The 224,888-nt window shown below is 70.1% G+C and carries 224 protein-coding genes, 1 tRNA gene, 1 pseudogene and 6 riboswitches (1 of these 232 running past the window's edge); of the genes and pseudogenes, 142 read left to right on the top strand and 84 right to left on the bottom strand.

Annotated elements, in window-relative coordinates:
• From Q9R27_RS10055 to Q9R27_RS10040, 4 genes are all read left to right on the top strand, one after another.
• On the top strand, positions 1-1,105 hold the 3' portion of the coding sequence (locus Q9R27_RS10055; RefSeq protein WP_311252242.1) for a serpin family protein. Its footprint begins 233 nt before the window's first position; only the last 1,105 of its 1,338 coding nucleotides appear in the window; its start codon lies off the left edge, out of view; its stop codon occupies positions 1,103-1,105.
• Positions 1,106-1,210: 105 nt separating this feature from the next.
• Positions 1,211-4,738 (top strand): transcription-repair coupling factor, encoded by a 3,528-nt coding sequence (mfd, locus tag Q9R27_RS10050; RefSeq protein WP_311252241.1) that lies wholly within the window; start codon positions 1,211-1,213, stop codon positions 4,736-4,738.
• A gap of 60 nt (positions 4,739-4,798) precedes the next feature.
• Positions 4,799-5,449, top strand: a complete 651-nt coding sequence (locus tag Q9R27_RS10045) for a hypothetical protein (RefSeq protein ID WP_311252240.1) — start codon at positions 4,799-4,801, stop codon at positions 5,447-5,449.
• Positions 5,450-5,452: 3 nt separating this feature from the next.
• Complete coding sequence (locus tag Q9R27_RS10040; protein ID WP_311252239.1) at positions 5,453-6,076, top strand: MazG family protein; 624 nt, start codon at positions 5,453-5,455, stop codon at positions 6,074-6,076.
• Positions 6,077-6,193: 117 nt separating this feature from the next.
• Here the strand turns inward: Q9R27_RS10040 and Q9R27_RS10035 are convergent, their stop codons facing one another.
• A complete protein-coding gene (locus Q9R27_RS10035) occupies positions 6,194-6,679 on the bottom strand; it encodes a hypothetical protein (RefSeq protein ID WP_311252238.1) in 486 nt (161 codons plus the stop codon).
• Positions 6,680-6,989: 310 nt separating this feature from the next.
• On the opposite strand from Q9R27_RS10035, the gene eno reads away from it, so the two are divergent.
• From eno to Q9R27_RS09985, 10 genes are all read left to right on the top strand, one after another.
• Positions 6,990-8,270, top strand: a complete 1,281-nt coding sequence (eno, locus tag Q9R27_RS10030; protein WP_311252237.1) for a phosphopyruvate hydratase — start codon at positions 6,990-6,992, stop codon at positions 8,268-8,270.
• A gap of 192 nt (positions 8,271-8,462) precedes the next feature.
• Positions 8,463-8,864 carry a septum formation initiator family protein gene (locus Q9R27_RS10025; protein ID WP_311252236.1) on the top strand — a complete coding sequence of 134 codons (402 nt, stop codon included), beginning with the start codon at positions 8,463-8,465 and terminating at the stop codon, positions 8,862-8,864.
• Positions 8,861-9,406 carry a DUF501 domain-containing protein gene (locus Q9R27_RS10020; protein ID WP_397219667.1) on the top strand — a complete coding sequence of 182 codons (546 nt, stop codon included), beginning with the start codon at positions 8,861-8,863 and terminating at the stop codon, positions 9,404-9,406. Before Q9R27_RS10025 ends, Q9R27_RS10020 begins: the two co-directional genes overlap by 4 nt.
• A 2-nt stretch (positions 9,407-9,408) precedes the next feature.
• Positions 9,409-10,329, top strand: a complete 921-nt coding sequence (locus Q9R27_RS10015; protein ID WP_311252235.1) for a Ppx/GppA phosphatase family protein — start codon at positions 9,409-9,411, stop codon at positions 10,327-10,329.
• Positions 10,330-10,393: 64 nt separating this feature from the next.
• Positions 10,394-10,735, top strand: a complete 342-nt coding sequence (locus tag Q9R27_RS10010; RefSeq protein WP_311252234.1) for a hypothetical protein — start codon at positions 10,394-10,396, stop codon at positions 10,733-10,735.
• Entirely contained in the window at positions 10,736-11,593 is an 858-nt protein-coding gene (locus Q9R27_RS10005) for a uracil-DNA glycosylase (RefSeq protein ID WP_311252233.1), read from the top strand.
• Positions 11,590-12,108, top strand: a complete 519-nt coding sequence (locus Q9R27_RS10000; RefSeq protein WP_311252232.1) for an ACT domain-containing protein — start codon at positions 11,590-11,592, stop codon at positions 12,106-12,108. The genes Q9R27_RS10005 and Q9R27_RS10000 overlap by 4 nt, the downstream gene beginning before the upstream one ends.
• A complete protein-coding gene (locus Q9R27_RS09995) occupies positions 12,105-12,680 on the top strand; it encodes a peptide deformylase (protein WP_311252231.1) in 576 nt (191 codons plus the stop codon). Before Q9R27_RS10000 ends, Q9R27_RS09995 begins: the two co-directional genes overlap by 4 nt.
• Before the next feature lie 5 nt (positions 12,681-12,685).
• Positions 12,686-12,762: transfer RNA gene (locus tag Q9R27_RS09990), tRNA-Leu, on the top strand.
• 197 nt (positions 12,763-12,959) lie between these two features.
• Complete coding sequence (locus Q9R27_RS09985; protein WP_311252230.1) at positions 12,960-13,784, top strand: Bax inhibitor-1/YccA family protein; 825 nt, start codon at positions 12,960-12,962, stop codon at positions 13,782-13,784.
• A gap of 131 nt (positions 13,785-13,915) precedes the next feature.
• On the opposite strand, the gene Q9R27_RS09980 is transcribed toward Q9R27_RS09985, so the two are convergent.
• From Q9R27_RS09980 to Q9R27_RS09960, 5 genes are all read right to left on the bottom strand, one after another.
• The gene (locus Q9R27_RS09980) at positions 13,916-14,578 is read right to left on the bottom strand and encodes a response regulator transcription factor (protein ID WP_311252229.1); all 663 of its coding nucleotides are present in this window, start codon (positions 14,576-14,578) and stop codon (positions 13,916-13,918) included.
• The gene (locus Q9R27_RS09975) at positions 14,548-15,792 is read right to left on the bottom strand and encodes a histidine kinase (protein WP_311252228.1); all 1,245 of its coding nucleotides are present in this window, start codon (positions 15,790-15,792) and stop codon (positions 14,548-14,550) included. The genes Q9R27_RS09980 and Q9R27_RS09975 overlap by 31 nt, the downstream gene beginning before the upstream one ends.
• A gap of 14 nt (positions 15,793-15,806) precedes the next feature.
• A complete protein-coding gene (locus Q9R27_RS09970; RefSeq protein WP_311252227.1) occupies positions 15,807-17,153 on the bottom strand; it encodes an FtsX-like permease family protein in 1,347 nt (448 codons plus the stop codon).
• The gene (locus Q9R27_RS09965; RefSeq protein WP_311252226.1) at positions 17,150-17,899 is read right to left on the bottom strand and encodes an ABC transporter ATP-binding protein; all 750 of its coding nucleotides are present in this window, start codon (positions 17,897-17,899) and stop codon (positions 17,150-17,152) included. The genes Q9R27_RS09970 and Q9R27_RS09965 overlap by 4 nt, the downstream gene beginning before the upstream one ends.
• 69 nt (positions 17,900-17,968) lie before the next feature.
• Complete coding sequence (locus Q9R27_RS09960) at positions 17,969-19,003, bottom strand: SGNH/GDSL hydrolase family protein (protein ID WP_311252225.1); 1,035 nt, start codon at positions 19,001-19,003, stop codon at positions 17,969-17,971.
• A 43-nt stretch (positions 19,004-19,046) separates the two neighbouring features.
• On the opposite strand from Q9R27_RS09960, the gene Q9R27_RS09955 reads away from it, so the two are divergent.
• Both Q9R27_RS09955 and Q9R27_RS09950 read left to right on the top strand, forming a co-directional pair.
• Complete coding sequence (locus tag Q9R27_RS09955; RefSeq protein WP_311252224.1) at positions 19,047-20,441, top strand: cystathionine beta-synthase; 1,395 nt, start codon at positions 19,047-19,049, stop codon at positions 20,439-20,441.
• Positions 20,434-21,213 (top strand): TSUP family transporter, encoded by a 780-nt coding sequence (locus Q9R27_RS09950; protein WP_311252223.1) that lies wholly within the window; start codon positions 20,434-20,436, stop codon positions 21,211-21,213. Before Q9R27_RS09955 ends, Q9R27_RS09950 begins: the two co-directional genes overlap by 8 nt.
• Positions 21,214-21,222: 9 nt before the next feature.
• On the opposite strand, the gene Q9R27_RS09945 is transcribed toward Q9R27_RS09950, so the two are convergent.
• Positions 21,223-21,477: a metal-sensitive transcriptional regulator gene (locus tag Q9R27_RS09945; protein WP_311252222.1), complete on the bottom strand. Its 255-nt coding sequence runs from the start codon at positions 21,475-21,477 to the stop codon at positions 21,223-21,225.
• A gap of 275 nt (positions 21,478-21,752) precedes the next feature.
• Between Q9R27_RS09945 and Q9R27_RS09940 the strand changes: the two genes are divergently transcribed.
• The 4 genes from Q9R27_RS09940 (at position 21,753) to Q9R27_RS09925 (ending at position 26,505) form a co-directional block, all read left to right on the top strand.
• Positions 21,753-23,411, top strand: coding sequence for an FAD-dependent oxidoreductase (locus Q9R27_RS09940; protein WP_311252221.1), 1,659 nt, complete (start codon positions 21,753-21,755; stop codon positions 23,409-23,411).
• The gene (locus Q9R27_RS09935; protein WP_311252220.1) at positions 23,408-25,591 is read left to right on the top strand and encodes an MMPL family transporter; all 2,184 of its coding nucleotides are present in this window, start codon (positions 23,408-23,410) and stop codon (positions 25,589-25,591) included. The genes Q9R27_RS09940 and Q9R27_RS09935 overlap by 4 nt, the downstream gene beginning before the upstream one ends.
• Positions 25,592-25,658: 67 nt before the next feature.
• Positions 25,659-25,862, top strand: coding sequence for a DUF2892 domain-containing protein (locus Q9R27_RS09930; RefSeq protein ID WP_311252219.1), 204 nt, complete (start codon positions 25,659-25,661; stop codon positions 25,860-25,862).
• Between the two features lie 19 nt (positions 25,863-25,881).
• A complete protein-coding gene (locus Q9R27_RS09925) occupies positions 25,882-26,505 on the top strand; it encodes a YigZ family protein (protein ID WP_311252218.1) in 624 nt (207 codons plus the stop codon).
• Positions 26,506-26,551: 46 nt separating this feature from the next.
• Here the strand turns inward: Q9R27_RS09925 and Q9R27_RS09920 are convergent, their stop codons facing one another.
• The gene (locus tag Q9R27_RS09920) at positions 26,552-26,947 is read right to left on the bottom strand and encodes a YchJ family metal-binding protein (protein ID WP_311252217.1); all 396 of its coding nucleotides are present in this window, start codon (positions 26,945-26,947) and stop codon (positions 26,552-26,554) included.
• A gap of 66 nt (positions 26,948-27,013) precedes the next feature.
• Between Q9R27_RS09920 and Q9R27_RS09915 the strand changes: the two genes are divergently transcribed.
• The 5 genes from Q9R27_RS09915 to Q9R27_RS09895 all read left to right on the top strand — a co-directional run bounded on the left by Q9R27_RS09915 (position 27,014) and on the right by Q9R27_RS09895 (position 32,339).
• Positions 27,014-27,541 (top strand): DinB family protein, encoded by a 528-nt coding sequence (locus Q9R27_RS09915; RefSeq protein ID WP_311252216.1) that lies wholly within the window; start codon positions 27,014-27,016, stop codon positions 27,539-27,541.
• Between the two features lie 49 nt (positions 27,542-27,590).
• Positions 27,591-28,982 carry a magnesium chelatase gene (locus Q9R27_RS09910; RefSeq protein ID WP_311252215.1) on the top strand — a complete coding sequence of 464 codons (1,392 nt, stop codon included), beginning with the start codon at positions 27,591-27,593 and terminating at the stop codon, positions 28,980-28,982.
• Positions 28,979-31,021, top strand: a complete 2,043-nt coding sequence (locus Q9R27_RS09905) for a VWA domain-containing protein (protein ID WP_311252214.1) — start codon at positions 28,979-28,981, stop codon at positions 31,019-31,021. The genes Q9R27_RS09910 and Q9R27_RS09905 overlap by 4 nt, the downstream gene beginning before the upstream one ends.
• Positions 31,022-31,034: 13 nt before the next feature.
• A complete protein-coding gene (locus Q9R27_RS09900) occupies positions 31,035-31,784 on the top strand; it encodes a ZIP family zinc transporter (protein ID WP_311252213.1) in 750 nt (249 codons plus the stop codon).
• A gap of 81 nt (positions 31,785-31,865) precedes the next feature.
• Positions 31,866-32,339: a hemerythrin domain-containing protein gene (locus Q9R27_RS09895; protein WP_311252212.1), complete on the top strand. Its 474-nt coding sequence runs from the start codon at positions 31,866-31,868 to the stop codon at positions 32,337-32,339.
• Between the two features lie 28 nt (positions 32,340-32,367).
• Here Q9R27_RS09895 and Q9R27_RS09890 read toward each other — a convergent pair whose 3' ends face one another.
• From Q9R27_RS09890 to Q9R27_RS09880, 3 genes are all read right to left on the bottom strand, one after another.
• Positions 32,368-32,766, bottom strand: a complete 399-nt coding sequence (locus Q9R27_RS09890; RefSeq protein ID WP_311252211.1) for a nuclear transport factor 2 family protein — start codon at positions 32,764-32,766, stop codon at positions 32,368-32,370.
• An 82-nt stretch (positions 32,767-32,848) separates the two neighbouring features.
• The gene (gene msrA / locus Q9R27_RS09885; protein WP_311252210.1) at positions 32,849-33,493 is read right to left on the bottom strand and encodes a peptide-methionine (S)-S-oxide reductase MsrA; all 645 of its coding nucleotides are present in this window, start codon (positions 33,491-33,493) and stop codon (positions 32,849-32,851) included.
• Between the two features lie 59 nt (positions 33,494-33,552).
• On the bottom strand, positions 33,553-34,485 hold the full coding sequence (locus Q9R27_RS09880) for a DUF5995 family protein (RefSeq protein WP_311252209.1): 933 nt from the start codon (positions 34,483-34,485) through the stop codon (positions 33,553-33,555).
• Between the two features lie 183 nt (positions 34,486-34,668).
• Between Q9R27_RS09880 and Q9R27_RS09875 the strand changes: the two genes are divergently transcribed.
• Genes Q9R27_RS09875 through ilvA form a run of 4 tightly spaced genes read left to right on the top strand, consistent with a single transcriptional unit; the run spans position 34,669 to position 39,925 of the window.
• The gene (locus Q9R27_RS09875) at positions 34,669-35,850 is read left to right on the top strand and encodes a cystathionine gamma-synthase (RefSeq protein ID WP_311252208.1); all 1,182 of its coding nucleotides are present in this window, start codon (positions 34,669-34,671) and stop codon (positions 35,848-35,850) included.
• A gap of 14 nt (positions 35,851-35,864) precedes the next feature.
• Entirely contained in the window at positions 35,865-37,226 is a 1,362-nt protein-coding gene (locus Q9R27_RS09870) for a glutamate mutase L (protein WP_311252207.1), read from the top strand.
• 10 nt (positions 37,227-37,236) lie between these two features.
• The gene (locus tag Q9R27_RS09865; RefSeq protein ID WP_311252206.1) at positions 37,237-38,709 is read left to right on the top strand and encodes an AI-2E family transporter; all 1,473 of its coding nucleotides are present in this window, start codon (positions 37,237-37,239) and stop codon (positions 38,707-38,709) included.
• Complete coding sequence (gene ilvA / locus Q9R27_RS09860; protein WP_311252205.1) at positions 38,702-39,925, top strand: threonine ammonia-lyase; 1,224 nt, start codon at positions 38,702-38,704, stop codon at positions 39,923-39,925. Before Q9R27_RS09865 ends, ilvA begins: the two co-directional genes overlap by 8 nt.
• 141 nt (positions 39,926-40,066) lie before the next feature.
• Here the strand turns inward: ilvA and greA are convergent, their stop codons facing one another.
• Together greA and Q9R27_RS09850 are read right to left on the bottom strand one after the other, a co-directional pair.
• On the bottom strand, positions 40,067-40,561 hold the full coding sequence (gene greA / locus Q9R27_RS09855) for a transcription elongation factor GreA (RefSeq protein ID WP_311252204.1): 495 nt from the start codon (positions 40,559-40,561) through the stop codon (positions 40,067-40,069).
• A 181-nt stretch (positions 40,562-40,742) separates the two neighbouring features.
• The gene (locus Q9R27_RS09850; protein WP_311252203.1) at positions 40,743-41,132 is read right to left on the bottom strand and encodes a DUF4307 domain-containing protein; all 390 of its coding nucleotides are present in this window, start codon (positions 41,130-41,132) and stop codon (positions 40,743-40,745) included.
• 46 nt (positions 41,133-41,178) lie between these two features.
• On the opposite strand from Q9R27_RS09850, the gene mca reads away from it, so the two are divergent.
• From mca to Q9R27_RS09835, 3 genes are read left to right on the top strand one after another with little or no spacing between them, the layout of a single operon-like run.
• Positions 41,179-42,096 carry a mycothiol conjugate amidase Mca gene (mca, locus tag Q9R27_RS09845; RefSeq protein WP_311252202.1) on the top strand — a complete coding sequence of 306 codons (918 nt, stop codon included), beginning with the start codon at positions 41,179-41,181 and terminating at the stop codon, positions 42,094-42,096.
• Positions 42,097-42,154: 58 nt separating this feature from the next.
• On the top strand, positions 42,155-42,472 hold the full coding sequence (locus Q9R27_RS09840) for a hypothetical protein (RefSeq protein ID WP_311252201.1): 318 nt from the start codon (positions 42,155-42,157) through the stop codon (positions 42,470-42,472).
• 50 nt (positions 42,473-42,522) lie between these two features.
• On the top strand, positions 42,523-44,820 hold the full coding sequence (locus Q9R27_RS09835) for an FdhF/YdeP family oxidoreductase (protein WP_311252200.1): 2,298 nt from the start codon (positions 42,523-42,525) through the stop codon (positions 44,818-44,820).
• On the opposite strand, the gene fdhD is transcribed toward Q9R27_RS09835, so the two are convergent.
• From fdhD to Q9R27_RS09820, 3 genes are all read right to left on the bottom strand, one after another.
• Positions 44,792-45,646 carry a formate dehydrogenase accessory sulfurtransferase FdhD gene (fdhD, locus tag Q9R27_RS09830; protein WP_311252199.1) on the bottom strand — a complete coding sequence of 285 codons (855 nt, stop codon included), beginning with the start codon at positions 45,644-45,646 and terminating at the stop codon, positions 44,792-44,794. The two genes, Q9R27_RS09835 and fdhD, sit on opposite strands and share 29 nt — an antisense overlap.
• A 63-nt stretch (positions 45,647-45,709) precedes the next feature.
• Positions 45,710-47,647, bottom strand: a complete 1,938-nt coding sequence (locus tag Q9R27_RS09825; protein WP_311252198.1) for a YhgE/Pip domain-containing protein — start codon at positions 47,645-47,647, stop codon at positions 45,710-45,712.
• Positions 47,644-48,309: a hypothetical protein gene (locus tag Q9R27_RS09820; RefSeq protein ID WP_311252197.1), complete on the bottom strand. Its 666-nt coding sequence runs from the start codon at positions 48,307-48,309 to the stop codon at positions 47,644-47,646. The genes Q9R27_RS09825 and Q9R27_RS09820 overlap by 4 nt, the downstream gene beginning before the upstream one ends.
• 66 nt (positions 48,310-48,375) lie before the next feature.
• Here Q9R27_RS09820 and Q9R27_RS09815 point away from each other — a divergent pair, with 66 nt between their 5' ends.
• From Q9R27_RS09815 to Q9R27_RS09775, 9 genes are all read left to right on the top strand, one after another.
• Positions 48,376-49,023 (top strand): NAD(P)H-binding protein, encoded by a 648-nt coding sequence (locus Q9R27_RS09815; RefSeq protein ID WP_311252196.1) that lies wholly within the window; start codon positions 48,376-48,378, stop codon positions 49,021-49,023.
• A gap of 118 nt (positions 49,024-49,141) precedes the next feature.
• A complete protein-coding gene (locus Q9R27_RS09810) occupies positions 49,142-50,665 on the top strand; it encodes an ABC transporter substrate-binding protein (RefSeq protein WP_311252195.1) in 1,524 nt (507 codons plus the stop codon).
• Between the two features lie 3 nt (positions 50,666-50,668).
• Positions 50,669-52,657, top strand: a complete 1,989-nt coding sequence (locus tag Q9R27_RS09805) for an ABC transporter permease (RefSeq protein WP_311252194.1) — start codon at positions 50,669-50,671, stop codon at positions 52,655-52,657.
• Positions 52,644-53,453, top strand: a complete 810-nt coding sequence (locus Q9R27_RS09800; RefSeq protein WP_311252193.1) for an ABC transporter ATP-binding protein — start codon at positions 52,644-52,646, stop codon at positions 53,451-53,453. Before Q9R27_RS09805 ends, Q9R27_RS09800 begins: the two co-directional genes overlap by 14 nt.
• The gene (locus Q9R27_RS09795) at positions 53,450-54,157 is read left to right on the top strand and encodes an ABC transporter ATP-binding protein (RefSeq protein ID WP_311252192.1); all 708 of its coding nucleotides are present in this window, start codon (positions 53,450-53,452) and stop codon (positions 54,155-54,157) included. The genes Q9R27_RS09800 and Q9R27_RS09795 overlap by 4 nt, the downstream gene beginning before the upstream one ends.
• Positions 54,154-55,779 (top strand): choice-of-anchor P family protein, encoded by a 1,626-nt coding sequence (locus Q9R27_RS09790; protein WP_311252191.1) that lies wholly within the window; start codon positions 54,154-54,156, stop codon positions 55,777-55,779. Before Q9R27_RS09795 ends, Q9R27_RS09790 begins: the two co-directional genes overlap by 4 nt.
• Before the next feature lies 1 nt (position 55,780).
• Positions 55,781-56,302, top strand: a complete 522-nt coding sequence (locus tag Q9R27_RS09785) for a hypothetical protein (RefSeq protein ID WP_311252190.1) — start codon at positions 55,781-55,783, stop codon at positions 56,300-56,302.
• A gap of 113 nt (positions 56,303-56,415) precedes the next feature.
• On the top strand, positions 56,416-58,647 hold the full coding sequence (locus Q9R27_RS09780) for a 2OG-Fe(II) oxygenase (RefSeq protein WP_311252189.1): 2,232 nt from the start codon (positions 56,416-56,418) through the stop codon (positions 58,645-58,647).
• Between the two features lie 516 nt (positions 58,648-59,163).
• Positions 59,164-61,113, top strand: coding sequence for a thioredoxin domain-containing protein (locus Q9R27_RS09775; RefSeq protein ID WP_311252188.1), 1,950 nt, complete (start codon positions 59,164-59,166; stop codon positions 61,111-61,113).
• Between the two features lie 10 nt (positions 61,114-61,123).
• On the opposite strand, the gene Q9R27_RS09770 is transcribed toward Q9R27_RS09775, so the two are convergent.
• Positions 61,124-61,843 (bottom strand): hemolysin III family protein, encoded by a 720-nt coding sequence (locus Q9R27_RS09770; RefSeq protein ID WP_311252187.1) that lies wholly within the window; start codon positions 61,841-61,843, stop codon positions 61,124-61,126.
• A 116-nt stretch (positions 61,844-61,959) separates the two neighbouring features.
• Here Q9R27_RS09770 and Q9R27_RS09765 point away from each other — a divergent pair, with 116 nt between their 5' ends.
• From Q9R27_RS09765 to Q9R27_RS09750, 4 genes are all read left to right on the top strand, one after another.
• A complete protein-coding gene (locus tag Q9R27_RS09765; RefSeq protein WP_311252186.1) occupies positions 61,960-62,736 on the top strand; it encodes an isoprenyl transferase in 777 nt (258 codons plus the stop codon).
• Positions 62,737-63,034: 298 nt separating this feature from the next.
• Positions 63,035-64,360, top strand: coding sequence for a PhoH family protein (locus Q9R27_RS09760; protein ID WP_397219666.1), 1,326 nt, complete (start codon positions 63,035-63,037; stop codon positions 64,358-64,360).
• A 200-nt stretch (positions 64,361-64,560) separates the two neighbouring features.
• Positions 64,561-65,244 (top strand): lytic transglycosylase domain-containing protein, encoded by a 684-nt coding sequence (locus tag Q9R27_RS09755; RefSeq protein WP_311252184.1) that lies wholly within the window; start codon positions 64,561-64,563, stop codon positions 65,242-65,244.
• Between the two features lie 18 nt (positions 65,245-65,262).
• Positions 65,263-65,694: a hypothetical protein gene (locus Q9R27_RS09750; protein ID WP_311252183.1), complete on the top strand. Its 432-nt coding sequence runs from the start codon at positions 65,263-65,265 to the stop codon at positions 65,692-65,694.
• Between the two features lie 15 nt (positions 65,695-65,709).
• Here the strand turns inward: Q9R27_RS09750 and Q9R27_RS09745 are convergent, their stop codons facing one another.
• From Q9R27_RS09745 to Q9R27_RS09705, 9 genes are all read right to left on the bottom strand, one after another.
• A complete protein-coding gene (locus Q9R27_RS09745; protein WP_311252182.1) occupies positions 65,710-67,248 on the bottom strand; it encodes an acyl-CoA synthetase in 1,539 nt (512 codons plus the stop codon).
• On the bottom strand, positions 67,181-67,963 hold the full coding sequence (locus Q9R27_RS09740) for a hypothetical protein (protein ID WP_311252181.1): 783 nt from the start codon (positions 67,961-67,963) through the stop codon (positions 67,181-67,183). The genes Q9R27_RS09745 and Q9R27_RS09740 overlap by 68 nt, the downstream gene beginning before the upstream one ends.
• Before the next feature lie 4 nt (positions 67,964-67,967).
• Positions 67,968-68,264 carry a hypothetical protein gene (locus tag Q9R27_RS09735; protein ID WP_311252180.1) on the bottom strand — a complete coding sequence of 99 codons (297 nt, stop codon included), beginning with the start codon at positions 68,262-68,264 and terminating at the stop codon, positions 67,968-67,970.
• Positions 68,261-69,541, bottom strand: a complete 1,281-nt coding sequence (locus Q9R27_RS09730) for a hypothetical protein (RefSeq protein WP_311252179.1) — start codon at positions 69,539-69,541, stop codon at positions 68,261-68,263. The genes Q9R27_RS09735 and Q9R27_RS09730 overlap by 4 nt, the downstream gene beginning before the upstream one ends.
• Before the next feature lie 14 nt (positions 69,542-69,555).
• Positions 69,556-70,776: an SPFH domain-containing protein gene (locus tag Q9R27_RS09725; protein ID WP_311252178.1), complete on the bottom strand. Its 1,221-nt coding sequence runs from the start codon at positions 70,774-70,776 to the stop codon at positions 69,556-69,558.
• 123 nt (positions 70,777-70,899) lie between these two features.
• Positions 70,900-72,297, bottom strand: coding sequence for a class II fumarate hydratase (locus tag Q9R27_RS09720; protein WP_311252177.1), 1,398 nt, complete (start codon positions 72,295-72,297; stop codon positions 70,900-70,902).
• A gap of 22 nt (positions 72,298-72,319) precedes the next feature.
• Positions 72,320-72,997 (bottom strand): hypothetical protein, encoded by a 678-nt coding sequence (locus Q9R27_RS09715; protein ID WP_311252176.1) that lies wholly within the window; start codon positions 72,995-72,997, stop codon positions 72,320-72,322.
• An 8-nt stretch (positions 72,998-73,005) separates the two neighbouring features.
• Entirely contained in the window at positions 73,006-73,752 is a 747-nt protein-coding gene (locus Q9R27_RS09710) for a hypothetical protein (RefSeq protein WP_311252175.1), read from the bottom strand.
• Positions 73,749-74,777: an MBL fold metallo-hydrolase gene (locus Q9R27_RS09705; RefSeq protein WP_311252174.1), complete on the bottom strand. Its 1,029-nt coding sequence runs from the start codon at positions 74,775-74,777 to the stop codon at positions 73,749-73,751. The genes Q9R27_RS09710 and Q9R27_RS09705 overlap by 4 nt, the downstream gene beginning before the upstream one ends.
• A 155-nt stretch (positions 74,778-74,932) precedes the next feature.
• Between Q9R27_RS09705 and Q9R27_RS09700 the strand changes: the two genes are divergently transcribed.
• A complete protein-coding gene (locus Q9R27_RS09700) occupies positions 74,933-75,481 on the top strand; it encodes an NAD(P)H-dependent oxidoreductase (protein WP_311252173.1) in 549 nt (182 codons plus the stop codon).
• Positions 75,482-75,587: 106 nt separating this feature from the next.
• Here Q9R27_RS09700 and Q9R27_RS09695 read toward each other — a convergent pair whose 3' ends face one another.
• Both Q9R27_RS09695 and Q9R27_RS09690 read right to left on the bottom strand, forming a co-directional pair.
• A complete protein-coding gene (locus Q9R27_RS09695; RefSeq protein ID WP_311252172.1) occupies positions 75,588-77,306 on the bottom strand; it encodes a fumarate hydratase in 1,719 nt (572 codons plus the stop codon).
• Positions 77,307-77,366: 60 nt separating this feature from the next.
• Complete coding sequence (locus Q9R27_RS09690) at positions 77,367-77,765, bottom strand: hypothetical protein (RefSeq protein WP_311252171.1); 399 nt, start codon at positions 77,763-77,765, stop codon at positions 77,367-77,369.
• 126 nt (positions 77,766-77,891) lie between these two features.
• On the opposite strand from Q9R27_RS09690, the gene Q9R27_RS09685 reads away from it, so the two are divergent.
• The 3 genes from Q9R27_RS09685 to Q9R27_RS09675 are packed head-to-tail and all read left to right on the top strand — an operon-like array spanning position 77,892 to position 79,649.
• Complete coding sequence (locus Q9R27_RS09685; protein WP_311252170.1) at positions 77,892-78,455, top strand: hypothetical protein; 564 nt, start codon at positions 77,892-77,894, stop codon at positions 78,453-78,455.
• Between the two features lie 4 nt (positions 78,456-78,459).
• Positions 78,460-78,786, top strand: coding sequence for a hypothetical protein (locus Q9R27_RS09680; RefSeq protein ID WP_311252169.1), 327 nt, complete (start codon positions 78,460-78,462; stop codon positions 78,784-78,786).
• The gene (locus Q9R27_RS09675) at positions 78,783-79,649 is read left to right on the top strand and encodes a hypothetical protein (RefSeq protein ID WP_311252168.1); all 867 of its coding nucleotides are present in this window, start codon (positions 78,783-78,785) and stop codon (positions 79,647-79,649) included. Before Q9R27_RS09680 ends, Q9R27_RS09675 begins: the two co-directional genes overlap by 4 nt.
• 21 nt (positions 79,650-79,670) lie before the next feature.
• On the opposite strand, the gene Q9R27_RS09670 is transcribed toward Q9R27_RS09675, so the two are convergent.
• Positions 79,671-80,363, bottom strand: a complete 693-nt coding sequence (locus Q9R27_RS09670; RefSeq protein WP_311252167.1) for a YbaB/EbfC family nucleoid-associated protein — start codon at positions 80,361-80,363, stop codon at positions 79,671-79,673.
• 70 nt (positions 80,364-80,433) lie between these two features.
• On the opposite strand from Q9R27_RS09670, the gene Q9R27_RS09665 reads away from it, so the two are divergent.
• The 3 genes from Q9R27_RS09665 to Q9R27_RS09655 are packed head-to-tail and all read left to right on the top strand — an operon-like array spanning position 80,434 to position 82,178.
• Complete coding sequence (locus Q9R27_RS09665) at positions 80,434-81,516, top strand: NAD(P)-binding domain-containing protein (protein ID WP_311252166.1); 1,083 nt, start codon at positions 80,434-80,436, stop codon at positions 81,514-81,516.
• Positions 81,517-81,534: 18 nt separating this feature from the next.
• Positions 81,535-81,939 (top strand): DUF1707 domain-containing protein, encoded by a 405-nt coding sequence (locus Q9R27_RS09660; RefSeq protein ID WP_311252165.1) that lies wholly within the window; start codon positions 81,535-81,537, stop codon positions 81,937-81,939.
• Positions 81,936-82,178 carry a hypothetical protein gene (locus tag Q9R27_RS09655; protein ID WP_311252164.1) on the top strand — a complete coding sequence of 81 codons (243 nt, stop codon included), beginning with the start codon at positions 81,936-81,938 and terminating at the stop codon, positions 82,176-82,178. Before Q9R27_RS09660 ends, Q9R27_RS09655 begins: the two co-directional genes overlap by 4 nt.
• Positions 82,179-82,195: 17 nt before the next feature.
• Here Q9R27_RS09655 and Q9R27_RS09650 read toward each other — a convergent pair whose 3' ends face one another.
• A complete protein-coding gene (locus tag Q9R27_RS09650; RefSeq protein ID WP_311252163.1) occupies positions 82,196-82,861 on the bottom strand; it encodes a hypothetical protein in 666 nt (221 codons plus the stop codon).
• A gap of 105 nt (positions 82,862-82,966) precedes the next feature.
• Positions 82,967-83,076, top strand: a riboswitch (TPP riboswitch).
• Between the two features lie 61 nt (positions 83,077-83,137).
• Here Q9R27_RS09650 and thiE point away from each other — a divergent pair.
• The 8 genes from thiE to Q9R27_RS09610 are packed head-to-tail and all read left to right on the top strand — an operon-like array spanning position 83,138 to position 89,381.
• Positions 83,138-83,668 (top strand): thiamine phosphate synthase, encoded by a 531-nt coding sequence (gene thiE / locus Q9R27_RS09645; protein WP_311252162.1) that lies wholly within the window; start codon positions 83,138-83,140, stop codon positions 83,666-83,668.
• Entirely contained in the window at positions 83,668-84,711 is a 1,044-nt protein-coding gene (locus tag Q9R27_RS09640; protein WP_311252161.1) for an FAD-dependent oxidoreductase, read from the top strand. The genes thiE and Q9R27_RS09640 overlap by 1 nt, the downstream gene beginning before the upstream one ends.
• On the top strand, positions 84,696-84,881 hold the full coding sequence (gene thiS / locus Q9R27_RS09635) for a sulfur carrier protein ThiS (protein WP_311252160.1): 186 nt from the start codon (positions 84,696-84,698) through the stop codon (positions 84,879-84,881). The genes Q9R27_RS09640 and thiS overlap by 16 nt, the downstream gene beginning before the upstream one ends.
• On the top strand, positions 84,878-85,639 hold the full coding sequence (locus tag Q9R27_RS09630; RefSeq protein WP_311252159.1) for a thiazole synthase: 762 nt from the start codon (positions 84,878-84,880) through the stop codon (positions 85,637-85,639). The genes thiS and Q9R27_RS09630 overlap by 4 nt, the downstream gene beginning before the upstream one ends.
• Positions 85,636-86,283, top strand: coding sequence for a thiamine phosphate synthase (locus Q9R27_RS09625; protein WP_311252158.1), 648 nt, complete (start codon positions 85,636-85,638; stop codon positions 86,281-86,283). The genes Q9R27_RS09630 and Q9R27_RS09625 overlap by 4 nt, the downstream gene beginning before the upstream one ends.
• Positions 86,280-87,083, top strand: coding sequence for a bifunctional hydroxymethylpyrimidine kinase/phosphomethylpyrimidine kinase (thiD, locus tag Q9R27_RS09620; protein ID WP_311252157.1), 804 nt, complete (start codon positions 86,280-86,282; stop codon positions 87,081-87,083). The genes Q9R27_RS09625 and thiD overlap by 4 nt, the downstream gene beginning before the upstream one ends.
• Positions 87,080-88,783, top strand: a complete 1,704-nt coding sequence (thiC, locus tag Q9R27_RS09615) for a phosphomethylpyrimidine synthase ThiC (RefSeq protein ID WP_311252156.1) — start codon at positions 87,080-87,082, stop codon at positions 88,781-88,783. The genes thiD and thiC overlap by 4 nt, the downstream gene beginning before the upstream one ends.
• 10 nt (positions 88,784-88,793) lie before the next feature.
• Positions 88,794-89,381 carry a DNA-3-methyladenine glycosylase I gene (locus Q9R27_RS09610; protein ID WP_311252155.1) on the top strand — a complete coding sequence of 196 codons (588 nt, stop codon included), beginning with the start codon at positions 88,794-88,796 and terminating at the stop codon, positions 89,379-89,381.
• A 28-nt stretch (positions 89,382-89,409) separates the two neighbouring features.
• Here the strand turns inward: Q9R27_RS09610 and Q9R27_RS09605 are convergent, their stop codons facing one another.
• Positions 89,410-89,826: a type II toxin-antitoxin system VapC family toxin gene (locus tag Q9R27_RS09605; protein ID WP_311252154.1), complete on the bottom strand. Its 417-nt coding sequence runs from the start codon at positions 89,824-89,826 to the stop codon at positions 89,410-89,412.
• Complete coding sequence (locus Q9R27_RS09600) at positions 89,823-90,065, bottom strand: type II toxin-antitoxin system Phd/YefM family antitoxin (RefSeq protein WP_311252153.1); 243 nt, start codon at positions 90,063-90,065, stop codon at positions 89,823-89,825. The genes Q9R27_RS09605 and Q9R27_RS09600 overlap by 4 nt, the downstream gene beginning before the upstream one ends.
• 146 nt (positions 90,066-90,211) lie before the next feature.
• Between Q9R27_RS09600 and Q9R27_RS09595 the strand changes: the two genes are divergently transcribed.
• On the top strand, positions 90,212-91,702 hold the full coding sequence (locus Q9R27_RS09595) for a cobyric acid synthase (RefSeq protein WP_311252152.1): 1,491 nt from the start codon (positions 90,212-90,214) through the stop codon (positions 91,700-91,702).
• A complete protein-coding gene (locus Q9R27_RS09590; RefSeq protein WP_311252151.1) occupies positions 91,699-92,466 on the top strand; it encodes a cobalt-precorrin-6A reductase in 768 nt (255 codons plus the stop codon). Before Q9R27_RS09595 ends, Q9R27_RS09590 begins: the two co-directional genes overlap by 4 nt.
• On the opposite strand, the gene Q9R27_RS09585 is transcribed toward Q9R27_RS09590, so the two are convergent.
• From Q9R27_RS09585 to Q9R27_RS09555, 7 genes are all read right to left on the bottom strand, one after another.
• Positions 92,441-93,397, bottom strand: coding sequence for a cobalamin biosynthesis protein (locus Q9R27_RS09585; protein WP_311252150.1), 957 nt, complete (start codon positions 93,395-93,397; stop codon positions 92,441-92,443). The two genes, Q9R27_RS09590 and Q9R27_RS09585, sit on opposite strands and share 26 nt — an antisense overlap.
• A gap of 2 nt (positions 93,398-93,399) precedes the next feature.
• A complete protein-coding gene (locus Q9R27_RS09580) occupies positions 93,400-94,008 on the bottom strand; it encodes a CbtA family protein (RefSeq protein ID WP_311252149.1) in 609 nt (202 codons plus the stop codon).
• Between the two features lie 152 nt (positions 94,009-94,160).
• The gene (locus tag Q9R27_RS09575; RefSeq protein ID WP_311252148.1) at positions 94,161-94,373 is read right to left on the bottom strand and encodes a CbtB-domain containing protein; all 213 of its coding nucleotides are present in this window, start codon (positions 94,371-94,373) and stop codon (positions 94,161-94,163) included.
• A 33-nt stretch (positions 94,374-94,406) separates the two neighbouring features.
• A riboswitch (cobalamin riboswitch) is annotated at positions 94,407-94,544 on the bottom strand.
• Between the two features lie 16 nt (positions 94,545-94,560).
• Positions 94,561-97,020 (bottom strand): cobyrinate a,c-diamide synthase, encoded by a 2,460-nt coding sequence (locus Q9R27_RS09570; protein ID WP_397219665.1) that lies wholly within the window; start codon positions 97,018-97,020, stop codon positions 94,561-94,563.
• Positions 97,014-97,628, bottom strand: coding sequence for a cob(I)yrinic acid a,c-diamide adenosyltransferase (gene cobO, locus Q9R27_RS09565; protein WP_311252146.1), 615 nt, complete (start codon positions 97,626-97,628; stop codon positions 97,014-97,016). Before cobO ends, Q9R27_RS09570 begins: the two co-directional genes overlap by 7 nt.
• Positions 97,628-99,754, bottom strand: a complete 2,127-nt coding sequence (locus tag Q9R27_RS09560; RefSeq protein ID WP_311252145.1) for a magnesium chelatase subunit D family protein — start codon at positions 99,752-99,754, stop codon at positions 97,628-97,630. Before Q9R27_RS09560 ends, cobO begins: the two co-directional genes overlap by 1 nt.
• A gap of 28 nt (positions 99,755-99,782) precedes the next feature.
• Positions 99,783-99,942: riboswitch (cobalamin riboswitch) on the bottom strand.
• 41 nt (positions 99,943-99,983) lie between these two features.
• Positions 99,984-100,532: an AAA family ATPase gene (locus tag Q9R27_RS09555; protein ID WP_311252144.1), complete on the bottom strand. Its 549-nt coding sequence runs from the start codon at positions 100,530-100,532 to the stop codon at positions 99,984-99,986.
• A 54-nt stretch (positions 100,533-100,586) separates the two neighbouring features.
• Here Q9R27_RS09555 and Q9R27_RS09550 point away from each other — a divergent pair, with 54 nt between their 5' ends.
• From Q9R27_RS09550 to cobM, 4 genes are read left to right on the top strand one after another with little or no spacing between them, the layout of a single operon-like run.
• Positions 100,587-100,901, top strand: a complete 315-nt coding sequence (locus tag Q9R27_RS09550; RefSeq protein WP_311252143.1) for an ATP-binding cassette domain-containing protein — start codon at positions 100,587-100,589, stop codon at positions 100,899-100,901.
• Positions 100,901-101,299, top strand: a complete 399-nt coding sequence (locus tag Q9R27_RS09545) for an ATP-binding cassette domain-containing protein (protein ID WP_311252142.1) — start codon at positions 100,901-100,903, stop codon at positions 101,297-101,299. The genes Q9R27_RS09550 and Q9R27_RS09545 overlap by 1 nt, the downstream gene beginning before the upstream one ends.
• Before the next feature lie 19 nt (positions 101,300-101,318).
• Complete coding sequence (gene cbiE / locus Q9R27_RS09540; RefSeq protein WP_311252141.1) at positions 101,319-102,560, top strand: precorrin-6y C5,15-methyltransferase (decarboxylating) subunit CbiE; 1,242 nt, start codon at positions 101,319-101,321, stop codon at positions 102,558-102,560.
• Positions 102,557-103,309: a precorrin-4 C(11)-methyltransferase gene (gene cobM / locus Q9R27_RS09535; RefSeq protein ID WP_311252140.1), complete on the top strand. Its 753-nt coding sequence runs from the start codon at positions 102,557-102,559 to the stop codon at positions 103,307-103,309. The genes cbiE and cobM overlap by 4 nt, the downstream gene beginning before the upstream one ends.
• 116 nt (positions 103,310-103,425) lie before the next feature.
• Here the strand turns inward: cobM and Q9R27_RS09530 are convergent, their stop codons facing one another.
• The 4 genes from Q9R27_RS09530 to Q9R27_RS09515 form a co-directional block, all read right to left on the bottom strand.
• Positions 103,426-104,937, bottom strand: a complete 1,512-nt coding sequence (locus Q9R27_RS09530; protein WP_311252139.1) for a precorrin-2 C(20)-methyltransferase — start codon at positions 104,935-104,937, stop codon at positions 103,426-103,428.
• A gap of 85 nt (positions 104,938-105,022) precedes the next feature.
• Positions 105,023-105,685, bottom strand: coding sequence for a precorrin-8X methylmutase (locus tag Q9R27_RS09525; protein ID WP_311252138.1), 663 nt, complete (start codon positions 105,683-105,685; stop codon positions 105,023-105,025).
• Positions 105,686-105,715: 30 nt separating this feature from the next.
• Positions 105,716-105,843, bottom strand: a riboswitch (cobalamin riboswitch).
• On the bottom strand, positions 105,825-106,469 hold the full coding sequence (locus Q9R27_RS09520) for a Uma2 family endonuclease (protein ID WP_311252137.1): 645 nt from the start codon (positions 106,467-106,469) through the stop codon (positions 105,825-105,827). It overlaps the preceding riboswitch by 19 nt.
• Positions 106,470-106,560: 91 nt before the next feature.
• Complete coding sequence (locus Q9R27_RS09515) at positions 106,561-107,454, bottom strand: nitrite reductase (RefSeq protein WP_311252136.1); 894 nt, start codon at positions 107,452-107,454, stop codon at positions 106,561-106,563.
• A 70-nt stretch (positions 107,455-107,524) separates the two neighbouring features.
• A riboswitch (cobalamin riboswitch) is annotated at positions 107,525-107,705 on the top strand.
• A 57-nt stretch (positions 107,706-107,762) separates the two neighbouring features.
• Here Q9R27_RS09515 and Q9R27_RS09510 point away from each other — a divergent pair.
• From Q9R27_RS09510 to cobF, 10 genes are all read left to right on the top strand, one after another.
• Positions 107,763-108,806, top strand: a complete 1,044-nt coding sequence (locus Q9R27_RS09510; protein ID WP_311252135.1) for an ABC transporter substrate-binding protein — start codon at positions 107,763-107,765, stop codon at positions 108,804-108,806.
• A complete protein-coding gene (locus Q9R27_RS09505) occupies positions 108,803-109,600 on the top strand; it encodes a hypothetical protein (RefSeq protein WP_311252134.1) in 798 nt (265 codons plus the stop codon). Before Q9R27_RS09510 ends, Q9R27_RS09505 begins: the two co-directional genes overlap by 4 nt.
• A 112-nt stretch (positions 109,601-109,712) precedes the next feature.
• On the top strand, positions 109,713-110,729 hold the full coding sequence (locus Q9R27_RS09500; RefSeq protein ID WP_311252266.1) for an iron ABC transporter permease: 1,017 nt from the start codon (positions 109,713-109,715) through the stop codon (positions 110,727-110,729).
• 53 nt (positions 110,730-110,782) lie between these two features.
• On the top strand, positions 110,783-111,526 hold the full coding sequence (locus Q9R27_RS09495; RefSeq protein ID WP_311252133.1) for an ABC transporter ATP-binding protein: 744 nt from the start codon (positions 110,783-110,785) through the stop codon (positions 111,524-111,526).
• 9 nt (positions 111,527-111,535) lie between these two features.
• Positions 111,536-111,748, top strand: a riboswitch (cobalamin riboswitch).
• Between the two features lie 18 nt (positions 111,749-111,766).
• Positions 111,767-112,801, top strand: a complete 1,035-nt coding sequence (locus Q9R27_RS09490) for an ABC transporter substrate-binding protein (protein WP_311252132.1) — start codon at positions 111,767-111,769, stop codon at positions 112,799-112,801.
• Between the two features lie 47 nt (positions 112,802-112,848).
• Positions 112,849-113,889, top strand: coding sequence for an iron chelate uptake ABC transporter family permease subunit (locus tag Q9R27_RS09485; RefSeq protein ID WP_311252265.1), 1,041 nt, complete (start codon positions 112,849-112,851; stop codon positions 113,887-113,889).
• Positions 113,890-113,896: 7 nt separating this feature from the next.
• The gene (locus Q9R27_RS09480) at positions 113,897-114,685 is read left to right on the top strand and encodes an ABC transporter ATP-binding protein (RefSeq protein ID WP_311252131.1); all 789 of its coding nucleotides are present in this window, start codon (positions 113,897-113,899) and stop codon (positions 114,683-114,685) included.
• The gene (locus tag Q9R27_RS09475; protein ID WP_311252130.1) at positions 114,678-115,487 is read left to right on the top strand and encodes a (2Fe-2S) ferredoxin domain-containing protein; all 810 of its coding nucleotides are present in this window, start codon (positions 114,678-114,680) and stop codon (positions 115,485-115,487) included. Before Q9R27_RS09480 ends, Q9R27_RS09475 begins: the two co-directional genes overlap by 8 nt.
• A complete protein-coding gene (cobN, locus tag Q9R27_RS09470; protein WP_311252129.1) occupies positions 115,484-119,125 on the top strand; it encodes a cobaltochelatase subunit CobN in 3,642 nt (1,213 codons plus the stop codon). Before Q9R27_RS09475 ends, cobN begins: the two co-directional genes overlap by 4 nt.
• Positions 119,122-119,880, top strand: coding sequence for a precorrin-6A synthase (deacetylating) (cobF, locus tag Q9R27_RS09465; protein WP_311252128.1), 759 nt, complete (start codon positions 119,122-119,124; stop codon positions 119,878-119,880). Before cobN ends, cobF begins: the two co-directional genes overlap by 4 nt.
• On the opposite strand, the gene Q9R27_RS09460 is transcribed toward cobF, so the two are convergent.
• Positions 119,849-120,766 carry an alpha/beta hydrolase gene (locus Q9R27_RS09460; protein WP_311252127.1) on the bottom strand — a complete coding sequence of 306 codons (918 nt, stop codon included), beginning with the start codon at positions 120,764-120,766 and terminating at the stop codon, positions 119,849-119,851. The genes cobF and Q9R27_RS09460 overlap by 32 nt on opposite strands.
• A gap of 80 nt (positions 120,767-120,846) precedes the next feature.
• Here Q9R27_RS09460 and Q9R27_RS09455 point away from each other — a divergent pair, with 80 nt between their 5' ends.
• Positions 120,847-121,683, top strand: a complete 837-nt coding sequence (locus Q9R27_RS09455) for an alpha/beta fold hydrolase (RefSeq protein ID WP_311252126.1) — start codon at positions 120,847-120,849, stop codon at positions 121,681-121,683.
• Positions 121,684-121,854: 171 nt separating this feature from the next.
• Here the strand turns inward: Q9R27_RS09455 and glpX are convergent, their stop codons facing one another.
• Genes glpX through modA form a run of 4 tightly spaced genes read right to left on the bottom strand, consistent with a single transcriptional unit; the run spans position 121,855 to position 125,404 of the window.
• Positions 121,855-122,874: a class II fructose-bisphosphatase gene (gene glpX / locus Q9R27_RS09450; protein ID WP_311252125.1), complete on the bottom strand. Its 1,020-nt coding sequence runs from the start codon at positions 122,872-122,874 to the stop codon at positions 121,855-121,857.
• Between the two features lie 18 nt (positions 122,875-122,892).
• Entirely contained in the window at positions 122,893-123,870 is a 978-nt protein-coding gene (locus Q9R27_RS09445) for an ABC transporter ATP-binding protein (protein WP_311252124.1), read from the bottom strand.
• Positions 123,867-124,658 carry an ABC transporter permease gene (locus Q9R27_RS09440; RefSeq protein ID WP_311252123.1) on the bottom strand — a complete coding sequence of 264 codons (792 nt, stop codon included), beginning with the start codon at positions 124,656-124,658 and terminating at the stop codon, positions 123,867-123,869. Before Q9R27_RS09440 ends, Q9R27_RS09445 begins: the two co-directional genes overlap by 4 nt.
• A 5-nt stretch (positions 124,659-124,663) precedes the next feature.
• Positions 124,664-125,404, bottom strand: coding sequence for a molybdate ABC transporter substrate-binding protein (gene modA / locus Q9R27_RS09435; protein ID WP_311252122.1), 741 nt, complete (start codon positions 125,402-125,404; stop codon positions 124,664-124,666).
• A gap of 235 nt (positions 125,405-125,639) precedes the next feature.
• Between modA and Q9R27_RS09430 the strand changes: the two genes are divergently transcribed.
• Positions 125,640-126,212 (top strand): DUF4245 family protein, encoded by a 573-nt coding sequence (locus Q9R27_RS09430; RefSeq protein ID WP_311252121.1) that lies wholly within the window; start codon positions 125,640-125,642, stop codon positions 126,210-126,212.
• On the opposite strand, the gene Q9R27_RS09425 is transcribed toward Q9R27_RS09430, so the two are convergent.
• Both Q9R27_RS09425 and xseA read right to left on the bottom strand, forming a co-directional pair.
• A complete protein-coding gene (locus Q9R27_RS09425; protein WP_311252120.1) occupies positions 126,213-126,410 on the bottom strand; it encodes an exodeoxyribonuclease VII small subunit in 198 nt (65 codons plus the stop codon).
• Positions 126,403-127,668 carry an exodeoxyribonuclease VII large subunit gene (xseA, locus tag Q9R27_RS09420; RefSeq protein ID WP_311252119.1) on the bottom strand — a complete coding sequence of 422 codons (1,266 nt, stop codon included), beginning with the start codon at positions 127,666-127,668 and terminating at the stop codon, positions 126,403-126,405. Before xseA ends, Q9R27_RS09425 begins: the two co-directional genes overlap by 8 nt.
• A gap of 103 nt (positions 127,669-127,771) precedes the next feature.
• Here xseA and Q9R27_RS09415 point away from each other — a divergent pair, with 103 nt between their 5' ends.
• From Q9R27_RS09415 to Q9R27_RS09395, 5 genes are all read left to right on the top strand, one after another.
• Positions 127,772-128,779 (top strand): 4-hydroxy-3-methylbut-2-enyl diphosphate reductase, encoded by a 1,008-nt coding sequence (locus Q9R27_RS09415; protein ID WP_311252118.1) that lies wholly within the window; start codon positions 127,772-127,774, stop codon positions 128,777-128,779.
• A gap of 54 nt (positions 128,780-128,833) precedes the next feature.
• On the top strand, positions 128,834-129,454 hold the full coding sequence (locus tag Q9R27_RS09410) for an L-threonylcarbamoyladenylate synthase (protein WP_311252117.1): 621 nt from the start codon (positions 128,834-128,836) through the stop codon (positions 129,452-129,454).
• Entirely contained in the window at positions 129,451-130,683 is a 1,233-nt protein-coding gene (locus Q9R27_RS09405) for a hypothetical protein (protein ID WP_311252116.1), read from the top strand. Before Q9R27_RS09410 ends, Q9R27_RS09405 begins: the two co-directional genes overlap by 4 nt.
• Before the next feature lie 81 nt (positions 130,684-130,764).
• Positions 130,765-131,181: a YbaB/EbfC family nucleoid-associated protein gene (locus Q9R27_RS09400; protein WP_311252115.1), complete on the top strand. Its 417-nt coding sequence runs from the start codon at positions 130,765-130,767 to the stop codon at positions 131,179-131,181.
• The gene (locus Q9R27_RS09395) at positions 131,178-132,443 is read left to right on the top strand and encodes a hypothetical protein (RefSeq protein ID WP_311252114.1); all 1,266 of its coding nucleotides are present in this window, start codon (positions 131,178-131,180) and stop codon (positions 132,441-132,443) included. The genes Q9R27_RS09400 and Q9R27_RS09395 overlap by 4 nt, the downstream gene beginning before the upstream one ends.
• Before the next feature lie 13 nt (positions 132,444-132,456).
• Here Q9R27_RS09395 and Q9R27_RS09390 read toward each other — a convergent pair whose 3' ends face one another.
• Positions 132,457-132,879: a DUF6542 domain-containing protein gene (locus Q9R27_RS09390; RefSeq protein WP_311252113.1), complete on the bottom strand. Its 423-nt coding sequence runs from the start codon at positions 132,877-132,879 to the stop codon at positions 132,457-132,459.
• Positions 132,880-132,908: 29 nt separating this feature from the next.
• Positions 132,909-136,883 carry a type VII secretion protein EccCa gene (gene eccCa / locus Q9R27_RS09385; RefSeq protein WP_311252112.1) on the bottom strand — a complete coding sequence of 1,325 codons (3,975 nt, stop codon included), beginning with the start codon at positions 136,881-136,883 and terminating at the stop codon, positions 132,909-132,911.
• A gap of 134 nt (positions 136,884-137,017) precedes the next feature.
• Here eccCa and eccD point away from each other — a divergent pair, with 134 nt between their 5' ends.
• Positions 137,018-138,409 (top strand): type VII secretion integral membrane protein EccD, encoded by a 1,392-nt coding sequence (gene eccD, locus Q9R27_RS09380; protein WP_311252111.1) that lies wholly within the window; start codon positions 137,018-137,020, stop codon positions 138,407-138,409.
• Here the strand turns inward: eccD and Q9R27_RS09375 are convergent.
• Entirely contained in the window at positions 138,406-139,056 is a 651-nt protein-coding gene (locus Q9R27_RS09375) for a hypothetical protein (protein WP_311252110.1), read from the bottom strand. The two genes, eccD and Q9R27_RS09375, sit on opposite strands and share 4 nt — an antisense overlap.
• A complete protein-coding gene (locus tag Q9R27_RS09370; protein ID WP_311252109.1) occupies positions 139,053-140,126 on the bottom strand; it encodes a hypothetical protein in 1,074 nt (357 codons plus the stop codon). The genes Q9R27_RS09375 and Q9R27_RS09370 overlap by 4 nt, the downstream gene beginning before the upstream one ends.
• 83 nt (positions 140,127-140,209) lie before the next feature.
• Here Q9R27_RS09370 and eccB point away from each other — a divergent pair, with 83 nt between their 5' ends.
• From eccB to Q9R27_RS09330, 8 genes are all read left to right on the top strand, one after another.
• Positions 140,210-141,589, top strand: a complete 1,380-nt coding sequence (gene eccB, locus Q9R27_RS09365; RefSeq protein WP_311252108.1) for a type VII secretion protein EccB — start codon at positions 140,210-140,212, stop codon at positions 141,587-141,589.
• A gap of 139 nt (positions 141,590-141,728) precedes the next feature.
• Entirely contained in the window at positions 141,729-142,043 is a 315-nt protein-coding gene (locus Q9R27_RS09360; protein ID WP_311252107.1) for a WXG100 family type VII secretion target, read from the top strand.
• Positions 142,044-142,053: 10 nt separating this feature from the next.
• A complete protein-coding gene (locus Q9R27_RS09355) occupies positions 142,054-142,341 on the top strand; it encodes a WXG100 family type VII secretion target (protein ID WP_311252106.1) in 288 nt (95 codons plus the stop codon).
• A gap of 104 nt (positions 142,342-142,445) precedes the next feature.
• On the top strand, positions 142,446-142,826 hold the full coding sequence (locus tag Q9R27_RS09350; RefSeq protein WP_311252105.1) for a hypothetical protein: 381 nt from the start codon (positions 142,446-142,448) through the stop codon (positions 142,824-142,826).
• Positions 142,826-143,989 carry a hypothetical protein gene (locus tag Q9R27_RS09345; protein ID WP_311252104.1) on the top strand — a complete coding sequence of 388 codons (1,164 nt, stop codon included), beginning with the start codon at positions 142,826-142,828 and terminating at the stop codon, positions 143,987-143,989. Before Q9R27_RS09350 ends, Q9R27_RS09345 begins: the two co-directional genes overlap by 1 nt.
• A 9-nt stretch (positions 143,990-143,998) precedes the next feature.
• A complete protein-coding gene (locus tag Q9R27_RS09340; RefSeq protein WP_311252103.1) occupies positions 143,999-145,273 on the top strand; it encodes a S8 family serine peptidase in 1,275 nt (424 codons plus the stop codon).
• 48 nt (positions 145,274-145,321) lie between these two features.
• The gene (locus Q9R27_RS09335; RefSeq protein WP_311252102.1) at positions 145,322-146,083 is read left to right on the top strand and encodes a 2OG-Fe(II) oxygenase; all 762 of its coding nucleotides are present in this window, start codon (positions 145,322-145,324) and stop codon (positions 146,081-146,083) included.
• The gene (locus tag Q9R27_RS09330; RefSeq protein WP_311252101.1) at positions 146,070-146,828 is read left to right on the top strand and encodes an SDR family oxidoreductase; all 759 of its coding nucleotides are present in this window, start codon (positions 146,070-146,072) and stop codon (positions 146,826-146,828) included. Before Q9R27_RS09335 ends, Q9R27_RS09330 begins: the two co-directional genes overlap by 14 nt.
• Before the next feature lie 18 nt (positions 146,829-146,846).
• Here Q9R27_RS09330 and Q9R27_RS09325 read toward each other — a convergent pair whose 3' ends face one another.
• The 6 genes from Q9R27_RS09325 to Q9R27_RS09300 all read right to left on the bottom strand — a co-directional run bounded on the left by Q9R27_RS09325 (position 146,847) and on the right by Q9R27_RS09300 (position 153,698).
• The gene (locus Q9R27_RS09325) at positions 146,847-147,839 is read right to left on the bottom strand and encodes a S8 family serine peptidase (protein WP_311252100.1); all 993 of its coding nucleotides are present in this window, start codon (positions 147,837-147,839) and stop codon (positions 146,847-146,849) included.
• Positions 147,840-148,069: 230 nt separating this feature from the next.
• Positions 148,070-149,194 carry a DNA recombination protein RmuC gene (locus Q9R27_RS09320; protein WP_311252099.1) on the bottom strand — a complete coding sequence of 375 codons (1,125 nt, stop codon included), beginning with the start codon at positions 149,192-149,194 and terminating at the stop codon, positions 148,070-148,072.
• Between the two features lie 52 nt (positions 149,195-149,246).
• Entirely contained in the window at positions 149,247-150,797 is a 1,551-nt protein-coding gene (locus Q9R27_RS09315; protein ID WP_311252098.1) for a hypothetical protein, read from the bottom strand.
• 77 nt (positions 150,798-150,874) lie between these two features.
• Complete coding sequence (locus Q9R27_RS09310; protein WP_311252097.1) at positions 150,875-151,666, bottom strand: exodeoxyribonuclease III; 792 nt, start codon at positions 151,664-151,666, stop codon at positions 150,875-150,877.
• Positions 151,667-151,680: 14 nt separating this feature from the next.
• Positions 151,681-153,192, bottom strand: coding sequence for a PH domain-containing protein (locus Q9R27_RS09305; RefSeq protein WP_311252096.1), 1,512 nt, complete (start codon positions 153,190-153,192; stop codon positions 151,681-151,683).
• Positions 153,189-153,698: a PH domain-containing protein gene (locus Q9R27_RS09300; RefSeq protein WP_311252095.1), complete on the bottom strand. Its 510-nt coding sequence runs from the start codon at positions 153,696-153,698 to the stop codon at positions 153,189-153,191. Before Q9R27_RS09300 ends, Q9R27_RS09305 begins: the two co-directional genes overlap by 4 nt.
• Positions 153,699-153,757: 59 nt before the next feature.
• Here Q9R27_RS09300 and ychF point away from each other — a divergent pair, with 59 nt between their 5' ends.
• A complete protein-coding gene (ychF, locus tag Q9R27_RS09295; RefSeq protein ID WP_311252094.1) occupies positions 153,758-154,831 on the top strand; it encodes a redox-regulated ATPase YchF in 1,074 nt (357 codons plus the stop codon).
• 9 nt (positions 154,832-154,840) lie between these two features.
• Here the strand turns inward: ychF and Q9R27_RS09290 are convergent, their stop codons facing one another.
• Positions 154,841-155,440, bottom strand: coding sequence for a DNA alkylation repair protein (locus Q9R27_RS09290; RefSeq protein ID WP_311252093.1), 600 nt, complete (start codon positions 155,438-155,440; stop codon positions 154,841-154,843).
• A gap of 292 nt (positions 155,441-155,732) precedes the next feature.
• On the opposite strand from Q9R27_RS09290, the gene Q9R27_RS09285 reads away from it, so the two are divergent.
• Positions 155,733-156,491 (top strand): class I SAM-dependent methyltransferase, encoded by a 759-nt coding sequence (locus Q9R27_RS09285; RefSeq protein WP_311252092.1) that lies wholly within the window; start codon positions 155,733-155,735, stop codon positions 156,489-156,491.
• A 177-nt stretch (positions 156,492-156,668) separates the two neighbouring features.
• Here Q9R27_RS09285 and Q9R27_RS09280 read toward each other — a convergent pair whose 3' ends face one another.
• On the bottom strand, positions 156,669-156,878 hold the full coding sequence (locus Q9R27_RS09280; protein ID WP_311252091.1) for a hypothetical protein: 210 nt from the start codon (positions 156,876-156,878) through the stop codon (positions 156,669-156,671).
• Positions 156,879-156,947: 69 nt separating this feature from the next.
• Entirely contained in the window at positions 156,948-157,181 is a 234-nt protein-coding gene (locus tag Q9R27_RS09275; protein WP_311252090.1) for a hypothetical protein, read from the bottom strand.
• A gap of 138 nt (positions 157,182-157,319) precedes the next feature.
• Here Q9R27_RS09275 and Q9R27_RS09270 point away from each other — a divergent pair, with 138 nt between their 5' ends.
• From Q9R27_RS09270 to Q9R27_RS09260, 3 genes are read left to right on the top strand one after another with little or no spacing between them, the layout of a single operon-like run.
• Entirely contained in the window at positions 157,320-158,213 is an 894-nt protein-coding gene (locus Q9R27_RS09270) for a tryptophan 2,3-dioxygenase family protein (protein WP_311252089.1), read from the top strand.
• A complete protein-coding gene (locus Q9R27_RS09265; protein WP_311252088.1) occupies positions 158,206-159,078 on the top strand; it encodes a hypothetical protein in 873 nt (290 codons plus the stop codon). Before Q9R27_RS09270 ends, Q9R27_RS09265 begins: the two co-directional genes overlap by 8 nt.
• The gene (locus tag Q9R27_RS09260; protein ID WP_311252087.1) at positions 159,075-160,301 is read left to right on the top strand and encodes an aminotransferase class V-fold PLP-dependent enzyme; all 1,227 of its coding nucleotides are present in this window, start codon (positions 159,075-159,077) and stop codon (positions 160,299-160,301) included. Before Q9R27_RS09265 ends, Q9R27_RS09260 begins: the two co-directional genes overlap by 4 nt.
• Here the strand turns inward: Q9R27_RS09260 and Q9R27_RS09255 are convergent.
• Positions 160,285-160,899: a histone deacetylase gene (locus Q9R27_RS09255; protein WP_311252086.1), complete on the bottom strand. Its 615-nt coding sequence runs from the start codon at positions 160,897-160,899 to the stop codon at positions 160,285-160,287. The genes Q9R27_RS09260 and Q9R27_RS09255 overlap by 17 nt on opposite strands.
• 99 nt (positions 160,900-160,998) lie before the next feature.
• Between Q9R27_RS09255 and Q9R27_RS09250 the strand changes: the two genes are divergently transcribed.
• On the top strand, positions 160,999-162,204 hold the full coding sequence (locus tag Q9R27_RS09250; RefSeq protein ID WP_311252085.1) for a GDSL-type esterase/lipase family protein: 1,206 nt from the start codon (positions 160,999-161,001) through the stop codon (positions 162,202-162,204).
• Positions 162,205-162,252: 48 nt separating this feature from the next.
• Positions 162,253-163,065 carry a thioesterase family protein gene (locus tag Q9R27_RS09245; protein ID WP_311252084.1) on the top strand — a complete coding sequence of 271 codons (813 nt, stop codon included), beginning with the start codon at positions 162,253-162,255 and terminating at the stop codon, positions 163,063-163,065.
• Between the two features lie 17 nt (positions 163,066-163,082).
• Here Q9R27_RS09245 and Q9R27_RS09240 read toward each other — a convergent pair whose 3' ends face one another.
• Positions 163,083-164,216, bottom strand: coding sequence for a hypothetical protein (locus tag Q9R27_RS09240; RefSeq protein ID WP_311252083.1), 1,134 nt, complete (start codon positions 164,214-164,216; stop codon positions 163,083-163,085).
• 53 nt (positions 164,217-164,269) lie between these two features.
• Here Q9R27_RS09240 and Q9R27_RS09235 point away from each other — a divergent pair, with 53 nt between their 5' ends.
• From Q9R27_RS09235 to Q9R27_RS09215, 5 genes are read left to right on the top strand one after another with little or no spacing between them, the layout of a single operon-like run.
• On the top strand, positions 164,270-164,572 hold the full coding sequence (locus Q9R27_RS09235) for a hypothetical protein (RefSeq protein ID WP_311252082.1): 303 nt from the start codon (positions 164,270-164,272) through the stop codon (positions 164,570-164,572).
• Positions 164,573-164,581: 9 nt separating this feature from the next.
• Positions 164,582-165,517: an N-acetyl-1-D-myo-inositol-2-amino-2-deoxy-alpha-D-glucopyranoside deacetylase gene (gene mshB, locus Q9R27_RS09230; protein ID WP_311252081.1), complete on the top strand. Its 936-nt coding sequence runs from the start codon at positions 164,582-164,584 to the stop codon at positions 165,515-165,517.
• Positions 165,517-165,900, top strand: coding sequence for a hypothetical protein (locus Q9R27_RS09225; protein ID WP_311252080.1), 384 nt, complete (start codon positions 165,517-165,519; stop codon positions 165,898-165,900). The genes mshB and Q9R27_RS09225 overlap by 1 nt, the downstream gene beginning before the upstream one ends.
• A gap of 10 nt (positions 165,901-165,910) precedes the next feature.
• Positions 165,911-167,665, top strand: a complete 1,755-nt coding sequence (locus tag Q9R27_RS09220; protein WP_311252079.1) for a VanW family protein — start codon at positions 165,911-165,913, stop codon at positions 167,663-167,665.
• A gap of 52 nt (positions 167,666-167,717) precedes the next feature.
• A complete protein-coding gene (locus Q9R27_RS09215) occupies positions 167,718-168,257 on the top strand; it encodes a hypothetical protein (RefSeq protein WP_311252078.1) in 540 nt (179 codons plus the stop codon).
• A gap of 7 nt (positions 168,258-168,264) precedes the next feature.
• Here the strand turns inward: Q9R27_RS09215 and Q9R27_RS09210 are convergent, their stop codons facing one another.
• Positions 168,265-169,233, bottom strand: coding sequence for a GNAT family N-acetyltransferase (locus Q9R27_RS09210; protein ID WP_311252077.1), 969 nt, complete (start codon positions 169,231-169,233; stop codon positions 168,265-168,267).
• 58 nt (positions 169,234-169,291) lie between these two features.
• Here Q9R27_RS09210 and fdxA point away from each other — a divergent pair, with 58 nt between their 5' ends.
• Both fdxA and dapC read left to right on the top strand, forming a co-directional pair.
• The gene (gene fdxA, locus Q9R27_RS09205) at positions 169,292-169,618 is read left to right on the top strand and encodes a ferredoxin (RefSeq protein ID WP_311252076.1); all 327 of its coding nucleotides are present in this window, start codon (positions 169,292-169,294) and stop codon (positions 169,616-169,618) included.
• Between the two features lie 5 nt (positions 169,619-169,623).
• Complete coding sequence (gene dapC / locus Q9R27_RS09200; protein WP_311252075.1) at positions 169,624-170,742, top strand: succinyldiaminopimelate transaminase; 1,119 nt, start codon at positions 169,624-169,626, stop codon at positions 170,740-170,742.
• A 42-nt stretch (positions 170,743-170,784) separates the two neighbouring features.
• Here dapC and Q9R27_RS09195 read toward each other — a convergent pair whose 3' ends face one another.
• From Q9R27_RS09195 to Q9R27_RS09185, 3 genes are read right to left on the bottom strand one after another with little or no spacing between them, the layout of a single operon-like run.
• Positions 170,785-171,756 (bottom strand): hypothetical protein, encoded by a 972-nt coding sequence (locus Q9R27_RS09195; protein WP_311252074.1) that lies wholly within the window; start codon positions 171,754-171,756, stop codon positions 170,785-170,787.
• Positions 171,757-171,764: 8 nt separating this feature from the next.
• The gene (dapD, locus tag Q9R27_RS09190; RefSeq protein ID WP_311252073.1) at positions 171,765-172,733 is read right to left on the bottom strand and encodes a 2,3,4,5-tetrahydropyridine-2,6-dicarboxylate N-succinyltransferase; all 969 of its coding nucleotides are present in this window, start codon (positions 172,731-172,733) and stop codon (positions 171,765-171,767) included.
• A 51-nt stretch (positions 172,734-172,784) separates the two neighbouring features.
• The gene (locus tag Q9R27_RS09185) at positions 172,785-174,050 is read right to left on the bottom strand and encodes a hypothetical protein (RefSeq protein WP_311252072.1); all 1,266 of its coding nucleotides are present in this window, start codon (positions 174,048-174,050) and stop codon (positions 172,785-172,787) included.
• Positions 174,051-174,158: 108 nt separating this feature from the next.
• Between Q9R27_RS09185 and Q9R27_RS09180 the strand changes: the two genes are divergently transcribed.
• Positions 174,159-176,270: an FAD-dependent oxidoreductase gene (locus Q9R27_RS09180; RefSeq protein WP_311252071.1), complete on the top strand. Its 2,112-nt coding sequence runs from the start codon at positions 174,159-174,161 to the stop codon at positions 176,268-176,270.
• 280 nt (positions 176,271-176,550) lie between these two features.
• A complete protein-coding gene (gene ileS, locus Q9R27_RS09175; protein WP_311252070.1) occupies positions 176,551-179,877 on the top strand; it encodes an isoleucine--tRNA ligase in 3,327 nt (1,108 codons plus the stop codon).
• Here the strand turns inward: ileS and Q9R27_RS09170 are convergent.
• Positions 179,840-180,568, bottom strand: a complete 729-nt coding sequence (locus Q9R27_RS09170; RefSeq protein ID WP_311252069.1) for a YoaK family protein — start codon at positions 180,566-180,568, stop codon at positions 179,840-179,842. The genes ileS and Q9R27_RS09170 overlap by 38 nt on opposite strands.
• Entirely contained in the window at positions 180,556-181,215 is a 660-nt protein-coding gene (locus tag Q9R27_RS09165) for a hypothetical protein (RefSeq protein WP_311252068.1), read from the bottom strand. Before Q9R27_RS09165 ends, Q9R27_RS09170 begins: the two co-directional genes overlap by 13 nt.
• Before the next feature lie 122 nt (positions 181,216-181,337).
• Here Q9R27_RS09165 and Q9R27_RS09160 point away from each other — a divergent pair, with 122 nt between their 5' ends.
• The 5 genes from Q9R27_RS09160 to Q9R27_RS09140 are packed head-to-tail and all read left to right on the top strand — an operon-like array spanning position 181,338 to position 184,667.
• Entirely contained in the window at positions 181,338-182,027 is a 690-nt protein-coding gene (locus tag Q9R27_RS09160) for a TetR/AcrR family transcriptional regulator (protein ID WP_311252067.1), read from the top strand.
• Positions 182,028-182,061: 34 nt separating this feature from the next.
• On the top strand, positions 182,062-183,129 hold the full coding sequence (gene dapE, locus Q9R27_RS09155; protein WP_311252066.1) for a succinyl-diaminopimelate desuccinylase: 1,068 nt from the start codon (positions 182,062-182,064) through the stop codon (positions 183,127-183,129).
• Complete coding sequence (locus tag Q9R27_RS09150) at positions 183,126-183,899, top strand: TIGR00730 family Rossman fold protein (protein ID WP_311252065.1); 774 nt, start codon at positions 183,126-183,128, stop codon at positions 183,897-183,899. The genes dapE and Q9R27_RS09150 overlap by 4 nt, the downstream gene beginning before the upstream one ends.
• 6 nt (positions 183,900-183,905) lie before the next feature.
• Positions 183,906-184,229 carry a DivIVA domain-containing protein gene (locus tag Q9R27_RS09145; protein ID WP_311252064.1) on the top strand — a complete coding sequence of 108 codons (324 nt, stop codon included), beginning with the start codon at positions 183,906-183,908 and terminating at the stop codon, positions 184,227-184,229.
• 15 nt (positions 184,230-184,244) lie between these two features.
• Positions 184,245-184,667, top strand: a complete 423-nt coding sequence (locus Q9R27_RS09140) for a hypothetical protein (RefSeq protein ID WP_311252063.1) — start codon at positions 184,245-184,247, stop codon at positions 184,665-184,667.
• A gap of 27 nt (positions 184,668-184,694) precedes the next feature.
• Here the strand turns inward: Q9R27_RS09140 and Q9R27_RS09135 are convergent, their stop codons facing one another.
• The gene (locus Q9R27_RS09135; protein ID WP_311252062.1) at positions 184,695-185,489 is read right to left on the bottom strand and encodes an enoyl-CoA hydratase-related protein; all 795 of its coding nucleotides are present in this window, start codon (positions 185,487-185,489) and stop codon (positions 184,695-184,697) included.
• A gap of 22 nt (positions 185,490-185,511) precedes the next feature.
• The gene (locus tag Q9R27_RS09130; protein WP_311252061.1) at positions 185,512-186,282 is read right to left on the bottom strand and encodes a PaaX family transcriptional regulator C-terminal domain-containing protein; all 771 of its coding nucleotides are present in this window, start codon (positions 186,280-186,282) and stop codon (positions 185,512-185,514) included.
• Between the two features lie 117 nt (positions 186,283-186,399).
• Here Q9R27_RS09130 and Q9R27_RS09125 point away from each other — a divergent pair, with 117 nt between their 5' ends.
• Both Q9R27_RS09125 and Q9R27_RS09120 read left to right on the top strand, forming a co-directional pair.
• Positions 186,400-186,567, top strand: a complete 168-nt coding sequence (locus tag Q9R27_RS09125; protein WP_311252060.1) for a DUF3117 domain-containing protein — start codon at positions 186,400-186,402, stop codon at positions 186,565-186,567.
• 4 nt (positions 186,568-186,571) lie between these two features.
• Positions 186,572-188,128 carry a leucyl aminopeptidase family protein gene (locus tag Q9R27_RS09120; RefSeq protein WP_311252059.1) on the top strand — a complete coding sequence of 519 codons (1,557 nt, stop codon included), beginning with the start codon at positions 186,572-186,574 and terminating at the stop codon, positions 188,126-188,128.
• 22 nt (positions 188,129-188,150) lie between these two features.
• Here the strand turns inward: Q9R27_RS09120 and Q9R27_RS09115 are convergent, their stop codons facing one another.
• Positions 188,151-188,753 (bottom strand): O-methyltransferase, encoded by a 603-nt coding sequence (locus Q9R27_RS09115; protein WP_311252058.1) that lies wholly within the window; start codon positions 188,751-188,753, stop codon positions 188,151-188,153.
• Between the two features lie 322 nt (positions 188,754-189,075).
• Between Q9R27_RS09115 and sigE the strand changes: the two genes are divergently transcribed.
• Genes sigE through Q9R27_RS09100 form a run of 3 tightly spaced genes read left to right on the top strand, consistent with a single transcriptional unit; the run spans position 189,076 to position 191,614 of the window.
• Positions 189,076-189,678 carry an RNA polymerase sigma factor SigE gene (gene sigE, locus Q9R27_RS09110; protein WP_311252057.1) on the top strand — a complete coding sequence of 201 codons (603 nt, stop codon included), beginning with the start codon at positions 189,076-189,078 and terminating at the stop codon, positions 189,676-189,678.
• Positions 189,675-190,199: a zf-HC2 domain-containing protein gene (locus Q9R27_RS09105; RefSeq protein ID WP_311252056.1), complete on the top strand. Its 525-nt coding sequence runs from the start codon at positions 189,675-189,677 to the stop codon at positions 190,197-190,199. The genes sigE and Q9R27_RS09105 overlap by 4 nt, the downstream gene beginning before the upstream one ends.
• A complete protein-coding gene (locus tag Q9R27_RS09100) occupies positions 190,196-191,614 on the top strand; it encodes a trypsin-like peptidase domain-containing protein (protein WP_311252055.1) in 1,419 nt (472 codons plus the stop codon). Before Q9R27_RS09105 ends, Q9R27_RS09100 begins: the two co-directional genes overlap by 4 nt.
• 3 nt (positions 191,615-191,617) lie before the next feature.
• Here Q9R27_RS09100 and Q9R27_RS09095 read toward each other — a convergent pair whose 3' ends face one another.
• Complete coding sequence (locus Q9R27_RS09095) at positions 191,618-192,052, bottom strand: metallopeptidase family protein (protein WP_311252054.1); 435 nt, start codon at positions 192,050-192,052, stop codon at positions 191,618-191,620.
• A 77-nt stretch (positions 192,053-192,129) separates the two neighbouring features.
• Here Q9R27_RS09095 and Q9R27_RS09090 point away from each other — a divergent pair, with 77 nt between their 5' ends.
• The 14 genes from Q9R27_RS09090 (at position 192,130) to secA (ending at position 208,540) form a co-directional block, all read left to right on the top strand.
• Complete coding sequence (locus tag Q9R27_RS09090) at positions 192,130-192,495, top strand: DUF3499 domain-containing protein (RefSeq protein WP_311252053.1); 366 nt, start codon at positions 192,130-192,132, stop codon at positions 192,493-192,495.
• A 127-nt stretch (positions 192,496-192,622) separates the two neighbouring features.
• Positions 192,623-193,996: a phosphomannomutase/phosphoglucomutase gene (locus tag Q9R27_RS09085; protein ID WP_311252052.1), complete on the top strand. Its 1,374-nt coding sequence runs from the start codon at positions 192,623-192,625 to the stop codon at positions 193,994-193,996.
• A complete protein-coding gene (locus tag Q9R27_RS09080; protein ID WP_311252051.1) occupies positions 193,993-194,184 on the top strand; it encodes a Trm112 family protein in 192 nt (63 codons plus the stop codon). The genes Q9R27_RS09085 and Q9R27_RS09080 overlap by 4 nt, the downstream gene beginning before the upstream one ends.
• Positions 194,184-195,212 (top strand): SIS domain-containing protein, encoded by a 1,029-nt coding sequence (locus tag Q9R27_RS09075; RefSeq protein WP_311252050.1) that lies wholly within the window; start codon positions 194,184-194,186, stop codon positions 195,210-195,212. Before Q9R27_RS09080 ends, Q9R27_RS09075 begins: the two co-directional genes overlap by 1 nt.
• The gene (locus Q9R27_RS09070) at positions 195,209-196,186 is read left to right on the top strand and encodes a DUF808 domain-containing protein (RefSeq protein WP_311252049.1); all 978 of its coding nucleotides are present in this window, start codon (positions 195,209-195,211) and stop codon (positions 196,184-196,186) included. Before Q9R27_RS09075 ends, Q9R27_RS09070 begins: the two co-directional genes overlap by 4 nt.
• 80 nt (positions 196,187-196,266) lie before the next feature.
• A complete protein-coding gene (ahcY, locus tag Q9R27_RS09065; protein WP_311252048.1) occupies positions 196,267-197,718 on the top strand; it encodes an adenosylhomocysteinase in 1,452 nt (483 codons plus the stop codon).
• Positions 197,719-197,755: 37 nt separating this feature from the next.
• Entirely contained in the window at positions 197,756-198,460 is a 705-nt protein-coding gene (mtrA, locus tag Q9R27_RS09060; RefSeq protein ID WP_311252047.1) for an MtrAB system response regulator MtrA, read from the top strand.
• Between the two features lie 5 nt (positions 198,461-198,465).
• Complete coding sequence (mtrB, locus tag Q9R27_RS09055) at positions 198,466-200,079, top strand: MtrAB system histidine kinase MtrB (protein WP_311252046.1); 1,614 nt, start codon at positions 198,466-198,468, stop codon at positions 200,077-200,079.
• Positions 200,076-201,824, top strand: a complete 1,749-nt coding sequence (locus Q9R27_RS09050) for an LpqB family beta-propeller domain-containing protein (protein WP_311252045.1) — start codon at positions 200,076-200,078, stop codon at positions 201,822-201,824. The genes mtrB and Q9R27_RS09050 overlap by 4 nt, the downstream gene beginning before the upstream one ends.
• A gap of 65 nt (positions 201,825-201,889) precedes the next feature.
• Positions 201,890-202,624 (top strand): ComF family protein, encoded by a 735-nt coding sequence (locus Q9R27_RS09045; RefSeq protein ID WP_311252044.1) that lies wholly within the window; start codon positions 201,890-201,892, stop codon positions 202,622-202,624.
• Between the two features lie 380 nt (positions 202,625-203,004).
• Positions 203,005-203,625: a ribosome hibernation-promoting factor, HPF/YfiA family gene (hpf, locus tag Q9R27_RS09040; protein ID WP_311252043.1), complete on the top strand. Its 621-nt coding sequence runs from the start codon at positions 203,005-203,007 to the stop codon at positions 203,623-203,625.
• Positions 203,626-203,704: 79 nt separating this feature from the next.
• Positions 203,705-204,385 (top strand): response regulator transcription factor, encoded by a 681-nt coding sequence (locus Q9R27_RS09035; protein ID WP_311252042.1) that lies wholly within the window; start codon positions 203,705-203,707, stop codon positions 204,383-204,385.
• A 1-nt stretch (position 204,386) separates the two neighbouring features.
• The gene (locus tag Q9R27_RS09030) at positions 204,387-205,625 is read left to right on the top strand and encodes a DNA glycosylase AlkZ-like family protein (RefSeq protein ID WP_311252041.1); all 1,239 of its coding nucleotides are present in this window, start codon (positions 204,387-204,389) and stop codon (positions 205,623-205,625) included.
• A gap of 86 nt (positions 205,626-205,711) precedes the next feature.
• Positions 205,712-208,540, top strand: a complete 2,829-nt coding sequence (secA, locus tag Q9R27_RS09025; protein WP_311252040.1) for a preprotein translocase subunit SecA — start codon at positions 205,712-205,714, stop codon at positions 208,538-208,540.
• A 9-nt stretch (positions 208,541-208,549) separates the two neighbouring features.
• Here secA and Q9R27_RS09020 read toward each other — a convergent pair whose 3' ends face one another.
• Positions 208,550-209,092: an Rv3235 family protein gene (locus Q9R27_RS09020; protein WP_311252039.1), complete on the bottom strand. Its 543-nt coding sequence runs from the start codon at positions 209,090-209,092 to the stop codon at positions 208,550-208,552.
• Positions 209,089-209,784, bottom strand: coding sequence for a LysM peptidoglycan-binding domain-containing protein (locus Q9R27_RS09015; protein WP_311252038.1), 696 nt, complete (start codon positions 209,782-209,784; stop codon positions 209,089-209,091). The genes Q9R27_RS09020 and Q9R27_RS09015 overlap by 4 nt, the downstream gene beginning before the upstream one ends.
• 142 nt (positions 209,785-209,926) lie before the next feature.
• Here Q9R27_RS09015 and Q9R27_RS09010 point away from each other — a divergent pair, with 142 nt between their 5' ends.
• Positions 209,927-210,460: a hypothetical protein gene (locus Q9R27_RS09010; RefSeq protein WP_311252037.1), complete on the top strand. Its 534-nt coding sequence runs from the start codon at positions 209,927-209,929 to the stop codon at positions 210,458-210,460.
• A 21-nt stretch (positions 210,461-210,481) separates the two neighbouring features.
• On the opposite strand, the gene Q9R27_RS09005 is transcribed toward Q9R27_RS09010, so the two are convergent.
• Genes Q9R27_RS09005 through Q9R27_RS08990 form a run of 4 tightly spaced genes read right to left on the bottom strand, consistent with a single transcriptional unit; the run spans position 210,482 to position 213,796 of the window.
• On the bottom strand, positions 210,482-210,808 hold the full coding sequence (locus tag Q9R27_RS09005) for a sec-independent translocase (protein WP_311252036.1): 327 nt from the start codon (positions 210,806-210,808) through the stop codon (positions 210,482-210,484).
• A 3-nt stretch (positions 210,809-210,811) separates the two neighbouring features.
• Entirely contained in the window at positions 210,812-211,975 is a 1,164-nt protein-coding gene (locus Q9R27_RS09000) for a P-loop NTPase (RefSeq protein ID WP_311252035.1), read from the bottom strand.
• Between the two features lie 11 nt (positions 211,976-211,986).
• On the bottom strand, positions 211,987-212,541 hold the full coding sequence (locus tag Q9R27_RS08995) for a DUF1003 domain-containing protein (protein ID WP_311252034.1): 555 nt from the start codon (positions 212,539-212,541) through the stop codon (positions 211,987-211,989).
• Entirely contained in the window at positions 212,534-213,796 is a 1,263-nt protein-coding gene (locus tag Q9R27_RS08990; RefSeq protein WP_311252033.1) for a magnesium transporter MgtE N-terminal domain-containing protein, read from the bottom strand. Before Q9R27_RS08990 ends, Q9R27_RS08995 begins: the two co-directional genes overlap by 8 nt.
• Positions 213,797-213,872: 76 nt before the next feature.
• On the opposite strand from Q9R27_RS08990, the gene Q9R27_RS08985 reads away from it, so the two are divergent.
• Entirely contained in the window at positions 213,873-215,072 is a 1,200-nt protein-coding gene (locus tag Q9R27_RS08985) for an acyl-CoA dehydrogenase family protein (RefSeq protein WP_311252032.1), read from the top strand.
• Between the two features lie 92 nt (positions 215,073-215,164).
• Here the strand turns inward: Q9R27_RS08985 and Q9R27_RS08980 are convergent, their stop codons facing one another.
• Positions 215,165-215,794: a hypothetical protein gene (locus Q9R27_RS08980; RefSeq protein ID WP_311252031.1), complete on the bottom strand. Its 630-nt coding sequence runs from the start codon at positions 215,792-215,794 to the stop codon at positions 215,165-215,167.
• Here Q9R27_RS08980 and Q9R27_RS08975 point away from each other — a divergent pair.
• A complete protein-coding gene (locus tag Q9R27_RS08975; protein WP_311252030.1) occupies positions 215,772-216,128 on the top strand; it encodes a DUF5302 domain-containing protein in 357 nt (118 codons plus the stop codon). The two genes, Q9R27_RS08980 and Q9R27_RS08975, sit on opposite strands and share 23 nt — an antisense overlap.
• A 283-nt stretch (positions 216,129-216,411) precedes the next feature.
• On the opposite strand, the pseudogene Q9R27_RS18755 reads toward Q9R27_RS08975, so the two are convergent.
• Positions 216,412-217,272, bottom strand: a pseudogene (locus Q9R27_RS18755) (MFS transporter); the annotation flags it as partial.
• Positions 217,273-217,368: 96 nt separating this feature from the next.
• Here Q9R27_RS18755 and Q9R27_RS08955 point away from each other — a divergent pair.
• Genes Q9R27_RS08955 through Q9R27_RS08940 form a run of 4 tightly spaced genes read left to right on the top strand, consistent with a single transcriptional unit; the run spans position 217,369 to position 220,351 of the window.
• Positions 217,369-217,995: a DUF6758 family protein gene (locus Q9R27_RS08955; protein ID WP_311252026.1), complete on the top strand. Its 627-nt coding sequence runs from the start codon at positions 217,369-217,371 to the stop codon at positions 217,993-217,995.
• A gap of 21 nt (positions 217,996-218,016) precedes the next feature.
• On the top strand, positions 218,017-218,898 hold the full coding sequence (locus Q9R27_RS08950) for a PHP domain-containing protein (RefSeq protein ID WP_311252025.1): 882 nt from the start codon (positions 218,017-218,019) through the stop codon (positions 218,896-218,898).
• A 36-nt stretch (positions 218,899-218,934) separates the two neighbouring features.
• On the top strand, positions 218,935-219,708 hold the full coding sequence (locus Q9R27_RS08945) for a ParA family protein (protein ID WP_311252024.1): 774 nt from the start codon (positions 218,935-218,937) through the stop codon (positions 219,706-219,708).
• A gap of 10 nt (positions 219,709-219,718) precedes the next feature.
• Positions 219,719-220,351 carry a L,D-transpeptidase gene (locus Q9R27_RS08940; RefSeq protein ID WP_311252023.1) on the top strand — a complete coding sequence of 211 codons (633 nt, stop codon included), beginning with the start codon at positions 219,719-219,721 and terminating at the stop codon, positions 220,349-220,351.
• Between the two features lie 104 nt (positions 220,352-220,455).
• Here the strand turns inward: Q9R27_RS08940 and Q9R27_RS08935 are convergent, their stop codons facing one another.
• Complete coding sequence (locus Q9R27_RS08935; RefSeq protein ID WP_397219664.1) at positions 220,456-221,844, bottom strand: DEAD/DEAH box helicase; 1,389 nt, start codon at positions 221,842-221,844, stop codon at positions 220,456-220,458.
• Between the two features lie 175 nt (positions 221,845-222,019).
• On the opposite strand from Q9R27_RS08935, the gene Q9R27_RS08930 reads away from it, so the two are divergent.
• From Q9R27_RS08930 to Q9R27_RS08920, 3 genes are all read left to right on the top strand, one after another.
• On the top strand, positions 222,020-222,721 hold the full coding sequence (locus tag Q9R27_RS08930; protein ID WP_311252022.1) for a ferritin-like fold-containing protein: 702 nt from the start codon (positions 222,020-222,022) through the stop codon (positions 222,719-222,721).
• 98 nt (positions 222,722-222,819) lie between these two features.
• Entirely contained in the window at positions 222,820-223,314 is a 495-nt protein-coding gene (locus Q9R27_RS08925; RefSeq protein ID WP_311252021.1) for a MarR family transcriptional regulator, read from the top strand.
• Positions 223,311-224,879 (top strand): MDR family MFS transporter, encoded by a 1,569-nt coding sequence (locus Q9R27_RS08920; protein WP_311252020.1) that lies wholly within the window; start codon positions 223,311-223,313, stop codon positions 224,877-224,879. Before Q9R27_RS08925 ends, Q9R27_RS08920 begins: the two co-directional genes overlap by 4 nt.
• The last annotated feature ends 9 nt before the right edge of the window (positions 224,880-224,888 follow it).

Below are 224,888 nucleotides of genomic sequence, written 5' to 3'. Positions count from 1 at the left end.
GGTCGTCGCCGACGCACCCAACGTCGCGTTCTCGCCGTACTCGGCGGCGATGGCGCTGGGGATGACCCTGGCCGGGACCGCAGGGCAGACCCGCGACGAGATCGCCGGTGTGCTTGGCACCGACGACCCGGATCGCTTCCACGGTGGGCTGAACGCGCTGACCCACCACCTGGAGTCCCTGGCCGGGAGCGTGAAGCGTGGCGACGGCAGCGAGGCAGAGGTGGAACTGGCGCCGGCCAATGCACTCTTCGGGGAGCGGGCCATGGAGTGGGCCGACGCCTTCCTCGACCTGCTCGCCGAGGAGTACGGCGCCGGGATGAACGCCGTCGACTTCACCAGCAACCCGCAGCAGGCGATCGAGGCGATCAACGCCTGGACGGCCGAGCGGACCAGGGACCGGATCCCCGAGATCGTCGGCCCCGACGCGATCAACGACCTCACCCGGATGGTGCTGGTCAATGCGCTCTATCTCAAGGCGCCCTGGGAGCACCCGTTCTCCGCGTCCGCCACCGAGACCGGCGACTTCCACCTGGCCGACGGATCGACGGTCCAGGTGCCGATGATGCGCGACGAGCTGCGCGGCGCAGGGTTCGCCAGCGGCGACGGCTGGCAGGTGGTGCAGGTCCGCTACGCCGGCAACGGGCTGGCGATGACCCTGGCCGTCCCGGATCGGGGTCGAGAGGAGGAGCTGGACGAGGCGATCGGTCGTGGCCAGTTCGCCGACGTGCTGGGCAGCCTGGAGCCGCAGCTGGTCGAGTTGACCATGCCCCGCTGGACGTTCCGCAGCACCTCGCCGCTGACCACGGTGCTCCAGGCACTGGGCATGGAGACCGCCTTCACCTCCGCGGCCGACCTGTCACCGATGACCGGGGGTGAGAACGACCTGCAGATCACCGACGTGCTGCAGGAGGCGTTCATCGCCGTCGACGAGGAGGGCACCGAGGCGGCTGCCGCCACAGCCGTCGTGGCCGGTGCCACCGCTGCGCCGCCCCAGCCGGAAGTGGTCGTCGCGGACCGGCCGTTCCGCTTCGTGATCCACGACCTGGAGCACAACACGCCGCTCTTCCTCGGACGGGTCGGCGACCCGTCGGCCAGCGCCGACTGACCCCAGGGATCGCTGCGGGACCCCGCTGGCGCCGCGCGTAGACTCGACTGGTCCACCCCCGCCTCATTCCTGATCGGGGGCTGTCGTGTTGTCGGAAGGTTCCCCGTGCGCTTGCAAGGCCTGGCAGATGTCGTCCTCGCCAACCCCACCCTCTCCAGTGCCCTCGACGACGCCGGCACGCTCCATGCCCTCGACCTGACCGGCCCGGCAGGCCTGCGCCCCTTCGTGGTCGCCGGCCTGGTCGGCAAGGGCCGCACCGTCCTGGTGGTCACCGCCACCCAGCGCGAGGCCGAGGACCTGTCCGCCTCCCTGGACCAGCTTGTCGACCCCGCCACGATCGGCTTCTTCCCGAGTTGGGAGACGCTGCCCCACGAGCGGCTCAGTCCGCGCAGTGACACCGTCGGGCGGCGGCTGGCGGTGCTGCGCCAGATCGTCCATCCCGAGGAGGGCGAGCTGAAGGTCGTCGTGGCGCCCGTGCGCAGCGTGCTGCAGCCACAGGTGAAGGGACTGGGCGACCTGGCCCCGGTCTCCCTGCGCCCCGGCGACACCGTGGAGATCGACGAGATCGCCCGGGGCCTCTCGGATGCGGCGTACACCCGGGTCGACCTGGTCGAGAAGCGCGGGGAGTACGCCGTCCGCGGCGGCATCGTGGACGTCTTCCCGCCCACCGAGGAGCACCCGCTGCGCGTGGAGTTCTGGGGCGACGACGTGGAGGAGATCCGCTCCTTCTCCGTCGCCGACCAGCGCACCCTGGACAAGGTCGAGCGGCTCTGGGCGCCACCGTGCCGCGAACTGCTGCTCACCGACGAGGTACGCCGTCGCGCGGCAGCCCTGGGCGAGGCGCACCCGCAACTGCGCGAGATGACCAGCCAGATCGCCGAGGGCATCGCGGTGGAGGGGATGGAGTCGTTGACCCCGGCCCTGGTCGACGAGATGGAACTCCTGGTCGACCTGATGCCGCGTGACACCACCGTCCTGGTCATCGACCCGGAGCGGGTCCGCGCCCGTGCGCACGACCTGGTTGCCACCAGCGAGGAGTTCCTCGGCGCCTCGTGGGCGGCCGCGGCCTCCGGCGGTGAGGCGCCGATCGACCTCGGCGCCGCGTCGTACCGGAGCCTGGGTGAAGTGCGCCAGCACGGCATCGGCATTGGCCTGGCCTGGTGGTCGATCAGCCCGTTCGGGCTCGACCAGGAGACCGCAGCCCTCGCCCCCGAGACCGACGAGGACGCGCCGGAGACCCGGGTGGTCGAGGTCAACCCAGCCGAGGCCTACCGCGGGGACGTGGCCCGGGCGGTGCAGGACGTCCAGGCGTGGCTGGGGGCCGGCAAGCAGGTCTTCGTGGTCCGCGAGGGGATCGGACCGGCCCGGCGTACGGTCGAGGTGCTCGGCGAGAACGACGTCGCCGCGCGGCTGGTCTCCCCGACCGGCGACGAGCCGAAGCAGGGCCTGGTCGACGTGCTCCACGCCCAGCTGATCCAGGGCCTGGTCGGGGAGGGGTTCGCCGTCCTGACCGGGGAGGACATCTCGGGCCAGAAGTCGTCGACGCGCGACATGCGCAAGATGCCGGCCCGGCGCAAGAAGCAGATCGACCCGCTGGAGTTGAAGTCCGGCGACTACGTGGTCCACGAGCAGCACGGCGTGGGCCGCTATGTGGAGATGAAGCAGCGCGAGGTGCAGGGGGCGACGCGCGAATACCTGGTCCTCGAGTACGGCGCCTCCAAGCGCGGTGCGCCGCCGGACCGGCTCTACGTCCCCGCGGATGCGCTCGACCAGGTCACCCGGTACGTCGGCGGCGAGGCGCCGAGCCTGGACCGCCTCGGCGGCGCGGACTGGGCGAAGCGGAAGGGCAAGGCGCGCAAGGCGGTGCGCCAGATCGCGGCCGAGCTGATCAAGTTGTACGCCGCCCGCCAGGCCACCCAGGGCCACGCGTTCGGGCCGGACACGCCCTGGCAGCGCGAACTCGAAGATGCCTTCCCCTTCACCGAGACGGCCGACCAGCTCAGCACGGTCGACGAGGTCAAGTCCGACATGATGAAGCACGTCCCGATGGACCGCCTGGTCTGTGGTGACGTCGGCTACGGCAAGACCGAGATCGCGGTCCGAGCGGCGTTCAAGGCGGTCCAGGACGGCAAGCAGGTCGCCGTACTGGTGCCCACCACGCTGCTGGTGACCCAGCACCTGTCCACCTTCGAGGAGCGGATGAGCGGCTTCCCGGTCACCCTCAAGCCGCTCTCCCGGTTCCAGACCGACAAGGAGGCGGCCGAGGTTCTCGAGGGCCTGGCCGACGGCAGCATCGACATCGTGATTGGCACCCACCGGCTCTTCAACGCCGACGTCCGCTTCAAGGACCTGGGCCTGATCATCGTCGACGAGGAGCAGCGCTTCGGGGTCGAGCACAAGGAGCGGATGAAGCAGTTGCGCACCTCCGTGGACGTGCTCTCCATGTCGGCCACCCCGATCCCACGGACCCTGGAGATGGCGATCACCGGGATCCGGGAGATGTCCACCATCGCCACTCCGCCCGAGGAGCGGCACCCGGTGCTGACCTATGTCGGCGGCTACGAGGACCGCCAGGTGATCGCCGCGATCCGGCGCGAACTGCTCCGCGAGGGACAGGTCTTCTACATCCACAACCGGGTCGCCTCGATCGAGAAGGCGGCACGGAAGCTGACCGAACTGGTGCCCGAGGCCAGGGTCGCGGTCGCGCACGGGCAGATGAACGAGCGCCAACTGGAGCAGGTGATGCTGGACTTCTGGGAGAAGAAGTTCGACGTGCTGGTCTGCACCACCCTGGTCGAGTCCGGCCTGGACGTCTCCAACGCGAACACGATGATCATCGAGCGCTCGGACACCCTTGGACTCTCCCAGCTGCACCAGTTGCGTGGCCGGGTCGGCCGCTCCCGCGAGCGGGCCTATGCCTACTTCCTCTATCCGACCGAGAAGCCGCTGACCGAGACCGCCCACGAGCGGCTGGCCACCCTGGCCCAGCACTCCGACCTGGGCGGCGGCATGGCGATCGCGATGAAGGACCTGGAGATCCGCGGCGCCGGCAACCTGCTCGGCGGGGAACAGTCCGGGCACATTGCCGATGTCGGCTTCGACCTCTACGTCCGCCTGGTCGGCGAGGCGGTGACCGAGTTCCGCGGGGATGCGGAACCGGAACTGGACGAGGTCCGCATCGAGTTGCCGGTCGAGGCGCACCTGCCGCACGACTACATCGGATCCGAGCGGCTGCGCCTGGAGATGTACAAGCGCCTCTCCGAGGTGCGCAGCGACGACGACGTGGCCCAGATCCGCGAGGAGATGCTGGACCGCTACGGCAATCCGCCCCGTCCGGTGGCGGCGCTGCTCGAGGTGGCCAGCCTGCGTGTGCGGTTGCGCCGGGCCGGGATCACCGAGGTGACCCTGGCCGGCAAGAACGTCCGCTTCGCCCCGGTGACGCTGCCCGACTCGGCCCAGGTGCGGCTGCCGATGATCTATCCCAAGAGCCTCTACAAGGCGGCCACGAAGACGGTCCTGGTGCCGCGACCGAACGTGCCCGGCGGCCACTTGCGCGACGAGGAACTGCTCACCTGGGCACGCAACGTCGTCGACGCGGTGCTGGACAAGGCGCCGGTCGCGGCCCGGGAGTGAGCCGGATCACCCTGCCTGCTTGAATGGGGTGGACGTCCCCGGAGCACCAGGAGAACGAACGTGTCGATCCACCGTCGCGCCATGACGGCCACCGCGCTGGCGGCCGCGGCCCTGCTCACCTTCGCCGGATGTGCCAGCCAGGACGAGGGCCAGGTGCGCCCCGGCGTGGCCGCCACCGTGGGGGAGACCGAGTTCTCCATTGCCGAGGTGGACGAGCGGGCGCCCGACCTGTGCGACTACGCGGTCGCCACGGGCGAGGTCCAGGAGGCCATCCCGATGGGGTCGCTGCGGATCAGTTACCTGCAACTGCTTATCGACGAAGAACTGGCCCGCGCGTACGTCGCCGAGCAGGGCCGCCAGTCCGACCCGACGCTGCGCCAGATGCTGGCTGCGAACGAGGAGAACGCGCGCCAGAGCCTCGAGCAGGTGCCGCCCGCTGCCCGGGAGGTCTACCTGGAACTGGTCGAGCGGACCGGCTACATCGGCACCGTCCAGCAACTCGGGGGAGCCGAGTACGCGGAGTGGGCCGAGGAGCAGGAGGTCGTCGTCGACCCCCGGTTCATGGCGGTCCAGATCCCCGGCAGCATCCAGGCAGCCGACCTCTCGGTGGCGGTCAGCACCCCGGCGCTGCTGCGCAACGACAACCAGGACCCGGAGAAGTTCCACGCCTATCTGGACTCCCTGCCGGACAGCCAGAAGTGCTCGGCCTGAGCGATGGGCTCATCCCTGCCTGAGGCCACCGGTGAGCCGCTGGTCGGTTTCATCGCGCTGATGGCCCGGATGCGCGCCGAGTGCGCGTGGAAGGCGGCGCAGACCCACACCTCGCTGGCCCGCTTCCTGCTCGAGGAGACGCACGAGACGCTGGAGGCGATCGACTCCGGGGATCCGGAGCACCTGCGCGAGGAGCTTGGTGACCTGTTGTTGCAGGTCTACTTCCACGCCGAGATCGCCCGCGAATCCGGCGACTTCACCATCGACGACGTCGTCGCCGACCTGGCCGCCAAGATGATCCGTCGCAACCCGCACGTCTTCGGTGACCGTGCTGCCGGCCAGGGTGCCGCGCCGTCTGATCCTGAGCTGATCAACGAGATCTGGCAGGCGGCCAAGGCAGCCGAGAAACGGCGTACGTCGGTCCTGGACGGGATCCCGCCGACCCTTCCGGCGCTGCTGCTGGCCGACAAGGTGCTCGACCGCCTCGAGCGGGAGAACGGCGCGGCCCCGATCCCGGATGAGAGCGACGAGATCGGCGATCAACTCCTGGCCGTGGTGGCCCGGGCCCGGACGGCCGGGGTGGACCCGGAGCAGGCGCTGCGTGGCGCCGTACGTCGCCTCCTCTGACCCACGAACGCTCACTCGTTGATGCCCGAAAGCTCAATGGTTGACGTCGGTGGGTCGCTGACGGTCCCGGGGCCGAGCCCACCCGTCGTACGCCGCGACGCACCGTCCCGGGCGCAGCTATGCCGGGTCGGCCGGGTGCCTGACCGCGACGCTCACCACCCGGGGCGGCCAACCGGGACCGACCGTCCCGGCTGGGCGCCAACAGACGAAGGCGGACCCGCTCGTCAGCGGCAACTGGGGGAAGAGGAACCCGGACCCGCGATACGTCACGGCCAGGCCGCCGGCCCGGGCTCCGTCCAACTCATAGTCCACCGGCGCCAGACCGGTGCGAAGCAGCGGGTCGGCCTCGGCGCTGATCTGCTCCAGCATTGCTGAGGTATGCCGGTGGTGGTCCGGAAAGCCAGCCCTCCTGCGCAGAGCTGGCTCAGCAACGTAGGCGACCTGCAGCAGGCTGACTCGCCGCAGCCATTCCCGTTGCGGTGGGTCGTCCTCCGGTTCGAAGCCGACCTCGAACGTGAACCAATGGCAGGTGATCCCGACGTCCGCAGCGGCCTCCGTCAAGGCGAAGGGCGCGGTCGCGGGCTCTGTGGTGGAGCGGTTCATGAATGACCAAGGCCTCCCTCTGCCCTGCTGCACCGGCAGGCTCCTGACTCCTCGCGCATTTCGGCTGTCGCGAGGAGTCGACCATGCGCCTCGGCTGCGGTCAAGGATCCCTCGGCAGACTGCGGAGTATGACGCTCACAGGCTCCCAAGCAGCGCAACGAGTGAGCTTTCGGACATCAATGATTGAGCGTTCGCGACACAACCAGTGAGCGTTCGTGTGTCCACCACGCCCGGGTCCTGCCGCCCGGAGCGCCCTGGCACGGCTAGGCTGGTGGCGCTCGATTCCACGACCCTTCAGGAGCATTCCCAAGTGGCTTCCATCGCTGCCGTCGGCGCCCGCGAAATCCTCGACTCCCGGGGCAACCCGACCGTCGAGGTCGAGATCCAGCTCGATGACGGGGTCTTCTCCCGTGCCGCCGTCCCCAGCGGCGCCTCCACTGGCGCCTTCGAGGCCGTCGAGCTCCGCGACGGCGACGAGCGCTACCTCGGCAAGGGAGTGGAGAAGGCAGTCGGTGCCGTCGTCGACACGATCGCGCCCGCGATCGAGGGCCTGGAAGCCGACGACCAGCGCCTGGTCGACCAGGTGATGCTCGACCTGGACGGCACCCCCAACAAGGCCAACCTCGGCGCCAACGCCATCCTCGGCGTCTCCCTGGCCGTGGCGCGCGCCGCTGCCGACTCGGCCCAGTTGCCGCTCTACCGCTACGTCGGTGGCCCCAACGCCCACCTGCTGCCGGTCCCGATGATGAACATCCTCAACGGCGGCTCCCACGCGGACTCCAACGTCGACATCCAGGAGTTCATGATCGCCCCGATCGGCGCGCCCACCTTCCGCGAGGCGCTGCGCCAGGGCACCGAGGTCTACCACGCACTCAAGTCGGTGCTGAAGAAGAAGGGCCTGGCCACCGGCCTGGGTGACGAGGGCGGCTTCGCGCCGAACCTCGACTCCAACCGGGCCGCGCTCGACCTGATCGCCGAGGCGATCGGGGTCGCGGGCTACGAGCTCGGCAAGGACATCGCGCTGGCGCTCGACGTGGCCGCCTCGGAGTTCCACGCCGACGGCGCCTACACCTTCGAGGGCGCGCAGAAGTCCGCGGCCGAGATGACGGCCTACTACGCCGACCTGGTCGCGAACTACCCGATCGTCTCGATCGAGGACCCCCTCAACGAGGAGGACTGGGACGGCTGGAAGACGATCACCGACGAGCTCGGCACCAAGACCCAGCTGGTCGGCGACGACCTCTTCGTGACCAACGTCGAGCGGCTCCAGCGCGGCATCGACGGTGGCCAGGGCAACGCGATGCTGGTCAAGGTCAACCAGATCGGCTCGCTGACCGAGACGCTCGACGCCGTCGACCTGGCCCACCGGGCCGGGTTCCGGAACATGATGAGCCACCGTTCGGGCGAGACCGAGGACACCACCATCGCCGACCTCGCCGTCGCCACGAACTGCGGCCAGATCAAGACCGGTGCGCCGGCCCGATCCGAGCGCGTCGCGAAGTACAACCAGCTCCTGCGCATCGAGGACGAGCTCGCCGAGGCCGCCCGCTATGCAGGCGCGTCCGCCTTCCCGCGCTACCGGCAGGGCTGAGCGAGACTGATGTCGGAGCGTCGACCGAGCCGGGGCACCGGCCCCCGCGGCACCCGGGGGCCATCCCCCCGTGGTGGCGGGCGGCCGCGCTCGGGCACGGCCGGCGCGCCATCCCGACGCCCACAGGCAGCAGCCCCTCGGCCGGGCAGGCCCAAGCCCCGCCTCACCGGGCGGGCCGCGATCCTGATCCTGGTGGTCGTGGTGCTGGCCGTTTCCTATGCCTCCAGCATGCGCGCCTACCTGCAGCAGCAGGACCACGCCTCGGACCTGCGCGCCCAGATCGCCCGGACCGAGGTGGAGATCGACGCCCTGGAGCGGGAGAAGAAGCGCTGGTCCGACGAGGCCTTCATCGAGGCCCAGGCCCGGCTGCGGCTCGGCTACGTGATGCCGGGGGAGACGACGTACGTCGTGCTCGACGAGAACGGCAAGGCACTGGAGTCCACCAACGAACTGCCGGACGCCGACACCACCCCGATCGACGTCCCCGATGCCTGGTGGGACACCATGTGGGGCTCGCTCGAACTAGCCGGCAACCCCGAACTGGCCGAGAAGGATGCTCCGGCGGAGATGATCGAGGGAGACGACTCCGAGTGAGCACAGAGCAGAGCGCCGCCGGGACCGGGCAGCCCGGCGGGATCGCCCCGGACGACGTCGCCGCGATCCGCGACCAGCTGGGCCGCGAGCCCCGCTCCATCCACGCGATCGGCCACCGCTGCCCGTGCGGCAACCCCGACGTGGTCACCACCGAACCGCGCCTGGAGAACGGCACGCCATTCCCGACCACCTTCTACCTCACCTGCCCCCGCGCGGCGTCGCGGATCGGGCGCCTCGAGGGCGAGGGCATGATGAAGCAGATGCAGGACCGGCTCGCGACCGAGCCCGGCCTCGCCGAGCAGTACGCCGCCGCCCACCGTGCCTATCTCGAGGCCCGAGAGGCGATCGGCCACGTGGAGGAGATTGACGGCATCTCCGCCGGCGGCATGCCGACGCGGGTCAAGTGCCTGCACGTGCTCGCCGGCCAGGCGCTGGCCCAGGGGCGTGGCGTGAACCCGTTCGGTGACGAGGTCCTCGACCTGCTCGGCGACTGGTGGGCATCCGGGCCCTGCGTCTCCCCGGACTCCGAGACCACTGACTAGGCATGGGTACGCCGACCGTCGCCGCGATCGACTGCGGCACCAACACCATCAAGCTCCTCATCGGTGCCCTGCCCGAGGTGGCGGTGCGCGAGTCCACGATGGTCCGCCTCGGCCAGGGGGTGGACCGCACCGGCGTCCTGGCCGAGGAAGCGCTGGAGCGCACCTTCGCCGCGATCGACGAGTACGCCGCGTTGATCCGCGAGCACGGGGCGGAGCGGGTCCGGTTCTGCGCCACGTCGGCGAGCCGGGATGCCAGCAACAGCGAGGTCTTCGTGACCGGCGTCCGCGCCCGGCTCGGCATCGAGCCCGAGGTGATCGCGGGCCACGAGGAGGCCCGGCTGGCCTTCTCCGGCGCGGTCCGCAACCTCAGCGTGGCGCCCAAGGCCCCGGTCCTGGTGGTCGACATCGGCGGCGGCTCCACCGAACTGATCCTCGGCCCCGCCGACCAGGCCACGGGTGCCGGACCAGAACAGGAACACTCCCTGGACATCGGCTCGGTCCGGATGCACGAACGACACCTGCACTCCGACCCGCCCACCACCGCCGAGATCGCCGCCGCAGCGGCCGACATCGACTCGGCCCTGGACGCCTGCACCGTACCGATCGCCGAGGCCGCCACCGTCGTCGGCGTGGCCGGCACCGTGCTCACCGTCGCAGCAGGTGTGCTGGACCTGCCGACGTACGACCGGGACCGGATCGACCAGTCGGTGCTGGAGGTCGAGGCGATCGGTGCGATGGCACAGCGCCTGCTGGCGATGACCCACGCCGAGCGGCTCGCCTTGCCCTACATGCATCCGGGCCGGGCCGACGTGATCGGCGCCGGTGCGCTGATCCTGGAGCGGGTGCTGCGGCGTACGTCGGTGAGTACGATCGTGGCCTCGGAGGCGGACATCCTGGACGGCATCGCTTGGTCCCTGGTGTGAACTGGCCTCGGCGAGCGGCTACCGTCGGGAGGACGCAACCACCCACCTCGGAGGGACCCCACCCATGATCCGCAAGCTCCTCAAGATCCTGCCCTGGTTCGCACTCGGCTACGTGCTCGGCGCCAAGGCCGGCCAGCAGCGCTACGAGCAGATCGCCTCGGCGGCGCAGAAGGTCGCCAACAGCGCACCGGTCCAGGCCGGCGTGGCCAAGGCCGCCGAGCAGGCGCCCGTCGTCGCCGACGTGGTCAAGGAGAAGGTCGCCACCGCGGCACACGTCGCCTCGGAGAAGCTCCCCTTCGGTGACGAGTCGGGACAGCCGGCCGGCGCCCACGTCGCCGCTCCGACCGAGGCGTCCCCTGCCGGGGAGACGCTGGCCGGGCCGGGCCAGAACGGCACCGGTTCCTGATTGCTGCACCACCCGATCACCGGCCAGGCCTTCGACTCGCCGGTCCCGCCCGGGACCGGCTGGCCCGAGGACCCGGCCACGGCCGAGACCCCGGTGGCCCGCAGTGCCGCCGGGGTACGCCGCCTCGCCGCCCGCGCCGAACTGGCCGATCTCGACGCCCGGATCTCGGTGTGCAGCGCGTGCCCACGGCTGGTCCGGTGGCGCGAGGAGGTGGCCGTCACCAAGCGGGCCTCCTTCGCCGACGAGCCCTACTGGGGCCGACCGATCCCCGGCTGGGGCAGTGCGCATCCGGCCCTGCTGATCGTCGGGCTCGCGCCCGCCGCCAACGGCGCCAACCGCACCGGTCGCGTCTTCACCGGTGACCAGTCCGGCGACTGGCTCTTCGCCTCCCTGCACCGCGTCGGCCTGGCCGGCCAGGCGGCCTCCGATCATGCCGGCGACGGGCAGCGACTGATCGGTGCCCGGATGGTGGCCACGGTCCGTTGCGCCCCTCCGGAGAACAAGCCGACCGTCCTCGAGCGCGACACCTGCGCCCCGTGGATCGAGCGCGAGGTCCGCCTGCTCGCCGACGACGTACGCGCCGTGTTGGCACTGGGCTCCTACGGCTGGGAGGCGACCCTGCGCAGTTTCCGCGCTGCCGGGTACGCCGTGCCCAGACCGAAGCCGCGGTTCGGCCACGGCGCCGAGACGATCCTGGGTCGCCCGGACGGGGGAGAGGTCACCCTGGTCGGCTGCTTCCACCCCAGCCAGCACAACACGTTCACCGGGCGCCTGACCGAGGAGATGACCGACGCGGTGCTGGCCCGGGCCCGGGACCTTGCCGCGCTGGCGGGCGGTGCTGGCATCATGGCGGGGTGACCCTCCACGCCATCACCGTCCTCGGCCACGACCGCCCCGGCATCATCGCCGAGACCACCCACATCCTCGCCTCGCTGGGCCTCAACATCGAGGACTCCACGATGACGCTGCTGCGCGGCCACTTCGCGATGACCCTGATCAGCGCCGGCGACGCCCCGCTGTCCACCATCGAGTCCGCGCTCGCCACGATGTCCGCCTCCGGTGACCTGACGGTCGCCGTCCACGAGGTCCCGGTCGAGGAGACCACTCCCACCGACGGTACGTCGTGGGTGCTCAGCGTGCACGGCGGCGACCGGCCCGGGATCGTCTCCTCGGTGGTGGAGCAGGTGGCTGCCGTCGGCGGCAACGTCACTGACCTGACCACCCGCCTGGCCGGGGGCCTCTATGTCCTGGCAGCCGAGGTCGACCTGCCGCGCTCGGTCGACGTCGAGACGCTGCGTACGTCGCTGCAGGCCACGGCCACCGAACTCGGCGTCGGGGTCTCGCTGAACGAGGTCGAGGCCGACGAACTGTGAGCAACCACGCCCCAGAAGGGGTCAATGAACGCGTTGCTGCCTGGACGGAAGCAGAACTCGGCGTCGAGGGCCGGGTGCTCGAGGTGGTCACCGCCCCGGCTCCGGTGCTCGCCGCGGACGGCGGCAAGGTCGACCCGACCTCGCCGGAAATCGTGCAACTGGCCGCCGACCTGGTCGCCACGATGCGGGTCTCGCCCGGCTGCGTCGGCCTGGCCGCACCGCAGGTGGGTGAGTCGGTGAAGGTCTTCTGCGTCGACGTCTCCGAGCACCCCAAGACCCGCGACCACCACGGCACCTACGTGCTGTGCAATGCCGAGGTGGTGGAGTCCTCGCGCAACGAGAAGGCCCGCGAGGGGTGCATGAGCGTGCCCGACTTCACCGGTGACGTGAAGCGGGCCACCCGGCTCGTCGTACGGGGGCAACTGCCCGGCACCGGCGAGGAGGTGTGGCTGCGCGCCAACGCCTTCGAGGCGCGTGCGCTGCAGCACGAGATCGACCACTGCGACGGCTTCGTCTTCCTGGACCGGGTCGCCGGGGCGCATGCCGTCTACGCCCGCAAGACATACCTTTGACACCCGCCCCCGTGTCCCAACTGGCAGAGGAAGAGGTCTTAAAAACCTTTCAGTGTGGGTTCGAACCCCACCGGGGGCACCATTTCCCACGAACGCTCACTCGTTGATGCGCGAGAGCTCAATCGTTGTCGGCTGGCCCGCTCAGGTCCGGTTCGGCCGACGTGCGGGAACATGGGGGCCACACCGCACGTTGTTGATTGGTGAAGGCCACTACACTTGACCCAGAAAGCGGCGGCTGTCACGAGCGGTCGCCCCTACCGGCCTCCAAGGAGAGACCACATGCAGAGCAACAACCCGATCTTCAACCGCTCGCCCCAGTTCAACGGGCAGGGCGGACAGCAGACGTACGCCGACCCGTCGCAGTGGGACATCAGCCAGCCCGGTCAGGCGATGGGTTATGCGCCGACCACGGAGCGGATGACGATCGACTCGGTCGTGCAGCGGACGGCGATGTCCATCGGCGTCGTGATCGCCGTCGCGATGGCGACCTGGATCCTCACCCCCGACGTGAGCACCGCGACCACCCAGGCTGACCTCTCCCCGCTGATGGCCGCGGTGACGATCGGTGCCCTGGGTGCCTTCGCGCTGTCGATGGTGAACTCGTTCAAGCGGGTCGTCAGCCCGGCACTGGTGCTTGCCTTCGCTGCCCTCGAGGGAGTTGCGCTGGGCGGTCTGAGCAAGCTCTTCAACTCGTTCTACGAGGGCAACATCGTGATGGGCGCCGTGATCGGCACCTTCGCCGCCTTCGCCGGCACCCTGGCCGCCTACAAGTTCTTCAACATCAAGGTCAGCGGCAAGTTCCGGATGTTCGTCACCGCCGCCGTCTTCGGCATGATCGGCCTCGCCGTCATGGAACTCGTGCTCGGTCTCTTCAGTGCGCAGATCGGCCTCTTCGGGGTCAGCGGCCTCGGCATGGTGACCGCCTTCGGTGGCCTGATCCTCGGTGTATTCATGCTGATCCTCGACTTCGACTTCGTCGAGCGCGGCGTGGCCGCCGGCCTTGAGGAGCGCGAGTCGTGGCGCGCCGCGTTCGCGATGACCGTCTCCCTGGTCTGGATCTACACCAACCTGCTCCGCATCCTGGCCTTCTTCAGCCAGGACTGACGCCAGCACGCATCACGAGCGCCCATCACCGCGAGGTGGTGGGCGTTCGTTGCGTTCTGCAGGAGTCCCGCGGACGTCTTGCGTCGCTCGGACGACCGGGTTGCAGGACGGTGGCCGGAGCGTGGAGATGCTCACGTGTTGCCGTCGAGCCAGGCCAGCACCGCCAGCACGCGGCGGTTGTCATCCGATGCCTGTGGCAGGTCCAGCTTGGTGAAGATGCTGTTGATGTGCTTGCCGACCGCCTTCTCGGTGACGAACATCCGGGCCGCGATGGCCGCATTGGACCGACCCTCGGCCATCAGGGTCAGTGCCTCCACCTCGCGCGGGGTCAGCCGGGCGAGCCGTTCGTCGCGTCCACCACCGACCAGGGTCGCCACCACCTCCGGGTCGAGCACGGTCCCACCGTCGGCCACCTGGCGCACCGAGGCGATGAAGTTGTCCACGTCGGCGACCCGGTCCTTGAGCAGATAGCCCACCGCACCCTGACCGCTGGCCAGGAGCTCGCGAGCATAGAGCGGCTCGACGTACTGGCTCAGCACCAGCACCGGCAGACCCGGCCGGGCTGTGCGCGCCGCGATCGCGGCGCGGAGCCCCTCGTTGGTGAAGGTCGGGGGCATCCGTACGTCGAGCACGGCCACGTCGACGTCTGGACTGCCCAGGAGACCGGCAAGCTCTGCCGCGTCGGCGACAGCGGCCACCACGGTGAATCCGCATGCCTCGAGGATTCGGGTGAGGCCGACCCGCAGCAGGGCCTGGTCCTCGGCTACGACGGCCCGGAGGGGCTGGTCGGACACGGAACCTCCATGGTCACCTCGGTCGGCCCTCCGGGAGGGCTGCTCAGCTCCATTGTGCCGTCGAAGGCGCCCAGCCGCTTCGCGACACCCGTCAGGCCGAGTCCGTTCGGGTTGGCGCCGCCGACGCCGTCGTCCCCGACCACGATGCGCGCCCGGGTCCCGTCGTGGGAGCCACTGATCCAGGCTCGGCGGGCCTCCGAGTGCTTCATCGTGTTGGCCAGGCACTCGGCGACCGCGAAATAGAGCGCCGACTCGACCGGCGCCGGCAGCGGATCGATTTCCACCGACACCGTCACCGGGAGCGGAAGCGCCACCGCCAGCGCTTCGACCGCACCGACCAGGCCGCGGTCGGCGAGCACGGGGGGATGAATCCCACGGACCACGGTGCGCAGGTCCTCCAGCGCCGAGACGGTCGCCTCCCGGGCCTCGCGGAGCAGCTCCGCGGCGGCTTCGGGATCGGTGGCCATCAGCTTCTCGGCCAGCCCGACGTTCATCCCGACCGTCGCGATCCGGGCCTGCGCGCCGTCGTGCAGGTCGCGCTCGATCCGGCGCACCTCCGCTGCGGAGTGGTCCAGCGCCTCGGTGCGCGACTCGGCGACCTCGGCCACGCGCTGCTCGAGCTGCTCGATCCGTGAGACACCCAGGATCGCTCGATCCGCGGTCGCTCGGGCCCGAGCCAGCGGGAGGGTGACGAACCACCAGGCCAGCAGCATCGGGCCGGAGAGGAAGAGCAGCACCATCCAGAACGAGCCCGGGCTGATCAGGAACCCGATCACGTGGACCACTGGCCCGGCGATCAGCATGGCCGGGAGGGCCGACATCACGAGCCCGCCGGTCGAGGCGAACCAGAGGTGGGCGAAGTCCCGCCAGCGCGCCGGGTCGCGCAGCCACACCAGGCTCCGGGAGAACGGGTTGAGGCCAGTGGTGTCGGCACATTCGGCCGGGATCTCGGCGGCGAGCAGCCGGCTGGCCACCGCCCGGTGCAGCCGGGCACTGACGTGGCTGGCCGGGACCACTGCCTGGGCCAGCCCGAAGCCGACCACGACCAGCAGCAGCGGCCAGACCAGGAGACTCAGGATGCCGAGCAGCAGGGTGACCGGCATGGCCAGCGCCAGGCCCAGGCCCAACCCGGTCACCCGGAGCCGTTCCATGATGCCGGGCCGGTCCACCCGGGTGATGGTGGCCGGCCCGAGCGGGCGGATCTCGTTGATCATGATGGGTGAGTCTGTCACTGGTTCACGGTCGCGAGCACGGGCGCCGCGGTGGCGCGCCGTACGGCCAGGGCCGCTGCGGCCAGGGTGAGCACCACGGCGAGGGCGACCAGCACCGGCGGCAGCCACAGGGTGCCGTCCGGCACGAAGCCCTCGTCCCGGGCCAGGGCGAACGGGACCACGGTCGCCGACGCGGCCACCAGGCCGAGCAGTACGCCGACCGCAGCGATGATGCCGGCCTCGACCAGGACCGAGGATCGGACCTGCTCACCGGTGGCGCCGAGCAACCTGACCCGGGCCAGCTCATTGCGTCGGTGCGCGATCACCGCGGCGAACGCATTGATCACCATGATCGCCGCGAAGAGCGAGATCATCCCGACCACCACGTTGTTGAGCAGGTTGATCAGGTCCGCCTCGGCGTTGGCCGGGCCGGACGTGCGACCGTCGATGGCGACCAAGGTCAGCGTGCCGACGCTGGCGGCGGTGAAGACGATCACCGGAGCCAGGACACCGCCCAGCACGTGGGCACGCCGCGAGGTGTTGAAAGCGGCCAGGTGGCCCGCGACCCCGAATCGGCCGACCAGAGGACGGAGCGTGACCGCGGTCCAGCGCAGCAGTGTCGGAGCGAGCACGGCCAGGCCGACACCGACCAGGATCGAGCTGGAGCCGGCGGTCTGCATGGCTGCATAGGGGTCGTCGGAGTCAGCCGTGATGAAGACGGTGATCATCGCCATCACCACGCCATAGCCGACCAGCACGACCGCGGCCAGGATGCGCCACCAGCGCATCCGGCCGGCACCCGAGGCGGCGTCGACCATGGCCAGCCGGGCCGGACCGGAGGTGGCCCGGCGGCCGGCAATGGTGGCGGCAAGCACCGAGGTGACGGTGACCAGAGCCACCGTGCTTCCCAGTGCGAGGGGCCCGCCGGCGAAGGCGACGGAGTCGGAGACCATCCCGGCCTCGCGGATCATCGCCAGGAGCCCGCGTCCACCGACCCAGGCGATGCCCGCACCGAGGGTGGAGGCAACCAGGGCGACCAGGAGGGTCTCGGTCCGGATCATTCGCCGGGCCTGCCCGGGAGTGGCCCCGATGGTGCGCAGGGTGGCGATCTCGGTGTCCCGTTGACCGACCGCGATGCCGAGCGTGGAGGCCAGCGAGAAGAGCACGATCAGGCTACCCCAGGCACCGACCACGGCGCCCATGATGAAGAGGATCTCCTGGTCCTCCTTGGAGACCGGTCCCAGCGAGGTCTCGAAGAGCGTCGCGAAGGAGCCGATCAGGGCGGTGCCGGCCAGGACCGAGAGGAACGTCGCGGTGAAGGCCGGTGCCCGGTGTCGCAGGGACCGCAGTGCCAAGCCGATCATGACGTCACCTTGACCAGGTCGTCGAGGTGGGCCATCTGTCCGGCGACCGCCTCGGCGGTGGGCTGTCCCATCCGGCCGGCGACCAGGCCGTCGACCATGAAGACCACCTCGTCGGCGTACGACGCGGCGACCGGGTCGTGGGTCACCATCAGCACGGTCTGGCCCAGCGTGTCCACCGTGGTCCGGAGCAAGGCCAGCACATCGCGGGCGCTGGCGGAGTCCAGGGCACCGGTGGGCTCGTCGGCGAGCAGGATTGCCGGGTTGCCGACCAGGGCGCGAGCGATCGCGACCCGCTGCTGCTGACCCCCGGAGAGTTCCGCGGGCAGGTGGCGGCTGCGCTCGGCAAGGCCGACCACGGCGAGCAACTCCCGGATCCTGGCCTTGTCGGGCCGCCCGCCGGCCAGCCGGGCGGGGAGCCCGACATTCTGCTCAGCGTTCAGATAGGGCATCAGGTGGAAGGACTGGAAGACGATACCGATCTTCTCCCGCCGCAGCACGGTGCGCCGCGACTCGGACCAGTCGGTCACGTCCTCGCCGCCGATCAGGATCCGGCCGCTGGACGGCGACTCCAGACCCGCGGCGCAGTTGAGGAAGGTTGACTTCCCGGAGCCCGAGGGGCCCATCACCGCGGTGAAGGTGCCCGGCGCAACGGTGAGGGTGACGCCGTCCAGCGCCCGGACCGGGTTGCCGGGGTCGCCATAGGTGCGGGTCACGTCATGGACGGAGAGTGCAGGTGTCGAGGTCATGCCTCAACGCTAGGAGCCGCGGACGCCGCGATCGATGGGTGCAGACCGCCGATCGGGGTGGGGATTTCCCTACCCCTCGAGCGGTGCGGTCGCGGCCTGCGCGTCCTCGGACTCCTCGGGTGCCTGCGCCTCGGTGCGCGGGTGGCGACGGCGGTGGCGCAACTCCACCCAGAGCCCACGTACGCCGCGGCGCTGGCCGGCCACCTCGGTGCCGCCGAGCTCGGTGCCCGGCGTCCGGGCCGCCTCGACGGCTGCGCGGGCGATCGGCAGGACGCCCTCGCCGCGCAGGTATTCGACGGTCGTCTCCTCGTCGGGGGCCAGGCCCAGGGCAGCCATCGTCGAGGGCAGCAGCACTGCGGCCAGGGAGGCATACCCCTCCGCAGAGGGGTGGAACTGGTCCGGTCCGAAGAGCAGCGCGGGCGCGGCGGCGAACTCCGGTCCGAGCACGGCGGCCAGCGAGACGGTCCGGCCACCGGCCTCGACCACGGCGATCGCCTGGGCCGCCGCCAGGCGTCGCGACCATGCCCGGGCGACCTGCTTGAGCGGGGGACTGATCGGCTTGATCGTGCCCAGGTCGGGACACGTGCCGACGACGACCTCGACACCGGCAGCGCGCAGGCGGCGTACGGCGTCGGCCAGGCGGCCCACCGAGACCGAGGGCAGCACGGTGTGGGTGACGTCGTTGGCGCCGATCAGGATCACGGCCACGTCGGGCTCGATCGGCAGGGCCGAGGAGACCTGGGCAGCGAGGTCCTTGGTCTGCGCGCCGACCACCGCGAAGGAGCGCAGGTAGACGCGTCGGTCGGCCCGTTCGGCCAACCCGGAGGCGAGCGCCGCGCCGGGGGTCTGGGTAACCTGGTGTACGCCGTACCCGGCAGCGCTGGAGTCCCCGATCAGGGCCACCTTCAACGCCGGTCCGGGGCGCCCACGGCCATACCAGCCGGTGGCGTCCGGCGGATCTCCCTCGGCCGGACCGATGGTCTTGCGGGCAAGCTTCGCCTCGGCCTTGAGCACGCCGAAGAGGCTGGCTCCGAGCAGGGACAGGCCGCCACCGCCGTACATCGCGGCAGTGGCAACCTTCTTCGCTGCTTCAGCCTTCCCCACGGTCCCATCCTACGGTGGGAAGGAAGAGGCTAGCCTGAGCCTCGTGGACTACGTGAACTCGCTCCTGGACCTGATCGGCAACACTCCGCTGCTCCGGATCAACCGGGCACTCGACCGCGCAGATGACCACACCGGCGGGCCGCTGGTGCTGGCCAAGGTGGAATACCTCAACCCGGGTGGTTCGGTGAAGGACCGGATCGCGACCCGGATGATCGAGGCGGCCGAGGCCTCCGGTGAACTGCAGCCCGGCGGGACGATCGTCGAGCCGACCTCCGGCAACACCGGTGTCGGGCTGGCGATGGTGGCCCAGCAGAAGGGTTACAAGTGCATCTTCGTCTGCCCGGACAAGGTCAGCGAGGACAAGCGGAACGTGCTCAAGGCGTACGGCGCCGAGGTGGTGGTCTGCCCGACCGCCGTCGAGCCGGAGCACCCCGACTCCTACTACAACGTCTCTGACCGGCTCGCCTCCCAGCCCGGAGCATGGAAGCCCGACCAGTACTCCAACCCGCACAACCCGCGTTCGCACTACGAGACCACGGGCCCGGAGATCTGGCGCCAGACCGAGGGGCGGATCACCCACTTCGTGGCCGGCGTCGGCACCGGCGGCACCATCTCGGGGATCGGCCGCTACCTCAAGGAACAGAACCCCGACGTCAAGATCATCGGCGCGGACCCGGCCGGCTCGGTCTATTCCGGCGGCACCGGGCGCCCCTACCTGGTCGAGGGGGTCGGTGAGGACTTCTGGCCCGAGACCTATGACCGCGACATCGCGGACCGGATCATCGAGGTCTCCGACGCGGATTCCTTTGCCTACACCCGCCGCCTGGCCCGCGAGGAGGCGCTGCTGGTCGGCGGATCGGCCGGGATGGCGGCGTACGCGGCGAAGCAACTGGCCGAGGAACTGGCCGGTACGCCGGAGGGTGACGACGCGGTGATCGTGGTGCTGCTCCCGGACTCCGGGCGCGGCTACCTGACCAAGGTCTTCAACGACGACTGGCTGGCGGCGTACGGCTTCCCCAACGGCGACAGCGGGTCCACCGGCAAGACGGTCGGCGAGGTGCTGCGCGGCAAGTCCGGCCAGTTGCCCGACCTGGTCCACACCCACCCCAACGAGACCATCGCCGATGCGGTGCACATCCTCCAGGAGTACGGCGTCTCCCAGATGCCGGTGGTCCGCGCCGAGCCCCCGATCGTGGCCGCCGAGGTGGCCGGCTCCGTCTCCGAGCGCGCCCTGCTCGAGGCGCTCTTCGCAGGGTCGGCCAGGCTCAGCGACTCCGTTGACCAGCACATGTCGGCGGCCCTGCCAACCATCGGCTCGACCGAACCGGCCTCGGAGGCGGTGCGGATGCTGCACGACGCGGACGCGCTGCTGGTCCAGGAGGATGGCAAGCCGGTCGGCGTCCTCACCCGGCAGGACCTGCTGAGCCAGCTTGGATGAGCCCACCCTGGCCGTCGTTCTGCTGCTGGCCCTGGCGGGACTGGCGGCGGGGTTCGTCGACGCCGTGGTCGGCGGCGGTGGGCTGATCCAGCTCCCAGCCCTGGTGATCGGGCTGCCCGGCGCCTCGCCGGTGCAGATGCTGGCCACCAACAAGCTGGCCAGCGTCTGCGGCACCACGGTGAGCTCGGCGACGTACTATCGCCGGATCAGGCCGGACCCGAGGACGTTCCTGCCGCTGATGGGGTTCGCCTTCCTCGGGGCGATGGCCGGGGCGCTGGTGGCCTCGATGATCCCGAGTTCGGCGTTCAACCCGATCATCCTCGCCGTGCTGGTGCTGGTCGGTGCCTATGTGCTGCTCAAACCGAGTGCGGGGGAGCTGACCGAGCTCCGCTTCGCCGGACGCCACCACACCGGCCTGGCGATGCTGACCGGGCTGACGGTCGGGTTCTATGACGGGGCGCTCGGGCCCGGCACCGGCTCGTTCTTCGTCTTCGCGCTGGTCGGGCTGCTCGGTTACAACTTCCTCCAGGCCTCGGCCAAGGCCAAGCTGGCCAACTGGGCGACCAACGTGGCCGCGCTGGTGATCTTCATCCCGCAGGGCGCGGTGCTGTGGAAGATCGGGCTGCTGATGGGGCTGGCCAACCTGGTCGGCGGCTATCTGGGCGCCCGGGTCGCGGTCTCGCGCGGGGCACGGTTCGTCCGGGTCTTCTTCATCGTGGTGGTCTCGGCGTTCATCGTCCGGATCGGCGGGGACGTGATCGGGCTCTGGTGAGCCCCTGTCTCACGCCAGGGAGAGGAAGAGCTTCTCCATCTTGGCGGCGTCCAGGTCCTGATCGCTGGCCAGGCACTCACGCAGGCCGCTGGCGATGATGCTGAATCCCGCCCGGTCCACGGCCTTGCTGACCGCTGCGAGTTGAGTGACCACGTCCTCGCAGTCGCGGCCCTCCTCGAGCATCCGGATCACCCCGGCGAGCTGCCCCTGGGCGCGCTTGAGCCGGTTGATCGCGGGCTGGCTGGCCTCGGTGGGCAACTGCATGGGCTTCTCCTCGTCGACGGTGATTCCACAATACCCCAAGGGGTATGTATCCTGCTCGTGAACCCAATACCCCCAGGGGTATATGACGAGAGGAGAGCGACGATGTGCCGACAGGTGTCCTGCCGCAGGTGCGGTGGAGTGACCTGGGCCGGGTGCGGACTGCACGTGGACCAGGTGATGCGCGGCGTGCCCGCCAAGGCGCGGTGCGACTGCCCACAGGAGCCGGGCCGGGGCAGCGGCCCGGGTCTCCTCGCGCGGATCTTCGGGCGGCAGTCATGACCGCCGCATCTCCAGCACCCGCACCGGTGCGCAAGGTGGTCGTGGTCGGGGGCGTTGCCGGCGGGATGTCCACGGCCACCCGCCTGCGCCGCAACGATGAGTCGCTCCGGATCGTCGTGCTGGAGCGCGGGGCCCACGTCTCGTTCGCCAACTGCGGCCTGCCCTACCACGTCGGTGGCGTCATCGAGGACCGTGAGGCGCTGTTGCTGCAGACCCCGCAGAGCCTCGGCGCCCGGTTCGCCATCGACGTGCGCACCCGGCACGAGGTGACGGCGATCGACACCGGCCGGCGGATGGTCCGGGTCCGGGACCTTGCCACCGGGGCCGACCTGGTCGAGGAGTACGACGCGTTGGTGCTCGCCCCGGGCGCTGCCCCGGTGGTGCCGCCGATCCCCGGGATCGAGCGGGCACTGACCCTGCGCGACGTGGCGGACGTGGACACCATGGTTGCCGCCCTGGCTGCCGGACCGCGGTCCGCGGTGATCCTGGGAGCCGGATTCATCGGCCTGGAGCTGGCCGAGAACCTGCACGCCCGCGGCGTCGCGGTCACCATCGTGGAGCTCGCCGAGCAGGTGCTCGCCCCGCTCGACGTGGAGATGGCAGCCCCGGTGCGGGCGCACCTAGCTGCGGCCGGCATCGACGTCCGCACCGGCACCTCCGCAGCGGAGGTCACCGACGCCACCGTCCTCCTCACCGACGGCACCGAACTCGCCGCCGACCTGGTCGTCGCCGCGATCGGGGTCCGACCCGAATCCGGACTGGCCGTGCTGGCCGGCCTCGAGGTCGGGCCGCGCGGTGGCATCGTCGTCGACGAGCAACAGCGCACCAGTGACCCACATGTGTACGCCGTGGGGGATGCGGCCGAGAAGCGGGACGCAATCGGTGGCGAGGCCACCCTGGTCCCTCTTGCCCAGACGGCGAACCGGCACGGTCGCCTGGTCGCCGACGTGATCACCGGTCGAGCGGTGCGCAGCGCACCGGTGCTCGGCACTGCCGTGGTCGGGGTGCTCGGACTGACGGTGGCCGCGGTTGGCTGGAGCGAGAAGCGGCTCCGTGCCGCCGGACGCCCGGTGCGGGCGATCCACACCCATCCGACCTCGCACGCCGGCTATTACCCGGGTGCGGAGCAGATGGCGCTCAAGGTGCTCGTCGACCCGGTCACCGATCTGATCCTGGGCGCCCAAGGCGTCGGAGGTGCGGGCGTGGACAAGCGGATCGACGTGATCGCCACCGCGATGCGGGCCGGCCTGCACGCCAGCGACCTGGCCGACCTGGAGCTTGCCTATGCCCCGCAGTACGGCTCGGCGAAGGATCCGGTGAACATGGTCGGCTTCATCGCCGACAACCTGGCCTCCGGTCGGGATCGCGCCGTGCAGTGGCACGAGCTCGACGCCGAGCTGGCTCGGGGCGCGGTGCTGGTCGACGTACGCTCGCCTGCCGAGCACGCCGCCGGGGCGATTCCCGGCGCGGTGAACATCCCGGTCGACGAGTTGCGTGACCGCCTGGCCGAGGTGCCACCCGGACCGGTGGTGGTGCACTGCGCGGTGGGCCTTCGCGGCCACGTGGCCGCCCGGTTGCTGGCCCAGCACGGGCGCGACGTGGCCAACCTGGACGGTGGCCATCGCACCTGGGTCGCCGGGACGGTGGACGCATGAACCGGGACGCAGCTGTCAATGTCGAGTCAACGCCCGGCTCCCGGCCCCGGCCCGTCGGGACCGCGTCAGGACCCCTGGGTCGCCTCGGCCAGTGGGCCACCGGGAACCGTCGGGCCGTCATCCTGGTCTGGGTGTTCCTGGTGGTTGGCTTGGGGATCTTCGCTCCGAAGGTCGAGCACAACCTGTCCGGTGCCGGCTGGCAGGCGGACGGATCCGACTCGGTTGTCGTCCGAGAACTCGCCCGTGACCACTTCGATGGCACCGGGTCCTCTGCGATCCAGGTGGTGGTGCGAGCGCGTGACACCACCCTGGACGAAGGAGCCGGCGCAGAGACGCTGGCAGCGGTGGTCGAGATGCTCCGGAAGGAGCCACGCATCGCCGGCGTCGTCGAGCCGCAACCGGGGATCACCCTGTCAGCGGATGGTCGCACAGGGATCGTGATCGCGGGGGCCGGGGTCGACACCAACGAGATGGTGCGCGTGGCGAATGACCTGAAAGGCCCCCTGCAGGCGCTCAGCGTCGCCGGAGTCCAGGTCAATCCCACGGGTGCTTCCTTGTTGTGGAGTGATTTCAACGAGGCGAACCTGGACGCGATGCTCAAGTCCGAGATGATGTCGTGGCCGGTCACTCTGCTGATCCTCGTGCTGGCCTTCGGCGCGCTCCTCGCAGCCGGTCTGCCCCTGCTGCTGACGTTGGCCGGACTGGTTGCCTCAGCCGGGTCGCTGGTCCTGATCAACGAGCTCGTGCCGGTGTCCATCTGGGCGATGAACTTCGCGATGATGTTCGCCCTCGCCCTGGGGATCGACTACGCCCTCTTCATGGTGGTGCGCTACCGCGCCGCCCTCGCCGCCCGTGGAGCCACACCCGAGGGGGCCCGAGCGGCGGTGGCCGAGATGATGGACACCTCGGGAAAGGCGGTGTTGCTCTCCGGGGTCACTGTGCTGGTGTCACTGTCCGCGGTGATGCTGGTCCCCTCGCCTTCCTTCCGGTCCATGGCCGGCGGGATCATGTTGTCGGTCGTCTTCGTCCTCGCCGCCACGTTGACGTTGCTTCCCGTGGTGCTCTTCGCGCTGCGGGAGCGGATCAACAGGTTCGCGCTGCCCTGGTCGCGGGTCGGCGAACACCGGTCGCCACGGTTCGCGGCCTGGGGTGAACGGCTATGGCGGCGTCCGCTGCTCTGGGGAGCAGCTGCGCTCGGTCTCCTCGCCGTGCTGGTGGTCCCGGTCATCGGTCTCACCACGGCGATGCCGTCGATCAAGGTGCTCCCCGAGGATGCTTCGGCCCGCGTGGGATATGAGGTCGTGCAGGCAGAGTTCGGATCGGGTGCCCCGGGCACGTTGCAGGTGATCGCCGAGGAGACCGATATGGACCGTGTCACGCAGGTGCTCGCCGAGGACGAGGGGATCGCGGGCGTCCTGCCATCCCAGGTCGCCACTGACGGCAGTGGCCTCGTGCTGGTCCAGGCGGTTCCGACCGTGGACCCTTCCGATCCCGCGCTGGCCGTGACGGTCGAGCGGTTGCGCCGTGAACTGCCGGCCTCGGCAAAGGTCGGTGGGGCCGCAGTGGAGAACCTGGATCTGAAGACCCAGTTGGACTCCTCGACCCCGTTGGTCTTCGGAGTGGTGCTGGTGTTGGGCTTCGGTTTGCTCCTGTTCGCACTGCGCGCGCCGCTGATCGCCCTGCTCGGCACGGTGGCGAGCCTGCTCTCCACGGCAGCTGCGTTCGGGGTGGCCAGGTTGGTCTTCCAGGAGGGCTACGGCGCGGACCTGCTGGGCTTCGAGTCGCAGGGGTTCCTCAACGCGTGGGCTCCGGTGTTCTTCTTCGCGATGATCTTCGCCATTGCGATGGACTACACGGTCTTCCTGCTCGCCTCGGCGAAGGAGCACTTCGAGCGCACTGGCGATCCCAAGGACGCGATGGTGGGTTCGATGGCCCACACCGGCAGGGTGATCTTCGCCGCTGCTGGGGTGATGGTGGCGGTGTTCTTCACCTTCGCCCTCAGCGGACCGATCCCGCCCAAGGAGATGGGCATCGTGCTGGGCGTCGCGGTGCTGCTCGACGCAGCCCTGGTGCGTCTGGTCCTGCTTCCGGTGATGCTGCGCCTGGCCGGGCGTGCAGCGTGGCGTTCGCCGGGCTGGCTCGACCGAGTGCTGCCGCGGATCAATTTCTCCCATGACTGAGCCCGTTGTCTGACTTCCCCACCGATCGCCGGGCGCGCCTGCCCGGCGCCTGCCCAGAGGAGAACCCATGAACCTTGATCGTGCAGTCCGGGCACTTGCCGGCAGCCTCGTCCTGATCGGCGTAACGCTCGCCGTCAGTGTGTCCCAGTGGTGGCTGCTGCTCCCCGCATTCGTTGGCCTCAATCTGCTGCAGTCCAGCATCACGGGCTTCTGCCCCGCGGCGCTGGTGCTCAAGCGGCTGGGGATGACCAGCGGGTGTGCCTTCCGCTGACCGGTCCTACGATCGATGCATGGCCGTCACCTCCTATCTGACCGCAGGCCGCGGGGCGACGGCGGAAATCGAGGTGAAGCGCTCACGCTTCCTGTGCACCGTCGAGCCGGTCTCCGACGAGGCGGCAGCGCGGGCGGTGATCGAGGCGCTGCGCAAGGAGCACTGGGACGCGCGGCACACCTGCTCTGCGTTCGTGCTCGGCCCGGACGGCGCGGTGCAGCGTTCCAGCGACGACGGCGAGCCGGCAGGGACGGCAGGCGCCCCGATGTTGGAGGTGCTCCGCGGGCACGAGGTGAGTGACGTGGTCGCGGTGGTCACCCGCTGGTTCGGTGGTGTGCTGCTGGGTGCTGGTGGACTGGTCCGGGCGTACGGCGACGCGGTGCGTGCGGGGCTGGAGGCGGCCGGGACCGTGGAGCGGCGGCTGATGGTCGAGCACCGGGTGGAGGTCTCGCACGCCGACGCGGGCCGGTTGGAGACCGAACTGCGCCAGCGCGGAGTCGCCGTCCTCGACGTGTCCTACGCCGCCGAGGTGTCGCTGCTGCTCGGCGTACCGGCGGCCGCGCCATTCGATCTGGCAGCGGTGCTGGCCGAGCTGACCGGTGGCGCGGCCGAGCCGGTCGTGGCTGGTTCCCGCTGGACGTGATCACCAGAGGAGTGAAGCCTTTCCGGCACCGGATGCCGCAAACGCTTCACTCCTCCCGGCTCAGGTAGAACCAGCGGCCTGCCCGGCGGGTGAAGGTGCTGCGTTCGTGGAGCACACCGGCCCCTGAGGCATCGCGGAAGTGCGCGCGGAACTCGACCATCCCGGTCTCGTCGTCGGCAGAACCATCGACGGTGTCCAGGATCTCCAGCGCCACCCAGGTCGTGCCCGGCTGTGGCTTCGGATCGGTCGGCCGAGTCCTCGGGTGCCAGGTCCGGAACACGTAGTCGAGTTCGTCCACGGCGTACGCCGCATACCTCGACCGCATCAGTTCTTCGGCCGTCGCCGGCAGCGCCGCACCGCGGTGGAACCGGCCGCAGCACCCGCCGTACGACGTGCCGGTGCCACACGGACAGGTCATGGAGCCGAAGACAGAAGCGCTCATGCCCGCCACGGTAGCCACCCGGAAACCGGGTGACGCGCAGGGCCGATCTCGCTAGCGTGACGAGGCATGAACACCATCCAGCGCATCGACCCGCCCCTGCACGCGGACGAGATGACCATGCTCCGCGCCTACCTCGACTATCACCGCGACACGTTCCGGCAGAAGACGGCCGACCTTGACGCGGCCCAGCTCGACACCCGGCTGCCACCGAGCGAGATGACGCTGGGCGGGATGATCAAGCACCTCGCCCTGGTCGAGGACAACTGGTTCAGCGTGGTCTTCGCCGGCAACGACGACGCGCCGGTCTGGCAGGGAGTCGACTGGGAGGCCGACGACGACTGGGACTGGCACTCCGCCTCCGACGACACACCTGCGCAGTTGCGCCAGCTCCTTGAGGACGCGGTCGCCGCCTCCGACGCGATCCTGGCTGCCGCCGACGGCCCGGACGCCGGGTCCGCCTTGACCAGCCGTGAGACGGGCCAGCCCAAGTTCAGCCTGCGCTGGATCCTGGTGCACATGATCGAGGAGTACGCCCGCCACAACGGCCACGCCGACCTGATCCGCGAATCCATCGACGGCCTGACCGGGGAGTGAATCCGCACCACCCCAGCGCGGTCTTGCGAACCGGGTTAGCGTTGGGCCCGTGACTGCTCCCACCATCACCACGCTCGGCGAGCTCCGCGCCTCCGGCCACCAGCTCAAGGACCTCCGCTCCGAGCTCCGCGACAACCTGCTCATCAAACTGGCCGCGGGGGAGGACCCCTGGCCGGGCCTGCACGGCTTCGAGTCCACGGTGGTCCCGCAGGTCGAGCGCGCCATCATCGCCGGGCACGACATTGTGCTGCTCGGCGAGCGCGGCCAAGGCAAGACCCGGCTGCTGCGCACCCTGGTCGGCCTGCTCGACGAGTGGGCGCCGGTGATCGAGGGCAGCGAACTCGGCGAGCACCCGTACGAGCCGATCACCCCGGGTAGCATCCGGCGGGCCGCCGAACTCGGTGATGACCTCCCGGTCGCCTGGCTGGGCCGCGAGGAACGGTACGCCGAGAAGCTGGCCACCCCGGACACCTCGGTCGCCGACCTGATCGGTGACGTCGACCCGATGAAGGTCGCCGAGGGCCGTTCCCTGGGTGACCCGGAGACCATTCACTTCGGGCTGATCCCGCGCAGCCACCGCGGCATCGTGGTGATCAACGAACTCCCCGACCTCGCCGAGCGGATCCAGGTCGCGATGCTCAACGTGATGGAGGAACGCGACATCCAGGTCCGCGGCTACGTGCTGCGCCTCCCGCTCGACGTGCTGGTGATGGCCAGCGCCAACCCGGAGGACTACACCAACCGGGGCCGGATCATCACCCCGCTCAAGGACCGGTTCGGTGCCGAGATCCGCACGCACTATCCGGCCGCCCTGGACGCGGAGATCGCAGTGATCCGCCAGGAGGCCCACCTGGCCGCCACCGTGCCCGACCACCTGATCGAGATCCTGGCCCGGTTCACGCGTGCGCTGCGCGAGTCCAGCGCCGTCGACCAGCGCTCCGGAGTGAGCGCCCGGTTCGCCATCGCCGGCGCCGAGACCATTGCCGCCGCGGCCCTGCACCGCGCCACCGTCCGCGGCGAGGAGGACGCGGTCGCCCGGGTGGTCGACCTGGAGACCGCGGTCGACGTGCTCGGCGGCAAGATCGAGTTCGAGACCGGCGAGGAGGGCCGGGAGCGGCAGATCCTCGAGCACCTGCTCCGCACCGCGATCGCGGAGACGGTTCGTGGCACGTTCCGCGGCATCGACTTCGCGGTGCTGATCAACGCCATCGAAGACGGTGCCTCGGTCACCACCGGTGAGCGGGTCACCGCCGTGGAACTGCTCCAGGGCCTCCCGGTGCTCGGCGAGTCCGACTTCTACGAACAAATCGTGGAGCGGTTCAGTGCCACCAACGCCGGCGAACGGGCCAGCGCGATCGAGCTCGCCCTGGAGGGCCTCTTCCTGGCCCGCAAGGTCAGCAAGGAGACCAGCGACGCCGGCGAGACGACGTACGGGCAATGAGCCCACGCTCCAAGTCGTCGCGCTACGGCCGCTACGACGGCGGGCCGGACCCGCTCGCACCGCCGGTCGACCTGGCTGAGGCGCTGGACGCCATCGGTGAAGACGTGATGGCCGGCTATTCGCCGGAGCGGGCGATGAGCGAGTTCCTGCGCCGCGGCGGCACCGACCAGCGCGGCCTGGACGACCTGGCCCGCCGGATCGCGGAGAAGCGCCGCGACCTGCTCCAGCGGCACAACCTCGACGGCACCATGAACGAGGTCCGCGAACTGCTCGACAAGGCGGTCCTGGCCGAGCGCGGCCAGCTCGCCCGCGACATCGACCTCGACGACACCGACCGGACGCTGCGCGAGATGCAGCTGGAGAACCTGTCCTCCTCCACCGCCGCCGCGGTCAGCGAGCTGGCCAACTATGAGTGGCAGAGCGGTGAGGCGCGCGAGGCATACGAGCAGATCAAGGACCTGCTCGGTCGCGAGCTGCTCGACCAGCGGTTCGCCGGGATGAAGCAGGCGATGGAGGGGGCCACCGAGGAGGACCGCGAGCGGATCAACCAGATGCTCGCCGACCTCAACGACCTGCTCGAGAAGCACGCGGCCGGCACCGACACCCAGGCCGACTTCGACGCGTTCATGAGGAAGCATGGTGACTTCTTCCCGGAGAACCCGAAGGACATCGACGAGCTCCTCGACACCCTCGCCCAGCGCTCGGCCGCGGCCCAGCGGATGCTCAACTCGATGACCCCCGAGCAGCGTGAGGAGCTGATGCAGCTCTCCGCCCAGGCGTTCGGATCACCCGAACTGGCCGAGCAACTGGCCCGCCTCGACGCCAACCTGCAGGCGGCCCGCCCCGGTGAGGACTGGAGCGGCTCGGAGCGGTTCGAGGGCGAGCAGGGGATGGGCCTGGGGGATGGCACCGGCGCGCTGCAGGACCTGGCCGAACTCGACGAGCTCTTCGACCAGCTCTCGCAGAGCTATGCCGGTGCCCGGATGGACGATCTGGACCTGGACAAGCTGGCCCGCCAGCTCGGCGACGAGGCTGCGGTGGATGCCCGCAAGCTCGCCGAACTGGAGAAGGCGCTGCGCGAGACCGGCTACCTCAAGAAGGACTCGACCGGCAACTACCGCCTCTCGCCCAAGGCGATGCGGCAACTCGGCAAGGCCCTGCTCAAGGACGTGGGAAGGCGGATGTCCGGGCGCCAGGGCGCCCGTGACCTGCGCCAGGCCGGGGCAGCTGGTGAGCGGAGCGGAGCCACCCGGGAGTGGGCCTTCGGCGACACCGAGCCCTGGGACATCCCGCGCACCGTGAACAACGCCGTGCTCCGCACCGTGGCCGACGGGAAGGACCCGCGTGGCGGCGTACGCCTGGAGATCGGCGACGTCGAGGTCACCGAGACCGAGGCCCGCACCCAGGCCGCGGTGGCGCTGCTGGTGGACACCTCCTTCTCGATGGCGATGGACGGGCGTTGGGTGCCGATGAAGCGGACCGCGCTGGCGCTGCACACGCTGATCCGCAGCCGGTTCCGCGGCGACCACCTGCAACTGATCGGCTTCGGTCGCCATGCGCAGGTGATGGAGATCGAGGAACTCACCGCCAAGGACGCCTTCTGGGACAAGGGCACCAACCTGCACCACGGGTTGCTGCTGGCCAACCGCCACTTCCGCAAGCACCCCAACGCGCAGCCGGTGCTGCTGATCGTCACCGACGGTGAGCCGACCGCGCACCTGGAGCCGAACGGCGAGGTGTGGTTCGAATACCCACCGCATCCGTTGACGATTGCCTACAGCGTGCGCGAGCTCGACAACGCACGGCGCCTCGGCGCCCAGACCACCTTCTTCCGCCTGGGCGAGGACCCCGGCCTGGCCCGGTTCATCGACTCGATGGCCCGGCGCGCCGACGGCACCGTGGTCGCCCCGGAACTCGACGACCTCGGTGCCGCCGTGGTCGGCTCCTACCTCGGCTCGCGCGGCCCCGGTACGGCGTACCGCGGCGCCGGTGGGTGGGCCGGCGGCTGGGGCGGGCGCGGCTCCTGGGTGGCTGAGTGACGGTGTCGCACTGATGCCGCTGTGGCTCGAGGCCGGGCTGTGGGGCCTCCTGGCCGGAGGGTCGCTGGTGCTCGGTGCCGCGATCGCGTGGACGGTGCGGGTGCCACCGCGCGTGGTCGCGGTGGTGATGGCCTTCGGTGCCGGCGTGCTGATCTCGGCGCTCTCCTTCGACCTGGTCGACGAGGCGGAGTCCGTGGGTGGCCTGTGGCCCACGGCGGCCGGATTCGTGGGCGGGGCCACCGTGTACGTCGCGGCCAACGCGCTCCTGGCCCGGCGAGGTGCGCAGCACCGCAAGCGCTCAGGTGACCAGCAGCCCTCGGAGGAGGAACAGGCGGGCAGCGGGACGGCGATCGCCATCGGTGCCCTGCTGGACGGCGTACCGGAGTCGGTGGTGCTGGGCCTCTCCCTGCTCGGCGGAGGCGGCGTCGGGGTGCCGGTGCTGGCCGCGATCGCGGTCTCGAACCTGCCCGAGGGCCTGTCCAGTTCTGCCGGGATGAAGGCCAACGGCCGCACGGCGCGCTATGTGTTCGGCGTCTGGATCGGGATCGCCGTCCTCAGTGGTGTGGCCGGGATGCTCGGCGTGCTCGTGCTGGATGGCGCCCCGCCCGAGGCGATCGCGGTGATCACGGCGATCGCTGCGGGCGCGATCCTGGCGATGGTCGCGGACACGATGATCCCGGAGGCGTTCGAGAAGGCGCACCTCTCCACCGGCCTGATCGCAACCCTGGGCTTCATCACCGCGTTCGCGATCGGTCGCGCCTGATCCAGCCCCGGCCTGAGCTGCACCCAACGGTATTATTGATGGCAAAACTCCGTGGAAAATACTGGCCTTCTGGAGGTTGCCGTGGCAGGCGAGACCACCCTGAGCGGGGCACTCGAGCGTGAGCACCGCGAGATCGACGCAGGCATCGAGGCGTACGTCGCCTCCTTGGCCGGGACGGAGCCGGACCTGGCCGCCCTCGGCGAGGCGATGGTGGCGCTGCGCCGCCACATCTACCTGGAGGAGGAGTTCCTCTTCCCGCCGCTGCGCGCTGCCGGGTTGATGGCACCGGTCTTCGTGATGCTGCGTGAGCACGGCGAGTTGTGGGACGCGATGGTCGCGATCGATGCAGCGTTGGCCGCCGACGCCGGCCAGGACCTCTCCGCAGCCTGTGCGGACCTGCTGGGCAGGCTCGAGGCGCACAACGCCAAGGAGGAGCCGATCGTCTATCCGGTCGCCGACCGCGAGATCGACGAGGAGGCCACGGCCGCCCTGCTCGACCTGATCGCCACCGACACGTTGCCCCCGGGGTGGGTCTGCGCGCAGGCGACGCGCTGAGGCGTCCCTCGGGGCGCCCTGACCAGCCTCAGCCCGCGAGGCGGGAGAGTTCGGCGCCCATCTTCTCGATCAGCCTGTTGAGCGCGCTGACCGGTCGCACCATCACGGTGAAGGCGACGATCTGCCCGTCCTCGTCCCAGGTGATCCGGTCGATGCCGGAGACCTCGAGGTCGTCGAGGTTCGCAGTGAACTCCAGGATCGCGTCCCGCTCGCGGACCCACTCGTCGGCGTACGACAGGGTCGGGCCGAGCACGTTGATCGCCCCGGTCAGGTAGAGCTGGACCAGGTCGCGCCCCTCCTGGGGCCGGTGCACGGCGGGGGAGCGGAAGACGGCATCCTCGGCGATCATCTCGCGGAGCCCTGAGGGGTCCTGTGATGCGACGAGGGCGTGCCAGCGGGCCAGGCCGATCTCGGCAGGTGTGCTCATCGCCCCAGCGTACGCCGCACCCCGCTCACTGCTGGGCGTCGCTGCTCTCCGCGCCTGCGTCTGCCTGGGGCCGACATGGAGATCACGCGTTGCTCGGGAACGGCACGCCCGTGTTCGCGTGGCAGCGGTAGCCGTTCGGGTTGCGGGCGAGGTACTGCTGGTGCACCGGCTCGGCGTAGTAGTAGGTGTCGGCGGGTCGGATCTCGGTGGTGATCTCACCCAGGCCGCGGCGGGCGAGCTCCTCGCCGTACACCCGGGTCAGCTCGATCGCGGTCGCCCGCTGCTCCTCGCCCAGCGTGTAGAGCGCGGAGCGATACTGCGTGCCGACGTCGTTGCCCTGGCGCATCCCCTGGGTCGGGTCGTGCACCTCGAAGAACGTCTTCACCAGGTCGGCGTAGGAGATCACGTCCGGGTCGAAGACCACCCGCACTGCCTCGGTGTGCCCGGTCATCCCGGAGCAGACCTCCTCGTACGACGGGTGCGGTGTCGAGCCGCCGGCGTACCCGACCGAGGTGGACCAGACGCCGGGCTTGCCCCAGTAGATCTCCTCGGCGCCCCAGAAGCAGCCCAGACCGAAGACCGCGACCTCCAGCCCGTCGGGCACCTCGTCGGTGCGCACCGGGGCGTCCAGCACCAGGTGCCGCTCCGGGATCGGGAACCAGGCCTCGGTGCGGCCCGGCAGCGCGGCCTCGGGCGTGGGGATCTCCGTCTTGGTGCGGCCGAACATGGATGACTCCTCAGGGGTGCGGGTGCTTCCAGTCTCCCCAACAGCGCAAGCGCCCCGGATCATCCACGCCCGTGCTGGGCGCACCAGGCGTCGCGGGCCCGGGAGTTCGGGGCCGAGAACAGCAGCGTGATCAACTGCGCCTGCGCGGCGGCGTACGCCTCGATCTCCGCCTCCACCACCTTCCGCTGTGCCGGGGTCCTGGCCAGCACCAGCAGTTCGGTGTGGCGCCAGACCATCTCCCGCCAACCGCGCATGATGAAGGCGGCCGGAATCGCGATGTCGAGGTCGTCGAAGCGCGGATCGAAGCGCGCCGCCATCTCTGCGAAGACCGGGTCGAGCAGTGCGTCCAGGCGCTTGTTGTAGGCGTCGTGGTCGGCCTTGTGCGAGACCCCGTTCGGACCCGTCACGCCCACCTCGGCGGTGACGTAGGGGAAGTCGCGGTTGATGTGGGCGTTCATCGCCAGCATGAAGTTGCCCAGCGCGGTCATCGACTTCTTGTCCTCGGTGCGCAACGCGATCTGCCAGGCCTGGGGCACCAGGTCGGTGCGCCCGGCCTGCCAGTTGGCGACGGTGGTGAAGTATTCCTCGGCGAAGACGGCGTCGATCCGGTTGAGCCAGACCGGGTCCGCATAGACCCCTTCGGCCAGGGCGGCACGCACGTCCTCGGTCACCCGCAGGTAGGCCAGGGAGAAGATCGCCGCGTGGTCACAGGTCTCGACCAGTTCGTCGAGCCGGTCCTGCATCCGGACGATGGTGGCGTCGATGCACGCCGACGACCCGTCCGCGCAGATCTCCCCGGTGTACGCCGTGTCCTCGACGGGGAGGGGCGGGAGCAGCGCGATCACGCCGTCGAGGATCGTCCCCAGCCCGGCCACCCGGCTGCCGGATTCGTCCGCATGGGCAGTCGGGACCAGCGTCATCGGAGCGAGGGTGAGCGCCGCGGTGGCGGTCGCCGCGGCCAAGAGGTCCCGGAGTGCGCGAAGGTGACTCATGAAACATCCAACGATCCGCCTGACGCCGGGGTACGCCGCCCGGTGCCGGGCCCCCGGGAGCTTGACATGTCGTTTGCTGTCACGTGGTGACTGCAGACGACACCACAGTCAGGTCGGACGCGGTGATGGTGAGGCAGCGCACGGTGGTAGGTGACGGCCGGCGCGGTGAGTAGGGTGGGCGGCGTGAGCACCTCCGAACACAGGTCCAAGTCGGGCTTCGAGACCCGCGCCATCCACGCCGGCTACGAGCCCGACGAGATGACCGGTGCGGTGATCCCGCCGATCTATGCCACCAGCACCTACAAGCAGGACGGCGTCGGCGGCCTGCGCGGCGGTTATGAATACAGCCGCTCGGCCAACCCGACCCGGACCGCGCTCGAGGGCGTGCTGGCTGCGCTGGAGGAAGGGGAGCGGGGCTTTGCCTTCGCCTCCGGCCTCGCCGCCGAGGACACCCTGGTCCGCACCGTGTGCCGCCCCGGTGACCACGTCGTGGTCCCCGACGACGCCTATGGCGGCACCTACCGCCTCTTCGAGAAGGTCGAGAAGGCGTGGGGCCTGGAGAACAGCCCCGCCCCGGTCTCCGACGTCGACGCGGTCCGGGCCGCGATCCGCCCGGGGCAGACGAAGCTGGTCTGGCTGGAGACGCCGACCAACCCGCTGCTCAACGTCGGCGACATCGAGGCGCTCGCGGCCGTCGCCCACGAGGCCGGCGCACTCCTGGTCGTGGACAACACCTTCGCCTCCTCCTACCTGCAGCAGCCACTGACCCTGGGCGCTGACGTGGTGGTCCACTCGACCACCAAGTACGCCGGCGGCCACTCCGACGTGGTCGGTGGAGCGCTGGTGGTGCGCGACCTGGAACTGGCCGAGCAGGTGGCCTTCCACCAGAACTCGATCGGAGCCGTGGCCGGCCCCTTCGACTCGTTCCTGGTCCACCGCGGCCTGAAGACGCTGGGCGTGCGGATGGACCGCCACTGCGACAACGCGGAACAGGTGGTCACCTTCCTGGCCAACCATCCGGCAGTGGCGCAGGTGATCTATCCGGGGCTGCCCGACCACCCCGGCCACGAGGTCGCCTCACGCCAGATGAAGCGCTATGGCGGCATCGTCTCGTTCCGGGTCGCCGGTGGCGAGCAGGCCGCCCTCGACGTCTGCGCCCAGGCGCAGGTCTTCACTCTGGGAGAGTCGCTCGGCGGCGTCGAGTCCCTGATCGAGCACCCGGGCCGGATGACCCACGCCTCGGTGGCCGGCACCGACCTCGAGGTGCCCGCGGACCTGATCCGGCTCAGTGTCGGCATCGAGACTGCCGAGGACCTGGTCGCCGACCTCGACCGGGCACTCGACCTGGCCACCGGCCGGGCCTGAGTCGGGAGCCCACGATGGCGGGGCCCCTGGTCTGCGTGGACTTCGGGTCCACGTTCACCAAGGCGCTGCTCATCGACCCGGCCGACGGCGCCCTCCTTGCCTCGGCCACCCACCGGACCACCATCGACACCGATGTGCTGGCCGGGCTGGATGCCTGCCGTGCGAGCCTTGCCGAGGCTGATCCCCGGGCCCGTACGGCGCAGGTCCTGGCCTGCTCCTCGGCCGGCGGCGGACTGCGGATCGCCGTGGTCGGCAACGAGGAACTGGTCACCGCGGAGGCCGGGCGTCGGGTCGCGCTGAGCAGCGGCGGGCGCGTGGTCGCCACCATCTCCGCAGCCGACACCCCCGACTTCCTGCCGGGGCTGCACTCCGCCCGCCCGGACGTGGTGCTGCTCACCGGCGGCACCGACGGCGGCAACAGTCGCCACCTGCTGGGCGCGGCCCGCCACCTGGCCACGACCGGCAGCGGGGGTGTGCCGGTCGTGGTGGCCGGCAACGTCGCGGCGCGGGAGGCGGCCAGCGCGATCCTGGCCGAGGTGCCCCACGTGGTGGCCGACAACATCGTCCCGCGGATCGGCGTCTTCGCCCCGGAGTCGGCCAGGTCCGCGGTGCGCGAGATGTTCCTGGCCCACGTGATCGGCGGCAAGCAATTGAGCCACCGGGCCGACTTCGCGGCGATGGTCCGCGGCGCCACCCCCGACCTGGTCCTGGACGGCGTCAGCCTGCTGTCCAGCCGGATCAGCGGAGACGTGGCCGTGGTCGACATCGGCGGCGCGACCACGGACGTCCACTCCGCACTCGAGGTCGTCGCAGACGGGCCGCTCTCCCGCGAGGTGGTGGCACCGGTACCGCTGACCCGCACCGTCGAGGCCGACCTCGGGATGCGGTGGAGTGCCCCGAGCACGGTCCGGGCGGGCATCGATGAGCGCGTCCTGGATGCTGATCCGGAACTGGTCGCCGCGGCAGCACGGCGCGCGGCCGATCCGGCGTACCTGCCCGGCCCGGGAGCGGACCCGGCAGAACTCGCCGCAGACGTCGAGATCGCCACCATTGCCGCCGGAATCGCACTCCGCCGCCACTGCGGGCGCTCCCGGGTGGTCCCCGGTGCGGACGGTCGCGTCGTCGAGCGGAGCGGCAAGGACCTGCGCCGGGTGGAGTTGCTGGTCGGGGCGGGCGGCGTCCTGCGCGCGGCAACCCCCGACGACGTACGCCGGATCCTCACCGGCCTGCCTGCCGCAGCGGGCTGGCAGGTGCCCGAGGCGCCGGACCTGGTCGTGGACAGCGACCAGGTGATCTTTGCTGCGGGGCTGTTGCTGGGCGAACACCCGGCGGCGGCACACGCGTTGGTCGACCGCCTGGTCTCCCGGGTGGCATAGCCTGTCGGGCGTGGAGAACGAGGGAGAGCAGCCCGAGGAGGACCGCGGTGGCGTCGAGGAGGCCGGCGAGACCCGGAGACGGCGCCGGCGCACCGTACGCCGTGAACGCGCGGAGCGGTCCGAGCGCGACAGCGATGACGAGGAACGCCTCTCCGAGCGCCTGACCCAGCAGTTCGCCCATCAGTGGGCCCTGATCCGTGCCGAGCGCCGTGCCGAGCGGACCGAAGTGCGTCCGATCGAGACCGGCCCGTCCAACCTGCGTCGTGCCGAGGTGCCCTGGGGCGTGGACCTGGCCGCAGCGTGGGCCTGGCGCTTCATCGTGATCGCGGTGGCGCTGGTCGCGGTGCTGTGGGTGATGCGCTTCTTCGCGGTGATCACCCTGCCGCTGATGGTGGCGCTGCTGATCGCGGCGCTGGCCAACCCCGGCGTCCGGGGCCTGAAGCGGATCGGGATCCCTCAGGCGGTCTCCGCGTTGCTGATCACGATCACCGGCCTGGGCATGATCATCGCCCTGGTCACCTTCGTCGGGCGCGAGATCATCCGGGGCGGCACCGAACTGGCCGACCAGGTCGTCGACGGCCTCGGCAAGATCCGGGTCTGGCTCAAGGACGGCCCCCTCAACGCCAGTGACTCGCAGATCAACGGCTGGATCGAGGAGGCGCAGAAGGCGATCACCGAGCGCACCCAGGACCCCGAGGTGGTCACCCAGGTGACCCAGTTCGGCACCGCGCTGACCCACATCGTCGCCGGCATCTTCATCATCCTCTTCGCGACGTACTTCTTCCTCGCCGACGGCCAGCGGATCTGGGCCTGGGTGGTCCGGATGTTCCCCCGCGCGGCCCGCGAGAAGGTGGACAGTTCGGGCAAGGTCGCCTGGGTGTCGCTGACCCAGTTCGTCCGGGCCACGGTGATCGTGGCGCTGGTGGACGCGATCGGGATCATGATCGTGGCCTACCTGCTCGACGTACCGCTGGTGCTGCCGATCGGCGTCCTGGTCTTCCTCGGTGCGTTCGTGCCGATGATCGGTGCCACCGTGGCGGGCTCGGTCGCGGTCCTGGTCGCGCTGGTGGCGCACGGACCGGTCACTGCCCTGCTGATGCTGGGTGGCGTGATCCTGGTCCAGCAGGTCGAGGGACACATCCTGCAGCCGTTCCTGATGGGCCGCTTCGTCTCGGTCCACCCGCTCGGCGTCATCGTCGCGATCGGTTGCGGTGTCCTCGTCGCCGGGGTCGGCGGTGCGTTGATCGCGGTGCCGCTGGCGGCGGTGGTCAACGCGGTCAGCCAGCACCTGGCCAGCTTCACCGAGGTCGGTGAGTCACCACCGGAACAGGCACTGAAGGACGACATCGGACCCCGGCCCGACGATCCGGAACAGCTGGCGGACGCCCACGACGAGCCGGTGGGCCCGGCCGGCACGAGCAGCCCCGGAGCGGCGTCCGATGCGTCGACGACGCCAGGGCCTCGGGGCGCAGGGGATGCCTGAGGAGACACCGGTCCCCGAGGTCACCCTGGCCGACATCGAGTCCGCCCGGGAGACGCTGCACGGTGTCGCGGTCCGTACGCCGATGGAGGAGTCACGGTGGCTCTCGGCGCTGGCCGGTGGCCCGGTGCACCTCAAGTGCGAGAACCTGCAGCGCACCGGTTCCTTCAAGATTCGCGGCGCCTACACCCGCATCGCCCGCCTCTCCGCCGACGAGCGTGCCCGTGGCGTGGTCGCGGCCTCGGCCGGCAACCACGCCCAGGGGGTGGCGCTGGCGGCGAGCCTGCTCGGCATCCGCTCGACCGTCTTCATGCCCGAGGGTGCCCCGATCCCCAAGGAGAAGGCGACCCGCGCCTATGGCGCCGAGGTGGTCTTCCACGGCAAGTACATCGACCAGTCGCTGGTCGGCGCCCGCGAGTTCGCTGAGCGGACCGGGGCAGTGCTGATCCACCCGTTCGATCATGTCGACATCGTGGCCGGGCAGGGTACGGCGGGCCTCGAGGTGCTCGAGCAGGCCCCGGACGTGCGCACCGTGCTGGTCCCCACCGGAGGTGGCGGCCTGGTCGCCGGCATGGCGATCGCGATCAAGGCGCTCGACCCGACCGTGCGGCTGGTCGGCGTGCAGGCAGAGGGCGCGGCTGCCTTCCCGGCGTCCTTGCTGGCCGGCGAGCCGGTCGCCCTCGAGCAGATGTCCACCATGGCCGACGGCATCGCGGTCGGCCGCCCGGGGGACGTACCGTTCCGGGCCATCCGGGGCTGCGTCGACGAGGTGGTCACCGTCTCGGAGGAGTCGTTGTCGCGGGCACTGCTCTCCCTGGCCGAGCGGGCCAAGCTGGTCGTCGAACCAGCGGGTGCCGCCGCGGTGGCTGCCCTGCTGGATGATCCGTCGCACTTCACGACCCCGGCCGTCGCCGTGCTCTCGGGCGGCAACATCGACCCGCTGTTGCTCGGCAAGGTGATCCGCCACGGCCTCGCCGCGGCCGGCCGCTACCTCAGCCTGAGCGTGCTGATCCCGGACACCCCCGGAGGGTTGGCAACCCTGCTCGGTGAGCTGGCCGAGTTGCAGGCCAACGTCTTGGAGGTCGCGCACGAGCGGACCTCCCCGCAACTGCTGCTCGACGAGGTCGAGGTGCAGGTGCAGGTCGAGACCCGCGGCGCCGACCATGCCGCGACCCTGCTGGCGAGGCTGCGCGAGCGCGGATACACCGTCCACGAGTGAGGGCGTGCCCCCGGACCAGCGGGCCGAAGCGGTGCAGATGCACCGAAACGGCCCCGGTTCGTGGTGAACCGGGGCCGAACGGGTGCATCTGCGTGGTTGCCGTCCAGGCGCGCGGGCCTGGACGGGCCCGGGCGCGTGGGATCAGGCGCGGTAGGGCTCAGCGTCGAGGATCTCGACCTTGAGTTCCTTGCCGTTGGGGGCGGTGTAGGAGACCGTCTCGCCCTTCTTGTGGCCGTTGATCGCGGCACCCATCGCGGACTCGGGCGAGTACACGGTGAGGTCGTCGCCCTCCTTGAGGTTCTCGCGGGCGCCCAGCAGGAACTTCTCGTTCTCGTCGAAGTCGAGCAGCTTGACCTCCACGACCATGCCGGGCTCGACGACGCCGTCGTCGGGCGGCGTCTCGCCGACCTCGGCGCGGCGGAGGATGTCCTCGATCTGGCGGACGCGGGCCTCCTGCTGGCCCTGCTGGTCCTTGGCGGCGTGATAGCCGCTGTTCTCCTTGAGGTCACCCTCTTCGCGGGCGGCGGCGATGCGCTCGATGATCTCCTGGCGGAGCGGGCCCTTCAGGTCCTCGAGTTCTGCCTGGAGCTTGGCGTGAGCTTCCTGGGTCAGCCAGATGGTTCCCTGCTCAGTCATAGGTACAACTCCTGCTTGGCGTGCGGATGGACTCACCTCGAACGGCCGTCGGTGACGTCATGGGACGTACAGGATCCGCTTGGCAAGGTCACATGCGTGCTTGCACCATCGGCGGCACTGCATGCCCTGCTCGAGGGGTGGAAGTCGCCATGCTAGCAAAGACCGGGGTGCAGGACACGATTCAGCGAGGTCTGTTCTGCTCCTCGGAGGTGCAGCCGACCAGGTCGATCGTGGCCGCCCGCCGCTCGGTGCGCACCGAGACCTCGTTGGTGCCCTCCACCGGGGTGAAATTGTGCTCGCCGACCACGACATGGTCCTCCGAGAGCGCCCGGACCTTGCAGTTGACGCCCTCGGCCTCGTGGATCCGGACGGTGACCACCACGTCGGCCTGGTGCTCGCTGACCACGGTCCACCGCGGCATCTCGGAGGTCACCTCGGGATTGCCGTGGAACCAGGCGGCCCATGCCAGCCAGCCCAGGAAGATCGCGGCCAGGGCCGAACAGACGACGATGAGCAGGGGTCGCCGGCCGGTGCGGCGGGTGCCATAGCGGTCGGACAGGTCGAGGCTCACGAACCGAATGATCCCACGTGATCGGTGCCCACCTAGAATCGCCTCCATGCAGAACCAGGCGCCGGAGCGACTCCGGTTGATGCACGTGCACGCGCACCCGGACGACGAATCCAGCAAGGGAGCAGCAACCACCGCGAAGTACGTCGCCGAGGGGGTCGACGTACACGTGGTCACCTGCACCGGCGGGGAGCGCGGATCGGTGCTCAACCCGCGGATGGACCGCCCCGACGTGCTTGCCAACATCACCGAGATCCGGCGCGGTGAGATGGAGCGGGCCCGCGACATCCTCGGCGTCACCCAGGACTGGCTCGGGTTCATCGACTCGGGGTGGCCCGAGGGCGACCCCAAGCCGCCGCTGCCCGAGGGATGCTTCGCGCTGGTGCCCGTCGAAGAGGCGGCCGCGCCACTGGTCCGGCTGATCCGCGAGTTCCGCCCCCACGTGGTCACGACGTACGACGAGAACGGCGGCTACCCGCACCCGGACCACATCCAGTGCCACAACATCTCGATGCACGCGTTCGCCGCGGCCGCCGACCCGGAACAGTATCCGGAGGCCGGACCCGCATGGCAGCCGCTCAAGCTCTACTACCAGCACGGCTTCAACCGGCCGCGCACCGTCGCCATCCACGAGGCGATGGTGGCCGCGGGACTGGAGTCGCCGTGGGCCGAGCGGCTGGAGAAGTGGAAGGAGGACCCCGAGCACGACGCCCGGATCACCACCCGGGTCCCGTGCGGGGACTACTTCGCCACCCGTGACCAGGCGCTGCTCGCCCACGCCACGCAGATCGACCCGGACGGCCACTGGTTCGCCGTGCCGCTGGACCTGCAACAGGCCGTCTGGCCCACCGAGGAGTTCGAACTGGTGATCAGCCACGTCGGCCCGCTGCGCCGGCCCGACGGCCAGCCCGAGGAGGATCTCTTCGCCGGGATCAGGGACGTCGTGGACGGATCCGGGCCCCGATGATCCGCGACCACGAACCCCGTGGTTCGAAGGGTCCGGTGCTGGTGCGATGATCGGCTCCATGGACCATGCCTTGCTGTTTGCCCTGCGCGCCGAGGAGGAGGCGCCGCCCGAGGCGAAGGACGTCGTCGCCGGTGGCTGGGGACTGGCGCTCTTCATCGGGTTGATCGTCGTGGTGGCACTGCTCTTGTGGAGCTTCGCCCGCCACATCCGCAAGGCCCGGCTGGCGGCCGAGGCCGGCGTCTTCGGTGAGGACACGCGGACCGCCGCGCGCGACGCCGACACCACCGACGCCGACACCACCGACGCTGACACCACTGGCGACGACACCAGCGGGGACGACGCCACACCGACCGGCACCGGCACGACCAGTTCCTGACCCGAGAACGGGGCCCCGCGCCCCCCCCGGGTTGGGGCTATGGTCAGGGTGTGGTCAAGCCTGCCCCCGAACACGACGTCGACGACTCCGCCCTCGAGGTGAGTGACCCGGTCGACCATGCCGCTGGCGTGAAGGCCGTCGTCTCCTCGATGAAGCACCTGCGCGACCAGATGGGCCCGGTGCGCGCCACCCGGACGATGGCCCGGATCAACCAGAAGGACGGTTTCGACTGCCCCGGTTGCGCCTGGCCGGAGGGGAAGCACCGCCACGCCGCAGAGTTCTGCGAGAACGGCGCCAAGGCCGTCGCCGAGGAGGCGACCGAGCGGCGGATCACCCGCGACTTCTTCGCCAGCCACTCCGTCGACGACCTGGCCTGGCGCAGTGGCTACTGGCTCGGGCAGCAGGGCCGGCTCACCGAGCCGATGCTCTTCACCGCCGGCGACACCCACTATCGCCCGATCGGCTGGGACGAGGCATTCGACCTGGTCGCCGCCGAACTGCAGCGGCTGGACTCACCCGACGAGGCGGCGTTCTACACCTCCGGGCGGACCAGCAACGAGGCCGCCTTCGCCTACCAGCTCTTCGCCCGCGAGTTTGGCACCAACAACATGCCCGACTGCTCGAACATGTGCCACGAGTCCAGCGGCGTGGCGCTCACCGAGACGATCGGCATCGGCAAGGGCAGCGTCAGCCTGGAGGACGTGCACCGGGCCGACCTGATCCTGGTGGTCGGCCAGAACCCCGGCACCAACCACCCGCGGATGCTCTCCGCCCTGGAGAAGGCCAAGCGGGCCGGCAGCAAGATCATCACCATCAACCCGTTGCCCGAGGCCGGCCTGATCCGCTTCAAGAACCCGCAGAACCCCTCCGGGGTCATCGGCCGCGGCACCCGGCTGGCCGACCTCTTCCTGCAGATCCGGGTCAACGGCGACCTGGCCCTCTTCCAGGCGCTCGGTCGCCTGCTGCTCGAGGCCGCGGAGAAGGACCCCAGCGTGCTGGACCAGTCCTTCATCGACGAGCACACCCACGGGTTCGCCGAGTACGCCGACCACGTGCGCGCCCTGGACTGGGACCAGGTCGGCGCCGCGACCGGCCTCACGCGCAGCGAGATCGAGCAGACGGCGGCGATGCTGCTCGCCTCCGAGCGGACCGTGGTCTGCTGGGCAATGGGCCTGACCCAGCACAGGAACTCAGTGCCCACGATCCGCGAGATCGTCAACGTGCTCCTGCTGCGCGGCAACATCGGTCGTCCCGGCGCCGGGGTCTGCCCGGTGCGGGGGCACAGCAACGTCCAGGGCGACCGGACGATGGGCATCTACGAGAAGCCACCGGCCGCGTTCCTCGACGCCCTGGGCGCCGAGTTTGGCTTCGAGCCACCCCGCGAGCACGGCTTCGACACGGTGGAGACGATCCGGGCGATGCGCGACGGGCGGGTGAAGGTCTTCTTCGCCGTCGGCGGCAACTTCGTCTCGGCGACCCCGGACACCGAGGTGACCGAGGCGGCGATGCGCACCTGCCGGCTCACCGTCCACGTCTCCACCAAACTCAACCGCTCGCACCTGGTCACCGGGGAGAAGGCACTGATCCTGCCCACGCTGGGCCGCACCGAGGTCGACCGCCAGGCCAGCGGCGATCAGTTCGTCTCGGTGGAGGACTCGATGTGCGCCGTCCATGCCTCCCGGGGCCACCTCGCCCCGGCTGCGGAGACGCTGCTCAGCGAGGTCGCCATCGTCGCCCGCCTCGCCCGGCGCACCCTGCCCGACTCGGTGGTGGACTGGCAGGGCTTCGAGGACGACTACGACACGATCCGGGACCGGATCGCCCGCGTGGTGCCCGGCTTCGAGGACTTCAACACGCGGATCCGTGGCGAGGACGGGTTCGTGCTGCCGCACCCGCCGCGCGACGCGCGGCGATTCCCGACCAGCACCGGCAAGGCGAACTTCACCGCCAACCACCTCGAGGTGCTCCAGGTGCCGCAGGGCCACCTGCTCCTGCAGACGATCCGCTCCCACGACCAGTACAACACCACCATCTATGGCCTCGACGACCGTTATCGCGGGATCAGCAACGGGCGCCGGGTGGTCTTCGTGAACCCCGACGATCTGGCCGACCTGGGCATCGCCGATGCCGCGATGGTCGACCTGGTCGGGGTCGCCGACAGCCCGGGTGGGGCCGAGCGGCGGGCCGAGTCGTTCCGGGTGGTCTCGTTCCCCACTGCCCGGCAGTGCGCCGCGGCGTACTTTCCGGAGACGAACGTGCTGGTGCCGCTGGACAGCACGGCCGAGGGCAGCAACACACCGACGTCCAAGTCGGTCCTGGTCAGGCTGGAGCCGCGCCCGGCCCGGTGACCGGAGCCTCCTCGGGCAGCCCCACCCGGTGCTCGCCGGCGTACAGGTTCATCGTGCCGCCGCGGACGAAGCCGGCCAGGGTGATCCCGGCCTCCCGGGCCAGATCGACGGCCAGGGTCGAGGGTGCCGAGACCGCACTGATCAGCGGGATTCCGGCCAGCCACGCCTTCTGCACCAGCTCGAACGAGACCCGGCCGCTGAGCTGGAGCAGGCGACCGCGCAGCGGCAGGTGCCCCTCGAGCAGCGCCCAGCCGATCACCTTGTCCACCGCGTTGTGGCGACCCACGTCCTCGCGCAGGCACAGCAGGGTGCCATCGGCGGCGAAGAGGCCCGCAGCGTGCAGCCCGCCGGTCCGATCGAAGATGCCCTGCCCGGCGCGGAGTCGCGCGGGCAGCGCGGCAATGGTCGCCGCGGTGAGGTGCAGGTCGTCGTCGGCAACCGACCAGCGGGCTGCGGTGCGGACTGCGTCGAGACTGTCGCGCCCGCAGATCCCGCACGAGCTGGTCACCGCGTGGTGGCGGTGGGTGTGCGGTGGTGCGACGCCGTCGGCGAGGGTCACGTCGACCACGTTGTACGTCGGGTCCGGGCGGCCGTCCTCGCAGAACCGGACCCGGGCCACGTCGGTTGCCGTGCCCAGCACCCCCTCGGCGACCAGGAAGCCGACGGCGAGCTCGAAGTCGTCACCGGGGGTGCGCATGGTGACGGCGTACTGCTCGCCGTTGACCCTGATCTCGAGCGGCTCCTCCACGGCAAGGGTGTCCGGGCGTGCGGACGCGCGCGTGCCCCGGATCCGGGTGACCCGGCGGCGGTCTGAGGTGCGGCCCATGCGGGCGAACCTACCCCGGTCGGCTCGCCGGGCCGGTGCACAGGGCCGGTTCGCCGGACCCGATCACAGGGCCAGCTCTGGCCGGACCCGCTTGACCGACCAGACCCGTTGGTGCCGGGCCACCCGGCTGGTCACCAGCAGTGCGGCGCCCAGCCAGACGGCGAGCGCGGCCAGATCGAGCCAGACCCGGTCGGCCATGCCGCCGTACATCAACTGGCGCAGCCCATCCACGGCATAGCTCATCGGCAGCAGGTGGTGCAGCACGTGGAGTGGCTGCGGGATCGTCTGCCACGGGAAGGTGCCCCCGGCAGTGACCAGTTGCACCACCATCAGCACCAGTCCCAGGAACTGACCGGCGGTGCCCAGCCAGGCGTTGAGCGCGTGGATGATCGCGATGAAGGTCGCGGAGGTGACCATCAGGAAGACCAGGGTGGCGGGCAGGTGCGCTGGCCTGATGTCCAGGGCGAAGGCGACCACGGCCAGCACCACGGTCATCTGGGCCAGGCCGACCAGCAGCGGTGGGATCCAGCCACCCAGGGCGACCCGCAGCGGAGTCACGTTGGCGGCCAGCGCCCGCGGCGAGAGCGGACGGACCAGCAGGAAGAGGACATAGCCACCGATCCAGGCAGCCAGGGCGAGGAAGAAGGGAGCCAGGCCGGCGCCGTACGAGCTGGCTTCGGCCTGGGAGGTGGAGCGGATGTCGACCGGGTTGCCGATGGTCTGGGCCACCCGCGCCCGGGTCTCCGCGTCCATCCCGGGCACCTGGGCGGCACCGTCGGCCAGGCCCTGCTGCAGGTCGCTGGCGCCGTCGTGGAGTTCGCTGAGACCGGTCTGCAACTCGGTAGCACCCTCGGCCAGGTCAGCGGCGCCGCTGGCGAGTTGGGCGGCGCCGGTGTTCAGCCTGGTCGAGCCGGCGTGCGCCTCGGCGATGCCACCGGCCAGGTCCGGAGCAGCCTGGGCGAGTTCCTCGGCGCCGTCGGCCACGGCGTCCGCCCCGGCCGCCAACTGGGCCAGCTGGTCGTTCGCCTCGGTGACCCGGGTGCCGACATCGGCCAGGGGTTGGCCCAGGGTGTCGTAGGCGTCGAGGATGGCCTGCTGCTGGTCCTGGTCGAGGCCCTGGCCCTGCATCAGGGTGACCAGGTCGTCGCGGTTGTCCTGCCAGGCCGTCTGCAGGTCGGTCACGGCGGTCGCGGCTGCATCGCCATAGCCGGCGATGGTGGCGTCGGCGGTGGCGACCTGGCGGGCACCGGTGGCCAGCTTGGTGGTCGCATCGGGGAGGCCGGAGGTCGCTTCCTCGAGTTCGGCCAGGCCCTGGTCCAGGGTCTTCATCCCGTCGGCCAGGGTGGTGGCGCCCGAGGAGAGGGTGGTCGCCCCGTCGGTCAGGCGCCCGGCCCCCTGCTCTGCCCGGTCGGCGCCGGAGGCGAGTTGCCCGGCCCCGTCGGCGCCGGTGAGCAGTCCCTGGCGGACGTCGGTCAGGCCGAGCAGGAAGGATTCCGCGGCCTTCTCGGAGACCTGCTGTGCCACTGCGTCGCGCACCTTGTCGGTGACGCTGTTGGCGATGGTGGTCGACAGGTAGGAGTTGGCGTCGTTGGTGATCATCTGCAGCCGGGCCTGCTCCGGGTCGCTGGTCGCGGCGCTGGTCAGCGCGACCGAGAAGTCACGGGGGATGGCCAAGGCGAAGTCGTAGCGGCCTTCCCGTACGCCGCGCTCGGCCTCGGCGCGGGTCACCTCCCGCCAGCCGAAGTCGCGTCGGTCCAGCAACTGGTCGGCGACCTGGCGCCCCGCCTCGACCCGGGCACCGGAGGTGTCGGTGGCGCCGGCGTCCTCGACCACCAGCGCTGCCGGCACCTGGTCCAGGCGGTCGTAGGGGTCATGGTTGGCATAGAGGTAGAGCCCGGCATAGAGCGTGGGAATCAGGGTCATCGCCAGCAGGGCGACCTTGGGCAGCCGGCCAGCGGTGAGCCGGCGCAGTTCGGTCAGTGCGATGCGCAGGGAGTTCACCGTGATGCCTCCTCGGGGCCGAGGGTGAAGACAGGTACGTCGGGTGGCAGGTCGACTGCGGCGCTGGCGGTGACCAGCACGCCGGACCCCTTGTCGGCCAGGGAGCGGGCTAGGTCCAGCCACTGGGTCGGGGGCAGGCCGTGGCGCTCGGGCAGGGTGAGCACCACGTAGCCGACGCCCGGGCGGCTGGCGGCCAACCGGGCAAGTGCCCCGATCCGGAGCGCGACGGGCACCTCGTCCATCGGGGAGTCGCGATGCCCGGCAAGTCCCTCATCGGCCAGCAGGCGGCGTACGTCGCTGCGTCGGGCCCGCTGCCCGGCCATTGCCATCTCCTCGCCCACGATCGTGTGCAGCGGGACGCCGTCGTCGGGTTCGGTGACCCCGGGGGCGTCCACGATCGCGACCGCCCGTTGCAGGGTGCCGGGTCGCTGGTCGCCGTCCAGGCTGACCTGCCCGACGTCCAGGGGCAGGCGTCCGGCCAGGGCGAGGGCCAGCGCGGTGTGGGCGCTGCCCGGTCCTCCGCGGACCACGGCCACCTCGCCGGGGTGCAGCGCCAGGGTGGTGCGGGGCAGCAGGGACTTCGAGCCCTGATGGACCTCTATGTCGTCGGCGTGGAGGCCGGCAATGGGGGACGGTTCGGACTCGGTCTCGGGCTTGGTCATGGCGTTCCTTCCGTGGCGCAGCACGAGTCAATCACCTGCGTTGGCCCCGCGGCGTACGGTCGAGGCATGTCACGCATTGCAATCATCGGTGGCCACGGCAAGGTGGCCCTCCATCTGGCCAGGATCCTGTCGGACCGAGGCGAGGCGGTCACGTCGGTCTTCCGCAACCCGGACCACGCCCACGACGTCGCGGCGACCGGGGCGACACCGGTCGTGGCCGACATCGAGACGCTCGACACGACGGGCATCGGCGAGCTGCTCGCCGGCCACGACGCCGTGGTCTTCTCGGCCGGCGCCGGTGGCGGGAACCCGGAGCGGACGTACGCCGTGGACCGCGACGCCGCGATCCGCGCGATCGACGCGGCGGGCGCGCAGGGTGTGGAGCGCTTCGTGATGGTCTCCTACTTCGGCGCCGGCCCCGACCACGGGGTCCCGGAGACCGTGCCGTTCTTCCACTACGCCGAGGCGAAGGCCGCGGCCGACGCACACCTGCGGGTCAGCGACCTGGCCTGGACGGTGCTCGGACCGAGCGGACTGACGCTGGAGCCCGCCACCGGGCTGATCGAGGTGGCCCCGGCGTCTGGTGGCAGCACCGTGTCGCGGGAGAACGTGGCGCTGGTGGCCGCGGCGGCGCTGGTGGACGAGTCCACGATCGGGCGCACCATCGAGTTCAACGACGGCACGGTGCCGATCACCGAGGCGCTCGCCGGCTGACGCGATCCCGGGGGATGCCCGGGGTACGGAGGGCTGGAAAAAAATAGAACAAGTTCCAGTGACCTTTGCCACATGGACTCGTTGGACGGATGTTGGCACTCCGTCCCTGTGAGGTCCCATGCCCAAGAACCGAACCGCTCCGAACGTCCGGACCCGGCTCAAGATTGCCGCTGCGGTTGCGCTCGCCCTGAGCGTGGCTGCCTGCGGCTCGCAACTCGACCCGGAGACGGTCGCCCAGGTCAACGGCACCAACGTGACTGGTGGCCAGGCCGGTGGTGGTGACAGCAACCTCGCCGGCGGCGGTGACGCCGGGGTGGTCGACGGCGGCGACCCGGCGGCGGGCGACCTGCCCGCTGACGAAGGCGGCGCCGTCGGGGGCGACTCCGGCCCGGCGGACGCGGGCGGGTCCAGCGGCGGGGGTGGTGGCAGCACCGCCTCCAGTGGCGGGGGAGGGACCAGCGGGTCCCCGTCCAGTGGCGCCAACTCGGCGGGCGGCGCAGGGCCCAAGGTGAGTTGTGACGGCTTCAAGAACCAGACCGGCATCACCAACGACAAGATCACCATCGCCAACGCGTCCGACATCTCCGGACCGGTGCCGGGCATCTTCTCCTCCGCCCAGGACGCCACCCGCGCCTACGCTGCGTATTTCAACGCCAACAGCAGTATCTGTGGCCGCAAGCTCGAGGTGCAATTGCTCGACAGTCGCACCGATGCCGGTGCCGACCAGCAGGCCTACGCCAAGGCCTGTGAGTCCGCCTTCGCGACGGTCGGCTCGATGTCGGCCTTCGACTCCGGTGGTGCCGCGACTGCGCAGAAGTGCGGCCTGCCCGACATCCGCTCCACCATCGTCAACCCGGAGCGCCAGAAGTGCACCACCTGTTTCGCGGCCCAGGCCGTGGACACCGGTGTGGTGCCGGATGCGATGGCCAAGTGGTTCGTCCAGAACTTCAAGGACGCCACCCAGCACGTGGCCGTCCTCTACATCGACGCAGGTGCCTCGCCGCCGAACGCGAAGGCGCAGGCCGCCGCCTGGGGAAAGGCAGGGTGGAAGGTCGACTACCTGCAGGGCATCAAGGTCGACGAGTTCAACTTCGCGACCTATGTCCAGCAGATGAAGAACAAGGGCATCAAGATGGTCCATTACCTGGGTCCGCTGGAGAACAGTGTGAAGTTGCAGCAGGCGATGAAGCAGCAGAATTTCAAACCGGATGTGATCTTCTTCGACGCCACCGCCTACGACGCCAAGTACGTCAAGCAGGCCGGAGACCTGGGCAACGGGGTCTACGTCTACATGAGCAACGACCTGTTCACGAACACCAAGAACAAGGAGATGCAGCTCTACATGGCGTGGCTGCAACAGGTGAAACCGGGCGCGGTGCCCAACTTCTACGGCCTCTACGCCTGGTCGGCCACCCGTCTCTTCGTGGAGCAGTCGCTGGCGCTGGGCGGAAACCTGAACCGGGCCAACCTGGTCGCTGGGCTGAAGAAGGTGGACAAATGGACCGCCAACGGCCTGCACGCGCCTTACGGGGTCGGCCCCGGCAAGGGAGCCAACTGCCAGAAGGTCATCCAGCTCAACAATGGCCAGTGGAAGCAGGTCTCCCCTGGCGACTACATGTGCGGAAGCATGATCCGGGGCTGACTGATGAGCTCGCTGTTCGCCTTCACGATCCTGGGACTCTTCACCGGCGCCGCCTATGCGATCGCCGCCAGTGGCCTGGTGCTCACCTACACCACCACCCGGGTCTTCAACATCGCCCACGGCGCCTTCGGCATGGTGTTGGCCTTCACCTTCTGGGACTTCTCGGTGCGCCAGGGGTTGCCGACGTGGCTGGCGCTGGTGCTGGTCCTCTTCGTGGTGGCGCCCGCCATCGGCTGGTTCATCTCGAAGTTCGTCACCAAGGGGCTCGGAGAGGGACCGGTCTCGGTGGCGCTGGTGGTGACGGTCGGGATGCTGGTCGGGCTCATCGGTGTTGCGCAGTACATCTGGCCCCCGGAGTCACGGGTCCTCGAGTCGTTCCTTCCTGAGCAGGGCTGGGCGCTTGGTGGCACCTATGTCACCGGTCACCAGGCGATCACCATCCTGCTCTCCGGCTTGGTCGCGATCTGCCTCTACCTGCTGCTGAACCGGACCCGGATCGGCACCGCGATGCGGGCCGCAGTGGACAATCCGGAGTTGCTCAAGCTCTTCGGCGGCAAGCCCGAAACCGTGGCCGCGCTCTCCTGGGCAATCGGCATTTCCCTGGCGGCACTGGCGGGCATCCTGCTCGCTCCGGTGGTGGGCCTGGAGTATTACCAGCTCACCCTGCTGGTGATCAATGCGTACGCCGCGGCGATGCTGGGTCGGCTGAAGAGCCTGCCCTGGACCTTCGTCGGGGCCATGACCCTGGGCATCCTCGAGTCGTACGCTGTCGCTTACCTGCCCACGGACGGGTTCTGGTCGGGCATCCGACCGGTGATCCCGGCGCTCTTCCTCTTCGTGGTCCTGGTCGCGATGCCACAGGCGCACCTGCGGATCGGCCAGGTGAAGGGGATCGTCTCGGCCCCGGTCCCTTCTCTGCAGAAGTCGCTGTCCTGGGGGATGGTCCTCTTCCTCCTGGTCGGCTGCCTGACGATGACCATGCCGGACTCGGACCTGCTCCTGGTCGGCACCGCCGCGACGTACGCGATCGTGATGCTCTCCCTGGTCCTGCTCACCGGCTATGGCGGCCACGTGTCGCTGGCCCAGTTCACCTTCGCCGGTGTCGGTGCGCTGGCCTACGCGAAGCTGGACATGCCGAACCTGACCGGACTGCTCCTGGCCGCGCTGGTCGCAGCAGCGGTCGGCGCGCTGGTGGCGGTGCCGGTGCTCCGGCTGACCGGGCTCTACCTGGCCCTGGCCACGATGGCGTTCGCGGTGCTGATGGAGAAGATGCTCTTCCAGGACGAGCGCGCCTTCGGCTACAACGGCGTACTGGAGGCCGGGCGCCTGGAGGTCTTCGGGCTCCAGTTCAGCTCGATCGGCGCCCACGTGATGGTGATGACGGCAGCACTGATCCTGATCTCGGTGGGACTGCTGGCGATGCGCCGGGGAGTGCTGGGACGGGTGTTGATCGCCATGCGCGACAGCCCGGCGGCGTGCGGCACCCTGGGCCTGGACATGCGCTGGTTCCGGGTTGGCCTCTTCGCGATGTCGGCCGGGATCGCCGGGATCGCTGGCGCCCTCTTCGCCGGCCTGCGCGGCACCATCGGGGCCACCGACTTCCAGTTCTTCAACAGCCTCACGCTGCTCCTGCTCGTGGTGGTCTTCGGGATGACCTCGGTCACCGGGGCCGTGCTGGGCGGAGTGGGCCTGATGCTGCTGCCCGTGCTGCAGAGCCAGCAGCCGGAACTGGCCGGGCTCTTCTTCGCCCTGCTCGGCTTCGGTGCGGTTGCCCTGGGGCGTGACCCGAACGGCCTCTCCAACCTGTTCTTCCGCTTCGGTCGCTGGCTGCGGGTGATGGCTGCACCGCACCTGAAGTTGCCGGTGCTGGCCTCGCGCGAGGAACTGGTCGCCGCCGGTGCCGAGCACGACGAGGAGTACGTCGACGACCCCCTGGTCGACGACCTGCTCGATGCCCCCGCAGGAGAGGAGCCCGCCCGTGTCACTCCTTGAGGTCGAGGACGTGGTGGTCCGCTTCGGCGGCGTCACCGCGGTCAACGAAGCCCGGTTCAGCGCCGAGGCAGGCCAGATCACCGGCCTGATCGGGCCCAACGGCGCCGGCAAGACCACGTGCTTCAACGTGATCACCGGGCTGCAGAAGCCCAACCAGGGCCGGGTCTGGTTCGACGGGCGCAACGTCACCAACACCCCCGTGCACCGGCGCGCGCACCGGGGGATGGGGCGGACCTTCCAGCGCCTGGAGGCGTTCGGGTCGCTGACCGTGCGCGACAACGTCAGGGTCGCCCGCGACATCGCCGGTGGCTTCACCGGGCTGTTCGGCTCGGCGAAGGGTGACGTCGACGCCCTCCTGGAGCGGGTCGGGATCAGCGCCCATGCCAACGAGCGCGCCGACTCGATCCCGACCGGGACCGCACGGCTGCTGGAACTGGCCCGCTGCCTGGCCCGCAACCCGCGGATGCTGCTCCTGGACGAGCCGTCCTCGGGGCTGGATGAATCCGAGACCGGGGAATTCGGCGACCTGCTGCAGTCACTGGTCGCAGACGGCGCGGCGATCTTGATGGTCGAGCACGACATGGACCTGGTGATGCGGGTCTGCGACGCGATCCACGTGCTCGACTTCGGCTCGGTGATCGCCTCCGGCGCGCCCGAGGAGATCCGCAACGACCCCAGGGTCCAGCAGGCCTACCTGGGCTACTCCGCCGACGACGAGCCCGAGGACAGGCAGGCCACGATGACAGATCTCGACGTGATCGGCGAGACCACGACGATCCCGGCGGTGCCGCGATGAGCATTCCCATCCTGGAAGTGATCGACCTGCACGCGGCGTACGGGCGGATCGAGGTGCTGCGTGGCGTCAACCTGTCCGTGCCCAAGGGGTCGGTGATGGCGTTGCTGGGCCCCAACGGTGCCGGCAAGTCGACGCTGGTCAAGGTGATCGGCGGCCAGAAGTCGGCGACCTCCGGCGACATCCACCTCGGCGGCGTACACGTCAAGGGCGCGGCGTCGGAGGACCTTGCCCGCTCCGGCCTGTGCACGATCCCGGAGGGGCGTTCGGTCTTCCCGAACCTCACCGTCGAGGAGAACCTGCGGTTGATGTCGTACGCAGGGGTGCCCACGGCCGCGATCCTGGAGACCGCCTATTCCTACTTCCCGCGGCTGCACGAACGCCGCAACCAGTTCGCCGGGACGATGTCCGGCGGCGAGCAGCAGATGCTGGCGATGGCCCGGGCGTTGACCTCGGACCCGGCGCTGCTGCTGCTCGACGAGCTGTCGATGGGCCTGGCGCCCCTCATCGTGGACGAGCTCTATGAATCGGTGCGCCAGATTGCCGAGAGTGGCGTGTCCATCCTGTGCATCGAGCAGTTCGCCCGGACCGCGTTGCGGGTCTCTGACTATGCAGCAGTGATGGTCGGGGGCCGGATCGTGGCCAGTGGCGAACCCGGGGAGATCAGCAAGACCATGGCAGACGTGATGCTCGGAGGTGCCGCATGAGTGCCCGTTCCACCCACCTGGCCGGTCCGCGTCGTCGACCGCGTGCACTGGCCGTCGCGGCCGCAGCAGGGCTGGTCGCCGCCGCGCTGCCGCTCGCCGCTTCGGCGCCCGCGCAGGCGGATGACGAGGCGCCCAGTGCCACCTTCGGTGGCTACGTCGCCACGACCAGCGCGACGCCACTGCGGATCGAGATCTATGAGCCGGCGCTCCCGATCCCGGCAGAGCCGCAGCTGGAGATGAAGGTGATGTACACCAAGGCCTACTCCGACTCCGGCACCAGCACCGGCCGGGCCAGTTACCTGTGGCCCGGTGACCCGATGGGTGAGGGAATCAAGACCTTCTTCGAGCAACTGGGCCTGCCCAGCGATCTGGTCAAGGACGGCTATCCGGTCCAGGTGAACAGCGCCTATCCGGCGGAGCCCGCCACGATGGCTGACGAGCCGATGCCGGGCCTGGTGATGCGGACCAGCTCGAAGGAGGGCAGCGCCACCGCGTCCGGTGGGTTCTCCAGCGACAGCGACGTGCAGCCGAAGGCCGAACAACCGTCTTCGGGCAGCGGCAATCCGCTCAAGGACCTGATCGACCAGTTGGCCGGCGGTCTCAGCAAGGGCGTCGGTGGCGGCGTACCCGCGGCGGAGCCGGGTGGGGACATCCCGGGCCTGCCGCCCGAGTTGGCACTCCTGGTCGACCTGGACGGCTTCACCGCCTCCAGTTCGGCGACCTCGTCGGGTGGCAAGGTGACGGCGACCTCGCGGTCCAACCTGGGGGAGGTCAAGCTGCTCTCCGGGCTGATCACGATCTCCGGGGTGGACCTGCGCTCGACCAGCACCAGCGACGGCACCAAGGGCACCAACAAGACGACCGCCGACTACGGGACGTTGACCCTGGCCGGCCAGAAGTTCGGGCTGGGGCCGGACGGCATCGAGGCCCAGGGCAAGAAGGTCGCCATCCCCGGCCTGAGCAGTGACCCGTTGAAGGCGCTTGCCCAGCTCGGGGTGCGGATCCTGATGCCGACGCCGACCCGCACGGTCGAGGGCGACCAGGCCAGTGCATCGGCGGAGGGCCTGCGGATCGAGATCGAGACCGAGCTGTTGCGCCCGGTCCTCTCCGCCCTGCCGGTGGGGCAACTCGCCGACCTGATCCCCGACGAGGCCGGGCCGCTCAAGGGGCTGGTCGGTGCCCTGTCCAGCCTTGCGCCGCGGGTGGTGGTGACCCTCGGCATGGCGGAGAGCAGTGTCGACACCGTTCCACCGATCGATTTGCCCGAGTTCGATGCAGGTGATGCCGACATGGCCTCACCGACTGAGGTGGGCGGCGGCGACGGTGGTGCCGGCGGCGTCGGCGGTGACCCCGGCTCGACCGGGGTGGACACCGGCGCTCCGGCCGGTGACGCGCCGGATGCACAGGGAGCGGTCGACGACCTGCCCGAAGCGATGCCGGTGAGTGCTTCGCCGGGCCTGCCCGCGCTCAACTCGATCCCCGGGATGCTGCTCTTCGGTGGCATCGCACTGGCTGCCGCGGTGGGCAGCTATTTCCGCAAGCTCGGCCTGCTGGCACTGGGTGCCGGGGCTCCCTGTCCGCATGGCCTGGACTCCGGCCTGCCCGACCTGAGGAAGATGTGAGATGACTGCAACGAGCTTGCCGCGTGCCGAGGCGCGATCTGGTGCCGCACCGTTGAAGGACAACCACTACGCGTTGTTGCAGACGGTGCTCTTCTGGGCCGGGGCAATCATGCTGCCCCTGGGCCTGGTGGTGATCGTCCTGGGTTGGTACGGCGCGGCGAACACGCCTTATCAGTACGACCAGCTCTCGTACCTGGTCTCCGGGGGCCTGCTCGGGCTGGGACTGACCTTCGTCGGCGGCTTCCTCTACTTCGGTGCCTGGCTGGCCCGGATCGCCGCCGACGGCCGGGAGTCGTCCAAGCGGCTCGCTGACACGTTGCTGGTGCTGGCCGATGTCACAGCGCGCTCGAGCGCGGTGGACTCTGCCGGCCTCGACGTCGGGGCGATCCCGGTGACCACCCGGGACGGCACCACGATGCACCGTCGCGACTGCTCCCTGATCGCGCACCGCGACGACCTGGTGCCGGTCGGGGAGAACAACCTGCACCTGTCGGTCTGCCGGGTCTGCAAGCCGGCTGCCTGACCGCCGAGGCGGCACGTGTTGACGCAGTACGACGCCGAGGCGGCACGTGTTGACCCAGTACGAGGGCGCCTCGCCCGTTCATCGGCCGGGATCTGCTCGATAGGTTGTCGGCCATGGCGAAACTTGCTCGGGAGAAGATTGCGCTGCTGCTGCGCGGGGACGACGAGACGGGATCATTCAGCGTTGAGACGTCGGCGCCAGCAGCCGGCGTGACGCTGTCGGTGGATGGGGTCGGCCCGGTGAAGCTCCCGGTGGGGGCACCGCAGGAACGGGCGCTGGTATCGGTCGCACGGCCAGCCATGTTCGGGCGGGGTGAGGAGACACTGACCGACACCTCGGTGCGTGACACCTGGGAGCTGACGGCCGATCAGGTGACCCTGGGTGGGGCATGGGACCAGGTCCTCGACGAAGTCCTGCTGGAGGTGCACGAGGGTCTCGGGCTGCCGCGAGGTGCGCGCCTTCGCGCCGAAATGCATGCACTCCTCGTCTATGGGCCGGACCAGTTCTTCGCGCCGCACCAGGATTCGGAGAAGGGCGACGAGATGGTGGCGACGCTGGTGGTGTCGTTGCCCTCAGTCCACTCGGGCGGCGAGTTGCTGGTGAGCCACGGTTCAGAGACCCGGTCGTTCCGACATTCTGATCGCGGGTCGATCGGTTTCGTTGCCTTCTATGCCGATTGCGTCCATGAGGTTCGCCCGGTCCGCTCGGGACGGAGGGTGACGTTGACCTTCAACGTGTTCCTCAGCCAGGAATCAGGGGCGATCGAGACCGATCCCGAGGAGGAGTTGGCGTCCTTGCTCAGTGAGCACTTCTCCACCCCGGTGCCGCGGCGCTGGTCGGATGAGTTGTTGCCCGCGCCCAACCGCTTGGTCGTGCTCCTTGACCACCAGTACAGCCAGCGGGGGTTGACCTCCGGTCGGCTCAAGGGACGTGATGTCGAGTGGGTGCGTCGCCTACGTGCGGCTGCTGATCGGGTCGGTGCACTGAGCGCTCTCGCCCTCGCCGAGGTGCATCAGACCTGGACTGCCGAGGAGGATCATCGTTCGTGGCGCCACACGTACGACGATACCGATGACTGGAACGTCGACGGTGCACCGGCGTACGAGGTTGGCGAACTGATCGAGGACGAGGTGTCGCTGGGGTGGTGGAAACGGTCCGGCACCGGCAGTGGGGAGCAGATCAGGCTCGGGGTCGACGAGAGCGAGGTCAGTGCCCTCACGCCGACGGCCTCGTTGGCGCCGTACCAATCCGAGTACGAGGGCTACATGGGCAACTATGGGAACACGCTCGACTATTGGTACCGCCGAGCCGCGATCGTGCTCTGGCCGGGTGAGCGGGATTTCATTGCGCGGGCCGAGGCTGACCTGCCCCAGGCGGTGCTGGAACTGGGTGCGCGGCTGAGCAGCATGGATGACCTCGAGCGTGCCCGGGCCGATGCCCGAGAGCTGGTCGGCCTCCTCGGAGCAGGCAACGCGGGCCCGCTTACTCCACTTCTGTCGATTGGCCACGCCGTGGATGACCCTGATCTCGCCCATGACCTCCTTGCCCGCCTCGGCGGCGAGGTGCTGGGCACCGAGCATGCGGTCGCACTCGCGACGACAGTTGAGCGGTATGGGAAACCTTGGGGGCGGCGCCTGATCGAGGCGTGGTTCCCGGTGGGCGGCTACCGGCGCGGGCCCTGGACGTGGGCGAGTGAGACCTTGCCCGGTCTTGCGCCAGCGCTGCGGGAGTCCGGCGCGGAGGACGTCGTCATCCATGTGTGCCGCCGGATCTGGGCCAGCATGGCGATCGCCATCAGCCTGGCCCTCGAGTTGGGGCCTCGCGCTCGGGCAGCGAGCATGGAACCGCTCGTCAGCCCGGCAGCGGCGCTCTTCGCGACGTCAGGTGATGAACAGGTCGGGGAGTTCGTCGGGACGCTCGCTGCGTACGACGACGGCGTACTCGATCTGGAAAGGCCGCTGCTGCGTCGCCTGGGCGCGGAAGCGCCGCGCGCGTTGGTCGAGGACGCCGTACGACGGCTGGAGATCGCGCTTGAGGCGCCGCCCCGCCTTGCCAATGACTGGTCGATCGCCTGGTCGGGCTGCGGTTGTGAGTTGTGCGAGGGCTTGCAGGCATTCCTGAGTGACCGCGATGAGACCGAGCTCGACTGGCCATTGCGGGCCGATCGGCGGCAGCACATCCACCAGCGCATCGACGCGGCCGAACTCCCCGTCACGCATCGCACGATCCGCAAGGGCAGCCCCTACGTGCTGCGCCTTACCAAGGATCCTCGCCTCCATGAGATGGAGGGGGAACAGCGTCGCCGGGCAACCGTCGACCTGGCGTGGCTGCGCAGTGAGTCGTGACCGACCACCAACGCGGCCGGCGTATCACTTGCGCGCGAAAGCAGTGAAGCCTTTCCGGCACCAGGTGCCGGAAAGGCTTCACACTGGTGTCGAGGAATGCGCCTGTCAGGCGCGGCACATGATCGCGTCTCCGTCTCCGTGGCCGTGGCTGGGGTCAGGGCCCGAGGGTCCCGATGGGGATGACGTGTACGCCGTCCGGGCGGAGGCCACCGGCCCCGGTGCTGGTGATGACGCCAAGGCAGGACGGCTCGCCTTGCCGACTCGACCGTTTGCGGATTTCTTATCTGACCTTTTGCGGGCCCAGCCAGATGGTTGCGACACCGTCGCAACAATCTCCCTCCCCGCCCGCCGTCGCTTGGACTGGGGGAGGAGATCAGTGCTCTCGACCTCATCCCGCCCGGGTGTGCTCAGGGGCTCCCGTGCCGCCTCGGCCAGCGTCATGCGTTGCTCCTCCCAGGCGAGCAGCGTGGACTTCCTGCGTGCTGCCAGTGCGGCCACCCCTCCTAGTCTGGAGCCATGGCGAATCGACTGGCCTCGGCGACGAGTCCCTACCTGCTCCAGCACAAGGACAACCCGGTGGACTGGTGGGAGTGGGGCGACGACGCATTCGCCGAGGCGCGGCGCCGCAACGTCCCGATCCTGCTGAGCGTCGGGTACGCCGCCTGCCACTGGTGCCACGTGATGGCGCACGAGTCGTTCGAGGACGAGGCCACCGCGGCGTACCTGAACGAGCACTTCGTCAACATCAAGGTGGACCGCGAGGAGCGGCCCGACGTCGACGCGGTCTACATGGGTGCCACCCAGGCAATGACCGGCCACGGCGGCTGGCCGATGACGGTGGTGCTCGACCACGACGGCAACCCGTTCTTCGCCGGCACCTACTTCCCCGACCAGCCCCGGCACGGCAGTGCCAGTTTCCGCCAGGTGCTGGAGGCGCTGGTCGACGTCTGGGCCAACCGCGTGGACGACGTACGCCGGGCAGCGACGGAGATCCGCGACCACCTGCAGGCGGCCGCGCGCCTCGAGTCAGGGCGGATCGGCGAGGAAGTGCTCGGCGCCGCGGTGAAACGACTGGCCAGCGAGTTCGACGGCCAGAACGGCGGCTTCGGGGGAGCGCCGAAGTTCCCGCCGGTGATGGTGCTCGACTTCCTGCTGCGCCACCACCGGCGGACCGGTGACGAGATCGCCCGGCGGATGGTCGACGCCACCTGCGTGGCCATGGCGCGCGGTGGGATCTATGACCAGATCGGTGGCGGCTTCGCGCGCTATTCGGTCGACGCGGGGTGGGTGGTGCCGCACTTCGAGAAGATGCTCTACGACAACGCCCAGTTGCTCGGCCTCTACGCCCGCTGGGGCGGCAACCGCGTCGCCGAGGAGACTGCGGACTTCCTGCTCCGCGAACTGCGCACGCCCCAGGGCGCCTTTGCCTCCGCGCTGGACGCGGACAGTGAGGGCGTCGAGGGGAAGTTCTATGCCTGGACGCCGGCGCAACTGGTCGAGGCGCTGGGGGAGGAGGACGGCGCTTGGGCAGCCGAGGCGTTCACCGTGACCGAGGCGGGCACCTTCGAGCACGGCTCCTCCACCCTGCAGTTGCGCACCGACCCGGACGACCTGGCCCGCCTGGCACAGGTCAAGGCCAGGCTGCTGGCAGCTCGGGAGGAACGGGTCCGCCCCGAGCGCGACGACAAGGTGGTCGCGGCCTGGAACGGCCTCGCGATCACCGGGCTCTGCGAGGCAGGCACGCTGCTGCGCAGGCCCGGGTACGTCGCAGCCGCGGCCACCGCGGGCCAGTTGCTCTGGGACCTGCACCTGGTCGACGGCCGGCTGCGGCGGGTCTCGCGCGATGGTGTCGTCGGGCGCCATGCCGCGGTGCTGGAGGACCTCGGCTGCGTCGCCTCCGGCTTCCTCTCCCTGGTCCAGGCCACCGGCGATGCGGTGTGGCTGGAGCGGGCGCGGGTGCTGCTCGATGACGCACTGGACCGGTTCCGGGCCGACGACGGTGGCTTCCACGACACGGCGTACGACGCGGAGGAACTCATCTCCCGTCCCCGCGAGATCTCCGACAACGCGAGCCCGTCGGGGCAGTCGGCGATGGTGCACGCCCTGGCCACCTATGCAGCGATCACCGGCTCCGGGCCGCACCGCACGGCGGCCGAGGAGGCGCTGGCGGTGCTGGCCACCGTTGCCGAGCGGGCCCCGAGGTTCGCTGGCTGGGCGCTGTCGGCGGCCGAGGCGATGCTCGAGGGTCCCGAGGAGATCGCCGTCATCGGTGCTCCGGGAGCAGCCCGGGATGACCTGGAACTGGCCGCCCGGCGGCGCCACGGAGCCGTGGTCGTGGTTGCCGAGCCAGGGCGTGACGACATCGCGCTGCTGATTGGCCGCACCGAGGTCGACGGCCGCCCGGCGGCGTACGTCTGTCGCGACTTCGTCTGCGCGCGCCCGGTCACCGACCCGACGGCACTGTGACCGGACCGGGTCAGCGCAGGGAGTACGTCGCGAGCGAGACGCCGACGTAGTGGGTGACGAAGGCCAGGATGGTGAAGGTGTGGAAGATCTCGTGGAACCCGAACCAGGTCGGTGCCGGGTCGGGACGCTTGAGGCCGTAGACCACGCCGCCGAGGGTGTAGAGGACACCGCCGGAGGCGACCAGGACCAGGGCGCTGACCGCGATCCCGGTGTTGAACTTGCCCGCGCCCTCGATGAACTGCGGGATGAAGAAGACGGCTGCCCAGCCGAGTCCGATGTACATCGGGGTGTAGAGCCAGCGGGGCGCGTCGGTCCAGAAGACGCGGAAGAAGACGCCGCCGATGGCGCAGGTCCAGACCACTGCCAGCAGGGTGATCCGGGCGCCGCCCTCCAGGAAGAGCACGGAGAACGGGGTGTAGGTGCCCGCGATCAGGATGAAGATGTTGGCGTGGTCGAAGCGACGCAGGAACGCCCAGGTCTTCGGGGACCAGGTGCCCCGGTGATAGATCGCCGAGACGGTGAAGAGGATCAGTGCGCTGATCGCGAAGACGGTCGAGGCGATCCGGGTCTCCGTGGTGGGGGAGAGCACGATCAGGACGATGCCGGCCGCCAGGGCCAGCGGCGCGGTGCCGGCGTGGAGCCAGCCGCGCAGCTTGGGCTTGATCTGGGCGATCTTCTCCTGGGCGCGGTCCACCGCCTCGTCGAACCGGTTCTGCACGATCTCGTTCATGGACCATAAGTTACGGCACCGTAGGTTGAGTTCGCACCTCCTGAGAGGAAACTCACCGCGAAGAGTGGCGTGGCAATCTCCCGGGTCCTGCTGGTCAGCGGCGCTAGCATCGACGTGTGGCAGATCTGAAGCGGGCGATCAGGCGGGTGCTCTACCCGGCGTACGAGGCACGGGTCGTCAAGTTCCTGCCGCAGGACAAGTTGCCCAAGCACGTCGGCGTGATGCTGGACGGCAACCGGCGCTGGGCCAAGGCGGTGGGCGCCGACACCGCCCAGGGGCACCGCGCCGGAGCGGCCAACATCGAACCGCTGCTCGGCTGGTGCGAGGAAGTCGGCATCGAGGTGGTCACCCTGTGGCTGCTCTCCACGGACAACCTGAACCGGCCACCCGATGAACTCGCGGCGTTGCTGCCGATCATCGAGGAGGCGGTCGCCTCCCTGGCCGACCAGAAGCGCTGGCGGCTGCACCCGGTCGGCGCGCTCGACCTGTTGCCGCAGGAGACCGCCGAGCGGCTCAAGCAGGCTGCCGAGGAGACCCGTGAGGTGGACGGCATCCTGGTCAACATCGCGGTCGGCTACGGCGGGCGGCAGGAGATCGCGGACGCCGTCCGCTCATTGCTCGCCCAGGCTGCGGCCGACGGCACGCCCCTGGAGGAACTGGCCGCGAGCGTCAGTGTCGACCTGATCGGCGAGCACCTCTACACCAAGGGCCAGCCCGATCCCGACCTGGTGATCCGTACCTCGGGGGAGCAGCGGCTCGGTGGCTTCCTGCTCTGGCAGAGCGCGAAGAGCGAGTTCTACTTCTGCGAAGCCCTGTGGCCCGACTTCCGCAAGGTCGACTTCCTCCGCGCGATCCGGGCGTACGCCGAGCGGGAACGTCGCTTCGGCGCCTGACGCGCCGCGCAACGCCGCGGGCGTACCACGCGGTCCCGGCGACACCGAGATGTCATCCAACGGTCGCCCCCCGTTCGGGCGTGTCGCCCGAATCGCGGTGCCCGGCGGCGTACGTTCGGTGCACCGGCGAGTGGGGAAGCTCGCCGCACCAGGAGGCCGCTCGTGAGGCATCACGATCCGAGGACAGACACCACGGTGACTGTCGTGCGAGGGAGCCGGCACTCCGGCTTGCGGCGCACCTCCCGGTCCGACAGTTCGAGTTAGGGCCGGGGCGGGAGTGCGCGCGCCGGTTCATGAGGTGAGACCCGTGGACAACGAGAAGCAGCCCGCGCCCCGCACCTACGTGCTCGACACCAGCGTCCTGCTGGCCGACCCGGGTGCGATCAACCGCTTCGAGGAGCACGAGGTGGTGCTCCCGGTCGTGGTGATCACCGAGCTGGAGGGGAAGCGCCACCACCCCGAGCTCGGCTACTTCGCCCGCTCGGCCCTGCGGATGCTCGACGAGCTCCGGGTCACCCACGGGCGCCTGGACACCCCGATCCCGGTCGGCGACCTGGGCGGCACGATCCGGGTCGAGCTGAACCACACCGACCCGGCCTCGCTGCCCAGCGGCTTCCGGCTGGGGGACAACGACACCCGGATCCTGGCCGTGGCGCGCAACCTGGCCAACGAGGGCGCCGACGTCACCCTGGTCTCCAAGGACCTGCCGCTGCGGATCAAGGCGTCCGCGGTCGGGCTCGACGCCCAGGAATACCGGGCGGAAGGGGTCGCCGAGTCGGAGGCCGGGTGGACCGGGATGGCCGAGATGGAGCTGGCCGGAGACCAGGTCGACGAGCTCTACGAGGACGGCGTACTCGACCTCGACACCGCCCGTGACCTGCCCTGCCACACCGGCCTGGTGCTCCTCTCCGAACGCGGTACGGCGCTGGGTCGGGTCGGCCCCGACAAGCAGGTGCACCTGGTCCGCGGAGACCGCGAGGCCTTCGGCGTGCACGGCCGCTCTGCCGAGCAGCGGATCGCCCTGGAGATGTTGCTGGACCCCGAGGTCGGCATCGTCTCCCTGGGTGGCCGGGCCGGGACCGGCAAGTCCGCGATGGCGCTCTGCGCCGGCCTGGAGGCGGTGCTGGAGCGCAACCAGCACAAGAAGGTCGTCATCTTCCGCCCCCTCTTCGCTGTCGGCGGCCAGGAACTGGGCTACCTGCCCGGCTCGGAGAGCGAGAAGATGTCGCCGTGGGCCCAAGCGGTCTTCGACACCCTCGGCGCGATCACTTCGCGCGAGGTGATCGAGGAGGTGCTCGACCGCGGCATGCTCGAGGTGCTGCCGCTGACCCACATCCGCGGTCGCTCGCTGCATGACGCCTTCGTCATCGTCGACGAGGCCCAGTCGCTGGAGCGCAACGTGCTGCTCACTGTGCTGTCGCGGATCGGGGCCAACTCCAAGGTGGTGCTCACCCACGACGTCGCCCAGCGCGACAACCTGCGCGTCGGACGCCATGACGGCATCGTGGCCGTGGTCGAGAAGCTCAAGGGACACCCGCTCTTCGCCCACGTCACGCTGACCCGCTCCGAGCGGTCCCCGATCGCGGCGCTGGTCACCGAGATGCTGGAGAACGTCACGATGTGACCGGTCTCGCGTGACCGCTGGGGTGGGCGAGTCGGGTGTGGCTGATGTGACTCGACTCGCCCGTCCGCGGTGGGGTGTCGGTTTGCCTCGCCCTGCCGCGTCAGGCACAGTGGTCCGTGATCTTTCCGTGACCTGCTGTGTCCTGTGGGGGGAAGCGCGCTGGCACGGATCGCCTCCTGTCCTCAACCCGTGGGTCTCCCTTGTCAAAGCACCAGAAGTACACGCCCAAGCACCGGGTGGTCCGTGAACCACGCCTGCTGAACGCCAAGCGCTTCGCCGTTTCCGGCGCGCGCAGGTCCGTGGTCTTCTCCTCGGTTGCCGTTGCCGCCACCGGTGCGGTCGTGGGTGCTGGCGTGCTCCAGGGCACCGACAAGGTGCAGATCACCGCGGCTGCCTCCGACATCGCCTCCACGCTCCCCGAGATCGCACTGGCTGCCGAGCCGGCCGACGCCGACGTCCCCGAGCGGTCCCAGCAGGTCTCCCGCTCGGACCGGCGTACCGACAGTGACGCGCTGAAGGCGGCCCAGCTCGAGTCGACCACCACCGAGGCCAACGTGGTCACCCGCACCGAGGACGCCTCGGACGCCGACCCGCGTGACATCGCCCGCCTGTTGCTGCCCGAGTATGGCTTCAGCGACTCCCAGTTCACCTGCCTGGACAAGCTCTACATCTCCGAGAGCAACTGGCGCGTCGACGCCGACAACCCGACCTCGTCGGCCTACGGCATCCCGCAGGCACTGCCCGGCAAGAAGATGGCCTCCGAGGGCGCCGACTGGGCGACCAACCCGGTGACCCAGATCCGCTGGGGCCTGCGCTACATCCAGGACCGCTACGGCACCCCGTGCGCCGCCTGGTCCTTCAAGCAGGGCCACAACTGGTACTGAGCCGATGACGCTGTGCCGATGACCGTGGCCGACCTGGCGGTCGAAACCCGTCTCGTCCTGCTCGCCGGAGGATTCGTCTTCGTGTGGGCGCTGGCGCTCGGCGTCGTGAAGTACGCCCAGATCTCGCGCTCCCCGCAGGCCCAGGCCCACATCTACATCGACATCGCCCACCGGGCCGCGCTGATGTATTCATTCGCGATCCTGCTGATCGCGGTCTTCGCCGAGCTCAGCGACTGGCCCACCGTGGTCGACCTGGCCGCGGCCTTCGTGCAGATCTTCTTCTTCGTCGCGGCGATCGCCTCGTACACGTGGCACGGCCTGCGCCGCGACACCGACAACCAGCTGCGCCACCCCTCGGGTGCCCTGACCGGCTTCATGATCGCCCTGATCATCGGTGAGATCGGCGGCTTCGTTGTGCTCCTGGCCGGGTTCGTGCACGCCTGGGCCTGAGCAGCCCAGCGCCCGTCAATCGGACAGGCGCTTCTTCTGGACCTTGCCCATCTCGTTGCGCGGCAGCGACGCCACGAAGCGCACCTCGCGCGGGCGCTTGTGCGCCGACAACTCGCTCCCGACGTACGCCGTCACCTCGGCGCTGGTTTCCGCCGCCAGCGCAGGGTCGTCGAGCACGGCCGCGGCAGCGGGCACCACGAAGGCGACGATGCACTGGCCCAGGTCGGCATCCGGCATGCCGATGATCGCGCACTCGGCCACGTGGGGATGCCCGAGCAGCACGGACTCGATCTCGCCTGCCCCGATCCGGTATCCACCGGACTTGATCAGGTCCACTGATTCACGCCCGACGATGCGGTGCCTCCCCTCCGGGTCGATCACGGCGACGTCTCCCGTGCGGAACCAGCCGTCGTCGGTCCATGCCTCTGCGGTGGCGTCGGGCCGGTTCAGGTAGCCGGCGAAGACGGTGGCCCCGCGCACCTCGAGCCGCCCGACGGACTCACCGTCGTGGGGGACCGGGGCGCCGGACTCGTCATGCAGGCGGGTCTGCACCCCCGCGAGCGGCGTCCCCACCCAGCCAGCGCGCGGGGCGCCGTCGGCACGGGTGGCCACGGTGATCAGGGTCTCGCTCATACCGTAGCGCTCCGCGATCCGGTGGCCGGTCAGTTCGCGGATCCGCTCGAAGACCGGCGTCGGCAGGCCGGCGCTCCCGGAGACGAGCAGTCGCGCCCCGCGCAGGGCGGCGGCGTGCTCGGGCGCCTCGGCAATCCGCGACCAGACGGTGGGTACGCCGAAGAAGACGGTGGCACCCCCGGCTGCGGCCGCGGCGTACGCCTCCGGGCCGGGACGACCGGTGTGGATCAGGCCGGAGCCGGCGCGGAGGGCACCGAGGACGCCGAGGATCAGCCCGTGCACGTGGAAGAGCGGCAACCCGTGGGCCAGGACGTCGTCGGCGGTCCAGGCCCAGGCATCGATCAGGCCGTCCAGGCCCGCCCGGATCGCGCCATGGGTGAGCAGCACGCCCTTGGGGGCTCCCGTGGTGCCTGACGTGTAGAGGACCAGCGCGACCCGGTCCCCGGGCACCGCGTCGAGGTACGCCGCGTCGATGCGTGCAGGGTCGAGGTGCGCCGGCTCCGTGGCGGCAGCGACGGTCGTGGTGTCCACGGGGATGACCCCAAGGCCGTGCGGGTCCGCCGGTGCCGCGCCCAGCCAGGCGTCCGGGGTGGAGTCGGTGAGGATGTGGGCGAGTTCGCGGGCCCCGGAGTCCGGCGGCACCGGGACCACTTCGACCCCGGCACGCAACGCGCCGACCACGGCCACCACCGTCTCCATGGTGGGCCGGGCCAGCACCGCGACCCGGCGCCGACCGGAGAGCATGCCGGCCACGCGCGCGGCCGCGGCGTACACCTCGGCGTGGCTGAGCGTGGTGCTGGCGACCGTGATCGGGTGGCGGGGGCCCAGTGGTACGTCGTCCGGGCGGGGCCGTTCACTGGGGTTGATCGTCTGCTCCGCTGGTGAGTTCGCGAGCAGTGCCGAGGGCGAGATCGAGGGCATCGAGGTCACCATTGGGGGCCAGTTCGATTTCGCCGGCCATCAGTTCGCGGCGTGCCGAGGCCTCCAGTTCCCGCTCGGCGGCGACCAGAGCGACCGCCTTGGCGGAAGTCCGGTAGACCCAGGTCCGGGCCGTGGCCTGTTCGGGTGTGTCCTGGTGGCCCGGTTGTGCCTCGGCGCGGGCCAGGGACTGGACCAGGGTGCGCATCCGGTCCTCGTTGACGGCTACCGCTGCGCGGGCCTGCGCGGCGCCGTCGAGTTCCTCCAGTCGGCCAGTGGCCCCCACCCAGTCGGACCAGGCATCTGCCAGCCCGCCGCGGAGCACCAACCGGTGCTCGCGCTGGCCAGCGACCAGCGCCCGGGCATCGTGCGCCGCCAGCCCGAGCGTCGGCACCAGCAGTGCCCACAACACGATCTTCGCCGCGAGCGGGCCGACCACCACGCCGAGGACGACCAGCAGTGGTGCCACCAGCGCCAGGGAAATCGCCAGTCGGGCGCCGAGGACGGTACGCCGCCGGTCCCACGCCGGTGCCCGGTGGTGGGCGAGGGCAGGGTGGGGGAGGGACACCCGCGACGTCCGGGAGCGCTGGTAGCGCCGTAGCGCCGCCTCCTCCGGCGAAACCGCAGCAGTGTCGCCACGCAACTCGGCGGAGTCGCGGGTCCAGCGCTCGACGCGGCGGTCGTGGGCGCCGGCTCCGGGATCGGGATCGGCAGCCATGGGCTCAGTGTAGGCGCTGCACCCGGGTCCGGTGGTCGCCGGCATTGTTGCCGTTGATCGACCTCCGCTTCGTGCCGCGGACTTCGTCCACCTTGTGGTCCTGGCCGGTCACCGGCTGGGCGTCGATCAGCGTCTCGGTCTCGAACGCATGCGACTTGTCGATGTTGCGGTAGAAGCGGAACAGCATCCAGTACACCCCCGCTGCTCCGGCAGGACCCAACAACAGCAGGACCCACGGGGTGTCGGACTCCGACGACGCCTGTGCGACCAGGTGGGCCGCCTCGATCACCATGGTGTTCATGAGACCGCCAGGATCGCGACGGCGATGCCCTCGAGCACCGTTCCGGAGGCCAGCGCGGCCAGCGCCAGTCGGCCGTGCGAGACGGGGACGCTGCCCATGGTCTCGCCAGTGCGGCCATTGACCGCGATGTAGTGGACCATCGCCCGTCCCTTGTCCTCGTGGTAGAAGGAGTAGAGCCACACCGGCAGGTACATCGACACCCACCGGGTGCCGTGGACGGTCAGCCGTTCGGCCTCCCAGCGCACCCCGCGGTCATAGCGCCGGATGGAGTCGCGGACCTGGGAGCGGGCGATCGAGAGCAGTTGGTGCTCCAGGGCCGGGACCAGTGCCTCGACGTCTTGGTCGCGGCGCTCGGAGGTGTAGCCGACCAGGTAGTTGGCGTTCCACTGCACGGCGTTCTTGGTGTCGAACGGGAGGATCGTGTTGATCACGTTGTTGGTGTTCACGAACGCGGTCATGTCGGCCCGCTCGGCCGACGACTCCAGGGTCAGGTCGTCGACGGTGAAGCTGACGCTCCGGTCCACCCGATAGACGTCCGCGTCATACACGGTCTCCTTGTCGTCCCCGCTGCCCCGGGTGTAGCGACGGGTCTGCACCTCGCCGTGGCCGTGGACGTCGGCACTGACGTTGCCGTCGACCACCATGTAGGGCAGGTAGACGCCGACCACGTTCTCCGGCGTGAACTCGGAGATGAACTGCCGGTGGGCGAACGTCTTCCGCTTGTCCGCGAAGGCGCGGATGTGCTCGACGGCCTGGTCTCGGGTGATGCTGAACGGGAGGACTGCGTCGGGGACCGCGCCGTTCGGCACCTGCTGGTTGACGGTGAGCACGTGGCGACACCAGTGGCACCGCGAGGACGTCGCCTCGGCCGTGTTCACCACCACTTCGGCGCCGCAACCCGAGCATTTCATCGTCAACATGCCCGCGTCGGCGTCGATGGTGCCGGCGCCCGAGGCGACCGTGGTGCCGGTCAGGTCGCTCAGCGCCACCTCGTCGGCGACGATGCCCTCGATCTGTGTCTCCGCCCATTCGTGCCGGCAGAAGAGGCAGATCAACATGCCGGTGGTGACCCGCAACTGGATCTCGGTCGCCCCGCACTTGGGGCAGCGGTTGACCCCGTCGTGCATCCGTTCGTTGGCGGTGTTGATCACCGCCTCACCGGACGGCTCCGGGGTGGCGTACCCCGGAACCTGTCCGTGGGGTGGGATCTGGCCGTGCGGTGGAGCCGGGGCGTCCGCGGGGACGCCACCCTCCGGCGCAACAGGTGTATCGGTCATGGAATGCTCCCCGCCTAGAGGCCCAGCGCCTTGGCCTTCGCGGCGTCGTAGTCCTCCTGGGTGATCAGGCCCGCGTCCAGCATCTGCTTGGCCTTGGTCAGGGTCGCCATCGGGTCGTCGGCTGCCGGTGCCGGTGCCGGTGCCGGTGCGGCGGCCGGTGCCGCTGCCGGCTGTGCGGGCGGGGCCTGGGTCGACTGGGCGCCGACACCCGGAACCGGCTGCTGCAGTCCGCCGAGCCCGACCGAGCCCGCGGCGATGCCCATCCCCATCATGCCGCCGGGGCCGGCATTGGCACCGGCCTGCTCGAAGCCCGAGGCGACGGAGGCCTGCAGGTTGGAGTTGCCGCGGGCACCGGAGAGCGCGTCGGCGCGCTGCACGTTGCGCAGCAGCTCACGGGTGGCCTCGTCGTACTCGATCGAGATGATCGCGGTGGAGACGATCTCCAGTCCGCGGCCCGAGCTCCACGAGTAGTTCTGCTCGACCGCGGCCGAGAGGCTCTGCGCGAAGCCGATCGAGTCCTGCTGGATCTTGGTGATCCGGTTCCCCTTCGAGGGATCATTGGTGTACATCGAGAACGCGGGCGCCAGCGAGCCGACGACCTCATTGAAGAGCTGGGCGGCGGCGTCATTGTCGACGTCGGTGAAGTCGAAGACCTTGCCGGGCTCCAGGTAGGACGCCGGGACGAACGCCTTGATGAAGAGGATCGGGTCGACGATGCTCAGGGTGTAGGTGCCGCGGGTGACCGCTCCCACCTGGGCGTTCATGTAGGCGTCGTCCCAGTAGATCTCCGACTGGGTGCCGAAGCGGTTGTTCGGCAGTTCCTTGAGACTGACGAAGTAGGCGCGCTGCTGGGCGCTGGGCCGACCGCCGAACTTGAAGCGCTCCCACGAGGTGGTGACCAGCGGGCTGACGAGGCCGTTCCCGGCGAAGATCGACTGGGAGTCCTGGGCCTCGGAGTTCCACTCATAGGCGCCGGCCTCTGCGGCGAAGCCGGTGATCGCGCCGTCCTGCATCAGGACCAGGCCATAGCCCTCGGGGACCATGATCTTGCTGCCGTTGGTGATCACACCGTCGGAGCCCTTGGTGTTCGACCCACGCCCGGCGTTCTCACCCCGGGCCACGGCGGAGAACAGTGCCGCCGTGGGCGCGAGACCGTTGGGGACCGTGTAGAAGTCCTTCCACTGGTCGGCCAACGTGCCGCTGACGGCGCCGATCGCTGCCTGAATGAGTCCCATGGTTGCCCCTTGCTCTCGCGATTGAACAGGATGGTTTCCACCCTAGTGGTGCACACTCCTTCCCGCAGGCGGTTTCGCGAAACGTTGCCAGCGCCCGCAACCCCGCGCGGGCGCCAGCGGTGGTCAGGGGCGCGTCATCGAGGCGACGTCCAGTGCCTCGTCCAGCTCATCGACGGTCAACGAGGCGCCGTCGGCACGGTCGGGCGAGGTGAAGCCCATCGCGATGACCGTCTCCCGGATCGTCCGGCCCTTGGCGAGTGCTTCCTTGGCAACCTTCGCTGCGTTCTCATAGCCGATGTGCTTGTTCAACGGAGTGACCACCGAGGGGGAGGACTCCGCATAGCGCCGCATCCGCTCCACGTCGGCGGTGATCCCGTCCACGCACCGGTGCGCGAGCAGGGTGGAGGAGGTGGCCAGGATCCGGATCGACTCCAGCAGGTTGCGCGCGATCATCGGCAACATCACGTTCAGCTCGAAGTTCCCGGCCGCACCACCGGTCGCGATCGCCGCGTCGTTGCCGATCACCTGGGCGCAGACCTGGAGCGTTGCCTCGGGGAGCACCGGGTTCACCTTGCCCGGCATGATGCTCGACCCGGGCTGCAGGTCGGGCAGGTGGATCTCGGCCAGCCCGGTGGTGGGTCCCGACGACATCCAGCGCAGGTCGTTGCAGATCTTGGTCAGCCCGACGGCGTACGTGCGCAGCACGCCGCTCAACTCGACCAGCGAGTCGCGCGTGGACTGTGCCTCGAAGTGGTTGCGCGCCTCGGTGAAGGCGAGGCCGGTCAGCGTGCCGAGCTCCGCGATCACCGCGGACGAGAAACCGGGGGGCGTGTTGATCCCGGTGCCGACCGCGGTGCCACCCAAGGGCACCTCCAGGACGCGGGGGAGGACCGCCTCCAGTCGCTCGTGTGCATAGCGGACGGTGGCGGCGTACCCACCGAACTCCTGGCCCAGCATCACCGGCGTGGCATCCATCAGGTGGGTGCGCCCGGACTTCACGTGGTCGGCGAACTCGCCGGCCTTTGCCTCCAACGAGGCGGCCAGGGTGTCCAGTGCCGGGAAGAGGTCCTCGACCACTGCCATCCCGGCAGCGACATGGATCGAGGTCGGGAAGGTGTCGTTGCTGGACTGGCTGGCATTCACGTGGTCGTTGGGGTGGACCTCGACCCCGGCACGGGCCGCCAGCGAGGCGAGCACCTCGTTGGTGTTCATGTTGGAACTGGTCCCGGAGCCGGTCTGGAAGATGTCGATCGGGAACTGGTCGTCGTGCCTGCCGTCGGCGACCTCGGCGGCGGCCGCCGTGATCGCCTGGGCCTGCTCGTCGGTGATCACCCCGAGTCCGGCGTTCACCCGGGCGGCGGCCAGCTTGACCAGGGCAAGGGCCCTGATGTGGCGCGGCTCGAGGACCGAGCCGCTGATCGGGAAGTTCTCGACGGCGCGCTGGGTCTGGGCCCGCCACAGGGCATCGGCGGGCACCCGGACCTCGCCCATGGAGTCGTGTTCGATGCGGAAGTCAGTCATGGCATCGACGGTAGTCCGTTGCTCAACGCCGGGCGACGTAGAGCCAGTACTCCTCCTCGCGCCCCTGCAGCAGTACGTCGTGGCGCACCGCTTCCGCGTTGCCGAAGACCCCACGCAGGTCCGCCTCCAGTTCCGGTGCGGCTGCTGCCGACCAGATGACCAGGGCGCCTGCCGTGACGGCGCGGGCCGCGGCGAGGAAGGGGCGTCGATAGAGCGCGGCGTTGGTCTGGTGCACCAGGTAGCCCGGGCCGTTGTCGACGTCGAGCAGCACCACGTCGTACGGCGCCCCGGTCGCCTCGGCGATGGCGCGGGAGACATCATTGACCACCACCTGGAGCCGGTCGGCAGCCAGCAGTCTCGGCCCGTGGCCGATCGTCCCGTCGCGCATCCAGTCGACCAGTGCCTGCTCGATCTCGACCACGGTGCACGCCTCGACCCGCGGATCGGCGAGCACCTCGGCGGTGGTGAAGCCCAGGCCCAGGCCACCGACCAGGACCCGCCGCGGTTCGGGGACCACTGCCAGGGCGGCGGTGGCCATCGCCCGCTCCGAGCCGGTCTCCAGCGTGTCCATCACGAAGATCCCGTTGGCCCGCAGTTCCAGCACCGGGTTGGCGCCCGGCGAGCGTCGCTCGCGCAGCACCAGTTCCCCGCGGGGCGACTCGTGGCGGGCGATCTCGACGTACTCCACTGGCTCGTCCATCCCGTCCATCACCCGTGCCACCGCCAGGTCCGGGAGCCGTCCTCGCCGGCCCACAGCGCCAGGCGGCGCGGCTTGCCACGGCGTACGCCGTCGAGGAGGAGCGTGCCGCGGACGGGATGCGCGGCGGACTGCGTGCCGTCGGGGCGTGCCGCGTACAGCGAGCGTCCCTTCCCGACCCGGTCCGCCCGCACCTGCCCGGCCGCGTCGATGATCGTGAACCCGGGCGTGCCGGGGTGGCCGACGGTGTGGTGGGCGAGGGGGCGCCAGGTGCCGTCCAGTGCCGCGGTGAGAATGCGGCGTTGGCGCACCATGGCGCGCAGGCAGAATGCGCCGAGGAGGGCCAACCCGGCCAGCGCACCGCCCATGCTCAGCCACATCGCCAGCGGGGACTGGGTCTGGGGTTCACCGGAGGTGGCCCAGACCTCGACCTCGTCGCCGACCTCCCACCGGGTGCACAGATCCGTGTGGCCCGACACCTGCTGGCCGTCCTCCTCCCAGGTCAGCGTGTAGTCGTGCCGATGGCGGCGGGTGCACGGCGATGCCCGGTCCACCTCGCTGACGGTGGCCGTGTGGCGCTCGCTCTGGCCGAACAGGTGCTCGGCAACCTCCGGCTTTAAGACGGTGAGGAAGAGCGCCAGCGACGCCGCGATCAGCGCTGCGCTGGTGACCAGCACCACCACGGCGACGGTGGCTGCCCTGCGCGCACCGATCAGCGCGTCGCGCTCGGCCGGTGGCAGGTGGTGCTGGATGGTCACGGTCGCCACCACGGGTTGGCGGGCAGGTCGTCGAGGATCCGGAACCGCTCGCCCGGCCGCGGCAGGGCGAGCGTGGTGTCGCCGGCCTCGCGCACCAGCCACTCGATCGGATCGGCCCAGGCGTGGAAGGCCAGGTCGAAGGTCGCCCAATGGATCGGCAGCAGCACCTGCCCGCGCAGGGTGGCGTGCGCGTGCAGGGCCTCGGCCGGATCCATGTGGATGGAGCGCCAGCGCCGGTCATAGGCACCGATGGGCAGCACGGTCAGGTCGAACGGACCCTCGGACTCGCCGATCGAGGTGAAGCCGTCGTGGTGGCCGGTGTCGCCCCCGAAGAAGACCCGGGCCTCGTCGGTCGCCACGATCCACGAGGACCAGAGCGTGGTGTTGTTGGTGAGGAAGCGGCCCGAGAAGTGCTGGGCCTCGGCGCAGGCCAGGCGCAGCGAGCCGATCTGGTGCTCCTGGCCCCAGTCGAGTTCCACGATCCGCTCCGGGGGGACGTCCCAGCGGCGCAGGTGGGCACCGACGCCGAGGGGGACGACGTACACCATGGACTGGTGGCGGGTGAGCCACTCGATGGTGCGGGTGTCGAGGTGGTCGTAATGGTCGTGCGAGATGAGCACGGCGCTGAGTTGCGGCAGGTCGCGCAACGCCAGGGGCACTGGGTGGTGGCGTCGCGGACCGACCTGGCCGGACGGGGAGACCCGCTCGCTCCACACCGGGTCGGCCAGCACCCAGTGACCACCGACCTCGAGGAGCACGGTGGCGTGGCCGAGCCAGGTCGCCGCGCAGGTGTCGGCGTCGGCCGGCAGGTCCGGGGTGGCCAGGGGCACCGGCCCGGTCGGTCGACCACTGCGGCCCTTCAGCGCGAAGTCGCGGATCAGGCTCGCCCGGGACTCCGTGGGCACTCCTGACGTGTCGGGCCTGCGGTTGTGGAACGCGCCGTCGTGGAAGTGGGGCGAGCCGTCGAAGGCGCCCGGCCGCGGCCGGGCGCCGAGGCTGCGTGGGAGGGGGAGGCTCGGGGGCACGCTGCGATCTTCCCGCATCCGGCCAAGCCCCGGGCGAGTGTGGTCCGGGGTGTGATCCGGGGCACGTCAGGCGGGCGCGGGAATCACTTCAGTCTTCAACTTGTTCTGTTGCGCGTATCCCGACACTCCGGGCACCAACCACACAAGGAGAACTCGTGAAGATCGGCATCATCATCGGCAGCACCCGCAACGGCCGCCTTGGCTCGGGCGTCGGCAAATGGGTCTACGAGGAGGCGCTGGCGCACGGTGGCGCCGAGTTCGAGTTGATCGAACTCGACGAGTTCAACCTTGAACTGCTCACCGACGCGACGGTTCCCGGCGCGGCGAACCGGCAGTACGCCGACGAGAAGGTGCGCCGCTGGAGCGAGAAGATCGACTCGCTGGACAGCTTCGTCTTCGTCACTCCGGAATACAACCACTCCGTGCCGGCCGCACTGAAGAACGCCTTCGACTCGATCTTCCCCGAGTGGGGCGGCAAGGCCCTCGGCCTGGTCGGCTACGGCGCCGACGGGGCCGTCCGCGCCGTCGAGCACTGGCGCACCATTGCCGCCAACGCGCACCTGGTCGCGGTCCGCCCGCAGGTCTCGCTCAGCCTCTTCACCGACTTCGCCGAGAGCGGCTTCGCCCCGCAGGAGCGTCGCCAGGGCGAACTCGCCGCGGTCCTGGACGCGGTCATCGACCTCGGGACCAAGCTCCGCGGCTGATCCTGCAGCCGCCTCCCGTGCGTTCCTGCCCGATCGACGTGATGTTTCGCGTCGATCGGGCAGTTTCACAGGCTCGCCTGTGAAACTGGCCCCGAGGAAGTTCCCCTCACTTCTCCCGTGAGCGGACCCGGATCCCGGTGCCGACCAGCGAGCTCAGCGGCACGGTCACCGCGCCCGACGGATCGGTGAAGAAGTCGTTGCCCTTGTCGTCGACCACGATGAAGGCGGGGAAGTCCTCCACCTCGATCTTCCAGATCGCCTCCATCCCGAGCTCGGGATATTCGACGACTTCCTGCGACTTGATGCAGTCCTGGGCCAGGCGCGCGGCCGGGCCGCCGATCGAGCCGAGGTAGAAGCCACCGTGGTTGCCGCAGGCCTCGGTGACGACCTTGGAGCGGTTGCCCTTGGCCAGCATCACCATCGACCCGCCGGCCGCCTGGAACTGCTCGACGTACGAGTCCATCCGGCCAGCCGTGGTCGGGCCGAACGAGCCGGACGCCATCCCGTCGGGGGTCTTGGCCGGGCCGGCGTAGTAGACCGGGTGGTCCTTCAGGTACGCCGGCATCTCCTCCCCGGCGTCGAGGCGTTCCTTGATCTTGGCGTGCGCGATGTCGCGGGCCACGATCAGCGGGCCGGTCAGCGAGAGCCGCGTCTTCACCGGGTGCTTGCCCAGCTCGGCGAGGATCTCGGGCATCGGCCGGTTGAGGTCGATCTTGACCACCTCGCCGCCGGAGATGTCATCGGCCACGCCCGCGTCGGGCATGTACTGCGCCGGGTCCGTCTCCAGCTGCTCCAGGAAGACGCCTTCGGGGGTGATCTTGCCGAGCGCCTGCCGGTCCGCGGAGCAGGAGACCGCGATCGCGACCGGGCATGACGCGCCGTGGCGGGGCAGCCGGACCACGCGCACGTCGTGGCAGAAGTACTTCCCACCGAACTGGGCACCGATCCCGAACGACTGGGTGAGCTTGAAGACCTCCTCCTCCAGTTCCGTGTCGCGGAAGCCGTGGGCGCTCATCGAGCCCTCGGTCGGCAGGTCGTCGAGGTAGTGCGCGGAGGCATACTTCGCGGTCTTCAACGCGAACTCGGCGCTGGTGCCGCCGATCACCACGGCCAGGTGGTACGGCGGGCACGCGGCGGTGCCGAGCGAACGGATCTTCTCGTCGAGGAACTCCAGCAGCCGCTCGGGGTTCAGCACCGCCTTCGTCTCCTGGAAGAGGAACGACTTGTTCGCCGAGCCGCCGCCCTTGGCCATGAAGAGGAACTTGTATTCCGGCTTGCCACTCGCCTGTGGCGTCGAGTAGAGCTCGATCTGGGCCGGCAGGTTGGTGCCGGTGTTCTTCTCCTCGTACGTCGTCAGCGGGGCGAGTTGCGAATAGCGCAGGTTGAGCTTCGTGTAGGCGTCGTAGACGCCCTTGCTGATCCACTCGCCGTCGTCGGCGCCGGTGATGACGCCCTCGGACTTCTTCCCCATCACGATCGCGGTGCCGGTGTCCTGGCACATCGGGAGCACGCCGCCGGCGGAGATGTTGACGTTCTTGAGCAGGTCGAGCGCGACGAAGCGGTCGTTGCCGGACGCCTCGGGGTCGTCGATGATCTTGCGCAACTGGGCCAGGTGCCCCGGGCGCAGGTAGTGCGAGATGTCGTGCATCGCCTCGGCCGTGAGGCGCTGGATCGCCTCCGGCTCGACCTTGAGGAAGGTCTGCCCACCGGCCTCGAAGGTCGAGACGCCCTCGGTGGTGATCAGCCGGTACGGCGTCTCGGCGGCACCGTTGGAGCCGGGGGTCGGGAGCAGGTCGGAATAACGGAATTCAGGATCGTTCGCCACGGCCCAAGGTTACGCCCGCCGACTGCGACACGGGCCAGCGCATGCCCCGCCTGCCCGGCCTCAGGGCTTGCCCTTGGCGAGCTCCCAGTCACAGTCGACGCCGGCAGCCAGGGTGATGCAGGGGAGTTCCTTGCCGTTCGAGGCGATCCAGGTGGGTTCGCCGTACTCCGTCGGCTCGACGCCGTACGCCGCGTGGTGGGCCGCGAAGTCACAACTGAGGCTGGTCACCTCGTGCTGGTCTTCCACGAGCACGTTCTTCTCCCTGATCCGGGTGTAGAGGCAGTCCAGAGGCTCGTCCTTGTAGACCAGCTCCAGCGCCCGCACGTCCTTCACCGAGATGGACTTCATCGGGTCGTAGTCGATGAATCCCGAGCAGGCGGCCAGCGCCACCAGGGCGGCCAGGGTGCCACCGAGGACCGGCGCCCGCAGGGTGCGCCAGTCGCGGTGACGAGAGCGCATGGCGCAAGGGTTCCCGGCCAGGGGCAGGTCAAACGCCGATGCCCGGCCGGTGGCCTACGCTGGTCCGCATCGATCAGATGCTGACGCGGAGGTGACGTTCTCGTGGGTCTCAGTGGCCTCGCACAATTGCCACGGTCGGTCCGGGCCGGGCTGCCTGCAGGTGAGGACGTGCTCGCCTGGGAGTCGGTTGCCCTGGCCTGGGGCGAGTCCAGGCTGGGCCGCACCGAGCCGCCCAAGGCGATCCAGGGTGTCGACCTCGACCCGGTCACCGTGATCGGGAGCGGTCCGCTCGACGTCGACCCGGGTCTCTTCGAACGCTGGCTCGGCGGGATCTCCCTGACCGGGCACCGCGGGAGCGTTGCAGAGAGCCTGGCCAAGGCGCTCGAATCGACCAGCAACCCGCGGCTGTGCGTCACCACCGCCCGCCTCCTGGTCTTCGCGGAAGGAAGCACCACCTTCGGGAAGGACCCGGCCACCGGCGCCAAGACGTGGGATGCCGAGACCGACCAGGTGTGGGCGCTCCCGACCGCGACCGTGCGCGGGGCCGAGCGCGCCTCCCGCCCGCTGATGGCCGGACGACTCCTGCTCAGGTTTGCGGATGCCTCAACGGTGGCATTGATGTGTGGAATGTTCAGCACGCGTCCTGCGAACCGCCTGCGCGAAGCGCTGGTCCGAACGATGGAGGGATGAACAGATGCCGGGTGGCACCAACTTCTGCAATCCAGAGGCACTGACGGCCTTTGCCGACCGTGCCGAGGAACTCAGCGAGTCGCTCGACGGGCACATCAGCCGGGTCGAGGGTGCCCGGGTCGGCCGGGAGGCCTTCGGGCGGATGCCCTTCATCGGTTCCCGGATCCACACGGCGTACGACGAGCACGTGGACGGCACCGAGGAAGGCATGGAGCAGGCCCGCGACGCGCTCCTGGGAGCCAGTGGCGCGGCCGGCACCTCTGCGGCAGAGTGGCTCATCGCCGAGCAGGAGAACATCGAGGCAGCGGCCAACGTGGGTGAGCCCGGATGACCGGCGCCGGTGACTACCAGAACGAGCTACAGGTCTTCTGGAACGCTCTGCCCTCCGAGGTGCAGAGCGTCTTCGGGTTCATCTACAACCCGGTCAACGACGCCATCGAATGGGTCTGTGGTGACCCGGACGACCTGATGAGGGGCGCTGCGGTCTACAGCGAGGTCGGGCCGTTGATCACCGACCTCGCCGAAGAGTTGGCCACTGCCAGGCATGCGGTGCAAGGACAGTGGGAGGGCCCGGACTATGACGCCTTCCTGACGCGGGTCACCGAACTGGAGGACACCCTGGCAAGCCTGGGGGAGGCGGTCGGTGCGACCACCGAGATCCTCGAAGCGGCCTCGGAGGCAGCAGTGGAGTCCGGCAATGCCATCCTCAGTATCATCAAGATGGTCATTGCGATCGCGCTCTCCAGCCTGGTCGTCTCCTTGGCGCTCTCGGTGCTCACCTTTGGCGCCTCGATGGTGGCCTGGGCCGCGGGCCAGGTGGCCAATGCATCGATGGCGCTCGCCCGGGTTTCGATCGTCACCACCCGCATGGCTGCGTTCCTGCAGCGGATCGCCTCGCTCTTCATGCGGATCAAGGACCTCTTCCTGCGGATCAAGAAGGTCCTCGAGTTCCTGGCCGACCTGGTGAAGCTGTTGCGCGGGATGAGCAAGGGCAAGGACATCTTCGGCGCCAAGATGGCCTGGTCCGAGCGGTTGGTGTGGATGGGGGTCCACGGCGGTGTCAACGCTGTCGGCAAGGCACCCATCAACCAGATCCCCGGGGTCCAGCTCCCGGGCGCCTTCGGTGAACTCTGGGGTGCTGGGGAGAGCCTGGCAGACGCACACCGGGCAGCGGAGGAAGCGGAGAACGTCTGACCCGCGGCGGACGCCGCGAGGTCACTCCAGGCCGAGCCGGCGGACCACTTCGTCGAGCCGCGAGTCCAGGCCCTCGAGGCGGGCCTCGAATGCATCGACGATCTCGTCCAGTTCAGCAGTCGGGTCGAGTGCCTCCTCCCCGATGAGCGCCGCCTCCTGCGCGCGTCGGGCCTCGTCCAGTGCCGCGTTGACGGTGGAAAGGACCGCCTCCCCGAGCCATTCCGATGCCGACTCCCGGCCCGCCAAGGCGCTCAGCCAGAGGCGCGTGATGGCGCCGGATCCGTCCACGGTGACCTCGACTCGGCCGCCCTTCTCGGCGACGGTGAACTCACGCTCCTGCAGTTCCGAAGCGGCACGGCGGGCCGCATCGACCGCCTCGGCAGGCAGGTCGATGTCAGCCGGGTCCGCGCGGTCGAAGAGAGCAGCCAGGCCCGGGACCTGCTGCAGTGCCTCAGCCTGCGCGGCCTGGACCTTGAGGACTGTCTCGGCAATCGCGGCACGGGTCGTGTCGGCCAGCTCATCCGCACCGATTCCGCGGAAGGCTGCCCACTGGTAGTCGATCGATTCGATGGCCGGCCGTGCGGACATGGTCACCGTGACCAGGTCGGCCTCGACGGTGGCCAGGACTTCCGTGGCGGCCGTCGTGGCCCGGGTCAGCGCCTCGATCTGTTCCAAGGCGTCCTGCATGGCGGCGCTGGAGTCGAATTCACTCATGGGGAGGATTGTGCCGGAACCATCAAGCCGGCAGGGGGAATCGCCTGCGGGGACCCGGTGTTCACCGGGCGTGGAGCTCCTCGACTCACTCGTCATCGGCGCGGGCCAAGGTGGCCTCTCGGCCAGTCACCACCTGGGCCGCCTCGACATCCCTCACGTGGTGCTCGATGCCAACCCGGCCCCGGGAGGGGCCTGGCAGCACCGCTGGGACTCGCTGACCATGGACGACGTGCACGGCGTCGCCGACCTGCCCGGTGAACCCGCCCCGCCGCGCAGCCACGAGCGCGCCAACGAGGTGGTGCCGGCGTACTTCGCGGCGTACGAACGGCGCCACGGGCTGCCGGTGGCCCGCCCGGTGCGGGTCGAGTCGGTCACCGCGGGAACGGGGGAGGACGACGGGCTGCTGGTGGTCCAGGCCAGCGAGCGCACCTGGCGCACCCGCACCCTGGTCAACGCCACCGGCACCTGGGACCGCCCGTTCGTGCCGCGCTATCCGGGCCAGGAACTCTTCCGCGGCTGGCAACTGCACACCCACTCCTATCCCGGACCTGCCCGCTTCGTCGGCAAGCGGGTGATCGTGGTCGGTGGCGGGGCCAGCGCGGTGCAGTTCATCGGTGAACTGGCGCCGATCACCGATGTGCTGTGGGTGACCCGTCGCCCACCGGTCTGGGTCGACCACTTCGACGGCGAGGCGGGTTATCAGGCCGTGGAGAAGGTGCACGAGCGGGTGCTGGCCGGCCTGCCACCGGAGAGCGTGGTCAGTGTCACCGGGCTCCACCTGCGCCCCCAGGAGCAGGAGGCCAAGCGGCTGGGCGCCTACGAGCGTCGCCGCCCCATGTTCGCCTCCGTCGAGGCGGACGGGGTGCGCTGGGCGGACGGCTCCTTCGAACCCGTCGACGTGATCCTGTGGGCCACCGGATTCCGGCCCTCGATCACTCACCTGGCCGGACTGGGGCTCCGCTCACGGCACGGCGGGATCCAGTTGGTGCCCACCCCGGGCTCCGGGCAGACGCCGACCGCGGCTGCCGCGGACCCGCGGGTGCAGCTGGTCGGCTATGGACCCTCGGCCAGCACGATCGGGGCCAACCGGGCCGGGCGTGCCGCCGCGCTGGCGGTGCGCCGCCACCTGCGGGCCGCTGCTGCACCACGCTGAATCGCTACGCTGGACGGCATGGACGACCCGTCGCGGATGCGCATCTCGGACGCGGACCGGCACAACGTGGCCGAAGTGCTCCGCGAGGCCGCCGGGGAGGGGCGCCTGGACCTGGCCGAACTCGACGAACGGCTGGAGGCGGCGTATGCGGCCAAGACGTACGGCGACCTGGTGCCGCTGACTGCGGACCTGCCGGCCAAGGGCCTCGACCTGGCCGGTGCGACGGCGCCTGCGCCGGTGCCCGCGACGGGCGGTGGTGCTCCGGTCGTCGGGACGCGCTACAACTCCTCGATCGCCGTGATGGGTGGCGTCGAGCGCAAGGGCGTCTGGGAACTCGGGGAGACCCACACCGTCTTCGCCCTGATGGCTGGTGTCGTCATCGACCTGCGCCGCGCGATCTTCACCGCACCGAGACGGTGGTGAACGTCTACACCGTGATGGGCGGCGTGGAGGTCATCGTCAATCCGGGCACGAACGCCGTCGTCGGGGGGATCGGGATCATGGGGGCCTTCGACGGGGTGCGGAACACCGTGCCGGCCCAGTCCGTCCCGGGAGCCCCGGTGGTCCGGATCAAGGGATTCGCCCTGATGGGCGGGGTCGGGGTGGTCCGCAAGGCCATGCCGACCGGGGACGATCCCCGGCAACTGCCCGGGAGCGCGTGAGCACTGCGGCCCGGGCCTCAGCCCTGGTCGTTGAGCCGGACGGCCTTGTCCTCGGCGGTGATCTCCAGTTGCGGTGCCGCCTGGCGGAGCCAGCCGATCCGCCACAGCGAGTGGATCACCAGCGCCATCACCACGGATCCGAGCACGCCCCACCACAGGTCGCTGAGCGTGTCGGTGTAGGCGAACTGGCGCTCGCTGTGCCCGGAGATGAACGCGAAGTATTCGGCGATCTCCCAGGCAATCGCTGCGGTGGCACCGAAGGCCAGCGCCCGCTCCACGACCCGGCCGCGCGACGTGGTGTGGTGCATGGTCAGCAGCACGACCGCGGCCGCCAGGATCCCGGTGTTCTGGAAGTGCATCCAGTTGTCGAACCACCAGATCTGGTCATAGAGGTCCATCCGGTTGCCCAGGATGTCGCTGAAGCAACTGATCGTGACCAGGAGGTCGGGGACCCACGGGAAGGAGGCGCGATCCTTCCAGAAGAGCAGCCACAGCACCGGGATGGTGAAGGAGAGCAGGGGGTAGCCGATCGCACGGGCCTCGGCGGCCTTGTTCTGCAGGTTGCTGCCGACCGGATCGATCACGGCCATCAGCAGCATGAAGACCAGGATGCCCTTCGCGGCGATGTCGACGATGCGCACGGCCGCCGGGGTCTCGTAGCGCACGGCTAGGGCGTCCGACATGGGGATCCTTCAGGTCTGGGGCTGTTCTCCGTCAACGAGGGTATGCGAGGCCGGTGCCGGAAGCCGAAACCACGCGCCGGGGGCGATGCGCTACTCTCGCCGGTGACCAACCCACACGGGTGCTCGCGGAAGCGGGCTGAGAGGGAGCTGACACCGCTCCGACCGTCGAACCTGAACCGGGTAATGCCGGCGCAGGAAGTGAGGAGCAGCACCATGCCTTGCCGTTTTCCGGTTCCCCGGATCCAATGCCTCATCGCCCCGGGCGACGACCTCGCGGTGTTGCCCGACCTCCGCGCCGCAGGAGTCGACGGCTTCCAGGTGCGCGCCAAGGGAGCCACCACGGCAGCCATGCTGGAACTGACCGCCAGGGCGCTCGAGGCCGGCGCCACCGTGGTGGTCAACGACCGCCTCGACGTGGCACTCGCCGCCGGGGCGCACGGCGTACACCTGGGCGCGGACGACCTGCCGGTGGCTGCCGCCCGGCGGATCGCCGGCGACCTGCTGATCGGTGCCACCTGCCGCGACGTGGATGACGTACGCCGTGCCGCCCGGGCGGGCGCGGACTATGCCGGGTTCGGCCCGCTCTTCGCCACCACCTCCAAGGCCGGACTGCCCGCGCCCCTCGGCGTAGCCCCGCTCACCGACGCAGCAGGGGACCTGCCGCTGGTCGGCATCGGCGGCATCGACGCGGCGCGCGCCGCTGCGGTGATCGGCGCCGGTGCCCACGGCGTGGCCGTGATCGGAGGGATCTGGCGACAACCCGATCCCGTGCAGGCGGCGAAGGAGCTCGTCCAGGCGCTCGGCTGATGCGCGTCCAGGTGCTCGGCGCCGGGATCATCGGCCTCTCGGTCGCCGACGAACTGCTCCGGCGCGGACACGAGGTGGTCGTGGTCGACCGCGCTCCGGGCACGGGCGCCTCGTTCGCCGCAGCCGGCATGCTCAGTCCCTCCAGCGAGGTCTGGCACGGCGAGGCCGAGATCCTGCGGTTCGGCAGGGAGGCCGCCGCGCTGTGGCCGGAGTACGCCGCGCGCTTGGGCGTACCGCTGCACCGCACCGGCACGGTGCTGGCCGGAATGGACCGCGGGGACCTGCAGCACGTGGAACGGCAACTGGCCCTGCTTGCCGGCCTCGGTGCCGGCGTGGAGTTGCTCACCGGGCGTGCCGCGCGTGGCCTGGAACCGGGCCTCTCGCCGCGGATCGCCGGGGCCGCGCTGCTCGTCGACGACCACAGCGTCGACCCGCGCCACGTGGTCGCCGCGCTGCTGGAACGGGTCGGCGACCGGCTCCGCCCGGCCGCATCGGGTGGTGTGGACGCCACGGTGGTGGCCACCGGTGCCCGGCTGCCCGAGCCTTGGGCGCACCTGGTCCGCGGTGTCCGCGGAGAGATCCTGCGCGCCCGCACCGACGACCCACCCGCCCGGACGGTGCGCGCCTGGGTGCGCGGGGAGCCGGTGTACGTCGTGCCGCGCGCCGACGGCGGCGTCGTCATCGGCGCCACCTCCGAGGAGCACGACGCGCCACCCGAGGTCACCCTCGGCGGGGCCTGGCGGCTGCTGGACGGGGCCCGCCAGGTGCTCCCCGGTCTCGACCGGGCGTTCTTCGCCGAAGCCTGTGCCCGGGACCGCCCGGCCACGGCCGACCACCTGCCACTGGTCGGCTCCGCGCCCGGTCGCGACGACGTGGTGCTCGCCGCCGGACTCTTCCGCCATGGCGTCCTGCTCGCGCCGCTGGTCGCCCGGCTGGTCGCCGACCACCTCGAGCACGGGCACCTGGAGGCCGCGCTCGACCCGCGCCGCTTCGCCGATCCGTCATCCACCCACAACCAGGAGTCAGCATGCAGATCAACCTGAATGGCGAGCCCTACCGGCTCGAGGCCGGCGCAACCGTCGCCGACCTGGCCGTCGACCAGGGGAGCGCGGTCGCGGTCAACGGGGCCGTGGTGCCCCGTGGCGACCACCCTGCCCGGCTCCTGGCCGACGGCGACATGGTGGAGATCGTGACGGCGGTGCAGGGCGGATGAGCCTGGTGATCGCCGGCGAGGAACTCGACTCGCGCCTCTTCCTGGGCACCGGTGGACTTCCCCGGCCAGCACTCGTCGCCCCGGTGCTCGAGGCCGCCGCCCCGGCGCTGGTCACCGTCAGCATGCGGCGTACGTCGGGCACGCGCAGCGGGGGACTGCTCGACGTGCTCCGCCGGCACGGGGTGCGGATCCTGCCCAACACCGCCGGCTGCCTCTCCACGCGGGAGGCGGTGCTGACCGCGGAACTGGCCCGCGAGGCGCTCGGGACCGACTGGGTGAAGCTGGAAGTGATCGGCGACGAGACCAGCCTGATGCCGGACGCGGTCGAACTGCTCGACGCTGCCGAGGCCCTGGTCGCCCAGGGGTTCACCGTGCTGCCCTACACCACTGACGACCCGGTGCTGGCTCGTCGCCTGGCCGATGCCGGCTGCGCCGCGGTGATGCCGCTGGGCTCCCCGATCGGTTCGGGGCTGGGGGTGCTCAACCCGCACGCGATCGAGGCAGTGGTGGCTGCGGTCGACGTGCCGGTGGTGCTCGACGCCGGAGTGGGCACCGCCTCGGACGCGGCGCTGGCCATCGAACTCGGCTGCGACGCCGTGCTCGCCGCCACCGCGGTCACCCGGGCCGAGGACCCGGTGGCGATGGCACGGGCGCTGCGGCTGGCTGTCCAGGCGGGCGCCCTGGCCCGCTCCGCCGGACGGATCCCGCGCCGCGCGGTGGCCCGCGCCTCCAGCCCGATGGCGGGGAGGATCTCATGACATCGCTTCCCGCGCTGCCGCGCCTGCTGCTGCTCACCGATCGCTCCCAGTTGCGGCTGGGCCGCGGGCTGGTCCGCACGGTGACCGAGTGCGTGGACGCCGGGCTGGGCCAGGTCGTGGTCCGCGAGCATGACCTCGCCGCGACCGCCCGGCGCGCACTGGTGGCCGCGCTGGCCGACGTACCCGGGCTGAGTGTGATCAGTTCGCGGATCCCCGACCCGGCCGCGCACGGGTTCCACGAGCCTGCCCGCCCTGCCCCTTGTAACGCGGAGTCCACGGTTCTTCGCACCCCGCCAGCAAGGTGCGAAGTCGCACGAACAGCGCGTTACAAGCCGGGGGAGGGGGTGCGGGGGCGGTCCTGCCACGACATCGCGGAGGTACGCCGTGCCGCGGCCGAGGGCGTGGACTACGTGACGCTCTCGCCGTTCGCCACCACGCCCAGCAAGCCCGGATACGGCCCGCCCCTCGACCCGAGCGCGTACGCCGACCACCCGATCCCGGTCTTCGCGCTCGGCGGCGTCACCCTCGACAACGCCGCTCGGGCCCGGGAAGCCGGGGCACATGGCGTCGCCGTGATGGGTGCGGTGATGCGCGCCGACGACCCCGCGGCCGTGGTCGCACGACTCCTGGAGGAAGTCCGATGAACCCGAACCCACCCGTGGTGCTCGCGGTCGCTGGCACGGACTCCGGCGGTGCCGCCGGGCTGGCTGCCGACCTGGCCACCTTCGCCGCCCACGGCACCCACGGAGCGTGCGTGGTCACCGCGATCACCGCCCAGGACACCACCGGCGTCCGGTCGATCCACGTGACCCCGGTGCAGATGGTCGCCGACCAGATCGACGCGGTCCTCGACGACCTCCCGGTGGCCGCCGTGAAGACCGGGATGCTCGGTTCGCCCGAGGTGGTCCGCCTGGTCGCCGAGCGCCTGGCACACCTGCCGCTGGTGGTCGACCCGGTGCTGGTGGCCACCTCCGGCGCCGTGCTCGGCGACGAGGCGGTGCGGGCGGCGTACGTCGCACACCTGCTGCCGGTGGCGCATGTGATCACTCCCAACGCCGGCGAGGCCGCAGCCCTGCTCGGCACCGACGGCGCACCGGACGTGCTCGCGGCTGCCCTGGCCGACCTCGGTCCGTCGGTAGTGGTCACCGGCGGCGGCACCAGCGGCACCTGCACCGACTGGCTCGCCGTCCCCGGCCAGGCGCCGGTCGCGCTGACCCATCCGGCGCTGGAGACCCGCAACGACCACGGCACCGGGTGCACCTTCAGCGCCGCCCTGGCCGCACTGCTGGCCCGGGACGTGCCGCTCCCCGACGCCGTCCGCCGCGCCGCGGCGTACACCGCCAGCCAGTTGGCACTGAGCAAGGACTGGAACCTCGGCCGCGGCCGGGGCCCGATCGCCCACACCCAACCCATGCCCACCCACCCGATCGAGGAGAACCGATGACCGTCCACGAAGCCCACACCCGCATCCACGCCCCCGGCCCCCGCCCCGACATCGCGGTGCCGTTCACCCGCGTGCACCTGACCAACGGCGAGACCTTCGACCGCTACGCCACCGAGGGTCCGGGCTCGACCCCCGAGGTCGGGCTGCCGCGGCTGCGCGAGGGGTGGATCGCCGAGCGCGAGGACACCGAGTGCTACGACGGGCGCGAGGTGCAGTTGCTCGACAACGGCCGCTCCGCCGTACGCCGCGGGGCCGCCGCCGACGAATGGCGCGGCGAGTCCGCCCGCCCGCGCCGCGCACTCGCCGGCCGCACCGTCACCCAGATGCACTACGCCCGCAACGGCATCGTCACCCCGGAGATGGAGTTCGTCGCGGTCCGGGAGGGTTGCGACGTCGAACTGGTGCGCAGCGAGGTCGCCGCCGGGCGCGCGATCATCCCGGCCAACGTCAACCACCCCGAGGCGGAGCCGATGATCATCGGCAAGCGGTTCCTGGTGAAGGTGAACGCCAACATCGGCAACTCCGCGGTCACCTCGAGCATCGCCGAGGAGGTCGACAAGCTCACCTGGGCGGTGACCTGGGGAGCCGACACCGTCATGGACCTCTCCACCGGCGACGACATCCACACCACCCGCGAGTGGATCGTGCGCAACGCACCGGTGCCGATCGGGACGGTGCCGATCTACCAGGCGCTGGAGAAGGTCAACGGGGAGGCGGACAAGCTCACCTGGGAAGTCTTCCGCGACACCGTGATCGAGCAGTGCGAGCAGGGCGTCGACTACATGACCATCCATGCCGGGGTGCTGCTCCGCTATGTGCCGATGACCGCCCACCGGGTCACCGGGATCGTCTCCCGCGGCGGCTCGATCATGGCCGGCTGGTGCCTGGCCCACCATGAGGAGAACTTCCTCTACACCCACTTCGACGAACTGTGCGAGATCTTCGCGGCGTACGACGTGAGCTTCAGCCTCGGCGACGGGCTGCGGCCCGGCTCGACCGCGGACGCCAACGACGAGGCCCAGTTCGCCGAGCTGCGCACCCTGGCCGAACTGACCGAGCGGGCCTGGGCCCACGACGTACAGGTGATGGTGGAGGGGCCCGGCCACGTGCCGCTGAACCTGGTGGAGGAGAACGTCACCCTGCAACAGGACTGGTGCAAGGGAGCGCCGTTCTACACGCTCGGTCCGCTGGCCACCGACATCGCGCCCGGTTATGACCACATCACCTCCGCGATCGGCGCGGCCACCATCGCCATGCACGGCACCGCGATGCTCTGCTACGTCACGCCCAAGGAGCACCTGGGCCTGCCCAACCGCGACGACGTGAAGACCGGGGTGATCACCTACAAGCTCTCCGCGCACGCTGCCGACGTGGCCAAGGGGCACCCGCGGGCCCGGGAGTGGGACGACGCGCTGAGCAAGGCACGGTTCGAGTTCCGCTGGCGCGACCAGTTCGCGCTCTCGCTCGATCCGCACACTGCCGAGGCGTTCCACGACGAGACGCTGCCCGCGGAGAACGCCAAGACCGCACACTTCTGCTCCATGTGCGGGCCGAAGTTCTGCTCGATGAAGATCAGCCAGGACGTGCGGGAGCGGTTCGGGTCCGACCTGGCGCCCGAGGTCGGGATGAAGGAGAAGTCGGCGGAGTTCGTGGCGCTCGGATCGACGGTGTACGTCGAGCCGGAGGCGGCGACCTCCTAGGCTCGGCGACATGACGGTGATGTGTGAGGACGGCCTGGCCCGTCCGGCCTGGGCTGCGACCGCTGGCTTGATGCGGGACTACTACGACACCGAGTGGGGGATGCCGGTCACGGACGAGACCGGGCTCTTCGAGCGGATCAGCCTGGAGGCGTTCCAGTCCGGGCTCTCGTGGGCGACGATCCTGCGCAAGCGCCCGGCGTTCCGCGAGGCGTTCGACGGGTTCGACCCCGAACGAGTGGCGACGTACGACGACTCCGACCGGGAGCGGCTGATGGCCGATGCCGGGATCGTCCGCAACCGCCGCAAGATCGACGCCACCATCACCAATGCCCGCGCCACGCTCGCGCTGCGCGAGGAGGGGGGACTGGTCGACTTCGTCTGGTCCTTCCGGCCCGACGTCACCCCCGAGCCGGAGACGTACGCCGACGTGCCCACCCAGTCCCCGGAGTCGTTGGCGCTCTCCAAGGCGCTGAAGAAGAAGGGGTTCGCCCACGTCGGGCCGACCACGATGTATGCGCTGATGGAGGCGATCGGGATCGTCGACACCCACCTGATGGGCTCACATCGCCGCGGGACATCAGGCATCTGGCCACGCTGAACGCCGACTCGGCGCAGGGGAGTGGTGCTCACGCCGGTGTGGCGTCCCACGGATTGATTCGCTCGACGCCCTCGAAGTCCGGCAGGTTGCGCGTGACGACGACCATGCCGTGGGCAAGCGCGGTTCCCGCGATGAGGGCATCATGGGCGGGTGCACGGGCCGGCACGGGCAAGGGAGCGACCCGGCGCACGGACGCCAGGTCCAGCGGCAGGATGCGGTCCGCGAAACCGGTGAGGACTGCGTGCTCGAGCCAGCGCTGCAAGAGGTTGGCCTGGTGGGGATCGTGACGTCGAACGGCCAGGATGCCGGTCTCGATCTCCAGGATGGTGATCACGCTGAGGAACAGGTCGGTGGTTCGTTGGTTGCCCACCCAGGCCTTGACTGCAGCCGACCCCTGACGTCGTCGGAGCTCGCTCACGACGTTGGTGTCGAGGAGATAGGTCACAGTTCGGCTGCCGCGACGTCGAGGCCGACTTCCTCGATGTCGAAGTCGACATCGTCCTCCATCTCCAGCCAGGACGCGAGGTTGTCGGGGGCGCCCTGGAGTCGCTCGAACTCGACATAGGTCATCAGCACGAACGACGGCCGGTTGTGTTCGGTGATGATCACCGGGTGCTCGGCAGCGGCACGCTTGACCCGGCTCGGGCGCTGATTGAATTCGGCGGCAGTCACAGTTGTTGTCATGGGAGCTCCTGTCGCGAAAGTAGAACAAGTAACTACATGGTAGCGCGCGGCGCGGGACAGGGGCAGGCGTTGTGCACAGCCACCAGTCCGGTCGTGGAGCACACGCCTCGCGGGCCGGTTGCCAACGGCGCCGATAGGGTGCACCCATGACTCGTGGTGCCCTCCTGATCGCCGGCACCACCTCCGATGCCGGGAAGAGCATCGTCACCACCGGGCTCTGCCGGGCCTTCGCCCGCCGCGGGCTGAAGGTGGCGCCGTTCAAGAGCCAGAACATGTCGAACAATTCGATGGTCTGCGGTGACGGTGCGGAGATCGGCAGGGCCCAGTGGATCCAGGCGCTCGCTGCACGGGCCACCCCCGAGGCCGCGATGAACCCGGTGCTCCTCAAGCCCGGCGGCGACAAGGAGAGCCACGTCGTGGTGATGGGGCAACCCGCGGGCCGGATCTCCTCTCGTGACTTCGTCGACGGCCGCCGCCACCTGGCCGACGCTGCGTACGCCGCCTTCGACGACCTCGCCTCCCGCTTCAACGTGGTCGTCGCCGAGGGCGCCGGCAGCCCCACCGAGATCAACCTGCGTGCCAGCGACTACGTCAACATGGGGCTGGCCCGGCACGCCTCGATCCCGACCGTGGTGGTCGGCGACATCGACCGCGGTGGCGTCTTCGCCGCCATGCACGGCACCGTCGCGCTGCTGGAGGCCGCCGACCAGGCGCTGATCGCCGGGTTCGTGGTCAACAAGTTCCGCGGCGACGCGACCCTCCTTGCCCCCGGTCTCACCGAACTGGAGCACCTCACCGGGCGCCGGGTGTACGGCGTACTCCCGTGGGACCCGGGCCTGTGGCTCGACTCCGAGGACGCCCTGGACCTCGAGGGCCGTCGTACGCCGGGTGGCAGCGCAGCGATGAAGGTCGCCGTGGTCCGGCTGCCCCGGATTTCCAACTTCACCGACGTGGACGCGCTCGGCATCGAACCGGACCTGGACGTGGTCTTCGTCGCCGACCCGCGCGCCCTGGCCGACGCCGACCTGGTCGTGCTGCCCGGCACCCGCGCCACCCTCTCCGACCTGGCCTGGCTCCGCGCCCGCGGGCTGGACCGGGCAATCACCGACCATGCCGCCGCCGGGCGTCCGGTGCTCGGCATCTGCGGGGGCTTCCAGATGCTCGGCCGCCGGATCAGCGACCCCGACGGCGTCGAGGGCACCCCGGGCGCTGCCGTCGAGGGGCTCGGGCTGCTCGACGTCACCACCACCTTCGCGGCCGAGAAGGTGCTCCGGCTGCCGACCGGATCCGCGCTGGGCGCCATGACCAGCGGCTACGAGATCCACCATGGCCGGATCACCCGCGGCTCCGGCGAGGAGTTCCTCGGCGGCGCCCGATCGGGGGCCGTCTTCGGCACCATGTGGCACGGGTCGCTGGAGGTCGACGCCTTCCGGCAGGCAATCCTGGCGCAGGCCGCGTCGGCCGCGGGCCGGGAACGGCAGCCGTCGGGCGTCAGCTTCGCCGAGCGCAGGGAGGCCCGGCTCGACCTGCTCGGCGACCTCGTCGAGGCGCACCTGGACGTGGACGCCCTGCTCGCCCTGGCTGGGAACGGCGCACCGGGTGACCTGCGCGCACTGGAGCCGGGGGCGTCGCGATGAGGGTGCTGCTTCTGGGGGGCACTGCGGATGCCCGTGCCCTGGCGGAACTGCTGCAGGGCGAGGGCATCGACTTCCTCTCCACCTTGGCCGGCCGGGTTGCCCGGCCCCGGCTGCCGGTGGGCGAGGTGCGGATCGGCGGCTTCGGTGGCGTGCCCGGGCTGCAGGAATTCTTGGCCGAGGAGGGGATCGACGCCGTGGTCGATGCCACCCACCCGTTCGCTGCCGGGATGAGCCGCAACGCCGTCGAAGCCTGCGCGGCCGCACAGGTCCCGCTGCTCCGGCTGGAGCGCCCCGGCTGGGGGGCGGCGCCCGGAGCCGACGCCTGGCACTGGGTCGAGGACCACGACGAGGCAGCAACGGTCGCCGCAGGCCTGGGCAGTCGCCCCTTCCTGACCGTGGGGCGCCAGTCGCTGGACCGGTTCACCGGGCCGCTGGCCACGGCGTACGCACTGGTGCGGGTGGTGGATGCGCCCGACGTCGAACTCCCGGACACTTGGACCCTGCTGCCCTCGCGGGGGCCCTACACCTTGGACTCCGAACGGGCGCTGCTGCGCGACCACGGCGCCGACGTGCTGGTCACCAAGGACTCCGGCGGCACTTGGACGTGGCCCAAGATGGCCGCCGCCGACGAACTCGGGGTCCCGATCGTGGTGGTACGTCGCGCCTCGGCGTCGGCAGACGTGTCCAGCGTCGCCGAGCCCGGCGAGGTGCTGCCCTGGCTCAATCAGTTCAGCCAGCTCAGCCGGCTCGCCGGCGGGCAGTGAGGGCCAGCAGGGCTGCCACCGCGACGGACCCTCCGGCCACCCGCGCCGCGAGGGTCGTGGCCCGGTCGATGTCGTCGGCGACCGGTGGCCGCCCGGTGCCGAGCGTGTGCCGGTCCTCGATGCGGTCGCCATAGCGGTTCACCCCACCGAGCTGGACGCCCAGGGCGCCGGCGAACGAGGCCTCCACCGGACCGGCATTGGGGCTCGGATGGTGCCGCGCATCGCTGCGCCACGCGGCCATGGCGGCGCGGGGGGAGCCGGCCACTGTCGGGGCGAGTCCGGCCGCGAGCAGCGCGGCGAGCCGGGCCCCGGCCAGGTTGAGTACGTCGTCCAGCCGGGCCGATGCCCACCCGAACTGCTCATGGCGCGCGGTGCGGTGGCCGACCATCGCGTCGAGGGTGTTGGCCGCGCGATAGCCGACCAGGCCCGGGATCCCGAAGGCCGCACCGAGGACCAGTGGAGCCGTCACCGCGTCGGAGGTGTTCTCCGCAACCGACTCGATGCTGGCGCGTGCGACGCCCGACTCGTCGAGCTGGGAGGTGTCCCGCCCGACCAGGTGGGTGAGGCGTTGCCGGGCGCCCGGCAGGTCCCCGGCAGCCAGGAACCCGTGCACCGCTGTGGCCTCCCGGCCCAGCGACGTACCACCGAGCACCGCCCAGGTCGCCGCTGCAGTCGCCGCGGTGTGCAGCACAGGACGGTCCCGCACCGCCCGCTCGAGGATCAGGCCGAGCGCAGCGGTGCCGCCGACCAGGGTCACGGTGAAGGCGACGCCGCGACCGCGCGTGTCGGCGTACGTGCGGCGCTCCAGGGCACCTGCCACCTGGCCGAACCCGGCAACCGGGTGGAACCGCGCCGGATCGCCGAGACAGCGATCGGCCGCGTGCCCCAGGACGATGCCCAAGGCACGCGACACGGATCGCTGGTTGACCATGCTCAGAGTGAAGCAGCCAGCTCGCGCCGCTCCGCCTCGGCCACCGCCGCGGTGTCCAGCCGGCCGACCAGGCCGACCAGGACCACGCCGATCACGCCCCACATGGTGGCCAGCGTGAAGAGGGAGGAGAGGCGGAACCCCCACAGGGTGTCGGCCGGGAAGTCGCCGAGCTCGTTGACCGTCGGCATCGCCAGCGCGGCGGCCACCATCACCAGCAGGTAGGCGCCGGCGCTGATCACGACCGTGGCATAGGTGCTCAGCGTGGTGAGGAGCTGCCTGGCCAGGGCGGTCGCGGCCACGGCCGCGACCAGGGAGATCAGCAGGAAGACGAAGAAGTCGGCCGTCCGCTCGCCGATGGTGTCGCCGGAACCGACCGCGGGCGGCGCGGCCGGATACTTGAACCACGGCACCAGGGCCAGGCTGGTGAAGCCGATCGCGCTGACCAGGGCAGTGGTCGCCGCCGGGCGGAGGCGACCGATCCGGCCGACCACGGCCGCGGAGACCAGGGCGACCAGGCCGCCGAGGGCAGTGCTGATCACCAGGGTGCCGGTGAGCAGGCCGGCGACGAAGCCGGCCAGCAGGCCGCGGACCAGGAAATTGCGTGCAGTCATGGGTGTGTCCGTTCGGTGGGGCCGCACGAGGCGGCGGGGACCTGCCGGCCTCCACGAAGGGGCGACATGCAGGAACCAGAGGGGTCCGGTTCGGCGCTGGTCAGGGCGACCAGGGCACCGGCCGGTGGGTGCAGGGTGCTGGGATCAGCCGATCAGTGGCACGGGTAGCCGAGCAGGTGCCGGGCGTCGTGGACCCACTCGTGGATCGCGGTGCCGCTGATGATCGAGGTGGCGCCCTGGTCGGTGCTGACGAAGAAGATCGCGATCAGCGCGACGAGACCGAAGAGGATCGCGAACGGGGCGATCTGGCGCAGCGGGATCGAGGGAACCTCGACCTCGGGGGTGGCAACGGTGGCCTGTGACATGTGTCCTCCTGAAGGGATGATGCGTCCCTGTAGTGATGGGGATGACGGACCCTCGGGTCTGACTCCACCGCCTGCCTGACTGCTCAGGAGCGATGTCACAGTAGCGCGACTGTGCCGGAATCCCACCGGCTTCCTCGTGCCCGTCAGAGGGAGACTAGCGGTCCTTCCGGGGCGAGGGACAGTTGTCTCACCGGATCGCGCTGGCCAGCGCGGCGAGCAACCTCCGGGTCGCCTCGGGGGAGCGGACGGCGATCCGCACCCACTCCGGCCCCAGGCCCGGGAACGTGTCGGCACGGCGTACGGCGAACCCCTCGGCACGCAACCGCTCCCGGACGCCCTCGCCGGGCCGGGCCAGCACGAACGGAGCTGCACTCGCGACATGGTCGATGCCCAGTTCGGCCAGCCCGTCGGTGAGCACCCGGCGGCGTACGACGACCTGCTCGGCCCGGCGGGCTGCTTCGGCATCCGCCTCGGCGCTGGTGCAGGCCACCATGGCCGCTGCCGCCGTGGTGGCCACTGCCCAGGGCACCTGTCCGTCCCGGAGGGCGGTGATCACCTCGGGCTCGGCCAGGACGTAGCCGGCCCGCACCCCGGGGATCGCCCACAGCTTGGTGAGGCTGCGGACCACGACCAGGCCCGGCACCGGGGCACCGGCCAGCGACTCGCGCTGTCCGCCGACCCCGTCCATGAACGCCTCGTCCACGACCACCAGGCGGCCGGGGCGGACCAGGGCGCGGATCGTGGCGGCGCGGTGGAGCACCCCGGTCGGGTTGGTCGGGTTGCCGACGACGACCAGGTCGGCCTCCTCGGGCACGGTGCCGGGATCGAGCGCGAAGTCATCCTCGGCACGGCACAGGACGTGGCGCGGCGTGTGGCCGGCATTGGCCAGGGCGACATCGGGTTCGGTGAACTGGGGGTGGACCACCACCGGGTGGCGCCAGTCGCGGAGCCGGGCGATCAGGGTGAACGCCTCGGCGGCGCCGGCGGTGGCGAGCACGTCCGCGGTGGCGCGGCCGTGGTGGCGGGCCAGTGCTGCCTCGGCCGCGGTGGCGTCGGGATAGTGGTGGGTCTCGGTGAGGCTGGCGTGCAGCGCATCGCTGAGCCAGTCGGGTCGTTGCCCCTCGAAGACGTTGACCGCGAAGTCGACCAGCCCCTCGCCGGCCTCGACGTCGCCGTGGTGGCGCAGGGGGTCGGTCGCGTCGAACGCAGGCAGGTCGCCGGTTGATGTGTCGGTTGCCGTCACCTGGTGACTGTGGACGACACCGTCATCACGCAGCGGACCGTGCTCCCGTGCCGCGTCGGCGAATCGTTGCGCCAACTGGGAGTGCCCGGCCCAGTGCACGTGCAGGTAGGAGGCATGCAGCGATGGCCCGGCGAAGCCGACCTCGACCCCGTCGGCGCCCCAGGCCGCCACCTCGCCGCGACCGGGGGAGACCGTGGTGCGGTGGAACTCGTGGGTGTTCACCACCTCGCCCGGCCTGGTCAGCAGGGTCTCGGTGGCCGAGGAGACGGACCGGTAGGAGAGGGTCAGCCGTGGACTCATCCGGGCCGAGGTGGGCAGCACCCCGGCCATCGGGGCGCCGTCGATGTCACGGCACAGGTAGAGCAGGCCGGCACACTCCGCGACCGTCGGTACGCCGTCCAGAACGGCGGTGCGGATGGCGTGGCGCAGCGGGGCGTTGGCGCTCAATCCGGCAGCATGCACCTCGGGGAACCCGCCCCCCAGGTAGATGCCGCTGGTGCCGGGCGGCAGGCCCGCATCGTGCAGCGGGTCGAAGGTGACCACGTCGCAGCCTGCGGCACGGAGCAACTCCTCGGTCTCGGCATAGCGGAAGGTGAAGGCGCGGCCGCCGGCCATCGCGATCACCGGGACAGGCCCGGGCGTGGCCTGTGCCGGGGAGGGCAGTGCGTACGCCGGGTCCCACGGTTCCGCGTCCAGTGCAGGGGCCTGCCGGGCCAGGGCCAGCACCTGGTCCAGGTCGATCCGTTCCGCGACCCGTTCGGCCAGCCGGTCCAGGGAGGCGGCTGCCTCGTCGCGCTCCTGGGCGGGGACCAGGCCGAGGTGCCGCGACGGGGCCACGATGCCGTCGTCGCGGTGCAGCACACCCAGCACGGGCAGCTTGATCGCACGGCGTACCTCGTCGGCATGCCGCTGTGAGCCGGCCTTGTTCAGGATCACCCCGACGATGTCGACGGAGTCGTCGAAGTCGGCCATTCCCTGCACCACCGCCCCGATCGAGCGGGAGGCGTGCGAGATGTCCACGACCAGGACCACCGGGGTCCGGGTCACCCGCGCCACGTGGGCGGTGGAGGCGAAGCCGTCGCCGCCGATCTGGCCGTCGTGGAGGCCCATCACCCCCTCGACCACCGCCAGGTCTGCACCGCGCGCACCGTGCAGCAGCAGGGGTGCCAGCAGGTCCTCGCCGACCAGATGGGGGTCCAGGTTGCGACCGGGGCGACCGGTGGCCAGGGCGTGGTAGCCGGGGTCGATGTAGTCCGGCCCCACCTTGTGGCCGCTGACCGCCAGTCCGGTGCGGGCCAGCGCCGCCATCAGGCCGGTGGCGATGGTGGTCTTGCCGTGCCCGGAGGCGGGCGCGGCAACCACCAGTCGCGGCAGCGTGGTCACGGATGCACCACGCCCTACCATTCGATGCCCCGCTGGCCCTTCTGGCCGCGATCCATCTGGTGCTTGATCTTGGTCATCTCGGTGACCAGGTCGGCGGCATCGATCAGCTTCGGGTCGGCCCGGCGGCCGGTGACCATCACGAACTGGCGTCCGGGCCGGTTCACGAAGGTCTCCACCACGTCGTCGATGTCGACCCAGCCCCACTGGATCGGATAGGTGAACTCGTCGAGGACGTAGAGGTCGTGCCGCTCCTCTGCGATCCGTTGCTTCACCTCGGCCCAACCCTCGGCAGCGTCGCGGGCATGGTCCTCGGTGCTGCCCTCCTTGCGCTTCCACGACCAGCCGGCGCCCATCTTGTGCCACTCCACGGGACCGCCCTCACCGGTCTCCTCGTGCAGTTGGCCGAGCCGCTCGAAGACGGTCTGCTCGCCGATCCGCCACTTGGCCGACTTCACGAACTGGAAGATGCCGATGTTCCAGCCCTGGTTCCAGGCACGCATCGCCATCCCGAAGGCGGCCGTCGACTTGCCCTTCCCGTCGCCGGTGTTGACCATCAGCAGCGGTTGATTGCGGCGCTGGGCCGTGGTCAGTCCGTCGTCGGGGACGTTCTCGGGGACTCCCTTGGGCATCAGGCTGCTCCTTCCGTACGGCGGCCGGTGCCCTCCGGGCCGCGACCGAGCGATCCGTGGACGGCGCCGGTCAGGGCCGAGGCGCTGACGTCGCCGAGGGCGACGTACTCGGCACGGAGTTCGTCGGCCAGGTTCCTGGCCAGCCCCATCCGGAAGCGGCCGGTCTCGCAGTCGATCACCAGCGCCGCGGTGCCCTGGGCGGCGAGGTGGGCGGCGACCTGCCGCGACCGGGCCACGGCATCGGGGCCGTACGTCGCCCTGCCGTCGGTGACCACCACCAGCAGCGGCCGCCGTCGCGGATCACGGATCCGCTCCAGTCGCAGCGCCTCGCTCGCGGTGAGCAGCCCCTCGGCCAGCGGGGTCCGTCCGCCGGCCGGGAGGTCGTCGAGGCGCGCGGCGGCGATCTCCACCGAGCCGGTCGGTGGCAGGGCGAGGTCTGCGGAGTCCCCGCGGAAGGTGACCAGGCCGACCTTGTCGCGGCGCTGGTAGGCATCGAGCAGCAGGGAGAGGATCGCGGTCTTCACCTGTTCCATCCGCTTGCGGGCTGCCATCGATCCAGAGGCGTCGACGCAGAAGAGGATCAGGTTGGATTCGTGGCCCTCCTTGGTGGCCACCCGCAGGTCGGTGCCGCGGAACGCCAGGGGCCCTGCACTGCGACCGCGGAGCGCCTGGTGGGGTGCGGCGGCCCGGATGGTCTCGATCAGGTGGATCGAGCCCCCCTGGCCGGCGAGCGGGCTCCGTGCGCCGATCCGCCGCCCGGACTCGGTGATCGCCCGGCTGCGTCGCCCGGCCTCGCCGCTGCCGGTGCCGGAGACGGTGAAGAGCCGGGGGCGGTAGGGCTGGTCGGCGCGGACCACCTCGCCGGGGGCGTCCGGGTGAGCGCCCGCCCCGGCGACCGGGTCGTCGGGTTCGTCGGTCGTCCCGGATGCCTGGTCGCCACGGTCCGGGCCACCGTCCTGGGCACCGCTGTCTGGTGCTCCGTGGTCCGACGCGTTGGCCGGGTCGGTGCCCTCCGCGGAGTCGGTGGACGAGGCGTTCTCGTCGGGCTGGTCCGGTGACTCCGGCGCGTCGTCCGGGCCGGGCCCGTCCGGCTCCGGCGGCAGGTCGTCCTCGCCGAGCAGCGCATCCAGCAGGTCCTCGTCGATCCCGGGGGCGTCGAACGGGTTGCGGCGGCGCCGGTGCGGCAACGCGAGGCGAGCAGCAACGCGGATGTCGTCGCGACCCACCGACGTACGACCGTGCCAGGCAGCGTGCGCGACCGCGGTCCGGGCAGTGACGATGTCGGCCCGCATCCCGTCGACGTCGAAGGCGGCGCAGATCTCGGCGATCTTCAGCAACGCGGCGTCACCGAGCACGACCTGCTCGACGAGTTCCTGTGCGGCCAGGATCCGCTCGGTCAACTCGGACTCGGCCCCGGCGTACGACGCGGCGAAGCCAGCCGGGTCGTTCTCGAAGGCGATCCGGCGCCGGACCACCTCGACCCGGAGCTCCGGGTCGCGCGGGGCCGCGACCTCGACGGTCAGCCCGAACCGGTCCAGCAACTGGGGTCGCAGTTCACCCTCTTCGGGGTTCATCGTGCCGACCAGCACGAACCGGGCCGGGTGCTCCACCGAGACCCCGTCGCGCTCGACGGTGGAGCGGCCCATCGCGGCTGCGTCCAGGAGCAGGTCGACAAGGTGGTCGTGGAGCAGGTTCACCTCGTCGACGTAGAGGATCCCCCGGTGTGCGCGGGCGAGCAGTCCGGGCTCATATTCGGCGACCCCGGCCGAGAGTGCCTTCTCCAGGTGGAGCGAGCCGAGGACCCGGTCCTCGGTGGCCCCGACCGGCAACTCGACGAGCCGCACCGGGCGGGCCTCGACCGCGGCGTCTGCGGGGATCGGACCGTCCGGGGTGGTCGGCTCGGGGGAGCGGGGGTCGATCGAGAAGCGGTCACCGGCATAGACGTCGATCGGCGGCAGCACCGAGGCCAGGGCGCGGACCATGGTGGACTTGGCGGTGCCCTTCTCGCCCCGGACCAGGACCCCGCCGACGGCTGGCGAGATGGTGGTCAGGACCAGGGCCAGGGCCATGTCGTCGGAGCCGACGACGGCGCTGAACGGAAAATGGTCGGGTCGTGCGTGTGGCATCGGGGGCTCCCGCTCTCATCAGCCAGCGAATGGGTGGTCAGCGCGAGGCCGGTCTTCGGACTTCTGCTGCCTCCACAAGCGTGGCGGCCGCAGTCACCGCAGCGGGCCCTGTGCCGGAATCTCACCGGCTTCCCAGATTCTCCCCGCAGCCACATGGACGTTGGGGCACCTCGTGCTGGCCACACCGTAGCCCGTGACGTGCACCGCCCTGCGCCGGGGCCGGGATCCCTCAGGCCAGCCGCCGGATCCACCGCTCGACCTCGGCCCGGCTGCGCAGGCGCACGACGACCATGTCCGGTCGGGCGGCCGCGGTGGCAGGCACCTCTTCGCGGTACTTGTCCCGGGTGCTGATCGACCAGCGCACCACGTGGCCGGGGTCGGTGAAGAATTTCCACAGCGGACCCTCGCGGTTGCCGTTCCACAGTTCCTCGCGCCGAATCCGGCGCCGCACCGTGCGGCGTACGACGCGGCCCAGCGTGAGCCCGAACGGCAGGTCCAGCCAGACCATCAGGTCGGCCGCCTCGGCCAGCACCGGCCGGGCACTGGTGTATTGCCACTCGGTGACCCACGCCGGTTGCGTGACCAGCGTGGCGACGTCCTGGTCGAACTCGGGCCGTGGTGTCCACCCCGGTCCGTGGAAGAGGCCGTCGATCTCGGTGTGCGGCAGCTCCAGCGCGGCACCGATCCGGCTCGCCAGGGTGGTCTTGCCGCTGCCGCTCACCCCGGCCACCAGCACCCGCCGGGGCCGGCGTGGCAGGGGATCGTCGGCGCCGAGCACCCGTGGAGGATAGCGGGCCAGGCCGCGTTTACCAGCACGTCCTAGATTGGTCCGGTGTCCGCCAGCACCGTTCTCGACCTGGCCGACGTCTCCTTCATCCGTGGCGGACGCCTGCTCCTCGAGGACGTGAGCTGGCGGGTCGCTCGAGGAGAGCACTGGGCACTGATCGGCCCCAACGGCGCCGGCAGGAGCACGCTGCTCAACCTGTGCGCCGCCGTCACCTTCCCCAGTCGCGGCGCGGTCAGTGTGCTCGGCTCCGTGCTGGGCCGGGTCGACCTGCGCGAGTTGCGTCGTTCGATCGGTTTCGTGAACCCGCGCCACCAGATCGCCTCCAACCTCACCGTGGAGCAGGTGGTGCTGACCTGCTGATGAAGGCGACCGGGATCGACACTCCCGAACCGCGCTGGCTGACCATGTCGCAGGGCGAGCGGGGACGTGCGCTGATCGCCCGTGCCCTGATGCCGGACCTGCCGCTGTTGCTCCTCGACGAACCGAGCACCGGCCTGGACGTGGCGGCGCGCGAGCAGATGATCCGCACCGTTGCCATCCTGCCCGATGTCATCGAAGGCCCGACCACGGTCACGGTGACCCACCACTTCGAGGAACTGCTGCCGACCACGACGCATGCGGCGCTGGTCCGCGCCGGACGCCTGCTCGCCGCGGGGCCGGTCGACGACGTGCTCAGCTCGGAACTGGTCACCGAGGCCTTCGACCACCCGATCGAGGTGGGCCGCCGAGGTGGACGCTGGTACGCCGTTGCCCGCTGAGGCGCTACCCTCGGGCGCCATGTCCCCCCACCAGTCCGTCACCGTGATCGGCATCGGCGCCGACGGCTGGGAAGGGCTCCCGGTCAGGCTGCGGACCCGCGTGCTGGAGGCAGGGGTGGTGCTCGGCGGGGCCCGCCACCTGGCCCTGTTGCCGCCCGCCGACCAGGCGCGCGTGCCGTGGCCCAGGCCGTTGCGGGAACGGTTGCCGGTGCTGCTGGCCGAGTACGCCGATCGCTCGGTCGTCGCGCTCGCCTCGGGAGACCCGATGCTCTCCGGGATCGGCACCACCCTGGTCGGCCTGCTCGGGGCGGAGGCGGTCGACGTACACCCGGCGGTCTCCTCGGTCGCCCTGGCCCGGGCCCGGATGGGATGGTCGGCGGAGTCGACGTACGTCGTGTCCCTGGTCGGGCGCCCACTGGAACGGGTGCTGGCCGCGCTGGCCCCGGGCCGCCGGCTGCTGGTGCTCTCCGCCGACGAGACCACGCCGGGAGCCCTGGCCGGACTGCTCACCGCCGCCGGGCACGGCGAGGCGCGGATGAGTGTCCTGGGTGATCTGGGTGCTGAGGAGGAGAGCCGGATCGATGCACTGGCCCGGGAGTGGTCCCAGATCGCGGCAGTGCCACGGTTGAACCTGGTCGCGCTCGCGATGCCGGAGGCGCGGGAGGCCGCGGCCGGTGGGACGCAGTACGGATCCTGGGTCGCAGGCCTGCCCGACGACGCGTTCGAACACGACGGGCAACTCACCAAGCGTGACCTGCGGGCCAGCGCCCTGGCCCGACTCGCCCCGATGCCGGGCCAGTTGCTCTGGGACGTCGGTGCCGGCGCCGGATCGATCGGCATCGAATGGATGCGAGCGCATCCCACCTGCCGCACCATCGCGGTCGAGGCCCACCCCGAGCGCGCTGCGCGGGTCACCCGGAATGCCCACGCCCTCGGCGTACCGGACCTGGTCGTCGTCGAGGGACGCTCGCCCGAAGCGCTGGACGGGCTGGAACGCCCCGACGCGATCTTCATCGGCGGTGGAGCCCGGGGCGACGGCCTGCTCGAGAAGTGCCAGGAGGCGCTGCGGCCGGGGGGACGGCTGGTGGTGCACGGCGTCACCCTCGAGACCGAGGCGCTGCTGGCGACGGCGTACGCCGCTCACGGTGGAGAACTGACCCGGATCGGCGTCGAGACCGCTGCGCCGATCGGAGGGCTCACCGGCTGGACGCCCGCGCGTGCGGTGACCCAGTGGGCCTGGACCAAGGAAGCAGGGAAATGACCGTCCACTTCATCGGTGCCGGGCCCGGCGCCGCCGACCTGATCACGCTGCGTGCGGCACGGATGCTCTCCTCGGCCGACGTGGTGCTCTACCCGGGCACCTACATCGACGCCGAGGTGCTCTCGCACTGCCGCGCCGACACCGCACTGGTGGACACCCAGCAGCTCGACCTGGACCAGATCCTGCAGGTGCTCGTCACCGCCCACCAGGTGGGGCACACCGTGGTCCGGCTGACCTCGGGCGACCCGTCGCTCTACTCCGCCCTGGCCGAGCAGGCGCGGCGCCTCGACGAGGCCGGCGTGCCGTGGGACGTCACCCCCGGAGTCCCGGCGTACGCCGCCGCAGCGGCCGCCCTGGGCAAGGAACTGACCGTGCCGGAGCTCGCCCAGTCGGTGGTGCTGACCCGAGCCCAGGCCCGCTCCACCGTGATGCCGGCAGGAGAGACGCTGGCGAACTTCGCGGCCACCGGCGCCACCCTGGTGCTGCACCTGGCGATCACTCGGGCCCGGGAGATCGCCGCCGAGCTCGCCGGACATTATGGCGCCGACTGCCCAGCTGCGGTGGTCTCCCGGGTCAGCCAGCCCACCGAACTGGTGCTGCGCGGCACGCTCGCCGACATCGCCAACCAGGTGGAGGCCGCGGACTTGCGGCAGGCGGCGCTGATCATGGTCGGCCCCGCACTGGACCCGGCCCGGGTGGCGGAGTCGTACCTCTACGACCCGGCCCGCGACCGGTCACTCAAGCGCTGAGCGGACTGCTCCCGATGGGAGTGGTGCGGACGGACATGCAGTTCGACGCCTCGCACGCGGGTCTCCCGATCACGGCGCTGGACGCGTCGCTGATCTGCATGTCCGTCGGCAGAGGCTCACTCCACGAACCGCGGCGTCCAGACCCTCCCTGCGGACGTGACGCGGGTGCTCGACGCACCGACCAGCACCAGGCACTTCATGTCGATCGTGGCCGGGTCGAGGGCGCCCAGCGTGGTCACGACCAGTGACTCCTCAGCTCGCCCGATGTCTCGCCCGATCACGACGACGGTCTCCGGGGAGCGGTGCTCCAGGAGCACCTTCTGCGCCTGCGCCACCTGGTCGACGCGGGAACGCGAGGCGGGGTTGTAGATCCCCAGCACCAGGTCGGCCTCGGCGACAGCGCGCAGTCGGCGCTCGATCACCGGCCACGGCTTGAGCCGGTCCGAGAGGCTCATCACCGCGAAGTCGGCCCCGATCGGCGCGCCGGCGCGGGCCGCCACGGCCTGGATCGCACTCACCCCGGGCAGCACCCGGACCGGCACCTGGGCGTACGCTGGATCCTCGGCGGCCTCGAAGACGGCGGAGGCCATCCCGAAGACACCGGCATCCCCGCCGGAGACCACGGCCACCCGTTCCCCGCGCAGCGCCAGGTCGAGGGCGAACCTGGCCCGGTCCACCTCGACGGTGTTGCCCGACGCGTGCCGCTGCAGTCCGGACCGCTGCGGGACCCGGTTGACATAGGGGGCATAGCCGACCACATGGTTGACCTGTGCCAGGGCGGTGGATGCCTCGGGAGTGAGCCACTCCTCGGGGCCAGGACCGAGCCCGACGACGAGGACCTCCGCGGCTCCCTCCGCAACCCGGGAACGGGCCTCGGTCGCCGGAGCCCGGCGCCCGCCGGGGTCGGCGGCCAGTGAGTCGCCCGGGACCACGATCAGCGAGAAGTACGGCACCGTCGCCGGGTCGACCTCGGTGACCCGCATCCATCGCTCGGCGGGCATCGAGGCGCGCTCGATGTACCACGCATGCTCCAGCCTGCCCGCCTGGGCGAGCGCGTCCACCACGCCGGGGAAGCGACGTCCGAGCTTCATGATGATCGCGCCGTCGGTGTCGGCCAGGCGACGCGCCAGCTCCGGGACCGGAAGGGTGCCGGGCAGCACGGTGAGCACGTCGGTCTGCCGCACCAGTGGCGTGGCGACCACCGCGGTAGCGGCCGCGAAGGCCGGGACGCCCGGGACCACCTCGGTGACGAAGTCAGGGGAGAGCCGATCGTGCAGATACATGAACGAGCCGTAGAAGAGCGGGTCGCCCTCGGCCAGCACCACGACGGTGCGTCCCGCCTCCAGGTGGGCGCGGAGCCTGTCCGCGCATTCCTCGTAGAAGGCCGCCATCGCGCCGGCGTACCCCCCCGGATGGTCGGTGCTGCCGGTGGTGACCGGATAACGCAACTCCTCCTCGATCACGCCGTCCGGGATCAGGTCGGCCGCGATCCGGCGCGCGTTCGACTCCTTGCCGACGCCTGCGTGATAGGCGATCACGTCGGCGGTGGCGATCAGCCGGGCGGCCTTGCGGGTGATCAACTCCGGATCGCCGGGGCCGAGCCCGACGCCGTACAGGTGCCCTGCCATCACTGTGCCTCCTTGAGTGATGCTTGCGGTGCCTCGCTCCGGCAGGCCTCGTGCCTCGGCATGCCTGCGCTTCCGCTCCTCGCCATCACTCGGTCTCCTGGGCCAGTGCGTTCAGCGCGGAGGCAGTCATCGCGGATCCGCCGCGGCGCCCGCGGACGGTAAGGAACGGTACGTCGATGCCGTGGTCGTCGGCGAAGGACGCCAGTGCCTCCTTGGACTCGGCGGCCCCGATGAAGCCGACCGGACAACCAATGATCGCCGCCGGTCGGGGAGCTCCGTCGAGCAGCAGCTCCAGCAGGTGGAAGAGCGCGGTGGGAGCGTTCCCGATCGCCACCACGGCGCCGTCGAGTCGGTCGCCGAGCAGGGAGAACGCCGCCGCGGAGCGCGTCGTGTCGAACGCGCGGGCCAGTTCCGGCACCCGCTCGTCGCGCAGCAGGCAGAGCACCTCGTTGTCGCGGGGCAACCGCGCCCGGGTGACGCCGGAGGCGACCATGTGTGCGTCGGTGATGATCGGGGCCCCGCACTCGAGCGCGCCACGCGCGGCGGTCACCAGTCCGGGATGGATCACCAGGTCACCGGTCAGGTCGGTCTGGCCGGTGCCGTGCACCATCCGCACCGCAACCTTCTCGGCACCGGCGGGCAGGTGGTCGAGGCGGGCCTCGGCCCGGATCGTGGCGAACGAGTCGAGATAGATCGCCGCGCCGTCATCGATGTATTCGTAGCGCTTGGGCGGCCTGGTCAGGGACATCGTCACTCCTCGGGGTTCTCGCCCCATCAGCGGATGGTGATGTCCTGCGGCCAGTGTCTGGCTCGGCGCAGATGCACCTCACAGTGGCGGAACCGCCCCGGACTCGCACCGGGTTCCTGCCCCACAGGACGAGGGCAGCCTAGATCGTGCCCGGCTCGATCAGGTCGGCGGGCCGGACGGTGACCGGGAACGGCACCTCGGCGGACCAGGCATCACCGGGACCGATCCGGGCCACCTCGGCGAAGCAACCGTCCTCGAATTGCCAAGCGATGAACTCGCCGTTGTCCGGATCGATCACCCAGTACGCCGCGACCCTCGCCTGCTCGTAGGCATCACGCTTGCGACCGAGATCCAGGCGTCGGGTGCTCGGGGAGAGGACCTCGACGGCGAGGAGCGGCGGGACGGGAAGGTTCGTCGCCGAGAAGGCCGCCCGCGGAGCGACGAGGAGGTCGGGCTCGACCACGGTGCCCGCCGCGAGGATCACATCCACCGGGGCGTAGAGGACGGCGAGAGCGTCCGGGCACGCCCTGTCGAGAACGCGGAAGAGATTGCCCGACACGAACTGGTGCCGTGGTGCGGGTGCCGGCGTCATGACGAGGGCCCCGCCGATGAGTTCATGTCGACGACCGTCCTCCGGAAGCCGTTCCCGGTCCTCCGACGTGAAGGGTGCGCGCTCACGGGTGAGGACCGCCGACCCGTCGACCAGTTCGACGTCCGTGCCGATCCAGGGGACCCGGTCGAGGTCCTCGCGGGTCAGGGGCCGTCCCCACGGCAGGGTGGTCATGACTCCCATGGTGCCTCATCTCCTCGCATGGTGTCCGCATGCAAGGAGGTTGCCACCGAACGCGACCCTGGCGCAGGCGTCATCCACAGGCTCAGGTGCAGGCGATCACGGACCGCCACGGAGTGACCACCAGGCGGGCCGGGTGCCGCTCCAGCAACTGCGCCAGCAGGCTCGCATCGAGGAGTCCGTCCGGCACCGGCACATGCTCGATGCCTGTCGCCAGGACGCCGTACGCCGGCGGCTCGCTGCGCACCCGGGTGGCCGGATCCGCAGGGACCACGGGATGCAGGAGGTCCGACAGTTCGTTGACGTGCCACGGGGCTTCCGGCCCGGTCCCGCGGGCGGCGACGAAGGCCCGGGCCAGGTCCAGCAGCAACGGGACCGCATCGTCCACGGCGACGACGGGGCCCCACTCGTCACCGACCCGCACCTGGCACCGTGACGCGTCCAGGGCGATCAGGCCGAGGTCACCACGGCGGTCGATGACGTCCCCGCGGCCATCGTCGAGGACGAAGAGGAACCGCGCCGACAGACCGGCGTACACCGGATCGGCACACAGGCCCTCGTCCAGCGCCGCCGCCATCGGCCGCAGATCCACCCGGCCCGCGTTGACGTGTCGTTCACTGTCACCAGGTGACAGCAACCGACACGGTTGTGGCGCGTCGAGGCCGGTCAACGGCGAGACCAGCACGTTGCGGACCAGTTCATGGCTCGGCACGGGCAGCAGCCCGGTCGCAGCGATCGCCGCGACCACGTCGGCATCGAGGCACCCATCGCTGGACGGCAGCGCCCTCAGTTGCAGGTTGGCGCGACGGGTCAGGTGGACCGTGCCGTTGCCGAACGCGGTGGCGACCTCCATCAGTGCCGCCAGAGACCGTGGCAAGACCTCGCCACCTATCAACCGCAGCCGGACCAGTGCGCCGTCCTCGGCGGGCCACGGGCGCAGTACGCCGGGGCAGAGGTCGCCACGCGTCCGGGAAGTCACTGGGACATGGTAGGCATCCGGTGACCTCGGTCTCACCGGGAGCCTCCGCGAGACAGGGCCCGATCCGTTGGCCTAGGGTGGCCCTGCCAGTCAAGCTCGACCGAGCCAGGGAACCCGGTGGGAATCCGGGACTGACGCGCAGCGGTGAGGGTTGACGGGCGGGACACCACGTCACTGGGACTCGTTCCCGGGAAGACGTCCCGTCCGGATGATCCCGAGTCCGAAGACCTGCTGGCAGCAGGGTCCGCCCTGTCCCCATCCGCTGGCTCCGCGCATGAGCCATGACCCCGAGGAATGCCATGCACCGCATGTCCAAGGCCACCGCGCTGGCCGCCACCCTGTCCCTGAGCGGCCTGCTGCTGGCCGGCTGCGGCTCCGACGCCACGACGGCCGAGGGCAACACCCAGATCGAGAACTGCGGCGAGCAGGCGACGTACGACGTGCCCGTCCAGCGTCTGATCGCGACCAGCAACTCGGCCAACATCGGGACCCTGCTCCGGGTCGGCGCCATCGACCAGATCGCCGCAATGTCCCTCTCGCCGGGCAACGACGCCCTGATGAACGAGCTCTTCGACGTCGACGTCAGCGATGTCCCGCGGCTGCAGAGCCCGATCTCGATCGAGTCCATCGTCGGCCCCGACCCCGACCTGCTGATCGGCTCCTACAGCGGCCTCTTCTCCGGCTCCTCGGGGGTGACCCGCGAGGACGCCGAGGGACAGGGCATCGCGACGTACGTCATCTCCGACAGCTGCCGGCAGGATTCTGCTGCCGGATCCGAGTCAAAGCTCGGCACGATGGGCCCGTGGGACGCGCTGCGTGCCGACATCGAGAACTACGGCATCCTCACCGGCCACGAGGACAAGGCCGACGAGGCGCTGGCCGAGCTCGAGGAGCGGCTGGCTGCGCTGGAGGCGGCACCGCAGGGGGATGCCGCGCCGCGCATCCTGCTCTTCGACAGCGCCACCACCGACGTCTACACCTCCGGCCGCAACGGTCCGCCGCAGGGCATCATCGACGCGGCCGGTGCCGAGAACGTCTTCGCCGAGGAGGACACCACCTGGTTCCGCGCCTCTTGGGAGGCGGTCACCGCCAAGGACCCGGACGCGATCCTGGTGATGGACTACCGCAGCGATGACCCGAACGAGGTCGCGTCCAAGATCGAGACGATCCGCACGCACGCCGCGCTGAAGGACTCCGAGGCCGTCCAGCAGGACCGGATCATCGTGCTGCCGCTGGCCCTGTTCACCAGCGGTTACGGCAACATCGAGGCAGCCGAGCAACTGCGTGCCGGGCTGGAGGAACTGGGCCTGCTGCCCGAGTCGGGGATCACCGGCACCATCGACCTGCGATGACGCCGGACGCGGTCCTCACCCGCCTTGCCGAGGCCGACCCCGCCTCCTACCTGCTCCAGGGGCCGCCCACCGGCCCGGAGCAGGGGTGGCATCGCTCCGCGGCACTGCGTGAGGCGTCGGTGTGGCCGGGCATCGCGCGTGCCTATGCCGCAGGCATCGGCTCGACGAGCCTCGTCGTCGGTGGATCCTGTGCCCTGCAGGGGTACGCCGGACGGGTTGCGGCGCTCTCCGTCGGGAGGTGGGCGCTGACCGGTCGCGGACTGCCGCTGGCCGACCTCGACACGGGGGTGCGGCTGGCGGACGGTCGAACCGTCGGGATCTGGGTCCCTGCATTCGACGAGGCAATGGCGCCGTGCTCGCCCGCGGGGGTGGCCGAGCACCTCGTCGCACACCTCGAGGGCATCCTCACTGCGTCACGCACCGTTTCCAGGATCACCGAGAAGGTGGCCTGGGGCAATGTCGCGGCGGCCGTGGCCGGAGCCTGGCGGCGTGCACATGACGGGGTGGCTCCCGCCTCCCGCCCCGACGTACGTCGTGCTGCCGTCTCGTGCCTGGCTGCGCCGGTCTGGCCCTGGGCGAGCGTGCCGATCAGCTGGGAGGCCGTCGAGGCTCCCTGGGGCGAGAGCCTCGCCCACCGCCGCCACACCTGCTGCCTGATCCGGCTGGCACCGGAGAAGCGGGCCTGTGCCTCGTGCAGCGACCTGGGCGAGGACGAGGTGCGGTCCCGATGGCAGGAGACGCTGGCTGGGGCGGCCCCGAAACCCCTGGAGTTGGTTTCCGATGGCGCACAGTGACCTCACCACGCGGCGCGACAGTGCCGGGGAGACCACGGCCGTGCCGGAACCCGGAACGGGAAACGATGCGCGGACCGCAGGTCCCGTCCCGGCCGGAATGCGACGGGTCCCGGTGGTGCCCCTGCTCATCGTCAGTTCCGTCGCGCTCCTGGTCAGCCTGCCGGCCGGCACCATGTTCGGCCCGACCCACATCTCCTTCGCCGACGTCGTCGACGTGTGGCAGGCACGGATCACCGGCGGCGCCGACGGGTCGGTGGAGGACCGGATCGTGTGGAACATCCGGGCACCACGCGTGATCCTGGCGGCCATCGTCGGCGGAGGCCTCGCCGTCGCCGGCACGATCGTGCAGACCCTGGTCCGCAACCCGCTCGCCGACCCCTACCTGCTGGGAGTCTCCGCCGGGGCGAGTGTCGGCGCGACCGCGGTGATCACCCTGGGCGTGCTGGCCGCAGCCGGCACCTGGGCCATCTCCGCGGGGGCGATGATCGGAGCCGTGCTGGCCGCGATCGCCGTCTTCGGGATCACCCTGAGCCAGGGCGGACTGACCCCGCTGCGCCTGGTGCTCACCGGCACCGTGCTCGCCTCGGCCTTCTCCGCGATGGCCAGTTATCTGGTCTTCCGCAGCGCCGAGCCGCAGATGGCCCAGGGCGTGCTCTTCTGGCTGCTGGGGAGCCTGGCCCGCGCCTCGTGGGAACAACTCCTGCTGCCGCTGGTGGTCCTGGTCGCCGTGCTGGTCCCGCTGGTGCTGATCCGCGGCTGGCTGGACGGACTGCTCACCGGCGCGGACGTCGCCGAGGGCCTCGGCGTCCCGGTGGCACGCCTGCGGATCGTCCTCTTCGTCTCGCAGGCAGTGCTGGTCGGAGTGATGGTCGCCGTCTCGGGGGCGATCGGCTTCGTCGGCCTGATCATCCCGCACGTCGCCCGACTCCTGGTGGGTCCGCTGCACGGCAGGTTGCTTCCGGTGGCTGCCGTGCTCGGGGCACTCTTCCTGGTCTGGGTCGACGTCGCTGCCCGGGTGCTGGCCCCGCCCCAGGACATCCCGTTGAGCGTGGTCACCGGCATCGTCGGTGCCCCGGTCTTCCTCGTGCTCCTGGGCAGGCGCCGCTATCGCTTCGGGGGTGAGTCGTGAACATCCACCTCCAGGCCCGTGGCCTGGCCTGCGGGCGGGGAAGGCACAGTGTCTTGCGTGACGTCGACCTGACCGTCCCCCGTGGTGGCCGGGTGGCCCTGGTCGGGCCCAACGGCTCGGGCAAGTCCACCCTGCTCCGCGCCCTGACCGGCGTTGATCGCCCCCACGCCGGGGAGGTGCTGCTCAAGGGTCGCCCGTTGGCCAGCTTCACGGCCCGGGAGCGCGCCCGGCAGATGGCGGTGGTCTCCCAGCACGAGGCACCCCCTGCCGACCTGCTGGTCCGGGAACTGGTGGCGCTCGGCCGATTGCCGCACCGCTCGCCCTGGTCCAGTGAGCCAGTCGACGATCACGCCATGGCGGCCCTGGAGCGCCTCGACCTGGCGCACTTCGCCGATCGTGCCGTGGACCAGCTCTCCGGTGGGGAGTTGCGCCGGGTCCTCCTCGCCCGCGCCCTGGCCCAGGACGTCGACCTGCTGGTCCTCGACGAGCCGACCAACCACCTCGACCTGCGCCACCAGCACGAGTTGCTCGCCACGGTCCGTGACCTCGACGTCACGGTGATCGCGGCCATCCACGACCTCCACCTGGCGGCCCGCTACCTCGACGAGGTCGTGGTGCTGCACCAGGGCAGGGTGCACGGCGTCGGCGACCCCGAGGAAGCGCTGAGCGCCGAGCGCGTCGCAGAGGTGTTCGGCGTACACGTGGCCAGGGTGCGCCACCCGGTCACCGGCCGGCTGCACCTGCTCGTCGAACCGGAGGAGGTGGTCGTCGATCCTGCACGCGCAATGCCCGGATGAGGGCGTTGCTAGAGTCCACCTTGCCGTGGTGCACGGGAAGCCGGTCTGATGCCGGCGCGGCCCTCGCCACTGTAGCCGTCCAGTCGACGGCCCTTGCGGTGCCCGATCCAGCAACAACGGGGGCACCGGACCACTGGGAACTGGATCCGTCCGGGCCCGGGAAGGTTGGCCGGAGACGTCGAGACGGAAGCCAGGAGACCGGCCACGGCGTTTTTGTTCCACGAGGGTTTGGAGAAACCAATGGTCAGTCGACCCGTGCGTCCGTTCACGCACCGCAACACCGCCAGCAAGACCGTCCGCGCCGCCGTGCTCGGAGCAGCCGCCGTCCTCGTCCTGGCCTCCTGCGCCGGCGAGCCCGAGTCCGAGAAGAAGGCAGCCGACCCCGGCGACGCCTACCCGGTCGAGGTCACCAGTTGTGGCCACACCTCGACGATCGAGGCCCGCCCGACCAAGGCGATCACCCTCAACCAGGGGGCGACCGAGGTCGTCCTCGCGCTGGGGCTGTCCGACCGGCTCGCGGGCACGGCGTACCTGGACGACGAGATCCCCGAGAAGTGGCGAGCGGCCTATGACGCGGTCCCCGTCCTCTCCGACGAATACCCCACCAACGAGGAACTGGTCGCAGCCGACCCGGACTTCCTCTACGCCTCCTACGGCAGCGCGTTCACCCCGGAGGTGGCTGGCACCCAGACAGACCTGGACGAGAAGGGTACGGCGTCCTACCTCTCGCCATTCGGCTGTGAGGACAAGACGCAGCGCCCCGAGCCCTCCTTCGAAGCGGTCTGGGACGAGATCGACGCCGTGGCCAAGGCCCTGGGCGATCCCGCCGCGGCAGAGCAGTTCCGCGACACGCAGCAGGCTCAGCTCGACGAGCTCGCCACCACCGCGGCCGGTGAGGGCCTGACCGTGTTCTGGTACGACGGTGGCGACAAGACCCCGACCGTCGGTGCCGGGGGCGGCGGACCTCAGCTGGTCCTGGACGCGGTCAAGGCGACGAACATCTTCGCCGACCTGGACGGTGGCTGGAACGAGGGCAACTGGGAGAGCGTCATTGCCGCCGACCCGGACGTGATCGTCTTCGCAGACGCTGCCTGGTCCACTGCCGAGGAGAAGATCGCCTACCTCAGGGGCGACCCGGTGCTGAGCCAGCTGACCGCGGTCCAGGACGAGGCCTTCGTGACGATCCCGTTCTCCGAGTCCACCCCGGGCGTGCGCCTCGTGGACGGTGCGGTGGGCGTCTCCGAGCAACTCGAGAAGCTCGCCGCGAACAGGTGACCCAACTCCACGACCGGGTCGCGCACCAGCAGGTGCGCGGCCCGGTCCTGAACAGGTCGCGACCGCTCGGTGCCCTCGCGCTGGTGGTCGCGGCCGGCCTGCTCGTGCTCTCGATGGCGATCGCCCTGGGCGTTGGTTCGGTCCCGGTCCCGGTCCCTGACGTGCTCGCGGTCGTGGCCCGGCGCCTGGGGCTGGGCGAGTTCGGCGTCACCGTGATCGACGACCGGCTGATCTGGCAACTGCGGATGCCGCGCGTGCTGGGGGCGGCCGCAGTGGGAGCCGCCCTGGCCATCTGCGGCGCCGTGCTCCAGTCGATCACCCGCAACGACCTGGCCGACCCCTACCTGCTCGGGATCTCGGGCGGCGCCGCGGTCGGTGCGGTGACGGTGATCGTGCTCGGTGTCTCCTTCGCTGGCCTGGCCGGCTCGGCAGCCGTCGGCGCCGCCGCCTTCGCGGGAGCGTTGGCCGCACTCGTCCTGGTGCTGGCGCTGGCCACCGGACCCGGCGGCAGCCTGCCCCCGGCCCGGACGGTCCTGGCCGGGGTCGCGGTCGGACAGGCGTGCGCGGCGTACACCTCGTTCCTGGTGCTCATGACCGGAGACAGCCACGCCGCTCGCCGCGTGTTGACCTGGACCCTGGGTTCGGTGGCCGGTGTCCGCTGGGACTCGGCGATCATCCTGGCCGTGGTCGCGGTGGCGGCAACCCTGCTCGCGCTGACCGCCGGCCGCAAGCTCGACGCGTTCGCGTTCGGCGAGGTCTCGGCGACCTCACTGGGGATCAACGTCACCCGACTGCGCTGGACCCTGCTCTGCGGCACCGCACTGGTCACCGCCTGTGTTGTTGCGTTCGCCGGGATGATCGGATTCGTCGGCCTGGTGGTGCCCCACATGGTGCGCATCCTGACCGGGCCGGGACACCGCCTGCTGCTGCCGATGAGCGCGCTGGCAGGAGGCCTCATCCTGGTCTGGGCTGACCTGCTCGCCCGCTCCCTCGTCGACGGCCGGGAGATCCCGCTCGGCGTGGTGACCGGAGTGGTCGGTGCGCCGTTCTTCGCATTCCTGCTCCGTCGGCACCGGGAAGCGGGGTGAGGTCAGCGTGAGGATCGAGACCCAGTCCCTGGCCTGGCGAGTGGCACGACGCACGATCATCGAGGACGTCGACCTCGTCGCCGAGCCGGGCACCGTCACCGGCCTGCTCGGCGTCAACGGTTCCGGCAAGACCACCCTGCTGCACCTGATGGCCGGGCTGCGCAAGCCATCGGCCGGCTCCGTCCTGGTCGGAGGCCAGCGCCTCGCCGCCATGCCAGCCACCGAACGGGCCCGCACCATCGCCATGGTCGAGCAGGAGTCCTCCACCAACCTGGACCTCTCGGTCCGCGACGTGGTGGAGCTGGGCCGGATCCCGCACCGCGGCCGGTGGTCCGGCAGCCCGGACGACCCCAGCATCATCGAGGAGGCGATGGGGATCGCCCAGGTCACCCACCTGTCCGCTCGTCGCTGGCAGACTCTCTCCGGAGGAGAGAAGCAGCGGACCCAACTGGCCCGCGCCCTTGCCCAGCAACCACGGGTGCTGCTCCTCGACGAACCCACCAACCACCTCGACCTCGGCCACCAACTCGACTTCCTGACCCGGGTGAGGAATCTCGGCCTGACCACGGTCGCCGCGCTGCACGACCTCGAACTGGCGGCCGGCTTCTGTGATCGCCTGGTCGTCCTCGACGCCGGCAGGGTGGTCGCCGCGGGTGCCGTCGCCGAGGTGCTCACCGGCGACCTGCTCCGCTGGGTGTACGCCGTCCGGGCCAGCGTCGAGGCCCACCCGCGCAATGGTCGGCCGCACCTGGTCTGGGACGGCCCACTGGAACGAGAGGAGGCCCGGCATGGCTGAACCCACGCCCACGCTCCCATCCACCAGCGCGGGCCACCCGCACCGTCCGGCCCTGGTGCTGGTGGGGATGTCGGTCCGCGAGGCTGACGCCCACGACAGCCTCGCCGTCCTGGCCGCACGGACCACCACCGAGGGTGAGTACGACGCCAGCGTCGCCTACCTGCAACTCGGGGACCCCTCGCTGCGCTGGGAACTCGATCGGCTCGCCGACGCCGGCACCACCCGGATCGTCCTGGTCGGGGTCTGCCTCGGCACCCTTGCCCCGGCCAACTCGTGGCTGCGCCGGATCGCCAGCCACTGGTGGCGCGAGCGTCCCGAGGCGGGCCGTCCCGTGGTCGAGGTGACCACGGCGATGGCGCGCAGCGACCTCGACCTGGACCTGGTCCTCGACGTCACCCGTCCGATCCACGGGGCGGAGGCGCCCCTGACCTCCGCAGCCTGGGAGGACGTCCCGCGCCACCGCCACCAGGTCCTCGTCTGCCGCGGGCCACGGTGCACCGCGCTGGCCTCGGACAAGACCGCGGAGGCGCTCGCCATCGAACTCATGCACCTGGGCCAGGGCGATGACGACGTCCTGGTCACCCAGACCGGATGCCAGTTCCCGTGCAACCACGCCCCGGTCGTCTCCGTCCAGCCCGACGACGTCTGGTACGGCAAGGCCGGCCCCGACGCGATCCGGCGCATTGCGCGCGAACACCTCGTTGCCGGGGTCCCGGTGGCCGAACACCGCCTGTCCCGCACCCGCACAGCCCACCCCGACCACCACAGTCCTGACCCACGAGCAAGCCAGGAGAACCCATGACCCGCATCGCCCTCCTCTCCACCTCCGACACCGACCTGCTCAGCGCCCGCGCCGCCGGATCCGACTACGCGCTCGGGAACCCGGCGCGGCTGGATGTGGCCGAGGACCTCCCGGGCCTGCTGGAGGGTGCCGACCTGGTCGTGGTCCGGATCCTGGGCAGCGCCCGTTCCTGGTCCGACGGCCTCGACGCAGTGCTGGCCACCGGCGTACCCGTCGTCGTCCTCGGCGGGGAGCAGGCACCGGACGCAGAGCTGATGGGCCACTCGACGGTCCCGGTCGGCACCGCGGCCGAGGCGCACGCCTACCTGGCCCAGGGCGGGGCGGGCAACCTGGCCAACCTGCATGCCTTCCTCTCCGACACCGTGCTGCTCACCGGCGAGGGGTTCGAGCCGCCGTACGTCGTGCCCGAGTGGGGTTGGGCGGCGCGCGAGGCATTGGCCGGGGCCGAGGACCGCGCCCGGATCGGTGTCCTCTACTACCGCGCTCACGAGGCCAGTGGCAACGCCGGTTTCGCGCACGCCCTGGCCGACGCGATCGACGCAACCGGCGAGGCGGTCGGCCTGCCGATCTTCTCCTCATCGCTCCGCTCGGCACCCGACGAGTTGTACGACGCCCTGGCCACCTTGGATGCCGTGGTCGTCACCGTCCTGGCCGCGGGCGGCACGGCACCCGGCACCGCCAGTGCAGGGGAGGACGACGAGGCGTGGGACGTCGAGCGGATGGAGGCCCTGGACATCCCCGTGCTGCAGGGACTCTGCCTGACCTCCAGCCGCGCGGAGTGGGAGGCCAGCGACGACGGTGTCACCCCGCTCGACTCGGCCAACCAGATCGCGATCCCTGAGTTCGACGGGCGGATCATCACCGCGCCGTTCTCCTTCAAGGAGATCGACCCCGACGACCCGGCTGGGCTGCCGCGGTACGTCGCCGATGCCGAGCGCTGCGCCCGGGTCGCCGGGATCGCGGTCAACCACGCCCGGTTGCGCCACATCGCACCGCAGGAACGCCGGATCGCGCTGATGCTCTCGGCGTATCCCACCAAGCACGCCCGGATCGGCAACGCAGTCGGCCTGGACACCCCCGTCTCCGCGATCCGGCTGCTGCGCCGGATGCGTGATGCCGGCTATGACCTGGGTGGACCCGGGGGAGAGGTCACCCGCTTCCTCGACCTCGACGACGACACCGAGGCCGGCAACGGACTGATCCACGCCCTGATCGCCGCCGGCGGCCAGGACGAGGAGTGGCTGACCGCGGCCCAGCTCTCGGAGTCGCACGTGCGGATCGGCAAGGCCGACTACGAGGCCTGGACCGCCGACCTGCCGGCCGCGCTGCGCGAGGAGATCGTCGAGGCCTGGGGTGCGGCGCCGGGGACGCTCTTCGTCAACGATGCCGGCGAGATCGTGCTGGCCACCCTGCGCGCCGGCAACATCGTGGTGATGATCCAGCCGCCGCGCGGCTTCGGTGAGAACCCGGTGGCGATCTACCACGACCCGGAGCTGGCGCCGAGCCACCACTATCTGGCGGCGTACCGCTGGCTGCAGGCACCGCAGGACCAGCACGGCTTCGGTGCGCATGCCGTGGTCCACCTCGGCAAGCATGGCTCACTGGAGTGGCTGCCCGGCAAGAACGCCGCGCTGGCCGCCACCTGCGCCACCGACGCGGCGATCGGCAACCTGCCGATGGTCTATCCCTTCCTGGTCAACGACCCCGGCGAGGGCGCCCAGGCCAAGCGCCGGGCGCATGCCACCATCGTCGACCACCTGATCCCGCCGATGGCGCGGGCCGAGTCGTACGGCGACATCGCCCGCCTCGAGGGCCTGATGGAGGAGTACGACCGGATCGCTGCCATGGACCCGGCCAAGCTGCCCGCCATCCGCGGCGAGATCTGGCAGTTGATGAAGGCCGCCGAACTCCACCGCGACCTCGGCATGGAGGAGCGCCCCGAGGACGACGACTTCGACGACTTCATGCTCCACATCGACGGCTGGCTCTGCGAGATCAAGGACGCCCAGATCCGCGACGGGCTGCACGTGCTCGGCCAGGCGCCCGAGGGCGAGGGCCGGGTCAACCTGGTCCTCTCCATCCTGCGCGCCGCCCAGATCTGGGGCGGCAACCAGGCCTCCCTGCCGGGGCTGCGCAGTGCGCTCGGCCTGAAGGAGGAGGCACCCGCCACCGAGGTTGACGCGATCGAGCAGCGCGCCCGCACTTTGGTCCAGGCGATGGAGGACGCAAACTGGGATCCCACCGCGGTCGACGACGTACTCGCCGCGCACGAGCCCGACCCGGATCCCGCGCTGGCCGCGATCCTGGACTTCGCAGCCACCCAGGTGGTGCCGCGGCTGGCGAAGACCACCGACGAACTGGACGCGGTGCTGCACGCACTCGACGGCGGCTTCATCCCCGCCGGCCCGAGCGGCTCTCCGCTGAGGGGCCTGGTCAACGTGCTCCCCACCGGGCGCAACTTCTACACCGTCGACCCACGTGCGGTGCCGTCCCGACTGGCCTGGGAGACCGGACAGGCCATGGCCTCCTCCCTCATCGCGCGCCACGTCGCCGAGACCGGGAAGGAGCCGCGCTCGGTCGGCCTTTCCGCATGGGGCACCAGCGCAATGCGCACCTCCGGTGACGACATCGCCGAAGTGCTCGCCCTGGTCGGCGTGCGCCCGGAGTGGGACGAGGCATCCCGCCGGGTCACCGGCCTGTCGCTGATCCCGCTCGAGGAACTGGGCCGCCCCCGGATCGACGTGACGGTGCGGATCTCGGGCTTCTTCCGCGACGCCTTCCCGCACGTGATCGCCATGCTGGACGACGCGATCCGGATGGCGGCCGAGGCCGACGAGCCGGACGAGCAGAACTTCGTCCGCGCCCATGCGCAGGCCGACCTGGCCGAGCACGGTGATGCCCGGCGTGCCACCACCCGGATCTTCGGCTCCCGCCCGGGCTCGTACGGCGCCGGGATCCTGCAGGTGATCGAGTCCGGCAACTGGCGCGACGACAAGGACCTGGCTGAGGTCTACACGGCCTGGGGCGGCTTCGCCTACGGCCGGGACCTGGACGGCGCGCCGGCCAGCGCCGACATGGAGGCCAACTATCGCCGGATCACCGTGGCTGCGAAGAACATCGACACCCGCGAGCACGACATCGCCGACTCCGACGACTACTTCCAGTACCACGGCGGGATGATCGCCACCGTCCGGGCACTGACCGGCAAGGCCCCGCGGGCGTACGTCGGCGACTCGACCACACCGGACGCCGTACGGACCCGCACCCTCGCCGAGGAGACCGCCCGCGTCTTCCGCTCCCGGGTGGTCAACCCCCGCTGGATCTCCGCGATGCAGCGCCACGGCTACAAGGGGGCCTTCGAACTGGCCGCGACGGTCGACTATCTCTACGGGTTCGACGCGACCGCCGGGGTCGTGCACGATTGGATGTACGAGAAGCTCGCCCAGGAATACGTCCTCGACGAGACCAACCAGGAGTTCATGAAGCAGGCCAACCCGTGGGCGCTGCGCGGCATCATCGAGCGGCTCGACGAGGCCGCGGAACGAGGCCTGTGGGCCGAGCCCGACCCCGACCTCGTGGCGGCAATGCAGCAGGTCTACCTCGACCTGGAGGGCGACCTCGAGGACGACGGCGCATGAGGCGGGTCCGGATCATCGGGATCGGATCCGGGCATCCCGACCAGGTCACCGCCGAGGCGGCCGAGGCGATCCGCAGCGTGGACTTCGTGATCGCCGCGGCCAAGTCGGACGACGACCGGTTGCTGGCTGCACGGCGCGAGATCGCCGCCCGCCACGGTGATCCTGAGGTGGTCGAGGTGCGCGACCCGGAGCGGGACCGGAACGACCCGGCCGACTACACCGGAGCGGTGATCGACTGGCACGAGGCGCGCGCCGCGGCGTACGAGCAGGTGCTCGCCGAGCGTGACGGCGATGCTGCCTTCCTGGTCTGGGGCGATCCGATGCTCTATGACTCCACGATCCGGGTGGTGGAACGGATCGCCGAACGGGCCAATGTCACCTTCGCGTGGGACGTGCTGCCGGGGATCTCGTCGCTGCAGGTGCTCGCGGCCCGGCACCGGATCGTGCTCCACGAGGTCGGGCAACCGACGGTGATCACCACCGGACGACGCCTGGCCGAGGCCGTCGGACAGGGGGCGGAGAACATCGCGGTGATGCTGGACGGGCGGCTCGCCTGCGCCACGCTGGCCGATCAGGACCAGTGGCGGATCTGGTGGGGCGCCAACCTGGGCACTCCCACGGAGGCCCTCGTCGCGGGCCGACTGGACACCGTGATCGACGAGATCCGCACCGTCCGCGCCGAGGCCCGGGAGCACTCCGATTGGGTGATGGACACCTACCTGCTCAGGAGGACGAGCGGTTCGCGGTCCGCTTGATCCCGTCCGCGATGCTCTCCCACAGGTCACGGGGCAGGTCGTGGCCCATCCCCTCGACCAGGAGCAGTTCCGAGCCGGGCAGGGCAGCCGACGTGGCACGGCCACCGGAGACGTGGACCATCTTGTCGGCCAACCCGTGGATCACCATCGACGGGACCGTCACCGAGCGCAGCGCCCGGGAGCGGTTGGGCTGGGTCAGGATCGCCAGCATCTGGCGCAGCACGCCCGGCCCGTTCAGGCCGCGATCCCACGTCTCCTCGGCACGCCGTACTGCCGATTCCCTCGGCTCCGGATAGGCCGGGGAACCGATCATCGCCCCCATCGCCACCGACTGCTCGACATAGGCGGCCCGCTCGGTGGGCCGCTTGGTGAGCAGCCGGGGAAGCAGGCTGGGGTGCTGCCATCCGACGGTGCGCTTGCCGGTGGTGGACATGATCGAGACCAGCGAACGGACCCGGCCCGGGTGCTCGACGGCCAGGGTCTGCACGATCATCCCGCCCATGGAGATGCCCGCCACGTGCGCCGCGTCGATGCCGAGGTGGTCCAGCAGGCCGACCGCGTCGGAGGCCATGTCGGAGAGCGGGTACGGCGCCTTGGCGCCGGGCAGTCCGAGCCCGGCACGGACGACGTCGGCACGGGAGACCCGGTCGGGCATGCTGGTCGACTTGCCGGTGTCGCGGTTGTCATAGCGGATCACGTAGAAGCCCTTGCGGGCGAGCAGCGTGCAGAACTCGGCGTCCCACCAGGTCATCGGCCCGCCCAGCCCCATCACCAGCAGCAAGGGGTCGGCATCGGACTCGCCGAATGTCTGGTAGCAGAGCTCGACACCGGGACTGACCGGCGCGAAGAGCTCCTCGGAGACCTTGACCTCAGGTGAAGGGGACATGGACTCCATCCAACACGACGATGCCGCTGCCGGTTCAATCTGCCCCGCGAAACCGGCAGGACCGGCTAGCGTGTCTGTCCATGGGGATGGCAGCTGGCAACCCGCTGGGAGATTTCCTGGCGCCTGCGGGATTCGAGCAACCCCGGATGCACCACCTGCTCAAGGAGACTGCCCTCGTCGGTGAGGCCGGGCGGGCGGTGCTGCGCGCCGGTTCGCTGCGGCGCGAACGCCGTGGCACGGCGTACGTCGATCGCTCGCCGCAGCGCGCCTCGGAGCCGGTGCTCCTGGTGCCGGGCTTCCTGGCCGGCGACTATTCGTTGCATCTGATGGCCCGCACCCTGCGCCGCAAAGGGTTCCGCACCTACAACTCCCGGATCACCTCCAACGTCTCCTGCCTGACCGGCAGTGCGGCGCTGCTGGAGCGGCGGCTGGAAGCGATCGCGGCCAAGCGGGAACGGCGGGTGCGGATCGTCGGGCACAGCCTGGGCGGGATGATCGCCCGCGGCCTCGCCGTACGCCGTCCCGACTTGGTCTCGGGGATCATCACCCTGGGCAGTCCGATGCTGGCGCCGGGTGCGTCCCACCCGGTCCTGCTCGCCGCGGCCGATGTGCTGGTCCGGTTGAGTCGCGCTGGCATCCCCGGCCTGATGAACGAGTCCTGTGTCGCCGGGGACTGTGCGCGCCAGGCCTGGGAAGAGTCACGCCAGCCGATCCCCGAAGGTGTCGGCCTCACCTGCATCTGGTCGCCCGGCGACGGCATGGTTGCCGCGGGGTCGTGCGTGGATCCCCTGGCCCGCTCGATCGAGGTGTCGGCCAGCCACATCGGTCTCGCCATCGACCCGCGGGTCGCCGACTGCGTGGTTGCCGAGTTGCGTGCCCAGGAGGCGCGGTTGATCGCTCGGCCCGCTGCCTCCTGATCTTGGGCTGGCGCGCGCGGTACGCCGTACGGCGGCACTTGTGCGGTGCTGTTGACGGAAAAGGGACGCACAGCACTACTCCAGCGACGATAACCCCGCGTTACACGTGAAGAAGAGGCGCCGTTGTAGGCGAAGGAGCGGGGCCGTTTCCTGCGAAGGAGCGGCGAAGGGTCAGCGCTTGAAGTCGATCGCCGAATAGGCGCGCAGCTTCTCCAGTTTGTGCTCGGAGATGATCTGGCGGATCGTCCCGCTGCGCGAGCGCATCACCAGCGAGTGCGTGGTGGCGCCGCCGGGGCGGTAGCGCACGCCCTTCATCAACTCGCCGTCGGTGATCCCGGTGGCCACGAAGAAGCAGTCGTCACCGGTGACCAGGTCGTCGGTGGTCAGCACCGCGTCGAGGTCGTGACCGGCGTCGACGGCGCGCTGGCGTTCGTCGTCATCGCTGGGCCACAGGCGACCCTGGATCACGCCGCCGATGCACTTCATCGCACAGGCGGTGATGATGCCCTCCGGGGTGCCGCCGATGCCCATCAGCAGGTCGATGCCGGTGTCGGGGCGGGCGGCCATGATCGCTCCCGCGACGTCACCGTCGGAGATGAACTTGATCCGCGCGCCGGTGGAGCGGATCTCCTCGACCAGGGCCTGGTGGCGCGGACGGTCCAGGACGCAGACGGTGATGTCCTCGGCCGAGACGCCCTTCGCCTTCGCGACGAGCTGGATGTTCTTCGTCGCGGGCAGCCGGATGTCCACCACGTCCGCGGCCTCGGGGCCGGCGACCAGCTTGTCCATGTAGAAGACGGCCGAGGGGTCATACATCGTGCCGCGCGGGGCAACCGCCAGCACGGAAACCGCGTTGGTCATCCCCTTGGCAGTCAGGGTGGTGCCGTCGATCGGGTCCACCGCGACGTCGCACTCGGGCCCGGTGCCGTCGCCGACCTGCTCGCCGTTGTAGAGCATCGGGGCGTTGTCCTTCTCGCCCTCGCCGATCACCACGGTGCCGTTCATCCCGATCCCGGAGATCATCACCCGCATCGCGTTGACTGCGACGCCGTCCGCGCCGTTCTTGTCACCGCGGCCCACCCAGCGACCGGCCGCCATCGCGGCGGCCTCGGTGACCCGGACCAGTTCCAGTGCGAGGTTGCGGTCGGGGGACTCGGGGGCGACGCGGAACTGTTCGGGGCGTGTAGGCATGGGCCGCATGCTATCGGCTCACCCGCTCCTGTCGGTGAACGACTGCACCGACGTCTCCTTCACGGTGGCCCACACGACACGCCCCGGCGCGAGGCCGAGCTCGGTGGCGGCTGCCGGGGTGACGTCGGCGATCAGTTCCGGCCCACCCCCATCGGTCCGTACGACGACGCGCAGCGCCGCGCCGTGACCGGTCACCTGGGCGACCTCGCCCGACCAGCGCAACCGTGGGCTCCCCACCGGTTCGTGAGCCCACAACGCCACCGCGCTCGGGGCGAAGGTGAGCGTGCGATCGGGCCCGCGAACCACGTTGAGGCCGACCAGTCGGGCCACGTGGTCGGTGGCCGGGTGCTGCGCCACCTCGGCCGGGGTCCCGGACTGCACCACCTGGCCGTCCTCGATCACCAGGACCCGGTTGGCCACGGTGAGCGCGTCGATCGCGTCATGGGTGACCAGCAGCGTGATGCCGGCGTATTCCGCCAGGTGGCACGAGAGTTCCAGTCGCAGGCCGATCGCCACCCCGACGTCGAGGCCGGACATCGGCTCGTCGAGCAGCAGCAGGTCCGGATCACTGGCCAGCGCCCGCGCGATCGCGACCCGCTGCGCCTGGCCGCCGGAGAGTTCGCCCGGTCGGCGGTCGGCCAGGTCGCCCGCGCCGACGCGTTCCAGCCACGACCGTGCCACCTCGTACGCCGTCGCCCTGGCCACTCCGCGCGCGCGGGGCCCATAGGCCACGTTGCGCAAGGCATCCAGGTGGGGGAAGAGCAACTGGTCCTGGAAGACCAGGCCGACCCGGCGCTCCCGGATCGGCAAGGTGGCCAGGTCGCGCCCGCCGAGCAGCACGCTCCCGGTCGCGGGGACGGTCCCGGCGATCGCCTTGACCAGGCTCGACTTGCCTGCGCCGTTGGGGCCGATCACCGCGACCACGTCGCCCGCCTCGGCGTGCACCTGTGCGTGGACCCGGCCGGGCACCTGCAGGTCGACCTCGAGGCCGCTCATGGCGTGGCCAGCCATCGGTCGCGCAACAGCACCAGGACGGCGACGGAGAAGACCAGGAGCACCAGCGCCAGGGAGCGTGCCGCCTCCGGGTTGGAGTTCATCGACACATAGATCAGCGACGGCATCGTCTGGGTGGTCCCGGGATAGTTGCCAGCGAAGGTGATGGTCGCACCGAACTCGCCGATCGACCGGGCCCAGCCGAGCATCATCCCGGCCAGGATGCCGGGCATCGCCAGCGGCACGGTCACCGTGCGGAAGGCCCACCACCGGGTGGCGCCCAGCGTCGCCGCGGCGGCGTCGTACTCCTTGCGCGCCGAGCGCAATGCCCCTTCGATCGCCAGCACCACGAAGGGCAACGAGACGAACGTGTGCGCCAGGACCACCCCGGCAGTGCTGTAGGGCAGCGTCAACCCGGTCAATTCACGCAACGGTGCGCCGACCAGCCCGTTGCGACCGAAGGCCGCCATCAAGGCCACGCCGGCGGCGACCGGGGGCAGCACCAGCGGCACGGTGACCAGTGCCCGCAGCAGGCCGCGGCCCGGGAACTCGAGCCGGGCCAGCACCCAGGCCAGCGGGAGGCCGATGACCAGGCAGACCAGCATCGCCACGGTCGCGGTGAGGACCGAGAGCCACAACGCCAGCCGCAGGTCGCGCGAGGCCAGCTGCTCGCCGAGCAGCGACCACGGCGTGCTCACCACCAGGGCCACCAACGGCACCAGGAGGAGCAGGGTGGCCAGCGCGGCCGGCACCAGGAGTCGTGCCGGCGGCCTGCCCAGGGGGTCCTTCACCCGGATCACTCCGGCTTGCCGAATCCTGCCTCGGTGAGGATCCGCTGGCCGGTCTCGGAGGCGAGGAAGTCGATCCACTCCTGCGCCAGGCCGTCGCTGTCGTCCTGGACCAGCGGCGTGATGAAGTAGCGGTTGAGTTCACCCTCCGAGCCCGCGATCTCGATCGTCTCGACCGCGTCGCCGGCCGACGCCGCATCGGTGGCATAGACCAGGCCCGCGTCGGCCTCGTTCTCGACCACCTTGGCCAGGGTGGCCTTGACGTCGATCTCGCGGCTGACCGGATCGGCCGCGACCTGGTTGGCGGACAGGAGGGTCAACGCGAGCCGGCCACACGGCACCTCGTCGTCACAGCGGACCCAGTCGGTGCCGGCCAGGTCGGCCAGGCCGGTGATCTGCGCCGGGTTGCCGGCGGGGACTACGATCACCAGGCGGTTGGTGGCGAACTCGGTCGGATCCTTGGCCAGGGCGTCGCCGTCCCGTGCGGTGAGCATCGACTTCTCATCCGCGGTGGCCAGCACGTCACCGGGCGCGCCCTCGATGGCCTGCTCGGCCAGGGTGGTGCTGGAGCCGAACGAGAAGGTGACCTCGACGCCGTCGTGCTCCTTCTCGAACTCGGTTGCCAGCTCCTCGAACGTCTCGGTCAACGACGCGGCGGCGACCACGGTGAGTTCCTGTCCGTCCGACGAGCAGGCGCTCAACGGCAGCAGGGTGAGCAGGGGCACGAGCACCAGGTGGCGGAACTTCATGGAGTCACGGACCTTTCAACGGTGGCGTGGCGGGTACGACGCCATGGCGACAGCATTCCGCATCCGGAGCAGCGAACGCCATGCGGCCCGCAGCACACGGCAGGGATGGGCCGCATGGGTCCCGTCGTACGCCGGTCGGCTAGCGTTGGCGCGTTCCACCGACCTGCCCCGGGAGCACCGTGAATCGATCAGTCAGCACCCAGCCCAGCCGGCCCGTCCGCGGCGAGGCCCGGCAGTGAGCGCAGGTGGGGCCGGTCGCTACACGCGCCGCAACTCCGGGATGCTCGGCGCCATGCTGGTCACCATCGCGGTGATCGTCGCCTTCGTCCTCTTCCGCGCCGTGACGCGTGACGACCTGGTCGTCGAACGTGAGGCGATCGACTACCTCTCGGTGGTCGAGCAGATCCAGACCGACGCCGGCCCTGGCGCCATGCAGATCGCCTACCCGCCGGCGCTCCCGGCCGGGACCAAGGCGGTCAACGTCGGCTATGACCCGACCAGACAGTGGAAGGTCGACCTGCTCGCAGACGGCCGGTTCATCGGGATCTATCAGGGCCGCTTCCCGATGACGGACTGGGTCGAGCAGTTGATCGACCCGGACGCAGAGTCCGGCGACGACGTACGCCTGGACAGCGAACTGGGTGAGACCTGGCAATCCTGGACCGACGACGGGGGCGACTACGGCGTCGGGATCGAACTCGACGACACCGTGCTGCTGGTCTTCGGGACCGCGGACCCGGAACTGGTCCGCGAGGTGGCTGCCTCGCTGGTCACCACGCCACTGGAGCAACCAGGCGCCGGGGACTGATCAGTCCTCGTCCTCGGCCAGGCTGGCATCGAGTCGTTCGCGGGCACCGTCGAGCCACTCCTGGCAGACCCGGGCAAGTTGCTCGCCCTTTTCCCACAGGGCCAGTGACTCCTCCAGGGTGGTGCCGCCTGCCTCGAGTTGGTGGACGACGGCGACGAGTTCCTCGCGCGCGGTCTCATAGCTGGGACGTTCACTCATCGTGATCCTCGTCGGTCTCGGTGGAGCCAACGACCGGCTCCAGGTGGTCGATGGTCGTGGCAGTGGCGTGGATGCGCCCGTCGGCGACCCGGACGGAGACCGGAGCCCCGGTGGTGACCTGGGCGACCGAGGTCACCACATGGCCGGACTCGTCCTGCAGCACTGCATATCCGCGCTGCAGCGTGGCCAGGGGAGAGAGGGCGCTGACGCGTGCCGCGTGGTGGCGTACGTCGTCACGGGCGCGCTCGAGGCGGTGGTCCATGGTGCGGCGGGCGCGCTCGCGCAGCGCAGTAACCTCCTCGGCGCGGTCGGCGAGCAGGTTGCGGGGATCCGCCATCGACGGGCGGGAGCGGAGCGCCACCAGCGCGGCCTGTTCCCGGTCCAGCCAACCGGCCAGCGTGCGCCGGAGCCGGTCGCGCGCCTCGGTGACCCGGCGCGCCTCCTCGGCCATGTCCGGGACCACCAGCTTCGCCGCGTCGGTGGGGGTGGCCGCCCGCACGTCGGCGACCAGGTCCAGCAGGGGAGTGTCGGGCTCGTGGCCGATGGCCGAGACGACCGGCGTCCGGGCAGCGTGCACGGCCCGGACCAGGGCCTCGTCGGAGAAGGGCAGCAGGTCCTCGATCGATCCGCCCCCGCGGGCGATCACGATCACGTCCACGGCCGGGTCCGCATCGAGTCGGGCCAGGCCCGCCATCACCTCGGGGACGCACCTGGGTCCCTGGACGGTGGCATGGACCACCTCGAACTGGACGGCCGGCCAGCGACGACGGGCCACCTCGAGCACGTCCCGCTCAGCGGCGGAGTTGGCGCCGGTGACCAGGCCGATCCGGCCCGGCAGGAAGGGCAGGCGGCGCTTCAGCTCGGCGGCGAAGAGACCCTCTGCAGCGAGGAGCTGGCGGCGGCGCTCCAGCCGGGCCAGCAGTTCGCCGAGCCCGACCATCCGGATGTCGCGGGCATACAGCGACAGGGTGCCGCGTGCCGCATAGAACGAGGGCCGGGCGTGGACCACCACACTGGCGCCCTCCACCACGGGTGGGTTGAGCCCGTCAAAGAGCACCTTGGAGCAGGTGAGCGTCATCGAGATCTCCGCGACCGAGTCACGCAGCGTCATGAAGACCGTGTTGGAACTGGCCCGCCGGTTGACCTGTGCCACCTGGCCCTCCACCCAGACTGCCCCGAGGCGGCTGATCCAGCCGTCCAGGCGGTCCGCGATCACCCGCAGGGGTGCGGGCGACTCGAGGGAGGTTTCCAAGGCCATGACGGTGAGCCTATGACCTGGCGCCGACACAACGCCGTACGCCGTGGTGTGGTGTGTTCGGCCGGGGGTGGGAAGTGGCGCCCAGCCGTCTAGACTGAGGGCCATGAGCATTGATCTGGGCACGCCTGCCGTCCTCTCCCCGGACGAGGCCGAGCGCGCCGTGCTGCTGGCTGCGCCGCGTGGCTACTGCGCGGGCGTGGACCGGGCCGTGATCACGGTGGAGAAGGCGCTGGACCTCTACGGTGCACCCGTCTATGTCCGCAAGCAGATCGTGCACAACAAGCACGTGGTGGCCAACCTGGAGGCCCGTGGCGCGATCTTCGTGGAGGAGATCGCCGAGGTGCCCGAGGGCGCCACCGTCGTCTTCTCCGCGCACGGCGTCTCCCCGGAGGTGCACCGGCAGGCAGCCGAGCGTGAACTCAAGACCATCGACGCCACCTGCCCCCTGGTCACCAAGGTGCACCACGAGGCCAAGCGGTTCGCGGCCGAGGACTACGACATCCTGCTGATCGGCCACGAGGGGCACGAGGAGGTCGAGGGGACCGCAGGCGAGGCGCCCGAGCACATCCAGTTGGTGCAGGGGCCCGAGGACGTCGACAAGATCGTGGTCCGTGACCCCGAGCGGGTCGCCTGGCTCTCGCAGACCACGTTGTCGGTCGACGAGACGCTGGAGACCGTCGCCGCGATCCGGAAGCGGTTCCCGGCCCTGCTCGACCCGCCCAGCGACGACATCTGCTACGCCACCCAGAACCGCCAGATGGCAGTCAAGGAGATCTCCTCCGACGCCGACCTGGTGATCGTGGTCGGTTCGGGGAACTCGTCGAACTCGGTCCGCCTGGTCGAGGTGGCGCTCGAGGCCGGCGCCAAGGCGTCGTACCGGGTCGATGACGCCAGCGAGATCGACGAGGCCTGGCTCGAGGGAGTGCAGACGGTCAGCGTCACCTCCGGCGCCTCGGTGCCCGAGGACCTGGTCGAAGGGGTGCTCGCCTACCTGGCCGAGCGTGGCTATCCCAACGCCCGCGCGGTCCACACCGCGGAGGAGTCGCTCATCTTCGCGCTGCCGCCGGAGCTGCGCCGCGACATCCGCGCCGCCCAGCAGGCCGGCAACTGACCGACGCCCCGCTTGCCGGCTGGCATCTCGCGTGATCGCCAGTATCGTCGGACCATGGCCCGTTACCTCGACGTACACCCCGAGAATCCGCAACAGCGCCTGATCGACCAGGTCGTCGACCAGCTCCGCGACGATGCACTGATCGCCTATCCGACCGACTCCGGTTATGCCCTGGGCTGCCAGTTGGGCAATCGGGACGGACGCGACCGCATCCTGCGGATACGTGAACTCGACGACAAGCACCACTTCACGCTGATGTGCCGCGACTTCGCCCAACTCGGCCAGTTCGTCCACGTCAACAACACCGCGTTCCGGGCGATCAAGGCAGCCACGCCTGGTCCGTACACCTTCATCCTGCCGGCCACCGGCGAGGTGCCGCGGCGCCTGATGCACGCGAAGAAGAAGACGGTCGGGGTGCGCATCCCCACCTTCCCGTTGGTCCAGGCGCTGCTGGACACGCTTGGTGAACCGCTGCTGACCAGCACCCTGATCCTGCCCGGCGAGACCGAGGCCCGCACCCAGGGGTGGGAGATCAAGGAGGAGCTCGACCACCAGGTCGACCTGGTGGTCGAGGCCGGTGAGGTCCCGGCGGAGCCGACCACGGTGGTCGACTGGTCCGGGGACGCACCCGAGGTGATGCGGGTCGGTGCCGGCGATCCGGCGCGCTTCGAGTGAGCGAGCACCCGTTGCCGGGGATGGGGCCGTCCCCGACGCCCGAGCAGTGGCAGCCGTACGCCGCCTGGCTGGAGACCGGACCGGATTCGCCCCTGGACGTGGTGCAACTGGACAGTCCGCGCCAGGGTCGTCGCCCCTTCCTGCTCGGGTTCTTCGCCCTGGTCGCGGTGGCGTTGCTCGCCAATGCGGCGCTCGGGATCGGGATCGGCCCGGGTGAACAGGTCCTGGCTGCGGAGCTGGGGCTCTTCTTCGCCGTCGCCGTGCTCTTCGTCTTCGTGATGCGCAACCGGGTCGGTTCCGACCTGGCCATGGCCCTGGTCGGCGACGACGAGGCCCTGCGCTGGGGCCTGGCCGGCCGGGTGCGCACCACCTTTTCGCCGATCAATGAGGTGCCGTGGTCGGCGATCGATGCCGCGTGGGTGGTCCGCGCGCCCGGTGGCGTCTCCGGACTGGTGGTGGAGATCGGTGACGAATCGGTTGCCCGACGTAGCGGTCTCCCCACCTATGCCCGCCACCTCGGCCCGACGACGTACGCCGTGGGCGTCAGCGCTCGTCCCGGCACGGAGCAGGCGCTCGGCGCCATGCTGGCTCGACGGCTGGGCCCGGAACGGGTCCTGCCCATCAGCGACCTGCCCGAGGTCCCACCGATGTGGGGCATCGAGACGAGCCACGTCACGGCCGGTTCACCGGTGCATGCGTTGCGGACCGGACGGGCGCCGCAGGCAGTTCCGGCCGGATCGGTCCGGTTCCAGGTGACCGTGGCGACCCTCGTCTTCGTCGCCTCCTTCGCCTGGGTCGTCTTCGCTTCTGGCTCGCTCGGCTATGCGATGCCGACCAGGCCCGTGGCGGAGGGGACGGCCGCCCTTACCGAGTGCCACCCCACAGCGGCCAGGATCAATGTGCTCTGTCCTGTGGGAGACCTCGAACTGGTGCCCGTGGGCGGATCTTCCACCGAAGACGTCGATGCAGCCCTGGCGGTGGCACAGGGCGCGGGGAAGTTGAAGGCGGCATCGACCAGTGCCGAGCCGGCGACCAGGGAGGTCCGGCTGCTGTGCAGGGGCAACGAGGACCCGATCTTCGGCAACGAGTGCCAACTCGTCACCACGGACTATCCCCAGCAACCCCGCCTGCTGGGCCTCTTCGGTGCCCCCTTCCTGCTCTTCTTGCTGGTGATCTTCCTGTGGCCCTCGAGGCTCGTCGGCCTGTTGCGCAAGGGGCGCAAGCCCTGAACTGCCCGAGGGCATTGTTTGTCTCGGACCGTCCCGGGTATAGGCCACCCGTCGTCTTTGCACCGCAATCGAGGAGGTCGGATGAGCCAGGCCCAGAACCCGTTCGCCGGGCAGAACTTCACCACTGCCGAGGAACTCATGCGCAATGTCACCAAGCATGTGGCAGAGGCCCAGGCCAAGGCGGAGCAGGCGCGGACGGCGCTCGCAGATGGAGACGTCACTGTCTCCTCCCCTCGCGACGCGATCACGGTGACCGTCACGCCGATGGGCACCATCAAGTCCGTCCGCTTCGGGCTGGCCTCGGAGCCGATGACGCCGGCGCAGTTGACGACAGCTTTCATGACGACCTATCACAAGGCGACCCGGCAGGCGATGGAGCGGAGTGTGGCTGCGCTTGAATCGACACTGGGCGAGACCATGGTGACGCGCCAGATGCGTCAGCAGATGGCCGAGATCCCGACCGAGGACGACGCGAACCCCAAGGGCGCGGACCGATGACCGGGATCGACCTCAACACCGAGGCACTGCGCAATCATGCCGCCGACATCAACTCGATCGCGACCGATGCCATCGCCGACGTGGTCAATGCGGCCGGCGGGCAGTTGACGACGATGCCGACCGCCTTCGGGATCATCGCCGGTCCTGCGGTGGTGCCTCCGCTGACGGGCCTCAGCCTGGCCGCGACCGGCATGGCCACTGCCACGAGTGGGGTCGGCATGGCGATCGCGGGCGGTGTCGACGGAACGGCCGCAATGATGGAACTTGTCGAGGACGAGTTGACCAAGATGCTCGGCGGCACGCCGGACACACATGGAGCCGGCACCAGCGAGCTCGGCTATGACGGGAACCTGGTCTCGACGGGCACCAAGAAGCCCTGGTCAGAAGTGCGCCTGGTCGGACCGGCCTTCGCAACCATGCAGTCGATCGCGGATGCGGACGGTGGCTTCTCGTGGGACGTGGCCATCGACGGCGCCACTTTCGCGCTGGACGCCCTGACCGCCGTGGTGGACCCGGGCAGCATCGTCTTCGGGGCCGTGGCCGGCTTCGTCCTCGAACTGATCCCGCCGGCGATGTGGTTCGTCGACATGCTGACCGGTGACCCGGTGGCGATCAACGGCTGCTCGACCACCTGGATCAACATGGGCAACCAGATGCGGACCGCGAGCGAGGACTACTTCACGTCCGTCAACACGGTTCTCGGCTCGTGGAAGGACGCAGGCGGCCTGGCTTATGCGGCCGTTGGCGACGCGTTCGGCGGCTTCATGGGTGCCTCCGGGGCCCTGTGCACCCTGGTCGGGACCGCAGTCACAGCCGCCGGATTCATCTGTGCCACCATGCGCGGGATCGTGATCGACATGATCGGTGCCCTGATCGCCTGGCTGGTCGCCGAGATCGCCGCCGGGCTGGCCGCAGCCAGCGTCACGTTCGGGGCGGCGCTGGGGCCGGTGATCACCTTCTGCATGGCTCACGTGTCGATGGTCTGTGCCAGCATCGCGGGGAAGATCGGCAAGGGCATGACCAAGCTGGCCAAGCTGGGCGAGGCCTGCGGCCAGAACACCACCGCCCTGCGCACCGCCGCGCAGCAACTCGATGACTACTCCTCCTCGCTCAAGGACCTCGCCCACGCACTGCGCGGGACGACTCCGGACATCCGGGCAGCCGCGACGATGATCGGGGACATGAAGGACTTGCACAAGGTGGTGAAGCGGACCGACTCGTTGCTCGGTCCGATCCTGGATCCACCCGATATCCCCGCCTGAGCCGGACCGGGGATCACGCGCTGCGCGGTCCCCGGCGCCGCTTGGCCAGGACACGCCGTCGAATGGCCAGGATGGCCAGGCAGAGCGCATAGCCACTGATCAGCGCGCCAGCATGCTGGGTGAGGCCGGCGATCAGCGCTTGCAGGGTGCTGTCGTCCTCGTTGCCAATGCTTGCCGGCGCCGTCACCGCCAGCAGCCAGAAGACGCCGAGCATGAGCAAGGGCGGGAACAGCCCGATGCTGAAGAAGTCGCGGCGGCGGACCAGCAGCGCAACGATGCCGCACCCCACCACGAAGACGATGTCGAAGAACCAGCCCAGCTGGCCACGGACCAGGAGTTCCGCCACGATCGCGGTGAGGGCAGTGGCGATGCCCAGGGCAATGACCAGTCGACCGGGCTCGGTCCCTTCCTCCCAGATGGTGCGCGCGCGTGCCACGGCGCCAGCCTATCGGCAGTTGGGCGGACTCACTCGGACATCAGCGGCGTCTGGATGACGGTGACGCCGGTACGCCGGTCGATCAGCTTGCCGCGGCCCTGGGGCATCGGCTCGAACTTGTTGCCGTGCAGGATGGCGCCCTCCTCCTTGGAGCCGGAGAGCAGCAGGCCGGGGGTGCCGAGCTCCTTGAGCCGCTTCTGGAAGGGCTCGAAGCTGGCGCTGCCCGATCCGCCGGCCGACCGGGTGATCACCACGTGCAGGCCGATCTCGCGGGCCTGGGGGAGGAACTCCAGCAGTCCGTGCAGCGGGTTGGGCTGGGCGGCGGCGATCATCTCGTAGTCGTCGATGAGCAGGAAGAGCTTCGGCCCCTCCCAGCGGGGGATCTGCTGGGCGGTCGGGTCGATCTTGATCCCCGAGAGCCTCTCCCGCAGGGCGCTGACGATCTGGCCGACCATTTCTGGTGCGTCCTTGGAGTTGGTGACATAGGCAAGCTGGTGGTCGGTGGTGATCGCGCCGATCATGCCCCAGCGGTAGTCGAAGGTGATGATCTTCGCCTGCTTGGGCGTCCACCGTGTGGTGATGCCCCGGGCGATGGTGCGCAGCACGTTCGACTTCCCCGACTCCACGTCGCCGAGCACCATGAAGTGTGGCTCGGCGTCGAAGTTCACGAAGGCAGGGGAGAGGGTGTCCTCGTCGATCCCGAGTGGCAGTGCCGCCTTCTCCGGATCGGGGGCCGGGAGTTCGGCGTACGGCATCTTGCGGGGCAGCAGGCGCACCTTGGGCGCTTCCGGACCCTGCCATGCCTCGCGGACCCGGGCGACCAGGTCGGCGACGCCGTCGCTGAGGTCGTCGGGGCTGGAGGATCCGTCGATGCGGGGCAGCGCGGTGAGGTAGTGGAGCTTGCGGACACTGAGACCACGCCCGGGACTCTTCTCCGGCACGTTGCGGGCGGCCTTGCGGTCGACGTCGGACTCCGTCGGGTCACCCAGGCGGAGCTCGAGCCGTTGGCTGATCAGGTCGCGCAGGGCCGGGCGCAACTCCATCCACCGCTGGATGGAGACCACCACGTGTACGCCGAAGCCGAGGCCGCGGGTGGCGATCTGGGTGATCTGCGTTTCCAGTTGTTCGTGGTCGGCACGGATCGCGCCCCATCCGTCGACGACGAGGAAGACGTCCCCGAAGCCGTCGCCCGGTTCCTGGCCGGAGGCGACCATCCGTCGGTAGGTGTTCATCGAGTCGATCCGCTTGGCGGTGAACCGTGCCTCGCGGTCGTCGATGAGCGCGGTCATCTCCGCGACGGTACGGCGCAATCGCTCCTGGTCCATCCGGGTTGCCACCGATCCCACGTGGGGCAGGTCCTCGAGCCCGGAGAGCGTGCCACCACCGAAGTCGATGCAGTAGAACTGCGCCTGCTGCGGGGTGTGGGTCAGGGCCAGGCCGGTGATCAGGCTGCGGAGCAGGGTGCTCTTGCCGCTCTGCGGACCACCGACCACCACCATGTGGGAGCTGGCCAGCTCGACCCAGAGGGGATCGCGACGCTGCTCGTAGGGCTTGTCCTCGATGCCGATCGGTGCCGCGAGGAGACGACGCGGGTCGTGCTGGGCCGGGCGGAGGCCTTGCTCGGTGGCGGTGAGCCCGGGCAGCAGGGCGTCCATCGAGGGAGAATCATCCAGCGGCGGCAGCCAGACCTGGCGGGCCGGCGTACCGCGGCCGCGGAGCCGGTCGACCATGATGTCCATCAGGGTCTCCGAGGGGCCGCTCTCCTCCGGCTCGGGTTCGATGACCTGCTCCGGTTCCTCCATCTGGCGTGGCTCGATGTGCGCCAGGCCGTAGGGGAGGATCCGCAGGTCGGTGGTGGTGGAGCCGGAGTGGTCGAGGGTGGGCGCGGAGCTGCGCTTGTACGGCGCCGAGACGTACGCCGCACGGAAGCGGACCAGGCCCTCGCTGGCTTCCTTGAGGTAACCGTGCCCGGGGGCGCTGGGCAGTTCGTAGGCATCGCCCACGCCGAGCACGGTGCGCGACTCCATCGCGGAGAAGGTGCGCAGGCCGACCCGGTAGGACAGGTGCGTGTCGAGGCCGCGGAGCTTGCCTTCCTCCAGGCGCTGGGAGGCCAGCAGCAGGTGCACACCCAGGGAGCGGCCGAGGCGACCGATCATCACGAAGAGTTCGATGAAGTCCGGCTTGGCGCTGAGCAGTTCGCTGAACTCGTCCACCACGATGAACAGTGACGGCATCGGCTCGAGCGGTGCACCCTGCTCGCGGGCCTTCTCGTAGTCCTTGAGCGAGCTGTAGTTGCCTGCTGCGCGCAGCGCCTCCTGGCGGCGGACCATCTCGCCGGCGATGGCGTCCTTCATCCGGTCGACCAGGATCAGTTCGTCCTCGAGGTTGGTGATCACTGCCGAGGTGTGCGGCAGGACGTCCATGCTGGCGAAGGTGGCGCCACCCTTGAAGTCGACCAGGACGAAGTTGAGCACCTCGGGGGAGTGGGTGACGGCCAGGCCGAGGACCAGGGTGCGCAGCAACTCTGACTTCCCCGAGCCAGTTGCCCCGATCACCAGTCCGTGCGGCCCCATCCCGCCCTGGGCGGATTCCTTGATGTCCAGGTCGACCGGGTGCCCGTTGGGGCCCACCCCGATCGGCACGCGGAGGCGGTCGCGGGCGGCGCGTGGTCGCCAGGTGGTGTCGGTGTCGATCGTGTTCGGGTCACCCAGCCGGAGCAGCTCGGGCAACTTCATGTCCACGGTGAGCAGGTCGGTGGTGGGCTCGCTGTCGGAGTTGGCCGACATCCGGAAGCGGCTCATCGACCGGGCCAGGGTGGTCGCCTCGACGATGGAGAGCTGGTCAGCGGTGCCGATCGGGGTCAGCTTGACCTCACCGGTGACCGAGTCAGGCTTGCCGACGATGGAGAGCTTCCGGTTGCGCATGGTCAGCCGGAGCGCGCCGGAAGCGTAGTCGGTGGGCAGCACCGAGCGCAGGTCGATCACGGTCACGCCGTGCACGAGGCCGGAAGCGAGCTGTGCCTCCGGAGGGACGCGCCCGCCGTCCAGGACGACGACCACGTGGGGGCCGTCGTACGCCGTGTCGGCGCCGAACCGCGGCCGGCTGCTCAACAGGTCACCGAGGCGGGACTCGATGGCCAGGAGGTCGTCACGGACCAGGCGGACCTGGCCGGCTGCGTCGGTCTCGTCGCCCAGCGCGTGGGGCAGCCACTTGAGCCAGTCCCAGTCGCCGATGGTGTTGTTGCCCGCGCACACGGCGATGCGTACGTCGTCGGGGGACTGCAGCGTGGCGAGTTGGGCGATCATGGCGCGGGCCATGCTCCTGGCGGTGTCGACGGGGCCGTCGAGGCTGACCAGGCCGAAGGCGCGCAGCGAGATCGCCACGGGGAGGTCGGGGATGGACTTGTGGGTCCGGACGAAGCGGCGCAACGAGCCGGATGAGATCGGCTCGAGGTCCTCGACGGGCTTGGTCTCCGGGGTGACCAGGGTGACGGCGAGCTTCTGCGGGCCCAGCGCCACGCGGACGGCGAGGTGGTCGACGTCGCTGGTGCGCCGCTCCCACATCCGGGTACCTTCGGCCAGGCACCACAACGAGGCCGGGTCGGGGTGGTGCCACAGGGCGGCCTTGCGCTGCTGCGAGGCCACCCGGCGTACCCGCTTGCGCACCTGGACCAGGTAGCGCTGGTAGTCGCGGCGGTCGGCGTCGAGCTTCTTCCGCTTCTCACCGGCCTGGCGGCCGACGCTGCCGAACATCATCCCGGCGAAGGCGATGCCCATCATGCCCATGGCGAGCATCATGATCGGGTTGCCGCTGCCTGCCCGCGCGGTCATCATCAGGCCCATCCCGCCCATGCCTGCGAGCATCGGCAGCATCATCAGGGCCTGACCGGCGCCGCCGCCGGTGGTGCTTTCCGGCAATTCGGGTGGGGAGTCGAGGACGATTTCTCCGCGTGGCTCGGGCGGTGCCTTCTTGCGCGGCGGTCGCCGGAAGACCTGTGTCCCCATTGCGCCTCCCGAGTCGATTGGTTGCTGGATCGGCCACGCGGGACGGACCGCGTCGTGCTTGTGCGGATCCCGATGGTCCAGAATGCTGGTGACAATACCGGGCGCTGCCCGGCCTCGGACCCCTAGGATGTGCGATGACCGCGAACACGACGACCAGCCTGTGCCGGCTGACCGTGATGAGCACGAACACGCGCGTGGACCTGGCGGTGCCCCTCGACCTGAGCGTGGCCGAGTTGATGGCGAACCTGGCCCGGACCCTGGGCCCCAACGTGGCGGACGAGGGCGCGGCCGCGGGTGGTTTCGTGTTGCAGCGCACCGGTGAGGCACCCCTAGACCCGACGCTCTCGCTGAGGGCGGCCCAGGTCGGTGACGGCGACTTGCTGCACTTGCGCATGCGCGCGGCGCAGTTGCCCGAGGTGGCCTATGACGACGTCCTGGATGCGGTCGCCACCGGCGTCCTGGTCAAGTCGGCCCGCTGGAGCGCGGACCACACGACCCGGGCCTGCGCCTGGGGTGGTGGCGCGGCAGTCCTCTTCGTCGTCCTCACCTGCCTGTTGTCCGGACCCTCCTGGTATGCGAGTGCCGGCATCTCCGGTGGACTCGCCGTGTTGCTGATGGGCGCGGCGGGTGTCCTGGACAGGGCCTACGAGCAGGGCGGCGCTGCCCTGGTTGCAGCCGGTTTCTCCGTCGGTACGGCGTTCGCCTCCGGTGCGATGGTGGCCGGCGGCGACCTGCCGGTCTGGGCCTTCGGAGCCGATCAGCTGCTTCCCGGCGCCTCGGCAGCCGTCCTGTTCGCCGTGGTCGGCGTCGTGGCGCTGAGCCGAGGAGTTCCCGGCTTCACAGCGGTCATCGGAAGCGGACTCCTTGCTGCCATCGGGTCTGCCGTTGCGGGGTTCAGCGACCTCGATGTGGCAGCCACCGCTGCCTTCACGGCTGGGCTGGCGCTGCTGGCCTCGCCACTGATCCCGATGGTCTCGTTCAAGTTGTCACGGATGCAGTTGCCCATCGTGCCCACGGGTGCCGACGACCTGCGCGCGGAGGAAGGGACCGTGGACAGTTCCCGCGTGCTGGTCCAGGCAGTCCGCGCCGACCAGTTCATGACCGGCCTCGTTGCCTCGCTCGGCATCGTCCTTGCCGGGGCCGCCGTGCTGCTGGTGGCAGACGGCACCATCGGCCTGTTGCTCGGCGCCGTCCTCGCCGGGATCACGTTGCTCCGCGCCCGCCTGTTCAGCGGTCGATCCCAGCGACTCGCACTCTTGCTGGCTGCGCTGGTGTGCGGCTGGGCAGTGTGCCTCAACCTGGCTGCCGACTCCGGAGCAACGACCCGGCTCCTTGCAGTCGTCCTGCCGGTTGCTGGCTTGGCGTTGCTCATGTTCGCCCTCGTCGTGGTCCTCCCCGGGCGGCGCTATGCACCACCGAGCGGCCGGATGGCAGACATCGTGGAGTCGCTGCTAGTCCTTGCGGTCCTGCCCCTGATCCTGGGCATCATCGGGGTCTACAGCGAGATCCGCGAGATGCTCGGCTAAGGGGTTCCGCTCCAGCCGAGCATCTGCCGCTCGGCGGCAGTCGGCTCGGGCCGCAGGAGTTGCACGGTGCCGTGCATCACCACGGCCATGGCGTGGCGTGGTACGACGGTCAGGGCCGCGGCGCCACTGCCCAACCCGAAGATCCGGCCCGCGGCCTCCGCGTGGTCCCGGTCCAGGGTCGGGAAGAGCGCGATGTCGCAATGGGCGAACGGGGCCAGGCGCGCCTCAGCATGAATGCGCTTGCCCAGGCTGGTCAGGTCGTGCACCTCCAGCAGGCACTGCCAGTTGCCCGCCTCGCCCAGCTGGCGGGCGACATCGGGGCGGTCGTCGACCAGCAGCGCAGCGCCGGCGACACCGGTGCGCAGCGCTTCGGGCGGTGCCAGTTGCACCGTCGGGCCGTGACGGACCACGCCGGCCCAGGCGGCTTCGCGGCTGGTGCTGATCCGGGTCGGGGTTCCGGCCTGGGCAGCGCGCAGGGTGATCAACTGCGGGCCGAGGGGGTCGGCGAAGCAGACGATCCGCGTCCCGCGGGGCCGGAAGAGGCGGAGGGTCACGTCACCGGTCTTGGTGCGTCCGAGGTGGACGCCCGTGCGGGGCGCCGGGATCGACTGCTCCGGCACGAGGGGGACGCCGTTCCGTGATCTCATGGCGTGCTCCCCACGCCGACCAGGGTGGTGGCCCGCAGGGAGGGCACCTGCTCCCCGGGCAGATGCCGCACGCGCAGGTCCATTGCCCGGCTGGTGCGGGCAAGGTCCGCACCAGCAGACCTGATCTGGGCCGCGGAACCGCTCATCCGCAGCAGCAGGGTCAGGTGTGGATCGCGCTGGCGCGGACCGGGCTCGAGGACCACGCTCGTGGCCACGATGGGCACCGCAAGGGCAGCGGCGAGTTGGTCCAGGCGGGCCAGTGCGTCGGCGCCGGAGACCAGCCAGGTGGAGGAGACGACATCCTGGATGGTGACGGTGGCGAGTGACTCGATCGCCTGAGGCGTGTTGCCTTCGGCGGGCACCGACATCGGGCCGAGGGCGCTGGCGCTGTCGATGGCCACGACACGGTCGGGCAGGCGTCGTACCTCGATGCCGGAGGAAGCCAGCACCTCCTCGGCCCGCATGACACAACGGCGCAGGATCTGGGGGATCCCGGCCTGCCCGCCCCGACCGACGATCGCATCCGAGGCGTGGATCGTGTCGAGGGTGAGGACCAGGTGCCGGGTGGCGAGCCGGGGAAGGGGCGGCACCGGCCCGGTTGCGGCACTGTGGTTGTTGCCGGGGGAGAGCATGGTGACCAGCCGGACGCTGGCCAGGGGAACGTCCTCGACCATCAGCAGCGTCGCGAGCCGGTCGAGCGGGATCGGGGCGTCGTCATTGGACAGGTGGTTCAGCGGCAGGGACAACGGGACAGCCCAGGTGGTCGCGTCGCGGATCGCGCCGATGGGCAGGGCGCCCGCAGTCGGCACCGCCACCACGTCGTAGTCCGCCCCCACGATCGCCGCGACTCCTGGCCCTCGGAGCCGGCCGCGTCTGGCACGCACCGCGATCCACGAGGCCAGGACCTTGTGGAGCGGTCGTCCGTGGATCGGGACGAGGGCCAGGGCCAAGGCGATGACCGCGATGGAGATGCCCACCGGCAGCCAGATCCCGCGGAAGACATAGGCGACGACCCCGGCCGAGATCGCGACTTCCACCAGGACGAGCCCGGGGCGCGAGAGGAGTGACATGTGTCGAGAGTATGCCGGACCCCTATGGTTGTGCCCGGAGCCCGATGCCGTGGCGGGCCTGTTCACGCATGGAGGAGGCAGGGATGCAGACGCGTCGCGACCAGCTGCACGCCTACCGCTTCATGACCCGTCGGGCGATGTCCGCACTCGTCACCGGTGAGCCTGACGCCGTCGAACCGCCGATGAGGCGGATCACCCTGATGACGGTCAGCGGGATCATGGTGGCGATCATCGTGGCTGCGGTCTTCGCGGTGATCGGCCTCCTCAAGGGGGGCGGGAGCAATGACTGGCAGGCCGAGGGCGCCGTCGTGATGGAGAAGGAGACGGGGGCGCGCTACGTGATGATCGACGGCCAGCTCCACCCGGCCGTCAACTACGCCTCCGCGGTGCTGGCCACCGGCTCGACCGGCCCGGTCGAGGTCCTGGAGGCGTCCCGGGGTGACCTGGCAAAGGTGGACCGCGGCGAGACCATCGGTGTGGTGGGCCTGCCCGACTCGATGCCAGCGCCCGACGACCTCGTCTCCGGGCCAGTCACGGTCTGCTCCCAGCCCCGGGTCGAGGGAGTCAACGTGACCGCGGTCGTCCATGTCGACGTGGGCACGGACCAGGAGGCGCGACTCATCGACCCGGAGCACGCGGTCTATGTCGAATCCTTCGAGGGCGAGCGCTTCCTGCTCTACGAGGGCCGCCGCCATCCTGTCGAGCAGTCCGTCGAGGCCGCCCTCCAGATCAGCGCGACCCCGGTCAAGGTCGCCAGCGCCTTCCTCACCGCGGTGCCGATGGGACCCGGCTTCCAGACGCCGCGGGTGCCCGGTGCCGGCACACAGGTCAGCCTGGCGGGGCAGGACCTGGTGGTGGGCCAGGTGATCGAGGTGGACGACGGCACCTTCCGTGTCGTCCTCGACCAGGGCGTGGCCCGGGTCTCGGAGGTCCAGGCCAGGCTCCTGCGCACCGCGGTCCTGGACGGCAAGCGGATGGACCCGGTCCCGATGTCCTTCTCCTCGGTCATCGAGATGGGGGAGATCGACGACTCCACTTCGATGGCCCGGGCCGCGGGGATGGACGGGCTGCCGGAGGTGCTGCCCACGATTGCCCCCGGTGCGGCCGAGGCAGCCGGCGCCTGCGTGGTCTTCGGTGACGAATCCACCCCGGACCACCTTGCGCTGCCAGGCAGCGACGCCTCGAGCGCGCCGACGAGCGAGTCGGAGGCCTCCCGTGCCGGCATGGCCGACGAGGTCTTCGTCCAGCCCGGCAAGGGACTCCTGGCCGCGACGCAGGAAGGCAGCGTCGTCTACCTGGTGACCGGTCCCGGCCGGGCCTACCCGAGCCAGTCGATCGACCTCCTGGGCGGGTTCGGCTATGGGGTCGATGACGTCGTACGCATCCGGGCCGAGGTGCTCGGCATCATCCCGGACGGTGCCGCGCTGGATCCGGTCGCCGCGCGTACACCGATCGGCGGATAGCCGACCGCGAGTTCACCTCCTGGTCATCCGGCCCGGGGAGGGTTGGGGGCGACAAGTGCGAACTTTCCGGAGTACGTTCGTTTAGGCCTGATGCCGCTGGGAAGGCTGCGGGCACTGACCCCAATCAGGAGGAGGAACCGTGACCGGATTCAATACCAGTCAAGAGGCGATGGCCGCTGGTGCGGCCCACGTCGACGAAGCCACCCAGCAGGTGCAGGGACACATCAACACCCTGCGCAACGAGGTGACCACCATGCTCGGCGGCTGGGGCGGCAGCGCTGCTTCCGCCTTCGGCAACCTGCACACGAACTTCGAGGCACAGGCGAACAAGATCAACGCGTCGCTCGGTGCCATGCACGAGGCCCTCGTCTCCACCCGCGCCACCTACGCGGCGCAGGAGGAGCAGGAGTCCGCGGCGATCAGCAGCATGTCCAGCCAGATCAACGAGATGTGAGGACGACCAAATGAGTGAGATCAAGGTCAATTTCGGATCCCTGGAAGCCGGTCAGGCCGGCATTCTGAAGGCGCATGCTTCGCTCGTGGCCAGCCTCGACGACCTCGAGTCGAACCTGCAGCCCATGCTCCAGACCTGGGACGGTGAGGCACGCGAGGCCTACTTCCAGTGCAAGCAGCAGTGGGACGCGGCGGCCGCTCAGATGGCCACCACCCTGCAGCAGATCGGCCAGGCAGTCGGCACCGCCCAGGCGAACTACCAGGGCGCGGAGAACGCAGCCAAGAACACCTGGGCCTGAGCAGGACCCAGCATGCCCATGCGTTGACGGCGGTCGGACGGTGCCACAAGGTGCGGTCCGGCCGTCGTCAGTGGGCAACAAGATTTCGGGAAGAGGAGAGAAGAGTGGCTGGAGAGGGCAAGGGCTTCCGGGTCGACCCGGAGAAGCTCCACGAAGTGGCCACCATGGCCCAGGACCTGGCAGACGACATCCGTGAGGGCCACGGCGCCAGCACCAACGGTCGATACGAGGACTTCACCCGCGACGCAGGTCCACACAACCTGCAGGCGGCCTATTCGTCGATGTGGCCGGACAGCAACATCGGCGATTCCCCGGCGAAGGCGTACACCTACGTCTACGACGCGATGGACGCGAAGTACAACGCCATGGCCTCCAGCCTCGAGTGGCTCGCCCAGGCCGCGGAGGCCACGGCCACTCAATACGAGAACTCCGAGGACGCCAACCGCCAGACGGCCACCTCGAACGAGACCTCAGGGGGCATCTGATGAGTGAGGACTGGAACTACAAGGACACCGGCGCCAAGGACTGGAACTTCTGGGTCGAGGGCGACTTCGACTCGGGCAAGACGCGAGACCGGATCGCGGCCAGCCAACCGGAGTTGCTGGATCCGATCATCGACGTGATGAACGGCATCAACACCTTTGCCTCCTCCGACATCGGCCCCCGGGTGCAGAGCCTGATGGATCGCCTCGAGGAAGCCTGGAGTGGCAACGAGGCATCCGAGGAGGCGATGACCAAACTCACCCAGGCGAAGACGGACGCCGGCACCCTTGCCGACGACGCCGCCAAGATCGCTTCCGAGCTCGAAACCTTCCGCACCAAGTGGTACGGGATCAAGGACCAGGCGACCGGCCTCTCGGATGGGTGGGACGTCGGCCCGGTCACCCTCGGCTATGAGTTCAATCCCGGTGTCATCCTGAACCCGGGGGCGGGAGTGACTGTCGACGGAAACCAGGATGACGCGGCCAAGGCGTTGATGGCGCAGTGGCAGGAGGACTACCAGGGGGCCATCAACCAGATGCCCGGCCGCGTGGAATGGCACGACTTCGATGGCCAGATGGCCACTCCCTACACGCCGACCCCGGGCGGAGTACCCGGTCCGGGCACGGGGTTCCCCGGTCCCGGAGCGCCAGGCCCCGGCGTCGGCATGCCGGGCCCCGGCACCCCCGGCCCCGGCTTCGGGGAGCCAGGCCCTGGCAACCCAGGTCCCGGCACACCCGGTCCCGGTTTCGGTACGCCGGGTCCCGGCACTCCTGGTCCCGGCATGCCCGGCCCGGGCACCGGCCTCGAGACTGACTCCCAGCTGGCCGGGATCGGTCCCGGCGGCGGAGGAACCGGCCTGTCCACGGGCGGCCCCGGTGGGGCCGGCCTTGGTGGCGGGGGACTCGGCGGCGGCGGCCTCAGCGGTGGTGGCGGCGTCGGCGCAGGTGGCGTCGGTGGCGGCCCGGCCGGAGGTGGCCTCGGCGCAGGCGGCGCGGGAGCTGGTTCCGGCGGTGGCCTGGCCGCTGCAGGGCGCGGAGGCATGGGGCCCGGCATGATGCCCGGACGTGCCGGCAACGAGGAGGGACAGGAACAGGAACGTTCCACCTGGCTCGCTGAGGACGAGGACGTCTGGGGCGGCGAGGACGTACCTCCGGACCTCACCTAGGCTGGCACCATGCCCCTCTCGGACCTGTCGGGTCGCCGGCAACGGAGCGTCCTTCTGGCACTCTTCGTGGCCGGCGCACTCGCCGTCACAGCGCTCTTCGCGACACCCGCTGTGGCCGACGACCCATCGGTGCGCAAGGCCGAGTGGTGGCTCGACACGCTGAGTGCTGAGAAGGTCTGGGCCGAGCACACCCGCGGTGCCGGGATCACTGTGGCCGTCGTCGACAGCGGGGTGGACCCCTCCGGTGACCTGGCGGGAGCCGTGCTGCCGGGGTTCCGCTATGACGGCACCGGCCGGGGTGACCGGGTCAACGAGAGCAACCCGCACGGCACCATGATGGCGACGTACATCGCCGGACGTGGCACTGGCCGCGGCATGCTCGGCATTGCGCCGGAGGCGATGATCCTGCCCGTGCTGATGACGGATGTAGGCAATGCGCGGCAGGCGACGCAGGCGCTGCGCACCCTGGCCGCGATGGAGGATCCCCCAGAGGTCGTGAGCATGTCCTTCGTCTCCACAGCCAAGTGCGACGGCGACATGCAGCAAGCTGTGACCGAGGCCATCGAGGCCGGCATGGTCCTCGTCGCGGGCACGGGGAACCTGCACCGTGACGGCGTGACAGAGGACACCCAGATGTCCCCGGCCAGTTGTGCCGGCGTGGTTGCCGTCGGCGCCTACGGCTGGTCGGGATCGAACCATCCCAATGGCGAGCCCGAGTTGAGCCTGTGGGAGGACAGCCAGTGGGCCAGTTATCAAACTGTGGTGGCACCCGGCGAGGACATGCTCGCCTTCGTCCCGGGAGAGTCGGGGTCGGTCACCTCGGCCGGCACCAGCAACGCCACCGCGCTCGCATCGGGCAGCCTGGCCTTGGTGCGTGCCGCGCACCCTGACCTCGATCCGCGCCAGGTCGTGGCCCGGATGCTGGCCACGGCCCGGCCGCTGAGCACCATCGGCACGGGCAAGGACACCCCGACCACGGAGCCGATCCCCGGGGAGGGGTACGGAGCCATCCGCCCGCTCCAGGCCATCGAAGCAGAAGTTGCGGAGGATGCCCCGAACCCGGTCTTCGACCGCCTGGATGATCTTGAGGCGACCGACACCGCGTCACCGGGGAACGAAGCAGGGCCGGGCGCTGGTGAGGCTCCCGAGGGAGCCGAGAGTGGCAGCGGGACCTCGGACGACTCCGTTGTGGTGCCGGTCGTCCTGGCGGTCGGCCTCGGGCTGGTCCTCCTGGTCGGCCTCGGATTCCTCCTCCTGCGGTCGAGGCGTCCCGCTGCCCGATGAGCAGGGATTGCGCGTTTCGGGACGCAGCCCAGCGGGAACGGAGAGTCCATGCACGCGATTGATGACCTCCACGACGTGCTGGCGCATCGCCGCTGGGTCCGCCGCAAGCGACCCTTCGACCACGTCGTCGCCAGCAACGTCTTCACTCCCGAGTTCTATCGGGAACTGCACCAGCAGACGACCGGGATCGTCGGTTCCCCGGACGGTCTCGCCCGGAACATGGGCGCGTACGACGCGAGCTCGGCCGAGTTGCGCGTCCATCGCGACGGTCCCCTCGGCATCTTCGTCTCCCGGGCCTGGCACGACATGATTGCCGGGATCTGGGGCCTGGAGGCGACCGGGGACGTGTCCGCAACGCTGCACCACCACGAGCCGGGAGGCAAGAGTGGGTGGCCGCACAACGACCTCAACCCGAGCTGGTTCGCGGGCCCCGTTCCCGGCCCGGACGAGATCAGCCTGGTCGACAACGCGAAGGTCGACCACCAGCGGGGCCCCGAGCCCGGCTCCGAGGCCGACGCCCGGGAGACGATCCGGGGCGTTGCCTTGCTCTTCTATCTCGGCAATCCCGAATGGGAGCCGGGGGACGGCGGGGAGACCGCCCTGTATGCATCGATGTCCGGCGCGGCACAGGGCCCGAGCGCGGCGGTCCCACCGGTCAACAACTCGTTGGTCATGTTCGAGTGCACGCCGTTCAGTTGGCATGGCTTCCTCGGCAACCGGAAGCCGCGCACGTCCGTCGTGATGTGGTTGCACCGGAGCAAGAAGGACGCCGTTGCGCGTTGGGGGGAGAAGAGCATTGTCCACTGGTGAGCGTCGTGTCTGTGTCATCACCGGAGCAGGAGGCCGACTGGGTAGCGCCTTCTGCCAGGCCCACGCACGCGACTACGACATCGTTGCCGTCTGCCGCACCCGGGTGCCAGCCGCACCCTCGCAGCACGAGTCATTCATCGACCCCCTCGACCCGGGCGCGGACGTGAACCCTGGCCGGGTCTTCCTGGTCCATGCCGACCTCGAGCAGCCGGGGCAGGTCGAGCACGTCGTGGACCTTGTGCTCGCCCGCCATGGACGGGTGGACCTGCTGGTCAACAATGCTGCCTACTCGGCGTGGCATCCTTCCGGACTGGTCGACGGCGACGCTGCGATGGACGACATGGCCAGGCACTTTGCGGTCAACGTGGAGTTGCCGCTGCGGCTCGCGGCCCGGTTCGCCCAACGCTTCTGGACCTCCCGCGCGCTGGAGAATCGTGCAGTCAACCGCAACGTGGTCAACGTGTCCAGTCTTGCCGGTCGGGGGGTCTTCCCCGGCGGCCAGGGTGTCTACGCTGCCAGCAAGGCGGCCCAGGACCACCTGACCCGGCACATGGCACGCGAGTTCGATTCGTTCGGCGTCCGGGTCAACGGACTGGCACCCAACGCCTTCCCCTCCATCGTCCCCACCGAAACGGTGGTCGAAGGCGTGGTGAAGCTGGACATGGCCCCGGTCACCGGCAAGATCCTCACCCTGGATGCAGAGCGTCCACAGGCTGGAGGCTCAACGGCCCCCGCTGATTCCTGAGCGGACCCGGCAACGGGGTCAGCGTTCACGTTCGCGGGTGTGGCGCCACGCCACGGTCCCGATCGCGACGATGAGGGCCAGTCCGAGGAGGCCGGAGCCGACGGCGTAGCCGAGGTTGCGCAGGGTGTGGTCGGGAGGCGGCGGCAGGTCCGGTGCGGCAACCGGCGACAGTTCGTCGGCCGTGCCGGCCACGCCGGTGTCGTCGCGCTCTGCGGTGATGGCCCGATAGGGGTTGATGATGCCCCAGCCGTATGCGGCGTCAGGAACCTGTTTGCCGGGACGGTCGGCGGTCGCCTTGAGTCGGTTGACCACCTCGGGCGCGGTCAACTGCGGGTGGGTCTGCTGGACCAGCGCGACGGTCGCAGCGACATAGGGCGTGGCAAAGCTGGTCCCGTCGAGTGCGGCGTACCCCTCGATCTGGGTCGGGGCAAGGATGTCGACGCCGGGTGCCACGACGCCGAGGTAATCGCCCTGCACGGACGTGTCCGGGACCATGTCCGCGCTGTCCGTGGCGCCGACCACCAGGACGTGCTCGAAGCCTTCCTCGGCGGCGTACGCGGCCGGATAGCGCGGCGGTTCCCCATCGCCCTGCCGGTTGCCCGAGGCGCTGACCACGACGATGTCGGCGCGCCCCGCTGCCTGGACGGCTGCCCGCAATGCGGGGGTGTCGGGAGTGACCAGGGACAGGTTGATCACGTCCACGCCGGCCTTGACTGCTGCGTTGATACCCCGGGCGATGGCGGCCGAATCGTTGCCGATGTCCTGGGTGTCCTTGTCGAAGTACTTGATCGGCATGATCGTCGCCGCTGGCGCGAGTCCCCGGAAGGCGACGCCCTCCTGCGCAGGGGAAGCGATGATGGCGGCCACCCGGGTCCCGTGTCCGTAGTCCTCGCAATCGAAGAGCCTGTCGGTGGCGTAAGGCGCCCCCATGACGTTGCGTGAGCCGACCGTCTTGATCGGCGCAGTCTGTGGGTGCTTCTTGGTGATGCCGCTGTCGATTACGGCGACCACCTGCCCCGCGCCGTTCGCGAGTGGCGCGACACGATCGAATCCGAGGCGTTGCTGCGCCCAGGGGATGTCGGTCGGCGCTGGCACACCGGGTTTGACCAGGCAGCCATCCGGGCCGGCAGCAGCGGGAGGAGGGGCTCCCCATGCGAGAGAGGCCGCACACATGGCCGTGACAGCCAGCGCTCGTGTGCACCTCGCCCGGATCGAAGAAGACCTCACCCGGGCAGGGTAGTTCAGCCGGTCCGCCGAGCGTCAACGTGGCCCGGCGCCGGCGCGGGGAGTTCGGGTCGCGGCTCGGCCACTGCGTCGAGCAGTTCGGCCGCGGTCAACGGACGGGGTTGTTCCACGACCGGCTCGGGAGGGCGCAGGTGCTCGCCCTGCACGCCCAGGTCCTCCAACCGCCGTGCGGTGACCAGGACGCGCGACTCCAGGGAGCCGACGGCGCGGTTGTAGTGCTCGACGGAAGCCTTCAGGGAGCGACCCATCTTGTCGAAGTGATCGCCCAAGGTGCCCAGGCGCGCATGCAGGTCACGGGCCAGCTCATGGATTGCCTGGGTCTGCTCCGCAAGCCTCTCGTGGGTCCAGCCGAGTGCCACCGTCTTGAGGAGGGCGATCAGGGTGGTGGGAGTGGCCAGGACGACGTTGCGCTCGGCGGCATGCTCGATCAGGCGTGGGTCACCGTCCAGCGCCGCGGAGAGGAACGACTCGGCAGGCAGGAAGAGAACCACGAACTCTGGCGAGCCGTCGAGCGCCTGCCAGTAGCGCTTGCTGCCGAGGGCATCCACATGGATGCGTACCTGACGGGCATGGCGCTGGATGTGGGCCCGGTGCTGGTCAGCGTCGTCGGTGGCGGTCGCGTCGAGGAAGGCGTCGAGGGCGACCTTGCTGTCCACCACGACGTTGCGCCCGCCGGCCAGGTGGACGACGAGGTCAGGGCGGAGCACGGCGTCGTCATGGCTGGTGTGGTGCTGCTCGGTGAAGTCGCACCGGTCGACCAGGCCCGCCACCTCCACGGCGCGCCGTAACTGCATCTCGCCCCAGCGCCCGCGCACCTGCGGCTTGCGCAGGGCCGTGGACAGGGAGGTGGTCTCGCGGCGCAGTCCTTCTGCGGAGAGGCGGACGTCCTCCACTTGCTGGCGCAACTGGCCTTGCCACGTGGCACGGTTGTGCTCCAGGTCGCGCATCTGCTCGGCCAGTCGGTCCAGGCCGTCACGGAGCAGGGCGTCATCGGCCGCGCGACGTTCCAGGGCGGCGACCGCCTCGCCCCCGGTGGGTCGGGAGCGGAGCCAGAGTGCGACACCGAGCGCACCGATCAGACCGCCCAGGACGAGGCCGATGAGAAGCAACAGGATCTCCATGTCCACCAGCATGGACCAGGCCACCGACAGTTGCCCTGCTCCGGCACGGGGTTCAGGCTGCTGGTTTGTTGACCATGTCGGGGTAGCGGATCCGGATCATTCTAGGTGCGGTGGCGCGGAGGATGAGGGCGTGGGCTTCTGTCTCGTCGAGGTGGTGGGTGCCGGTGTGGTCGACGAGGTAGTGCCGTCCGTGGGGGGTGCGCCAGACATAGGTGCCTGGCTTGAGTTGTCGCACGGTGTAGTTCGCGTGGGTTTTGACCCTGTGGGCGTAGCGGGACAGGGGTGCTGCGTTGTGGGTGCCGGTCTGCCCCGGTGGTGCCTTGCCTGACTGTTTGCCGGTGTGTTGGTAGGGGGTGACGTGGTCGATGTCGGTGCCGGTCCTGGTGTCGCCGCGGGTGGAGTGGGGGAAGGGTTCGACAGGGTTGATCAGGTGGATCCGTTCGCGGAGCCAGTGGGGGTGTTCGTAGGCGTTGATGTTGATGTGGTCGTTGAGGTCGATGACGGGGGTGATGGTGACGTGGGCGGCACCGGTGATGTCCTTGACGTGCTCGTAGAGGCGGGGACCGCCGCCGTCTTCGACCCGCGCCACACCTGTACCGGTGCTGGTGAGGGCTGCTTGGTGGAGGTGGAGGTAGACGACGGCTTGGGGGCGGAGTTTGGCGGGGTTGATGCTGCGGAGCACCTCGAGCAGGCGTGCGGGGAACCCGCGGATCCACCCAGCCCCCGGTTCGCCACCGGGCTCATCGTCGGGCTCTGCGTCCTCCCCGGGGTCAGCGCCCGTATCTGCGTCAACTGGTGCCGACTCGGCGTTCTCGGCGGGGTCCGCAGCGTCGTCGGCGTGTTCGAGGAGCAGTGCGAGGAGTTCTGCGGGGCGGGCGAGCCATCCGAAGGCTTCGGAGCGGCGGAGGTCGACGTCTCGTTCGGGGGCACCGGTGGCGGTGTCGCGTTCGGCGAGGATGTCAGCGATGCGCCCGATGAGGGCGTCGACCCAGATCGCATCGCCGTGCTCGACCCGTGCGATCACGTGGCGCAACCCGGCCTCATCCACCCGCCCCACGGAGACGTAGCGGCGGGCCCTCTCGGCGGCGATGCGATGCGCATGCGCGGTGGGGTTGGCTTCGATGATCTTCGCTTCCACCAGCGTGAACAGGCGCCCGGGTTGCTCCCCGGCCAGCGCATCAGCCACGGCGGTGTCCACGTAGGCGGCCTCGGGGTGGGTGAGGTGGCGGGTCATCCGTGCCACCCGGCGTGCCACCCACACCTCGCATTCAAGTGCTTCGACGACCTGCCAGCAGCGTGGGAGGCGGTGGATCAGATCGAGCACGTCGGCCATCGTCGACCGGGTCGCCAACACATGCGTGCGCCGCGCCAACGCCAACTCGGCCAGGCTGAGATCCTGCACCGGCGGCGTACCAGCCCCACCCACCCGGACCAGCCGCGGACCGCCCCGCGACTCCCGAGCCGGCGGTTCGCCATGCAACATGCACCAGTGCGCGCAAGCACGCAGGTCGTCCACGTCCAACTGGCGTCGTTGCAGCAGAGTGGACTCCGCGAACGCCAACAGGCCTTCCGCGTCGAACTCCCACCGCTGCAAATCTTCCATGCCAGCACTCCATCACAGGGGCCCGACACAACTCGCCATGCCGGAACGGGGAGAGCGTGCGACGCCCCGCCCTGAACTCAGTTGCCCAGGTCGACCACGACCGGAGCATGGTCGGACGGGCTCCCAATGCCCTGGGCGGGGTCGCGCTCATCGCGGTCGACAAAGGCTCCGGTGACACATGAGGCGAACGAGGGAGAACCAAGGACGAAGTCGATCCGCATGCCACGGTTCCGCTCGAAGCGCTGCCGGTAGTAGTCCCAATAGGTGTACGACGTTGGCTCGGGCAAGTGCGGGCGCACCACATCGACGTACCCGTCATCGAGGAAGGCGTTGAAGGCCGCTCGCTCCGGTTCGGTGACGTGGGTCGAGTTCTTGAACTGCGCGATGTCGAAGACGTCGGTGTCCAAGGGGGCGATGTTCCAGTCGCCGACCAGCGCGGTCGGCTCACCGGACCAGGCCTGCGCGGCGGTGCGCAGCCGAGCCAGCCAATCCAGCTTGTAGGCATAGTGCGGGTCATCGACCTTGCGCCCGTTGGGCACGTAGAGCGACCAGATCCTGACCCCACCACACAGTGCACCGATCGCCCGTGCTTCGGCAACCGGCGGCACGCCGAACCCCGGCATCTCGTCGAAGCCGACCTGGACGTCATCGATCCCGACCCGGCTGATGATCGCGACACCGTTCCACTGGTTGTAGCCCACCGCAGCCACGTCGTACCCCAGCGACTGCAAGCCCATCAGGGGCAACTGGTCCTCGCGGGCCTTGGTCTCCTGGACCGCCAGTACGTCGACCTCGTGGCGTTGCAGGAACGCCTCGACGCGGTCGATGCGGGAGCGGAGCGAGTTGACGTTCCAGGTGGCGATGCGCATGGCTGCGAATCTACTCAAGCGGTGAACTCGGCCAGCATGCCGGGCGTGGCCCGGTCGGCCAGGGCCACCGCGAGTGCCAGCGGTACGTCGCGGATCACCACCTGTTCCGCGCCTGCGGCGGTGGTGGCCGTCAGCGTGGCCAGCGCGCGGCGACGCTGGAAGGGGTTCTGGGAGAAAACCCAGCCGATGATGCCGGTGCGCTGCAGCGCGGTCCGGGTCCGTGCCGTGATGCCGGAGCCAGCGACCAGGTGGTCGGTGGTCAGTGCGTGGCCCAGGTGCCGGTACTCCATCCGCCCCAGGACGAGGCCGAACAGGGCGAGGGCAACGGCGGCGGCCAGGGGCACCCACCAGCCCCACTCCAGCCACAGGGGGAGCGCGACCGCCGGCAGCAGGAGCACCTCGGCAGTGACCACGTTGCGGAGCAGGGCACGACGCAGCGCGGCCGGCCCGTGGGGCACCAGGGCGACCCGGACCGGCTCCTCGTCACCGAGGATGGCGACCGCGACGGCATGGGTGACCGCGCGTGGCGCCTGGGGCAGCACGGCGTACGTCGCGTCCTCCAGCCCGGTGACCAGGGCATGGATCTCCGCGCCGTCCACGGTGCGCAGCAGCGCCGTCTCCCGCAGCCGTACGCCGCGGATCCGGGCCTCTTCGACGGTGGTCGACTGGGTGGTGAACAGGCCACGGGTCAGGCGCAGGTTGCCGTCCTCGCGGAAGAGGCGCAACTGCCACCACCCGATCAGGTAGGTGACCATCGACAGCGCCGTCCACAGCACCAGTGCGATGGCGAATACGCCGAGGAGGACCAACGCCAGGGAGGCCGAAGCGACCCTGTTCCACACATCGTTGTCGCTGAGGTCGATCCGGATCTCGCTGCTGAACTGGAAGAGCGCGCCGAGACCACCCAGCGCGATGGCCAGGCGGCCGAGGCTGAATGGCGCGAACCGTGCCCAGGTGGGGGAGAAGGTGACTAGGTCCGCGGCTGGGACCGGTGTGCCTTCAGCGACCGGCGCCGTTGCTCCTGACGGTTCGCTGGCCTCCCCGACGGAGGATTGGGTGCCGGTGGCTGCAGGGGCTTCGTCTGGTGCGGAGGTGCCGCGCCGGGACAACAGGAGCCGGCGCAGGTCGGCAGCCTGGGACACCGAGAGGGCGTTGAGTTCGATCATCGTGTCGTCCACGCCGGTGCCGACCTGGACCTTCTCCAGTTGCAGCACCCGATGCAGCAGCGTCGCCTCGAGATCGACGGACCTGATCCGGTCCAGGGGAGCCGTGAGCCGCTGCTTGCTCACCAGTCCGGTGGTCACCACGAGTTGCGTGTCGGTGACCTGGAACCGGGTGGTGAACCACGGGACGACCCCGATCACGATCGAGGCGACGATGATCAACGGGGCGGCCAGCAGTAGCCACTTCGGTTGCTGCGTGCCGACCCCGATGAGCGCGATCAGGGCGGGGAGGAGGAACTGCTTGAATGCCCCGACCGGGCCGACCAGCATCACCTTCGCATCGAGGCGCTGCCACTGGTTCACGTCGCGTCGCCCTCGTCGGCGGCGGTGATCTCGGTGAGTTCGGCGACGACCCGGGTGGCGACGTCCTGATCGAGCCCGATGATCTCGATCGCCCCCGCCGACGAAGCGGTGGTGATGGTGACCGCGGCCAGTCCGAACATCCGCATCAGCGGGCCGCGGCGCGTGTCGACGGTCTGCACCCGGGACAGCGGGGCGATCCGTTGCTTGGTGGCCAGCCAGCCGGTCTGGGTGTAGACGGCACCGGGGGTGACTTCCCAGCGGTGGATGCGGAACTTGAGCCGCGGGATCCAGAGCGCCAGTCCTATGTTGAGCAAGAGCAGGACCACGAGCAGCGGGCCGAGCCACCACTGACGCGGGACGAAGATCCAGATCGCGCCCAAGGCGAGGGCAACCACCAGCGCCTCGATCGCCTCCGTGGTGCGCCACAGCTTCAGTTGGCCCGGGGAGACCTGGTTGGCCGGCTCCCGGAGCAGGGCCGCGCGGGGAGCGTCAGTGGTCTGGGGCATGCCCAGAGCCTATCCATCCGATTCGGGGTCGACGGTCCGGAGCCGTAGACTCACCGCCCGTGGCACTCACCATCGGAATCGTGGGACTCCCCAATGCGGGCAAGTCGACCCTCTTCAACGCGCTGACCAAGAACGACGTCCTCGCGGCGAACTATCCGTTCGCGACGATCGAGCCGAACGTCGGGGTGGTCGGCGTGCCGGATGAGCGGCTGCCGAGGCTGGCGGAGATCTTCGGCTCGGAGCGGATCCTGCCGGCGACCGTCGAGTTCGTCGACATTGCCGGCATCGTGCGCGGCGCTTCGCAGGGCGAGGGCCTGGGCAACAAGTTCCTCTCCCACATCCGCGAGTCCGCGGCGATCTGCCAGGTCACCCGGGTCTTCCGCGACGAGGACGTCACCCACGTCGACGGCGAGGTGAATCCCGCGAACGACATCTCCACCATCCAGACGGAACTCATCTTCGCCGACCTGGAGACCGTGGAGCGGGCGGTACAGCGGCTGGAGAAGGAATCGCGGAAGAACAAGGACCTCGTTGCCAACCTCGACGCGGCCAAGGCCGCCAAGGAGGCGCTCGAAGCCGGTACGCCGATCATCGCGACCTCCATCGACCGGTCGCTGCTGCGCGAGCTCTCCCTGCTCACTGCCAAGCCCTTCATCTATGTCTTCAACTGTGACGCCGACGAGCTGGCCGACGAAGAACTCAAGGCGAGGATGCGGGAGATCGTCGCGCCTGCCGAGGCGATCTTCCTGGACGCGAAGTTCGAGTCCGAGCTGATCGAGCTGGATGACGAGGAAGCCGTGGAGTTCCTGGCCGAGGCCGGCGTCACCGAGCCCGGGCTGGAGGTGCTCGCCAGGGTCGGCTTCGACACCCTCGGCCTGCAGACCTACCTCACGGCTGGGCCCAAGGAGACCCGCGCCTGGACCATCCCGAAGGGAGCGACTGCTCCCGAGGCAGCCGGGGTCATCCACACCGACTTCCAGAAGGGCTTCATCAAGGCCGAGGTGGTCTCGTTCGACGACCTGGCGGAGCTTGGCACCATGCAGAAGGCCAAGGAGGCCGGCAAGGTCCGGATGGAGGGCAAGGACTACGTGATGGCTGATGGCGACGTGGTGGAGTTCCGCTTCAACGTTTAGTTGCCCGGTTCATTGATCGCGCCGTGCTGCATGCTTGCGGTAGATCTTGACGGCGGCGGCGACGCGAGGGTGCGGGTCGTCAGCAAGCAGGTCTGCAATGACAAGTCCACGCGCGACGTCGCCATCTGTTCCTTTCTTGATGAACCATAATGGCGCGGTGATCGCAGACCGTCGTCGAAGTGGGTCGTCGGATCGTGCAAGGTCTTCGAGGACCCTAAAATCGATCACGTCGCTTAGGATCGGCCACCCGATTACCCGGGGTGCTGCTCGATCAACCATGTCCCATGTCGTGATGGCGTCGTGGTGGTCGAGATAGATTGCGGCGAGGTCCTCACGTTCCTTGGCGGAGAGGCGCCGACGGGCGCGAAAATCGAGGATGCAGAATGCGGCGAGGCGCGGCTCATACGCAGGATGGATGAATAGTCTTTCGAGTTCTGCTGCGGGGATGTCGGTGGCAAGCTTCGCCGTCGCGAACAACGTGCTCATCCGGACACCGATGACCGATTCATTAGTTGCGACTCGGGTTCGAACCCGCTCGGTCTCACGTGGGTCCGACGCGTTCTGTAGTACCGTGACGAGCTCGTCAGCAGTACTCAGACGCCTTCGCATGGCAGGATTTTAGCAAGGGCTTCAGGGCTGCGTCTTTAGCCCAGCGCGAGCAGCGGGGCAGCGTTAGATCCTTCATGGCGATCCTAGGCGGCTTTGCACATTCGACAGATACTTCGACCGGTCGGAGCGATGGGCACGCCCGCCCGTCCAGCCCGCTAACGTTGTTCCGTGCCGGAACGTGGTTGAATTCGGATTCAATGTCTGGTCAGTGCAATTCATTGTTCTCGTGTGGTTGTGTTGGGGCGCGATGGCGCTACGGACCTGATCGTCCCCGACGTGTCATGATGGAGTGATGGATCACTTCGACAGGCTCGTCGACCTGGGCGAATCAGCAGACGTGTCGGGCTGGGACTTCTCCTGGCTTGATGGGCGCGCGACCGAAGAGCGGCCGCCGTGGGGTTACGCTCGGCAGCTGTCGAAGCGTCTGGGGCGCGCGTACGCGAGCCTCGACATCCAAACGGGCGGGGGAGAGGTTCTCGCCGAGGCAGAGGTCTTCCCTCGTACAGCGGTGGCGACCGAATCATGGCCGCCTAATGTCGCGAAGGCGGCTCGAAAACTGCATCCGCGAGGTGTCGTGGTGGTCGCCGACCCTGATGAGCCTCCCCTTCCATTCGCCAATGATGCGTTCGATCTCGTGACGAGCAGGCATCCAGCGACGGTCTGGTGGACCGAGATCGCGCGAGTGCTGCGACCGGGCGGCACATACTTCGCTCAGCACGTCGGTCCGGAGAGCGCGTTCGAGTTGATCGAATTCTTTCTGGGCCCGCAGCCGGAAGCCCGACGCGGCCGCCACCCCGACGACGAGGCGGCCGATGCCATCGCAGCGGGGCTCGACATCGTCGACCTACGCACGGCGACGCTTCGCATCGAGATTCGTGACGTCGCGGCCGTCGTCTATCTCTTGCGGAAAGTGATCTGGTGGGTGCCGGGCTTCACGGTCGAGAGGTATCGGGAGCGACTTCGTGACCTGCACGAGATCATTGAACAGCAGGGGCCGTTCATCGCTCATTCGACGCGTCATCTCATCGAGGCGCGGAAACTGCCACGGTGAGTCGGATCGCCACGCGGAAAATGTATGAGATGGCACCTCGGTGCCGGAACTCGGTCGAGTTCCGCTTCAACGTGTGAGTTGCGCTGACCCCGCTGGGCCCCGTCGATCTTCATGATCGGCGGGGCCCTGTGCTTCTCGCCTGTGCGATGGTTCGGTTCGGGCCGAAGCGTCCCGCTTCTAGCGTGGTTCCATGACCGAACACGAGTACATGACGACCATCGGCATCCACTGCGGACCCTGGCCCGGGACGAGTGCGGGGTGTGCCACCTCGGTGCCGTCCGCCAACCGGTAGACCACCCGCGGGCCGATCATCGCGGCCAGCCCCACCAGGCCGATCCCGGCGCCCCAGGCCCAGAAGCCATGACTGACGACGATCTTGCTCCGCATGTCTGCGCCCCATGCCGAACCCGGCCACCGCAGCGACCAGGCAACAGAGGACAGTCATCACAATTGCCATCACCGGCATGAAGAGATGGGCGAAGGCCCACCCTCCGGCGCCAACCGGGCACCGTCGGTCACGTGGGTGACCACATCCACGGCGGAGAAGATCCCGGCGCTCGCTTCGTCCTCGCGGCCGATGCTGGAGTGCTCGCGCCACACCGAGAACCAGGGCAGGAACAGGCCTACCAGCGCCACCAGCGACCCGGCGCCAGCGACCCCGAGCGCCCACCCGGGCTTCTCCGGTTCCACCGTGCGGGTGGTCCCGGAGGCCCCGGCGGAGGAAGCCCCTGCGGTCCCGAGTACGGCGGTTGCTCCTGCGCGTCCATGCGCCGAAGTGTGCCAGAAGCGGCACCTGCGCCGGTCCTGACAGCGCGGTAGGTTGCTGTCATGGAGGGCACCAACAGGGACCAGGACAGGGCCGGCGCCAACGGCATCGAGCACGGCGAGCGCCAATTGGAGGAGGGGGTCCGCACCGACTTCACGGCCACGATGAACTACGGCGACTATCTCGGCCTGGAGACGCTCCTCGCCTCGCAACATCCGTTGAGCGATCCGGTCCACCCCGACGAGATGCTCTTCATCATCCAGCACCAGACCACCGAACTCTGGTTCAAACTGATGATCCAGGAGCTCCTCGGCGCCCGCTCCTACCTCGACGCCGACGACGCCGAGCGGGCCCGCAAGTCCATCGCCCGGGTCAAGCACATCATGAAGACCCTTGCCGAGCAGTGGTCCGTGCTGGCCACGCTCACCCCCAGCGAGTACGCCGAATTCCGCGGCGTGCTCGGCAGTGCATCGGGATTCCAGTCCGCGCAGTACCGCACCGTCGAGTTCCTGCTCGGCAACAAGTCCGCGAAGCTGCTCCGCCTCTTCGAGGGCAGGCCCGAGGAGCACCGTCTGGTCGAGGATGCACTGCGGACACCCACCGTGTACGACGCGTTCCTGCGGCACCTTTCTCGCCGCGGGTTCGACGTACCCACCTCCGTGCTGGAGCGCGACGTGGCGCAGCCCTGGGTCGAGGTTCCCGACCTGGTGGCCGTCTTCGAACAGATCTACCGGGACCCGGCCACCCACTGGGAGGCCTACGCCACCTGCGAGGACCTGGTCGACCTGGAGGACGCCTTCCAGTTCTGGCGATTCCGTCACCTGCGCACCGTGCAGCGCACCATCGGGTTCAAGACCGGCACCGGTGGTTCCACGGGGGTCGACTTCCTCAAGCGGGCCCTCGACCTGGTCTTCTTCCCCGAACTGATCACGGTCAGGACCCATCTCGGTGACTGACCCCGCACCGGGCGAGACGGTGCTGCCGGGCGTCGTCGACCACCATGTCCACCTCGGGCTGGTCGACCGGAACCGCCTGGTCGGATCACCGGTGGTCGAGGTGCACGACCTCGGCTGGGATCCCGGGGAGGCAGCCACCTTCCGCGACCAGCCACCTGCCGGGGTGCGGGTCCGCGCCGCCGGACCGTTCCACGCCGCACCCGGTGGCTATCCGAGCGGCCGCGCCTGGGCACCCGCAGCCGCGATCCGTGCCGTCACCGACACCACGGACGCTCGCCGCGCCGTCGAGGCGCTGGCCGACGCCGGATTCGACCGGCTCAAGATCACCCTGCACACCGACTTCCCGGCCCTGTCCGGGGAGGCCCTGGCTGCACTGGTCCACGCCGCCCACGACGCCGGACTCCCGGTCCTGGCCCATGCCGAGGGGTCGGGCAACGCGGCCCGGGCCATCCATGCCGGTGTCGACGTCCTCGTGCACGCACCGTGGACCGAGTCCCTGCCCGATGCGCTCCTGGCTGCTGCGGCCCCGATGACCTGGCTCTCCACGCTGGCCATCCACGCCCCGGAGGCGCAGCAGGTCGCGATCGACAACATCGTCCGCTTCCGGGCCGCCGGCGGCACCGTCCGCTACGGCACTGACATGGGCAATGGGCCCACGCCAGTCGGGGTCAACGCCGCCGAGGTCCTGGCCCTGGGCCGGGCGGGCCTGGTCGGCGAGGACCTGATTGCGGCCGTGACTGCCGGACCACCGGTGCTCGCTTCGCCCCATCCACGCCCGCACACCGCCGAGGAGTTGGTTGCCTGGCTGGCCGACGCCCGGCACATCCCGGACCAGGCAGCCAGGCAACCGCTGGAGGAGTCATGACGTACGACGACATCGCGGCATGGGCGGACCGGTTCGACGCCGCCGACCCACTGGCCGCCCACGCACCGGCGTTCGTGGAGGCCGACGGGGTGCACGCCTACCTGGACGGCAACTCGCTCGGCCGTCCCCTCAAGGCGACCCGGGACAGGCTGGTCGACTTCCTCGACGGTGCCTGGGGTGAACGGCTGATCCGCTCCTGGGACGAGCAGTGGTTCCACGCTCCCACTGAGGTCGGCGACCGGATCGCCGCCCTCACCCTCGGCTCCGGACCGGGCCAGACGATCGTTGCGGACTCGACCACGGTGCTCCTCTACAAGCTGGTCCGCGCCGCAGTGGACGGCGCCGAGGGGCGCGACGAGATCGTCATCGACACCGGCAACTTCCCCACCGACCGCTTCGTGGTCGAGGGCATCGCTGCCGAGCGGGGACTGCGGATCCGGATGCTCGACCCGGACCCGGCCGGCGGCGTCACGGCGGACGACGTACGTGCCGTGGTGGGGGAGCGGACCGCCCTGGTCCTGCTCAGCCACGTCGCCTATCGCTCCGGCCACCTGGCCGACCTGGTGGCGATCACCGAGGCCGCGCACACCGCCGGGGCAATGGTGCTGTGGGACTTGTGCCACTCAGTCGGTGTCGTCGACTTCTCCCTGGACGATGCCGGCGTCGACCTGGCCGTCGGTTGCACCTACAAGTACCTCAACGGCGGCCCGGGATCCCCTGCCTTCGGCTACGTCTCGCACATGGCGCAGGACCGGATCACCCAGCCGATCCAGGGGTGGATGGGCGCCGCCGACCCGTTCGCGATGGGCCCGTCGTACGTCGCGGCCGACGGCATCCGCGCCTTCATCAGCGGCACCCCGCCGATCCTCGCCATGCAACCGATGCTCGACATGCTCGACCTGGTCGAACAGGCAGGGATCGCGGCGATCCGGGCCAAGTCGGTCGCCCTGACCACCTTCGCCACCGACGCCGCCGACGAACTGCTCGCCCCGCTGGGGGTCCGGCTTGCCTCGCCGCGCGACCCGGACCTGCGTGGCGGCCACGTCACCCTGGCCCACCCCGACTTCCGGGAGGTGACCGCACGCGCGTGGCAGCAGGGGGTGATCCCTGACTTCCGGCCCCCGGATGGACTGCGGATCGGCCTCTCCCCGCTGAGCACCACCTTCGCCGAGGTGGCCCGCGGGATCGGGGCCGTGGCCACGCTGCTCAGTCCGGAACCGTAGCCCGCCCGAGCAGGCGTGCGAAGTGGTCGGTGACCTGCGCCTGGCTCCACCCGTGCGCCTCGCGGAGCCCCTCGGCCAGCATCGCCAGGTACGCCGCACTGGGACGGGTGTGGGGCACCGCGTCGTACCCATGGGGAGAGGTGAACGTGTACATCGCCAAGCCGTCGCGCTCACCGAGGTGGACCAGGGTCTCGTAGTTGCCCGGCCCGACCCGGTGCTGCCCACCGGGCAAGGGCCCCAGCAGGATCCGTTCCAGCGGGTCGTCGGCGGTGGGGAGGCGGTGCATCTCCTGGGCCGCGACGTCAGCGAACTGGGCGGTGGTGATCCGCCAGGCCCGGGCAGGGGTCCGGCTTGCGGCCGCGGCAGGAGAGGAGTGGTCATAGAACGCCACCCCGCCACCCCAGACCGGCGACTCACCGGCGAAGTAGAGCCGCCCGGGCAACATCACTGCGGCGTCCTGGCGAGGCAGGGTCGCATCGCGAGCCCCGGCGTACGTCACCTTCGCGCCGGGTGGACGACCGCCCTCGAGATAACAGCGCAGCCGCGCCAGGCACATGTTGGACCCATAGCTGACGTACCAGAGCTCTGCTTGCGACATCCCTCCAGTTCTAGCAGGCCTCCGCGGAGGCAGTGCCCATCCAGCGGCCAGCCCACCGGCCGAGCGTGACCTTCGCCGCTCCTGGCCCGTTGTAGGTGCATGAAGCAAACGTCGCGCCGCGTCCTGGCGAGCCTTGCCGTCGTACCCATGGTCCTCGTCGCCGGGACGGTCGCCACCGTCGCCGACGAGGGGACCCCGGCGCAGCCTGCCAGCGCCGCGACAGGTCCGGTTGCCGCCGGTGACGCCGAACTGGACCCGGCTTCGGTGCGCGCCCTGGCCGAGCTGGCTGAGGAGACCGCGCAACGCAGCGACGACGCGCCGGACGGCGAGGCGGAGCCGGTAACCCCGCCCTCGCGGGTGACCGCCCCGGCCACGGACGAAGCGGTCGACCAGCCAGTCAACCCGTCCCCGGCCAGAGAGCAGACCCGGACCTACCGCGAATACGTCTCGCTGGGAGACTCGTGGTCGGCCGACACCAAGTTGCTCGACCTCAACGGCCTCCCGGACATGACCCACGCGCCGATCGACTGCGCCCAGTCGCAGGTCAACTACCCGAAGCTGGTGGCGAAGGAACTCGGCGTCGAGATCCACCGCGACGCCACCTGCGGTTCCGCGACCAGCGACGACTTCTGGGAGCCCCAGACGGGCCTGCCCCTGGGCGGGACCAACCCGGCCCAGTTCGACCGGCTCACCCCCACCACGGACCTGGTCACCATCGGGATCGGCGGCAACGACGCGGGCGTCGCTGCTGCCGCGATGGACTGCTTGAGCCTGCTCCCGGTTGCCCTTCCCGTGGGCGCCGTCCCGCAGTTGCCCGAGCTCGGCCTGCCCTTGGTGCCCAAGCGGCTGCCACTCGGCGGTTGCGTCGACCACTTCAACGCCGGGGGCGTGGACCAGTTGGCCGAGGCGATCCGGGCCACCGAGCCCAAGCTGGTAGCCGCTGTGGCCGAGGTACGCCGCCGCTCCCCGCAGGCGCGGATCCTGCTGGTCGACTACCTCTCCGCGGTGCCGGAGCAGGGGTGCTATCCGTTCCTGCCGGCCACGGACGAGGACCGCGAATACATCCGCACCTCGTTCCTGGCCCTGAACGCGATGATCAAGCGGGCCGCAGCGACCAGTGGCGCCGAGTTCGTGGACACCTTCACCCCCTCGGTCGGCCACGACGTCTGCGCACCGCCCAACGAGCGCTACATCGAGTTGCTCGGGCCCTCGATCAACGATCTCGGGATCATCGTGCCGGCCCACCCCAACGCCGCGGGGGCACGGGCCCAGGCCAAGGCGGTCCTGGACCAGATCAGGAGTTGAGCACCACCCGGGAGCACGCTGCCGCCGTGCCCGCCTAGGATTCCGGGCATGGGACATGAGTTCGACACCGACACCGCAGTGACCGAGGTGTCGCCGGGCACCTTCGAGGCCGGGATGGAGGAGGGCTGGCTGGTCGGTGCCGGGGTGAACGGCGGCTACCAGTTGGCCACCGTCGCGCGAGCGCTCGGCGCGCTGGCACCCGGCAAGCCGCACCCGCTCTCGATCACCGCGCACTACCTCTCCGCGACCCGGCCCGGACCGGCCACGATCACCACCCGCCTGGTCCGCGACGGCGGGAAGGTGGCCACGGTCGCGGGTGACCTGGCCCAGGACGGCACCGGGCGGATCACCGCGCTGGCCACTTTCGGTGACCTGGCTGCGTTGCCCGACGCGCCCGTGCGCACCACGCACGTGGAACCCGAGCTGCCGCCGGTCGAGGAATGCTTCTCGACGTCGATGGCACCCGAGGAAGTGCGCCGGATGGCGCCGCTGATGGACCGCTTCGACATGCGCATCGACCCGGCGTACGCCGGTTGGTCGATCGGCAAGCCGAGCGGCGAGGGGATCATCCAGGCCTGGTTCCGGCTCTCCGGGGACCGCGACCTCGACCCGTTCTCGTTGCTGCTCGTCGCGGACGCATTGCCGCCGGCGACGTTCGACCTCGGCATGCCGGGCTGGGCGCCGACCATCGAGTTGACGGTCCACCTGCGGGCGATGCCGGCGCCGGGTTGGGTCAAGGTGCGCCACGAGACCAGGAACATGGCCGGCGGCATGTTCGAGGAGGACGCGGTGATCTGGGACTCGGCGGGGCGCCTTGTCGCCCAGGCGCGCCAACTGGCCCGTACGCCGCGCCCGCAGTAGGCCACGGCCTGCCCCGCTCAGGGGCGGGGCGCCCCGCGGTCCTCGAACCAGGTGCGCCGCATCGTGTAGACCCACCGGCGTAGCGGGTGTTCGGTGACCGACCAGAACGTGTCGGTGGCCGGCCAGTAACTGATGTCCTCGCAGCCGATCGGGGTCGCCCAGCGGAACCGGCGTCCGCCCCTGCGCACGCCCTCCAGTGGGCCGACGTGGACGTCGCCGGGGAAGACCGGGCCGTTGGAGATCGTGGCGTGGGCCATGCCCCGGGCGACGGCAACGCCCTGCATCCGCTGCGTCTCGGCGTCGGCAAGCATGATCGGTGAACTGTGTCCGTCCGCGCCGATCACCAGGTGCATGCTCTCGGCGTCGATCGGAAACCGGGCCAGCCGGGTGGTGGCCGTGCCCCGGCCGTACTCGCCGACGACCAGTTCCGGGGCCGGGCCCGACCAGTCGATCGACATGAACGAATACCGCAGGCCGGCCTGGCCCTCCTGAGCAGAGGCGCGGTAGGAGAAGCGCACCGGCAGCACGTAGCGGTAACCAAAGGTGGAGGCCTTGCCGGAGCCGGAGGACCCGAGGGTGAGCAGGTCGCGATTGCGGACCCCGACCTGGTCCGGCACGCGTAGCAGGTCCTCGACCCGGCAGGTCATCACGCCGCGGCCGGTGGCGGCGACATGGAGGTAGGGGCCCGCCCAGACGATGCCGCCCGCATGGACCTTGAGCGGCTCCAGGCCGATCCTGCCCTCCTCGTCCCGGGTGGGCACCACCAGCAGCACGTGCCGATAGGCCAGCGTGTCGAGGTCGACGAAGGTCAGGCGCGACCCCTTGTTGAGGCCGTCGACCTGCTTCGAATACCAGGTCACCACCGCGATTCGTCGTCCGGCGCCCTCCTCGCCGAAGGCGTCCGCGGAGGTGGTGATGCCCTGGGGCCACCAGCGCTTGGTCAGGGTGTCGGAGCGCTCCCACCGGAATGCGCTGTCCACGGCGCGTCCGAGCGCGAACCGGCTGCGGCGGGCCTGCCGGTTCAGGTCGCCCATCAGCCCGTCGATCCCGACCCGCCCACCGAACCGCTCGGCCAGGTGGTCGATCTCCTCGGCGTTCCCCCCGGTACGGCGCAGCCGGATGCCGGACAGGGACGCGTCGGGCGAAGTCATTGCTCCAGCCTAGGTGCCCAACCTCTCCGGTCAGAACACCTAGGGTGGGCACCGTGAGAGGAATCTTCTTCGACGAGGACGCGGCCCGTGCAGTGGTCGCCCGGCTGGTCGCCGGCGGCTGGGACGCCTCGCTGGAGCGCGAGCGACTGGCCGGCGAGGACGACGACGAGGACCACCCCTGGGCCGTGCTCACCGACGCTCCCGCCTTCACACTGGAACTGCTCGTCGAGGAGTACGACGGGTGGCTCGACGACGCCCCGGTGATCGAGCCGACCACGCCGCCCAGCCCGGTGGAGTTGCCGTCGGCGCCGGTGCGGATCAAGCGCCCTGATCGGGTCCGACCCGACGCTGACTAGTCTGGCCCCATGACCGCCACCCACCGCCTCCTCCTGGTCCACGCCCACCCCGACGATGAGTCGATCGGCACCGGCGCGACGATGGCCCGCTATGTCGCCGAGGGACGCCAGGTCACCCTCGTCACCTGCACTGCCGGTGAGATGGGGGAGGTGCTGGTGCCCGAACTCGAGCACCTGGCCGCCGACCGCGACGACAAGCTCGGTGAGCACCGTCGGGGCGAGCTCGCCGAGGCCATGGCCGAGCTCGGCGTCACCGACCACCGCTTCCTCGGCGGCTTCGGCACCTATCGTGATTCGGGGATGAAGTGGCACGCAGCGGGCCATGCGGTGCCGGCCGACCCGGTGGAGGGCCACCACCACGACAACGCGTTCTGGGACGCCGACCTGCTGGAGGCGGCCAACCACCTGGTCACCGTCATCCGTGAGGTGCGCCCCCAGGTGATGGTCACCTATGACCCGTTCGGCGGCTACGGCCACCCCGACCACATCCAGGCCCACCGCGTCGCCATGTACGCCGCCCAGTTGGCCGCGGCCAGGTCGCACCGCCCCGACCTGGGGGAACCGTGGGAGATCACCAAGGTCTACTGGGGCGCGATGAGCGAGGGGCGGATGCGCGAGAGCCTGCGGGCGCTGCGCGAGTCCGGCGACACCGAGACCTTTGCCGGGATGGAGCCGGACAGCGAGATGCCGATGGCGACACCCGACAACCTGCTCGCGGCCCGGGTGGACGGATCCGCCTACCTGGAGAAGAAGTTCGCCGCGTTGCGGGCGCACCGCACCCAGATCCAGGAGGACGGCTTCTTCTTCGTCGGCGCCGAAAGCGGACACGCCTTCTGGGGCGAGGAGTTCTTCCGGCTGGCCGTCGGCACGACCGGGCCCGTGGGTGAGGACGGGCTGGAGGACGACCTCTTCGCCGGCATCGACGTGTCCGGAGGGCGCGCCTGATGCTGGCGCGGGTCTTCCCGCTGCGGGGACCGCTGCTCGCGCTGGCCGCCGTGGCTGCGCTGGTGGTGGGATTCGGCACCGGCATTGCCTCGGTGGTCGCCCATGAGAAGTCGTGGGCCTGGTTCCTGGTGGCGCTTGCTGCGCCGCTGAGCTTTGCGCTGGCCCTGCGCCCGGGCTGGATCCGGGTCGGCTTCGGGGTCGGCTGGGTCGGTCTCGTCCTGCTTGCGCTGCAGACCCGGCCCGAGGGCGACTACCTGGTGATGTCCTCGGTCCGGGGTTACCTGCTCGTCGCGGGTGCCCTGGCGATGGTGGTGACGGTGATGGCGACCCTCCCGCTGCGACGTGGTATGGCCGAATCGGAGGAAAGCACCAGCCCCACCTAGGATGTCGGGCGTGAACGACGCGACTGGGAAGACCGACGGCGATGCTGCCGAGCCGACCGGTGGGACCAAGGAGCCGTCCCGCGAGGGCAACGGCGGCAGGATCGTCCTGCTGACGATCCTGGCCCTGGTGCTGCTCGTCGGTGGTGCCTATGTCGCGGCGTACGTCGGTGCCGGCGCCAAGGTGCCGCGGGGGACCACCGTGGCGGGTGTGGAGATCGGCGGCCTGGAGAAGGCTGCCGCGGTGGACCGCCTGGAGGACGCTCTCGCCGAGCGGGACGCCATCGAGGTCACCATCGGCGACAAGCAGACCACCCTCTCCGCGGCCGAGGCAGGGATCAGCATCGACGCCCCCGCCTCCGTGGAGGCAGCAGGTGGCGGCAAGAGCTGGTCGCCGGGACGGCTGTGGGACTACTACACCGGTGGCGGCGACATCGACCCCGTCGTGACGGTGGACGAGGACGCCTTCGCGGCCACGATCGAGGAGCTGAACACGTCGCACGGCACGGCACCGAAGGACGGCGCGGTCGTCTTCACCGACGGCAAGGCGGGCTCGACTGCCGGGGCGTCGGGCACCGGCATCGAGGCCGACCCGGCGCGTGACGCACTGGTCGCGGCGTACGTCGATGGAACCACTGCCGACCTGGACGTGGTCGAACTGGAGCCGGACATCGACCAGGCCGACGTGCAGCGCGCCCTCAACGAGTTCGCCAACCCGGCCGTCTCCGGGCCCGTCGTCCTCACGTTCGAGGACCACGAGGTGCGGCTGACGCCGGAGGAGTTCACCCCGGCGCTGACCCTGGTTCCGGTCGACGGAGCACTGCAGCCCGAGCTCGACAAGGAGAAGCTCGACGACCTGGTCCGGTCCCGCTTCAGCGGCGACATGGGGCAGCCCGTCGATGCCACCGTGGCCCTGGTCGACGGCAAGCCCACCGTCGTGCCCAGCGAGCCCGGCGTCGACTACGAGCCGGCGGAGATCGCCAAGGCCTTCATGGACGTGGTCACCAAGACCTCGGGGCGCACCGCCGCCGTGCCGTCACACGTGACGGATCCGGAGTTCACGACCGAGGACGCCAAGGCGTTGAACATCGTCGAGGAGGTCTCCTCCTTCACGACGTACTACCCGCACGCTGCGTACCGCAACACCAACCTGAGCCGGGCCGGTGAGTTGATCGACGGCACCGTCCTCAAGCCCGGTGAGACCTTCTCCCTCAACGGCATCGTCGGCGAGCGGACCGCCGCCAACGGCTTCGCCAAGGGCACCATCATCTCCAATGGCGTCTATCGACAGGACTACGGCGGCGGCGTCTCGCAGATGGCCACCACAGTCTTCAACGCGATGTTCTTCGCCGGTCTCGAGGACGTGGAGCACAAGCCGCACTCGTTCTACATCGATCGTTATCCAGTTGGCCGTGAGGCGACCGTGGTCTGGGGTGCGCTCGACATGTCCTTCAAGAACGACACCGACCATGGCGTGCTGATCGACGTGGTGGTCAAGAAGTCCACGCCGGGCTCGCGCGGGTCGGTGACCGTGACGATGTATTCCACCAAGACCTGGGACATCACCACTTCGACCTCCGACCGCTATCGCTACACCTCACCGGGCACCCGGGAGTTGACCGTCGCGGACTGCACGCCCAATGGCGGGCAGAGCGGCTTCGACATCGACGTCTTCCGCTACTTCCACAAGCCCGGGCAGAGCGCCGTGGAGCGGACCGAGAAGTTCCACACCCGCTACCTGCCGGCCGACAAGGTGGTCTGCAAGTAGGGCTGTCCCGCCACGGTGGGAACCAGACCGGCCCGGGCTCCGTCACAGGAGCATGGACAAGAACCCGGCCCGCGCCATGATCGCGGCACTGATGACCCCCTTCCTCCTCGTCGCGGCCTGCAACGACTCGAATCCGTCGATCGAGATCACTGATCGCGGGGACGAGGACGTGCTCGCCGAGTTCGATCCCGCCACCACGGCGGTGGAGGTCAGGTTCCGCGACTCCTCGGTGCCCCCGGAATACCACCGCAGCTGGGAGATGGAGATGGACGCCGAGACGATCGCGCTGACCGTCGACTCCTACGGCGACGTGGTGGCCACCAACTCGGTCGCCATGTCAGCAGAGGAGTGGACCGAGTTCCTCAGCGACCTGCCTGCGGACCTGGAGCGCTGGGGCCAGCCGGAAGCCGATGAGCACAGCTGCGCCGGCGGCACCGGGATGTCCATCACCGTCCACGATGGCGAGGAGAGCGCTGAACTGGTGCTGGACAATTGCTTCGATGACCAGCGCGCCATCTCCCGCGAACTGGTCGCTGCCGTGGGACCGTTCGCCGAACTGGTCGACATCGAGGGCCACCGGGCGGTCGACTGAGGCGGGGTCAGGGCACCTCGAGGTGGTGCAGCAGGTGGTGGGTGGTGAACCCGGCGGCGGCCCAGAATCCCAGCGCCGGGCTGTTGCCCTCCTCGACGTGCAGCCAGGCCGTGGTGGCGCCACGCTCGCCCGCCCACTCGATGGCCTCGGCGAGCAACACCGTCCCGACTCCTTGCCTCCGGGCATGGTCCGCGACGGTGAGGCCATGGAGTCCGACCCAGTCCCGATCAACGCCGGCGCGGATCCGGCCGAGAACCCCGTCGTCCGGGTCGCTGAGGATGATCGTGCAGCGCTCGCCGTCGCTCTCCACCTCGGGTGGTGGTGCTGTTGTTGCTGGTGTGTTGGATCGCCGCCTGGCCAGCGTGCGGGCGAGGCGGGAGACCGAGGCGAGTTGGAAGGCGGTTCCACTCTCCGGCACCTGTCCCCAGCCGCTCTCGACGAGTGCGTCCTCGACATCGGACCCTGCCTCGACCTGGATCAGTGGGCGGCGCCCCCGGTCGGCATAGAACTGCTCGACCACGCCGCGCGCCTGGACCAGGGGCATCCCCGGGTCGCCGATCGCCAGGCAGGAGTTGGTCCGCTTGAGCAGGCGCCCGTCGGGGGCCGGATCACAGCGCAGTTCCCAGTCACCGAGCGCGACCCGCTCCACCCGGGGCCACAGCACGCGCGCATGACGCTCCGCGGCCCACGCACTGACCCGGTGGCGCGGTGACGGACGCGGGGGGACCGGCTTGCCGGAGACGATGTCGGCCAGTGTGATGCGCACCTCCTCGCCCGTCTCGGGGGCAACGACGCAGGTGCCCTCACCCCACGCCATACAGGTGCCGAGGACGTCGGTGAAGGCCGGACCGCCGGTGGGGCCACGTTGGCCGCGGAGCAGGCGCCGGACCACCACGCGCTGGCCCACGACGTGTGGCCCCAGTGTGTGACTGCCCACCTTGTGGCCTGAATCGTGGGCATCCCGTCCCGAACCCATGCCGGGGATACTAGGCTGTTGCCAGCAATCCGCCATCAGTAGTCCCCAGGAGGAACAGGTGACCTACGTCATCGCCCAGCCGTGTGTCGACGTCAAGGACCGTGCATGCGTCGATGAGTGTCCGGTTGACTGCATCTACGAGGGCAAGCGGATGCTCTACATCCACCCCGACGAGTGCGTCGACTGCGGTGCTTGCGAGCCGGTCTGCCCGGTCGAGGCCATCTTCTACGAGGACGACACGCCGGAGCAGTGGAAGGACTACTACACCGCGAACGTCGGATTCTTCGAGGACCTCGGTTCCCCGGGTGGCGCCGCCAAGATGGGTGAGATCGACAAGGACCACCCGTTCGTGGCCGCGCTCGAGCCGCAGAACCAGGACCACTGAGCCCGTTGGCAGGACGTCCAGCGCTTCCCGGGGTCTCCGGGCGCCTGCCGGACTTCCCGTGGGACCACCTGGCGCCCCACGCTGCCCGTGCGCGTGAGCATGCGGACGGCATCGTCGACCTCTCGGTCGGTACGCCGGTCGACGCAACCCCTCAGGTCGCCATCGACGCCCTGGCCGGTGCCGCGGACTCCCCGGGCTATCCGGTCACGATTGGTCGGGTCGAGACCCGGCAGGCAATCCTCGACTGGATGGAGCGGCGCCTCGGCGTGAGCGGCCTGGGCCTGGACGCGGTGCTGCCGGTGATCGGCTCCAAGGAACTGATCGCCTCCCTGGCCCTGCACCTGGGGGTCGGCACCGGGGACCTTGTGGTCTACCCGCGCCTGGCCTACCCGACGTACGAGGTGGGGGCCGCGCTAGCCGGTGCCCGCACCCTGGCCGCGGACTCCCTGACCGCGATCGGCCCCGAGGTGCCGCGCCTCCTGTGGATCAACTCGCCGTCCAACCCGACCGGCAAGGTCCTGCCGCCGGACCACCTGCGCAAGGTCGTCGACTGGTGCCGCCAGCGCGGCACCCTGCTGGTCTCCGACGAGTGCTACATCGAGATGGCCTGGGACCCGCAGAACCGGCCGGTCTCGGTGCTCCATCCCGACATCTGCGGCGGCAGCACCGAGGGCATCCTGGCAGTGCACTCGCTCTCCAAGCGATCCAACCTGGCCGGCTATCGGTGCGCCTTCGTCGCCGGTGACCCGTCCGTGGTCGGCGAACTGCTCGCGGTGCGCAAGAATCTCGGTCTGCAGATGCCCGGCCCGCAGCAGGTGGCGATGGTGCCGACGCTGGCCGACGACACCCATGTGGTCGCCCAGCATGCCCGCTATGCCGCCCGGAGGGCCAAGCTTCGCGAGGCGCTGGAGCGGGCCGGGTTCCGGATCGACAACTCCGAGGCCTCGCTCTACCTGTGGGCCAGCCGTGACGAGGATTGCTGGGAGACGGTGACCTGGCTGGCCGAGCGCGGCATCCTGGTCGCTCCCGGCGCCTTCTATGGAGCGGCTGGTGCCCAGCACGTGCGGGTCGCGTTCACTGCCACCGACGAGCGGGTCGACGCCGCGGTCGCGCGCCTGGCCTGATTGGGCAGGGCCTGATTGGGCACGGCCTGAGCCCCGGTTGCCTCACCGGTGCACGTCGACGTGCACGTGGTCGCGGTGCTCCAGGATGGCCACCGTCTCGGCAGGCTTGCCTTCGACGTCGCCGGGGTCGTAGTCGCGCCACCCCTCGGCCGAGCGACGCGTGGTCCAGATCTTGTCGTCGAAGATGACGGTGGCAATGTCGAGCCGGTCGGCCTGCGCGACCAGGTAGTAGGCCACCGCCCAGCCGTGCTTGCGGTTGGGCTCGTCGATCGGTCGGAAGAAGACGTCGATCGCGCGGCCCTCATAGTGCGCTGAGCCCTCCATGTGGCCGCTGTCCACGCCATCGGGGGAGAAACCGCCCAGGGGGAGGTCACCGAAGGCAGCAGTCAGGTCCACCCGGACCGCGGCGGCCCGCTCGGTCAGCCCGTCCTCGTCCAGCTCGGTGGGGGAGTCGGTCGCGCGCACGTTGAAGGTGCAGTGGAACTGGCCGTCGGGGGAGTTGCCGGTGAACGCCGAGGCGAGCGCACGGGCGGCGTCGGCATGCTTCTCGTAGGCCTCCGGATGCCCGGAGCGCTGCACCCGTTGGGCGGCCTCGGTGATCCGCATCGACTCATAGTCGGGGACCTTGACCAGCGCGTCATAGAAGGCGTTGGTCGCGTGGTAGGGGTTGAGGACCTCCTCCCGGCTTCCCCACCCCTGGGAGGGCCGCTGCTGGAAGAGGCCGAGCGAGTCACGGTCGCCGTGCTCGATGTTCAGGATCTTCGACTCCTGGAATGCGGTGGCCAGGGCGATGCTGACCGCCCGCGCCGGGAGCCCACGTCGTACGCCGATCGCGGCGATCAGGGCTGCGTTCTCGGCCTGCTCGGGGGTCAGGGCCACCTTCGTCCCACCCACCTCGGCAATACAGACCTCGACCGTCGGCCGTGCATCAAAGCTCCGGTTGAAGGCGATCACGACCGCGGTGACCACCACGACGACGGCCGCCAGGCCGATGACGAGCCCTCGTCTGGACATCGTCCGGATCAGTCGTTGGCGTGCAGGGCGGCGTTGAGTTCGATGCCGTCACCCTGCCATGCGACGGCCTCGACCGCGCCGGAGACGGAGTTGCGCCGGAAGAGGACGTTGCTGGCACCGGAGAGCGTCGCTGCCTTCACCACGGAGCCGTCGGCGAGGGTCACCTTGGTGCCCGCGGTGACATAGCAACCGGCCTCCACCACGCAGTCGTCCCCGAGCGAGATGCCCAGACCGGAGTTGGCGCCGAGCAGGCACCGCTCGCCGATCGAGATGACTTCCTTGCCGCCCCCGGAGAGGGTGCCCATGATCGAGGCGCCTCCGCCGATGTCGGAGCCGTCGCCGACGACGACACCGCCGGAGATGCGGCCCTCGACCATGGAGGCGCCCAGGGTGCCGGCGTTGAAGTTGACGAACCCCTCGTGCATCACCGTGGTGCCCGGGGCGAGGTGCGCGCCGAGGCGGACCCGGTCGGCGTCGCCGATCCGGATCCCGCTGGGCACCACGTAGTCGACCATCCGCGGGAACTTGTCCACCCCGTGCACGGTGACGTGCTGTCCCGCTGCGCGCAGTCGGGCGCGGGTCATCTCGAACCCCTCCACCGCGCACGGGCCGGCGCTGGTCCACACCACGTTGGTGAGCAGGCCGAAGACCCCGTCCAGGGTGAGGCCGTGCGGCGTGACCAGGCGGGCGGAGAGCAGGTGCAGGCGCAGCCAGGCGTCGGCGGTGTCGACCGGTGCAGCGGACAGGTCGGCGATGGTGACCAGCCGGGCCTCGCGGCGTACCTGGCGCAGGTCGTCCTCGCCCTCCAACGCGGTGAGGTCGGCCGGTGCGCCTTCGCCGCCGGGTTCCCCGAGTTGCGGTTCGGGGAACCACACGTCGAGCACTGTGCCATCGGCGGCCAGGGTGGCAAGGCCCCAGCCGTGGGCACCGGTCGTGGTCTCGTCGAGGGTCTGGTCAGCAGCACGGGTCTGGGTCACGGCGCCAACTCTACGTGGGCGCCGTGACGCCCCAGACGGGTGTCGGCCAGCTCAGTAGTCGTAGCTGGAGACCTTCCAGGTGCCCTCTTCCTCGATCAGGTAGAGGGTCATCTTGCCGACCTCGCTGCCGCCCTGGAGGAGCGGGACCTCGGCCATCGCAAACCCGGAGCTGTTCATCGTCTCCTGCGGCGTGCCGAAGGTGATGTTGTCGTCGTCGTCCGCGGTGATCTCCGCGCAGTTGGCGATCTCGGGGATGTACATGTAGCTCTTGGCAGCGTCACAGTCGTTCGCCTCGATCGCTGCCACGAAGGAGCTCACCACTGACAGTGAGCTGCTGCTGCCACCGGTCCCCGGCGCGGGGGAGGTGCCGCCAGTCCCCGGAGAGGGGGCGGTGCCGCCGGTCCCCGGGCCGGGGTCATTGCTACCTGGGGTGCTGGCGCGACCACCGAAGTTGGTCACCTTCCACCCGTCGCCCTGCTTCTCGAGCGCCATCGTGACGGTGGTGCTGTCGCCGCTTTCCGTCTCACTGAAGGTCACGTCATAGTCCGCCGAGGTCTCGTCGCTGGAGGTCTCCACCGGGTCCTCGAAGGTGTATTCGCCCGGCGGGGGGACCAGGGTGTCGCAGTCGGAGGTCTCCGTGGTCAGCGCCTTGGCAGCGTCGCAGTCGCTGTTGCGCAACGCGTCGACATAGTCCCTGGCGACCTGGGCGTGGCCGGTGTCGACGCTGGGGCCGTCGCCGCCCCCTTCGCCCCCTTCGCCGCCCTCGGTGCCCTGGGAGGTCTTCTCGTCGCTCTTCTTGTCGGACTTGTCGTCGTCCCCGCCCAGGGTGAGGACCAGGGTGATGATCACGCCGATGATCACGACGAGGGCCACCACGATGGCGATGATCACCTTCGGATTGACCCCGCCGCCGGACCCGCCCGGGCCCTGCGGTCCGCCGTACGGTCCCTGCGGAGGCTGCTGGCCCCACTGGCCCTGGGGCGGTTGCTGACCGGGCGCGCCGTACTGGCCCTGACCCGGCTCCTGTCCCCACTGCTGGGGCTGCTGGCCCGGTGCGCCGTACTGGCCCTGGCCGGGCTGGCCCTGAGGCGCCTGTTGCCCCCACTGGCCCTGACCCGGCTGGCCCTGTTGGGGTTGCTGGCCCCACTGGCCCTGACCAGGCTGACCCGGTCCAGGCTGGCCCTGGGGTGGCTGCTGTCCCCACTGCTGCGGGCCGGTGCCCTGGGGGGCGCCTTGCTGCGGAGGGTTGGGGGAGAGGCGGGTGGGGTCCTCGCCGGGGGGCGGGTTCTGGCCGAAGGGTCCGTGCAGGTCGCTCATGTGCGGCATTGTGCCCCCAGCGTTGGCACCCCCAAACATGGATGCGGATTCTCCCGCTCAGTGAAAAGTCCGTCCCGGCAGTGGCGGGGCCAGCCCTAGCCTCGCGTCGTGGCGAAGATCAAGCACCCCCATCTGATGTCCCCGGGCCGGATCGGGCCGATGAGCCTGGCCAACCGGGTGGTCCTCCCGGCGATGGACATGAACGTCTGCGTCGACGGTGAGATCCACCAGGCAGACATCGACCACTACGCCGCGCGTGCGCGGGGAGGTGCCGGCCTGGTGATCACCGGGGCCTCGGCAGTCGCCTTCCCGGTGGGCGCGGCGAGCACCAAGGAGCCGGGGCTGAGCGACGATCGCTTCCTGCCCGGACTGACTGCCCTGGCCGATGCGATCCACGCCGCCGGCGGCAAGCTCTGCGTGCAGAGCACCCACCACGGCAAGGTGGCCCGCATCGACACCTTGCAGGACCGGCCGCTCCTGGTGCCCTCGGAGCCGGACTACGACTTCGACCTGAGTGCCCTGGCCGACAACACCTCCACCGAGTTGCGCAAGATGGCAGCGGTCACCGGGGGCAAGCAGGCCAGCTATCACGCTGCCACCGCGGAGGACGTCGCCTGGCTCGTCGAGACCTGGGCTGACGCCGCCGACCGGGTACGCCGCAGCGGGGCCGACGCGATCGAGATCCACTGCGCCCATGGCTACATCCTCGGCGCCTTCCTGAACCAGCGTGACAACCGGCGCACCGATGACTACGGCGGCTCGCTGGAGAACCGCGCCCGCCTGGCCTGCGAGGTGATCCGGGCGGTGAGTGACCGCGTCGGCGACCAGATGGCAGTGATCGTCCGGGTCGCTGGCCAGGAATATGGACAGGAGGGCGGCCTCACCCTGGCCGAGTCCTGCGCTGCTGCGGTGATGTTCGAGGCCGCTGGAGCCGATGCCATCCACGTGACTGGCTGGGGGCGGAACCCGTTCTCCAACTTCACCGACGGACCGCTGCCCGACAAGGTCGGTGCCTATGCCGACCTCGCTGCCGAGGTCAAGAAGCATGTCTCCATCCCGGTGATCGCCGTGGGCCGGATGCTGCCCGACGTGGCCGAGAAGGCGATCGCCGAGGGCCGGGCCGACTTCGCCGCGATGGGGCGACAACTCCTGGCCGACCCCGACCTGCCCAACAAGCTCGGTGCCGGACGGCACCAGGATGTCCGCCCCTGCATCAACTGCTATGTCTGCGTCCAGGAGAACTTCTGGGACGACACCCCCCTGTGCGCGGTGAACCCCGCCCTGGGCAACGAGGCGCTGGTGCCCTTCGTGCGCACGACCACACCGAAGCACGTTGCCGTGGTCGGCGCCGGCCCGGCCGGGCTGGAGTCGGCCCGCGTGCTCACCGAGCGGGGCCACCGGGTCACGGTCCTGGACAAGGCCGACCGGCTCGGCGGGACGCTGTGGTTCTCCACGCTCACCACGCCGGCCAACGAGCAACTCCTGGATTGGCTCACGGTCCAGGTCAAGCAGCTCGGGATCGACGTACGCCTGCGCACCGAGGCGGACCGGGCAACGGTCGCAGCGCTTGCCCCCGACCACGTGGTGGTGGCCACCGGGGCCCAGCGCCCGCGCCCGGAGGTGCCGGGAGGGGACCTGCCCCACGTCCACACCGGTGACTCGCTGCGCAACCTGTTGCTCGGCGCTGCCGATGCCGGTGAGGGAACAGGGTTCCTGCGCACGATGGGCAAGCTCGGCAGGGCCACCGGCATCACCAGGAGCCCCGAGGCGATCCGGAAGCTGACCCGCACCTGGCTCCCGATCGGCAAGGACGTGGTGGTGATCGGCGGCTCGCTGGTGGGACTCGAACTGGCCGAATGGCTGGCCGAGCGGGGCCGCACCGTCACGCTCCTGGAGGAGGGTCGCCAGCTCGGCCTGCCGATGGCGATGCCGCGCCGCTGGACCGCGGTCCGGGCCGCCGGGGCGCTCGGCGTCACCGTGCACCGCAAGGCGGTGGCCACCCGGATCACCGCGGAGCAGGTCGAGTTCACCGTCGACGGTGAGGCGCACGCAGTCGCTGCGGACGCAGTGGTCTATGCCGACAAGACCCATGCCGCGGCGCCGCTGGCCGGGGAACTTGCTGCTGCAGGCGTCGAGCACACCGTCCTCGGTGACGCGGCTGAGGTCGGCTACATCGAGCACGCGATGCATTCGGCCTGGGAATTCGCGACCACGTTCTGAATCGATCGGCCGGAATCAATTGGGCACCAGTCCCGGGCACGTCCTAGACTGGCCAGCAGCAGCGTTCGAGCCGTCATCAGCGGCGAGCTTCCGGAAGAACAGGGCCAGCACCACCGGTCCCCACTAGAACCGGACGGGCAGGCCCGTCACAGCCGTGAAGGAGTGGTCGCACCGCAGAGTGCGGCAACCGAGGTGGTACCGCGGTTTCCCGGCGCAGAGTCGTGGACGTCGTCCTCGGGGCAGCAGCCCGAGTTGCACGACGTACGCCAGGAGAGACCCGATGACCTACCCGAAGGCTTCCACCGACGGCGCAGCCAGCGTCCCGTCGAGCCCGCGCTTCCCCGAACTCGAGGAGCGGGTGCTGGACTACTGGAAGACCGACGGCACCTTCGCCGCCAGCGTCGAGCAGCGCGACGCCGGTCCGCGTGGGGAGAACGAGTTCGTCTTCTATGACGGCCCGCCCTTCGCCAACGGCCTGCCGCACTACGGCCACCTGCTCACCGGCTATGTCAAGGACGTCGTGCCGCGCTACCAGACGATGCGCGGCAAGCGCGTCGAGCGCCGCTTCGGCTGGGACACCCACGGCTTGCCCGCCGAGCTGGAGGCGATGCGCCAGCTCGGGCTGAAGACCACCGACGAGATCCACGAGATGGGGATCGAGAAGTTCAACGACGCTGCCCGCGCCTCGGTGCTGAAGTACACCGACGAGTGGCGTGACTACGTCACCCGCCAGGCCCGGTGGGTGGACTTCGACAACGACTACAAGACGCTCAACCCGGACTACATGGAGAGCGTGATCTGGGCCTTCAAGTCGCTCCATGACAAGGGGTACGTCTACGAGGGCTTCCGGGTGCTGCCCTACTGCTGGAATGACGAGACGCCGCTGTCCAACCACGAACTGCGGATGGACGACGACGTCTACAAGATGCGGCAGGACCCCGCCGTCACCGTCGGGTTCGAACTCGTCGCCACCGGTGAGGACCCCGTCCTGGACGGCGCCCGGGCACTGATCTGGACCACCACGCCGTGGACGCTGCCCTCCAACCTGGCCGTGATGGTCGGCTCCGACATCGAGTACGTCGTGGTCGAGGCCGGGGTGCCCGGCACCGAGCAGACCGCCCGCTACCTGCTCGCCGAGGCCAGGCTGGCGGCGTACGTGCGGGAACTGGGCGACGCCGACGGTGAGTTCACGGTGGTCGGCCGCTACCGCGGCGCCGACCTGGTGGGCCGCTCCTACACGCCGCCCTTCTCCTACTTTGCCGACCACGCCGGTGAGGAGCACGGCCGCGCGTTCCGCGTGGTCGCCGCCGACGAGGCCGTCACGACCACGGACGGCACCGGGCTCGTGCACAGCGCAGGCGCCTTCGGTGAGATCGACAAGGAGGTGACCGACCGCGAGGGCATCGAGGCGGTGATGCCGGTCGGCAAGGACGGTCGCTTCACCGAACCGGTCGCGGACTATGCCGGGATGCTCGTCTTCGACGCGAACCCGCACGTCATCGACCACCTCAAGGCCTCCACCCGGGGCGCCGGGGAGGCCGGCGCGGTGAGTGACGGCACGGTGTTGCTGCGCCGGGAGTCCTACGAGCACTCCTACCCGCACTGCTGGCGGTGTCGCGAGCCCCTGATCTACAAGGGCGTCTCCTCCTGGTTCGTCGAGGTGACCGCCTTCAAGGAGAGGATGCTCGAGCTCAACGAGCAGATCCGCTGGGTGCCCGACCACATCCAGCAGGGCCAGTTCGGCAAGTGGCTGGCCAACGCCCGTGATTGGTCGATCACCCGCAACCGGTTCTGGGGATCCCCGGTGCCGGTATGGAAGAGCGACGACCCCGCCTACCCGCGCATCGACGTCTACGGCTCGTTCGCCGAGATCGAGCGTGACTTCGGCCGGTTGCCGCGCAACGCCGCCGGCGAGCCAGACCTGCACCGGCCGTTCGTGGACGACCTGACCCGCCCCAACCCCGATGACCCGACCGGGAAGTCCACGATGCGCCGGGTGGAGGACGTGCTCGACGTCTGGTTCGACTCCGGGTCGATGTCCTATGCGCAGGTGCACTACCCGTTCGAGAACGCCGAGTGGTTCGCCGGCTCCGAGACTGCGCAGGGCCACTTCCCGGCGGACTTCATCGTGGAGTACGTCGGCCAGACCCGCGGCTGGTTCTACACGCTGCACATCCTGGCCACCGCCCTCTTCGAGAAGCCGGCGTTCAGTTCGGTGATCTGCCACGGCATCGTGCTCGGCTCGGACGGCAACAAGATGTCCAAGTCGCTGCGCAACTATCCCGACGTCAGCGAGGTCTTCGACTCCGCAGGTGCGGACGCGATGCGCTGGTTCCTGATGGCCTCGCCGATCCTGCGTGGCGGCAACCTGATCGTTACCGACCAGGGCATCCGCGACACGGTCCGCCAGGTGCTGATCCCGCTGTGGAACAGCTGGTACTTCTTCTCCCTCTATGCCAACGCCGCCAACGGGGGAGCCGGCTACGAGGCGCGCAGCGTACTGGGCCGTGGCGACGCGGTGGAGAACCCGCTGGACCGCTACCTGCTGGCGAAGACCCGGGCACACGTCGAGGACATGACCGCCCGGATGGATGCCCTCGACATCGCGGGTGCCTGCGAGGCGACGCGGACCTTCCTCGACGTGCTCACCAACTGGTACATCCGCCGCTCCCGCGAGCGGTTCTGGTCCACCGGCGACGAGCTCGACACCGACGCCTTCGACACCCTGCACACCGTGCTCGAGGTGCTGGCCCGGCTCACCGCGCCGCTGCTGCCGTTGACCATGGAGGAGATGTGGCGTGGCCTGACCGGCGGACGCTCGGTCCACCTGGCCGACTGGCCGGATGCTGACGAACTGCCGGCCGACGACGACCTGGTCGCCGCGATGGACGTGGTCCGCGAGGTCTGCTCGGCCACCTCGGCATTGCGCAAGGCGGGCAACCTGCGCAACCGGCTGCCGCTGGCGAACCTGACCGTGGTGGTCGACGACGCTGCATCACTGGAGCGCTTCACCTCGATCGTGGCCGACGAGGTCAACGTCAAGCAGGTGCGCCTGTTGGACCTCTCCGCGCCCGAGGCCGCGTCGTACGGCGTCTCGCAGAAGCTCACCGTGAACGCGCGCGCTGCCGGGCCCCGCCTGGGCAAGGACGTGCAGGCCGCGATCAAGGGCTCGAAGTCGGGCGACTGGTCGGTGGCCGCCGACGGCACCGTCACCTCCGGTGGCCTGGCGCTGGTCGAGGGTGAGTTCACCCTGGAGACCGTGGCGTCCTCGGGTGACGACTCGGCAACCGCGATGCTGCCGCACGGCGGCTTCGTGGTCCTGGACACCGTGGTCTCGCCGGAACTGGCCGCCGAGGGCCTGGCCCGTGACCTGGTCCGTGCCGTGCAGCAGGCGCGCCGCGATGCCGGCCTCGACGTCTCCGACCGGATCACGCTCACCCTGGGCGGGGACGAGCAGGTGCTGGCCGCCGCCCGCACACACCAGGACCTGATCGCTGGCGAGACGCTGGCCACCTCGGTCGTCCTGGAGGCTGGTGCCACCGGCACAGGGGTGGAGCTCTCCGATGGGCTCACCGTGCAGGTCGGCGTGACGCGCGCAGGTCAGTGAGGACCGGCGGCGAGGCAAGCACCAGCAGGAGGGCAGCCAGCGGCACCACGGTCGGGAACCCGATCTTCAGGTAGCCGATGGCGCCCACCACGCCACCGGCGAAGAAGAGGCCGACGAGCAGGAGGAGGACCCCCAGTTTCCGCCAGTCCGCGGTGACCGGGGCCAGCCCCGGAGCCCGCTCCACATAGGCGGCCTTGCCCAGTTCGATGCCGATGTCGGTGATCATGCCGGTGACGTGGGTGGTGCGGATCTGGGCTCCGGAAAGCTTGGTGATGATGGCGTTCTGCAGCCCCATCGTGAAGCCGAGGACGGCGATGATCACGATGAACCGACGGCTCCCGTGCAGGTCCTGGGCGAGGACGCCGAAGGCCAGGATCAGCATCGCCTCGAGGACCAGCACGTTGGCATAGCGGCCACGCAGGTCGCGGCGGCGACCCCAGTTGAAGACCAGGGCACAGGTGCCGGCGCCGAGCACGAACGCCACGATCGCGGTGACGGCGAGCCGCGCCAGTTCGCCGAAGCCGAGCACCAGCGAGTCGGCCACGATCGCAGTCAGACCGGTCATGTGCGAGGTGTACGCCGCCACGGCCACGAATCCGACCGAGTTGAGCACCCCGGCCTGGAAGGCCAGCAGGCTCGCCAACTGGGCATTGCGCAAGGGGGTCCGATCCGGACCGGTCAGGCCGAACACTCTTCGAGCCTAGACTGCCGCGTGTCCCCGGTGGCTCCTTGTCGACCGGAGGCGACCACGCAGGACACCAGCAGCAAGCCGATCCCGAGCACGATGCCGTGGACGATCCGGAGTTCGGCACCCCCGAAGAACTGGGGAAGGTAGCTGGCCAGGCCGAAGCCGGCGAGCAGGCCGCCGATCCGCCCCAGGGCCCCCGTGCGCCACATCCCGATGGCCTGTCGCGCGCCGACCAGGACCAGGAGCAGCAGGCCGAGGGCGAAGGTGGTGACCGGCAAGGGAGCGAACCGGAAGGCGTCAGCGATCTCGAGCACGCCGCTGTCACGGTGCTCAGCGGCGTACTGGCCGATCGCGTTCAGGCCATAGGCCTCCGCGCCGTAGTAGGGGAGGAGCAGTGCCGCGGCCAACCACATCCGGGTCTCCGCCTCGCGGACCGGGCGGCCGCCCCATTGCGGCAGCCCAGCGGCCGCATGGCGCAGCGCCAGGGCCAGGGCCGTGAAGCCGAGCATGGCCAGGGCGTGGGAAACCGGCCAGGAGGCAGCGGCGAAGGTTTCGGCATCGGCCTCGTCTCCCCACGGGCGGAGGACGGGATAGGCAGCCAGTGCCAGGCCGGCCACGCCGAACCAGAGGGATGTGGCAATGCGGTGCATGATTCCTCCAGATGTGAGCACTGCTCTCTTTTCTTGGGTCGAGGCTAGGGCAACGGGAGGAGCAAAGCAAGAGCACTGCTCACAGATGTGAGCACCGGGTGCTGACGTGCCAGAATGGCGACATGGCGAAGGGACCAACACCACGCGAAGTCGCTCGGGCCGAAAATCTCGAACGGATCAAGCGACTTGCGCTCGAGCAACTCGCGGCCACCAGCGCCGGCGAACTGTCGCTGCGGGCGATTGCCCGTGAGCTGAACATCGTCTCGAGCGCGATCTATCGCTACTACCCGAGTCGCGACGAGCTGATCACCGACCTGATCATCGATGCCTACGCCAGCCTGGCGGACGCCCTCGAAGTCGCGACCTCCAACGGGCGACGCGGGCCACGCCGCCGATGGCTGGACGCATGCACCGCATTGCGCCAGTGGGCCATCGAGCAGCCCCACCGCTTCGGCCTGGTCTACGGATCGGCGATCCCGGGCTATCGGGCCCCCGCGGACACGATCGCTCCCGCCGGCCGGGTGCTCGCGGCCCTCTGCGCACCCGTGGCCGCGGGACAGGCCGCATCCGGGCGCGAGCTGGACCACTGGGCCGTCCCCGGCCGTCCCCTCGGGAGCCAGCTCAGGGACGTCGCAGGCCAGCTCGGCCTCGTGGTCTCCGAGCGGACGATGCTGGGCATCGTGGCTGCCTTCTCCAGCATCATCGGCGCGCTCACCCTGGAGCTCAACGGCCACTTCGTCGGCGGCTTCGAACCCGCCGACGCGCTCTTCCGTGCGATCGTCGAACAGGAAGCGGACCGGCTCGGCCTGTGACCGGCGGCCGACTGGGTCACCTACGATGATGCACATGCCGGAACTCGACCTCAGCAAGGACGTCGTCAGCCTGACCGAGGATCTGGTCAACATCGAGTCGGTGAGCCTGGCCGAGCAGGAGATCGCCGACGCCGTCGAGGCGGCCCTGCGCGACCTGCCCCACCTCGAGGTGACCCGCCACGGGCACACCATCGTGGCGCGGACCGATCGTGGACTTGCCGAGCGCGTCGTCATTGCCGGCCACCTGGACACCGTGCCCCTCAACGACAACCTCCCGGCCCGCCGCGACGGCGACCACCTCCACGGCCTGGGCACCTGCGACATGAAGGGCGGGGTCGCAGTCGGGCTCAAGCTCGCCGCCGGGATCCCGGAGCCAAACCGCGAGGTGACCTACATCTTCTACGAGGCCGAGGAGATCGAGGCGACGAAGAACGGCCTCCGCAAGCTCGCCGCCAGCGCCCCGGAGCTGATGGAGGCTGACTTCGCGATCCTGATGGAACCCTCCAACGGCGGGATCGAGGCCGGCTGCCAGGGCACGATGCGGATCGAGGTGCGCACCGTCGGCGAACGCGCCCACAGCGCCCGCAGCTGGATGGGCCGCAACGCCATCCACGCCGCGAAGCCGATCCTCGACATCCTCGACGCCTACCAGCCCCGCCGCCCGGTGATCGACGGGCTCACCTACCACGAAGGCCTCAACGCGGTCTTCATCTCCGGGGGAGTCGCCGGCAACGTGGTGCCCGACGCATGCGTGGTCACGATCAACTACCGCTTCGCCCCGGACCGCTCCGTCGCCGAGGCCGAGGCATGGCTGCGCGAACTCTTCGCCGGGTACGACGTCCAAGTCACCGACGAATCACCCGGCGCCCTGCCGGGACTCACCGTGCCCGCGGCCGCTGCCTTCGTCGACGCCGTCGGCGGACAGGTGAACCCGAAGTTCGGCTGGACCGACGTCTCCCGGTTCAGCGCACTCGGTGTCCCGGCAGTCAACTTCGGGCCCGGCGACCCGCTGCTCGCCCACAAGCAGGAGGAACACGTGCCGATCGCCCAGATCCGCCACTGCGAGGTCGCGCTGCGCGCCTGGCTGGGGGCCGACACATGACCGGCTCGAAGCGGCAGAAGAAGCACCGCGGGCCGGTGCTGCTGCGCGGCAACCAGGTGGACCACAGCACCACCGACCAACGGCTGCTCGACTCACGCGGCCCCACGGACTGGGTGCACACCGACCCATGGCGGGTGCTCCGGATCCAGGCCGAGTTCGTGGAGGGCTTCGGTGCGTTGGCCGAGCTCGGCCCGGCGATCGGCGTCTTCGGATCCGCACGCACCCAGCCCGAGGACCCCTTCCATGCGATGGCGGAGGAACTGGGCGCCAAGCTGGTCGAGGCCGGCTTCGCGGTGATCACCGGCGGCGGACCAGGTGCCATGGAGGCGGCGAACAAGGGCGCCAGCGAAGCCGGCGGCATCAGCGTCGGACTGGGCATCGAACTGCCCTTCGAGACAGGGCTCAACCCGTGGGTCGACATGGGGCTCAACTTCCGCTACTTCTTCGCCCGCAAGACCATGTTCGTCAAGTACTCCCAGGGCTTCGTCGTGCTGCCCGGTGGAGTCGGCACCCTGGACGAACTCTTCGAAGCGCTCACCCTGGTCCAGACCCGCAAGGTCACCTCCTTCCCGGTGGTGCTGCTGGGCACCGACTATTGGCGTGGCCTGCTCGACTGGCTGCGCTCCACCGTGCTGGCCGAGGGCAAGGTCGGTGAGGCCGACCTGGACCTGATCACCCTCACCGACGACGTCGACGAAGCGGTGCGCCTGATGGTGGAGGCCCGCGAGGGCCGGGGCACCACGACGTACGCCGCCGAGCAACCGGAGTGATGCGAGATGGCCTGGTTCTTCGCAGTCCTGGTCGTCCTGGCCCTCGGTGGGGTTGCCGTGGTCGCCGCCGGGCATGGCGCCCCGATGGCGCCAGAGCATCCTGACCGACCCGACCCCCTGCCCCCGGCGGATCGGGAGATCACCGCACACGACCTGCGCACCATCGAGTTCGACACCGCCCTGCGCGGTTATCGGGCCGACGAAGTGGATGCGCTCCTGGCCCGTCTGGCGTCCCAGTTCGAGGCGCAGGAGGAGTACGCAGTGGCACCCGACGCCAGCGAGGGAGGCCCTGGCGTGGGGGAGGCAGATGGCGCGCCCGTGGAGCGATAGGGCAAACTCGGCACCGTGCCCCTCCACGTGATCGTCTACGTCCTGACTGCCCTGGCCGCAGTGGTCGTCGTGCTCACGCGGGTCCGCCTGGGGAGCAACAAGGGCGCTGGCAGGTTGCGGATATCGCCGACGATGCTCAACACCCACACCATCGCCGGCACCCTGGCGCTGCTGGTCTGGGTGGGCTTCCTGGTCACCGGGATCGGCGAGGGCAACGGGCATGCCGTGATCGGCATCGTGGGCCTGGCCCTCTTCTGGATCACCACCATCGCCGGACTGATGATCCTGGTCCGCTGGATCCCGAGCACCGGGCGCCACTCCTCCGAGGCCGTCCGGGACAACTGGAGCGACGGTCCGGGGCTCTCCGTGCTCGCCCATGTCGGGATGCTGGTCGGCGTCCTGGTCTTCACCTGGGCATACCTGATCTCCGCCGTGTGAGCCACGGCCGGGTACGGAGCGGAGCGCTCAGCGTCCCCGGAAGACGGGCTTCTCCTTGGCAAGGAACGCCGCGACCGCGGTGCGGTGGTCCTCGGTGGCGCCGGTGTGGGTCATCATCGCGCTCTCGAAGGCGATCGCGTCGGTGAAGGAGGCTCCGGCAGAGTTCGCCACCGAGCGCCGGATCGCGCCGTACGACTGGGTCGGGCCCGAGGCCAGGCGACCGGCCAGCGCCGTGACCTCCGCGTCGAAGGAGTCAGCCGGGACGACCTTCGTGGCCAGCCCCAGGTCCAGTGACTCGGCAGCCGAGAGCGTGCTGGGGAAGTAGAGCAGTTCCATCGCCTTCGCCTGCCCGACCAGGCGCGGCAGGGTCCACGACGCGCCGGTGTCGCAGGAGAGCGCGACCCCGGTGAAGGCCAGGTTGAACCCGGCGGCTTCGCTGAGGATCCGGAAGTCACAGGCGAACGCCAGGCTCGCACCGGCCCCGGCAGCCACCCCCTGGACTGCTGCGATCACCGGCTTGTGCATGGTCGCGAGCAGGGTGACGATCGGGTTGTAGTGCTTGTCCACGGTGGTGAAGAGCGCGTCCGTGTCACCCGCCTCGAGCAGGGTCACGTGCTCCTTGAGGTCCTGGCCGACGCAGAATGCGCGCCCGGTCCCGGTCAGCACGACGCAGCGGACCGCGTCGTCGTTCGCGGCCTCGGTGACGGCCGCGAGGAGCGCTTCCTTGGTGGCGATCGAGAGGCCGTTCATCGCCTCGGGCCGGTTCAGGGTGATCGTGGTGACGCCATCGACGGTCTCGGAGAGGACGGGCTGGGTGGACATGGTGACTCCTTCGGTTCGGTGCTCAGGACAGGATGCGATCGACGAAGCGCTCGGCGCCCGGGCGGAGCCGGTCGGCCTCGGCATGGAAGTGGGTCGCGGCCTCGAAGCCGGGGAAGTCGGCCGGGAGCAGCTCGGCCGGCAGGCCCGGGTCGCGGAAGAGGAACTTGCGCCACTCGTGGACCAGGTGGAAGCGCTGGGCGAACTCGTCACGGTCGGGGTCCCCGGACTCCGGCGGTACGTCGTCACGCACCCGCGCCAGCCATGCGGCGTACTCCCGGCCCAGCGCAGGCAGGTCCCAGCCGGCCACGGGACGCTCGGCAGGGGTGAAGCTGCCGGCCTCGGTGTGCGCTGCGCTGGCTCCTTCGCGCTCGAGGTAGGCGGGGAGGTCAGGTTGCGGCCACGGGCTCACCCAGAGGCCATCGCTGAGCTCGGCGAGCCCCATCCAGCCCAGGGTGGTGTGCACCCGGTCGCGCAGGCGCCGGTCACGAATCGGGTCGAGCAGCACCAGGCGCCACCGACCGTCCCAGGCGCGGTCGCGCAGCCGGTAGATGCGCTGGCGGGCCGCCTCGAGCCGGGCGATGCCGCGCTCCGTCGCCCGATAGCCGCGACCATTGCCGATCTGCACGGGTTCGAGCCATCCCTCGCCCACGATGCGGGAAATGGCAGTGCGCACCGCTGGTGCCGAGATCCCGACTGGATCCAGGAGCCGGACCAGGTCAGCCACCGGAGCCTGGTTGCCCCGCGTGCGCAGCAGGTCGCCGTACACATCGAAGAGTGCTGACCGCGCGCGCATGTGTGGAGTCTGCCAGCACTGTGCGACGCATGCGGTTTCCGGGGATGTGGGTCGATGGGGGATAATGGACGAGAACGGCGTCACAGGGCGCGGATGGATACAGGAAGAGGTGCGCTGATGGCGGCGATGAAGCCACGAACCGGCGACGGTCCGTTGGAGGTCACCAAGGAGGGACGCGGCATCGTGATGCGCGTTCCGCTCGAAGGTGGTGGCCGCCTCGTGGTCGAGTTGAAGGCCGATGAAGCGACTGCCCTCGGTGACGCCCTCAAGGACGTCGTCGGCTGATCGGGTGACTTTCCAGGCACCCCCACCCGTCCTGCCCGAGCAGGTCGAACCCCCGGCGTACACACTCAGCGAGACGCCGTTCGACGACCTCTCCGCTGGTGCCGACGGCGCCTGCGCCGTTGCCGTGCCGGTGCTGTCCGGCGATCACGGCTCCCCGCTGCTCGGACCCGGTGCGGTCCGGCTCAGCGAAGACCTCGGCCTCGACCTGGTCGAACTCCTGGAGCGCTTCGGCGCCACGGGGAAGGCCGGCGAGGTGCACGAGCACGTCCTGCTCGGACACCCCCGCTGGAGCCGGTTGGTCCTGGTCGGAGTGGGCCAGGGCAGTGCCGCAGAGGTACGCCGTGCCGGCGCCCACCTGGGGCGTGCGGTGCGCGACGAACAACTCCTGGTCAGCACGGTCGCCTCTGTCGGTGGTGTCGATGCACTGGCGGCCTTCGTCACCGGACTGACCCTGGGCTCCTTCGCGTTCCACTGGCGCAAGGACGGTGCGCAGGCGCAGCCTGTCCGCAACGTCGTGGTGGCGGGCTCCGCGCAACTGCAGCCCGACCTGGACCGCGCAGTCGCGATCGCGAACGCAAGCTGGACTGCACGTTTGCTGGCCACGGTGCCGTCGAACCTGAAGAACCCGGCCTGGCTCGCCGATCAGGCGCAGCAACTCGCCTCGGGGAGCGGACTCAAGGTCAGCGTCCGTGACGAGGCCCAGTTGCGTGCCGAGGGATTCGGCGGGATCCTCGCCGTCGGTGCCGCGTCAGCGACCCCGCCACGACTGATCCGCATCGACTACACGCCCTCGCGCAAGGTGGCCCGCGGCAAGGGACACATCGCGCTCGTCGGCAAGGGGATCACCTTCGACACCGGAGGGCTCTCGATCAAGCCGGGCGAGTCGATGTCGACGATGAAGCGCGATATGACCGGCGGCGCCGTGGTGATTGCAACGATGGCTGCCCTGGCGGCAGTCGAATGCCCGGTGCGGGTCACCGCCTTCGTGGCGGCAGCGGAGAACGCGATCAGCGGCTCCTCCTATCGCCCCGGTGACGTGATCACCCACTATGGCGGGCGCACCACCGAGGTGACCAACACCGATGCCGAGGGCCGCCTGGTGATGGCCGACGCCCTTGCCCTGGCGGTGGAGAAGGTGAAGCCCGACGCACTGGTCGACGTGGCCACCCTGACGGGTGCGATGAAGGTAGCGCTCGGCCTGCGTACGGGTGGCTACTTCGCCAACCACGAGGCCCTGGCCACCTTGATCGATGCGGCCAGCGCCGCCTCGGGGGAGCGGCTGTGGCGGATGCCACTGGCCGACGACTACGAGGCCCGGGTCGAGTCGAAGGTCGCCGACGGCGACAACGGCGCCGGCAGTCCCGGCGCGATCACGGCCGCACTGTTCCTGCAGCACTTCACGGGCGATGTCCCGTGGCTGCACCTGGACGTCGCCTCCGTCGGGGATGCCCCGCAGGACGACGACGAATGGACCGCCGGACCCACCGGTTTCGGGGCCAGGCTCCTGCTGGAGTGGCTGGGGTCCGCCAACCCCCTGGCGGGCGTCGGCAAGCGCAGCTGAGGTCCTGCCAGGCTCGGCTCCGTCAGCCCTCGGGGACCCATTCCTTCTTCACGGCGAGCAGTCCGTCACCGACCGGCAGGAGCAGGGGGACCAGGCCTTCGGCCTCAAGCACGGCCTTGCCGAGCTCACGGATCGCCACGGTTTCCTCGTCACGCTGGGCGGGGTCCGCGACCCGGTCGTGCCACAGCGCGTTGTCGAAGGCGACCACACCGCCGGGGCGGAGCAGGCGCAACGCCTCCTTCAGGTAGTCGGCGTACTCCCGCTTGTCCCCGTCGCAGAAGACCAGGTCGTAGTGGCCGTCGGTGAGGCGCGGCAGGACGTCGAGCGCGGCGCCGGGGATGGTCCGGGCCCGCTGGGCGGGGATGCCGGCCTCGGTGAAGCCCTGCTTGGCCAGTCGCTGGTGCTCGGTCTCGATGTCGACGGTGGTCAGCACGCCGTCCGCGCGCATGCCGCGCAGCAGCCACAGGCCGGAGACGCCGGTGCCGGTGCCGATCTCCACCACGGCACGGGCGTCCAGGACGGAGGCAAGGAAGCGCAGGGAGGCGCCGACGCCGGAACCGATCGGCACCACGCCGACCTCCTCGGCGCGTGCCCGGGCCGCAGTGAGGATCTCGTCCTCGCCCACGAACTCCTCCGCATAGGTCCAACTGGCGGGCTTGATGGGGGTGGTGATGACAGCCTCCTGTGCTCGTGCGACACCGACGCTGTGACCCTACAACGCCTGCGACGCTGCGCCGCGACCAAGCGCACCGGGAAATTCCTCCTCGGACGGGAACATCACGACACCACTCGGTGTTGCGGAGAGTCACAGGTCGCGGGACAGTTGTCGACCGGCCTGCCTGGAACTCAAAGCCGTTGCGATGGAGATGCTCAGGTTCCTCTCAGTCCCTTTCCCTAGCGTGAGGAGGAGTCAGGCAGTGAGACTGCTTCATGCGAAGGAGGGTGCAGTGGGCGAGCCAGCGTCGACGGCCGTGGCAACAGCGGTGCCGAGTTGGGACGAGATCGTCGCCGACCACTCCGAGCGGGTCTTCCGCCTCGCCTATCGGCTGACCGGCAACCGGTCCGATGCCGAGGACCTCACCCAGGACGTCTTCGTCCGCGTCTTCCGCTCCCTGGACGGCTACAGCCCGGGCACGTTCGAGGGCTGGCTCCACCGGATCACCACCAACCTCTTCCTCGACGGCGCCCGGCGCCGGCAGCGGATCCGCTTCGACTTCCTCACCGACGAACGCGCCTCCCGGATGCCCTCGGCCCGGGGCCTTCCGCAGGACGTCTTCGATGCCCAGAACTTCGACGACGACATCGAGCAGGCGCTCGCCATGCTGCCGCCCGACTTCCGGGCCGCCGTCGTGCTCTGCGACGTAGAAGGACTCTCCTATGACGAGATCTCCGAGATCCTCGGCGCAAAGATCGGCACGGTCAGGTCGCGGATCCACCGCGGTCGTGCGATGCTCCGGGAGGCATTGGCCCACCGCGCGCCCTCGCCCGGGAGGCAGCGCTTCAACGGACCAGCGGAGACCACCGGGCTGACCACGGGAGCAGGGCAATGATCGGCCACATCGGGAGCAGGGTGAGTGCCCTGGTCGACGGCCAGTTGCCGCCCGGGGAGGCGGAGCGACTGTGGGCCCATGCCGTGCGGTGCGAGAGGTGCTCGGATGCGATCGCGCGGGAGGGCTGGGTCAAGACGCGCCTGGCCGGCCTGCGCCAGGACGCGTGCACTCCGCCCACTCCCAGTGATCTGGCTTCAGCGCTGCGGCATCCCGAGTCGAGGTGCGCCGCGCCGGCCGAGGATTGCCTGGGCACCTCGGCGGTACGCCGCCACCCGGTGGCGGTCGCTGTCCTGGGGGCCGGCTCTGTCGGCGCTGCGATGATCGGCGTACTTGCCCTGGCCCTCCCGGCCACCGGCCCCACCCCCGACAGGCGTGGACCGGCGACCTCGGTCAGCCGCTTGACCGAAGCCCCCGCGGCGCCACAGCCAGCGCAACCGGTCGGTGTGGTCGCCACGCGACCCGCCGCGACACCGACGACGACCGAGCATGACTTCCCCGGATGGTTGAGGATCAGCGAGTGAACGACGAAGAACGCCCCCGTCCCGAGGACGACGCGCCCAGCGGGCCCGAGCACACGCTTCCACTCGATCCGGTGGTCGAGGACTCCGCCACGCAGTCGTTCCCGCCGCCGGCGCCCGACGCGGTCCCGGCTGGTCGCCCTGCCGACACCTGGGCCCCGACGGGGGCTGGACCGCAACCGCCGTACGGCGTCGGCACCTATGGAGGCGGGACCTACGGGACCGGGAACTACCCCTCGGCGACGACGTACCAGCAGGGGACGGCGTACCAACAGGCCGGGCGCACCGCCCCGCCGACCAGCCACGCCGCGACCGGCCGCCGCGCCCGGATGCCCGGTTGGTTCTGGCCAGCCGCGTGCGCCTGCACGCTGGTGATCGGATTGCTCGGCGGCATGCTCGGCGCCGTCATCGTGGACAGCATCCAGGACTCCCGGACTCCTGATGGCCGGACCTCGGGCGGACTGGCCGATGTCACCACGGTCAACGACGCGCCGCTGCCGGAGAACGGCTCGGTCGCCGCGGTGGCACAGACGATGGATCCGAGCACGGTGCAGATCCTCGCCGAGTCCAAGAGCGGCAGTGGCGCCACTGGATCCGGCTTCTTCCTCGATGCCGAGGGACACGTGGTGACCAACAACCACGTGATCGCCGACGCGGCCGATGGCGGCACGATCCAGGTCGTCGACAAGGACTACAAGCGCTACAAGGCCACCGTCGTCGGCCGCAGCGCCGTCTATGACCTGGCCATCCTCTACGTCGAGGACGCCGAGGGCGTCCAGCCCGCTGCGCTGGGCTCCTCCAAGGCGCTGAACGTCGGTGACGTCGTGGTCGCGATCGGTTCGCCGCTGGGCCTGGACCGGACCGTGACGTCGGGGATCGTCTCGGCGCTGGACCGTCCGGTCACCACGGGCAGCGGAGCCGACGACCAGTCCTACATCAACGCCGTGCAGACCGATGCCGCGATCAACCCGGGCAACTCCGGAGGGCCGCTGGTGAACCTCAAGGGCGAGGTGATCGGCGTCAACTCGGCGATCGCCACCACCGGCGGGTCACTCGGCGGCGAGGCAGGCAACATCGGTGTCGGCTTCGCCATCCCGATCGAACAGGTCAAGGTGACCGCCGACCAGATCCTGCGCGACGGAGAAGCGCAATATCCGGTGATCGGGGCGCGGGTGCAGAGCGACGAGGACGGGCGCGGTGCCCTGATCGTTGAAGTGATGGACGGCCAGCCGGCCGAGGATGCCGGGTTGCGCAAGGACGACATCGTGACGGCCCTGAACGACCGCATCGTGCCGGACAGCCCGTCGTTGATCGTCGCGATCCGCTCCCACGTGCCCGGCGACACGGTCACCCTCACGGTGCAACGCGGCAACGAGGAACTCAAGCTGGACATCACCCTCGACGGCCAGGTGGGCTGAGGCTCAGTCCTCGTCGCGGGGATAGCGGGGGTCGATCCGCTCCGCGGGAAGGCCCAGCAGCTCGGCCACCTGCTCGACGATCACGGTGAGCACCAGCGCCTCCAGCTCCTCGCGCGTGGAGCACCGGTGCTCGATCGGGCGCCGGAAGACGACCAGGCGGGTGCCGCCGTGCCCGGGCTGCCGGATCAGCGAGGAGAGCGGGACGGAGTCATCGTCCCAGTCGTCCGGGACCAGTGGGGTGTCCTCGACGGCGTACTCGACCAGGCCCAGATGACGCTGCCAGCGTTCCTCGATCTCGGCGACCACGCCGAGGACCAGCGCGTCGAAGCGCTCGCGGCGGGTCGGGCGCCGACGGGCCCGCAGCCCGCCGGGGGAGCGCGGCGGCAGGATCTCGGGGCCACGGGGGCCGCGACCGTGTCGATCCCGTGCTCGTGCCACGCCTGTTCCCTCCCGCCATCCGGTGCCTCCAGCGAGCCTAAACCGAACTCCTCGCTCGGCGGAGTACCGTCTGGTCCGTGAATCCTGCACGTCGTTGCTCGCGTACGGCCTGTGGCCGTCCTGCGGTGAACACGTTGACCTACGTGTACGCCGACCAGACGGCCGTGCTCGGACCCCTGGCCACCTACGCGGAGCCGCACGCCTACGACCTCTGCGAGGCGCACAGCGAACGGCTCAGCGCGCCGCGCGGCTGGGACGTGCTCCGGCTGGCCGCGGACCCGTCGACGCTGGAACCGACCAGCGACGACCTGCTGGCGCTGGCGGATGCGGTCCGGGAGGCGGCCCGTCCGGTGCCGGAGCAACCGGCCCCCGCTGGCCTGGCTGCGGAGTCGGGACGGGTGACGACGCGCCGCGGCCACCTGCGCGCGATCAGCACCGACTGATCCGAGGAGTGCGGCAGAGGTGCGTCGAGGAACGAGACGCGCCGGAGCCAAGCCTCGCAGGACGTCAGTCGAAGTCAGCACCGACTGATCCGAGGAGTGCGGTGGAGGTGGCGCTAGGCTCGCCCCCATGCCTGACGTGAACACCCTCGACCCCGCCAACCTGCACGCGATCTTCAAGGCGTACGACGTCCGCGGCACGGTGGGCGACCAGATCGACGAGCCGCTCGCCCGCCGGATCGGGGGAGCCTTCGTCAGCATCACCGGCGCCCCGACGGTCGTGGTCGGCCACGACATGCGCCCCTCCTCGCCGGGACTCGCTGCGGCCTTCGCCGAGGGCGCTGCCGGCGCTGGTGCGGACGTGGTGATGATCGGCCTGGCTTCCACCGACCAGCTCTACTTCGCTTCCGGCCACCTGGGCCATGCCGGTGCGATGTTCACCGCCAGCCACAACCCGGCGGCGTACAACGGGATCAAGATGTGCCGGCCCGGCGCCGCGCCGATCGGCGCGGAGAGCGGCCTGATGGAGATCCGGGACGCGGTCGCCACCGAGGTGGTGGGCGAGAAGACCGGCACGATCACCGAGACCGACGTGCTGGCGGACTATGCCGACCACCTCCTCTCCCTGGCCCCGGTGCGCGGGCGCAGGCTCAAGGTCGTCGTCGACGCAGGCAACGGGATGGCTGGGCTGACCGCACCGGCAGTCTTCGAGCGGCTGGGCGACGCGGTCGAGCTCATCGAGATGTACTTCGAACTGGACGGGACATTCCCCAACCACGAGGCGAACCCGATCGAGCCGGCCAACCTGGTCGACCTGCAGCAGCGGGTGCTGGCCGAGCAGGCCGACATCGGCCTCGCCTTCGACGGGGACGCCGACCGGTGCTTCCTGGTCGACGAGCGTGGTGCGTTGGTCTCGCCGTCGACGCTGACCGCACTGATCGCGGCCCGGGAACTGGCCCGTGAACCGGGTGCCACGATCATCCACAACCTGATCACCTCCCGTTCGGTGGAGCAGGTCGTCGCCGAACTGGGCGGCACTCCGGTCCGGACCCGGGTGGGCCACTCCTTCATCAAGGCGACGATGGCGGAGACCGATGCCATCTTCGGTGGTGAGCACAGCGGGCACTTCTACTTCCGTGACTTCTGGCGGGCCGACTCGGGGATGCTGGCCGCGCTGCATGCCATGGCTGCCCTGGCCTCGACCGAGCGGCCACTCTCCGACCTGATGGCGGAATATGTCCGGTTCGCCTCCTCCGGGGAGATCAACTCCACCGTCGAGGACCAGTCGGCCGTCCTGGCCACGCTGGAGCGCGAGTGGTCCGCCGCGTCGGGGGTTGCGATCGACCACCTCGACGGGCTGACCGTCTCGCACGAGGACTGGTGGTTCAATGTGCGTGCCTCGAACACCGAGCCGCTGCTGCGGCTCAACGCCGAGGGCTCGGACGCCGCGACCATGGAACGGATCCGCGACGACGTACTCAACGTGATCAGGAGCGACCAGTGAGCAGCACATCGGAGAACCGCGACGTAGCCCTCGACGAGAAGCTGCTGGAGATCATCGTGTGCCCGCAGTGCCACGGCGAGCTCGCCCTGGTCTCGGCCGAACTGGTCTGCCAGGGCTGCGGGCTGGCCTATCCGGTCCGGGACAACATCCCGGTCCTCCTCGTCGACGAGGCACGCAAGCCGGCCTGATGGGCACCTGGTTCGACGAATCGCGCCTCGATGACGAGGCAGCACTGGCCAGCGTGGATGGCCTGCTCCGCGAACTGGCCGGTTCCGGTGCGCGGGTCCGCAAGGCGTCCTCGGACGCCGCCGAGGCGGTCGGGGCGGCCCTGGCATCAGCACAGGAGTCACGCCCCCGGGCCGTGATCGCGGCCGGCCCGGACTCCCGGCTGCTCCGCGCAGTGCTCGAGCCGTGGTGCCCGGTGCCCTTCGTTGCCTGGCCCGGTGCCGGGTTGCCCGGCTGGGCGGGGAGCATGGACCTGGTCGTCGTCCTGGCCCCGGAGCGTTCCGATCCTGCCGCGGCATCTGCCCTGGCCGAGGCGGTGCGCCGTGGCTGCCAGGTGGTGGTGGCGTGCCAGCCCGGTTCGATGGTGGCCGAGCATGCGGGGGGTCGGTGGACCACGCTGTTGCCGATCGACTCCGGTGACCAGTTGGCCAATGCCGTGGTGATGCTGGACTTCCTGCACCGCCTGGGCCTGGGCCCGGCGTCGGAGGCCGACGAGGTGGCGGGTGCCCTGGATGCGGTCGCGGTCGCCTGTTCGCCGCACCGCGACCTGGCGGTCAACCCGGCCAAGATGCTTGCGATCGCCCTGGCTGATGCCAACCCGGTGGTCTGGGGTGGCTCGGTGCTGGCGGCGCGTGCCGCGCGCCGGGTGGCCGAGTCGTTCCGCCGGGCATCGGGTCGTGGCGCACTGGCGGGCGATGCGGAGCACTTGTTGCCGGTGATCGAGGCGGCCCGTCCTCGCAACGTGTTCGACGACCCGTTCGCCGACGACGCGGGGGAGCCGCGCACGGTCCTGGTGGTCCTGGACGACGGCGCCGATGACGCACTCGTGCGCGAGCAGCGCGGCCGGCTGGTCGCCGCCGCCGAGCGCCGGGGCGTGCGGGTGGAATCGCTGGTCGCCGAGGCCGCCAGCGAAGTGGGGCGCTATGCATGGCTGCTCGCCACGGGCCGTTATGCTGCGGCCTACCTTCAGCTCGGGCTGGTCGAGGAATGAGTGGCGGACTCTTCGCACTCCTGGACGACGTGGCTGCGCTGGCCCGCCTGGCCGCGGCCTCGGTCGACGACATCGGCGCGGCTGCGGGTCGGGCCAGCGTCAAGGCGGCCGGAGTGGTGGTGGACGACACCGCGGTGACCCCGCAGTACGTCGCCGGCCTGGCTGCTGAGCGGGAGCTCCCGATCATCAAGCGGATCGCGGTCGGCTCGATCCGCAACAAGTTGCTGATCATCTTGCCGGTGGCGCTGCTGCTGAGCCAGTTCGCGGGCTGGTTGCTCACCCCGATCCTGATGCTGGGCGGTGCCTATCTCTGCTTCGAGGGCGCCGAGAAGATCATCGAGAAGCTCTTCGGCTCCCACGCGGCCACCGAGGACCGAGCCAGCCGGATCGGCGCCGAGCAGGAGAAGGTGATGGTCTCCGGAGCGATCCGGACCGACCTGATCCTGTCGGCCGAGATCATGGTGATCGCGCTGAACGAGGTCGTCGACCAGCCGTTCGTGGCCCGGGCGTTGATCCTGGTCGTCGTTGCCCTGGGCATCACCGCACTGGTCTATGGCGTGGTCGCGCTCATCGTGAAGATGGACGACGTCGGGCTGCGCCTGGCCGAGAGCGGCTCGGGCGCCCTGCGCCGACTCGGCCGGGGCATGGTTGCGGCGATGCCGGGCCTGCTCGCCGTGATCGGCGCCGTCGGCACGGTCGCGATGCTGTGGGTGGGTGGCCACATCCTGCTGGTCGGCGTGGACGACCTCGGCTGGCATGCGCCGTACGCACTGGTGCACCACCTGGAGGTCGAGGTGGCTGCCGCCACGGGGGCGCTCGGAGGCATCCTCGGCTGGTGCACCAACACGGCTGGCTCGGCAGTGGCCGGGCTGGTCGTGGGCACCGCCGTGGCCGGTGTGGTCCACTTCCTGCCGTTCGGGCACGTGGCGGGACATGACGACGAAGATTCTCCCGCCCGTGCCGCTGACTTGTAGGCTGGCTCACGTCCGCGCGGGGGATCCCGAAGAGATGCAGATGCAGCCGCGGATGCAGTCAAGACGTTGAGGATCATTCGATGGATTACAAGGTCGCAGACCTGACCCTGGCCGAGTACGGACGCAAGGAACTGTCCCTCGCCGAGCACGAGATGCCCGGCCTGATGGCCCTGCGCGAGCGCTACGGCGATACGAAGCCGCTGGCTGGCGCACGCATTGCCGGCTCACTGCACATGACCATCCAGACCGGTGTCCTGATCGAGACCCTGGTCGCGCTCGGGGCCGACGTACGCTGGGCCTCCTGCAACATCTTCTCCACCCAGGACCACGCTGCCGCGGCCATTGTCGTCGGCCCGCCCGCCTCCGGTGGCACCGTCGAGGACCCCAAGGGCACCCCCGTCTTCGCCTGGAAGGGCGAGACCCTGGCCGAATACTGGGACCTTGCCGAGCAGGTCTTCGACTTCACCGACGCCGACGGCAACCCGGTCGGACCGAACATGCTCCTCGACGACGGCGGTGACATCACCCTGCTCGTCCACAAGGGCGTCGAGTTCGAGAAGGCCGGCGCGGTGCCCGGGCCGGAGACCACCGAGAACGAGGAGTTCAAGGAGGTGCTCCGCGTCCTGGGGCGTTCGCTGGCGAACAACCCGTCGCGGTGGACCAACATCGCCAACGACATCAAGGGTGTTTCCGAGGAGACCACCACCGGTGTGCTGCGCCTCTATGACCGCTTCAAGGAGGGCTCGCTGCTCTTCCCGGCGATCAACGTCAACGACTCGGTGACCAAGTCCAAGTTCGACAACAAGTACGGCTGCCGCCACTCCCTGGTCGACGGCATCAACCGGGCCACCGACGTGATGATCGGCGGCAAGGTGGCCGTGGTGTGTGGCTATGGCGACGTGGGCAAGGGGTCCGCGGAGTCGCTGCGTGGCCAGGGCGCCCGGGTCATCGTCACCGAGATCGATCCGATCTGCGCACTGCAGGCCGCGATGGACGGCTTCGAGGTGCGCCGCCTCGAGTCCGTGGTGGAGACCGCTGACATCTTCGTCACCACCACCGGGAACTTCGACATCATCCGGGTCGAGCACTTCGAGAAGATGAAGAACCAGGCCATCGTCGGCAACATCGGCCACTTCGACAACGAGATCGACATGGCCGGCCTGGCCCGGATCCCCGGCATCGTCAAGGACGAGATCAAGCCGCAGGTGCACCAGTGGATCTTCCCTGACGGCAAGAAGATCATCGTCCTCTCCGAGGGGCGCCTGCTCAACCTGGGCAACGCCACCGGCCACCCGTCGTTCGTGATGTCGAACTCGTTCACCAACCAGGTGCTGGCCCAGATCGAGATCTTCACCAAGACGGCTGAATACCCGGTCGGGGTCTACGTGCTGCCCAAGCATCTGGACGAGGAGGTCGCCCGCCTGCACCTGGACGCCCTCGGGGTCGAGTTGACCGAGCTCAGCCAGGCGCAGGCCGACTATCTGGGCGTGCCGATCGAGGGTCCGTACAAGGCGGACCACTACCGCTACTGAGTCGCACGCGAACGGCGCTCGGGGAGAGGGGCTCGGCATGAGTGGAGCAGCATCGGACTTCGGCACCCACGGACGTGTCCTCGTCGTGGACGACGACGCGTCGCTGGCGGAGATGCTCACCATTGTGCTGGCCCAGGAGGGATTCGATGCGCGCGTGTGTCCCCGTGGGGACACCGCGATGCAGGCGTTCCGTGACTACCGGCCCGACGTGGTCCTGCTCGACCTGATGCTGCCCGGCAAGGACGGCATCGACGTGTGCAAGCAGATCCGCGCCGAGTCCGGTGTCCCGATCGTGATGCTCACCGCCAAGGGCGACACCGTCGACGTCGTCGTCGGCCTCGAATCCGGGGCCGACGACTACGTCGTCAAGCCGTTCAAGCCCAAGGAACTCGTTGCCCGGATCCGGGCGCGGGTACGCCGCGCGGACACGCCCGGTGCCGAGGGCCTGACCATCGGCGACCTGAGCATCGACGTGACCGGGCACGCTGTCTATCGGGGTGACACGCCGATCAACCTGACCCCGCTCGAGTTCGACCTGCTGGTCTGCCTGGCGCGCAAGCCGTGGCAGGTCTTCACCCGGGAAGTGTTGCTGGAGCAGGTGTGGGGCTACCGCCACGCCGCGGACACCCGCCTGGTCAACGTGCACGTGCAGCGGTTGCGCTCCAAGGTCGAGCATGACCCGGAGAGTCCCGAGATCGTCGTCACCGTGCGTGGTGTGGGGTACAAGGCCGGAACCAGCTAGCGCCGATGGCCGTGCGTGGTGTCGCCGATGCGGTCGGCCGGGCCCTGACCTTCTGGCGCCGGTCGATCCAGGCACGCGTGGTGGTCAGCACCATGCTGCTCTCGGCCCTGGTCGTCGCAGTGGTCGGCTGGTTCCTGCTGCAACAGACGCGTGACGGGCTGGTCGACTCCCGGGTCGAACGGGTGCTGGCCGAGGCGGCCAACGAGACCGAGGACGCCCGGACCCGCCTCGCTGCCGTGCCCGGCGGCGACGACGAGGCGTCGTTGCAGTTGCGCCAACTGGTCGAACCGATCATCGTCCGCGGCGCATCGCGCGGCTTCGCCGTGGTGCTCAACGGCCCGGTCGACGACGGCCCGACCGAACTGGCCAGCAGCGGCCCCCGCTATTCGCCCGGCCTCGACCTGGCCAGCGTCCCGGATTCCCTGGTGGCGCACTTCGACACCAGCGACGAGACCGCCTGGAGCTTCACCGAGGTGCGCTATCGCGACGGCTCCGGGCGTGCCGCCACCCCCGGTGTGGTGGTCGGGGCCCGGATCCAGTTGCCCGCCGACGGGCGCGACTACACGATCTATTACCTGTATCCGATGCAGCAGGAGCAGGACACCCTGGCGCTGGTCTCACGGGCATTGCTGGCAGCGGCGGCGTTCCTGCTGGTGCTGGTCGGCGCGATGACGTGGCTGGTCACGCGCCAGGTGGTCTCCCCGGTGCGGATGGCCCGGCGTACGGCGGAGCGCCTGGCCTCGGGGCACCTCGAGGAGCGGATGCGGGTGCGCGGCGACGACGACATCGCCCGTCTGGCCACGTCGTTCAACCAGATGGCCTCCAGCCTGCAACGCCAGATCCGGCAACTGGAGGAACTCTCCCGGGTCCAGCGCCGGTTCACCTCGGACGTCTCCCACGAACTGCGTACGCCGTTGACCACCGTCCGAATGGCCGGCGACGTGCTCCACGATGCCCGCGACGAGTTCGACCCGGCCACGGCACGGGCGGCGGAGTTGTTGCAGACCGAACTCGACCGGTTCGAGGGGCTGCTCAGCGACCTGCTCGAGATCAGCCGCTTCGACGCGGGAGCGGCGAACCTGGACCTGGACGACGTGAACCTGGTCGATGTCGCGCACCGGGTGGTCGACATCACCAGGGTCCTGGCCGACCAGCGCAACACCACGGTCGAGGTCCGTGCCCTGACCGAACCCGTCCTGGCCGAGGCCGACGCCCGCCGCCTGGAGCGGATCGTGCGCAACCTGGTCAGCAACGCGATCGACCACGGGGACGCCAGGGGCGTGGTGGTCTATGTCGACGGGGACCAGCACTCGGCCGCGATCGCCGTGCGCGACTACGGTGTCGGGCTGGCCGCAGGGGAGGCCGCGCTGGTCTTCAACCGCTTCTGGCGCTCGGACCCGGCCCGGGCGCGCACCAGTGGCGGCACCGGTCTGGGGCTGTCGATCTCGCTGGAGGACACCCACCTGCACGGCGGCTGGCTCCAGGCCTGGGGTGAGCCCGGCGGCGGTGCGCAGTTCCGGTTGACCCTGCCGCGGCGCGCCGGTGGCCTGCTCCGGCAGAGCCCGTTGCCGCTGGTCCCGACCGACGCCCAGGCAGGCAAGACCGGGGTGGACGCATGAGTGCCACCGCGACCGCCGTACGCCGGGTCCTCGCCAGTCTGGCCGGGTGCCTGCTCCTGGCCGGTTGTGTCTCCCTGCCCGATGAGGGGCCGGTCCGCACCGGTGAGCATGTCGGGGCCCGAGACGAGGGGAACCTCTTCCCCTATGACCCGCGGCCGCCGCAGGAGGGGGAGCAGCCGATCGAGATCGTGCGCCACTTCCTCGACGCGATGCATGCCACGCCGACCTCGAGCGTGGTGGCCCGGCAGTTCCTGACGGTGAAGGCGCAGGCGCAGTGGCGCCCGGACCGGCAGATGATCACGTACGCCGACTTCGAGGCTCCGGTGGGCACCGACCGGGTCCGGATCCAGTTCAATGACGCCAACTCCCTCGACGCCGCCGGCCGGTGGAGCGGCGCACTGGGCGAGGAGGAGAGCGAACTCTCCTTCGAACTCACCCGCGAGGACGGCGAGTGGCGGATCTCCGGACTGCCCGACGCGACCATCGTCTCGGAGGAGTTCTTCGCTGCCCGCTACCAGCAACTCGCGCTCTACTTCTTCGACCCGACGGTCCAGGTCCTGGTCCCGGAGCCGGTCTTCGTCCCGCGGGGAGGGCAGTTGGCCACCGCCCTGGTCCGTGGCCTGCTGCGCGGCCCGGGTTCCGGGCTGGATGGGGTCTCCCAGACCTTCATCCCTGCAGGCATGAACCTGGACCTGTCCGTGCCGGTGGAGGACGGCCTGGCCACGGTCTCGTTGCGCGGGGATGCCGTCGCCCTGGACGCGGAGCGGGTACGCCGGATGGCCGTCCAGTTCGCCTGGACGCTGCGCCAGGACCCCTCGGTGCGCCAGGTGCAACTGGTCGTCAACGACACTCCGGTCACGGTCGAGGACACCGCTGGCATCTTCGACGTGGACACCGGCGCCGAGTTCGACCCGGCCGGGCCGGATGCCTCTCCGGACCTGCTGGGATTGCGCGATGGCCGCCTGGTCTCCGTGGTGGGAGCCACGGAGACCGCCACCGGGGGGCCCTTCGGACGCACCTCGCTGGGCCTGCGCTCGGTTGCGGTCAACCTGGCCGGCAACCGGGCTGCTGGGGTGGCGGGTGGCGGCACCACGCTGCTGGAGGGTTCGGTACGCCGCGGCGACGGGGCCGGGGCCCGGACTTTGCTGGCGGGAGCGACCGATCTGCTGCCGCCGGCCTGGGACCATGCGGATCGGGTCTGGAGCGTGGACCGCACCGCGGACGGCGCCGTGCTCAGGGTGTCCACGGAGGGCGGCACGGCCCGGGTCGACGTCGACGGCATCACCGGCGAGCAGGTGACCGCGTTCCTGGTCTCCCTGGACGGGAGCCGCCTGGTCGCGGCCGTGCGGACGCCTGGCGGCGATGAGATCAGGATCAGCCGCCTTGCCGGCGCCGGGGCCACGGTCCGTGCCACCGGGGCGCAACGGCTCCCGGTGGGGTTGGGGGAGGGCACCTCGATCACCGACATTGCCTGGCAGTCGCCGACCCGGGTGCTGGTCCTGCAGGATGTCGCCGAGGGGCTCTCCCAGGTCAGTTCGGTGCCGGTGGACGGGTCGCCGACCACGTCGGGTGCGGGTCGTGGCGAGGGAGTCGTCCGCCACGACCTGGTGCAACTCGTCGCCTCGGTCGCTCCCGAGGCGCCGGTCCTGGCCGTGGACTCCAACGGGACCGTCCACGAACTCGGCGGCGATCGCGGGATGCCCCTGCCGGACGAAGGACTGGCCTCCCTGGGCTTCGGGGGCTGAGCGGTCCTCCACAGGGGCGGCAGGGGCCTCTTGTCCCGGAGCGCCGGCCGGGGTCGGATGGTGGTGTGTTCGAGCCCCTTGTCGACCTGGTCACCGGGTCCACGTGTGCCGGCTGCGACCTGCCCGGGACGCTGCTGTGCCGGCCCTGCGAGGCGCGACTGCAGGGCCGGGCGCGGGTTGCCTGGCCCACCCCGTGCCCGCCCGGGTTGGCGATGCCGTGGGCCGCGGGCAGCTATCAGGGAGTCCTGCGTGACCTGCTGCTGGGCCACAAGGAGCATCACCAGTTCGGGCTGCGTCGTCCGCTCGGCGCCTTGTTGGCCGACGCCGTGCTCGGCCTCCTCAACGCCCGATCGGTGGCCGCCGGCACCCCGGTGTTGCTGGTCCCGGTCCCGTCCCAGCCGACTGCCGTGCGCTCCCGCGGCCATGACGCGACCCGGGTGCTGGCGCGGGTGGCGTCCCGGCACCTGGTCCGCGCCGGGTACGACGTACGCGTGGCGCGGCTGCTCCGGGTGGCGCCGGTCGCCGACCAGGCCGGCCTCGACGCGAGGCAACGCCGGGCGAACCTGACCGGGTCGATGTGGTGCAGGTCGCGGACATTGCGCAGGCTGGCGCACCAACGGGTCTGGGCGGTGGTGGTGGACGACGTACTGACCACTGGTTCCACGGCACACGAGGCGCAACGTGCCCTGTCCGCGAGCGGTGTCCCGGTGCTCGGCATCGCCACCGTCGCCGCCACCCGGAAGCGGAACCGGACGAAACACCTGCCTGATCCGCTGGTCTTGGGACCGAAAGCGGACTAGCGTCTCTTCATGGAGTCCGTTCGGGTCCGTGGTTGCGTCGTCGGGGCGTCTCGTGCGCCGTGGCGGCAAGCCGAGGCCAGACGCAGGCAAAACGGCCCACGTAAGTCCTTGCGACGAGGCATCGCCTCGCCGCAGCCCGTCTCGACGGGTCCGGGACGATCACGGTGCGTCTTAGGAGTAAGTCCTGCCCCACACCAGCCGTCAGATGCGGCCGGAGCGTGGGAGAGGGTGGGTAGTGGCAAGAAGCTGCGAGAGCCCCGGCAGGCGATTGTGGGGTCGAAGACCAGGTCGGCCGGACGGACTCCACCCCATGTCACCACGACCGCCCCGGCGGTGGTGGTGCCATGCCCTGATGAATCAGTAGAGACACGGAGGTCAACATGGATGTTGTCGTGAACGCTCGCAACTGCGAGGTGTCGGACCGGTTCCGCACTCATGTGGAGGAGAAGCTCTCCAAGCTCGAGAAGCACGACCACCGGATCATGCGGGTCATGGTCGAGGTCGCCAAGGAGAAGAACCCCAGGCAGCACGATCGCTCCGTCCGTGTGGAGCTCACCGCGCACTCGCGGGGCCCGGTGATCCGTGCCGAGGCAGCAGCCGACGACAAGATGGGCGCCCTGGACCTGGCCGTCGACAAGATGGCCGAGCAGATGCGCCGCGCGGCCGACCGGCGGCGGGTGCACCGTGGACGCCGTACGCCGATCTCCGTGGGCCAGGCCCTGGCCGACACGGCCGAGGACCTCATCGAGGAGGCCGACGACGACGAGGTGACCGAGCGGAAGGTCGGCCCGATCACCGTGACCGGCGACGGACCACTGGTGGTCCGCGAGAAGTCGCACGCCGCCACGCCGATGACCCTCGACCAGGCGCTCTACGAGATGGAACTCGTCGGCCACGACTTCTACCTGTTCGTCGACAAGGAGAGCGAACGGCCCTCGGTGGTCTACCGCCGCAAGGGCTACGACTACGGGGTGATCTCCCTCGAGGTCGCCGCTGAATGACCCGTTTGGTGGGTTGCACATGGCCCGATCGGGCCCTTGACGCGCAGTCGGATGGCCCGGTCGTGCCATGATGCATCCTGTGAGCGAGGTCCACGAAGGTGAGGCGGAACCCATCCGGGTGCTCGTGGTCGATGACCAGGAGCTCTTCCGGCGAGGCTTGACGATGCTGCTCGGTGTCGAACCGGGCATCGAGGTCGTCGGTGAGGCCGGTGACGGGATCGAGGGCACCGAACTGGCCGCCAGCGTGGCGCCGGACGTGGTGCTTCTCGACGTCCGGATGCCCAAGCGGACTGGCATCGAGGCCTGTGTCGAGATCAAGCAGACGGTGCCCTCGGCCAAGATCATCATGCTCACCGTCTCCGACGAGGAAGCCGACCTCTACGAGGCGGTGAAGAACGGTGCCTCGGGCTACCTGCTCAAGGACTCCTCCATCGAGGAGGTGGCCCAGGCCGTCCGGGTCGTCGCCGACGGCCAGTCGCTGATCAGTCCGTCGATGGCGGTCAAGTTGATCGACGAGTTCAAGCAGATGTCCAGGCCCGAGCGTGACCCGGTGCCGGGCCTGCGGCTCACCGAGCGCGAGCTGGAGGTGCTCCGGCTCGTCGCGAAGGGCCTGAACAACCGCGACATCGCACGCCAGCTCTACATCAGTGAGAACACGGTGAAGAACCACGTGCGCAACATGCTGGAGAAGCTGCAGGCACACTCGCGGATGGAGGCCGTGATGTACGCCGTGCGCGAGAAGCTGCTCGACCTCGACTGAGGTGGACCTCTCCCGCGTCCAGGCACGTCGCATCGCCCTGGCGGCGCAGGGCTTCTGCGACCCCACCCATGCTGTGCCGACCCTGCGCACGCTGCGGCGCACTGTCGAGCGGACCGGCGTACTGCAGGTCGACTCGGTGAACGTGCTGGCGCGCGCCCACCTGATGCCGCTCTATGCCCGGATGGGCCCCTATGACACGGACCTGTTGCGACGGGCCTGCCAACCGGACGCCCGGCGACCCCGGATGCTGGTGGAGTACTGGGCCCACGTCCAGGCGTTGATGCCGGTCGAACTGTGGCCGTTGCTGGCACACCGGATGGAGGCGTACCGCGAGCGGCGGGGCAAGTGGGGTGCCGTCGAGGAGCGCCCGGGCCTTGACGCCGACGTGTTGTCGGTGGTGCGTGAGCGGGGCCCGGTCACCGCCCGCGACCTCGAGGACGAGATCGGCGGGGCAGCCCGGACCCGGGAACACTGGGGATGGAACTGGTCCGAGGCACGCAAGATGCTCGACTTCCTCTACGCCTCCGGCCAGGTGGCGATCGCTGGGCGGACCCCAACCTTCGAAGTGGTCTACGACCTGCCGGAACGGGTGCTTCCCCGCGCCGTCCTCGAGGCGCCGGTGCCGACGCCCGAGGAAGCCTCCGTCGAACTGGTCCGGCGTGCCGCCCGCTCCCACGGCATCGCCACCGCGCGCTGCCTGGCCGACTACTACCGGATGAGGCTGCGACCCGGGGCCACCGACGGCGGCCTGGCCGCGGGGCCGGCGATCGAGGCCCTCGTCGAGGCAGGAGAGCTGGTCCCGGTCCGGGTGGAGGGGTGGCAGCGGCCTGCCTACCTGCACCGCGATGCCCGTCGTCCGCGGCGCGTTGCGGCGCGGACCCTGTTGAGCCCGTTCGACCCACTGGTGTGGGAGCGGGAGCGCACCGAGCAGCTCTTCGGCTTCCACTACCGCATCGAGATCTACGTGCCAGCAGCCCAGCGGGTGCACGGCTATTACGTGCTGCCCTTCCTGCTCGGGGACGAACTGGTGGCACGGGTCGACCTCAAGGCGGACCGGGCCACCGCCAGGTTGCTGGTGCAGGCGGCGTACGCCGAACCGGGCGCTCCGGCGACCACTGCGGCAGAGCTCGCCCGGGAACTGCACCGGATGGCCCGGTGGCTCGGGCTAGACGAGGTCGTGGTCGTGCCGCGCGGAGACCTCGCGCCGGGCCTGGCGGCGGAGCTGGCCCTCGACGGCTGAAAATCTTTGCTGCGTGGGTAGCATGGCCTGCGGCGTGGGGCTGGTCGGCCCCGCTGCGCCGAACATCTACCCAGGAGTACCTCCTCGTGCCTGCCATTCTCGACAAGATCCTCCGCATCGGCGAGGGCAAGATCCTGCGCCAGCTCGAAGCCGTCGCCAAGGCGTGCAACGCGATCGAGGATGACTTCGTCAAGATGAGTGATGAGGAACTGCGCGCGATGACCGACGAGTTCCGCCAGCGCCTGGCCGACGGGGAGACGCTCGACGACATCATGCCGGAGGCGTTCGCCACGGTGCGCGAGGCCGCCAACCGCGTCCTGGGGCAGCGCCACTACGACGTACAGATCATGGGCGGTGCGGCCCTGCACATGGGCAACATCGCCGAGATGAAGACCGGTGAGGGCAAGACGCTGGTCGCCACGCTGCCGGCCTACCTCAACGCGCTGGCCGACCAGGGTGTCCACGTGGTCACGGTCAACGACTACCTGGCCCGCTACCAGTCCGAGATGATGGGCCGTGTCTACAACTTCCTGGGGCTGACGACCGGGGTGATCGTGCCCTCGATGCGGCCGGCCGAGCGCCGCGAGGCCTACAACTGCGACATCACCTACGCCACCAACAACGAGCTCGGCTTCGACTACCTGCGCGACAACATGGCCTCCCGGCTCGAGGACTGCGTGCAGCGTGGCCACGGCTTCGCCATCGTCGACGAGGTGGACTCGATCCTCATCGACGAGGCGCGGACCCCGTTGATCATCTCCGGCCCGACCCAGGACGAGGTCCGGTGGTACGCGGAGTTCGCCCGGATCGCGCGGAGCATGGTCAAGGACACCGACTACGAGGTCGACGAGAAGAAGCGGACGATCTCGGTCCTCGAGGGTGGCATCACCAAGGTCGAGGACCACCTCGGCATCGAGAACCTCTACGACTCGGTGAACACGCCGCTGATCTCCTTCATGAACAACTCCATCAAGGCCAAGGAACTCTTCCGCCGTGACAAGGAGTACGTCGTGATGGACGGCGAGGTGCTCATCGTCGACGAGCACACCGGCCGGATGCTGGCCGGCCGCCGCTACAACGACGGCCTGCACCAGGCGATCGAGGCGAAGGAAGGGGTGACCGTCCGCGAGGAATACCAGACCCTGGCCACGGTGACCCTGCAGAACTACTTCCGGCTCTACAAGAAGCTCTCCGGGATGACCGGTACGGCGATGACCGAGGCGAGCGAGTTCGACAAGATCTACAAGCTCGGCGTCGTCCCGATCCCGACCAACAAGCCGATGGCCCGCATCGACCAGCCCGACCTGGTCTACCGGACCGAGGAGGCCAAGTACCTCGCCGTCGCCGACGACGTCGCCGAGCGCCACCGCAACGGACAGCCGGTGCTGATCGGCACGGTGTCGGTGGAGAAGTCCGAGCTCCTCTCCGGCCTGCTGAAGAAGCGGAACATCCCGCACAGCGTGCTGAACGCCAAGTTCCACGCCGACGAGGCGAGCATCGTCGCCCGGGCGGGCCACAAGGGCGCGGTCACGGTCGCGACCAACATGGCCGGTCGAGGCACGGACATCATGCTGGGTGGTGCCGTGGACTTCCTGGCCGACCAGGAACTGCGCAAGAAGGGCCTCGAGCCGGTCGGTGAGACCGCCGAGGAGTACGAGGCCGCCTGGGACGAGGCAGTGGCCCGGATCAAGGACCAGGTGAAGGCCGAGCACGAGGAGGTCAAGGAGGCCGGTGGCCTCTACGTCGTCGGCACCGAGCGCCACGAGTCACGCCGCATCGACAACCAGCTCCGTGGTCGTTCCGGGCGACAGGGTGACCCGGGGGAGTCGCGGTTCTACCTCTCCCTGCAGGACGAACTGATGCGCCTGTTCAAGTCGGACTGGGTCGACCGCGTGCTCACCGCCCTGAAGGTGCCCGACGACGTCCCGATCGAGAACAAGCGGGTCACCGGCGCGATCGCCAACGCCCAGGCACAGGTGGAGTCGCAGAACTTCGAGTCACGCAAGAACGTCCTGAAGTACGACGACGTGATGGATCGCCAGCGCCACGTGATCTATGGCGAGCGGCGCCAGGTCCTCGAGGGCGCAGACCTCAAGGAGCAGATGCTCGGCTTCATCGAGGACGTCGTCGACGGCTACGTCACCGGTGCCACCGAGGGCTTCTCCGAGGAATGGGACCTGGAGGCGCTCTGGACCGCGCTGAAGCAGCTCTACCCGATCACCCTCACCGAGGAGCAGGTCGAGGAGGAGGCGGGCGGTCGTGCTGCCCTGAGCCGCAGCGACCTGTCCGAGAAGATCACGGCGGATGCGCTGAAGGCGTACGCCGAGCGCGAGGAGTCCCTGGGCGAGGAGGTCATGCGTGACCTCGAGCGCCGCGTGCTGCTCTCGGTGCTGGACCGCAAGTGGCGCGACCACCTCTACGAGATGGACTACCTGCGTGACGGGATCGGGCTGCGTGCCTACTCCCAGCGCGACCCCCTGGTGGAATACCAGCGGGAGGGCTTCGACATGTTCGGCGCCATGATGGACAGCCTCAAGGAAGAGGCCGTCGGCTTCATCTTCAACCTCGAGGTCGAGGTCGAGCAGGAGGCTCCTGCCGCGGCGGAGGCGCCGGTGGAGACCGGGATCGGTGGCGCATTGGCGCAGGCTCCGGAGGCCGCTCCCGAGGGCTCGGCGCCACGGATCCGGGCGAAGGGCCTCGAGGCGCCGCAGGCGCCCACCAACCTCTCCTACACCGGCCCGGCCGAGGACGGTGAGGCAGAGGTCAGCGGGGCGAAGCCTGCGAGCAACGCCGACGACCCGTACGCCGGGGTGGGCCGCAACGCCGACTGCCCCTGTGGCTCGGGCAAGAAGTTCAAGAAGTGCCACGGGGCACCGGGCGGACCGACCGGGCTGACCACCCGGGTCAACGGCTGAGGCAGCCCTTCAGCCGAACTCGAGGGCGGTCGCCTGCCAGCGGCCACCCAGCACTTCGAGGCGGCCGGCCAGGCAGCGACTCCGTTCGCCGTGCCGGACCCGGGCACTGAACTCCACCGTCTCCTCGCCCAGGAAGGAGAGGTGCACGCTCTGCACCTGGGGACGGACCTGGGGTCGTCCCGCTTGTCCGGGGCCGTGGACGGTCGCCCGTGCCATCACGCCGGAGCGATAGGTCAGCTCGTGGTGCACGCCCGGGGTCGTCCAGCGCAGCAACTGCGAGACGGGCCGCAGGCCACGCGCGGCCTCGACCGCTGCCTGGCTGAAGGTGTGCACCCAGCGCTGGAGGTCGTGGCGGGTCCGGGGCTCCACCGCGACCAGGTCAGCACCGCGTAGCGCGGCGGCCCCGGTCGCCAGGGGCGTGGGTGGCTCCAGTTGCTGCTCGGGTCCGAGATCCAGGGCCAGGGTGCCCTGGAAACTGGTCGGGGCCAGTGCCCGGCGAGGGCGGACCAGGTGGGTGACATTGTCGACTCGGGTCGCGGTCATGCTGGTCATCGCTCGCTCCTCTGGCTGGAGTCGGGGGTGGGGGCGGGGAGGTGCAACGGCGTCCCCGGGTGGATCAGGTCCGGGTCAGGGCCGACCTGGTCCCGATTCGCTGCCCAGATGGCGCGCCACTGACGATCGATCGCGGCATCGGTGGCGTCGTCGGGCAACTGGTCCCGGGCCAGGGACCACAACGAGTCGCCGGGCGAGACCTGGACGGTGTTCGCCGTGGCCGAGGCGGTCCCCGCCGGCTGGGTCACCGTGGCGGCAGCCTGGCCGGCGTCGGGGCGTTGGGGCAGGGGCAGGCCGTCGAGCAGTTCTGCCCCGCCCGGCACGGGCACCGGCACCGGCACCGTGGTCGATGCCATCGCCGGCTGGGCACCCAGTGCGAGGGTGATGCCGCATGCCATCAACACCAGTCGGCGCCACCGTCGTGGGCCGAGGTTGATGCGCCACTGGGTCGCCGCTTCGAGGCAGGTGGCCGCGGTGGCGATCCAGAACCACACCACGCAACCGGCGAGGACGGCGGCAGCCAGGCCGCTCAGGAGCCCTTCGAAGTCAGTCGACGGGGTGCCGTGCAGGGCCCGGGCGAATCCCCGGGCCGGGCCGGACAGTGCAGCGAGAGCGACCGCGGCCACTGCGGTGGCGCCGAGCAGGACGAGCAGGCAGCGCAGGGCGGATGGTGTGGATTCCCGAGAGTTCATGGCAATGCTTTCGTTTGCGTGTGTTTGCTTCAGTCAATGCCCATTGGATCCCCCAGTCAAGTGTTTGTCCACAGGAAATGGCTTCCGGGCGTGGCGGCACGGCCTAGGTTGGAGCCATGCACCGGCAATGGCGGCTGGCCCCATGACGTGGGAGCAGCGACTCTTCTCGTTCCTCGATGACATCGAGGCGCAGGCAGAGAGCGCCTTCGCGCTGGAACGGGACCTGGAGGTCGCGGACCGGGCGCGCGGGGAGTATGCCGCTGTCCATCTGGCCGAACGGTTGATGGCCAGCGTGGATGCCGAGGTGAACTGCCTGGTCCTCGGCGTCGGTCGACTCGGGGGCAGGCTCGCCCGGGTTGCCGACGGTTGGGTCCTGATGGAGGCAGCGGAGCGTGAGTGGGTGGTCAGGATCGACGCGCTGACGTCGGTGCGCGGGCTCTCCCGCCGCGCGGTGCCACGTGATGCCTGGCCGGTGACCGCCCGGCTCGGCCTTCCATCGGCCTTGCGCCAGATCGCCGAGGACGGGGGTGCCTGCCGGATCTGGCTCGTCGACGGCACCAGCCACGACGTGGCCCTGGAACGAGTCGGGGCCGACTTCGTCGAAGCGGTGCTCGTCGGTGGTGGGGGACTGGTGCTCGCCTTCACGACGATCGCCGCCGTGGCCTCCCAGGCCTGAACAGCCTGAAAGGCGCCGGGCTCAGGTCGCCTCGGGGTCGTAGGGAGGCAGTTCACCTGCCGCCAGGGGCCGCGACGAGGCAGGCGAGGTCGCTCCGGGGGCCTCGTCCATCGCCTCGATCACGTGCTTGCGCACGATCGAGCGCGGGTCCAGGTCGCGCAACTCCAGGTCGGCGTACTCCGGGCCCAGTTCCTGGCGCAGGTCATCGCGGGCCGAGTCGGCGAACGACTTGACCTGGCGGACCATCCGGCCCGCCTGCCGGGCGAGCTCGGGCAGCTTGTCAGGGCCGAAGACGAGCACCGCCACGACGGCGATCACTGCCAGTTCGGGCAGCCCGACCCCGAACAAGGATCAGAACCTGGCAGAGGGAGTGAGCCCGAGTTGCATGCCGGCAAGGCCGCGGCCACGCCCGGTCAGGTCCTCGGCCACCTTGGCCAGTTCGCGTGCGGCAGGCGAATCCGGGTCGCCGACGACGATCGGCGTACCGGCGTCGCCTCCCTCCCGCAGCGCGACCTCGAGCGGGATCCGCCCCAGCACCCGTACGTCGTACCCGAACCGCTCCGACAAGGTCGCCGCGACGCGGTCCCCACCGCCGGCGCCGAAGACCTCCAGGCGGTGCTCCTTGCCCTCCTCGGCGCAGTGCGGGCAGGGCAGGTAGCTCATGTTCTCCACGACGCCGACGACGCGCTGGTGCATCATCGAGGCCATCGTGCCGGCGCGCTCGGCGACCTCGGCAGCGGCCTCCTGCGGGGTGGTCACCACGACCACCTCGGCATTGGGCAGGTGCTGGCCCAGGGAGATCGCGACGTCGCCGGTGCCCGGGGGCAGGTCGAGCAGGAGCACGTCGAGGTCGCCCCAGTAGACGTCGGCAAGCATCTGGACCAGGGCCCGGTCCAGCATCGGTCCGCGCCAGGCGACGACCTGGTCGCGGCGGGGCTTGAGCATTCCGATGGAGATCACCGAGACCCCGGATTCGGTGGGGACCGGCATGATCAGGTCTTCGACCTGGGTCGGGCGCGAGTCCCCCACCCCGAGCATGGCGGGCACCGAGTGGCCGTAGATGTCGGCGTCGACGATGCCGACCTTCAGGCCTTGGCGGGCGAAGGCCAGGGCCAAGTTCACCGTCACCGACGACTTGCCCACGCCGCCCTTGCCGCTGGCGATCGCATACACCTTGGTCAGCGAGCCGGGCTGGGCGAACGGGATCTCCCGCTGGGCCTTGCCGTCGGAGAGGACGTTCTTGAGCTCCGCGCGCTGCTCGGGCGTCATCACGCCCAGCTCCAGGTCGACGCCGGTGACGCCATTGACCCGGGAGACGGCTGCGGTCACGTCGCGGTTGATCGTGTCCTTGAGGGGACATCCGGCGACGGTCAGCAACACCTTCACGCTGACCTGGCCCTCGTCGGTGACATCGACCGAGTCGACCATCCCGAGTTCGGTGATCGGGCGCTTGATCTCGGGGTCGTTGACGGTGGCCAGTGCCGCCTTGACGTTCTCGAGGATGGAGGTGCTCATGATCGTCAAGACTACGCTGTGGGGCCGCTCCGCCCCGATTCGCCCCGTGGCTGTGCGGTGCCCCCGGGCGCGGGTGCCTCCCGCTCGTCGCGCTCGTCCAGTTCGGATAGCAAGCCACGCAGCTCGGAGCGGACGAAATCACGGGTGGCGACCTCGCCCAGCGCCATCCGCAACGAGGCGACCTCCCGGGCAAGGAACTCCATGTCCGCATGGGCGCGGGCATTGGCCTGCCGGTCCTGCTCGGCCACCACCTTGTCGCGCTGCTCCTGCCGGTTCTGGGCGAGCAGGATCAGCGGGGCGGCGTACGACGCCTGGAGGCTCAGGATCAGGGTCAGGAAGATGTAGGGGTAGATGTCGAAGCGGGCCCCGCTCGGCGCCACCACGTTCCAGATCAGCCATACGACGATGAAGAGCGTCATGTACATCAGGAAGCGGGCGGTGCCCATGAACCGGGCGAAGTCCTCGGCGAAGATGCCGAAGCTGTCCGAGCGGCCCTGTCGTCGCGGCACCAGTCGACGGCGTACGTCGCGGGGGACGTCGAGGCGGGGCCTGCGTTCCTCAGCCATGCGCAGCGCTCCCTCGTCGCAGCATCAGTTCACGCCAGTTCTCCGGGAGCATGTGGTCGAGCAGGTCATCGACGGTGACCGCGCCCAGCAGGCGCCCGTCCTCGTCGACCACCGGTGCCGCAACCAGGTTGTACGTCGCCATGTGGGCGGCCACCTGGTCCATCCCCATGTCCGGGCGCAACGGGTCCAGCGTGGTGTCCAGTGCGCCGGCGACCAGGGTGGAGGGCGGCTCGCGCAGCAACTTCTGGATGTGGGCGACCCCGATCAGCCGCCCGGTCGGGGGCTCCAGTGGGGGACGACAGACATAGACCAGCGCTGCCAGGGAGGTGGTCAGTTCCGGGTTGCGGACATGGGCCAGCGCATCCGCAATGGTGGCGTCGGGCGGCAGGATCACCGGCTCGACGGTCATCATCGCCCCGGCGGTGTCATCGGCGTACGACATCAGCCGCTTCACGTCCTCGGCGTCCGAGGGCTCCATCAGCTCCAGCAGTTCGGCAGCCGTCTCCGGGGCGAGGTCGGCGATCAGGTCCGCGGCGTCGTCGGGGGACATCTCCTCCAGGACGTCGGCAGCGCGCTCGTTGTCGAGGTACTGCAGGATCTCGACCTGGTCCTCGTCGGGCAGCTCCTCGAGGACGTCGGCCAGGCGCTCGTCGTCGAGCTCGGTGACCACCGCGGCGCGACGCTCGCGCGGCAGGTCGTGGATCACGGTGGCGGCGTCGGCCGGGCGCATCTCGTTGAGCTTGGCGAGCAACTGGGTGGCGGCCTGGGTCTCCTGCTGGCGCGTGAGACCGGTCACTTCCTGCCACTCCAGGACGTGGGTCTGGCCACGGCGGCGCAGGCCGTGGCCGGGCTCCATGATGGCCACCCTGCTGAGCACCCAGTCACGGTTGCGCGCCTGCTCCATCGCCACGTCGTACACGGCGCCGGAGATGTCGCTGCCGATCACCTTCGCGGTGCGGTCCAGCATCTCGCCGATGACCAGGGTCTCGGTGGGCCGCTGCTCGAAGCGGCGCATGTTGAGCAGGCCGGTGGTGTAGACCTGACCTGCGTCGATGTTGGTCACCCGGGTCATCGGCACGAAGATCCGGCGCCGCCCGAAGACTTCCGCGACCAGGCCGAGCACGCGCGGCGCGCTGGTCTCGGAGCGCACCGAGACGACCAGGTCCCGGACCTTGCCGACCTGGTCGCCCTGGGGGTCGAAGATCGGCAGCCCGACGAGGCGGGCGACGAAGATGCGGGACGGGGAGGTGCTCACGGGAGACAACCGTATCCGCTCGCCCGGCCTCTGCGTGTTAGCGTGCCGAGGTTCCCGGCGCCCGAAAGGAATGAAGATGGGCCGTTTGTGCCAGACCGAGGACCTGACTGACATCCAGCAGGAGATCCTCAAGACCGTTCGCCAGTTCGTCGACGCAAAGATCATCCCGGTTGCCCAGGAGCTCGAGCACGCGGACGAGTACCCGACCGAGATCATCGAGGGGCTCAAGGAGCTCGGCATCTTCGGGCTCACCATCCCCGAGGAGTTCGGCGGTCTCGGCGAGTCGCTGCTCACCTATGCCCTGGTGGTCGAGGAGATCGCCCGCGGCTGGATGAGCGTCTCCGGTGTGATCAACACCCACTTCATCGTTGCCTACCTGCTGATGAACCACGGCACCGAGGAGCAGAAGCAGAAGTACCTGCCCAAGATGGCCACCGGCGAGGTGCGCGGTGCCTTCTCGATGTCCGAGCCCTCGCTCGGGTCCGACGTGTCGGCTGTCTCCACGAAGGCGACCAAGCAGGAGGACGGCAGCTACTCGATCACCGGCCAGAAGATGTGGCTGACCAACGGCGGTACGTCGACCCTGGTCGCCCTGCTGACCAAGACCGACGAGGGTGCCGATTCGGTCTACAAGAACATGACCACCTTCCTGGTCGAGAAGGAGCCGGGCTTCGGCGAGACCGCCCAGGGCGTCACCGTCCCCGGCAAGCTCGAGAAGATGGGCTACAAGGGCGTCGAGACCACCGAGCTGGTCCTGGAGGGCCACCAGATCTCCGCCGACCAGATCCTGGGTGGTGAGCCGGGCAAGGGCTTCTTCCAGATGATGGACGGCGTCGAGGTCGGCCGGGTCAACGTGGCGGCACGTGCCTGCGGTCTGGCCTGGCGTGGCTTCGAGCTGGGTATCGCCTATGCCCAGCAGCGCAAGACCTTCGGCAAGGTGATCGCCGACCACCAGGCAGTGCTCTTCCGCCTGGCCGAGATGGCGACCAAGGTCGAGACCGCGCACACCATGATGGTGCGGGCGGCGCGGCTCAAGGACACCGGCACCCGGATGGACGTCGAGGCCGGGATGGCCAAGATGCTTGCCTCCGAATACGCCAACGAGGTCGTCGAGGACTCCTTCCGGATCCACGGGGGCTACGGCTACTCCAAGGAGTACGAGATCGAGCGCCTGATGCGCGAGGTCAAGTTCATGCTGATCGGCGAGGGCACCTCCGACATCCAGAAGATGATCATCGGACGCTCGCTGCTCAAGGACTACAAGCTCAAGGGCTGATCCGAGGAGCACCACCGCTCAGCCGAAGGAAAAGGCCGCGACACGCCGTACGTACGGCGTGTCGCGGCCTTTCGCTTAGCTGGAAGGGCTGGTCACTTCCACTGCCACGACGCCAGGACGCCGTTGGCCACGGCGTCCCGCTTCTCCGGGGCGAGCCAGTCGGAGAACGAGAAGGTGATCGTGGTGACGGTGGTGTCGGCCAGGACGACGTACTCGTCGAGGAAGAAGTTCGTTCCGTCCTGCGTGGCCATGCCGCTGTGGTGCAGGGCGGGATGTCCCTCCAGCACGACGCGTGGGTGCTGCTCGAGTTCGGGCACGAGGTCGAGCAACTGGCCAGGCACTGCCGCCTCGAGGTCGTCCAGGGTGGTGCCGGCCGGCACGTCCTGCACGAGGACCGTGACGTTGTCCTGGAACCCACCGGTGGGTTTCTCCTCGGCCGCGGCCGAGTCCACCGGCACGTCCAGCGCCAGGGCCGTCTCGGAGATGTCCCCCCAGCCCTCCGGGAGCCGGTAGGCATGTCCGGTCCCGGCGATCGCGGCGCCATCGGCCGGCGCACCGAAGTCGGTGTCGGTGACGGTCGGTTCCTCCGGGGCCGGCCTGGACGCGTCCGTGGCGCTCGGGCTCGCCTCGGACTCGGGATCCGGGGCCTCCTCCCCGCCACAGCCGGTCAGCACGACCAGGCCGAGGACGGCCACGAGCATGCTGCGTGCGAGTCGTGTCATTGCTTCCCCTCATGCGTGGACGCGTGCACGGGCCATCGTGCCACCCGATCGGGGTTGCCGGGCGAAAATCGCTTGGCGCGGTGGCCGTGGAATGCCATGGTGGGGTCATCGGGGATCGATCCGAACATCCGAGAGGGAGTGCGTGATGACTGATGCCAGTGACGCCAATGCCGACCTGAAGGCCAGGATGCGTGAGGCACTTGACCGGAAGAACCAGGCCTCCCATCCGACGGATGCAGACGGCAAGCCGGTGCGGGAAAAGGTGCACGGTTCCGAAGTCGAGGGCGGTGCCCCCAAGATGCACCGCCGCAAGGCCGGCGGCGGGGGTTCCTGAGTCCGGTCAGGTCCGCAGCGGAGTCTCCTCCGCGGTGCCCGGCACGGCGAAGTGCCGGGCGAGCGGCCACACCGCGAGCACCAGCACCATCGGCACGGCGAACCCGATCCGCAGCGAGTCCGCGCCGACGAGTCCGGTCAGCACGGCCCCGAGCAGGGGCACCCACATAGTTGAACTGGTTGAACCGGGCGATGACCACGTTGGCCCGCGCCCGGCGTGCCTCTTCGGTCAGTACGCCGTCGCTGGCGATCCGTCCGGCGGCGGAGAAGCTCAGCGGCGCGATCACCGCGGCGCCGAGGCCGAGCAGGGTGAACCCCGCCACCGCAACCGGCCATGTCGGCGCGGCCACGACGACCGCCAGGGCGGTTGCCGAGACCACTGCCGCCGCGCGGAGCACCGGGACCGGGCCGAAGCGGGTGACCAGCCAGTCACCGGACAGGCGCATCACCAGGGTGGCCAGCAGGTAGGGGAAGGTGGCCATCGCGACCAGCCGCTCGGGCGTGGTGAAGGTCGAGTCCAGGTACGTCGGTCCCCAGGTGGTCGAGGCCGTGTCGACCATGTAGAAGAGGACCAGGGTGATCCCGACCAGGACGATCGGCCGCCAGGGCACGTCGACGCCTGGATCGTGGGCCGTGGGGTCACCGACGCGGGGCAGGAACGGCGCCAGGGCGAGCATGGCCGGGAGTACGGCGATCACCGCCACCGGCGCCAGCTGGGGGATGGCCAGGGTGAGCCCGGCACCGATCAGGCCACCGAAGGTCCAGGCTGCGTGGAAGGACGGCAGGATCGTCCGCCCCATGTGCCGCTCCACGGCCACCGCCTGCATGTTGCCCGACGCATCGACGATGCCCAGGCCGACGCCGTAGACGGCCAGGCCTGCGACGAAGACGACGTACGCCGGGGCCAGGGCCACCGTCACGGCGCCAGCCGCGATGACCACCATGCCGGCGCGCAGCACCGTCCCGCTGTCGTGGCGCCGGGCGAGTGCCTCGGCGATCGCGGACCCAAGGCCGGCGAGCAGCACCATCCCCAGCAACAGCCCGGAGAGCTGGATCTCGCCGATGCCCCAGGCCTCCTTGATCCGCGGCAACCGCGTGGTGAGGCTGATGAAGACCAGGCCCTGGGCAGCGAAGGCACAGGCCACGGCGGCGCGGGAGCGGCTGGTGGTGGCAGCGGAGGTCACGATTGAGCATGACACAGCGCCCTTGACGGGGTCGGCACCCTGCCGCACCGTGGGGTGATGCACTTGCGTGCCAGTTGTCCCCGGTGCCCGACCGGATTGGCCACGGACCTGACCTGCCCCACCCACGGAGCGGTGGCGGCGCCCCTGTGGCGCCCGGAGACCGCGACGTACGACGCCCTGGCCGAGCACCTGTCCCGGGCCGCCGACTTCCCCACCTATCTGCCGTGGCCGCTGCCATCGGGTTGGAGCGTCGTCGATTTCGGCGTGGTCCACGACGCTGGGGTGAGCCGGGCGACGGTCTCGTCGGTGGTCGGCTGGACCGACGAGGACGGCCCGATCGACCTGATCGTGGTCAGCGAGGAGCCTGGAACGGGGCTCGGCGCCCGGATCGCGGGCACGGTCCACTCTGATCCGGGGCACGAGATCGCCGCGGACCGGGCGATGGCCAGGGTGCGGGTCGAGTCGCAGGCGGTGCCGGTATGGGCGATCCCGACGCCGGAGGGTGGCGAAGGGATGGAGCGGATCGTGGTCGCCGGTGAGGCGGCGGGCCGGTGGCTGTGGCTGGTGCTGCAACCGGCCTCGGCAGTGATGCTGCTCGCGCGCGACATCGGTCTCGTCGACATCTCCGGATTGGGGGCGGCGCTCCTGGATGCCCCCTTCGGCGGTCCGGGCGCCCACTGGTGAGGTGTCGTCTACGCTGCTGCCGTGCGCATCGACCTCCACACGCATTCCCGCGCCAGCGACGGCACCGACTCCCCGGCTGACCTGGTGCGCGCCGCGGCCGGGGCCGGCCTCGACGTGCTGGGGATCACCGACCACGACACCAGCGACGGGTGGGACGAGGCGGCCCGGGCCGCCGGGGATGTGGGCATCGAACTGGTCAGGGGCATGGAGATCAGCACCCGCTACAAGGGGCGCAGCGTGCACTTGCTCGCCTACCTGCCCGATCCGACGTACCCACCGCTGGTGGCGGCTCTGGATGAGGTCCTGGACGGGCGCAATGCCCGGGTGCCCGCGATCCTGGCCAAGCTCAACGGCCTGCTGGGCCTCGACCTGGAGGAGGCCGAGGTGCACCGGCTGGCCGGCGACCCGGCGGCCACCGGGCGTCCGCACATCGCCGACCTCTTGATCAGCAAGGGGGCCGTGGCCGACCGGACCGAGGCGTTCGAGCGCTACCTGAAGCCGGGCCGTCCGGCGTACGTCGAGCGCAATGCCGCCGACCTCGGCGAGATGATCGGCATCGTGGCAGCGGCCGGGGGAGTCACCGTGATCGCGCATCCGTGGGGGCGGACCGACCCGGCCGGGATGCAGCAGGAGGACCTCGCCGGGCTGCAGGAACTCGGTCTGGCCGGGATCGAGATCGACCACCAGGACCACTCGCCGCAGGCCCGTGCTGCGCTGCGCGCGATCGCGGTGGACCTGGACCTGGTCCGGACCGGATCCAGTGATCACCACGGGCTCGGCAAGGTGGACCACGACCTGGGCTGCAACACGACCGAGCCGGAGCAGTACGAGCGCCTGGTGGAGCTCGCCGCGGCGGCGGCCGAGGCATCGGGACGTCCGGCTCCCGGCGTGCTGCGTCCCTGACCCGCGCGGGTCCGCGCAGTGGCATGATTGGGCCTGATGACGACCACAACGCTCGCGATCGCCAACCAGAAGGGCGGCGTCGCCAAGACGACCACTGTTGCCTCGCTGGGGGCTGCCCTGGCCGAGCTCGGCCACCGGGTGCTTCTGGTGGACCTGGATCCCCAGGCGTGCCTGACCTTCTCGCTGGGCATCGACCCCGAGGACCTCGAGCTCTCGGTGCACCACGTCCTGACCAAGGGCCTCGACGCGAGCGAGGTGATCATCGAGACCGAGGACGGGGTCGACCTGCTGCCGGCCACCATCGAACTGGCGCGGGCGGAGGCGGACCTGCTCACCCGGACCGGGCGCGAGCACGTGATCAAGGGTGCGATGGAGGACCTGGCCGAGTCCGGAGCCGCCTATGACTGGGTGCTGCTCGATTGCCCGCCCTCGCTCGGCGTGCTGACGGTGGCGGCGTTGACCGCTGCGGAAGGGGTGCTGATCCCGCTGCAGTGCGAGACGCTCTCCCACCGTGGGGTCGGGCAGTTGCTGGACACCGTGCACGACGTACGCCGGTTCACCAACCGTGGGCTGGAGGTGTGGGGAGTGCTGCCGACCCTCTTCGACGGCCGGACCAACCACGCGCGCAAGGTCCTGGAGACGATCTCGGACACCTATGACCTCGACGTGGTCGAGCCGCCGATCCCCAAGACGATCAAGTTCGCCGAGGCGCCTGCGGCCGGTCGCTCGATCCTGGCCACCAGTCGCAGCAGCAAGGGCGCGCGGGCCTATCGCGACGTGGCCGTGAACCTGGTCGAACGCAGGAAGTGACACTGGCACGATGAGCCGCCACCGCAAGGAGTCGTCGCCGGCACGGGGCCGGTGGCTGAGCCTTGCGGGCGCCTGCCTGGTCACGGCCCTGGTGGTCGGCCTCGGCATCGCCGCGGTCCAGGAGCGCGTCACCGTCCCCCGGATCGACGACGGGGTGGCTCCCGCTTCCATGGCGGAAGGGGTGCTCCGGTTGCCGGACTCGCCGCAGGTGGCACGGGAGGTGGTCCTGGAACACGATCCGGAGGTCCTGCCGCCCGACTCGGGTGAGGGATATCGGGTGGTCTTCAGCCAGGACCAGCAACGGGTCTGGCTGGTCGAGGCCGACGGGACCGTACGCCGCACCTATCCGGTCTCCGGCAGCGTCTATGACAACCTGGCGAAGGGCACCTATGCGGTCTTCTCCCGCTCCGAGAAGGCGTATGGCATCGAGGACTCGGGGACGATGAACTGGTTCGTCCGGTTCGCGCGCGGGGAGCGGGCCGCGATCGGCTTCCACGACATCCCGGTCCACCGCGGTGAGCCGGTGCAGGGCGTGGCCGAACTCGGTACCCCACTCTCGCACGGCTGCATCCGGCAGGACGCCGACGACGCCCGCGCCCTGTGGGACTTCGCGCCAATCGGCACCCCGGTCATCGTCGTCTGACCTGACGAGTGCGTCGTCTAACCCCCATGTAACGCGGGGTTATCGTCACTCAAGTAGTGCTGTGCGCCCGATTTCCGTCAACAGCACCGCACAAGTCGGAGCGTCTATTCAGCCGCTGCGGCGGGCTTGCCCCCGCGGGTACGCCGCCGACGCCGGTTGCGGTTGCGCGGAGCGCCCTCGGTCTTCTTCTCGCCACCGGCGTCGTTGCGACCCTGGCCACCGCGACGGCCGCCGTTGCGCGACCCGCCGGAGCGGGAACCCTCGCGCGCAGGTGCCGGCTCCGGGTCCTTGACCCGGCCCTTGGTGCCAGCCGGGATGCCGAGGTCGTGGAAGAGGTGCTCGGAAGTGGAGTAGGTCTCCTGCGGCTCCTCGAAGGGCAGGTCCAGGGTCTTGTTGATGACCTTCCACCGGGTGACGTCGGCCCAGTCGACGAAGGTGACGGCGACACCGGTGGCGCCGGCGCGGCCGGTGCGGCCGATCCGGTGCACGTAGGTCTTGTCGTCCTCGGGGCAGGTGTAGTTGATCACGTGGGAGACGCCGGCCACGTCGATGCCGCGGGCGGCCACGTCGGTGGCGACGAGGACCTTGATCTTGTCCTCGCGGAACTTGGTCAGCGCCTTCTCGCGGGCCACCTGGGCCATGTCACCGTGGAGCGGGCTGGCCTTGAAGCCGCGCTCGACGAGGTCGTCGGCGACGCGCTGGGCCTGCCGCTTGGTGCGGGTGAAGATGATGACCTTGTCGGCCTCGTCGGCCTGCAGGATCCGGCCGATGATCTCGGGCTTGTCGAGGTCGTGTGCCTGATAGATGAACTGGGCCGTGGCGGGCACGGTCTGGTTGTCGGCCGATGACTCGGCGCGGATGTTCATCGGGTGGCGCATGTGGGTGCGGGCCAGCGCAATGATCGCGGCCGGCATGGTGGCCGAGAAGAGCATGGTCTGGCGCGTCTCGGGGGTCTTGGAGAGGAGCTTCTCCACGTCGGGCAGGAAGCCGAGGTCGAGCATCTCGTCGGCCTCGTCGAGGACGACGGACTTGCAGTGGCCCAGGTCCAGCGCCTTGCGGTTGGCCAGGTCGATCAGGCGACCCGGGGTGCCGACGACCACGTCGACACCGGCCTCGAGGGCCTCGAGCTGGGGTTCGTAGCCGACGCCGCCATAGACGGTCAGCACCCGGATGCCGCGGTCGGAGCCGGCGAGCTGGAGGTCCTTGGAGACCTGGAGCGCGAGTTCCCGCGTCGGGGCCACGACGAGTGCCTGCGGCTTGCCGGCCTCGAGTTCCACGTAGTCCGGGTCGGTGACGGCCACCGAGCGCTGCAGCACCGGGATGCCGAAGGCCAGGGTCTTGCCGGTCCCGGTGCGGGCCTGGCCGATCAGGTCGGTCCCCATCAGGGCGACCGAGAGGGTCATCTCCTGGATCGGGAAGGGCTCGGTGATGCCAGCGCGCTCGAGGGCATCGCAGATCTGGGGCAGGACGCCAAGGTCCCTGAAGGTAGTCACGTGCAGTGTGTCGCTTCCATGAGTAGGTCTGTGCGGCCGACTCCGGTTGGCGGATCTGCCGCGCACATGCGCGTCGGCCTGGCCAGCCGAGTGGTCCGGCGACTGGTGCCGAGACAAGGGGCGCAACTCGGGTCGCGCCACGCAATGTGGCCGAGTCTATCGGTACGCTGCACCCATGACTGAATCCACATCTGCCGCCGAGGGTGTCGCCATCTCCGATCCGGCCTACCAGGCAGCGGTGGTCGACCTGCTCGGTGTGATCAGTTGTGCCGAGCTCGCTGCCTTCGAGCGGCTCGCCGAGGACGCCAAGCTGGCGCCGGAACTCGAGGACCGGATTGCCCTGGTCACCATGGCCGCGGTCGAGGTGGACAACCTGCTCAAGCTCCGTGATCGCCTGGCCTCGCTGGGCGTGGATCCACACGAGGCGATGGCACGCTTCGAGCCGGCGCTGGAGGCCTTCCACCGGCACACGTCCCCGTCGAACTGGCTCGAGGGCCTGGTCAAGGCCTACGTGGGCGACGGCCTGGCGCGGGACTTCTATGCCGAGATCGCGGCCTTCGTCGACGTGGAGACCCGGGAACTGATCCTGGCCTCGCTGCGGCGCGACGTACACAGTGAGTTCGTGGTGCAGCGGGTGCGTGACGCCATTGCGGCCGACCCGCGGGTTGGTGGTCCGCTGGCCCTGTGGGGGCGTCGCCTGATGGGGGAGGCGCTGACCCAGGCGCAGCGGATCGCTGCCGACCACGATGCCCTCTCCGCGCTGCTGGCGGGTGGCGTGGACCGCCCGGGGATGGACCTTGCTTCCCTGGGCCGGATGTTCAACCGCCTCACCGAGCGCCACGCCGAGCGGATGGCCGAACTGGGCCTCGCGCACTGACGCATTCCGGCTTGCCACGTGGGTGAGCCGGCCGCGTGCGCATCGTCACAGCGCCGCGTAGTTGGTTGAGTAAAGCAACCAATGTCATGATTGTTGACATGGTCAAGCAATCTGCGGTCGACGACGGCTCCTCGCCCGGGCCCTTCGATGACTTCGCAACCAGCCTCTTCCGCTTCACCCGCACGTTGCGCTCCACCCAGGGTCTCTGGGTGCAGTTGCCCGGTCGCCTCAAGCGCTCCGACGTCACGATCCTGCGCGTCCTCAGCGAGCGCGGGGAGTGCCGCCCGGGATTCATCGCCGACGAGCTCGGCATCGGTGCGAGCGCTGTCAGCCGCCAACTCGTGCCGCTGGAGGAGGACCGCCTGGTGGCCCGGCGCCGCGACCCCGAGGACGGGCGCGCCGAACTGGTCTCGCTCACCCCGGTGGGCCGCAGCCGCCTGACCACGCTGCGTACGGCGTACATCTCCGGCATGCAGGCCCAGTTCGCCGACTGGGACGACGACCAGGTGTACGCCGCGGCCGCGCTGCTGGACCAGATCTCCGACCACCTGGCCCCCGCGCTCGGGCGGCCACAGAAGGGCAGTGACGCATGAGCGACCAGTCCGCGGCGTACACCGAACCCGACCTCAGTCACCGCGAGATCCTCGAGGTGCTGGCGGGCCTGCTCTCCATGCTCTTCGTGGCCATGGTCAGCTCGACCATCGTCAGCACCGCCCTGCCCACGATCATCGGGGACCTGAAGGGCAACCAGACCCAGTACACCTGGGTGGTCACGGTCACCCTGCTCGCGATGACGGTGACCAGCCCGATCTGGTCCAAGCTGGCCGACCTCTTCGACAAGAAGCTGCTGGTCCAGATCGCCGGCGTCCTCTTCCTGCTCGGCTCCCTGGTCGCCGGGTTCGCCCAGGACGTGCCGCAACTCCTCGCTGCCCGTGGCCTGCAGGGCCTTGGTGTCGGTGGACTGATGTCGCTCTCGCAGGCGATCATCGGCTCGATCATCCCGCCGCGCGAACGCGGTCGCTACAGCGGCTACATGGCCGCAGTGATGGCGGTGGCCACGGTCTCCGGCCCGCTGATCGGTGGCCTCCTGGTCGATACGGTCGGCTGGCGCTGGTGCTTCTGGGCCGCCGTGCCGATCTCCCTGGCGGGCCTGGCGATGCTGCAGAAGTTCCTCCACGTGCAGAACGTCCCGCGCCGGGTGCGCATCGACTGGCTCGGTGCGATCCTGATCTCGATCGCCGCCAGCCTGCCCCTGGTCTGGGTCTCGTTCGCGGGTCACTCGTTCGACTGGGCCTCGCGCGAGACCGTCTACCTGCTGGCGCCGGCGGTGCTGGCCACCCTGGCCCTGGTCGTGGTCGAGCGCTCCCACGCGGAACCGCTGATCCCGCCCAAGATCCTGCTGGAGCGCACCACGATCCTGGCCGTCATCGCCAGCATCGCGGTGGGCATCGCCCAGTTCGGTACGTCGGTCTTCCTCAGCCAGTTCTTCCAGGTCGCCCAGGGGTTCTCGCCCACCCAGGCCGGGCTGCTGATGCTCCCGCTGATCCTGGGCAGCATGGTCGGCGCCACCGCCTCGGGACAACTCATCACCCGCACCGGAATCTGGAAGCCGATCATGCTGGTCGGCACCGTGGTGCTGATGGGCGGGCTGATGCTGATGGGCCTGACCGACCACACCACCCCGATCTGGCACTTGAGCATCTTCATGGTGCTGATGGGCGTCGGGCAGGGCACCCTGATGCAGAACGTGGTCCTGGTCGTGCAGAACACCGTCGACGTCCGCGATGTCGGGGCGGCCAGCGGCGTGGTCTCGTTCTTCCGCTCGCTCGGCGGCACGATCGGCATCGCCGTCCTCGGCGCGATCCTGACCAACAGGGTCAGCGCCCACATCGCCACCGGGCTCACCGAGCACGGATTGCCCGTGCCCGAGGACGCAACGGGTGGCGGCACGCTGGACCTGGATGCGCTCCCGGAGCCGTTGCTGACGATCGTCCAGCACGCCTACGGCGACAGCACCGGGTTCATCTTCGTGGTCGCCGGCTTCTTCACGGTGATCACCCTGGTGGCGATCTGGCTGATGCCGGTCACCGAGTTGCGCACCACGGTGCGCAAGGTGGACGAGCACGACGGGCTCGCCCTGGAGCAGCCGATCGACTGAGCCCCCGAA

Source organism: Nocardioides sp. AE5, assembly GCF_031844485.1.
Classification (GTDB): Bacteria; Actinomycetota; Actinomycetes; order Propionibacteriales; family Nocardioidaceae; genus Nocardioides.
Note: the sequence above shows the minus strand (reverse complement) of the source record. Positions and strands in the feature narration are given on the sequence as shown.

Excerpts from the sequence above, each read along its gene's own strand:
- Q9R27_RS09840 (WP_311252201.1), top strand. The coding sequence starts at position 42,155 with ATGGACCATGCCTTGCTGTTTGCCCTGCGCGCCGAGGAGGAGGCGCCG.
- mtrB (WP_311252046.1), top strand. The coding sequence starts at position 198,466 with ATGGCCGTGCGTGGTGTCGCCGATGCGGTCGGCCGGGCCCTGACCTTC.
- Q9R27_RS09510 (WP_311252135.1), top strand. The coding sequence starts at position 107,763 with ATGTCCAAGGCCACCGCGCTGGCCGCCACCCTGTCCCTGAGCGGCCTG.
- Q9R27_RS09105 (WP_311252056.1), top strand. The coding sequence starts at position 189,675 with ATGATCGGCCACATCGGGAGCAGGGTGAGTGCCCTGGTCGACGGCCAG.
- Q9R27_RS09595 (WP_311252152.1), top strand. The coding sequence starts at position 90,212 with ATGACTCGTGGTGCCCTCCTGATCGCCGGCACCACCTCCGATGCCGGG.
- Q9R27_RS09670 (WP_311252167.1), bottom strand. The coding sequence starts at position 80,363 with ATGAGTGAATTCGACTCCAGCGCCGCCATGCAGGACGCCTTGGAACAG.
- Q9R27_RS10010 (WP_311252234.1), top strand. The coding sequence starts at position 10,394 with ATGATCCGCAAGCTCCTCAAGATCCTGCCCTGGTTCGCACTCGGCTAC.
- Q9R27_RS09790 (WP_311252191.1), top strand. The coding sequence starts at position 54,154 with ATGAGTGCCCGTTCCACCCACCTGGCCGGTCCGCGTCGTCGACCGCGT.
- Q9R27_RS09270 (WP_311252089.1), top strand. The coding sequence starts at position 157,320 with ATGGAGGGCACCAACAGGGACCAGGACAGGGCCGGCGCCAACGGCATC.
- Q9R27_RS09575 (WP_311252148.1), bottom strand. The coding sequence starts at position 94,373 with ATGTCACAGGCCACCGTTGCCACCCCCGAGGTCGAGGTTCCCTCGATC.
- Q9R27_RS08980 (WP_311252031.1), bottom strand. The coding sequence starts at position 215,794 with ATGACACGACTCGCACGCAGCATGCTCGTGGCCGTCCTCGGCCTGGTC.
- Q9R27_RS09610 (WP_311252155.1), top strand. The coding sequence starts at position 88,794 with ATGACGGTGATGTGTGAGGACGGCCTGGCCCGTCCGGCCTGGGCTGCG.
- Q9R27_RS09675 (WP_311252168.1), top strand. The coding sequence starts at position 78,783 with ATGACCGGCGCCGGTGACTACCAGAACGAGCTACAGGTCTTCTGGAAC.
- Q9R27_RS09490 (WP_311252132.1), top strand. The coding sequence starts at position 111,767 with ATGGTCAGTCGACCCGTGCGTCCGTTCACGCACCGCAACACCGCCAGC.
- Q9R27_RS09735 (WP_311252180.1), bottom strand. The coding sequence starts at position 68,264 with ATGAACACCATGGTGATCGAGGCGGCCCACCTGGTCGCACAGGCGTCG.
- Q9R27_RS09475 (WP_311252130.1), top strand. The coding sequence starts at position 114,678 with ATGGCTGAACCCACGCCCACGCTCCCATCCACCAGCGCGGGCCACCCG.
- Q9R27_RS09815 (WP_311252196.1), top strand. The coding sequence starts at position 48,376 with ATGTCACGCATTGCAATCATCGGTGGCCACGGCAAGGTGGCCCTCCAT.
- Q9R27_RS09130 (WP_311252061.1), bottom strand. The coding sequence starts at position 186,282 with ATGCGCGCGCGGTCAGCACTCTTCGATGTGTACGGCGACCTGCTGCGC.
- Q9R27_RS08945 (WP_311252024.1), top strand. The coding sequence starts at position 218,935 with ATGACGACCACAACGCTCGCGATCGCCAACCAGAAGGGCGGCGTCGCC.
- Q9R27_RS08920 (WP_311252020.1), top strand. The coding sequence starts at position 223,311 with ATGAGCGACCAGTCCGCGGCGTACACCGAACCCGACCTCAGTCACCGC.
- cbiE (WP_311252141.1), top strand. The coding sequence starts at position 101,319 with ATGTCCCCCCACCAGTCCGTCACCGTGATCGGCATCGGCGCCGACGGC.
- glpX (WP_311252125.1), bottom strand. The coding sequence starts at position 122,874 with ATGCCTACACGCCCCGAACAGTTCCGCGTCGCCCCCGAGTCCCCCGAC.
- Q9R27_RS08995 (WP_311252034.1), bottom strand. The coding sequence starts at position 212,541 with ATGGCTGAGGAACGCAGGCCCCGCCTCGACGTCCCCCGCGACGTACGC.
- Q9R27_RS10035 (WP_311252238.1), bottom strand. The coding sequence starts at position 6,679 with ATGAACCGCTCCACCACAGAGCCCGCGACCGCGCCCTTCGCCTTGACG.
- Q9R27_RS09785 (WP_311252190.1), top strand. The coding sequence starts at position 55,781 with ATGACTGCAACGAGCTTGCCGCGTGCCGAGGCGCGATCTGGTGCCGCA.
- thiS (WP_311252160.1), top strand. The coding sequence starts at position 84,696 with ATGCAGATCAACCTGAATGGCGAGCCCTACCGGCTCGAGGCCGGCGCA.
- Q9R27_RS09820 (WP_311252197.1), bottom strand. The coding sequence starts at position 48,309 with ATGACCAAGCCCGAGACCGAGTCCGAACCGTCCCCCATTGCCGGCCTC.
- Q9R27_RS09320 (WP_311252099.1), bottom strand. The coding sequence starts at position 149,194 with ATGGAGATCCTGTTGCTTCTCATCGGCCTCGTCCTGGGCGGTCTGATC.
- xseA (WP_311252119.1), bottom strand. The coding sequence starts at position 127,668 with ATGGCCTTGGAAACCTCCCTCGAGTCGCCCGCACCCCTGCGGGTGATC.
- Q9R27_RS09415 (WP_311252118.1), top strand. The coding sequence starts at position 127,772 with ATGAGCATTGATCTGGGCACGCCTGCCGTCCTCTCCCCGGACGAGGCC.
- Q9R27_RS09445 (WP_311252124.1), bottom strand. The coding sequence starts at position 123,870 with ATGAGCGGCCTCGAGGTCGACCTGCAGGTGCCCGGCCGGGTCCACGCA.
- eccB (WP_311252108.1), top strand. The coding sequence starts at position 140,210 with ATGCAGACGCGTCGCGACCAGCTGCACGCCTACCGCTTCATGACCCGT.
- Q9R27_RS09425 (WP_311252120.1), bottom strand. The coding sequence starts at position 126,410 with ATGAGTGAACGTCCCAGCTATGAGACCGCGCGCGAGGAACTCGTCGCC.
- Q9R27_RS10040 (WP_311252239.1), top strand. The coding sequence starts at position 5,453 with ATGGGCTCATCCCTGCCTGAGGCCACCGGTGAGCCGCTGGTCGGTTTC.
- Q9R27_RS09125 (WP_311252060.1), top strand. The coding sequence starts at position 186,400 with ATGGCGGCGATGAAGCCACGAACCGGCGACGGTCCGTTGGAGGTCACC.
- Q9R27_RS09585 (WP_311252150.1), bottom strand. The coding sequence starts at position 93,397 with ATGGTCAACCAGCGATCCGTGTCGCGTGCCTTGGGCATCGTCCTGGGG.
- Q9R27_RS09625 (WP_311252158.1), top strand. The coding sequence starts at position 85,636 with ATGACATCGCTTCCCGCGCTGCCGCGCCTGCTGCTGCTCACCGATCGC.
- Q9R27_RS09870 (WP_311252207.1), top strand. The coding sequence starts at position 35,865 with ATGGCGGGGCCCCTGGTCTGCGTGGACTTCGGGTCCACGTTCACCAAG.
- Q9R27_RS09010 (WP_311252037.1), top strand. The coding sequence starts at position 209,927 with ATGACGTGGGAGCAGCGACTCTTCTCGTTCCTCGATGACATCGAGGCG.
- hpf (WP_311252043.1), top strand. The coding sequence starts at position 203,005 with ATGGATGTTGTCGTGAACGCTCGCAACTGCGAGGTGTCGGACCGGTTC.
- ahcY (WP_311252048.1), top strand. The coding sequence starts at position 196,267 with ATGGATTACAAGGTCGCAGACCTGACCCTGGCCGAGTACGGACGCAAG.
- Q9R27_RS09750 (WP_311252183.1), top strand. The coding sequence starts at position 65,263 with ATGACCGTGGCCGACCTGGCGGTCGAAACCCGTCTCGTCCTGCTCGCC.
- mtrA (WP_311252047.1), top strand. The coding sequence starts at position 197,756 with ATGAGTGGAGCAGCATCGGACTTCGGCACCCACGGACGTGTCCTCGTC.
- thiD (WP_311252157.1), top strand. The coding sequence starts at position 86,280 with ATGAACCCGAACCCACCCGTGGTGCTCGCGGTCGCTGGCACGGACTCC.
- greA (WP_311252204.1), bottom strand. The coding sequence starts at position 40,561 with ATGACTGAGCAGGGAACCATCTGGCTGACCCAGGAAGCTCACGCCAAG.
- Q9R27_RS09890 (WP_311252211.1), bottom strand. The coding sequence starts at position 32,766 with ATGAGCACACCTGCCGAGATCGGCCTGGCCCGCTGGCACGCCCTCGTC.
- Q9R27_RS09770 (WP_311252187.1), bottom strand. The coding sequence starts at position 61,843 with ATGAACGAGATCGTGCAGAACCGGTTCGACGAGGCGGTGGACCGCGCC.
- Q9R27_RS09600 (WP_311252153.1), bottom strand. The coding sequence starts at position 90,065 with ATGACAACAACTGTGACTGCCGCCGAATTCAATCAGCGCCCGAGCCGG.
- Q9R27_RS09015 (WP_311252038.1), bottom strand. The coding sequence starts at position 209,784 with ATGAACTCTCGGGAATCCACACCATCCGCCCTGCGCTGCCTGCTCGTC.
- Q9R27_RS09225 (WP_311252080.1), top strand. The coding sequence starts at position 165,517 with ATGCTGGCGCGGGTCTTCCCGCTGCGGGGACCGCTGCTCGCGCTGGCC.
- Q9R27_RS10015 (WP_311252235.1), top strand. The coding sequence starts at position 9,409 with ATGGGTACGCCGACCGTCGCCGCGATCGACTGCGGCACCAACACCATC.
- Q9R27_RS09560 (WP_311252145.1), bottom strand. The coding sequence starts at position 99,754 with ATGCCACACGCACGACCCGACCATTTTCCGTTCAGCGCCGTCGTCGGC.
- Q9R27_RS09070 (WP_311252049.1), top strand. The coding sequence starts at position 195,209 with ATGAGTGGCGGACTCTTCGCACTCCTGGACGACGTGGCTGCGCTGGCC.
- Q9R27_RS09650 (WP_311252163.1), bottom strand. The coding sequence starts at position 82,861 with ATGTCGGACGCCCTAGCCGTGCGCTACGAGACCCCGGCGGCCGTGCGC.
- Q9R27_RS09355 (WP_311252106.1), top strand. The coding sequence starts at position 142,054 with ATGAGTGAGATCAAGGTCAATTTCGGATCCCTGGAAGCCGGTCAGGCC.
- Q9R27_RS09940 (WP_311252221.1), top strand. The coding sequence starts at position 21,753 with ATGACCGCCGCATCTCCAGCACCCGCACCGGTGCGCAAGGTGGTCGTG.
- Q9R27_RS09715 (WP_311252176.1), bottom strand. The coding sequence starts at position 72,997 with ATGGACGAGCCAGTGGAGTACGTCGAGATCGCCCGCCACGAGTCGCCC.
- Q9R27_RS09730 (WP_311252179.1), bottom strand. The coding sequence starts at position 69,541 with ATGACCGATACACCTGTTGCGCCGGAGGGTGGCGTCCCCGCGGACGCC.
- Q9R27_RS08925 (WP_311252021.1), top strand. The coding sequence starts at position 222,820 with ATGGTCAAGCAATCTGCGGTCGACGACGGCTCCTCGCCCGGGCCCTTC.
- cobM (WP_311252140.1), top strand. The coding sequence starts at position 102,557 with ATGACCGTCCACTTCATCGGTGCCGGGCCCGGCGCCGCCGACCTGATC.
- Q9R27_RS09810 (WP_311252195.1), top strand. The coding sequence starts at position 49,142 with ATGCCCAAGAACCGAACCGCTCCGAACGTCCGGACCCGGCTCAAGATT.
- Q9R27_RS09945 (WP_311252222.1), bottom strand. The coding sequence starts at position 21,477 with ATGCAGTTGCCCACCGAGGCCAGCCAGCCCGCGATCAACCGGCTCAAG.
- mshB (WP_311252081.1), top strand. The coding sequence starts at position 164,582 with ATGACCGCCACCCACCGCCTCCTCCTGGTCCACGCCCACCCCGACGAT.
- Q9R27_RS09775 (WP_311252188.1), top strand. The coding sequence starts at position 59,164 with ATGGCGAATCGACTGGCCTCGGCGACGAGTCCCTACCTGCTCCAGCAC.
- Q9R27_RS09195 (WP_311252074.1), bottom strand. The coding sequence starts at position 171,756 with ATGTCCAGACGAGGGCTCGTCATCGGCCTGGCGGCCGTCGTCGTGGTG.
- Q9R27_RS09135 (WP_311252062.1), bottom strand. The coding sequence starts at position 185,489 with ATGTCCACCCAGCCCGTCCTCTCCGAGACCGTCGATGGCGTCACCACG.
- Q9R27_RS09545 (WP_311252142.1), top strand. The coding sequence starts at position 100,901 with ATGAAGGCGACCGGGATCGACACTCCCGAACCGCGCTGGCTGACCATG.
- Q9R27_RS09580 (WP_311252149.1), bottom strand. The coding sequence starts at position 94,008 with ATGACTGCACGCAATTTCCTGGTCCGCGGCCTGCTGGCCGGCTTCGTC.
- Q9R27_RS09300 (WP_311252095.1), bottom strand. The coding sequence starts at position 153,698 with ATGCCCCAGACCACTGACGCTCCCCGCGCGGCCCTGCTCCGGGAGCCG.
- Q9R27_RS09310 (WP_311252097.1), bottom strand. The coding sequence starts at position 151,666 with ATGCGCATCGCCACCTGGAACGTCAACTCGCTCCGCTCCCGCATCGAC.
- Q9R27_RS09975 (WP_311252228.1), bottom strand. The coding sequence starts at position 15,792 with ATGATCAACGAGATCCGCCCGCTCGGGCCGGCCACCATCACCCGGGTG.
- Q9R27_RS09640 (WP_311252161.1), top strand. The coding sequence starts at position 83,668 with ATGCGCGTCCAGGTGCTCGGCGCCGGGATCATCGGCCTCTCGGTCGCC.
- Q9R27_RS09630 (WP_311252159.1), top strand. The coding sequence starts at position 84,878 with ATGAGCCTGGTGATCGCCGGCGAGGAACTCGACTCGCGCCTCTTCCTG.
- Q9R27_RS09145 (WP_311252064.1), top strand. The coding sequence starts at position 183,906 with ATGGCCTGGTTCTTCGCAGTCCTGGTCGTCCTGGCCCTCGGTGGGGTT.
- dapE (WP_311252066.1), top strand. The coding sequence starts at position 182,062 with ATGCCGGAACTCGACCTCAGCAAGGACGTCGTCAGCCTGACCGAGGAT.
- cobN (WP_311252129.1), top strand. The coding sequence starts at position 115,484 with ATGACCCGCATCGCCCTCCTCTCCACCTCCGACACCGACCTGCTCAGC.
- Q9R27_RS09285 (WP_311252092.1), top strand. The coding sequence starts at position 155,733 with ATGGATCACTTCGACAGGCTCGTCGACCTGGGCGAATCAGCAGACGTG.
- Q9R27_RS09240 (WP_311252083.1), bottom strand. The coding sequence starts at position 164,216 with ATGACTTCGCCCGACGCGTCCCTGTCCGGCATCCGGCTGCGCCGTACC.
- Q9R27_RS09165 (WP_311252068.1), bottom strand. The coding sequence starts at position 181,215 with ATGCACCGCATTGCCACATCCCTCTGGTTCGGCGTGGCCGGCCTGGCA.
- Q9R27_RS09410 (WP_311252117.1), top strand. The coding sequence starts at position 128,834 with ATGGCCCGTTACCTCGACGTACACCCCGAGAATCCGCAACAGCGCCTG.
- Q9R27_RS09050 (WP_311252045.1), top strand. The coding sequence starts at position 200,076 with ATGAGTGCCACCGCGACCGCCGTACGCCGGGTCCTCGCCAGTCTGGCC.
- Q9R27_RS09395 (WP_311252114.1), top strand. The coding sequence starts at position 131,178 with ATGACCGGGATCGACCTCAACACCGAGGCACTGCGCAATCATGCCGCC.
- Q9R27_RS09590 (WP_311252151.1), top strand. The coding sequence starts at position 91,699 with ATGAGGGTGCTGCTTCTGGGGGGCACTGCGGATGCCCGTGCCCTGGCG.
- Q9R27_RS08985 (WP_311252032.1), top strand. The coding sequence starts at position 213,873 with ATGGGCCGTTTGTGCCAGACCGAGGACCTGACTGACATCCAGCAGGAG.
- Q9R27_RS09160 (WP_311252067.1), top strand. The coding sequence starts at position 181,338 with ATGGCGAAGGGACCAACACCACGCGAAGTCGCTCGGGCCGAAAATCTC.
- Q9R27_RS08975 (WP_311252030.1), top strand. The coding sequence starts at position 215,772 with ATGCTGCGTGCGAGTCGTGTCATTGCTTCCCCTCATGCGTGGACGCGT.
- Q9R27_RS09985 (WP_311252230.1), top strand. The coding sequence starts at position 12,960 with ATGCAGAGCAACAACCCGATCTTCAACCGCTCGCCCCAGTTCAACGGG.
- Q9R27_RS09375 (WP_311252110.1), bottom strand. The coding sequence starts at position 139,056 with ATGAGATCACGGAACGGCGTCCCCCTCGTGCCGGAGCAGTCGATCCCG.
- Q9R27_RS09185 (WP_311252072.1), bottom strand. The coding sequence starts at position 174,050 with ATGAGCGACCTGCACGGACCCTTCGGCCAGAACCCGCCCCCCGGCGAG.
- Q9R27_RS09745 (WP_311252182.1), bottom strand. The coding sequence starts at position 67,248 with ATGCCCTCGATCTCGCCCTCGGCACTGCTCGCGAACTCACCAGCGGAG.
- Q9R27_RS09920 (WP_311252217.1), bottom strand. The coding sequence starts at position 26,947 with ATGAGCGCTTCTGTCTTCGGCTCCATGACCTGTCCGTGTGGCACCGGC.
- Q9R27_RS09215 (WP_311252078.1), top strand. The coding sequence starts at position 167,718 with ATGGACAAGAACCCGGCCCGCGCCATGATCGCGGCACTGATGACCCCC.
- Q9R27_RS09340 (WP_311252103.1), top strand. The coding sequence starts at position 143,999 with ATGCCCCTCTCGGACCTGTCGGGTCGCCGGCAACGGAGCGTCCTTCTG.
- Q9R27_RS09925 (WP_311252218.1), top strand. The coding sequence starts at position 25,882 with ATGGCCGTCACCTCCTATCTGACCGCAGGCCGCGGGGCGACGGCGGAA.
- Q9R27_RS09880 (WP_311252209.1), bottom strand. The coding sequence starts at position 34,485 with ATGAGTCACCTTCGCGCACTCCGGGACCTCTTGGCCGCGGCGACCGCC.
- Q9R27_RS09530 (WP_311252139.1), bottom strand. The coding sequence starts at position 104,937 with ATGGCAGGGCACCTGTACGGCGTCGGGCTCGGCCCCGGCGATCCGGAG.
- Q9R27_RS09525 (WP_311252138.1), bottom strand. The coding sequence starts at position 105,685 with ATGTCCCTGACCAGGCCGCCCAAGCGCTACGAATACATCGATGACGGC.
- Q9R27_RS08940 (WP_311252023.1), top strand. The coding sequence starts at position 219,719 with ATGAGCCGCCACCGCAAGGAGTCGTCGCCGGCACGGGGCCGGTGGCTG.
- modA (WP_311252122.1), bottom strand. The coding sequence starts at position 125,404 with ATGAAGTTCCGCCACCTGGTGCTCGTGCCCCTGCTCACCCTGCTGCCG.
- Q9R27_RS09085 (WP_311252052.1), top strand. The coding sequence starts at position 192,623 with ATGCCTGACGTGAACACCCTCGACCCCGCCAACCTGCACGCGATCTTC.
- Q9R27_RS09150 (WP_311252065.1), top strand. The coding sequence starts at position 183,126 with ATGACCGGCTCGAAGCGGCAGAAGAAGCACCGCGGGCCGGTGCTGCTG.
- Q9R27_RS09000 (WP_311252035.1), bottom strand. The coding sequence starts at position 211,975 with ATGAGCACCTCCATCCTCGAGAACGTCAAGGCGGCACTGGCCACCGTC.
- Q9R27_RS09725 (WP_311252178.1), bottom strand. The coding sequence starts at position 70,776 with ATGGGACTCATTCAGGCAGCGATCGGCGCCGTCAGCGGCACGTTGGCC.
- Q9R27_RS09780 (WP_311252189.1), top strand. The coding sequence starts at position 56,416 with ATGGCGAAACTTGCTCGGGAGAAGATTGCGCTGCTGCTGCGCGGGGAC.
- Q9R27_RS08930 (WP_311252022.1), top strand. The coding sequence starts at position 222,020 with ATGACTGAATCCACATCTGCCGCCGAGGGTGTCGCCATCTCCGATCCG.
- thiC (WP_311252156.1), top strand. The coding sequence starts at position 87,080 with ATGACCGTCCACGAAGCCCACACCCGCATCCACGCCCCCGGCCCCCGC.
- ilvA (WP_311252205.1), top strand. The coding sequence starts at position 38,702 with ATGCCTGAGGAGACACCGGTCCCCGAGGTCACCCTGGCCGACATCGAG.
- Q9R27_RS09965 (WP_311252226.1), bottom strand. The coding sequence starts at position 17,899 with ATGACCTCGACACCTGCACTCTCCGTCCATGACGTGACCCGCACCTAT.
- eccCa (WP_311252112.1), bottom strand. The coding sequence starts at position 136,883 with ATGGGGACACAGGTCTTCCGGCGACCGCCGCGCAAGAAGGCACCGCCC.
- msrA (WP_311252210.1), bottom strand. The coding sequence starts at position 33,493 with ATGTTCGGCCGCACCAAGACGGAGATCCCCACGCCCGAGGCCGCGCTG.
- Q9R27_RS09245 (WP_311252084.1), top strand. The coding sequence starts at position 162,253 with ATGGGACATGAGTTCGACACCGACACCGCAGTGACCGAGGTGTCGCCG.
- cobF (WP_311252128.1), top strand. The coding sequence starts at position 119,122 with ATGAGGCGGGTCCGGATCATCGGGATCGGATCCGGGCATCCCGACCAG.
- Q9R27_RS09210 (WP_311252077.1), bottom strand. The coding sequence starts at position 169,233 with ATGGGTTCGGGACGGGATGCCCACGATTCAGGCCACAAGGTGGGCAGT.
- Q9R27_RS09460 (WP_311252127.1), bottom strand. The coding sequence starts at position 120,766 with ATGTCCCCTTCACCTGAGGTCAAGGTCTCCGAGGAGCTCTTCGCGCCG.
- Q9R27_RS09805 (WP_311252194.1), top strand. The coding sequence starts at position 50,669 with ATGAGCTCGCTGTTCGCCTTCACGATCCTGGGACTCTTCACCGGCGCC.
- Q9R27_RS09280 (WP_311252091.1), bottom strand. The coding sequence starts at position 156,878 with ATGCGGAGCAAGATCGTCGTCAGTCATGGCTTCTGGGCCTGGGGCGCC.
- cobO (WP_311252146.1), bottom strand. The coding sequence starts at position 97,628 with ATGCCCAAGGGAGTCCCCGAGAACGTCCCCGACGACGGACTGACCACG.
- Q9R27_RS09740 (WP_311252181.1), bottom strand. The coding sequence starts at position 67,963 with ATGGCTGCCGATCCCGATCCCGGAGCCGGCGCCCACGACCGCCGCGTC.
- Q9R27_RS09680 (WP_311252169.1), top strand. The coding sequence starts at position 78,460 with ATGCCGGGTGGCACCAACTTCTGCAATCCAGAGGCACTGACGGCCTTT.
- Q9R27_RS09290 (WP_311252093.1), bottom strand. The coding sequence starts at position 155,440 with ATGCGAAGGCGTCTGAGTACTGCTGACGAGCTCGTCACGGTACTACAG.
- Q9R27_RS09345 (WP_311252104.1), top strand. The coding sequence starts at position 142,826 with ATGAGTGAGGACTGGAACTACAAGGACACCGGCGCCAAGGACTGGAAC.
- Q9R27_RS09250 (WP_311252085.1), top strand. The coding sequence starts at position 160,999 with ATGAAGCAAACGTCGCGCCGCGTCCTGGCGAGCCTTGCCGTCGTACCC.
- Q9R27_RS09690 (WP_311252171.1), bottom strand. The coding sequence starts at position 77,765 with ATGCGCTCTCGTCACCGCGACTGGCGCACCCTGCGGGCGCCGGTCCTC.
- Q9R27_RS09315 (WP_311252098.1), bottom strand. The coding sequence starts at position 150,797 with ATGGAAGATTTGCAGCGGTGGGAGTTCGACGCGGAAGGCCTGTTGGCG.
- Q9R27_RS09970 (WP_311252227.1), bottom strand. The coding sequence starts at position 17,153 with ATGATCGGCTTGGCACTGCGGTCCCTGCGACACCGGGCACCGGCCTTC.
- eccD (WP_311252111.1), top strand. The coding sequence starts at position 137,018 with ATGACCGCGAACACGACGACCAGCCTGTGCCGGCTGACCGTGATGAGC.
- Q9R27_RS09075 (WP_311252050.1), top strand. The coding sequence starts at position 194,184 with ATGGGCACCTGGTTCGACGAATCGCGCCTCGATGACGAGGCAGCACTG.
- Q9R27_RS09400 (WP_311252115.1), top strand. The coding sequence starts at position 130,765 with ATGAGCCAGGCCCAGAACCCGTTCGCCGGGCAGAACTTCACCACTGCC.
- Q9R27_RS09020 (WP_311252039.1), bottom strand. The coding sequence starts at position 209,092 with ATGACCAGCATGACCGCGACCCGAGTCGACAATGTCACCCACCTGGTC.
- Q9R27_RS09915 (WP_311252216.1), top strand. The coding sequence starts at position 27,014 with ATGAACACCATCCAGCGCATCGACCCGCCCCTGCACGCGGACGAGATG.
- ileS (WP_311252070.1), top strand. The coding sequence starts at position 176,551 with ATGACCTACCCGAAGGCTTCCACCGACGGCGCAGCCAGCGTCCCGTCG.
- Q9R27_RS08955 (WP_311252026.1), top strand. The coding sequence starts at position 217,369 with ATGCACTTGCGTGCCAGTTGTCCCCGGTGCCCGACCGGATTGGCCACG.
- Q9R27_RS09335 (WP_311252102.1), top strand. The coding sequence starts at position 145,322 with ATGCACGCGATTGATGACCTCCACGACGTGCTGGCGCATCGCCGCTGG.
- Q9R27_RS09505 (WP_311252134.1), top strand. The coding sequence starts at position 108,803 with ATGACGCCGGACGCGGTCCTCACCCGCCTTGCCGAGGCCGACCCCGCC.
- mca (WP_311252202.1), top strand. The coding sequence starts at position 41,179 with ATGCAGAACCAGGCGCCGGAGCGACTCCGGTTGATGCACGTGCACGCG.
- Q9R27_RS09570 (WP_397219665.1), bottom strand. The coding sequence starts at position 97,020 with ATGGTAGGGCGTGGTGCATCCGTGACCACGCTGCCGCGACTGGTGGTT.
- Q9R27_RS09520 (WP_311252137.1), bottom strand. The coding sequence starts at position 106,469 with ATGACCACCCTGCCGTGGGGACGGCCCCTGACCCGCGAGGACCTCGAC.
- Q9R27_RS09930 (WP_311252219.1), top strand. The coding sequence starts at position 25,659 with ATGAACCTTGATCGTGCAGTCCGGGCACTTGCCGGCAGCCTCGTCCTG.
- Q9R27_RS09935 (WP_311252220.1), top strand. The coding sequence starts at position 23,408 with ATGAACCGGGACGCAGCTGTCAATGTCGAGTCAACGCCCGGCTCCCGG.
- fdhD (WP_311252199.1), bottom strand. The coding sequence starts at position 45,646 with ATGGGCCGCACCTCAGACCGCCGCCGGGTCACCCGGATCCGGGGCACG.
- Q9R27_RS09900 (WP_311252213.1), top strand. The coding sequence starts at position 31,035 with ATGCCGCTGTGGCTCGAGGCCGGGCTGTGGGGCCTCCTGGCCGGAGGG.
- Q9R27_RS09660 (WP_311252165.1), top strand. The coding sequence starts at position 81,535 with ATGGACGACCCGTCGCGGATGCGCATCTCGGACGCGGACCGGCACAAC.
- Q9R27_RS09260 (WP_311252087.1), top strand. The coding sequence starts at position 159,075 with ATGACGTACGACGACATCGCGGCATGGGCGGACCGGTTCGACGCCGCC.
- Q9R27_RS09720 (WP_311252177.1), bottom strand. The coding sequence starts at position 72,297 with ATGACTGACTTCCGCATCGAACACGACTCCATGGGCGAGGTCCGGGTG.
- Q9R27_RS09905 (WP_311252214.1), top strand. The coding sequence starts at position 28,979 with ATGAGCCCACGCTCCAAGTCGTCGCGCTACGGCCGCTACGACGGCGGG.
- Q9R27_RS09455 (WP_311252126.1), top strand. The coding sequence starts at position 120,847 with ATGGGGATGGCAGCTGGCAACCCGCTGGGAGATTTCCTGGCGCCTGCG.
- Q9R27_RS09255 (WP_311252086.1), bottom strand. The coding sequence starts at position 160,899 with ATGTCGCAAGCAGAGCTCTGGTACGTCAGCTATGGGTCCAACATGTGC.
- Q9R27_RS09795 (WP_311252192.1), top strand. The coding sequence starts at position 53,450 with ATGAGCATTCCCATCCTGGAAGTGATCGACCTGCACGCGGCGTACGGG.
- Q9R27_RS09370 (WP_311252109.1), bottom strand. The coding sequence starts at position 140,126 with ATGTCACTCCTCTCGCGCCCCGGGCTCGTCCTGGTGGAAGTCGCGATC.